This is a genomic window from Paramagnetospirillum kuznetsovii (assembly GCF_003284725.1).
In the GTDB taxonomy this organism is placed as follows: Bacteria; Pseudomonadota; Alphaproteobacteria; order Rhodospirillales; family Magnetospirillaceae; genus Phaeospirillum; species Phaeospirillum kuznetsovii.
The window spans coordinates 1-229529 of sequence record NZ_PGTO01000001.1; the positions used below are offsets into that span (position 1 = coordinate 1).

Consider the following 229529-nt stretch of genomic DNA (forward strand, 5'->3'; position numbering starts at 1 on the left):
CCTCTTTATGGTCTGTTTCCAACGACCACTTTGGCGCATTGCGACGCCGGTGAGCAGGGGCCGTCCACCCCATCATCTGTGGCCCATGTCTCATCCTATCCGCTTGAATGTCGGTTGGCCCACGGTTCTTACTGCTTCCAGAAGGTCGGCACGAACAGCACCAGCACGGTGAACAGTTCCAACCGCCCGAACAGCATGCCGCCCGCCAGCAGCCACTTGGCCAGATCGGGCAGACCGGCATAGCCGCCGCCCGGTCCGATCTCGTTGCCCAGGCCCGGCCCCAGATTGGCCAGGGCCGAGGCAGCGCCGGAAATGGCGGTGATGAAGTCGACGCCCAGGAAGGCCAGGGCCATGGACAGCATGGCGAAGGCCAGGGCATAGACGAACAGGAAGCCCATCACCGAGGCCAGCACCTCTTCCGGGATCGGACGCCGGTTGAAGGTGGGGATCAGCACGGCATGCGGCCGCAGCAGGTGGCGCATCTGCACCAGGGCGTCGGCGAACAGGAACTGGAAGCGGAACACCTTGACGCCGCCGCTGGTGGACCCGGCGCAGCCGCCGACGAAGGCCAGGAAGAACAGGATGGCGGCGGGCAATCCGCCCCAGTTGCCGTATTCCAAGGTGAACAGCCCGGTTCCCGTCATCACCGAGATGGCGGTGAAGCAGCCCGAGCGCAACGCGTCCAACGGCGCCAATCCCCGGCTGGCCGCCAGCCAGGCGGAAACCCCCAGGCAGCCCAGCACCATCAAGCCGAAATACCAGCGTAGCTGACCATCCTTGAGGAAGGCCTTGGCATTGCCTTGCACCAGTTGGAAGAACAGCAGGAACGGCATGCCGCCCGCCACCATGCCGATGACGATGATCAGTTCCACCCAGCGGCTGTCGAAATGGCCGATGGAGGCGTCCGAGGTGGAAAACCCGCCGGTGGAGATGGTGGCCATGGCATGGGCCAGCGCCTCGAATCCGGTCATTCCCGCCCCCCACAGCAGCAACGCCAATCCCCCGGTCAGGCCCAGATAGACGCCGAAAATCACCAAGGCGATGCGCTTGGCCCGCGACGTGGTGCGCTCCGTCGGTCCCGGCATTTCCAGGCGGAACATCTGCATGCCGCCGATGGCCAGATTGGGCAATACCGCCACCGCCATGGCGATCACCCCCAGCCCCCCCAGCCAGTTGAGCAGCACCCGCCACAGCAGCAATCCCCGAGGCAGACCGTCGAGGCCGTGGATCACGGTGGCGCCGGTCGAGGTCAGGCCGCTGATGGCCTCGAAGGCGGCGTCGGTGAAGGACATCTGCAGCGGCCCGTAAATGAACGGAAGCGCCGCGAACAGCGCGGGCACCAGCCAGCCGAAAGTCGCGGCCAGATAGGTCTGGCGCACCGTCCGGCGCTGGCGCTCGGTCTGGGTGCCCAGCACCAGCAAAAGCCCGGCGAACAGGGTCAGGCCGCAAGAAACCGCGAAGACCCTCCATTCGGCATGGTTGTCGCGATAATCCAGCAAGGCGGGCAGCACCATGGACAGCGCCACGATGCAGAGCAGGATGCCGATGACTTGAAAGACGGGGCGAAGGTCGATGGTCATGACGCTCGTCTCACTCCCGCCAATAGCTGCGCGAGAACAGCACCGCCACGGTGAACAGTTCGAGGCGCCCCAACACCATCTCTGAGGCCAGGATCACCTTGGCCGCGTCCGGCAGCGAGCGGTAACTGCCCATGGGGCCGATGGTGCCGCCGATCCCCGGTCCCACATTGCCCAGCGCCGAAGCCGAGCCCGACAGCGCGGTGATCAGATCGACCCCCACCATGGTCAGCGCCACCGCGAAGACCGAGAAGGTGAAGAAATACATCACCACGAAACCCAGCACCGAATCCAGCACCTGGGGAATGATGGGCCGCTGGTTGTAGTGGATGACGAAGACGCCGTGGGGATGCAGCAGCCGCTTCAGATGAATTCCGGCCAGGGCGAACAAAAGCTCCCAGCGGAAGATCTTGACCCCACCGGCCGCCGAACCGGTGCAGCCGCCGATGAACAGCAGGACGAAGAACACCACATGGGCGAAGCCGCCCCAGGCGCCGTAATTGGTGGACACGAAGCCGGTGGTGGTCACCACCGAGGTGACCGAGAAGGCGGCATGGCGCAACGCCACGCCGGGGGTCATGTCGTTGACCGCCCACTGCCACAGGGCCAGAACCCCCGCGAAGGCGCCGAGGAACATCAGATACCAATGGGTCTGGGCATCGTCCAACACCTTGGGCCGCCAGTTCTTCCAAGGCCCGGTCCACAGGGTGAAGCTGGACCCGCCCACCATCATGGCGAACACCGCCACCCATTGCACGGCGGTGCCCCAATGGGCGAGATTGGAATCCGAGGTGGAGAAGCCGCCGGTGGAGACCGCCGCCAGGGCGTGGCAGACGGCATCGAAACGGCTCATGCCCGCCGCCCAGAACGCCACCGCCGCCAGACCGGTGAACCCGGCATAGATCAAGGTGATGGAGGCCGCCACCTGAGTGATGCGCGGCTTGATCTTGTCGGACTTGTCCGAGCTTTCCATGCGAAAGACCTGCATGCCGCCGATGCGCAGCAAGGGCAGGATCACCACCGCCATGATGATGATGCCTTCGCCGCCCAGCCAATTGAGCAGCGCCCGCCAGATCAGGATGCCCTTGGGCGCCCGGTCCAGGCCGACGATGACGGTGGCGCCGGTGGTGGTCAGGCCGCTCATGGCCTCGAACAGCGCGTCCACCGGGCCGAGCCGCAAATTGCTGAAGACAAACGGAAGCGCGGCGAAACCCGCCGTCAGGGTCCACGCCACCACCGGCACCATGAAGGCCTGGCGGCTGGTCAGGCTGGCGCGCCCCTTGGGCCGGGCGCCGAACACCAGCGCCATGGCGAAAAAGGCGGTGGTCATGGCCGACAGGGCGAAGACCTTCCAGTCCACGTCGTCCGAAAGCAGGTCCACCACCGCCGGAATCCCCATGGCGGCCGCCAGCACCAGCAGCAGAAAGCCGTTGACGAAGAGAACCGGCCGAAAGTCGATCACATGGCAACTCCACCACTGCGCATTTCCCGATGGTCGAGTGAAAGCCTTCACGCGACCGGAGGCAAGGCCAAAGGCCGCCGCCGCTCATGCGGCGAAAGCCAAGCACGCGGAGGCGTGCGCCCGGCGATTGAGGGGCCCCACGAAAATGACTCATGGCCCCGTTCGCGCAAGCTGTCCAGCGAATCGTGCAGGACGCGGCGGGAATGGGATTGCCATTTACGCCCAGCCGCCGTAGAGAGGGTTCATTGGCTCGAAGCGGACTGGACCTCAGATGAAATACGGTCGCAAACGTGTTCTGGTGACGGGTGGCGCCGGTTTTCTCGGCTCCCATTTGTGCGAGCGGCTGCTGGCCGAGGGCAACGACGTTCTGTGCGCCGACAATTTCTTCACGGGCACCAAGGACAATATCGCCCATCTGCTGGGCAATCCCTATTTCGAGCTGATGCGCCACGACGTCACCTTCCCGCTTTACGTGGAAGTGGACGAGATCTTCAATCTGGCCTGTCCCGCCTCGCCCATCCACTATCAGCGCGACCCGGTGCAGACCACCAAGACCTCGGTGCACGGCGCCATCAACGTGCTGGGCCTCGCGAAAAGGGTCAACGCCAAGATCTTCCAGGCCTCCACCTCCGAGGTCTATGGCGACCCCGAGGTGCATCCCCAGACCGAGGATTATCGCGGCAGCGTCAATCCCATCGGCCCGCGCGCCTGCTATGACGAGGGCAAGCGCTGCGCCGAGACCCTGTTCTTCGACTATTGGCGCCAGCACAGCCTGCGCATCAAGGTGGCCCGCATCTTCAACACCTACGGCCCGCGCATGCATCCCAACGATGGCCGAGTGGTCTCCAACTTCATCGTCCAGGCGCTTCAGGGCCAGGACATCACCCTTTACGGCGATGGCAGCCAGACCCGCAGCTTCTGCTTCGTCGACGATCTGATCGAGGGATTCATCCGCCTGATGAACGCGCCCGACGACGTAACCGGCCCCATCAATCTGGGCAATCCCCGCGAGATGACGGTGCGCGAACTGGCCGAGATGGTGGTCAAGATGGTGGGCTCGAAGTCGCAGATCGTCTACCGCCCGCTGCCCGCCGACGACCCCATGCAGCGCCAGCCCAACATCGCCCTGGCCAAGGAAAAGCTCGGCTGGGAGCCCAAGGTCACCCTGGAACAGGGCCTCGAGCGCACCATCGCCTATTTCCGGAATGTGGTGGGCTGAATAGAGCGGCCGGGACGGCCGCGCTCCGAATGTAGGAGCGCGGCCGTCCCGCCCGTCCAAATATAGGAGCGCGGGCGTCCCGCCCGTCCAAATATAGGAGCGCGGGCGTCCCGCCCGCAGGCGCCTAATCCAGCTCGAAGGCGTTCTTGTAGTCGAGCTTGAGCGCAGGATCCTGGTCTTCCTTGCGCAGGAAGCAGTTGCCCACCACCAGCACCTCGATCTCCGAGCCCATGAAGCAGCGCCAGGCGTCTTCCGGACTGCAGACGATGGGTTCGCCGCGCACGTTGAAGCTGGTGTTGACCACCACGCCGCATCCCGTGAGCCCCTTGAAGGCCGAGATCAGCGCGTGGTAGCGCGGATTGGTGTCGGCATGGATGGTCTGCACCCGGGCGGAATAATCCACATGGGTGATGGCGGGAAGGCTTGAGCGCGGCACGTTCAGCTTGTCGATGCCGAACAGCTTCTGCTCATCCTCGGTCATGGCGCGGCGATGCTTTTCCGCCACCGGAGCGACCAGCAGCATATAGGGGCTGTCGCCGTCCAGATCGAACCACTCGGCCACGTCTTCGCGCAGCACCGACGGCGCGAAGGGACGGAAGCTCTCGCGATACTTGACCTTGAGGTTCAGCAGCTTCTGCATGGTGGGCGAACGGGGATCGCCCAGGATGGAGCGGCCGCCCAGGGCGCGGGGGCCGAATTCCATGCGGCCCTGCATCCAGCCCACCGCCTTCTCGGCCGCCAGGGCCTCGGCGGTGGCCGCGATCATGGAACCGTCGTCCAGCACCGAGAACTTGGCGCCGCACGCGGTCAGGCGGGCCTCGATATCGCTCTGCTCGAACACCGGGCCGAGATAGGAGCCCTTCATGGCGTCCTTGCCGTTGCCGGTGATCTTGCGCGGCTGGCCCTTGTGGATGTGATAACCGGCCAGGGCGGCGCCCAGCGCGCCACCGGCATCGCCGGCCGCCGGCTGGATCCAGATATTGTCGAAGATGTTCTGGCGCAGGATCTTGCCGTTGGCGACGCAGTTGAGCGCCACGCCACCGGCCAGGCACAGATTCTTCGCCCCCGTCTCCTTCTTGATGCCGCGGCATAGCTGGGAGACGATGATTTCCGTCACCTCCTGGATGGAGGCGGCGATATCCATGTGGAACTGGGTCAGGGGATCCTTGTCGGCCTTCCGGACCGGCTGGCCGAACAGCGCCGCGAAGCGGTCGTTGGTCATGTGCAGGCCGGTGCAGTAATCGAAATAGGACTGGTCGAGGCGGAAGCTGCCGTCCTCCTTCAGATCCACCAGATTGTCGAGAATCTGCTTGGTGTATTTCGGCTCGCCATAAGGCGCGAGGCCCATCAGCTTGTATTCGCCGGAATTGACCTTGAAGCCGGTGTAATAGGTGAAGGCGGAATAGAGCAGCCCCAGGGAATGGGGGAAGTGCAGCTCCTTGTGGATCTCCAGCTTATTGCCCGATCCCATGGCCAGCGAGGTCGTGGTCCACTCGCCGACGCCGTCCATGGTCAGCACGGCGGCATCCTCGAAGGGCGAGGGGAAGAAGGCCGACGCCGCATGGCTGAGATGATGCTCGGCGAACAGCAGCTTGTTGATCCAGTCGAAGTCCTTGGCGAACAGCTTCAGTTCCTTGGACAGCATGTCCTTCTGGAACAGCTTTTCCTTCAGCCAGACCGGCATGGCGGCCTTGAACGACGTGAAGCCCCTGGGGGCGAAGGAGACATAGGTCTCCAGCAGCCGCTCGAACTTCAGGAACGGCTTGTCATAGAACACCACGTAATCCACATCGCCCAGACCGATTCCGGCCTCGCCCAGGCAATAGCCGATGGCGTGTTCCGGGAATCCGGCGTCATGTTTCTTGCGGGTAAAGCGTTCTTCCTGGGCCGCCGCGACGACATTGCCGTCCACCACCAGGGCGGCGGCGCTGTCGTGGTAAAGCGCCGAGAGACCGAGAATGCGCAAGGGGCGGCCCGCCTAGAACAGGGTGTAGATGAAGGGCGCCACGGCGGAACCCTGGGACAGCACGATCAGGCCGCCGAACACCACCATCATGATCAGGATGGGCAGCAGCCAGAATTTCTTGCGTTCGCGCAGGAACTGCCAAAGCTCGATGAGGAATCCCACGAAGTGTCTCCTAGAACTGACGACGCATGGTCTCGGGGGCGGGGCCGGGCGGATCGCGCAGGATCCAATAGCTGGCGGCGGCGTCATCGCGTTTCAGCCGCAGCGGATCCTTGCCCATCAATCGCATGATCAGGGCGATGGGGGTGACGGTCACGAAGAACAGCAGACCCATCACCACCGGGGTGACGACGTGATGCAGCGCCATGCCCACCAGGAACCACAGCTTGTTCAGCGGCTTCAGCAGCTTGGGCGCGGCGAAGGACACCACCAGGAAGGCGGCCGCCACCAATCCGGCCCACAGTCGGGGCTCCTCGCCGGATTTCAGCGGCAACAGGCAGACGATGGCGAAGACCGCCGCGAAGACCAGACCGAACGAGCGGTCCGAGCCCATCTCGACCTTGCGGCCATGGGATTGTCCTTCGAAGGTGCCCTGGGGCTTGCTCATGCTGACGCCGCGCCTATCCGATCAAGAACCGGCGACTTCTAGCACAGCCGACCCTGCGAGGCAAATCGCGTCACTCCTTGGGCGCCGCCTTGGCTTCCACCTGGTCGCACAGCGCATGGCCGAGCAGGATATGCATTTCCTGGATGCGGGCGGTGACGTTGGACGGCACGATCAGCAGCGGATCGGCGAGGCCGACCATCTTGCCGCCGTCGCGGCCGCCGAATCCGGCCGCCACCAGTCCCATGTCGCGGGCCACCGCCAGGGCGGTCAGCACGTTCGGGCTGTTGCCCGAGGTGGTGATGCCGATGGCGACATCGCCGGGCCGCCCCAGCGCCTCGATCTGGCGCGAGAAGATTTCCTCGAACGAAAAGTCGTTGGCGCAGGCGGTCAGCAGCGAGGTATCGGTGGTCAGCGCGATGGAGGCCAGCGCTTTGCGGTTATAGCGGTAGCGGACCACCAGTTCGGTGGCCAGATGCTGGGCATCGGCCGCCGAGCCGCCATTGCCGAAGAACAGGATCTTGCCGCCGCTGTTCAGACTGGTCAGGCAGGCCTCCACCAGCTTCTGGAAAGGCTCGCGCACGGCGGCGGCGGTGCGGCTCACCACCTCGGCGTGCTCGGCGAACTGTTGGTCGAGAAACTTGGCGAATTCCATGGCGGTCAGGCCTCGATCAGCGGCGGAGACAGATTCCTTATCCGGTCTCCGCCCCGCCAGCAACCGTTGTTTCCGTCAGGGTGCGCAACTGCCGCCCCGCCACCATGATCATGGGCAGATCGATGTGGGAGGCCGCCCTGAGCTCGGCCAAAAGCGCCTCGGCCCGCTCCACCGCCGCCCGGTTGCCCTCGGCCCAGGCGCGGATGGCGTCCTCGGCGGCCATCCCCGGTTGGCTGGCCGCCACCGCGTGGGTGATGTCGCGCTGATGGCCGTAAAGATCCTCCATGGCCGCCGCCGCCGCCAGCTTGAGCCAATGGCCGCGCCCCGACAGCTTTTCCGCCGAGGCCCGCAGCCAGCCCAGCGAGAAGCGGGCGCCAACGGCGAAATACAGCCGCCCCGCATCGCTGATGGTGATTCCCCGCCGGGTGGCGATGCGCAGGATATCGGCGGCCGAGGCCAGCACGATCAGATTGCCCACCCGCCGCGCCAGGGATTCCGGCACCCCTTGCTCGACGAACTGAGCGATGCGGGCCGCCACCGCGGCGGCCGCGTCGGGCGGCAGGATATCGGGAACCGCCTCTTCCAGCGCCTTCACGCCGGGCGACAGTTCGGAAATGCCGCTGCCCAGCGCGAAGGGCGAGGGCATGGAGCGCAGCACCCACAGGGTGGCGCGCTCCACCAGTCGGTTGGCCTCGGCCAGCATGGCGGTCTGGGCGGCGGCCGGAACTGTTCCGTCCAGCCTTTCGATCTCGGTCCAGACCTCGCGCAGGCGGAAGGCATCGCGGGCCACGATATAGGCGCGGGCCACCTGGGCGGGATGATGGCCGGTGGTCTCCATCAGTTCGGCGACGAAGGCCCCGCCCACCCGGTTGACGATGGAATTGGTCACCACCGTGGCGACGATCTCGCGCCGCAGACGGTGCTTGGCGATATCATTGCCAAACCGCTTTTGCAGCGCGGTCGGGAAGTACTTGGCCAGATCCACCGCCATGAAGGGATCGCTGGGCAGATCCGAGGCCAGGATGTGCTCGTAAAGCCAGATCTTGCCATAGGCCAGCAGCACCGCCAGTTCCGGCCGGGTAAAGCCCAGCTTGCGGGCGGCGCGGTCGGTCAACATCTCGTCGTTGGGCAGGAACTCGATGCCGCGATCAAGCCGTCCGGCCTTTTCCAACAGCCGCATGAAGCGCGCCTCGGAATCCAGCAGATCGGCGCCTTGGCTTTCCATCATGGAAATGGCCTGGGTCTGAAGGTAGTTGTCGCGCAGAACCAGGGCACCGACCTCGTCGGTCATCTCGACAAGCAGCTTGTCGCGCTGCTTGGGCGTCAGGTCGCCCGCCCCCACCAGGTCGTTGACCAGGATCTTGATATTGACCTCGTGGTCGGAACAATCCACCCCGGCCGAATTGTCGATGGCGTCGGTGTTGATGCGCCCGCCGCCGCCGCCTGCCCCCGCTTGGGCGTATTCGATGCGGCCCAATTGGGTGAAGCCCAGATTGGCGCCCTCGCCCACCACCCGGGCCCGGATGTCGCGGCCGTCGATGCGAAGGGAATCGTTGGCGCGGTCGCCCACCTCGGCATTGGTCTCGTCCGAGGACTTCACATAGGTGCCGATGCCGCCGAAGAACAGCAGATCCACCGGCACCTTCAACAGCACCCGAATCAACTCGGTCGGCGCCAAGGCGTCCGCCTCTATGCCAAAGCGCGCCTTGACCTGGGGACTGAGCGGAATGGTCTTGGCGGTGCGGGGAAAGATGCCGCCGCCGTCCGAAATGGTGGAGACATCGTAATCGGGCCAGGCCTTGACGGCGGTGAACAGCCGTTCGCGCTCGGCGAAGGCCTTCTCGGCGTCCGGTTCGGGGTCGAGGAAGATATGGGCGTGGTTGAAGGCGGCCACCAGCTTGGTGTGTTTCGAGCGCAGCATGCCGTTGCCGAACACGTCGCCCGACATGTCGCCCACCGCGATGGCGGTGAAATCCTGGGCGCGGGTGTCGATGCCCATCTCGCGGAAATGGCGTTCCACCGCCACCCAGGCGCCCCGCGCCGTGATGCCCATCTTCTTGTGGTCATAGCCCTGGCTGCCGCCCGAGGCGAAGGCGTCGCCCAACCAGAAGCCGCGTTCCAGCGATATGGAATTGGCGATATCGGAGAAGGTGGCGGTGCCCTTGTCGGCGGCCACCACCAGATAGGGATCGTCGCCGTCCTTGCGCAAGGTGTCGGGCGGCGGCACCACCGCCTCGCCCGCCAGATTGTCGGTGATGTCCAGCAATCCGCGCATCAGGGTCTTGTAGCACTCGATGCCCTCGGCCAGGAACGCCTCGCGCCCGCCCGTGGTCGGCGGCTTCTTCACCACGAAGCCGCCCTTGGCGCCCACCGGCACGATGACGGCGTTCTTGACCATCTGCGCCTTCATCAGGCCCAGGATCTCGGTGCGGAAGTCCTCGCGCCGGTCGGACCAGCGGATGCCGCCGCGCGCCACCTTGCCGCCGCGCAGATGGATGGCCTCGACGCGGGGCGAATAGACGAAGACTTCCACCATGGGGCGCGGCGCCGGAAGATCGTCCACCATGCGACTGTCCAGCTTGAAGGAGAAATAGGGCTTCGGCCCGCCGCTGTCCGCCTTCTGGAAGAAGTTGGTGCGCAAGGTCGAGCGGATCAGGTTGAGGAAGCGGCGCAAGATGCGGTCGTCGTCGGCGCTGACCACCGCTTCCAGCCCGGCCAGCAGGTGCTTTTCCGCCTGGGCGGCATCGCCGGATTTTCCATCGGGATCGAAGCAGGCGAGGAACAAATCCACCAACGCCTTGGCCATGGCGGGATTGCCGCACAGCGCCTGTTCCATATAGGTCTGGCTATAGGTGGCGCCGGTCTGGCGCAGATATTTGGCATAGGCGCGCAGCACCATAACGGCGCGCCAGTTCAGCCCGGCGGCCAGCACCAGCCGGTTGAAGCCGTCGCTTTCCGCCTCGCCCCGCCACACCGCCGCCAGGGCGTCTTGGAAGAAGTCGCGGCGTTCGGACACGTCCAGGGCAGAGCCATCGGCGCTTTCCACCTCGAAATCATGAATCCACACCCCATCGGCCCCTTCGGTCGCGGACTGGATTTCATGGGGCAGTTCGGCGATGACCACCAGACCCATGGCTTCCAGCATGGGCAGCACGCCCGACAACGCCACCGGCGTGCCGGCGCGATACAGCTTCAATCGGCCCTGATGGGCCGCCGCCGTCACCGGCCGGTAGAGGTTGAGGCCGATGCCGCCCCGCTCCAAGACCGCCTCGATGCGGTCCACATCGGCGACCGCCGCCAGGGCCGAGTGGCGCTCGCGGTAGGACGCGGGGAAGGCCTGGGTCCAGCGGCGCGCCAGGGCCAGACCGGCGGCCTCGCCATGGGCCTGGATCAGCGAGCCGCGCAGGTGTTCGTCCCAGGTCCGCGCCGCCTCGGCGATACGCGCCTCCAGGGCCAGGCTGTCCACATGGGGCACCGCGCCGGGGGTGGTGCGGATGATGAAATGCAGCCGGGCCAGCGGCTGGTCCGCCACCTGGGTGTAGAAGGCGTCCAGGGTTCCGGCGAAGCTCTCCTCCAACAGCTTGGTGATGGCGAGCCGCAGGGGCGTGTCGTAGCGGTCGCGGGGCACGAAGACCAGACAGGAGATGAAGCGCTCGAATTCATCTTTGCGCAGGAACACCGCCACATGCTGGCGTTCCTGCAAATGCAGGATGCCGATGGCGGTGTCGCGCAATGCCTCTTCCGAGATTTGGAACAACTCGTCGCGGGGATAGGTCTCCAGGATGTTGGCCAGCGCCTTGGCGGCATGCCCCGAGGCGACAAAGCCGGTCCCATCCTCGACACGGCGGATCTTGCGCCGAAGCAAGGGAATCTGGGCCGGGCGGTCGGTATAGGCCGAGGAGGTGAACAGGCCGAGGAAGGCGTGCATGCCCACCACCGCCCCCTTGGGGCCGAATCGCTTCAACCCGATGATGTCCATGCGCACCGGCCGATGCACGGCGGAATGGCGCGCCGACTTGGTCACCAGCACCGGATCGGGCCGGGTCAGGAAGGCGCGAAGCTCCACCGGCATGGCGGCCAGGGTGACGGTATCGTCGAACACCAGGGCGTCGGTATGACGCAGCACGCCCAGCCCGCCGCCCACATCGGCACTCACCGAACCATCGTGCCCCAGATCGAACCAACGATAGCCCAGGAAGGTGAAATGGTTGTCCGACAGCCAGTGGAGGAATTCCAGCGTCTCGGTCTTTTCCTCGTCCGCCAGGGTGTCGGTGCCCGCCTTGAACTCGGCCACCGCCCCGGACACGCATTCCAGCATGGGGCGCCAGTCGTCCACCGCCAGACGCACCTCGGCCAGCACCGCCAAAAGATGCTCGGCCAAGGCGGCATGGGTCTCCGGCAATTGCCGGTCGACCTCGATATGCATCACCGATTCGCGGACACCGCCGGTCCCGTTCTCCAAGACGTCATCCAGCTTGCCCACGGAATTCCGATGGACCGAAATCACCGGATGGGCCAGCAGGTGAATGCCGATATTGCGGCGCGACAGCTCCATGGCCACCGAATCCACCAGGAACGGCATGTCGTCGTTGACCACCTCGATCACCGTATGGCTGCTGACCCAGCCGTGACGGTCGAGATCGGGATCGAACACCCGCAGGCTGGGCGCCCCGGGCTTGCGCTCGCGGATGAAGGTGAACAGCCCCAGCGCGGCGCCGAACACCAGTTCCGGATCGGACCGCGCCAGATCATTGACCGGAATACCGGCGATGTATTGCCGGATAAGGCGACCGGCACCATGATCCATGAAGGACGGCGAAAGCTCCGCCAGGCGCTTCTCAAGAAAAGTCGCGAAGTCCATGTTCCCGTCCCCTTCCGCCATTCAGCTAAAGGTGGGGCCGCGCCCATGATTCAACAAGGGATTTGATCATCAGCGCCGCGCAGCGGCCTCAGACTCAAAATTTGTTCAGCGCCGCGCAGCGGCCTCAGACTCAAAATTTGTTCAGCGCCGCGCAGCGGCGCGGGCGATCATCATCAAGGCCCGCGAGGTGATCTCGGCGGCGGGCATGCCGGTGGTCTTGCAATCCAGTTCCGCCTCGGTCAGCACGTCCAAGGCCTTGCCCAGCCGGTCGGCGGGCCAGCGCGACAACTGGCGGCGGAAACGGTCGGCGGCCTTGAAGATAACCGGCGGCTTCAAGGCCGCCATGGCCTGATCCACCGATTTGCCCTGGGCGATCACTCCGGCCGCCAGATGCAGCCGCAGGAAATGGCGCGACACCGAGCGCAGCATTTGAATGGGCGAGGTTCCCTCGCGCAGCAGGCGGTCCAGCACCCGCTGGGCGCCGCCGTGATCGCCATCGGCGGTGGACAGGGCAAGATCATCGAGACCCAGGGCGGCGGTATCGCCGATGCAGGCGGTGGCGTCGGCCAGGCTGACCCGGCCGGGCCCACCCATATACAGCGCCAGCTTGCCCAATTCGGCACGGGTCAGGCGGCGGTCGCCGCCCAGATGCTCGATCAGATAGGCCATGGCGTCGGGTTCGGCCATCAGGCCCGCGGCTTTCAACTCTTCTTGGATGACCCCAGCCAGTGAACCGCCCTCGTCGCCATAGCAGGCCAGCGCCGCCGCGTTGTCGGCGCCCTCGAACAGCTTGCGCAGGCTAGAGCGCGGCCCCAACTCGCCGCCTTCCACCACCACCAGGGCATCGCCCATGGGATGGGCGAGAAAGGCGGAGATCGCCGCGCTTTGCCCATCTCCTGCATCGCGCAACACCACCACCCGGCGACCACCGCCCAGCGCCATGGCGGCAGCCTCGTCCGCCAGTCGCGACGGCGTTTCCTTGAGGGAGGCGGGCGTCAGTTCGGCGATACGGAACGGATCGGACAGATCCTTGACGACGCCCTTCATCAGGCGCTGGACCCGCTCGCTGACCAGTCCGAGATCGGGACCGAACACCAGAACGGCGCGGACCGACGCGTCGGGCGACTTCAAAAAGGACTCGATGCGGGCTCCGGAGAGCTTCACCGCCGCTCCAGCGGCTTGAAGGTATCGAGTTCGCCGGTCCGGCGGAACCTAGCGTCCTGGGGATTGGATTTATAGCGGGCCAGCGACGATGCCACGATGGTGCGAATTTCGTCGGACAGCTGAATGATGGCCCGTTCCTCGGCGTCGCGTTCGACCGCGACGCTGGCGTAGCGAGGCCCGAGATAGTCGAAATAAACGATGGCTTCCACGGAATTGGTTGCCACCACGACGCCATTGCCCGTCAAGGAGTATGAGGCCCTCACGGCCATCCGCCCCAGAGTCGCCAGCGCATCGCGGCGATAGCCGAGATCTGTAGAGGTCTGTGAGACCTCGACTTGCAGGTCATAGGTGTATTCCGCCGGTTCGCCCTGCGGATTGAACCGCCGCACCAGGGCGTTGCGCAATTGCTGTCCCAGCCGATCCTTGATGGGTGACACCCGGATCAGCGCCAGATCGGCGCTGACGGATGAACCGTCGGCCCTGCCGCCCTTGGCGTAAATGGGGCTGAAGCCGCAGCCCACCGGGCCCAGCGCCAGAAGAGCGAGCAGAAGGACTGCTCTAGACCACCACATTGACGATCCGATTGGGCACGACCACCACCTTGCGCGGAACTTTTCCCGACATTGCCGAAATGACCTGGGGTTGCGCAAGCGCCGTCTGCTCCGCCAGGGCGGAATCCGCATCCTTGGGCAATTCGATGGTGGCGCGCAACTTGCCGTTGACCTGCACGGCGACGGTGACGGAATCCTCCACCAGCAGGGAGGTATCGGCCACCGGCCAGCTTGCCTCGGCCAGCAATCCGGCACCGCCGAGGGCCGCCCACATCTCCTCGGCCAGATGGGGCATCATGGGACCGATCAGGCGAGCGGCGGCTTCAAGTCCTTCGCGCAGCACCCAGCCCCCACCCATGGCATTGCCGGGAATTTCGGCCAGCCCATTGGTCATTTCGCGGATGCGGGCCACCGCCTTGTTGAAATGAAAGCGCTCCAGATCCTCGCCCACCTGGACGACGGTCTTATGAACCAGCCGCCGGGCCTTGACCGCCTCGGCGCCCAGCTCCGGCATGGCCGAGCCCACCGGCGGCAGGTCCGCCGTCATGACCATGCGCCACAGCCGGTTGACGTAGCGCCAGGCGCCGTCGATGCCGGATTCGGTCCAGTCCAGATCGCGTTCCGGCGGGCTGTCGGACAGCATGAACAGCCGGGCGGTATCGGCGCCGTAGCCGTCGATGATGCCGGCCGGGTCCACCACGTTCTTCTTGGACTTGCTCATCTTCTCGGAGCGGCCGCCGGAAACCGGAGCGCCGGTCTCCACATGGACCAGACCGCCACCGGGGCCGTCGGTCACCTCGGTCGGATAGAGCCACTGTCCCTCGGCCGATTTATAGGTCTCGTGGCAGATCATGCCCTGGGTCAGCAGCCCGGCGAAGGGCTCCTTCACGTTCAGATAGCCGCATTCCTTCAAGGCGCGGGTGAAGAACCGGGAATACAGAAGGTGCAGCACCGCGTGCTCGATGCCACCGATATACTGATCCACCCCCATCCAATAGTCGGCCGCCGCCTTGTCGAAGGCCACGTCGGAGCGATCCGGCGAGGTGAAGCGGGCGAAATACCAGCTTGATTCGAAGAAGGTGTCGAAGGTGTCGGTCTCACGCCGGGCGGGCTTGCCGCATTTCGGGCAGGTCACATGCTTCCAGGTCGGGTGACGGTCCAGCGGATTGCCCGGCTTGTCGAAGGTGACATCCTCGGGGAGTCGCACCGGCAGATCGGATTCGGGCACCGGCACCACGCCGCAGCAATCGCAGTGGATGATGGGGATGGGACAACCCCAATAGCGCTGGCGCGACACGCCCCAATCGCGCAGCCGGTAATTGATGGTGCGTTCGCCGCGTCCCTGGGTCTCGATGCGGGCGATGGCCTCGGACTTGGCGGCGTCAACGCTGAGCCCGTCGAGGAAGTTGGAATTGATGGCGGTGCCGTCGCCGGTATAGGCCTCGCCCTTGGCCAGGGCGGCAACCGCCGCGTCCTTGTCGGCGGCGGGCTCGACCACCTGGGTGTAGCCCAGGCCGTATTTGTTGGCGAAGTCCAGATCGCGCTGATCATGGGCGGGACAGCCGAAAATGGCGCCCGATCCGTAATCCATCAGCACGAAATTGGCCACATAGACCGGCAGGGTCCAGGCCGGGTCGAAGGGATGAACCGCCTTCAACCCGGTGTCGAGGCCCTTCTTCTCGGCGGTCTCGATGGCCGCTTCCGAGGTGCCCATGCGATTGCATTCGGCGATGAACGCGGCCAAGGCCGGATTCCCCGCCGCCAGTTCGGCCGCCAGGGGATGGTTGGCGGCGATGGCGACGAATTTGGCGCCGAACAGGGTGTCGGGCCGGGTGGTGAACACCTCGAGCTGATCCGACCGTCCCGCCAGATCGAACATCAGCCGGGCGCCCTCGGAACGGCCGATCCAGTTTTCCTGCATCAGGCGCACCCGTTCGGGCCAGCGCTCCAGGGTGGAAAGCGAATCGAGCAGATCCTGGGCATAGGCGGTGATCTTGAGGAACCACTGGGACAAAAGCCGCTTTTCCACCAGGGCGCCGGAACGCCAGCCACGGCCGTCGATCACCTGCTCATTGGCCAGGACGGTGTTTTCCTCGGGATCCCAATTGACCCAGGATTCCTTGCGATAGACCAGCCCGGCCTTCAGGAAGTCCAGGAACATCTTCTGTTCATGGCGGTAGTATTCCGGCTCGCAAGTGGCAACCTCGCGCCGCCAGTCGTAGGACAGGCCCATGGATTTGAGCTGCTCGCGCATGGCGGCGATGTTTTCCCGCGTCCATTTGGCGGGATGCACCTTGTTCTGGATGGCGGCGTTTTCCGCGGGCAGGCCAAAGGCGTCCCAGCCCATGGGATGCAGCACGTTGAAGCCCTTGGCCCGCTTGTAACGCGCCACCACGTCGCCCAGGGTATAATTGCGAACATGCCCCATATGGATGCGTCCCGACGGATAGGGGAACATCTCCAACACGTAGTATTTGGGCCGCGACGGATCCTCGCCGACCTCGAAACAGCGGCGATCTTCCCAGACGCGCTGCCACTTGGCCTCGGTTTCCTTCACGTTGTAGCGTTCGTCAATACTGCCTTCGGGGCGCGACATGTCGTCGTCCGTTCTTATGGGGAGTCACTGTGGTCGTATGGCCGGTGCCGCGCGCTATTCGGTCGAGACGATGCGCAATTGGCGGGCTCGGGTCAGGATGGAATTTTCTAGATCGACCGCCATGCGGGGATCGACCTTGACGTCCACCCAGGTTCCGACGGCATCCCGGGCCTGCTTGAACAGCGAGACCTTGACGCCATCGGCCCTCAGCGTGCGGTCCAGGATGAAGACGTTGACCTTATAACGCTCGTTGGGCGTCTCGGGCAGTTGGTACCAGTCGCTGATGATGGTGCCGCCGAAGGCGTCCGCCGTGGTGATGGGCATGAAGGAAATGGTGTCGAGCGAGGCCCGCCACAGATAGGCGTTGACGCCGATGCCCGAGCCGCCCTCGCCTTCCGGCTTGGATTTGCCGAACATGCCTTCCGGGCCAAATATGGTTTCCCGCTTTTCGTTGCCCATGCGCGGCGCGCTCTGGCCCTTTTCATACTGGGGATAGACCGCCTCGGACTTGTCGCAGGCGGACAGCGCCACGGTCATCGCCATGGCGGCAAGGGCAACGACGCCCGCTCGAATCTTCCTCATCATGTCTCTTCTTCATCCCGCCGCGCCCACGACGCGGCAATTTGGCGCACCAACGGCCCGCGAAGGCGGCACGTCCATCCTCGCACGCCGAGAATGCAACGAGTGCCCCCCTTGCGGCAAGCAAGAAAGGCTGCGACGGCATTCCCCCTCGACGGCCCGACTGTTGCACTCCTGCCACAGTGAGCGCGTTTCGACACAGAGCACCCCCGGTGCGCTTGATCTTTGCCGGTCGGTATGGCGTGATGTCGGTCGTTCGTTCATTTGGATAGCGGGCTCGGCCATTGGGGGTCGTTTCCGGAAGCCAAAGAGAGGAGATACCATGAAGAAGATTCTTTTCGCCAGCACCGCCCTGGTCGCCGCCAGCATGATGCATGCCGGTGCCGCCGAGGCCGCTGACAAGATTAAGTTGAATGTCGGTGGCTACAGCAAGTGGTGGGTTGTCGGCGTTTGGCAGTCCGACAAGTTCCAGAACATCAGCAATGTCGGCGGTCCGCTGAACAACAACGTTTTGGCCGGCACCCAGGGCATCGGCGCTTCGACCAACGGTTCCGGTCAGCGCGCCAATTTCGACGTCAAGGGCGACAACGAGATTTGGTTCTCGGGCTCCACCAAGCTGGACAACGGCCTCGGCGTCGGCGTCTTCGTCAGCCTGGAAGCCGGTGGCCACTCCGACCTCACCACCGACGTGATCGACGCCAGCTACGCCTGGATCGAAGGCGGCTTCGGTAAGGTGATCGCCGGTACCGCTCCGAACGGCACTGCCCTGACCCATGTTCAGGCCCCCGACGCCGCCAACGGCACCATCGGTGGCTCGATGCTCGGTCTGAACTTCGCCGTCGCCAAGCCGACCTCGGTCATGGGCATGAACCAGATCGTTGGCTACAGCGGTTCGACCAACACCACCGCCTTCATCGCGGACGACAAGGCCGAGAAGATCACCTATGTGGCTCCGAGCTTCTATGGTCTGACCCTGGGCGCCAGCTACATCCCGAACGTGATGCGTCAGGACGTCCGCACCACCCCGCTGTCGCGCGCCGAAGCTTGGGGCGGTACCGCTCTGTATGCCAACACCTTCGGCCCGGTGGGCGTGAAGGCCTCGGCCGGCTATATCTGGGTTGACATCTCCGCCTCCGGTGCCGTTGGCGAGCGTGCCATGACCTCGCAGGTTTATGGTGCTCAGATCTCCTATGCCGGCTTCACCCTGGGCGGTTCGACCCAGGTGACCCGCGACGATCACCGCAGCTCCGCCCTGACCAACACGCTGCTGTCGGCCACCGGCGACACCCGTGCGGGCCTCGTCTCCCTGTCGGCCACCAAGAACTCCCAGCAGCTCGACTTCGGCGGCGTCGCTTACGACGTCTCGCTGATGTACGCCTCCGGCCCCTATGCCGTCAGCGTCGGCTACTTCCGTTCGGAAGTGAACGGCATCGCCAATGTTTCGACCACCGCTGCCAACAGCAACAATGGTCGTGGCGACGTGATCGAGTTCTACCAGGCTTCGGGCAAGTACAACCTCGGCCCGGGTGTGGACGCTCTGGCCACCGTCGGCTACGCCGACTACAAGGACCAGCGCAAGGGCACGATGGGCACCATCGACGCCGCTTACGAGAACAGCGGCTGGGCCGCCATGACCGGTCTGTCGCTGACCTTCTAATAGGTCGACGACTTCGGTTTAGTCTAGGGAAAGGGTGGCTTCGGCCACCCTTTCTTTTTGCGGAGCAGCCATGGTGCAGGACCAGATCGGCCGGGGATTGGCGTTTCACCGGGCCGGGCAATTGGCCGAGGCGGCGCCGCTTTACCAGGAGGTCTTGTCTCGCCAGCCCGACCATGCCGTGGCGCTGCACCTGCTGGGCATCATTGCCCTTCAAACCGGACGCATGGCCGAGGCCGTCGATTGGATCGCCCGCGCCCTGGCCGCCAAGCCGGATTTCCCGGAAGCACTCAACAATCTGGGCAATGCCTTCAAGGGCATGAACCAGCCGGATAAGGCCGCCGAAGCCTATGGCCGCGCCCTGGCCCTGCGCCCCGATTTCGCCGAGGTCCACAATAATTTCGGGGTCTGCCGCCTGGCCGTGGGGCGCATCGACGAAGCCGCCGAGGCCTTCCGGCGCGCGCTGACGCTTAAAGCCGACTATCCCGAGGCCGCCGTCAATCTGGCCATGGCGCTGGAGCGGCTTGGTCGTCCGTCCGAAGCCGCGCAAGCCTACCGCGCCGCCTGCGCCTTGCTGCCCGCCAACGCCGATCTTCGCAATGGATTGGGCAATGCCCTTCGCGCCGCCGGTCGCTTGGATGACGCCGCCCAGGCCTATGGCGAGGCCGCCGGACTGCGTCCGGAATTCGTTGAATTTCACGTCAATCACGGCCTCGCCCTGACCGACTGCCGCCGGGTCGAGGGTGCCATCGCCGCTCTGCGCCGCGCCCTCGCCCTGGCCCCCGGCCATCCCCGCGCCACCATTGGGCTCGGCATCGCCCTGGGACTGGCCGGTCGGAACGAGGAATCCATCGCCTGCCTGGAAGATTCCATTCGCGCCGCGCCCGACTTCGCCCCCGCCCATGGCAATCTCGGTCTGGCGCTGGCCAAGGTCGGGCGATTGGAGGAGGCGGCCGAGCGCCAGCGCGCTGCCCTGCGGCTGCAACCCGACTATGCCGTCGCCCATAACAACCTCGCCCTCATCCTGACCCAGTTGGGCAAGATGGAAGAGGCCATGGCCTCGGTCGAGGCGGCGCTTCGCCTGCGGCCGGATTTCCCCGAGGCCCTGATCTCCAGGGGTAATCTGCTCAAAGCCCTCGGCCGCACGGACGAAGCCATCGCCAGCCTGCGGGCCGCCCTGGCCTTGAAGCCCAATTCCGCCGAGGCGCACGGCTCGTTGGGTATGGTCTGGCAGTCCCAATGGCGCCTTGACGACGCGGTGGCGGAACACGCCGAGGCGCTGCGGATTTGGCCGGATTTTCCCGCCGCCCTGGTCAATCTTGGAATCGCCCATCAGTTTCTCGGCCTGCCCGCCTTGGCGGCGGAGTGCTACGAGCGAATCCTCGCCGCCCAGCCCGTCAACGCCATGGCCTTCGGCAAACTGCTCAATGCCACCATGTATCGCGACGACCTGACCGGCGCGCGGATCGGCGAGATTCACCGCCGCTTCGGCGCCGCCATGGCGCGGCCCTTGCCGAGCGCGCCGCCGCTGGTGCGGGGCTCCCCCGATCAGGTGGGGCGTCGCTTGCGGATCGGTTATCTGTCGTCGGATCTGTGCAATCACCCGGTGGCCACCAATCTGCTGCCGGTGCTGCGCCGTCATGACCGGGCCAAGGTGTCGGTGCATTTCTACGCCCATGTGGTACGCCCCGATGCCTTCACCGAGCAATTCAAGGCCTTGGCCGACGGCTGGCGCGACATCCACGCCCTGACCGACCGGCAGGCGGCCGATCTGATCCGCGCCGACGAAATCGATATCCTGGTCAGCCTTGCCGGTCATTTCGATCTCAATCGTCCGCAGATCTGCGCCTATCGGGCGGCACCGATCCAGATCAGCATGCATGACGTGGCCACCAGCGGTCTGACAGAGATGGACTATCTGATCGGCGACGGCATTCTGCTGCCGCGTTCGGGGCCGGAATATTTCGCCGAGCGGCCGCTGCGGCTGCCCAGCTTCTATATCGCCGATCTTCCGTCCGCCCTGCCGCCGCTGGCGGAGGATCCCCGTCAAGGTCCGGCCTGGTTCGCCAGCTTCAACAATCCCGCCAAGATCAGCCCCGGCCTGACCCGGCTGTGGGGACAAATCCTGGCGGCGGCGCCGCAATCACGGCTGACCCTCAAATATCACGAGGCCTATTCCTCGCCTTCGGTGCGCCAGCGTCTCGCGGAACAGATGGTCGGGGCGGGCGCAAGGGCGGATCAATTGGAATTTCTGTTCGCCAAGGACGGCTATCGGGACTTCATCGCCCGCTACGGTCAGGTGGACATCGCGCTGGACACGCGGCCGTTCTCCGGCTCGACCACCAGTTTCCAGGCCCTGTCCATGGGAATTCCGGTCATCACCCTGCCCGGCGAAACCATGGCCAGCCGCTGGACCGCATCCATGCTGCGCCGGGTCGGGCTGTCCGAACTGGTCGCGACCTCGCCGGAACACTATGTGGCGCTGGCGGTCAAGGCGGCCGGATCGGTGGATCACTGGCGGATGCGCCGGGCCGAAATCCGCGACTCCGTCCGCTCGTCGAGTCTGTGCGACGCTGGAAAATGGGCAAGGAACCTGGAACGGCTTTACCGCGCCGTCTGGCGCCGGTGGTGTCACCGAGCCGACTAGACGGCGACTGTTCGCCATGGCGCGAATGGACTACCATCCGCCGGGCAAGTTGCACCTAGAGATTGATAGCCATGTCTGTTCCCGACTCAATTCTAGCCAAAGCCGAAGCCCTGCTGCGTGGCGGCTTCATCAGCGACGCCATTGCCCTGTGCGAAAAGACTCGCAAGAAACATCCCGATCATCCCGGGTTGCTGCTCCTGCACGGCAGCGCCCAATACATGGCCGGTAAATTGAAGCCCGCCATCGTAACGCTGTCGCGTTGCGTCAAGCTGGCCCCCGGTGACGTTGGGGGCTGGATCAATCTGGGCAATGCGCTTCAGGCGGCCGGGCGGATTGACGAAGCCGTGAGAGCGTTTCGCACCGCGCAAGCCATTCAACCCCAGATTGCCGCCATCTCGTATAATCTCGGCAATGCGCTATCGGCGTTGGGCGATATGGCCGCCGCCATGGAGGCCTACGGCCGCACCATCGCGCTGCAACCCACGCACCGCATGGCCATGTCGAATCTCGGCATCGCCCTGACCGCGGCGGGCAGGGCGGCGGAAGCGGAACACCTGTTCCGCGAAGCCCTGGCGCTGGGCCCCGAAACCCCCGAGATTCTTACCAATCTTGGCAATGCCCTGACCGCCCTTAGGCGCCTGGACGAGGCTGTTCTTTTGCATGGCCGCGCCATCGCCATGAAACCTGACCTGGTGGAGGCACATTACAATCTGGGCAACGCGGAATTGGCACGAGGCCAAAGAGCCAAAGCCATGACGTGTTTTCGCCGGGCGGTCGAACTGCGCCCCGATTTCATCGATGCCCATGTGGGAATGGCCCGGCTGTTCGCCGATTCGGGTCAAGCGGACCAGGCCCTGGCCATCTATCGCGCCGCGCTGCGCCAAACACCCGATTCCGCCGTGATCTACTATTTTCTCGGCATCACCTTGCGCGACCAGCGGAGCTACGAGCCCGCCCGAGAAGCCCTCATCAAGGCCATAGCCCTCGATCCCACCCACCGACAAGCCACCGTCACTCTTGCCGCGCTCAATCAGGAAACCGGGCGCCACGATCAGGCCGCACGGAGTCTGGACGCCATGGAGCAGAAGGCACCCAGCGAATCCTTTCTGCGCAACGCCATGGCATTGTCGCTCTACCGCGATGATATAAGCGTTGAACAAGCCGCGGCCATCCATGCCCGCTACGGTTCCTTCGTGGAGAATGACATCGGCGAAGTGGAGTTGCTCCCCGCCCTCCAGTCCGAGTTTCCCTTGCGCATCGGCTATCTTTCGTCGGACTTCCGTCACCATTCCATCGCATCGAACATGCTGCCGGTGATCCGGGCCCACAATCGTGAGCTGTTTGCGCCCTATCTCTACTCCTGCACCACCAAAGCCGATCAGGTCACTTCTCAGTTTCGCGCCGAGGCGCGAGAGTGGCGCGATGTATCGCTGCTGTCCGACCAGGATATCGCGCGATGCATCCGAGCCGACGGCATCCATATCCTCGTCTGCCTGGCCTCCCATTTCGACGACAACCGCCCCGCTGTTTGCGCCCGGCGGGCGGCACCGGTTCAGATCAGCCTTCACGACGTCGCCACCAGCGGCCTGAAGGCGATGGATTACCTGATCGGTGATTACCGTTTGCTGCCGCGCGGCGGGAAGGAGTTCTTTACCGAACGCTTGCTGCGGCTGCCGCAATTCTATGTGGCGGATATGCCGAGGGATCTGCCGCCACTGCCGATATCGCCGCGCACCGGGCCGCCGGTCTATGGCTGCTTCAATTACCCGGCAAAGATCACTCCGACCATACTCGGCCTATGGGGACATATCCTCGCGCGGCAGCCCACCGCCCATCTGGTGCTGAAGTATCATAACTTCTATGCCGACGCCGGTCTCAGGGACCGGTTCACGGCAGCCATTCGCGCCGCCGGAGCCAAGCCCGGACAGATCAAATTCATCGGCGAGCAGGCCAGCGACCAATCCATGCTGGCCCTCTATAACGACGTGGACATCGCCCTCGACCCGTTTCCGTTCAGTGGCTCGACCACCAGCTTCCAGGCCCTGTCCATGGGGATTCCGGTCATCACCCTGCCGGGCGAAACCATGGTCAGCCGATGGTCGGCCTCCATGTTGCGCCGGGTCGGACTGTCCGAACTGGTCGCGACCTCGCCGGAAGACTATGTGACCCTCGCGGTCGAGGCGGCGGGATCGGTGGATCACTGGCGGATGCGCCGGGCCGAAATCCGCGACTCCGTCCGCGCGTCGAGCCTATGCGACACCGGAAAATGGACCAGGAACCTGGAACGGCTTTACCGTGCCGTCTGGCGCCGGCACAGTCACGGCTGATCGGGCTTGAGAGTTCTTCGACGTTCCGATTCAACTTAAGTGCGAAAACGAGCTAGCAGCCGTGACGGCCGAAAACAACGGCATCGTTCACGAATTGAACAAAGCTTGACGTTCAAATGATGAACGCCGTAGGATCGTGCGTCTTTCAAAGCTATCGAAGACCCCATGTCGCGCCAAGCCCGCCTTGAACTCGATCTGCTGAAGCTGATCCACGCCGATGCCAATGTCACCCAGCGCAAGCTGGCGGGCGAGCTGGGCATCGCCCTTGGTCTGGCCAACAGCTATCTGAAGCGCTGCGTCAAGAAGGGCCTCGTCAAGGTGATGGCGGTTCCCGCCAACCGTTACGCCTATTTCCTGACCCCCCAGGGATTCGCCGAGAAAAGTCGGCTGGTGGGCGAATATCTGTCGCAGTCGCTGAATTTCTTCCGCCAGGCTCGCGGCCAGTGCGAGGAGCTGTTCCAATTATGCGAAAAGCGCGGCTGGCGCCGGGTCGCCCTGTGCGGCGCCAGCGATCTGGCCGATATCGCGGCGCTGACCGCCGCCGATTTCGACATTGTGATTGTCGGCATTGCCTCCCTCGCCCATATGGATCAATTGGGCGAGGTGGACGCGGTGCTGTTGACCGACCTTGCCGATCCGCTGGCCGCCTGGGAAGCCCTGGTGGCCCGGATGCCCGCCGAGCGGGTGCTGACGCCGAAAATTCTCGAGGTGGCGCCATGACCGGCTGGTTCGTGGTCCATACCCATGCCCGCGCGGAGGAACAGGCCGCTGGACATCTGGCGCGCCAAGGCTTCACTCCCTATCTGCCGCGCATCGGCCGCACCATTCGCCATGCCGGTCGGATCTCCAAGACGACGGCGCCGCTGTTTCCCCGATACCTGTTCGTCGCCCTCGATCTGGAGGCACAACGCTGGCGGGCGGTGAAGTCCACTGTCGGAATTGCCGGTCTGGTCAGTCTGGGCGAGTGGCCGACCCCGATCGACGATGCGGTGATCCACGAGATTCGTGACCGCGAGGGCGAGGACGGCCTGATCGTTTTGACGGAACGACCTCGCTTCCAGGCAGGTCAGCCGGTGATGGTGACCCAAGGTGCCTGCCGGTCGTTGGATGGATTGTTTGTTGCCGAGGCGGGAGACGAGCGCGTCATCGTGATGCTTTCCCTGCTTGGGCGCACCCTCAGGGTAACGCTACCCGCCGCTTCGGTGGTGGCCTGCGCCTGAGGTGAGTTGTTTGGCTTTCGCACCTGGGATTGTCACCCGGGCTGCGGTAGCATGCCCGACCGTTTCCGTCCCACCCCTGGCCAGAGTGTCCTTGCCCATGACCAACGCCGCCGCCCGTTTTGAACGCGCCAAGACCGTCGCCTTCGAGATCAATGCCCATCTGCCGCCGGATTATCAGGCCGAATTGCTGGGCGAACAGTTGCGGGTCGACCGCGACCGCCTGGTCCTCGTCGTCGGCGGCGCAGGCTATATCGGCTCGGTGCTGTGCGGCGATCTGCTGGCCAAGGGCTATCGGGTGCGCAACCTCGACTTGGTGGTCTACAACAACGGTGTCTGCGTCGCCCCCTGGCTGGGCCATCCCAACTACCAGTTCATGGGCGGCGATCTGGCCGACGAGGCCACCTTCGTGAAGGCCCTGGACGGCGTCACCGACGTGGTGCTGCTGGCCGGTCTGGTGGGCGATCCCGTCACCAAGAATTTCCCCGACGCGGCGGCGCGCATCAATGACGAGGGCCATTCCGCCATGCTGCGTCTGCTGGCGGGCAAGGGGCTCAACCGGGTGGTGTTCGTCTCCACCTGTTCCAATTACGGCCTGATCCAGGGCGACCAGCTTGCCGACGAGGATTTCGAACTGTCGCCGCTGTCGCTTTACGCCAAGTCCAAGGTGCGGGTGGAACAGACCCTGCTGGGCGGTCGGGGCAAGGTGGACTACACCCCGGTGGTGCTGCGCTTCGCCACCGCCTTCGGCCTGTCGCCCCGCATGCGCTTCGACCTGACGGTAAGCGAATTCACCCGCGCCATGGCGCTGGGCGAGGATCTGCTGGTGTTCGACGCCCATACCTGGCGGCCTTATTGCCATGTGCGCGACTTCGCCGAGCTGATCCGCCGCGCCATCGAGGCGCCCGCCGAACGGGTCGCCTTCGAGGTGTTCAACGCCGGCCGCGACGTCAACAACAAGACCAAGCAGATGATCGTTGACGCCATCCTGACCCAGTTGCCCGAGGCCAAGGTGCGCTATCAGGAGCACGGCTCCGACCCGCGCAACTATCGGGTCGACTTCACCAAGGTGAAGGAACGGCTGCATTTCGTGCCGAAATGGACGGTGGAGGACGGCGTGGCCGAGCTGATCGACGCGCTGAAGCAGGGGCTGTACCGCGACATCGCCCAGCCCACCAGCTTCCACGGCAATTGGGAGCCCCAGGTTTGAGCCTGGACCTCGCCAGGACCGTCGCCGCCATCCACGCCGTGGCGGGTGACAAGGCCCTGCTGCACGCCCCGGAAGTGGCGGGCAACGAGTGGGTCTATGTCAAGGAATGCCTGGACACTGAATGGGTCTCCACCGTCGGCGCCTATGTGGACCGCTTCGAGCGCATGGTGGCCGAGTTCACCGGCGCTTCCCATGCCGTCGCCACCGTCAACGGCACCGCCGCGCTTCATATGTGCCTGAAGCTGGCGGGCGTCGGGCCGGGCGACGAGGTGATCACCCCCTCCCTGACCTTCATCGCCACCGCCAATGCGGTCGCCTATTGCGGGGCCTTTCCCCATTTCGCCGATGTGGAGGAGCGCAGCCTGGGATTGGATGCCGCCAAGCTGGATGCCCATCTGACGCAGGTGGGAGCGCGTCGCGACGGGGTGCTGATCAACCGCTGGACCGGGCGGGTGATCCGCGCCGTCTGCTGCATGCACACCTTCGGGCATGCTTGTGATCTCGACGCGGTGGCGGAGGTCTGCGCCCGGCATGGGGTGGTGCTGGTGGAAGACGCCGCCGAATCGCTGGGCAGCACCTATAAGGGCCGCCATACCGGCAATCATGGGCTGGTGTCCTCGCTGTCCTTCAACGGCAACAAGATCGTGACCACCGGCGGCGGCGGCATGATCCTGACCAGTGACGAGGCCCTGGCCAAGCGGGCCAAGCACCTGACCACCACCGCCAAGACGCCGCACCCCTTCCTGTTCAATCACGACGAGGTCGGCTACAACTACCGCCTGCCCAATCTGAACGCCGCCATGGGCTGCGCCCAGATGGAGCAGTTGCCCGGCTTCCTGGCGCGCAAGCGGCTGCTGGCCGAGCGCTATGCCGCGGCGTTCGACGGCATCGAGGGCATCCGCTTCTTCCGCGAGCCCGATTATGGCCGCTCCAATTACTGGCTCAATGTGCTGCTGCTGGATAAGCCCGACACCGGACTGGTCCACGCCCTGCTGGAGCGCGCCAATGGCGAGGGGCTGCAATGCCGCCCCGCCTGGACGCCCATGCACGACCTGCCCATGTACCGGGACTGCCCGCGCATGGATCTGTCGGTGACCGTTGGCCTGAACCAGCGGCTGATCAATATTCCCTCCAGCCCCCGGCTGGCCGGATGAGGTCCGTCTGCGTCATCACCGGCTCGCGCGCCGAATACGGCTTGCTGTCGCCGCTGCTGGGGGTGCTCGAGGCCGATCCCGATCTCGCCGTGACCCTGGTGGTCACCGGCAGCCATCTGTCGCCCCGCCACGGCCTGACCCGCCGCGAGATCGAGGCCGACGGCCGAAGCTTCGAGACCGTCGACATGGCGCTGGCGGGCGATTCGCCCTTGGACATCGCCCGCGCCGTGGGCCGGGGCGTGACCGGCATGGCCGAGACGCTGGACCGGCTGCGGCCCGATCTGGTGGTCGTCCTGGGCGACCGTTACGAGATCCTGGCCGCCGCCCAGGCCGCCCTGCTGCTGGGCATTCCCCTGGCCCATATCAATGGCGGCGAGCGTACCGAAGGCGCCATCGACGACTCCATCCGTCACGCGGTGACCAAGATGGCGTCGCTGCATTTCGCCGCCGCCGAACCCTACCGGACCCGTATCATCCAAATGGGCGAGCGCCCGGACACCGTGTTCACCGTCGGCATGCTGGGGGCCGACAATGCCCGGCGGCTGGACAAGCTGACGCGTCCGGCGCTGGAAGCCGATCTGGGCCTGTCCCTGGCCGGGCCGGTGGCGCTGGTGACCTATCACCCCACCACGGCCGACGCCCGGCAGGATGAGGCGGGCGTGGCGGGCATGCTGGCCGCGCTGGACGCCCGCCCCGATCTGGCGGTGGTGATCACCGGCGTCAACGCCGACGCGGGGGGAAACGCCATCGCCGAACGGCTCGCCGCCTTCGCCGAGAGCCGCGCCAATACGATCTGTGTCGATTCGCTGGGCTGGCGGCGCTATCTCAGCCTGATGGCGCAGGCCTCCGTGGTGGTGGGGAATTCCTCGTCGGGGGTCATCGAGGCCCCCATCCTGGGCATTCCCACCGTCAATATCGGCGACCGTCAGCAGGGCCGCCTGCGCGGTGCAGGCGTGATCGACGCCGCCCCCGAAGCCGCCGCCATCCTGGCCGCCCTCGACCGGGCGCTGGAACCGGATTTCCGCGCCAGGGCCGCCGCCGCTCCGTCGCCTTTCGGCGACGGCCACAGCGCCGAACGCATTTGCGCCGCCGTGAAAGCCTTCCCGCTGCACACTCTTGGGAAAAAGCCGTTCCATGACCTTTGATCCCACCAAGCCCGTCATCCTGCTGGGCGCTGGCGGTCACGCCAAGGTTCTGCTGGCCAGCCTGCGCCGCCTGGGCGCCCAGGTGCTGGGCAGCGCCGACCGCGACGGCGGCGATTTGGGCATTCCATGCCTGGGCGGCGACGAAGCGGTGCTGGGCCATTCCCCCGACGAGGTTCAACTGGTCAACGGAATCGGCTCCATCGCCCCCGGCTCGGCGCGCCAGCGTGTCTTCGAGTCCTTCCGCCAGCGCGGCTATCGCTTCGCGACAATCGTCGACCCCCATGCGGTGGTGGCCGAGGACGTCCGGCTGGGCGAGGGTGTCCAGATCATGGCCGGCGCGGTGATTCAGCCCGGTTGCGCCATCGGCGACAACGCCATCGTCAACACCCGCGCCGCCATCGACCATGACTGCACCGTCGGCGCCCATGCCCATGTGGCCCCCGGCGTCACCCTGTCGGGCGACGTCACCGTGGGCGAGGATGCCCATATGGGAATTGGCGCCTGCGTCATCCAGGGCATCGCCATCGGCGCTTCCGCCCTGGTCGCCGCCGGGGCGGTGGTGATCGCCCCTGTCGCCGCCGACGCCTCCGTCAAGGGGGTTCCCGCCCGCCCGTTCCATCGAGGCAAGCCATGAGTGTCACCATTATCGCCGAGGCCGGCGTCAACCATAACGGCGATCTCGCCATGGCGCTGGATCTGGTGGATGCCGCCGCCGCCGCCGGAGCCGACGCCGTCAAGTTCCAGACCTTCAAGGCAGAGGAGATCATCGGCCGCCATGCCCCAAAGGCGGAATACGCCCTGCGGGCCACCGGCGCCGACGAATCCTTCCTCGACATGGTGCGCAAGCTGGAGCTGGACGAGGCGGCCCACCGCGCCCTGATCCGGCGCTGCGCCGAACGCGCCATCGCCTTCCTGTCGACGCCGTTCGACCGGCCCAGCCTCGCCCTGCTGGCGGGGCCGCTGGGGCTTAAGACCCTGAAGCTGCCCTCCGGCGAGTTGACCAACGCGCCCTTGCTGCTGGACGCCGCCCGCAGCGGCTGTGCCATCATCCTGTCCACCGGCATGAGCACCCTGGGCGAGGTGGAAACCGCGCTGGGCGTGCTGGCCTTCGGCCTGCTGGACGAGAGCGAGCCGCCGGGCGCCGAGGCCTTCGCCCGCGCCTGGGGAACGGCGGCGGGACGGCAAAGGGTGGCCGAGCGGGTGACCCTGCTTCACTGCACCACCGAATATCCCGCCGCCTTCGCCGACGTCAATCTGCGCGCCATGGACAGCCTGGCCCAGGCCTTCGGCGTCCGCGTCGGCCTGTCCGACCACACGCCGGGCATCGCGGTGGCCCTGGCGGCCACGGCGCGGGGCGCCACGGTGATCGAGAAGCATTTCACCCTGGACCGCTCGCTGCCCGGCCCCGACCATCAGGCCTCGCTGGAACCGGCCGAGCTGACCGCCATGATCACCGGCATCCGGCAGGTGGAAGCCGCCCTGGGCGACGGCATCAAGGCCCCCGCCGCCGCCGAGTTGAAGAACATCCCCATCGCCCGCAAATGTCTGGTGGCGCGCCGCGCCATCGCCGCGGGCGAGATGTTCACCGCCGACAATCTGGCGGTGAAGCGGGCGGGCGGCCTTGCCTCGCCGCTGGGCTACTGGGCGCGGCTGGGCACGGCGGCGCAACGGAGCCATGAGCCAGACGAGCCGCTTGATCCGTGATGGGAATATGGCGGGAATTCCGCCGATAGGGTATGACGTCCTGCCCGCCGAAACGCTGCGAAGGTCACGAGGAAATGGAAGAACTGGAAGTCAAATACGGTCTGCCCCGCGAAGTGAAATTCTGCAAGCGCTGCGTGGTCTCCAACCAGCGCCCCAGCTCGGCGGTGGAATACAAGCACACCGCCGACAGCAAGAAGGTGGCCATCCATTTCGACGAAGACGGCATCTGCGACGCCTGCCGGGTGTCCGACACCAAGGCGCTGATCGACTGGGACTCGCGTGAGCGGGAACTGCGCGAGCTGTGCGACCGCTATCGCCGCGACGACGGCCATTACGACTGTATCGTTCCCGGTTCGGGCGGCAAGGACAGCGTCATGCAGTCCCACCTGCTGAAGTACAAATACGGCATGCACCCGCTGACCATCACCTGGGCGCCGCATATGTACACCGACTGGGGCTACAAGAATTTCCAGTCCTGGCTGAATTCGGGCTTCGACAATCATCTGGTGACGCCCAATCCCCGCGTCCACCGGCTGCTGACCCGCCTCGCGGTGGAAAAGCTGTTCCACCCGTTCCAGCCCTTCATCATCGGCCAGAAGGCCTTGGCGGCGAAGTTCTCGGTGATGATGAACATCCCGCTGATCTTCTACGGCGAGAACGAGGCGGAATACGGCAATCCGCGCGAGGACATCGAAAGCGCCAAGCGCAGCTGGGCCTATTCCACCGCCGAGGACAAGAGCCAGGTCTATCTGAGCGGCGTCTCGGTGGCCGAGCTCGGCAGCGAATACGGCCTGCATCCCAACGATCTCGACGCCTATCTGCCCGCCAATCCCGGCGACATGGAGCGGGTCCAGACCGAGATCCACTATCTGGGCTATTACCTGCGCTGGCATCCCCAGGGCGCCTATTACTACGCCCATGAGCACACCGGATTCCAGGCCGCCCCCGAGCGCACCCAGGGCACCTATTCCAAGTACAATTCCATCGACGACAAGATCGACGACTTCCACTACTACACCACCTTCATCAAATTCGGCATCGGCCGCGCCACCTATGACGCCGCCCAGGAAGTGCGCAGCGGCGACATCACCCGCGAGGAAGGCGTCGCCCTGATCCAGCGGTTCGACGGCGAATTCCCCGACCGCTTCGCCGACGAGATCTTCCGCTATCTCTCGGTGACCGAGGCGGAGTTCCCCAAGGCCCATTCCCGCTTCGAGCAGCCGGTCATGACCAAGGACTATTTCGACACCCTGGCCGATAAATTCCGCTCGCCCCATCTGTGGATGCGCGACAACGGGGAATGGCGGTTGCGGCATACGGTCTGGCGGCCTTAGCGAGCATGATCGGCGGCAAGCGGGTTCTGGCGGTGATCACGGCGCGCGGCGGCTCCAAGGGGCTGCCGGGCAAGAATATCCGCCCCCTGGCGGGCAAGCCGCTGATCGCCTGGACGGTGGCGGCGGCCAAGGCCGCGCGCCATGTGGATCGGGTGGTGATCACCTCGGACGATCCCGCCATCATCGCCGCCGCCACCGAGGCCGGGGCCGAGGCGCCTTTCGTGCGCCCCGCCGAACTGGCCCGCGATGACACGCCATCCATGCCGGTGCTGTTCCACGCGCTGGACAGCCTGGACGAGTCTTTCGATCTGGTGGTGCTGCTGCAGCCCACCTCGCCGCTGCGCACCGGCGCCGACATCGACGCCTGCCTGGACCTCATGCTGGCCAAGGACGCGCCCGCCGCCATCGGCGTGATCGAACCGGCCAAGCCGCCCTTCTGGATGTTTCGCATGGACGATGCCGGGCGGCTGGTGCCGTTGATGCCCAATCCGGCGACCAGGCGCCAGGATTTGCCGCAAGTCTGGGCCGCCAACGGCGCGGTGTTCGCCGCCGATGTGGACTGGCTGCGCAAATCCGGCAACTTCGTCACCGACGAGACGGTGGGCTACGCCATGCCGGTGGAACGCTCCATCGACATCGATTCGCTGCTGGATTTCCGGGTGGCGGAACTGCTGCTGCGGGATGATCCCTTGGCGGAATAGGGTTGAATCTCCGGGGCGCGACGGCGTAACTAGCCGCCATATCCGGGTTGAGCGATGAGCCGATGAAAATCTTTCTGGGCGATCTGGTGCATGATTGGGAAAAGGTCTCGCTGTGGACCTTTCCGCTGAATATCGCCTATATGGCCGCCTATGCCGAAAAGCGGTTCCCCGGCCGATTCGAGTTCCGCCTGTTCAAGCGGCCGCAGCAGATGATCGACGCCATCCGCGCCGAGAAGCCCGACGTGGTCGGCCTGTCCCATTACGTCTGGAACGCCAATCTGTCGGCCCTGGTGTTCAAGCTGGCCAAACAGGCCGATCCCGCCACCTTGACCGTGGGCGGCGGCCCGGTCTTCACCAGCCTCAACGCCAATGAGGAAGGCGGCCGCGCCTTCTTCACCAACAAGAGCCCCCATTGCGACGCCTATGTGGTCAATCAGGGCGAACGCGGCTTCGTCAGCCTGCTGGAAAGCTGGCTGGCCGCCGAGGGCGATCTTAACCGGCTGAAATCCGCGCCGGTCCCCGGCTGCCTGGTCCATCAGGGCGGCAGCGCCGTCACGGTGGGCGAGGCGCTGGACCCCCTGTTCGAATTGGACGAGATCCCGTCGCCCTATCTGGGCGGGCTGCTGGACCCGTTCTTCGCCGAGCCCTTCGTGCCGGTGATGGAAACCAACCGGTCGTGCCCCTATCGCTGCACCTTCTGCGCCTGGGGCATCGGCACCGGCAAGCTGGCCCGCTTCAGCGACGAGCGGATCATGGCCGAGATCGACTACATCGCCGAACGCTGCAAGAAGACCGCCAATCTGTTCATCGCCGATGCCAATTTCGGCATCCTGGACCGCGATGAGGAGGTGGCGGCGAGGCTGCGGGCCAATCACGACCGCACCGGCTATCCCGGCCACGTCATCTGCCAGTGGAACAAGACCCGCCCCGACCGGGTGCTGAAGACCGCCATCGCCCTGGGCGAGTTGTCCGAGGTGGGCGCCTCCATGCAGTCGTTCAATCCGTCGGTGCTCGACGCCATCAAACGCAAGAATCTGGCGCTGGATCAGGTGCTGGACATGAATCGCCGGATGCAGGACGCCGGTCTCAAGGCGCCACTGTTCTCGGAACTGATCATCGGCCTGCCCAACGAGACCCGCGAAAGCCATCTGGACGGCAACCGCATCCTGCTGGATGCCGGGGCCGAGGTGTTCAACTACAACCTCCATCTGCTGCCCGGCACCGAGATGGATTCCGCCCAGTCGCGGCGCGACTATTTCAAGCGCACCGGCTGGCGGCTGCACGACAACGCCTTTGGAATCTATGACGGCGTCACCGTGTTCGAGGGCCAGGAAGTGGTGCTGGAAACCAACGCCATGAGCATGGCGGAGCTGCGCGGCTTCCGCCTGATCCACTTCCTGATCCAGTTCATGTGGAGCCGCAAGTGGTACTATGATTTCCTCCAGCTGTTCCGCCAGGCCGGCCTGCATCCCATCGACCTGATCGTGGCGGTGGACGACGCCTTCCGCACCGCCACGGGCGAGATCGGCCAAGTCTTCGCCCGCTTCCAGTCCGACCACGACCTGGAAATGTTCGCCACCTACCAGGATCTGTGCGCCCATTGGGCCAAGCCGGAAAACCTGGAACGGCTGCGCCAGGGCAAATACGGCAAGCTGAACTACATGTTCACCTACGAGATCCTGCTGGGCCATTACGATGCCTTCAACCGCTTCCTGATGGAGGTGGCCGAGGCCGAGGTGACCCGGCGCGGCCTGCCCGATGCCGCCGCCCTGCTGGATCAGTGCCGGGAAATCCTCGCCTTCGCCGCCGAACTGCGGGTGGAGTTGACCCGCGAGCTGGACGGGGTGGTGGACCGCAAGCGCCGCAGTTTCAGCTATGATCTGCTGTCGTGGCGGGCCAGCGGCTACCAGGGCCCCCCGGCGGCCATGGGCGGCAGTGCCCGCTACGACTACGAATTCTTCCTGGGCGAGCGCCAGAAGAACATGCTGGAACGCCAACTGTCCCAGTTCCGCTCCCACAGCGCCAATCTGACGCTACGCAAGATGAGCGAGGAAATGAGCGCCGACGATTTCTTCTATCAGGTCGGCACCGCCTAAAACTGAACGCGATCGGATCGTTTGAATGAGCACCGTCTACATCGTCCACGCCATCGACACCGAAGGCCCGCTTTACGAATCGCTGCAGGCCAAGTTCGACCGCCTGAAGCATCTGTTCGGCATCGACGGACTGGACCGCACCGAGGCCACTTTGGCCAAATTGCGGGCGGGCGAGATCGACCTGGGCGACAAGACCGAGATGGTCAAGCTGGTGCTGAACGGCCACCTGACCAACTACAACGCCACCTGGACCCAGGTGAACGCCATGCTGGACCGCATCCTGGCGCCGGAATTCCGCACCAAGATGGTGGATTCCTTCGGCGAGGGCTGGGTGTTCAACTGGTTCTGCATCGATCTGGTGGGCTATGTGAACAATCCGCGCCGCCGCGATCTGGGCTTCCACAACATCTACGACCATTTCGCCGAGCGCCTGGCCCAAGACCCCAACTGCCGCGACGGCGTGCATTTCCACTTCCACCCCATCTCCACCTTCCGCGACGCCCATTACTGCGGCACCCATTACCTGCGCTACCCGGAATTCTTCGAGGTGCTGGCCCGCAAGGTGATCGAGCGCGGCTTCTTCCCCCACGCCTTCCGCGCCGGATTCCAGGCGGAACGCCCCGATATCCACTGGTTCCTGGAACAGTTCATCCCCTTCGACATCACCAATATGGCGCTGGACGATCCCACCGAATTGGACAAGACGGTGGATTTCCGCAACGGCCGCTCGGGCGACTGGCGCCGGGCGCCCGCCGACTGGTCGGTCTATCGCCCCGACCACGACGACTACCAGCGCCCCGGCAATTGCCGCCGCGCCATCGGCCGGGCGCTCAACATCATGAACCGCATGGCCTCCATCGATCAGCGCGAGATGGACAAGGCCTTCGCCCGCGCCGAGACCGGCCTGCCCACCCTGGTGGGATTGTGCAGCCACGATCACCGCGACATCGGCCCCGAGGTGGATCATGTGCGCGACCTGATCGCCGAGGCCCAGAAGAAGTATCCCGGCGTGACGGTGAAATTCGCCGAGGCCCGCGAGGCCTTCCGCAAGGTGCTGTGGCCCGAGCGCGACAGCTTCCCCGAATTCGAGCTGGAGATGCGCCTGCATCCGGCCAGCGCCGATGATTGCGCCTATGTGGAGATCATCGCCGCCAAGGGCGCGGTGTTCGGGCCGCAGCCCTATCTGGCCATCGAGACCAGGGGCAAGCGGTTCATCACCGACAACCTGGATTTCGACACACGGCCGGGCCGCTGGTTCTACGCCTTCCACCACGACACCCTGCCGCTGGAGGAGGTGGCCAGGGTGGGCGTCGGCGCCAACGACGCCTTCGGCTCCACCAGCGTCAAGGTGCTGGATTTCCGGTGAAACCCGTCAAACGTCTGACCTTGACGCCAGAAGAGATGACGAACTATCTTGCGGATTCGGCCAAACTTGGCCTGCGGAGCGGTATCGGTAATGAGTGAAAGTGGCCGGGGGCAACCCTACACCTACGACGAGTTGGTCGCGGCCTATGCCGAACTTGGCGTCGAGCGGGGCCGCCTCGTCTACCTCACCAGCGATATCGGCAAGCTGTTCACCTTCGAGACGCCGGGAAAGACCGCAGTCCTCGAGGCGCATTATCGGGCTCTGCTGGACCTGATCGGGCCGGAAGGCACCTTGGTGATCCCCACGGCAAACTTGAATCTGTGCAATACCGACATCCTGTTCGACCCCGCCAATACCCCCAGCCATAATGTGGGAATGCTGTCCGAATTCATCCGCCGCCAGCCCGGCGTCCGTCGCAGCATGCACCCGTTCGAATCATACGCGGCCGTCGGCTCCCTGGCGGCGGACATAATCGACGATGCGTCGCGCCATGCCTTCGGCCCCGAAAGCCCGGAAGGCCGCATGGCCGAACGCGACGCGCTTTCGGTCAGCATCGGGCTGTATCCCCGCTTCAGCTGCAGCACCATGCACCATGTGGAGCATTTGATGGCGGTGCCCTACCGCTACACCAAGGAATACATGCATCCCGTGCTGCGCGACGGCGTCCGGCAGGTCGAGCCGTTCTATCGTATGGTCCGCTACGCCGACAGCGACATCGAGCGAAGCTTCGGCCAGTACGTTTTCGAGGATTTCACCGCCTGTCACACGATCCGCAAGGCGGATGTCGGACGGGGAAGCATCTACGCCTATTCCATGGGCGAATTCGTGAAAAGCGCTGTTTCCTCGTTCAAGCGCGACCCCTATATCTGGTGCGTCCGCCCGCCGGAACTCCGCCCTTGGCGCGTTTGACGCCGACTTTCCTTCCACGGCCCGCCTGATCGGACTTGCAGCCCATGACAACGCGCATCCTTTCCCCCCTTACCCTGGTCAGTGGCGGCAGCCGTGGACTTGGACTGGGCATCTCGGAAGTTCTGCTCGGCCGGGGAGAATCGGTCGTGGCGTTCAGCCGCCGACCCAGCGAGGACACCGATCGCCTCGCCAAGCAATATGGTGGCAGATTCCACTTCCTTACCGGTGATTTGGCCGATGTCCCGGCCCTGCAAAAGCTGGTGAAGACGGTGGAGCGCGATATCGGCCCCATCACGGGGCTGGTAAACAATGCAGGGATGACCTTCGAGCAACTTCTGGTTCTGCAGCCGGAGGAGGCCATCCATCGGGTGCTCGACGTCAACCTGACCGGAACCCTGATGCTGACCCGCGAAGTGACCAAGCATATGATGGTCCGGCGTTTCGGACGGATCGTGACCATCTCGTCGGTGACCGGCATTCGCGGCTACAAGGGAACGGCGCCCTATTCGGCGGTTAAGGCCGGATTGCTGGGGATGACCCGGGCGCTGGCCCGTGAACTTGGCGGGCGCAACATCACCGTCAATGCCGTCTGCCCCGGCTATATGGAAACCGACATGGTCCACGACATGAACCCGAAGCAGTTGAAGCAGATCGTGCGCCGCACGCCGCTGGGCCGCCCCGGACAGGTCGAGGATGTGTCCGGCGTGGTCGCTTTCCTGCTTTCGGATGATGCCCGCTTCGTCAGCGGCCAGACCCTGACGGTGGACGGCGGATTGACCTGCTGAGCCGGAGGACGCCCCCTTGATCGTTACCCACCCCCAGTTCAGCTTCCGCGCCGGGCGGAACTATATCCACACCACCGATCTTTACGACCGGCTGGTGGAGCATGTGGAAGCGGCGGGATTCGGAACCGTGACCGGCGCCTTGCGGCTGACCATCCGCAAGGTCATGCACAACGCGTTGGAGCTGCACATCCTCGGCCCCGCCGCCGGTTCCGAGGTGTCGAAACCCGCCGACGCCTCGGTCGACATGTCCGTGGTCACTGCCGACGGCAGCATCGTGCGGGCCTGGTACGTGGAAACCGACCGTCCGCTTACCGAGCGGGTGGCCTATGACGAGGCACCCATTCACGCCCTTTGCGCCCTGGACGGGCAATCGATCCGATTGGCCGGAGACAGCCGTCGCACCCCCATCGAAGTCATCACCTCGCTGGCGGTGAAACTGCACAATACCCTGGCGCCGCCATCGGCCGGCGTGAAGTGGCTGGACAGCCGCCTGGACCTGATCCGGCCGCTCTGCGCCGCCGACGGACACGACGTTTCCGTCACCCTGCGCCACCGCGTCGGTACCAGCCTGACCCGCAGCGAAATTTCCACGCCGGCCGGTGTCATCGGCAACATCTTCTTTTCGCTGGGCAACCCCGGCTAATCATCCGCAACCAGGAACGAAGGATCAATTCCATGAGCCAAGCAATCCGCGATCAGGTCGTTCAGATCGTCAAGGACGTCTGCCATCCCACCGAGCCGGATCTGACCGATCACAGCCGCTCGCTGCTGGAATGCGGGCTCGATTCCCTGGATTTCGCCAGCGTCCTGATGGGCGTCGAGGAGAAGTTCAACGTCGAACTGCCTCCCCAAGATCAATTGCATACCGCCGCATCGGTGGATGCCCTCGTCGTCATGTTGGAAAAAGTGACGGCCTGACCCGGGCGGCTCCCAAGGAGTACTCCAATGCAGGCGATCACTCAGATCCTGGACCGGATGGACGGATTCGGATCCGCCCCGGCACTTTATTGGCGGGGCCGGACCCACGGCTATGACGCGTTCCTGGACCTGATCGCCCAATGGGAAGCCCGGCTGGCGGATTTGGGAATCGGACCCGGCAGCGTCTGCGCCTTCTGCGGCGATTACTCCCCCAACGTAATCGCGCTGGTCTTCGCCCTGATGAAGGCGCGCGCCGTCCTGGTCCCGCTCACTCCGGCCATCGAGCCCGAGATCCCACGCTTCCTCGATATCTCGGGCGCCGAGCACTTGCTGCGCTTCGATGAGAACGATTCGTGGAACCATGGCAGGCTGACCCCGTCGGCGCGTCCCGCGCTGTTCTCCCGCCTTGACGAAAGCGGAACGCCCGGCCTCGTGGTCTTCACCTCGGGCTCCACCGGTATTCCCAAGGGAATCCTGCACGACTGCGACCGGGTTATGCGCAAATTCGTCCAGCCCCGCGCCGGCTGGAGCACCGTCCTGTTCCTGCTGATGGATCATTTCGGCGGCTTCAACACCCTGCTGGGCACCTTTGCCTATGGCGGAGTCGGCGTGTGCCCGGAATCCCGCTCGCCCCAGGCGGTCTGCGCCGCCATCGCGGCGGCCCGCGCCACCTTGCTGCCGACGACGCCCACCTTCCTCAATCTGCTGTCGGCGTCGCGGGCCTATGTGGGCCACGACCTGTCCTCGCTGAAGTTGATCACCTACGGCACCGAAATGATGGCCGAGGCAACCTTGCAGGCGGTGCGCGTGATGTTTCCCCAGGCCGAACTCAAGCAGACCTACGGCCTGTCCGAATCGGGCGTGCTGCGCTCGAAATCCGACGCCAACGACAGTCTGTGGGTGAAGATCGGCGGCCCCGGCTTCGAAACCAAAGTGGTCGACGACATTCTGTGGGTGCGCTCGGAAGCCAACATGCTGGGCTATCTCAACGTGGAAAGCCCGTTCGACGCGGAAGGCTGGTACTGCACCGGCGACCATGTGGAAGTCAAAGGCGAATATCTGCGCTTCCTCGGTCGCAAGTCCGAGATCATCAGCGTCGGCGGCCAGAAGGTGTTCCCATCGGAGGTGGAATCCGTCCTGCTCGAAGCGGAGAACGTGGTGGAAGCGGCGGTTTACGCCATCCCCCATCCGTTGCTGGGCAAGGCGGTCGCCGCCCGAATCACCCTGAACACGCCCGAGGATCCCGACGCGTTGTTCCGGCGCTTGCGCGACCACTGCAAGGCCCGGCTGCAAAAGTACAAGGTTCCCATGCGCGTCCAGATCGTCGAGGCCGACGCGCAGTTGTCGCAGCGCTTCAAGAAGACCCGTCCGCTGGACGGCGAGTCCTCGTGATCCTGAGCCGAATCGCCATCGTCGTCGCCAATCCGTTCGGGCCGCGTGACTATGATCGCACCGGCGTCGCGACCATGACGGCGCAGGGCATCGCCGTCACCGTGTTCGACACCACCCGCATCTGCCACCCCCGGGTCGACCCCGGCACGCCGTGGACGCCGCCGGACGACACTGCGGTGCATCGGCTGAGCGATTCCGACGATCTCTCCCGTCTGGCCCCCGATCTGGCCCGTTGCGATCTGGTGGTGATGCTGGCCACCAGCGGGCTGGTGACGCCCGCCAATCTACCGGTCCTGCGTTGGGTGACCCGGCTGGGCCTGCCCTATCTGCTGGTCTCGGCCAGCGCCATGCCCGACGTCAACAACAGAGCCGGCGAATCGGGATCGCGGTCCAAGCGTCTGCTCAACATGGTCCAGCGCCTGCCCCGCCTGTCGCTGCGGGCGTCGTTGACGGCACGGCTTCCGTTAAGCCTGCTCGGCGTCGCTCCGGCGGCCTGGGTTGTCTATGGCGGGCTGTCCAGCCGTCGGCCGCAGCGACTGATCATGCCGACAACCCGCGAGATATGGGCCCACGCGCCCGACTACGAATCCTATCTGGCCCAGCGCGGCGAGGTGATCGAAAGCACCGACACGGCGGTCTTTCTCGACCAGTATCTTCCCTTTCATCAGGATTGGACCCTGGTTCCCGGATTCAAGGGAATCGATCCCGACAACTATTTCGGCGGCTTGCGGTTGCTGTTCGACCGCGTCGAGGCCGAATTGGGCCTAAAGGTGGTCATCGCCGCCCATCCCAGGGCCGATTATACCGGGCGCGAACACCTGTTCGGCTCCGGTCGGCGGATCGTGAGCGGGCGCAGTTCGGACCTGGTCCGGGCATCGCGGCTGGTGATCAACTCCACCAGCATGGCCATGAGTCTGGCCGTGCTGTATCGCAAGCCGCTGATCATCTACTCCACCCATGATCACTATCCGCTGCCGGTGGTCTGGCGCTATATCGATCCCATCTGCGCTCAATTGGGCCGACGGCTGATTTTCCTTGAGGACGCCGCCACCGCCGACCTGTCCGACGCCCAGGGCTTCGACGGCGCGCGCTATGACGGCTACGTGGAAAAGTACATCAAGAGGCCGGGCAGCGAGGAGCGGCCGTTCTGGGACATCGTGCTCGACACGGTGAGGGCCGCGGCCTGACCGCCAACCGCAAGCTTGACCCCTCTCTGGACCTCGCTGTATAGCTCGACGGCCCGTTATTGCCATTCTCTCAGTACAGCAAAGGCTTGACCTTGGACGCCAGGACGGAAGCACGGAAGCACATCCTCGACCTTGTGCGCGATTACACCGACGCCGCCCCGGCTGCTCCGTTCGTTCCCGGCAAGACATTCATTCCGGCCAGCGGAAAGATCGTCGACGGCGAGGATTGCGCCTTGATGGTCGATGCCTGCCTGGATATGTGGCTGACGACCGGGCGTTTCGCCGAGCGGTTCGAGGCCGATCTGGCCAAGAGATTCCACCTTAAGCATGCCATGCTCACGGTGTCCGGCTCCGCCGCCAATCTGCTGGCGATAAGCGCGCTCACCAGCCCGAAGCTTCATGGCGGATTGCGGCCCGGTGACGAAGTTCTGACGGTGGCGGCGTCGTTCCCGACCACGGTTGCCCCCATCATCCAGAACAACTGCGTTCCCGTGTTCGTGGATGTGGACCTCGCCACCGCCAATGTCATGACCGACCGCCTGGAAGCGGCCGTCGGGCCGAGGACCAAGGCCATCATGATCGCTCATACCCTGGGCAATCCCTTCGATCTGACGGCGGTATCGGATTTGGCCAAGCGACATGGCCTGTTCCTGGTGGAAGATTGCTGCGATGCGCTCGGAGCAATGTTCAAGGGCAAGCCGGTGGGCTCGTTCGGCGACTTCGCCACCTTGTCGTTCTACCCCGCCCATCACATCACCACCGGCGAGGGCGGTGCCGTGATGACCAACCGCAAGAGCCTCGCCAAGCTGGCGGAATCCTTCCGCGACTGGGGCCGAGACTGCTGGTGCAAGCCCGCCTGCGACGATACCTGCGGCAAACGCTTCGATCAGCAAATGGGCGATCTGCCACGGGGCTACGACCACAAATACACCTATTCCCATATCGGCTATAATATGAAGATGACCGATATGCAGGCGGCAATCGGCGCCTCTCAGTTGAGCAAGGTCGATGGGTTCATCGCCCGGCGGCGCGAAAACTGGAAAGCCATGCGCGATGCCATGGTGGCGGCCGGATTGGAGGAGTGGTTCATCCTGCCCGAGGCAACCCCCGGCTCGGATCCGTCTTGGTTCGGCTTCCTGATGACCGTGCGTGATGCCGACCGGCTGAATCGCCTTCCCCTGGTGCGCCGCATGGAGGAAAAGCGAATCGGCACCCGCCAGCTGTTTGGCGGCAATCTGCTGCGCCAGCCCGCATTCCGGGATATCCAGCACCGAGTGGTCGGCGACCTCGCCAATACCGACAAGATCATGTGCGACAGCTTCTGGGTCGGTATCTGGCCCGGGATCGATCAGGCTCGGATCGACTATATGGTCGAAACCCTGGCGACCAGCGTCAAGGACGTCGCCAGGTGAGGAGCGACGTTGCCGCCGTCGGTGGGACGCGGGCGGCGCCATGACCCAGAGCGTTCTGGTCACCGGAGGCACCGGCTATATCGGCTATTGTCTTGTCCGCAGACTGGGCGAGCTTTTCCAAGACGTTCATGTTCTGACGAGGGGCGGCGACGCCGAAAGGCTGAACGCCTTGCCCCGCCGCCCGACGCTTCACCGCGCCCCCGCCGATGGCGGAAAGTTGGCCGCATTGGTAACCAGCATCGCCCCCGGCCAAGTCTTCCATCTGGCGGCCCCTCCCGGCCGCGCTGGCCCAGCCATGATCGACGACTACTTGCGCTATTCCCTCTACCTGATGGAGGGCGCCGCCGCGGTGTCGGGACTGCGCTTTGTCAATGTGGGCACGTGGTGGCAGATCGGCGATGACGGCCGCTACAAGCCGACCAATCTGTACGCCGCCGCCAAGCAGGCGGTTCACGACTTGCTGGTCCATTACGCCAGTCAGGGCATGTCGGCCTGCACCTGCGCGCCGTTCGATGTCTATGGCCCTGGCGACTGGCGCGGCCGCTTCGTGAGCGCCCTATGCCGTGCCTTCGAGACCAAGATGCCCGCCACCGAGGGGATTCAGTTGGTCAACCTGATTCATGTGGACGACGTGGTGAACGGCCTGCTTGCCGCCGCCGCCGCAGAAGAGGAAGGCTGCCCCCTCTATACCCTGGGCAGCGGGGAGCCGATGGTCAGCCTGCGCCAGGTGGCCGAACGGGTCGCCGCCCTTGCCGGTCGCCCCCCCCTGGTGGACTGGGGCAGCGTCGGTTATGGACCCGGCCAAGTGTTCCGACCCTGCCCGGCAGATCGGCCGCCCCCCGGCTGGACACCGGCCATATCACTGGACGACGGTTTACTGGATGTGCTCGCCCATGGCTGACAAGACCCTGATATCCCTGGTGATCCCGGCCTATAACGAAGCCGACAACATCCGGCTGATGTATGAGACCCTGGTGCCGATCCTGGACTCGCTGGCGGACCGTTACGATTTCGAGATGGTATTCACCGATAACCATTCGACGGATGACACATTTTTTCTGCTGCAGGCCTTGGCGCAACGTGACCCGCGCATCCGGGTTCTGAGATTCTCGCGTAATTTTGGCTATCAGCGCTCCATCCTGACGGGCTACCAATGGGCCAGGGGAGCGGCGGCCATCCAGTTGGATTGCGATCTCCAGGATCCGCCGACCCTGATTCCCGAATTCATAGGGAAGTGGGAGGAGGGCTTCAAGGTGGTCTATGGCGTCCGCATCACCCGCCAGGAAGGGGCCGCCATTTCGCTGACCCGCAAGATCTTCTATCGGATCATCAGAACCCTATCGGAGGTGGATCTCCCCCTGGATGCGGGTGATTTCCGCCTCATCGACCGGTCCATCCTCGACATCTTGAAGAATTGCCGCCACGCCAATCCCTACCTGCGCGGAACCATCGCCAAGGCGGGTTTCAAGACCACCGGCATTCACTATGACCGGCTGGCACGCGCTGGCGGCGAAAGCAAATTCTCGCTTGCGGATTATTTCGCCATCGCCGTGGACGGCATCGTCAGCCAGTCGGTGGTTCCGCTGCGTCTGGCGACCTATGTGGGGCTGGCGGTGGCGGTCATCACCATGTTTGCGTCGATCGCCTATGTCATCGCACAATTCATCCACAGTGACACTTGGCCGCGCGGCTTTGCCACGCTGGCCATCCTGATGTTGTTCTCCATCACCCTGAACGCCATCCAACTGGGTATTTTGGGCGAGTATGTGGCGCGTATTTATCGCAACTCCCAGGACGATCCCCTGACGATCATCGAGCAAGCGGTTCCCACGGAATTTGCCGAGAGCGGCCCGGAGTGGCGCAAGACCTCACTTCCGGGGCAAAGCACCGACAGCAAGTGAGGCGCCCATGTTTTTCTTGGTCCTGAGAAGCATACAACTGGCGGCGATGGCGACCGCCGCATTCCTGACCCACCGGGTCAAGGCCGAACCGAGCCGCCGGGCCATCCTGGGCGCCGGATTCGGGTGGGTCGCCCTGACCAGTCTGCTTTACTGGGTGGCCGGTCCATACTCGTTCGCCATCATCAACCAAGAACTCGATTACGCGGTTCCGCTCTACGCTTTCGTTGCGGGGCTGCCCGAGGGCACCCAATTCGCCCATGGATTTGCGGCCGGCAACGACGTTTTCGGCATGTCGCCCTTCAGCGGCCAGCTTGTTTCGCTGGATCGCTTTCTGCTCACCCATCTCCCGCTGTGGCTGGCGTTCACCGTCAATCGGATCCTTGCCACCTCCCTTGGCCTCATGGGCGGCTACCTGATCTGTCGACGCTGGGGCAGATGCGACCGGATCACCGCTTTCGGCGTCTCGGCACTGGCGACCGTGGCGGGCGAATTCACCACCACCGTTGTCTGGACCGTGGGGCTGGGCTACGCGATCCTGCCGTTGATGGTCTATGCCGTGGTGCTGCGGCAAGGCAAACGCCATTATTGGCTGGGCGTGCTGGCGGTGGCGATCCTCAATGCACTTTCCTGCACGCCAACCCATAGCATGGTGGCGACCTGCGCCACTCTTGGATTCACCATGCTGCTCGTGGGGCCGAAAGCGGCGCTCAGAGCAGTGCCGGGAACGGCGGTCGTGGTGTTGGTGGTCATACTGGTATGGCACGAAATGCTTTTTGGCATGGCCAGCCTGGGCGTCTGGAGCTATCGCGCCAGCCTCGCGGTGGACAGCCCGCCGATCCTGGAGGTCATCGCCCGGCTCACCGATATGGCCTCGATCTACAAGGAGACCTTCGCCGCCTTGGCCCTGGCTATCCTGTCGCTCTGGCGCGGAGGCTGGAAGCGGGCCATGGCGCCCACCGCCATCACCGCGGCTCTCTTCATGGCACCGCTGATCCTGTTTCAGACCCCGTGGAGCCGAATCGGGCTTAAGCCGCTGGGGGCTTTCAACTTCACCTACCTGCTTTATGGGCTGCCGGTGGTGGTCATCCTGCTCATGGCCCAGGCCGGGCAGCGCTGGAACGGGCGCGCGCCGCTCGTCGGCATTCTTGTGTGTGCTTTGGCGGTCGGCCGCCTTGCGTGGTTGGACGCATATCAGGCGTCGGTCTGGCTCAGTCAAGGAGGCGTGAACACCGTCTCCACCGAGGCGCTCAAGACGGCGCCGTGGCGACCTGTCGAACCGACCCGCGTGGTTTCCGTCCCCTATCGCCTTCCGGCCAACGTCGCCGCCAGCGCAGGGTTCGACACCCTTGACGGGTTCACCGCTCTGTTGCCCCGGTCATTGGGAATCTGGTGGGAATGGGCGATCGGTCCGGTGAAGGAGAAGCCGAATACCGGCAATCTGACGCTTGAAACCCAAATCGACCTGAAATGCTGCCGCCGCTACGACATGGCCAAACTGATCAATCTGGACGCGCTCAGAATCGCCAATGTCGGCATCATCCTGAGCCGACTGCCACTCGGCGGCGAAGGCCTTCGGTTGATCAGCGCCACCGACGACAGCGTCTCGCCGCCCCGCACGGACACGCCCAGGTCGGATGCCTTGCGAAGCTATGTGGGTTACCTTGCCAAGCCACCACCCATCCACGCCTATGGTCTGGACTCTCCTCTGCCACGGGTCTTTGCCGCCACGAGCCTGCATCTCGTCGCCGACGATGCCGGCGACGAGGCCATGGTGCGTGACGTCCTGAGCAATGCCATGAGCCGCGCGGCCGTCCTGCGCGCCACGGATGGCACGACACTCGACGCGCCTGACCGATGGACCATGACGATCACCGCTGCCACCCTTGTCGAGAACGGCTTTGATATTGTCCTGGATGCCCCGGATGGCGGAATAGCCATCATCAACACGCCATGGATGCCGTTCTGGAAGGCGCGGGTGGATGGGGTCGCGAGGCCCGTGGTCTCCGCCAATGTCATCCATCTCGCGGTGGCCGTCCCGCCGGGGGGAAAGCGCCTTGAACTGCGATGGGACCGTCCCTTGCTGCGCCATAAGCTGCTCGGGGCGCCGTAAATCCGGTCCCACATGCAGCCCGCTGGACATTCCAGCGGCCAAGCCCCTATGATCCGGGACTTTTTGGTCGAGAATGACAAGGCGGTCGGCCGTTCTTATGAGTAAATGGCAAAAATCCATCATTCCGCCCTCGGCTCCGATCACCGACGCCATCCGCATCATCGATCGCGGCGGCACCCAGATCTGTCTGGTGGTCGACGAGGAGAACCGCCTGCTGGGAACCGTCACCGACGGCGATGTGCGGCGCGCCATCCTGCGTTCGGTGCCGCTGTCGGACACCGTCGCCGGGATCATGAACCGCACCCCCATTTCCGGGGCGATCGGACAGTCCCGCGAAGCCCTGCTGGCCCGCATGCGCGAGCGGCGCATCCATCAATTGCCCATTCTCGACCAGGACGGCAAGGTCTTCGATCTGGCGATCCTGGATGATCTGATCCGCGCCGACCGGCCCGACAACTGGGTGGTTCTGATGGCGGGGGGGTTGGGCACCCGGCTGCGGCCGCTGACCGAGGACACGCCCAAGCCCATGCTGAAGGTGGGGTCCAAGCCGCTGCTGGAAATCATCCTCGACAATCTGATCAAGCAGGGGTTCCACCGCTTCTACGTCTCGGTCAACTATCGGGGCGAGGTGATCAAGGAGCATCTGGGCGACGGCTCTCGCCTGGGCGTCGAGATCCGCTATCTGGACGAGACCAAGCGCCTGGGCACCGCCGGACCCCTATCCCTGATCCCCGATCCCCCCCAGGAATCCCTGGTGGTGATGAACGGCGATCTGCTGACCAAGGTGGATCTGCGCCAGATGCTGGATTTTCACCGCGAGCAGGAGGCGCGCGCCACTTTGGCGGTGCGCGACTACGAATTCCAAGTGCCCTACGGCGTCGTCACGGTGGAGGGTAACGCGGTGGTGGCGCTGGACGAAAAGCCCATCCATCACTTCTTCGTCAATGCCGGTATCTATGTGCTGGAACCCGAGGTGACGGCGTCCATCCCCGCCGACACCTTCCACGACATGCCCGACGTGTTCAAGGCGCTGATGGCGGCAGGCAAGCGCACCGCCGCCTTCCCCATCCGGGAATACTGGCTCGACATCGGCCGCATGGACGATTTCGCCCAGGCCAACCGGGAGTTCCTGCGGGAATTCTCCGAGGATTGAGTCATGGCCCATCTCCGTCTGATCGCCCGCCTCGACATCAAGGCCCCCAATCTGATCAAGGGCATCCATCTGGAAGGCGTGCGGGTAGTGGGCAATCCCCAGACCTTCGCCCAGCGCTATTACGACCAGGGCGTCGATGAACTGCTCTATGTGGACGCTGTGGCCAGCCTGTACGGCCGTAACAGCCTGACCGATCTGGTCCGCCACACCGCCGAGAACGTCTTCATCCCCATCACCGTGGGCGGCGGCTTGCGCTCGGTCGACGACGTGCGCGCCATGCTGCGCGCCGGAGCCGACAAGGTCGCAATCAACACCGCCGCCGTGGCGCGGCCCGACTTGATCCGCGAGGTGGCGGAAACCTTCGGCTCGCAATGCATGGTGGTCTCCATCCAGGCCAAGCGGCAGACCGACGGCCGCTGGGAGGCGCTGACCGATGGCGGTCGCGAGCATTCCAAGCTGGACGCCATCCATTGGGCCAGGCAGGCGCAGGACTTGGGGGCGGGCGAGATCCTGCTGACCTCGGTGGATCAGGAGGGCACCCAGAAGGGCTTCGATCTCGCCCTGACCAGGGCGGTGGCCGAGGCGGTGACCATTCCGGTGATCGCCTCGGGCGGCATGGGCAAGCTGGACCATCTGGACGCCGTGGTCGGCGAGGGCAAGGCCGACGCCGTCGCCATGGCCCATGTGCTGCATTACGACAAGCTGAGCCTGGACGCCATCCGCGCCCATGCCCGCAACTCCGGCATCACGGTGCGCCATGACGGTTAATGTGACGGTGGTCGATTACGGCGTCGGCAATCTGCTGTCGGTGACCCGCGCCCTGGCCCATGTGGGGGCCGCGCCGGTTCTGTCATCGGATCCGGCCGTCATTCTGGCCTCCGAGTTTCTGGTTCTGCCGGGCGTCGGAGCCTTCGGCGCCGCCATGATGGAACTGGAGCGGCGCGGCCTGACCGGCGCCTTGAGGGAGCGGGGCCGCTGCGGCAGGCCCTTCCTCGGCATCTGCCTGGGGGCGCAGCTGCTGCTTGATGGCAGCGATGAGTTCGGCAGCCACGACGGGCTGGGGTTGATTTCGGGCCGGGTCCAGGCGGTTCCCTCCACGGGCGGCGACGGCCGCACCCATCGCATTCCCCATATCGGCTGGGCCGATCTGGCCGAGCCTGCGCCCGGACGCTGGCAGGGAACCATCTTTCAGGACACCAGGCCGGGCACTTCCGTCTATTTCGTCCATTCCTTCCACGCGATGCCCACCGATCCGGCGCATTTGCTGGCGGTCGTCGATTACGACGGCATCCCGGTCACCGCCGCCATCGGCCACGGCGCCGTCACCGGTTGCCAGTTCCACCCGGAAAAGAGCGGCGAGGCCGGTCTTCGCATGCTCCACCGCTTCGCCGGCCTGGGCGACTGAGCCTCCATGCCTCCTGCCTTCATCATACTGGGCGAAGCAACCCTGCCTCGGTTCCTGCTGAGCCTCATCCGAGGCGAGACGCCGGAAATCCTCGCGGTCGCGCCGCTTCTGCCTTGGCTGCGCGCACCCTTGGACCGGCTGGCCGCCTGGGCCAAGGCCAGCGGACGAGCCCGCGATGCCGGACGGCTGGCGCCCGGCGTGGCGGAACTGAAGGGCAGCCTGCTTCACTACCACGACGTGTTCGGCCGCGCCGAATCCTGGCACGACGCCCATTTCCGCTTTGACGCGGCCGAGGCGCGGCTGGGAGCTCTCGCCATGGCCTACAAACATGCCACCTGCAATGACGTCGTCCGCCATTTTCGTGCCGTCCTCATCTTGGACGCCATCGCTCGCGCCCAGGGATGCGCCCCTCGGGTGGACGGTGCCGACCCCGACCTGTTGGGGCTGTTTGCCGCCTTCGCCGGACTGCCGGTCGACGGCCAGCCGGTCAGGGCGCCAAGGCGGCTGATCAACGCCGTCACCGCCCTGATGGTGATGGCCTATTGCCTCGGATGGATGGCGCGGCGCATCCGGCTGGCTCCGCCCCCGGCCGAAGCCGTCTTCCTGGCCGCCGATTTCCTGAAGGACCCTCGGGATTACGGCATTTATGACGATGCCGCCGAGGGTGGGACGGTGCTGCTGGTGATGCGCAACCGGGATTTTTCCACCGCCGAAATCCCCGAATTGGCGCCTTATGCCACCGCCCATTCCGACGAGGGCTGGCTGGGTGTGGGCGCCGCCCTGTCGAGCCTGGGCGGAGTGGCGGCGGAGCTGTGGCGGCTGTGGCGGTTTGCCGGTTCGCGAAGCCCCACCCATTTTGGCCGCCTCGCCACCTTGCCGCATAAGCGGCTGAAATACCGGGCGCTGTTCGCCCGCTTCCGTCCGGCCTTCTTCTTCGGCCGCGACGACTACAACACCGACCATATCCTGCGGCGCCAGGAACTGGTCCGGCTGGGCGGCCGGTCGCTGGGCGTCAACCATTCCATTCCCAACGTCGCCTGCATCCAGCCCATGTGGCGCTATATCAGCTTCGATACCTATTACGTTTTCGGGCGCTGGGTCTACGAGACCTTCTACAAATCCACCTGGGCGGCGGACATGGAAGTCCGGGCGGTGGGGAGCTTCGGCTTCACCCGCGACATGCATCGCCGCTTCCGCGAGGCCGGGTCGCGGCCCAAGGACGTGGTGGTATTTACCGACAACTCTGCCGGGCTGGCAACCACCCTGGCCCTGGTGCGCGGATTGGCCGAGGCCTTGCCCGACCGCGATATCCTGTTGCAGGTACGCGGCTTGCGGCAGGAGGCCAACCGGGCTTTCGTCGCCGCCTGCACGGAAGGTCTTGGTCATGTCCGCTACTGCCCGGTGCCCGCCTACGAGCTGTTGCCTCTGGCGGGCTATGCCGTCAGCGACGCCTCGGCGGTGGTGGTCGAAGCCATCCAGGCCGGACTGGTCACCTATTTCATGGATATGATGCCAGTGCATCCTTCCTGCATGTTCCGCCCCTTCCCCGATCTGGTGGTGACCTCGGCAGCCCAGGTGGCCGAGCGCATTCGTGCCCACGAGGACGGCACCCATCCGTATCCGCGCGAAAAATTCGGCGGGCTGGTGGACCTGACTGGCCGCGTCTATCTCGATGAGATCCGCAAGGATCTGGGGCTGGCGGCGAAATGAAGCCGGTCGTCCTGCTCAACGACACCTCCGCCAACCGTCACCATGGCTGTCATCTCGTCTCTCGCCGGATCGACCAGCTGGCGCGGGCCAGCGGCATGGAGATCGTCGCCCGCTGCCCGGTGGCCCAGGACTGGCGGAGTTGGCCGGGCGTCGTCGCCGCCATGGCCGGTGCCGACATGGTGATCATCAACGGCGAGGGCACCATCCACGGCTCCAAGCCGCATGTGCTGGGCCTGTTGCAGGCGGCGGCCCATGCGCGCGGTCTTGGCGTGCCGACGGTGCTGATCAATTCCATCTGGCAGAACAACGATTCCCGCTTCGTTGAAGCCGCCCGATCCCTGGCCGCCATCTGGGTGCGCGAATCCGCCAGCCGCGACGAACTGGCGGCGGCCGGACTGGCCGCTACGGTGGTCCCTGACCTCACCCTATCGGTGGAGCCGCCGCAAAAGGCCGCCCGTTCCGGCATCCTGTTCACCGACAGCAATCGCGACGACGTCACCGCCATGTTGTGGCGGTTGGCCGGAGCGTCGCCGGATTCGAGCTGGCTGTCGTTCCTGACGCCGCCTTCCGGAACCGGGGCCGGGGAACTGGCCAAATGGTGGATTCAGACCACCCTATTCCGCTGGTTGCGCCCGTCGCGGCCCGGCCCACGAACCACCAATTATACCGGCACCTCCGCCACGGCGGACGAGGCCCTCCGCCGGATCGCCGAAGCCGAACTGCTTATCAGCGGCCGCTTTCACGCCATCTGCTTCGCCATCCTGGCGGGGACTCCTTTCCTTGCCATTCCGTCCAGTTCGCGCAAGATAGAAGCCATGCTGAATGACGCCGGACTGGCCCACCGCCTGTGTCCGGTCACTGCGTTGGAGCGGCTGGACTTGGCCGCGACGGCGCCGTTCACCGCCACCGACCACGATTCAGCCCAGTGCTTCCGCGATCGGGCTCGCCGGGATGCCCAGGCCATGTTCGCGCAAATCCGGGCCATGTGCCGCTGAAACGGGGGAAGAGGTCAGATGTGCGGAATCTTCCTGTGGATCGATCGTCGGGGAGCGGTGGACGTTGCCCGTGCCGCCCGGGCGCTGTTGGTCCAGAACCATCGAGGGCCAGACAATCAGGCCCTGTGGGTCTGGGACGGGGCGAACGCCGAGCGTATCGAACGATTGGCCGAGCGGCTGGCCGACGGCAGCCTGGAGGGGCGGCGCGCCCATGTGGTGCTGGGCAACAACCGTCTGGCCATCAACGACCCGACGCCGCGGTCCAACCAGCCCATGGCGTCGCCCGACGGTCGGCTGGCCATCACCTTCAACGGCTGCATCTATAATTTCGTGGAATTGCGCGCCGGCCTTGAGGCGGAAGGCGAGCGCTTCACCACCACCGGCGACACCGAAGTGCTGGTGCGCATGCTGGCGCTGAAGGGGCCGGATGCCGTGCGCCGGTTGAACGGTGCCTGGGCCTTCGCCGCGCTGGACATGGCGGCTCGCACGGTCACCCTGTCCCGCGACCGCTACGGCGAGCGTCCCCTGTTCTTCCACCAGGACGGCGACGCGTTTGTCGCCGCCTCCGAGATCAAGACGCTCTATGCCGCATTGGGCGGCGAGCGGGTGGTCGATCCCGACCATCTGATGGCGTTCCTCGCCTTCCGCAAATGGCCGTTGCGAGATGGCCAGCGTTCGTTCTTCCAGGGCATCCGGCGGCTGGTGCCGGGAACCTCGCTCACCATCGACGCCGACAGCCTTCGCGTCACCGAGGACGCCAACAATACCATCGACCATTACCTGGATGGGTCGGCGCGGGCCGAGGATATCGCCGACGACGTGCGCCGCGCCGTGGAGATCCGGTTGCGCGCCGACGTGCCTGTCGCGGTGCTGCTGTCGGGCGGCATCGACAGCACCATGATCGCCGCCTTTGCCTGCATGGACAAAGCGGTCCGTGACAAGGTCGCCTTCTATACCGCCAGCAATCCCGGCACCGTGGGACGCGACCTGCCCTTCGCGCGCATGGCCGCCAAGGATCTGGGCATCGAGTTGCGCGAAGTGGGCATGGAGATCGATCTGGGCGCCTTCGATCATCTGACGGCCCTGGCGGCCCAGTACGATCTGCCGGTGCCGATTGTGGGAACCACCGCGGCCATGAACGAGATGTACCGTGCCATGGGGCGCGACGGCATCAAATGCGTGCTGGACGGCACCGGTGGTGACGAAATCTTCGGCGGCTACAAGGACTACTACGTCCTGACCGCCGTGGCCGGATTGATCGGGCGAGGACGGCTGGGCCACGCCCTGGATTTGGGCCGAACCGCCTGGAGCAAGCGCTGGGTCGATCGTACCATGGTGCTGCGCTACGCCTACGGTCGGCTGACCGGCAAGCCCTATGGCAGTTCACCCCTGCGTCATTTCGCTGATCTGGCACACCCCCGATACCGGGGCGCGGTGGCGCATACCCCGTTCTACTACCCAGAGAAGAACCATTTCCGGCAATCCTTGGCGGAAAACCAGCTGGAAGACTGCCTGACCGGCCGCTTGCCCGACTTCACCGCCTATGCCGACCACAATTCCATGCAGCATTCGGTGGAGAACCGTAGTCCGTTCCTCGACATGACGCTCGCCAAATACATGCGCTTGCCCGAGGAGGACAAATATCGCGACGGCTTCAACAAATGGGCGCTGCGCAAGGCCATGCCGCCGGTTATCGACCAGCGCCTGACATGGCGGCCGGAAAAGGTGGGAGCGCGCTGGGCCTCGGCTGAATTCTTCACCACCCATCGGGCCGCCATCCGCGCCCGCATCGCCAAATGCGACCTGCTGGCCCAGGCCTTCGACCTGACGGCCCTGTTGCAACGCCTGGACGGGCACGCCTACGAAACGGCTCTATCGCTGGATTTGCTGTCGGTGGCGCTGTTCGCCGAGGTTCATCCAACGGTGCTGGGCGAACCGGGGGCGGGCGGCGATGATTGACAGCTCCGGCGCTTCGCCATCATTCTGCCCGCGTCACCGCGACGCGGACCTGGAGACTATCCGCCAGATGACCGATTGGGTGGATGGCAGATGCTGAGAACCCTGACAAAACTGACAAGCCTGCTGGCGCCGACCGACCGGATAAGGGTCTTGCTGCTGCTGCTGCCCATGGCCATAGCCGCCGTATTGGAGCTACTCGGCATCGGCCTGCTGTTCGGCGCCCTGCAAGTAGCGTTCGGCGGCCTGCCGCCGGGAGGCGTCGCCACCGCCTGGATCGGCGAATTGGCCCGCGTCGTCGACGTCAACGTCTTCATGCTGGGGGTGGGGGCCTTCTTCCTGGTCAAGAATGCCGTCCTGCTGCTGCTCACCTGGTTGACCAACAGCATCTCGGCCCATCTCATCGCCCGCTTCCAGGCCGAGTTTTTCGGCAACTATCTGCGCCTGCCCTATACCAGCTACCTTGAGACCAACACCGCCAGTTTCATTCAAAATCTCCAGATCGGCACTCCGCAGGCGCTGGACACCGTCCGGGTGGTGCTGTCCACCGTGCTGGAAGTCTTGTTGGCCGGGGTAACCGTCGCCCTGTTGCTGGCGGTCGAGCCGGTGCTGTCCCTGGCTGGCGGCGCCGTGCTGCTGACCATCGGCATCGGCTTCCAGACCGTCGCTGGTCCCATGTTCCGCCGTTGGGGACAGCGTTCCTACGAGCACGAACTGCGCTTCCTCACCCTGGCCAAGGAAAGCTTTGCCGCCATTCGCGACGTGCAACTGGCCCACTGCCAGGATTACCTGTCCACGGTCTATGCCCGCGACACCCATGCCAATGCCCGCTATTACAGCCTGTCCAACACCAATCACACCACCGCCCGTATTCTGCTGGAAAGCGGTCTGGTGCTGGGCATTCTGGCCATGGTGATGATGGTGTCGCGCGATGCCGCCTCGGCCGGCGGCGCCGTGGCAACCGCCGGACTGTTCGGCATCGCCGCCATGCGGCTGCTGCCCTCGGCCAACCGGATTCTCAACAACCTCACCGAAATCCGCCGCCGCGACGAGGTGATCGGGCGGGTCCATGCCGACCTCGAAGCGGCCCGCACCGCCGTGCGCACCGCCGATCAGGCGGTGGACCAGACCGGTGACGCTCCAGTGGGCGGCAAGATCGAAATCCTGGGACTCCGGTTCCGCTACGGCGCCGCCGAGAGCGATGCGTTGGACGGCATCGATCTGACCATCGCCGAGGGCGAGGCGGTCGGCATCGTCGGAGCCTCCGGCTCGGGAAAGTCCACCCTGGTGGACGTGGTGATGGGATTGCTGAGCCCGTCGGTCGGCTCCATCCGGGTGGGCGGCGTCGATGTGCTGCGCCGTCGGCGCGCATGGCAGAGCCGCATCGGCTACGTACCCCAGCGCATTCAATTACTCGACGATTCCCTTCGCCGCAACATCGCCTTCGGCCTGCCGGACGAAGCCATCGACGATCGGCAGGTCCGCAGCGCCCTGGCCCTGGCCCAGTTGGACGACGTGGTGTCTCGTCTGCCGCTGGGGCTCGACACCCCCATGGGCGAGCACGGCGCCCGGCTATCGGGCGGTCAGCGCCAGCGGGTCGGCATCGCCCGGGCGCTCTACCGCGATCCCGATGTGCTGGTGTTCGACGAAGCCACGTCGGCCCTGGACAACGAGACCGAACGTGAAGTCATCGACGCCATCCGCTCGTTCAAGGGCCGCAAGACCATCTTGATCATCGCGCACCGTCTGACCACGGTGCGCGACTGTGATCGGGTGCTGCTGATGCGCCAGGGCGCCATCGCCGATACCGGCACCCTGGCCCAGCTTGCCGACCGCCACCCCGAACTGGCGGGGGCGACATGATCCGAATCGCCGTCTCTAATATCGGCCTGCCGGCATTCAACCATCTGGGCCTGCTTCCCCGGTTGGCCGAGATGGGCGTCGGAGGGCTTGAGGTGGCGCCCAGCCGGGTCTGGCGCGACACCTGGATGGAGTTACCCCCGGCCGAGGTCGCCGCCTACGGCAAGGCCGTGAGGGACGCAGGGCTGACGGTCGTCGGGCTGCATTCGCTGTTTTTCGACCATCCCGACCTCGGCCTGTTCAAGGGAGCCGATACGCTAACCCACACGGTGGCGTTCATGGCCCATCTGTCGGCGGTCTGCCGCGATCTGGGCGGCACCACCCTGATCTATGGCGGCGGCCGCAAGCGGGGACAGCTTCCCCCGGCCGAGGCCGAGGCGGAGTGCGACGCTTTCCTGGACGCCCTGCTGCCCCGCATGGACGGCCACGGGACCAAGCTGTGCTTCGAACCCCTGGGGCCAAAGGACACCGATTTCCTCAATACCGCCGGGCAATGCCTCGCGCTGGCCGAGCGGTTCGCCCATCCGGCGCTGGGACTCCAGCTGGATGCCAAGGCCTTGATGGACAATGACGAACTAACCCAGGCGACCTTCCGGGCGGTTCAAGGCCGGCTCGACCATGTTCACGCCAACGATCCGGGCCTTGTGGTGGTGGGCTCGACCGGTCAGGTGGATCATGCCGCCATCGGGCGGCATCTGGCCGGTATCGGCTATGGCGGCTGGGTGTCGTCGGAACAGCGCATGCTGACCGAAGCCGATCCGCTGGCCGATATCGCCGCATCCGTGGCCGCCATCCGCGCCAACTATGGGAGCGCCCCATGAGCCCCTTCATCCGTCCCGACTGGGTTCCCGCTGTGCCCGACGGCATGCGTATCCTGATCACCGGCGCCACCGGGGGCCTCGGCCGCGCCCTGGTCTCCATGCTGCGCGAGGGATCCGACGGGGTGATCGGCGTTCACGGCGCCAGCCAATCCTTCGAGCCGGCGCCCGGCCTGATTCCCATCCGCCGCCGTTTCGAGGGCGAGGCTGATTGCCGCGCCGTGGTGGACGAATTCATCGCCCAGGCCGGCGGTATCGATGCCCTGGTGGTGCTGTCGGGGTCCATTCTCTACACAGGCCATTGGAAGGAGATTAGCGAGGATGAGTGGCGCCGTGAGCAGGCAGTCAATCTGGACCAGCCCTTCTTCCTCGCCCGCGCCGCCATGGAGCGCATGACCGTTCAGGGAACCGGCGGAAGGGTGCTGCTAACCGGCACCGAATCCGCCATTCACGGCGGCTCGGCGACCTCGTTCCCCTACGCAGTGGCCAAGCGCGGCACCGAATGCATGGTCCAGGGCATGGCCCGGGAGGGCGCGCCCCATTCCATCCTGGTCAACGGCTTGCGCTTCGGCTTCATCGAATCCGGCTTTCACCAGCGCTGGCACCAGCGCACGCCCCAGCAGATGGACGAGCGGGCTGAACTGGTGCCCCTCAAGCGCGGCGGCCATGTGGACGAGGCCGCCGCTCTGATGATCTGGCTGCTGTCGGGCTGGTCGGCCTTCATGACCGGCCAGATGATTCCGCTGACCGGCGGCGACTGGCTTTAAACACTCCAGGCGGACCCAGAAGCTATTATGACGGCAACAGACTACATCATCATTCTCGTCTCATCGCTCGGACTGTCTGGTATCGGCAGGCTACTTCTTCCCGGATCTCCGTTTGGGCGCCATTTTGTCGCAGGGCTTGTCATTACGTCGGGCATTTCCGGCATCCTCTGCTATAGCGTCGCCGGTCTGGTGGCGCCGTTCCTGCGGATCATGTCGGTGTCGGGACTGGTGGTTTGGGGCCATGTGCTGTGGCGCCACCATCCGCACCTCTCCTGGTCCGAGATCGGACCCAAGATCGGACCCAAGATCGGACTGGCCTTCGTCGCGGTCGCCATCGCCGTTCCGTCCACCCTACCCATGCATTATCGCTTCGTCGCCATAGGCGAGCTCAATTACATGTTCGGCCCGGTGGTGGAAATTTTTCTCGCTGACTACCTGTCACCGCTGCGGGTTCCCGCCGCTTATCCCCTCGAAATGACCTCGGCCCATATCCTGGCGACCACCACCGCCGCCGCCATGGGCTGTCTGCTGCCCAAGGTCACGATGCTGCAGGGGATCGAAATCTGGTTCCTGCTGCTGACATTTGCCATGGCCCGCATCGCCTATCATGTACTGTCCCGCTCGGGACTGGCGTTGTGGCAATCGGTGCCCCTGGTCCTGGCGGTTGAACTGGTGGTGTTTCAGCGTGAATTCGACGCCAGCGCCCGCATCACCACTTATGTCTTTTGGGTTCTGGCCGTGGAACTTGGCCTGATCATCTATTGGCAGCGGCAAAACATCCAGACCGCCGCCCGCGACATTCTTTTCGTCCTGGTCGCCATCGCGACGGCGAAGCTCTCCGTGGCCTACGTGCCGTTTCTGATCTTCCTGTGGGTGGCGACCCGCTTTCCCCGCCAAATGCTTCACCCCACCGTCCTGCTATCCGGCATCATAGCCGCCACTCTGATGGTGGTCACGGTGATCCGGCCGCATCTGCATGCCCAGGCCAGCTACAAGATCACCTTGTTCAATCCGTTAGGCGGACGGGCCAGCCTCGACTATTACCCCAATATGATGGATTCGCTGCTGCGCCCTGACACCGTCGCCTGGTTCTCCAATCAGGATTATTCTGTCGGCATCCTGCTCATCGCCGTCCTCATGGCCTTGAAGTACTGGCTGGTCCCCATGAAGGCCACCGAGGGATTGGGCCGGGCACATCCCGAATTTCGCGAGATCTATCGCTGCGGCGACGTGGCCATTCTGGTCACGCTGGCGACCTGGGTGTTGCTGCGACACGACCAGCACGGCACCACCCATTCCAGCCTGCCTCCCCTGGCCATGACCGGCATGATCATGGCGGCGGTTCTCGCACGCGCCTGTCTGCCGAGCCGGGCCGCACACTGGCGGCTGGGGCTGATCCTCTATGCCGTCGTGTCGCTGGCCAGTGGATATCAGCCCTGGGAAAAGCTGCGTCCCGCCTCATCGGACCATCTTGGCGGCGTGAGCCATGCCGAGTTGGAGGCCATGACCGAGGCCGAGATTATGGCGGCCCGTCCCGGCGCGCCCGTCACCGACATATGCTATCGCGCCCTGCTGCGCGGCATGCGGATCGCGGCCGGCACCGTGCCCCGCGAATGCCTGGGAACTCTGGGCTATGTGACCGCGTTCCCGGCGGAGAAATGATCATGGCACTGCGTCATTGGCCCCCAAGCTTCATGCAACGCCCCCTTGAGCGGCTGGAACGAACCTGCGCCGCACCGATCGACGAAGAGGTGTGGAAGCGCTGGAAAAACCGGGTGGCGGCAGGAATTCTGGGATTGATGGCGGTGCTGGCAGTCCAGACCTCGGTCGTCCACGCGCCGGGATACCTCATCAATGCCCTCTACCACGGGCGCCAATTCGCCAATATACAGTTGCACGCCATGGCCCCGGCAGAGCGCGCCAAGCTGCTGGAACGGCTCTGTGCCGTTCAGCACTACCTGGAGAAGGGGGGCATAAACCCTTACGACATCCCCGACTACCAGTCGTGCATCGGCGGCAAGCCGTCGCCATAGTGGCGAGTCACCCCGAATATGAATCGCCCGTGGTCGTGAAACGGGGTCATGGGCAGGTGGAGACGCAGGGACAAGATGGTGATCAGCAGAATGACCGCCGTGGACGCCACCAGGGCGACCAGCAGGAACATTCCCATCAGCATCTGGGACATCCAGCCGACAGGGATAAAGTCCAGGATATCGAAAGCCCGAATCACGGAAGCGGCCACGAACATGACCGAGAAAACCGCCATCAGCAAGCCGGACAGCAACATGATCCGCACCGCCATGACGTCGGCATGGATGGTGAACCCGCTGAAGGCGTGAATGATCAGCCGGACCAAATTCATTTTGCCCTTGCCGAACACCCTCCGGCCGCGTTCCGTCGGAACTGTCGCGAAGGGTAAGCCGGCCCGCATGATGCTGGCGGGAAAATGATTCCAGAGTTCGGCGATATGAGCGATACGCTTGACGAGCTTTCCGGGAATCAGGCAGAAATTCCCCATGGAGATTGTCCGGCCGATCAGCAGCTTGAACAGCTTTTTATAGAGGTAATAAAAGGCTTTGAATGACCGGCTCTCCGATCGCTTGGTCCGGTCGGCGAAGATGATCTGCCTGCAGTCGCCCGCCTGAGCGGCTTCAAGCATGTCGGCGATATCCTCGGGCTTGTCCTCATTGTCGGAATCCATCACCACCAGGAAATCGCAGGGGATATTGCGGGCCACATAGCCCAGGCCCACCGCGGTTGCGCGTTGGTTGCCCTGGTTGCTGCCCAGTTGCACTTCATCAACGGTGCGGATGGCACGCAGAGACAGCGCAGCCACCTCGGCGCGGCCGTCGGTCTGACGCGAGGAATCATCGACGATCACCACATGTCCGACGAGTCCGCGCTCCGCCAGAATCTTGTCGATGAAGGGAATGATATAGGCGACGGACTGCCAGTCATCATAGGTCGCCATCACGACGCAGCATGTCTTGCCCGCCTGGTTTTCCGTCATGTCTTGGCTTTCGCGATGTCCCATGGGCAAAACTGATATGCGAGAAATCAAGGCAGCACAACGTCGGCTGACACATTATTTCCACACGGTGAAGTGCCGCTCCGGCAGTCCCTCGCAATGTAGATTGCGATCCGGGTTGCGGGTATGGAATTCCGGCTTGTGGGCAGCTTTGAGCGCCGCCACGGCAGCCGAGGAGTCGGCGCCGGTCAGGACCGCCTGGGCCAAGTCCAGCGCCTGCGGCGCCAGTTCCGCCAGCCGGTGGCGATGCACCAGCCACTCATTGACATAGAGTTCCCGGGCCAACGGCTCGACACGGGGCAACATCACCGGCAGCAGATTTGCGTGATCGAGCACCAGGACATTGACGCCGTTCAGCCAACTCGCCTCGTATTTTTCCAAGATGGCGCGATCGAGATTGGCCGGATGCGCTGGCGAATAGCTTTCGAACACCATCTTGAATTCGGGGTGAGCGATCAGGAAATCCCGAGTGCTTTGCCGCACGTCGAAATAATTGGCGTCGTCGACGATGATGACCGCGCGTTCGGCCAGATAGGGCCTGATCAGCAACAATGCCATCAACTGGCTGCGATAATCGTGGGCTCCGTCCACGAAAAACACCGCCACCTTGCGTTCACCGATATAGCTGCGCAGATCTTCCAGCGCGGCTTCGTAATCCCGGTTGATCAGATGAGCGTTGGCGGCATTCAGGCGGCGGGTGCGGTCTTCGACGATGCCGAGATTTTCGCCATTGGGATCGAGGATCGAAAAGTTGTCGATGCCGAAACACGGAAAATCAGGATGCTCGATCGCCACCGACAGCAGGGACAAGCCCTGGAACACACCGATTTCCAGATAGCACAGGGTATCGGAGCTCTTATCGATCAAGCCCACCAGCCGCTGCAGGGCCCCCACGGTCGAACGGCCCGACAAACCACCCAGAACGGCAGCGCCCTTGTCCGATAGCAAACCGTCCTGGTCTGCGGCGCGCAGCGCCGCGAGAACTTGGTCGAAAAACTCCTTGGTACTCATAACCGCCCCACACCTAATCGTTGATTTCCCCCACGTATCGCAGGAGGCGGCAGTATGCCATAACTGCCCGACGGTGAGAATAGAGTCGTCTCCGGCCAAGGGCATGGCTGCCGCGCCTTGCGCCACGTGCGGCCTTATGCCACAACATTTTCACTCATGACCATTCTTCTTCGCACATCGAGAGACCTGCCACAGGACGCCGCATCATGCACGTGGCTGGCCGTCACCGGGTCCGACGGGTCCGGGCTGGATCCGTCGCGCAAGCTGGCCGGATTGGCCCATGGGCTTGAAAGCGCCTTCGAGGCGTGCCGCGACGCGTGGTGGGGCCTCGCCCGCCGGCTGGGACAAACGCCCACGGCCAAGTTGTCCCATTCCATGGCCTGCGGCGCCTTCGGTTCCGATTTCGGCCTTATGCTGGCTTGGGATCACATGGCCCGCGCGCTTGCCGCGCAGCCCGAGCGGATCTTGATGGTGTGCGATGATCCTTGGCTCTTTCGCCAAATCGCCGCGCGACCAGGAATCCAGGCGGGTGAACCGCCACCATTGCGGCTGGTGGAGCTGAAGCTGGCGCTCCGCGGTTTTGCCGCCCGTGCAAGACTGGCGCTTCGGCTCGTTCTGGCCGCCCTGGCCACGAGACGTCTGAAGGCAGCCATCCCGCCCGGTGCCAACGTCCTGCTCGTCTATGGTCATCCCGCCAGCCGGGCCGACGGCTTCGACGCCTATTTCGGCCCCATGATGCGCGATCTCCCCCATGTGAAGCGGTTGCTCCATTGCGACTGCCCGCCTGGCCACGCCGCGCGATTGGCCGAGGATGGCCGGACCGCCTCGCTGCATGGCTGGGGCTCGCCCCTGTTCGCCCTGTCCATGCCGTTTCAAGCATGGCGAACAAGACGGGACGACGTTTCCGGCGAATTCGGCTGGCTGGTTCGTCGGGCGGCAGCCCGCGAGAACGGCGGCGGCGGTCCCGCCATGAATAGCTGGCAGATGCATTGCCAACGCCGCTTCCTGGCCGAAGCCAAGCCGGTCGCGGTGTGCTGGCCATGGGAGAATCATGCCTGGGAGCGCGATTTCTGCCGCGCCGCGCATGCGTCCCAAACCCGTAGCCTGGGCTATCAGCACACGGTGATCGGCCCGCACCAGATCAATTATTCGCCGCGCGCCAACGTAGATGGCCTGGAGAGCCTGCCCGACCTGATCATCGCCGACGGTCCCGCCTATCGCGACGAACTGATCGCCTGGGACGTACCACCGGAACGCCTGATCGTCGGCGGGGCTTGGCGGCTGCCGCCAGTGGCGGGAGGGCACTTCGATCCCTCCGCGCCGGTCTTCGTGCCGCTGTCGGCCATCCCGGCCATCGCCCGTCTGCAGGTGGAGGCGGGACGGAGGCTGGCGCGGTCCGGCCGCCGCACCTTGATCAAGCAGCACCCCATGTATCCGCTAGCCTTCACGCCGGAAGCCAATCTGGAACCCACCGACATCGGCATCACCGGCCATGCCCGGCTATCGGCCGTGGTCTCGGCCACCGGTACCTCGAGCCTGGAGGGTTTGCTTCTGGGAGTGCCCACCGTCCGGCTGCTGCCGGACGACCGGCTGGCGGTGGACATCTTGCCGACGGGGATCAAGGCCATGGCGGTCACGCCGGATGAGCTTTCAGATGCCCTGGCGTCGGCCGTCCAGTCTCCACCCGTCCGCTACGAAGATGTTCTGAGTCCGCCCGACTTGGCGGTATGGCGGAGCCTGCTAGGCGATTAGAGCGTCGAACTCGCCGCGATCATTGACGTAATCCGCCGGGTCGTATGCATGCGACGCCAGGACCAGGCAAACCGAGTCCGGCCGGCGCACCGTGATATCCACCCAGGACAGGGGGGGCAGGTGCAGCGCCAGGCGGGGACTGTCCAGGGTGAAACTCGCCCGCCCCCAGGGCGAGATCACCGACAGATCAAGGCTGCCGTGCAAACACAAGATACCCTGATGGCAGGTCCGGTGGGCATGGCCGCCGCGATGGCCGCCCTCGGGCAGTTCGTACATGAAGAAGACGCGGCGGACCTCGAAGGGGAAGTGGCCCGGCGTTTCGGCGAAGGCCAGCGCGCCGCGCTCGTCGCGAAATTCCGGCAGGGTGATCAGGGCGGGGCCGCTCACTCGTGCACCTCACCGATCACCGCTTCCGGCTTGCGGTTGACCGCGTCGAAGATACGCCACAGATATTCGCCGATTAGCCCCAGCATCACCATGATCAGGCCGGAAAACAGGCTGACCAGCGCCGCCAGGGTGGGGAACCCGGCCGCCGGGCTGCCGTTGATCAGGGCGAAGCCGACCACGTAGAGGCCGTAGAGAAAACCGAGGACGGCGGCGCCGACGCCCAGCATGGTCATGAAGCGGATCGGCCGCACCGAGAAGCCGGTGAAGGTGTCGACGAACAGGTTGAGCTTCTTGGTGAAGGTCCAGCGCGACTTGCCGTGTCGGCGCGCCACCCGGTCGTAGGTGATGATGGACGGCGCGAAACCCAGCCAGTAGGCGTAAAGGTTGATGTTGACGCATTTGGGGCCGTTGACGATATGGCCCACCATGGCGCGATCCACCAGCATGAAGTCGAAGCCGCCGGTGGGATAGTCGGCGATCACCAGCCATTTCAGCAGGCGGTAATACATCATGGAAAACAGCTTGGAATCGGCGGGATCATCGCGGGTGGCGCGCACGGCGATCATGAACTTCTCGCCGTCCAGCCAGCGTTTGACCATGTCCAGCAGCAATTCGGGGGGATCCTGCAGATCGGCCGACAGGGTGGCGACGCAATCGCCGGTGGCCAGACCGATGCCGCTTTTCATGGCGGGGAAGGATCCGAAATTGCGGGTATGGCGGGCGACCTTCACCCGCTTATCCTTGGCGTGAAGATCCAGCAGCACCTCGGCCGAGCGGTCACCGGAGCCGTCGTCGACGAAGATCATTTCAAGATCGACACCCAGCGTCGCCAACTGCGCGCCGACGCCGTCCAGACGTTCGTGCAGCAGGACAAGGCTGCCTTCGTTGAAATAGACCGGAACGACGACGCTGAGCTTCTTCATGACGGCATCTTTATCATGGGAGACCGGCGGCCCGCCAGACCTCGGAACCGGGGGCGGGAACCGCGTTTTCCGTCAACCCGTCGATGGCGGCGCGCCCCATGGCCAGCACCGCTTCCTCGGCGCTGCCACCGATATGGGGGGTGGCCAGCAGGTTGGGCAGACGCAGGAATTCCAAGTCGGTGGGGGGCTCGTCGGCGAAAACGTCGAGACCGGCGCCCGCCAGTCTGCCATCCAGCAGCATGGATTTCAGCGCCGCCTCGTCCAGCAGACCGCCGCGGGCGCAGTTGATCAGCACGGCGTCGGGCCGCATCAGCGCCATGCGCTCGGCGGAGATGATGTTGCGGGTCGAACCGTCCAGCGGCAGGTGCAAGGTCACCACGTCGGAGCGCCGCAGCAGATCCTCCAGCCCGACCCTCTCCACCCCATGGGCGGCGTAGAAATCGGGGAAGTCGCGGATATCATGGGCCAGCACGGCGCAGCCGAAGGCTTTGAGCAGCGGCGCCAGATCCTGGCCGATATGGCCGCAACCGACGATGCCGACGGTGCGGTCGGACAGGTGGCGGCCCTGAAGCTGACGCCAGCCGCCCGCCCGCACTTCCAGATTGCCCTTGGGGACAAAGCGCAGCAGGGCGATGGCCATGCTGATCACCAGTTCGGACACCGAGCGCCGGTTGACGCCGCCGGTCCAGCCCAGACGGATGCCGCGCCGGGCCATGGCGTCCAGGTCCAGCATGTCGAGGCCGACGCCGTATTTGCCGATGACCCTGAGGCCGGGCAGCCGGGCCAGCAGCGCGTCGTCGATGCGCTCCAAGGCGGTGACGGCGGCGTCATGGCCCTTCAGGAAGGCGACCAGCGCGTCGCCCGCCAGACTGACTCCCGCGTCGTTGAAACTGGCGTCGGGGAACCGTTCCAGAAGTTCGGCCCGCAGCACCGGATGCTTGGAGAACGAGCGCGAGGCGATTGCGACCTTCATGGCGACACCTTGTCCATGGCGGCCCCCAGATCGCCGAACCGCTCGATCAGGATATCGGCGCCCAGTTGCTCCACCGGCATGCGGGCATAGCCGTAGGTGACCGCGACGACCGGCAGACCGGCATCCTTGGCCGCCAGCACATCGGTGCGCGAATCGCCCACATAGATCGCCTGCATGCCCTCGGCGCCCATCTGGCGCAGGGTTTCGCGCACATGCTCGCCGTCGGGCTTGCGCCGGACATAGTCGCCGCCCACCACCGCGGCGAACAAGGGCGCCAGACCCAGGGTTTCCAGCACCAGATTGGTCATGCCGTCGGGCTTGTTGGTGCAGATGCCGAGGCGATGACCGGCCGCCGCCAGCCGGGCCAGCTCGTCCCGCACCCCGTCATAGACATGGGTGTGATCGGCCGGGCAGGCGCGGTAGAAGGCGAGATAGCGCTCCACCAACGGCCTGACGGCGTCGGTCGCGGCCGAGGCTCCGGTGGCGGTCCAGGCGCGTTCGATCAGGGCGCTTGCCCCTTCGCCCACCAATTGCTGAACCTCGGGCAGCGACAGGGTGGGCCGCCCCTCCTCGGCCAACAGGCGGTTGAGCGCGTTGGCAACGTCGGGGGCGCTGTCGATCAGGGTTCCGTCCAGGTCGAACACGATGGCGCGGCTCACGGGCGCTTCTCCAGGTCTTCCAGCACCGCCTCGGCCACCAGGGCATGGCCGGTCTCGCTGTAGTGATTGGGACGGCGCCGGGCGAACAGCGCCGTCTTGTCGGCATGGGCGGCGAAGCGGGGGGTAAGGTCGATCATGGGAATGCCCAGGCGCTGAACCGTCGCGGCGACGCCGTCATGGATGGCCCGCTGCTCGGCCAGTTGCGCTCCCGCGCCCATGGCGGTGGTCCAGCCGGGAAGATAGACCAGGGTCAGTCGGCCGCCCCAGCCGGTGGTGCGTTCGTGGGCGATGCTCATGATGCGCTCGAACAGCGGCCAGTCGGGCTTGTCCGAGGCGGTGGGCAGGCGCAGGGCGATACGCAGGTGCGACAGGGTGAAAATGCCGATCACAGTCTGCATCGGTCCGGCATCCACCGAGGCTTCCCCCTTGGCCAGCATTCGTTCGAGATAGGCCCGCACCGAGGTGTCCAGCTCGGGATAAATGGCGTCCAGCCCCTGGCTGCCGCCGTCAAGGGCGCGCAGCAGAACCTCGGCGCGGCGCTCCACCGCCAGATTTTCAGGGATGTCGTTGCCCTCGCAGAAGAACCACAGCACCTCCCTGGGCTTGCGCTCGGGCAGGTATTCCACCAGTGCCGCCAGTTCGATCAGGGGGCCGTTGCCCGACATGGCCAGATTGAGGGTGGCGGGGTAGCGGGCGCGCAGGCGTCCGGCGAAGCTCTGGTCGGGCTCGACGCAATAGCCCTGGGCGAAGGAATCGCCCATCAGCGCCAGATCGAGACCGGGCTGCGACCATGTCCCCTTGGGATTGGCGAAGCCGCGCTCGTCGGCGGTATAGACCAGCCAATTGCCGTTCTCGTTGCACACCACCGTTTCCACATTGGCGGCGCCGCCCAGTGGCAGGATCGGCTTGCCATCGACGACGATGGGGCTGGCCAGCGAGCCATCGGCGTTCGGGCGCAGGATATAGGCGGGGAACAGGGCGGGATAGGCGTCGCGGCCCTGGGCGCGCAGGGCAGTGATCACCTGCAGCTTGGTGCGGGAATCGCCCACGACATCGCTGATGGCGCGGCCGTCGTTTTGCACGGTGCCGGACTTCCAGGCCAGGAAACCCTCGGCCCCCCACAATCCCGCCGCCATCGCCACCAGGATGATTGCCAGTTGCAGCCGCGCGCCACGGGGCAAGGCCAGCGACAGGGTCAGGAACCCCGCCACCGCCAGCGGCATGGTGCGGATGACAAGGCCGAGGGTGCCGTCGGGCAGGTGATCCCGGGCGCGCAGCACCAGGGCGAATCCCAGCAAGGCGGCAATGGCGCCTGTCGCCAGCGTGATCCGCGCCAACCGGCTGGGCCAGTCGGGTCCGTGGCGGCGGCGGATCAGTATGTCCCCCACAGGGGATCGGCCTTGATGGCCGCTTCCACCAGATCGGCGTCCGAGGGGCTGTCCACCGAGAAATAGGTCACGGCGGGAAACGGCGCCAGGCGCTGGAACCAGCCATTGTCGGGGATACGGTTGGAATCACAGGATTCCTTCTTTTCCAGCGGTGATTCCGGCGTCTCGGTGAACCAGCGCAGCGCTTTCCAGCGGAAGGCGAAGATGCCGCCGACCCGGCGCGCGCCCAGCTCCGGCGAGAACTGCTTGGCATAGGGAACCGGCGCCCGCGAGGTGTAGAGCACGTTGCCCGCGAGATCATGGATGATCTTGACGATATCGGGATTGCGCCACAGCGCCTCGTCGGTGATGTGGACGCCCAGCATGGTGCCCTTCACGGCCGGGTCGTCGTCGAACGGCTTGACCACCGCCTCGATCATCTCGGGCCGCAGCATGGGCTCGTCGCCTTGGACGCAGACCACGATATCATCGTCGGCGAGATCGACGCCGCACTTGCCCGCCGCCTCGGCGACGCGGTCCAGGGCGCGGGTATGGCTGTCCTTGGTCCAGATCACCGGAAAGCCCTTGGACGCGCTGAAATCGCGGATCTCGGCGTCGCAGGTGCATACCGCCAGGGCATCCCAGCGGCCGAATTTGGCGGCGCGCAGGAAGCAGTGCTCCAGCATGGGACGGCCGCTCAATTTGAACAGCGGCTTGCCGGGGAAACGGCTGGCCGCCATGCGGGCGGGGACAAGGCCGACGATTTTGGTCATGTGGCGGGGCCTTTCGGGACGGTATGGCCGCTGATGTCTTGAAGCGGCCTTGGGCCGCTGTCAACACTCATTCAGAAGATCATGTAGATGAAGGGCTGATTCCGGCCGCTGGTGGCCAGCAGAACCACCACCACGATCCCCAGGGCCGAGGCAAGCAGCGGCGGAGCGATCCAGCCGCGCCAGCGCCACAGCGGCTTGCCCCAGCCGGTGGGCGTCAGCGGCGGATGGGCGGGCTCGCTGGACAGGGGGCGGCGGAAGGTCAGCCATTCCTGGGTATTGGGCAACAGCCAGACGACGCCCAGCAGGACCGCCTCCCAGACATAGGCGGTGGAATCCAGCAAGGCGACATCGGCCTGCGGTGCCCATCCGTTGGCTCCGGCCATGCCGCCCAGAATCTCCCAGGCGCGGCCGAAACTGTCGGCACGGAAGAACACCCAGGCGACCACCACCGCCGCCAGGGTAAGAACCCGTCCGGCCCAGCGGCCGATCACGCCCGGTCGGCGTTCGCCGCGAAGGCCGCGCCACAGGTGGTTGACGACGAGATAGCCGCCGTGCAGTCCGCCCCAAGCCACGAAGGTCCAACCGGCGCCGTGCCACAATCCGCCCAGCAGCATGGTGACCATCAGGCTGACATGGCGGCGCAAGACCCCGTGGCGGTTGCCGCCCAGGGGGATGTACAGGCAATCGCGCAGGAAATGGGACAAGGTGATGTGCCAGCGTCGCCAGAAATCGATGATGCTGGTGGCCTTGTAGGGCGAGTTGAAATTGACCGGCAGCCGCAGGCCGAACATCAACCCCAGCCCCAGCGCCATGTCGGTATAGCCGGAAAAATCGAAATAGATCTGGAAGGCATAGGCCAGCGCCCCGCCCCAGGCGTCCACCAGGGTGGGCGCGGCCGAGGCGTTGAACACCGCGTCGGCGAAGGTGGCCATGCCGTCGGCCAGCATCACTTTCTTGTACAGCCCCATGCTGAACATGGCGGCGCCCCTGCTGAGTCCGTCGCGGGTCAGATGGCCGAAACGACCGCTGCGCAATTGGGGCACGATCTCGCGGTGATGGACGATGGGTCCGGCGATCAGCTGGGGGAAGAAGCTGGCGAAGAACAGATAGCTCAGCAACGAGCGGTCCGAGGTGCGGCGGTGAAACACGTCGATCAGATAGGCGATCTTCTGGAAGGTGATGAAGGATATGGCCAGGGGCAGGGCCAGCTTGTCGGAGCCGTAATGGGTGCCCAGCACGGCATTGACGGTTTCGGCCAGGAACCCGGCATATTTGAAATAGCCCAGCAGGATCAGGTTGAAAGCGATGCCCAGGACCAGCAGCGGCCGCGCGGCGCGGCGGTAGAGCACCTGGCCGATGCCGAAATTGACCGCCACCGAGGCGCCCAGAACCAGGAGGTCGGGCAGGTGCCAGCGGCCGTAAAAGCCGATGGAGGCCGCCACCAGCCACACCAGCAGCGCCTTTTGGCCGCCGACCCGGATGGCCAGCCACGACACCGCCAGGGTCAGGGGCAGGAAGCCGAACAGGAATTCCAGGCTGGAAAAGATCATGGCGGGCAGCTCCGGATGCTGCAGGCCAGACGCTCGGCGGCCAAGGCGTGGCCACGCGGATTCCAATGGCCGTCATGGGCGAAATGAAAGGACAGCGGCGCGCCGCCCGCTTCGAAGTCGGGCCGCATGTCGATCACCCGCACGCCATGAGCCGCCAGGGCGGCGACGAAGGCGCGATGGACCCGGTCGGCGGTGGCGCGGTCCTCCGCCGATCCCGCCCACAGGGCGCGCGACGGTATGATCACCGCCCGCGACTGGGGGTAATCGCGCAGCACTTCGGCCAGCCTGTTCGCCGAACGCAAGGGCACCTCGGCATTCTCCTCGGCCTTGTGAACCCCGTCCAGATTGGCGCGCACCATGCCAGCCCGCACCGCCAGGTCGCGCAGCGCCTCGGTGTGATGCACCATGCTGGTGGCGAGGTAATAAAGTTCGGAATGGGCCATCAGCCAGTTCTTGAACAGCAGGAAATTCCAGTCGGATTCGGAAGAGGCCGCCTGTTGCCCCGGCGCCGCCGGGCCATAGAGCCCCAGATCGTTTTCCATGGTCACCATGACCGCCACATTGCGGACCGTGGCGCCCAGGCGGGCGGCGTGGCGCAGCAACTGGCCGTAATCGTCGAAATTTCCGGTCATGGCGATGTTGAAGACGCGGGGACCGCCCAGGCGCTTTTCCAACTGCTCGCTGGTGCGGTCGCGCGCCTCGACTCCCCAGCCGAAGGCGTAGGAATCCCCCACCACGATCCAGTCGTCGCCGGTCGCCTCGGCGATGTCGCGGCCATCGCGGAATCCGTGGCGGTTGATGCGGACCACCACATTGTAGTCGCCGGTATTCTTGGCCTGACGGTGCAGGCCGGGCGCGGCGAGAATCGGGGTGTCGCCGACCTTGTCGGTGTAGTGCACCTGCCGCGATGGGTCGAATTCGGGAACCGCGAGCCGCACCACCAGCTCTTGCGCCGCGATGCCGAGCCCGAGGGCCAGGGCGGCGGCGCCGTACCCCAGGACGCGTCGGCGCCGCACCCGCTCAGACACCGGGCCGGGCCGGGATCTGGTCGGTCAGGCCCCAGCGCGCCTTCCAGGCGGGATCGGCGCAATAGATGCGGTAGACCAGTTGCATGGTCTTCAGCGCCTCATCCGATGACCCGTTGACGATGGGCTGGTCGCGCAGCACCGAATCGGCGAATTCCGCCACTTCCTCGGACCAGCTGGGATCCTGGTTATAGCGGGTGGTCTGTTCCTTGGGATCGCCCGCGTCGTCGGGCGCCGCCCAGGACACCGTCAGGGTCTCGGCGCCATAGGATTTGGAGCCCGACAGGATGCCCGACAGGATGAGGGTGCCCTTGGTCAGGGTGATTTCCAGGTTGAAGCGGTGCCGCCACTGGGTCGCCGAGGAATGCAGCATGGCCACCACCCCGTCCTTGGACCGCATCAGGGCATAGGCGTTGTCCTCGACATCGTGGCCCCAGACATCGTTGGTGATGATGGCGTGGATATCCTCGAACTCGCCGCCGAACAGCCGGATCAGGTCCACCATGTGGATGCCCTGGTCCAGCAGGATGCCGCCGCCCGCGATGGCCCGCTTGGTGCGCCAGTGATCGGGCGAGCGGAAATCGATGATGGTGGACTTGCCGTAAACGCCGCGCATGTTGAGCACCCGGCCGAACTCGCCCGACTTCACCAGCGCCAGCGCCTCCTTGACCGAGTCGTGGTAGCGGTGGTTGAAGCCGTATTTCAGCTTCAGGCCGGGATGGCGCTTCTCGACTTCGATGACCCTGGCGATATCGGCCACGTCGCGTCCCGGCGGCTTCTCGCAGAAGACATGCAGGCCATGCTCGAGCCCCGCCATGGTGACCTCGGCGGCGATGTCGTTGGTCAGGCAGACGAACAGCACGTCCAGCGCCTCGCCCAGCAAGGCCTTGTAGTGGGTGAAGTGCCTGACCCCATCCACCACCGCCCCGTCCTGGGGTAGCCGCTGGTCGCACACGGCGACCACCGTCATATCGGCGCGGGCGTCGATCACCTGATGGCGGCGGCGGCCCACCACCCCGTAACCGGCGATGCCGACCCTAAGCATGCTCGGGCGTCCGGTAGCGATCGGAAATGGCCTCGTTGGGCCGTCCCAGCCGCGCCGACTGCTCGGGCGAATCGACACTGACCCAGCCGCCCGACGCCTCGTCGGAGCGGTAGAAGGCGTGCAGCAGCCGGATGGTCGCCATGCAGTCCTCCCGGTCCACCGGATAAGGCTTGGACTGGTGGAAGGCGGCCGCGATGTCGCGATACATCTGGGCATGGCCGAAGCCGTAGACGGCGCCGTGACCCTCGATGCCCTTGAAATCCTCGGAATGGGCGGCGCAGGCGGCGGGCTCGGGGGTGAAGACCTGCAACTCGTTGACGGCGATGCCGCCGATCTGAGCCAGACCCTTTTCGCCGACGATGGAGATGGAGGCCTCGAAATCATCGGGCCGCGCCGCCGTGGTCACTTCCAGAACGCCAACCGCCTTGGTGGCGTAGGACAGGGTCGCGACCACGGTGTCCTCCACCTCGATCGCGGCCCCCAGGGTGCGCATGGTGGCGGACACCTTGTCCACCTCGCCGCCCAGATGGCGCAGCAGGTCCACATGGTGGATGCCCTGATTGGTCAGCGCGCCGCCGTCATGGCTGAAGGTGCCGCGCCAGGGCGCCAGATCGTAATAGCGCTGCGGCCGACACCAGCGCACGCGCACGCTCATGATGCGGATCTCGCCCAGCTCGCCGGTCTCCAGGGCCTGCTTGACGCGGCGCACCGCCTTGTTGTGACGGTTCTGGAACACCGGGAAGATGGAAAGATTCAGTCGGTCGGCGGTGGCCCAGGCCTTGGTCAGCTGCTCGGGGCGCATCATGGTGGGCTTTTCCAGGATGATGTGCTTGCCCCAGCGCTCCATCATCTCCATGCCGTGCTCGAAATGCATGCCCGACGGCGTGATCACCGCGACCACCGCCACATCGGGATGATCACTCAGCATCTTGCGGTAATCCGTATAGAAGGGGACGGCGAATTCGTCGCCATAAGCCTTGGCCTTGTCCTGGGCAAGATCGCAGACCGCCGCCAGTTCGACGCCGTCGGTGGCGACAATGGAGCGCGCATGGTGCCCGGCGATGCGGCCGCAGCCCACCAGGGCGACTTTGACGGTGTTGCTGGTCAAGACCGGTCCCCTTACGAAAGGAATGGAGCGGGAATATCATCAAACCGCTTGGATTTCCAGGGTTCCATGGGCGTCGAAGATTGCCGTTGAACTCGCCCCCCCGCGACGCTATCGTCCGATCCTTCTTAAAGTTGTCGGACGACATGCGGATTTTCCTGACCGGTGCCGCCGGTTTCATTGGCTCGCATCTACTGCGCGATCTTCTCGCTCGTGGCCACCAAGTGGCCACGCTGCTGCGCAGCCCCGACGGCAGTGCCTCCATTTCCGATCTGCTGCCCGCGACCACGGTCATTCACGGCGCGCTGGGCGATTGGGATGCGATCTCCCCGCCGGTTCACGCCTTTCGTCCCGACACCGTGATCCATTGCGCCTGGGACGGGGTGGCTGGCGCCGCCCGCAACGATCCCCGCCAATTGCTGAATTTCGATCAGGCCACCGGCCTGGTGGCGCTGGCCGCCGCCGCCGGTGCCGGTGCCTGGATCGGCCTGGGATCGCAAGCGGAGTACGGCCCCGACCACACGGCCAGACCCAAGGAAGACGGCCCGGCCCAACCGGCGACGCTTTATGGCGCCATCAAGCTGTCGGTGTGTCATTCCACCAGCATCCTGGCCCGCCAGGCCGGGATGCGGTTTGCTTGGCTGAGGGTATTTTCCACCTATGGCGGCGGCGATTCGCCCCATTGGATGATACCTTCGCTGATTCTTGGATTGCTGCGCGGTGAAAAACCCGCCTTGACGCCCGGCGAGCAGTTGTGGGACTACCTCCATGTCTCCGACGCCGCCGCCGCCATCCGGCACGTGGCCGAAACCCCGGAATGCGGCGGGCTATACAACCTGGGCTCGGGACGGGCGGTCACGCTGCGGCAAGCGGTCGAGGCCGTTCGCGATCAGATTTCACCATCGCTGCCGCTGGGCTTCGGCGAGGTTCCCTACCGACCGGATCAGGTCATGCATCTCGAAGCCGACATCTCCCGGCTTGAAGCCGCGGGCTGGCACCCCACGGTGGATTTCCAGGCCGGAGTGGCCGAAACCGTCGCGTGGTACCGTCATCGCCGCCACCTTTTCACCTGAAGGCTGTCATGAAGACCATCACCATCTTTACACCGGCCTACAACGAAGAGCTCAACATCAGCCATTGCGTCCAGGCGATACGCGACCTGTTCGCCGGTCCGCTGGCCGGCTATGACTACGAACACATCTTCGCCGACAACAATTCCAGCGACCGGACGGTGGAGATCCTGGCCCAGGTCGCCCATGACGACAAGCGGATCAAGGTGATCCTGAACGCCAGGAACTACGGCACCTTCCGGTCATGTTTCAATGCGCTGAAAAGCGCCAAGGGCGACGCGGTGGTGGTGCTTTTTCCCGCCGATCTGCAAGACCCGCCGGAAGTCATCGTCACGTTCGTCCGCAAGTGGGAAGAGGGTTTCGACGTGGTCTACGGCGTTCGCCAGCAGCGCGAGGAAAACGCCGTCATGGCCTGGGTACGGCGCATGTACTACCGGGTGGTATCGCTGCTGTCCCATATCGACATTCCGCAGAACGTGGGCGAATTCCAGCTGATCGACCGCAAGGTTCTGGAATATCTGAAGCAGTTTAACGACTACTATCCCTATATCCGCGGCATGATCGCGTCCTGCGGCTTCAAGTCGGCGGCGGTCCCCTACAACTGGGTGGCAAGGAAGCGCGGCGTCACCAAGAACAGCCTGATCCGCTTGGTGGACCAGGGCCTGAACGGCATGATCTCGTTTTCCACCGCGCCGGTGCGGCTGTGCATGCTGGTGGGCCTGCTGCTGTCCTTCGCCAGCATGGGCTATGCGCTCATCAGCCTGATCATCAGCCTGGTCCATTTCCGCGAGGAAGCGGCGCCGGGAATCCAGACCCTGATCGTCGGCATGTTCTTCTTCGCTGGCGTGCAGCTGTTTTTTCTGGGGGTCATCGGCGAGTATGTGGGCGCCATCCATTCCCAGGTCCGGCAACGGCCGCTGGTGACCGAGCGCGGGCGCATCAACTTCGAGCCGCCCGAGGCCTCGTAGGGTTCTGTCCGCCATGTTCGAGCAGCTGCTGACCGCAATCTACTGGGTCGGGTTCGTCGCCTTCCTGGCGATCCGGTGGCGGCGCGGGCTTCACATGGAGATGAGCCGCCGCGACGTCGTCATCCTTGGTCTCGTCTGCGTCATATTCGGCAATTTCGAGCTATGGATCGCCGGTCGGGACTCGTTCCTGCTCAAGGAAGCCGAGCTGGATTTCTCGTTCCCGCTCTACGAGGCCTTCGTCCGCAATCCGGCCGGTGCCTCCTTCATCCATGGATTCGGCGGCGGTATCGACATGGATGCCGCCACCATCATGACCGGTCGGCTGGTTTCCCTGGAAGCCTGGCTGCGGACCACCTTCCCGGTGGGCGGGGCGCAGTTCATCTATATCAATTCCCATCTGGCGCTGAGCTTCATCGGCATCTATCGCCTGTGCCGGGGCTTTCCCCGGCTGGATCGCTCCACCGCGGCGGCGGCGGCGGCCTATTTCGCCTTGTCCATGGAGCCTGCACCGTGGAGCCTTGGGCTTGGGCTGGGCATGGCGCCGTTGGTCTGCCACCTGGTGGTGGGACGACTGGGACGATCCCACTACTGGCCGGGCGTCCTGGCCATGGCGGCGTTCCACGCCATCAGCTCGACGCCCAGCCACAGCGTTCTCGGCCTTGTCCCGGCGCTGTTCCTGGTGGCCATGCTGCGGAGTTGGCGGTCGCTGCTCCAGGCCCTTCCCGGTATCATGGTGGTGGTGGCCTTCGTCGTCGCCAATAGCCACGAGGGAATATTCGCCAAGATCGCCATGGGCCCCTATTCCGCCCGCGGCAATGAATTGTCGGCGATCACCCGGCCACAGCTGGCGGGCACGCGACTCTGGATGGCGGCGGCGGCCTGCGCCCTGGCGTTGTGGGGACAACGGGCTCTGGGATTGCGCGTGCTCATCATGCTGGCCACCGCCTTATCGGGCCCCAGCCTGTTGCTCTATCTCGCCTACAGCATTCCCGGACTGGCGGCCCTGAAGGTCATCAGCGCGTCGGGAATGCTGTCGCGGCTGGAAGTTCCGCTGCTGCTGGCGTTGGGCATGGGCGCCAGCGCTGCCCAGACGCGGGCGGCAGGCGACGGACGCCTGCTCCGCCACGCGGTTCCGGTGGTGGCGGCCACGCTGGCGGCCATGGCGGCCGGCTGGTTCCTCCACAACCGGGCCTTCAATGCCGTCGTCTGGCTGAACCAAGGCGGTCTCGGCATCTACCATGCCGCCCTGACCCAACTGACCGATCCGCCCTGGCTGCCGAAACAGCCCGTCCGCACGGTGTCGACCTCTTACCGCCTGTCGCCCAATATCGCGGCCGCCGCCGGCCTCGACACCTTTGACGCCGTGGTCAATCTCAGCCCCCGCGCCCATCACGAATACTGGCGGCACGTGGCGGCCCCGGCGCATGTCTACACATCCCATCCCAGCCTGTTCTTCGTCGATGTGGACTTCCGCTGCTGCGCGTCCTACGACTTTCCCGGCTTCGCCGACACCACGCTGCTGCGCATCGCCAATGTGGGTTATGTCCTGAGCGTCGTTCCCCTGGAAGGGGCGAACATCGTCCAGGTGGCGGGGCCGGTTGGCCCGCCCGATGATCTGCCCCGCTCCACCCAGGGCATCGCCCAGCGGATCGGGCGACTGCTGCGGCTGTTCGTCCACCCCGCCGTCATCAGGGTCTATTCCATTGGCGACCCGCTTCCCCGCGTCTATGCCGCCAAGGGTTTGATCCGTGCCCCTGTCGGCACCGACGAGACTGAATTTTACAGCCTGATCCGCCGTCACGGTCTTGACCGCACGCCGGTCGTATTGGCCCAGGACGTGCCCGTCGGCACCATTCCCGCCGGAATACCCCAACTGGGCGAGTGGCGGTTGCAAGCCGACATGGTCGCGGTGGAGGTCGCCTCGGGCGGCGGCCTCGTGGTCTTCAACTCCAGTTGGCTGCCGTTCTGGCATGCCTATGCCGACGGCAGTCCGACCGACCTCTTCGCGGTCAATGGAGCGCAGATGGCGGCAGTGGTTCCGCCTGGGACCAAGCGCCTGGAATTCCGCTATGAGCGTCCGAGATTGCGGACGGTGCTGGCCGCCAGGCTGGGCTTTTAGAGCTTTTCGATTTTGCGATTCGCCCTCAATCCGGAAAACCTTACAGTATATCCAGCATCGAGGTAAGCCGCCCGCCCTTGGCTGTGAACGCCTCCAGATCGGCGCGGATCTCGTCCATATAGCCGAACGAGAACACCAGGATCTCGTCCACCGGATCGGCGAAAACATGCTCGGGCGGCACCACCGGCACCTTGGCCCCGGGGGTGAACCAGCCATGGAACGCGGTGTTGCGGTCGCAGACATAGGCGAAATCGCCCGGCTTGGCGAAGGCGGCCAGGGTCATGACGCCGCGCCCGCCGGCACCGTATCCCGCCAGCCGCTTGCCCGCCTTGCGCCGCTCGGCGGTCCATTGGCCGAGTCGCCGGATGCTGTCTTCCACCGAGCGGCCGAAGGCGAGGCAGGATTCCTCGTCCGAGCACGGTCCCGGCGGCAGCGGCGCCAGCGCCCGAGGGGCGAAGCGCGACGTCTTCGGCGTGGCGACCACCAGCAGCGAATTGCCGCGCCGCCGCTCTTCCGGCAGCACCCCGATCTCCACCACCAGCAGGCCGCAATCGGCCAGGATGCGCTGAAGGGTGGCGGCGGTGGGATAGATGGTGTGCTCGTGCTCGAACAGGCAGAATTCCCGCCGGGCGAAGATCTTTTCCAGGTCGTGCACTTCCAGGATCAGCAGCCCGCAATCGGGGTCCAGTGCCGGGGCAACCGATTGGGCGAACAGCCTTGGCTCGGGCAGATGGTCGAAGGTGTAGGTCAGCAGGGCCGCCTTGACCGGACGCATCGGTGCCGGGATCAGGGCCTCGGACCCCGCCTGATACAGCCCCGTCACCACCGGCACGCCGATGCGGCGGCTGGTGGCGCACAGCGCCTCGGACGGCTCGAAGCCCAGCACCGTCGCCCCCAGGTCGCGGAAACAGGCGAGTTGGGCGCCGTCGCCCGAGCCGATCTCAATGATGGAATCGCCTGCCTTCAAGTCGTAGCGCCGCCAGACGGTCTCGGCCAAATCCGCCATGAAGCGGCTGGCGAATCCCGACGAGGCGGCGGAGTAATTATAATCGCTGTAGTACTCCGCCACCTGCACCTCGTGGCGAATCTGCGACAGGCCGCAGCCGCGGCACAGATGGACCGCGATGGGGTGGCTGAACAGGTCCGGCTGGTCGGCGGATTTCAGGAACCCGTCGGTCATGGGCAGCGACGGCAGGGTCAGATAGGGGATCAGGTCGGTGCCGCCGCAATGGCGGCAGGTGGTCCGCCATGTCACGCCGAAACCGCTCATCGCCCCGCCTCCACGAAGGACCGCACCATGGCGGGAAGATCACCGATCAGGCCGCGCAGATAGGCCTGCGAGCCCACCACCCCGTGCAGCTCGGCGCCGATGCCGTATTTCTTTAGGCGGGCCGGAACTCCGGCCTCCAGCAGGGCGTCGGCCACCATGGTGCCCAGGCCACCTGCCAGGACATGTTCCTCGACGGTAACCAGATTGCCGGTTCGCCGGGCCACTTCGATGATCGCGCCGACGTCCAGCGGACGCACGGTGTGCATGGACAGCAGTCCGGCGGAAATTCCCTGGGCGGCCAGCGCGGCAACGGCGTCGAGGGCGGGCTTCAGCATGGCGCCGGTACTGATCAGGGTGACGTCGGTTCCAATCTTCAGCACGGCGGCCTTGCCCAGCACGATCTCGGCGTCGGGGGCGTGGACCACGGGTTCGCCGCCGCGTCCCAGCCGCAGATAGCACGGACCGTCCAGGGCGGCGATCTGCGGCACCAGGGCCCGCACCTCGTGGGGGTCGCCCGGCGCGATCACCGTCATATGAGGCAGCACCGCCATCACCGCCAGATCCTCGATGCCGTGATGGGTATAGCCCTGGGCGCCATAGGCCAATCCGCCGCCCACGGCGACGATCTTCACCGGGACATTGTGATAGCAGATGTCGTTGCGGATCTGCTCGAGGCACCGCATGGTCGGAAAATTGGCGATGGAATAGGTGAAGACGACGCGTCCGCTCATGGCCATACCGGCGGACATGCCGGCCATCAATTGCTCGGCGACGCCGCAATTGATGAAGCGGGTGGGGAAGGACTCGGCGAATCCTTCCACCACGGAATAGCCCAGATCGGCGGTTACCAACTGAATGCGGCTGTCTGCGGCGGCGACGTCCATCAAGGCTTGGATGAAGGCGGTTCTCATGCCGACAGCTCCGCCACCGCCTTGGCCAACTGATCGGCATCGGGCGATCGGTAGTGCCAGGCCACCGTATCTTCCATGAAACTGACGCCCTTGCCTTTGACCGTATGGGCAATAATCACGCTGGGGCGACCCTGACGTGCCGGAGGACTGGTCAAAGCCTGGGTGAGCGCATCGTGATCATGGCCGTCGACCTCCACCACCGACCACCGAAACGCTCGCCACTTGTCGGCGAAGGGCTCCAGTTCCGAAACATTGGCCACGCGGTCCAGGCTTTGGATCTTGTTGTAATCGACCACCACCACCAGGTTATCAAGCCCGGCCTGGGCGGCGAACAGGATCGCCTCCCACACCGAGCCCTCGTCGCATTCGCCGTCCGACATCTGGACATAGACCTTCCAGTCCGCCCCATCCTGCTTTGCCGCCAAGGCCATGCCCACGGCGATGGGCAGAGCGTGGCCCAGCGAGCCGGTGGAGACTTCGACGCCGGGGACGCCCACATGGCTGATATGGCCGGGCAAGGGGCCGTCGTCCTGGCAGTATTGTTCCAGCCATTCGCTGGGGAAGAACCCCCGCTCGGCCAAGGCGGAGTAGACAATGGCGGCGGCATGACCCTTGGACAGCAGATAGCGGTCGCGATCGGGCCAATGGGGCCGCTGGGGATCGATTCTCAGCACGCGGCCGTACAAGACCGCCAGGATGTCGGCCATGGAAAGGCAGGCACCGATATGGGAGGCGGCGGCCTTGTGGACCATATGAAGGGCCTGGACCCGTAGCTTGCGGGCGAAGTCGACGGTGGAATTGACGGGCGGTATACCGGTCACGGCGCCGCCACCTTGTCGAATGCATCCATGTCGGCGAAACACAAGGACCGGGCGTCGGCGCCGACGCCGAACGCCTTGTACCAGCCGACCGCATGGGCAAGGGCATCAGCAATGTGCCAACGGCCGCTCCAGCCCAGCTCGGCGCGGGCCTTGGAGCAATCCAGCTTGAGCAGATGCGCCTCGTGCGGGGCCTGCCCCGCCTGCTGGAGAGTCCAGTTGGCGCCATCACCCCATTCGCGGCAGACGGTGTCGGCGATCCAGGCCACCGGCTTGGCGTCGTCATCCAGGGGGCCGAAATTCCAGCCGTCGGAAAAAGCCGCCGGTTCGTCCCACAGTCTTTGGCACAGGGTCATGTATCCCGCCAGCGGATCCAGCACGTGCTGCCAGGGCCGAGTGGCGCGGGGATTGCGGATGATCGGGCTCTCGCCCCTGACGAGGGCACGGGCCAGATCGGGAACCAGCCGATCGGCGGCCCAGTCGCCGCCGCCGATGACATTGCCCGCCCGTGCCGAAGCGACGGCCCGGTCGCCCAGGAAGGACCGTCGCCAAGCCGCGGTGACCAGTTCGGCGCAGCCCTTGCTGCTGGAATAGGGGTCGAAGCCGCCCATGGCGTCGGTCTCGCGATAGCCATAGACCCATTCGCGGTTTTCGTAACACTTGTCCGAGGTGATCATCAGGCCGACGCGCAGCGAAGGAACCCGGCGCATGGCGTCCAACACATGGGCGGTGCCCATCACATTGGTGGCAAAGGTTCCCAGCGGATCCTCATAGGAGGGGCGCACCAGGGATTGCGCCGCCATATGGATCAGAATTTCGGGCTTGGCGGCGATCATGGCGGCGGCCAAGCCTTCGGCGTCGCGGATGTCGCCGTCCTTGTGGTCGATCAGTTCACCCACCCGCGCCGCCTCGAACAGGCTGGGGCGGGTCGGCGGCGGCAGGGCATAGCCGCTCACCCTGGCACCAAGACGGGTCAGCCAAATGGCCAGCCAACTGCCCTTGAAGCCGGTGTCGCCGGTCAGGAAGACTCGCTTGTCAGTCCAAAACGACATTACCAGACCTTCCACGGCGCCTTGCCGCTCACCCACAAGTCTTCCAGGTGGGCACGGTCGCGCACCGTGTCCATGGCGTGCCAGAACCCGTCGTGATAGTGCACCCGCAGGCCCTTTTGCGCCGACAACTGCCGCAATGGAGCTTGCTCCCACACCGTGTCGTCGCCGTCGATCAGATCGATCACCTTCGGCGACAGAATGAAGAAACCACCATTGATCCAGCCGCCGTCGCCCTTGGGCTTCTCCTCGAAGGATACGACTTCGTCGCCGACAATCTGCAGCGCGCCGAACCGCCCCGGCGGCCGCACCGCCGTCACCGTGGCTGGCTGCCCGTGGCTCTTGTGGAAAGCAACCAGCGCCGCGAGATCCACATTGGCGACCCCGTCGCCATAGGTGAAGGCGAAGTCCTGATCCCCAAGGTAATCGCGGACCCGCTTCAAGCGGCCGCCGGTCATGGTCCCTTCACCGGTATCGACCAGTGTCACCCGCCAGGGCTCCGCGAGATTTTGGTGGACTTCCATGCTGTTGGTCGCCATATCGAAGGTCACGTCGGCCATGTGCAGGAAGTAATTGGCGAAGTACTCCTTGATCATATAGCTCTTATAACCGAGACAAATCACAAAATCGTTGATGCCCGCTGCCGAGTATATCTTCATGATATGCCAAAGCATCGGCTTGCCGCCGATTTCCACCATGGGCTTGGGCCGGGCCACGGTTTCCTCGCTGATGCGAGTGCCATAGCCCCCGGCGAGGATGACGGCTTTCATCCCGTGCATATCAAGCGCCTTCTCATGTTCCACCCATATCACCAAGTTACACGAATAAACGTTCTTCAAGCCGACGAAAAGGCCCGTTTTCCGCCCTTACCCTGGATTTCGGGCAATGCCACGAAAAACCCCGGCATCGCACCATGAATCCGCCGCCTTACGACGATTGCCGGGTGGCCTCGGTCGGCACCCGAAAGGCGGCGATTCCAATCGCCGCCGTGAACCAGATCGAGGCGAGCCACCATGCCTGCCAAATGCCATAGGCCGTCGACGCCACGACCAAGACGGCGGTCATGGTCGCCAAAAACGGCGCGGTGGCCCATTTCTCTATCCTGGTCGCGGCGGCCATCACCGCCAGAAGCATGGCGGCGAACAAAGCCGCTCCCACGGCGCCCAGTTCCAGCCATACCTGAAGGGCGAAGTTGTGGGGATGCAGCGGCAGATTTTGCTGCGCCAACACGCAAGTGGTCTTGGCCAGGCAGTTGTTGTCAGGATTGAAGGGCTCCCCGCCGTAGTGAAGCGTCACCAATGAGTTGTCCTCGCCGCCGGGCACCGAACGCGCCCCATCCATTCCCCAGCCGAGTATGGAGTGTTCGTCGATGCGCTGGCCGGTGAAATGCCAAATGGCCAGACGATGGAGCCCGGAGTGCGGAAGCCATGGAAATCGCATGGCGATATCCATGGTGTCGGGAAGGGACGATGCGAACGGAGCGGCCGCGAAAGTAGCGATGATCGCCGCCGCCATCAACGTCCTGCCAAGCCACGCCGATATCGCTCCAACAACGAACATGCCCAGGCCGGCCGCCAGGGCCAACAGGCCGGTATTACTGGAAACCGACCAGACCAGAATCGCCGCCGCCACCACCGGAACGGCCGCCCTGCCACGCCATCCCCACGACCAGCAAATGGCGGCGCAGATGACGCCCCAGATGGCGCACAATGTGGCCGCCGCCTTGGGCAGGGCATATGACCGGTCGGCCGCCAGCGGTTCTCTCCCCAAATCGTGGACGAAGCGAAACACCTTGGCGCCGGTTCGGCCGTCGATTCCCGCCACCACGGCCGTCGCCGCCAGCCCGATCAAGAGCGCGACAACGATGCGGCGGGCCATGACCGGGTCCATGGAGCGGAAATAGTTCAGCACGATGCCCCCGGCCAGAACCAAGGGAACCAGAGACGCCGTCTTGGGCAAGGCGAGCCCCGCAGCCTGGGCCCACAAGGCCGACAGACCGGCCCAGGCCAACAGCATCGCGAGCAGGACCAGCCACAATCTCAGGGGAGGCAAAGCGAGGCACCGTCCCCGCTCGGACCAGAGCCCCACCAGGGCCAGGGCGAGCAGTAGAACGACGGTGCCGCGAAAGGCGAAAAAGCTGACAACCGGCGCCAGACCGACAAGCAGGACTGTCAGAGTCTTCGCCATCAATGCCTCTTTCATCTGTGCTTGGAAGGCCGGTACGCTATCATAGGCCCTCCGCCGCAACCAGGGACGATTGGCAGCGGCCGAGGACCTCCACCACCGCAATTCCAAGATCCAGACCGGAAATGTCGCGGGATCCGGCACCGATAGCGGCGGCGAATTCGCGCAGTTGAATGCCCAGCGGCGGATCGGCGGCGACGCCCATCTCAATGCCGTCCAGGGTCAGCTTGGCGGCGGAGAGATCGTCATAGACCAGGGTACCGCCGTGGCAAACCACCTCGAATCGGCGGGTCTTGTCCATGTCGGTGCCCAGGATGATGTCGGCCGCCACGACGCCGAATCCCAGGTCCAGCCGCAAGCGCTCGGCCATGCCCGAAGTGACGTCGGCCGCCACGTTCCGCCGCGCCAACAATCGCGCCTCGACCCGATCGGGTGGCTGTCCCAGCAGATCCAGGCAGAGCGCGATGTCGTGCGGCCCCCAATCCCACAAGACGGTGGCGTCGCTGCGATAGGGGCCGTGATTCCCTGCCACGGCATGGATTTCCCGTACCGGGCCGATCTCGCCGACCAGGGCCTTGAGCCGCCGCCACGCCGGAGCGGCGAGATGGACATGGCCCACCTGGACAAGGGCTCCGTGACGGATGGCCGTGTCGCGCAAGGCGAGCGCTTCGCCCAGGTCCAGCGTCAGCGGCTTTTCGATCAGCACCGCCAGCCCGTGACTCATGACCGCCTCGGCGATCTCGGCATGACTGGCGGGCGGGGTGGCGATGACGACGCCGTCGAAACCGCCCGCCGCCAGCATGTCGCGCCAATGGGCGAAGACCGGGCAGCCGACCGGAACCAGTCCGGCGGTTTCGGGACTGCCGCTGGCCACGGCGGCCAGGACGGCTCCTTGCATTCCGGCCAAATTGCGCAGAATGACGCGTCCCCAGCGGCCAGCCCCGACCAGGGCGAGGCGCACCGGTCTATTGGGCGCCTGTATAGACGCCATCGGCCCAGTCGAGGAAGCGCTTGAGGCCCTCGTCCAAATCCACATTAGGATCGAATTTCAACTGCAGCCGTGCCTTCTTGATGTCGGGACAGCGGCGGTTGGGCTCGTCGGCGGGATAGGAATCCGGGTATTCGATGATGTTGTAGGTGACCGGCTTGCCCGACACTTTCTGGATGCGCTGGACCAGGTCGACCATGGAGATTTCCGGCTTGGGATTGCCGACATTATAGGCCTCGCCCGGCACGCCGCGCAGGATCACCAGCAGGAAGCCCACCATGGCATCGGTGATGTAGCAGAAGGTCCGGGTCTGGTTGCCCGAGCCGTAGACGTTGAGCGGCAGCCCCGCCTTGATGCGGTTGGCGAAATTGGGCAGCACCCGGTAGTCGGTCTCCTGCATGCCGGGACCGAACACGTTGAACGGGCGGATGGTGTTGGTCGCGGTGCCGTGCTCGCCGTGGAAGATGTAGCACAGCGTCTCGCCCACCCTTTTCGACTCGTCGTAGCAGGCGCGCGGTCCCTGGCACGACACATGGCCGCGATAGCTTTCCGGGGTGGGCACATGCTTGGGGTCGGGATCGCCGTAGATTTCCGAGGACGAGAAGAAGGTGAAGCGCGCCTTATGGTCATTGGCCAATTCCAGCATGCGGCGCGTGCCGGTGATGGCCACTTCCAGGGTCGCCAGCGGATGGGCGCGATAGTAGAACGGGCTGGCGATGCCGGCGGCATGGATGACGTAATCCAGCTTGCCCTTCCACTTCATGGGCTGGATCACGTCGTGCTGGATGAAGGTGGTATGGGGATAATCCGCCACCACCGAGCCTTCCTTGCCCGCCGTGATCAGATTGTCGGCGGCCACCAGGGTCACCGGTTTCTTCAGCACATGGGTGTTGAGATAGGCGAAGATCTCCATGAAATAGCGACCGAGAAAGCCGCGACCGCCGGTCAGCAGAACGGTCTTGCCCGCGAAATCATGGGCGGTCTCGCCCAGGCGCTCGCAGATCTCCGCGATATCGGATTGCAGCAGAAACTCGGCCATCAGACGACCTCGACCTTGGGAATGGGAATGATGAATTTGCCGCCGGATTCGCGGAAGGCGGCGTTCTTGGCGATGATGGCGGCGGCGAAGTTCCAGGCCAGGATCACCAGATAATCGGGCTTTTGCTCGGCGATGGCGGACGACGACAGCACCGGCACATGCATGCCCGGCGTGAACAGGCCCTGCTTCAGGGGGCTGTCGTCGATGATGAAGTCCACCAGATCCGGGCCGATGCCGAAATGATACATCAGGGTGGTGGCCTTGGCCGGAGCGCCGAATCCGGCGATACGCTTGCCCTGGCCCTTCAGATCGCGCAGCAGACCGCCAAGCTCGGCACCCAGGGCGTCGATATCGCGGGAAAAGGCGCGGAGCGTCTCGGCCTTGTCCAGGCCCAGGCGTTCCTCCTCGGCTACCGCCGCCGCGACGGAGGCTCCCACCGCATGGGGGCCGCCCTTCAGCTGGGCGATGCCGCGCAAGCTGCCGCCGTGCGAGCCGACCCGGATGGCCTCGACCAGTTGCATGCCCTTGGCGGCGAAGAAGCGGACCAGCGGACCCACCGAGTGATAGTCCAGGTGCTCGTGATAGATGGTGTCGAACAGGGTGTCGCGGACCACGTCCACCAGATAGGACACCTCGAACACGAAGACGCCCGCTGGCGCCAGCAGGGCGCGCACCCCGTCCACCACGCCCGCCAAGTTGTCGATATGAGCAAAGACGTTGTTGGCGGTGATGACCTGGGCCTTACCCCGATTGGCGGCAATTTCGGCGCCCATGTCGGCCCCGAAGAAGCCGCAGAGGGTCTCGATGCCCCGGGCGCAAGCGGCGGCCGCGATCTCCTGGGCGGGATCGACCCCCAACACCGTCATGCCCGCCTTTTGGAAAAAGGACAGCAAGGTGCCGTCATTGGAGCCGATATCGAGCACCAGCCCGCCGGACACCGGCTTGAACCGCTCCATGACGAAACCGGCGTAATCCTCGAAATGCTTCACGAAAACCGGCGAGGTGCCCGAGACATAGACATAGTGCTCGAACAGCACGCGGGGATCGACCACGTCCAGCAATTGCACATGGGCGCAGTCGTCGCAGAAGAACACGTCGAGCGGAAACCGCTCCTGCTCCCGCGCCCGTTCGGCGGCGGGAACGAAGGCATTGGCGGGCGGCGTCGGCGCCAGCTTGACCACCAGGGACAGATGCTTGCCGCCGCACAGACGGCAGGTGTCGCGGCGATGGTGATTGGCGCCGTTCATCAGGGATTGATGGCCGGAATGCGGACTACATCGGCCTCGTAGACGTCCTGGGATCGGGAATTGCGGCCCCAGGTCAGGAAGGTGGACTCCATGGGAAACACCATGGCGTGGTCCACCATGGGGCCGGTGAAGAACAGCTCACCCTTCTTGATGACGTATTTCTTGGGCTCTTCGGCGCTGCCGTGGGGGCGCTCGTAATACTCGATCTCGCCGTCGACCACATAGCAGAAATGCCAGTCGCTGCGATGGTAATGGTTGGCCCGCACCGCGCCCTTCTTGGACGTGATCATCACGCAGCTTTCCATGGGCATGTCCACCAGCGGCTGGATCACGCCCCGCTCGTCCACATGGGGCTTCTCAAGCGGCACCACCACCGTCTTCGGCCAAGTGCCGCGCTCCGATTCGGTCAGCGGCCGGATCTTGGGGTGAAGATGATGATGGTCGTGATCGGAACACATGGGACGCCCCCTTGGACACGGCGGATCAGGCCCGCCCGGCGAGGTTTCTTTTAGCCCGAGGGTCGCCGGGGTGACAAGGTATTCATTGCCGCGACGCGGGTCGGTCCGACTTCCTTGACAGGGGCGGCGGAACTGGGGGACAAACCGCCTTGTCCCAGGTCAAGGTCTTTGATGCCCTATGCTTGAACACGTCTATGAAAGCCATGCCGAAATCGAGGACCGCCACTGGTGGTTCAAGGCGCGGCGGCGGATCGTCTACGGCCTGGTGGAAGACATCATGGACGGCGCCCAGCGCCGCCTGATCGTCGATGTGGGCTGCGGCACCGGCGGCAATATCGGGCCTTTGGCCCATGTCCACGACTGCCTGGGGGTCGACACCTCCGACATGGCCGTTTCCATCGCCCGGACCAAATATCCGCACTGTTCCTTTCGCCTGGGAATGGCGCCCGAATCCATCGTCGACGTTCTGGACCGCACGGGGCTGGTGCTGATGATGGATGTGCTGGAGCATATCCCCGACGATCGCGCCGCCCTGGCGAGCCTGGTCGAGGCACTGCGTCCGGGCACCACCTTGCTGATTACCGTTCCCGCCGATATGCGGCTGTGGAGCGTCCATGACGAGGCGGCGCTGCACCAGCGGCGTTACGACATGGAAAGCTTGCGCCGCTGTTGGCAAGGCCTGCCGGTCAAGGAGCACATGCTATCGCCCTATAACAGCCTGCTCTATTTCCCGATTCGGCTGGCACGCTGGCTGCTGCGCCGCCTGAAGTTGAAGAGCCAGTCCCATTCGGATTTCCAATTACCGCTGGGACCGATTGAAGCCGTGCTGGCCTTTTTGTTCGGAGCCGAACGGCATCGCCTGCTTGACCTGCTGCGGGGCAGGACCAAACGCGGCTTTCGCCGCGGTGTCAGCCTGATCGCCGTGCTGGAACGGGTGTAAACCCCTTGATATTGCGGACTATCATAAATCCGGTCTAAACTCCGCCCCGCCGGACCCGTCGTCCATGGCGTCAAACCAAGGCATCCGACCCGGTCGATGGATCAGAACACCTCAACCATTCTCGTGACCGGCGGTTCCGGTTTCATAGGCTCTTGCGTCGTCCGCACCTTGCTGAGCCGGACCGGGCTGCGCGTGGTCAACGTCGACAAGCTGACCTATGCCGCCAGCCCGGAAGCCTTGGCGGTGGCGGCGGGCAATCCCCGCTACGTCTTCGAGAAGATCGATGTCTGCGACGGCCCGGCCCTGGCCGCGGCTTTCGCCCGCCACCGGCCGGACGCCGTCATGCATCTGGCCGCCGAAAGCCATGTGGACCGTTCCATCGACGCGCCGTCGGATTTCATCCAGACCAATATCGTCGGCACCTTTACCCTGCTGGAAGTGGCCGCCCAATATTGGCGCGGGCTTACCTCCGAGGTGCAGGCGAAATTCCGCTTCCACCATGTTTCCACCGACGAGGTATTCGGCAGCTTGGGGGCCGACGGCCGTTTCAGCGAGACCACCCCTTACGCCCCCACCTCGCCCTATTCGGCCAGCAAGGCCGCCGCCGACCATCTGGCGCGGGCATGGCGCCACACCTTCGGCCTGCCGGTTGTCTTAAGCAATTGCTCCAACAATTACGGCCCCTTCCAGTTCCCCGAGAAGCTGATCCCGCTGATCATCATCCGGGCGTTGGAAGGAAAGCCGCTTCCCGTTTACGGCGACGGCATGCAGATACGCGACTGGCTGCATGTGGAAGATCATGTGGACGGATTGCTGGCGGTTCTACTGCGTGGGCAGTTGGGCGAATCCTACAATATCGGCGGCTATGGCGAGCGGCCCAATATCGAGGTTGTTCGCACGCTGTGCACCATCCTCGACGATCTGGTCCCATCCCCGGACGGCCCGCGCCAGCGCCTGATCACCCATGTGGCCGACCGGCCCGGCCATGACGTCCGCTACGCCATCGATCCGGCCAAGATCACCGGTGAGTTGGGCTGGAAACCGGCGCACGGCTTCGAGACCGGATTGAAGGACACGGTGCGCTGGTATCTGGACAACGAGCCGTGGTGGCGCGCCATCCTGGAACAGCGCTATGACGGCGGCCGCTTGGGAGCGAAGGCATGAAGGGCATCATCCTGGCGGGCGGCACCGGCTCGCGGCTTTACCCGCTGACGGCGGCCACCAACAAGCAACTGATCTCGGTCTACGACAAGCCCCTGATCTATTACCCGCTGGCGACCCTGATGCTGGCCGGTATCCGCGAGGTGCTGATCATCACCCGGCCCGAGGATTCCGAGATCTTCGCCAAGGTGATCGGCGACGGCGCCCGGCTGGGCATGGATATTCAATACGCCACCCAGCCCAGCCCCGACGGCATCCCCCAGGCCTTCATCATCGGCCGCGATTTCATCAAGGGCGAGCCCTGCGCCCTGGTGCTGGGCGACAACGTGTTTTTCGGCCATGGCTTGCGTTCCATCCTCCGTGACGCCGCCGCCCATCCGTCGGGCGCCACTATTTTCGGCTATTGGGTCTCGGACCCGGAACGCTTCGGCGTCGTAACTTTCGACAAGGACTTCAACGCCGTCGATCTGGCGGAAAAGCCCAAGAACCCGAAGTCCAACTATGCCGTCACCGGCCTGTATTTCTACGATGGCAAGGTCTGTGATCTGGCCGCTTCGCTGAAGCCGTCGCCGCGTGGCGAGACCGAGATCACCGATCTCAACCGCCTCTATCTGGACGCGGGCGAATTGCATGTGCGCCGACTGGAACGCGGCTTCGCCTGGCTGGACACCGGGACGCCCGACGCCCTGCTGGACGCCGCCAACTACATCGCCACCATTGAGCGCCGCCAGGGACTCAAGATCGCCTGCATCGAGGAGATCGCGTGGCGGCAGGGCTGGATCGACGACGAGCGGCTGCAGGCCATCATCGCCACCATGAAGGACTGCGCCTACGGACAGTATCTGAAACTAACCCTGGAGCGCGGCCGGTGAGCCCGATTCCGCTCAATGACCTCAAACGCCACAACGCACCGCTGGCCACCGCGCTAAAGCAGGCGAGCGAGCGCGTCATCGACAGCGGTTGGTATATCCTGGGCGGCGAGGTGACGGCGTTCGAACGGGACTTCGCCGCCTATTGCGGAACCGCGTCCTGCATTGGGGTGGGCAACGGCACCGATGCCCTGGAACTGGCCCTCCGCGCGCTGGGCATCGGTCCCGGCGATAGGGTCGCCACCGTCGCCAATGCCGGAATGTACGCGTCCTCGGCCATCTGCGCGGTTGGGGCTCGACCGGTTTTCGTGGATATCGATCCGCTGCGACTGACCATAGACCCGGCCTCGCTGGCGGCCAAGATCACCGGACGGGTCAAGGCCGTCATCGTCACCCATCTCTACGGAAGGCTGGCCGATCTGGCCGGTGTCCGCGCCGTCTGCGGCGATCTGCCCATCATCGAGGATTGCGCCCAGGCCCATGGCGCCGAGCGCGACGGCGTTCGGGCGGGAGCCTTCGGGGCACTGGGCTGTTTCAGCTTCTTTCCCACCAAGAATCTCGGCGCATTGGGCGACGGCGGCGCGGTGGTGACCTCCGATCCCGCTTTGGCCGAGGCGTTGGTCAGCCTGCGCCAATACGGCTGGGCCACCAAATATCAGGCATCCCGCCCCGGCGGCCGCAATTCGCGCCTGGACGAGATGCAGGCGGCCATCCTGCGGGTCAAGTTGCCGCTGCTGGACGGCTGGAACGCCCGCAGACGGGCCATCTGCGCCCGTTATCGCGACGCCTTGCCGGACGGCGCCATGCCGGAAACCGGCATGGACGATGTGGCCCATCTGGCGGTGGCGCGGATGAAAGACAGGGACGCCGTCCAGGCACGACTGGCCGGGGCCGGCATTCAAACCGCCATTCATTACCCCATCGCCGATTACGACCAGCCGGCGTTGCGTCATCTCGGCTTGCTGCAGTCCCTGCCGGAGACCGCGCGGGCCTTGGCCGAGATCGTGACCCTGCCCTGCTTCCCCGAACTGACCGATGCCGAGGTGGAGCGGGTGGTGGAGGCCTTGGCATGATTCACGAAGACGCCCGCGTCGCCACTCCCCATGTGGGCGAGGGCACCCGCATCTGGCAGTTCACCGTGGTGCTGGCCAAGGCGCGCATCGGCCGCGACTGCAACATCAACGCGCAGGTCTTCATCGAGAACGACGTGGTGATCGGCGACCGGGTGACGGTGAAATCCGGGGTTCAACTGTGGGATGGGGTGCGGGTGGAAGACGACGTCTTCATCGGTCCCAACGCCACCTTCACCAATGATTTCCTGCCGCGCTCGCGGCGGCGGCCCGAAAAGTTCCTCCCCACGGTGCTGAAACGCGGCTGCTCCGTCGGTGCCAATGTCACCATCGTCGCCGGGGTAACCATCGGCGAATGCGCGATGATCGGGGCCGGCAGCGTGGTCACGCGCGACGTTCCCCCTTTCGAATTGTGGTACGGCAATCCGGCGCGCCGACGCGGGAGCGTCGGCGAAGACGGCAAAATCGTCGAAGCGACGCCGTCACCCTAAGGCCCCGTCCCTGCGGACAGCCCAACCTTCGCCGATTTCGAGAGACCGCATGAACTACACCTGGGACCAGATTCTCACCAACCGCATCCTGCTGCTGATGGCGATCATGTCCATGGCGATGTGGCCGCTGTTCATCTGGGCTGGATCGCGGTGGCGCGTCGGCGACTGGCGGATCGGCCAAGTCCGACTGTTTTACTGGGTATGGCTGGCGGGATTTACCGCTGAATTCTGGATCATGGGGCCATATTCGTTCATCGCCTGGGACGGCGAGGGCAATCTGGCCGTCGCCATGAACAACTATATCGCCCATTTTCATCCCGGTGGCTGGTTCAGTCATGCCTTGGCGGGTGGCATCGATCTGGCGCTGTTCTTTCCCGGCTATCAATATCTCCAGCCGGAAGTGGTGTTCGCCCGCCTGTTCCCCGCCTGGGTCGCCGTCGCCCTGCATAAGCTCATGGTCGGATCCCTGGGGTTCTGGGGGGCTTGGCTGCTGGCGCGCCAGCGGCTGCCCGAACGGCCGGGCACAGCCATGGCGATCGCCTTGCTGTTCCCTGTCTCCCAGGATTACCTGCTCAACTACTCCACCGAGTTCGGAACCGGCTTCGCCATGATACCGCTGGCCTTGTGGGTGCCGCTGGCGGCACCGCGCGATCACCTGTTCTGGCCGCGCGCCCTGGCCGTCGCGGTGTTGGTGGCTTTCGCCCAGCCCATGAAAGTGTTCCCCCCGCTGGCCATCGCCCTGGTGGGCGCCATGATCCTGATGGGATGCAGGGATTTCCGGCGAATCGTTCCAGTCTTCGGTCTCTACGTGCTGGCCAGCCTGGCCAATTGGCACGAGGTCCTGTTCGGGCTTTTCCAGGGAGCCAATTTCACCACCCGCATTGAAATGCTGGAAAAACACAATGCGCTGGCCAGTTTGCGCATCGCCTTGGCCATGGTGTACCAGCACGAATGGGTGCCGGGCTGGCAGCTGCTGGGGGCGCTGGGCTGCCTTGCCGTCCTCGACCGGCGGTCGGCCGTCCGCGTGGCCTTGGCGCTGGCATGGTTCGTGGGCAGCTTCGCCGTGCTTGAAGCCACGCCTTGGGAAGCCTTCGGCCTCGATATCGTCAATACCCTATCCCATTCCTATAACAGACTGGCCTTGCCGTCCCTGGCGGCGCTGGCCGTGTCCATGACACTGGCCGCGCTGGAGCGGCAAGGCTACGCCGTCGCCGGTCGGCGGCTGACGGCTGGGCTGTTCGCCGCCGGAGTGGCGGTGACGGTCTGGATCAAGCTGACCAATGTGGGGCAGTGGGTCTGGTTCGGCGGACAGGCCGCCTATACGACCCACGACAATCTGATCAATCCGCCGTGGAAACCGTCGGAAGACTTCCGGGTGGTGACCTTATTGGACTATCCCCACCCCAATGTGGTCGCCGGATTCTACGGCTATGACTGCTTCGATGCGGGTTCCAATCTCGACCCCAAGGCCTATGGCGAGTTCTGGCACAAGGTCATGCGGGACCGGCCCGACTATTTCCGAACCACCCGGACCCGGCTGGACTGGGCCTTCTGGGACGGCAAGCTCTACCATGTGGGAGAGTTCCTGCGGCTCGACCTGTTGCGCCTGGCCAATGTCCGATTTCTGTTCAGCGGATTGCCGCTCACCGCCGAGGGACTGCGGCTGGTGCAAGCTCCTAGAAGCGGCGACGAATACACGCGGGTCCGTCCGGATTTCTTCACGTCAACCGGCGATTTTCTCCGCAATCGCCTGTCGCGTCTGACCAATGCCGGCCAGCTCTGGGTCTATGAGGTGGAAAATGCCGTCCCCCGCATTTTCGCCGCCCAATCCGTCGCCGTGGCCGAGGGCGATCAATTCTCCGCCATGGTCGAGCAGGCGGCGAGTCGATCGGCCGAGCGCGTTGCCGTGGTGAGCGCCGCCGCCGCCCGGCGGCTTGGACCGGCGCGCCCTTTCAAGGTCGTGGGCTGGCGTAAATTGCCGGACGGCTATGACGTGGACGTGGAGGCCCCCGATGGCGGCGTCCTGGTGATCAACAACGCTTCTTTCAAATTCTGGACGGCCGAGGCCAACGGTGTCCGCATGCCGCTGGAACAGGCCAACGGTGCCCATATGGCCGTCAGCCTTCCGCCCGGCGCGCAGTTGGTGAAGATCCGCTACGATCGCCCTACGGTGCGGGGGATTTTGCGGAAGCTCGCCATCGGCTGAAGGCGTCCTTCAGCCGATGTTCCGGCACCGTCGCCGAAGATGGTCTTGAGCGTGCGGATGATGCGGCGCGGATTCATCACATAGCCGACAGCCTTGACCAGCGCCGCTCGGGTTTGAGAGTTTTTCGACTTTCCGATTCAGCTTAAGTGCGAATACCCTAAAGCCCCATGAACTCCCCGGCGAGTCGGTACTCCTCGCCGTTCATGCCGCGCTTGAAGGCGGCGATGCCGGGCGTCAGCTTGTCGTCGATGCCGCCGAGATCGAGCCAGCGCACGCCGCGCCTGGGCAATTCCACCACGGCTTCCCACAGCAGGCGGTTGTTGGCCTTGAGCTTGCGCCCGGCATCGCCGTTCCAGCCGATCAGATAGGTGGCGGCGTTGCCATGCCGGGCCAGCAGGATGCCCGCCACCGGATCGTGGCCGCTGGATGCCTTGAGCACCAGCATGTCGTCGGGACGATGGGCATGGGCGGCCAGGGCCTCGATCAAAGCGGGCGGGGTGGCGCCAAAGCCCTTGTCTTCCAGCAGTTCGCAATAGCGGGCCAGCATCCAGGGCCGATAGTCGGGCGAGGCCTCCACCAGCAGCGAGGACTTTTCCGCCGCGTTCAGCATGTTGCGCCACTTGCCGTCAAGCCGCTTGCGCAAGGCCTCCGGCCCCTGGGACAGGTCGATCCAGGCGGAGCACCAGGGGTCGCCGCCCCGGCGGCGAAAGCCCGGCACCAGTGTGCCCTCGGGCAGTTCGGGGGCCAGCGACAATGCCCCCAGATTGAACCAGCGCCAGCGTTTGCGCAGTGCGTCGATCACCACCAATTTGTCGGCCACCGACATCTCGCGCAGCCAGACGGGGCCGCGATTGAGACGGCCCACCCGCACGAGGCCTCCCATTCGTTTCTCCAGCACCTGGGCCAAGGCCACCGGCTGACCGGCCCAGCTCACCACGGCGCGGCGCGGCCGCCAGCCTTCCACCGCCCGCTTGGCCTCGCCATAGGCCCAGCTTTGCACCAGGGTCGACCAGCCCGCCTGGGCGAACAGATCCTCCCATTCGGCGCGGTCGGTGACGTCCCAGGCGACCAGCAGACTCATTTCAGCACCTTGGCATAGGCCGCCGCCAGCCGGTCGGGGTCCAGCGCCCCGTGCACCGGCAGCAGCAGCACCGAGCGGCGCAGCGCCACGGCACCTTCGGCATGGCGGGGATCGGCGGCGACCTCGGGCGGCAGGTCGGGCCAGGTCTCCACCGGCAAATGGGCGGCGCGCAAGGCGTCGTAGAGCTTGGCCGCCGCCTGGGGCGAGGTGGCGCGCATCGCCAGCCGATAGGGAATGGCCTCGTCGGCGTGATAAAGCGGACGCAGATCGGGCGTCTTCCGGATCACCTCGCGCAGGGCGGCCTCGTTGACGCGGCGGCGGGCCGCCTCATGGTCCAGCGAATGGGTGGCCAGCAGGCGGCGCGAAATCTCCGACGGGGATACGGGCGGCGCCATGGGTTGGGTCGGTGGATCGGAGAGGAAATCCTCCTGGCCGCCCTGGGGCATGAACGGACGCAGGCGGTCGGGAATCATGCCCTGGACCATGCGCTTTGCCAACCACTTCCAGTCGTTGGCCGCGTCGGCGGCGCGGCCGAGCGCGGCGCCGATCTCGTCACTCAATCCCTCGGCGCGGGGACGCACCACCACGATGCCGCCTTCCGGAGCGGGCAGCAGCTTGTGCGGCGAATACAGCACCACGTCACCGACATCATGGGCGCCGGCAATGGGCATCAGCAGATGGGCGGCGTCCTCGACCAGCAGGGCGTTACGGCTGTTGGCGAAATCGCGGGCGGCCTTCATCGGGACGGGAGAGCCGAAGGTATGGACCACCACCACGATGTCCAGGGTGCCGAGCGATTCGGCGGCGCGCCAATCCATGCTGCCATCGGCCAGCACCGGCAGGAAGACCGGTTCCGCCCCGGTCTGGCGCAGCGGCCACAGGGACTGATTGCAGATCCAGCCGGGCAACAGCACGCGGGCGGGCAGGCCGTGGCGCCTGGCGACTGCCTCGGCCAAGGCCGCCAGCGACCAGCTGGACCGCGGCGACAGAAAGCCGCTGTCCCACGGCTTCAGCCAGGGCGAGATGATGACCGGATCGGCGGCGACGGCGCGGGTAGCGCGAAACAGATCGCCCCAGCTGGGCAGCGGCGCGGTGGTGATCATGGGACGAACGCCCCATTGAATGGCAGGCGAGGGCCATGGCGGTCCAAGAGCTTCAGCCACGGATGACCACAGATGGACACAGATGACGTCATCATCTGTGTCCCGCATCGCGGGTATCTGTGTTCATCTGTGGCCATAGTCATGCTGTTTTCATCTGGGAGGTTGCCTCGTTTTCCACATTGGCCTGCCAGCGTTCCAGCACCAGCAAAGCCCAGACCGGTAGCGACACGTCGCGCCGTCCGGCCCGGTGCTCGGCCAGCAGGCGCTCCACCGCGCTCCAGTCCAGGCCGAGGGCGGTCATGCGGTCGGGCACCAATCGTTCGGCCACCATGCCCGCCAGTTCGTTCCGCAGCCACAGTCCCATGGGCGGATTGAAGCCCAGTTTGGGACGGTCGACGATGGCGGTGGGCAGCAGGCGGCGCGCCGCCGCCTTCAGCAGGGTCTTCTTGCCGGCGGCGAAGCGGGTGGCGGCCGACAGGCGCTGGACCAGCTCGATCAGGCGATGGTCCAGCAGCGGCAGGCGCAGTTCCAGGGCATGCATCATGCTCATGGCGTCACCATAGGCCATCAGATTGCCGGGCAGGAAGGCGAGAAGGTCGGTTTCCTGCATGGCGTCCAGGGCATTGCCCCGCCCGGTGGCGCGGTAGATATCAGCGATGGGCCGCGACACCGGACCGCCGCCCAGCAGGGCGCGGCGCTCGGCGGGGCTGAAATACTCCACCCAGGAGGCATACATCTCGGCATCGGGCAGACCGGCTCCGGCGATGAATTCGCGGATGCGCCGCAGGGTGTGGTTGCCGGAATTGCTTTCCGGCAGCAGCCGCGCCGCCGGTTCGATCAGCCCCTTGCGCAAGATCGCCGGAATGCGCCGCCACTGGGCCGCCAGCAGGCCGCCGTGATAGCGGGGATAACCGGCGAACACCTCGTCGCCGCCATCGCCCACCAGGGCGACGGTGACATGGCGCCGGGCGCTGGCCGACAGATCGCCGATCAGGAGCGCGGTGGGATTGCCGAACGGCTCGCCGAACGCCGCGATCATGCGGTCCAGCCCGCCAACCAGATCGGCCGAGGCGGGCAGCTCGGTGTGACGGGTGCCCACATGCTCCGACACCGCCTTGGCGGCGTCGCGCTCGTCATAGGCGGCCTGATCGAAGGTCATGGTGAAGCTGGACACCGCGTCCCGGCCGCGCTCCTTCGCCATCAAAGCGGCGATGACCGAGGAATCGACGCCGCCCGACAGGAAACAGCCCACCGGCACGTCGGCCACCATGCAGGACCGCACCGCCTGGGTCAGCACCGGCATCAGTTCCTCAACCGCCTGATCGGTGGTGAGATCGCGCTCGCCGGTGAAGGCGGGCCGCCACCATGGACGGATCTCCACCGGCTTTCCCGGGGTGAAGCGCAGCCAATGGCCGGGGGCAAGCTTCTTGATTCCGGCATGCAGGGTGCGGGGCGCCGGGACATAGAGGCAGGCGAGGAAGTCCGACAGCGCCTGTCGGTCCATGGTCAAATCCACACCGGGAACCAGACTTAGGCTGCGGATTTCCGAGGCGAAGGCCAGACCGCCGCCGGGAAGCTCCGCCCAGACCAGCGGCTTGATCCCCACCCGGTCGCGGGCCAGCAGCACCGATCCGTTGGCGCGGTCCAGCAGGGCGAAGGCGAACATGCCCACCAGCCGGTCCAGCGCCGCTTCGCCCTTTTCCGCCAGCAGGGTCAGCAGCACCTCGGTATCGCTGTGACTGCGAAACGAATGCCCGCGCCCTTCCAACTCGGCGCGCAGTTCGGCGTGGTTGTAGATCTCGCCGTTGAAGGCGATGACCCAGCGGCCGCAATCCGACGCCATGGGCTGGCGGCCGCCCTCGGACAGGTCGATCACCGCGAGGCGGCCATGGGCGAGGCCGAAGCCGGTCCGCTCGCAAACAAAGCTCCCCTGGCCGTCGGGGCCGCGATGGGCGAGGCGCTCCAGCATGCCGCTCAGCAGTTGGGGCGAAGCATTGGAGGCTCCGGCTATGCCGCACATAACGGCACCTCCTGGGCGGGACCGAGCCGGGCGAGAAAGTCGGGCCGCTCGCCGGTGGCGAAGGGCAGGCGCGCCAGCAATTCCACTGTGCGAAACGGCAAAAGGACAAGCTGCAGCAGGGCGGCGCCCCATTCGCCCCGCGCCCGATAGCCTTGGACCGCCTCGTAATGGATGATCAGACTGCGCAGCAGCAGCGGTGCCACCACGGGGCCGGGCAGACGCTTCAGCACCCCCATGTGACGACGCAGGATGGCCAGCGAGCAGGCCACCTTGCGGTCGATGCGGCTGGTGATGCCTTCCGGCGCCAGGGTGTAACGCAGCAGCGGGTCGGCGAAGGTCTCGAAGCGGTTCCCCGCCGTCGCCAGCACCGCCAGCCACAGCTCGTAATCCTGGGCCGAGCGCAGGGTGGCGTCGAAACCGCCCACCGCCACCACCGCGTCGCGGCGCACCAGCACGGTGGACGACGAGATGAAGCCGCGCAGGAACAGGGTGCGGTAGGGATCATCGGGGTCGCGCAGCCAGCGCGCCCGGCTGTCGTTCAGGGTCTCGGTGCCGTCGGGGCCGATATTGAACAGATTGTGCGACGACATGATCAGGCCGCCGCCCTCGCTGACCTCCAGGCTGCGGCGCAGCTTGGCGGGCAGCCATTCGTCGTCGGAATCCAAGAAGGCCAGCCATGTGCCGGTGGCCGCCGCGATGGCCCGGTTGCGCGCCGCCCCCGCCCCCTGGTTGGCCTGGGTGAAGGCGCGCAAATGGATGCCATTCATGCGACCCGCCATGCTCTTGATGCGTTCGATTGTGTCGTCGGTGGAGCCGTCGTCCACCACGATGACCTCTTTCGGCCTGACCTCCTGGGCGGCGATGGAGGCCAGGGCGCGGGTGATGGTCGCGGCCGAATTATAGGCGGGCATGATGACGGAGACGTCGGCGAGATCAGCCATCGGCCATCTCCGCCAGACTGGCGGTGGGGGCCTCGCCATAAGAACCCTCGCCGTGAAGCCGCACCGTCAGCTCCAGCGCCAGCAGGGCGTAAAGCCGGAAGGCGTGGCGGCCGGGTTGGGCCAACAGGCGCTCGATTCCGTCCTTGCTCCACCAACCCCGGTCCAGGCTTTGCTTGCGTGTCAGCAGGCGCCGCGCCAGGGGGGCGAGGCCGCCGGTCTCGAACCAGGCGGGGACCGGCGAGGCGAAGCCCTGCTTGGGCGCGCTCAGCAGGGAGTCCGGCAGGTAATCGGCGGCGATGGCGCGCTCCAGCGCCTTCTGCCGCCCGCCCGGATTGCGGATTTCGGGCGGAACCGCCAGGGCGGCCTCCACCAGCCGGTGATCCAGCAGCGGCACCCGGCCCTCGACGCTATGCGCCATGGTGGTGCGGTCCAGCAGGCACAGCAGGTCTTCCGGCAGATAGGTGTTGAGCTCGGCATAAAGGGCGGCGCTGTCGGCCGGTCCGGCGTATTGGGCGAAGAACCCGGCCTGGGCGGGATGGGGCAAAGCCAGCTTGCCGCCCAGCAGCGCCATGACCGGCGGCGGGAACAAGGTGCAATGGTCGAACAGATAGGCGCCGCGATTGCCGTCGAACTTCTCGGCGCGGGCCAGTTGCCACGCCAGGAAGGGATTGGCGGTGCCCACCACGGCTTCCGCCAGCTTGCGCAGCGTCCGGGGCAGCGTGAGGTAACGCGCCTCCACCGGAAGGCGGAAATAGCGGCCATAGCCGCCGAACAGCTCGTCGCCGCCGGTGCCGTTCAGCACCACGCGGGTCTCGCGGCCGATCACTTCGTTGATCAGATGATTGGGCAGCAGGCTGGCATCGGCCAGCGGTTCGTCGGCGTGCCAGCACAACCGCGGCAGCAGTTGAGCGGCGGAATCGGTGGACAGTTCGAACACCGTATGGTCGGTGCCGTAGCGCGCCGCCACCTGGGCGGCCAGAGGCGTCTCGTCCACCCTGGCACCCGAAAAGCGCACCGTATAGGTCTTCAGGGGCCGGTCCAGCCGACGCGCCGCCAGCGCTACCAGCAGGCCGGAATCGATGCCGCCCGACAGCATGGCGCCCACCGGCACGTCGGAGCGCAGTTGCAGCCCCACCGCGTCGTCGAGAATCTCCACCAGCCGCGCCTTGATCCCGGCTTCGTCCTGGGGCAGATCGGCGGCGGGAGAGGCGCGCCAATAGCGCTCGATTCTGATCTCGCCGTTGGCCTCCACCGTCATCAGCGAGGCGGGCGGCAGCTTGAATACGCCCTTGTACAAGGTGGCGGGGGCGGGCACGTAGCCGTGGCCCAGATAGGCGGCGACACTGGTCTCGTCGATCTCGGGCGCGGCACGGCCCGAGGCGAACAGCGCCTTGATCTCGGAGGCGAACAGAACCCCGCCGCCCCGGACCCGCGTCCAGTACAGCGGCTTGATGCCGAGCCGGTCGCGCAGCAAAAGCAGCCGGTGGGCGTCGCGCTCATACAGCGCCATGGCGTACATGCCGTTGAGGCCGTGGACGAAATCGCCGCCCTTGGCGTGGAACAGCTCCAGCGCCGCTTCCATGTCGCCCTGCGTCTTGAAGGCATGGCCCCGCGCGCTCAACTCCGAACGCAGTTCACGGTAGTTGTAGACCTCGCCATTGCCCAGCAGCACCAATTCGCCGCCGCCCCGCACCAGCGGCTGATCGCCGGTGGCCAGATCGATGATGGCCAGCCGGGTGAAGCCCGCCTGGAAGCGGTGATCGTGGGAGACATGAATGCCGGTGCCGTCGGGACCGCGATGGCGCATGACGCGCAGCATGGCGGCGATGTCGGCCTCGGCCACGGGGGCGGATGCGGGCAGGAACAGTCCGGCGAGGCCGCACATGTCAATCGGCCTCCACGGTAATGGTGCCGGTCCAGGGCAGCGGCGCGGTGGCGGTGAATTCCAATCGGGTCGCCGGGCGTCCCACCCCATAGGCGCTCCATACGATGGTGTCGGAAACCGCGATCTCGGCCCCCGGCGCATGGATGGTGAAGCGCCGCCCGCCCGGTGCGCCGAGCCGAACCCCTCCGTCCAGCCGCTCCACCGTGCAAGTGGTGTGCAGGCGGCGGATCAGGACATGGACGCCCTTGCCCGCCACGCTATCGGCGATTTCCAGATTTCGCCCTGCGAAACGCCAAATCCGCGTCACCGCCCCAACGCCGCTTAGGCGGCGAAAGCCCTCGAAGCTCAGCGCGACGCCGTCATCCCGCTTTTCCAGCCGGGGCGGCTCGCCCGCCACCTTGCGGCGGAAGGCCGGTGCGTAATAGGGCTTGTTGGCGGGATAGGGATCAAGCCCGTCCACCGACAGGCCGTTATGGGCGCGGGCCGAAACCATCTCGTCGGCCTCGCCCGCCACCGCATAGCTGCCGCGTCCCAGATCGACGAAGACCGGCTCGCGCTCGAAATGCAGCTCGAAGCCGCCGCAATCCTGGTGGCCATGGCCGGGCATCTGGCTCCAGCCGTCGGGATCGGCATGCCACAATCCGGTCCAGTCGCCGAACCCGGCTTTCAGCCAGCCGTCGTCCGCCAGGGAGTCCGAGGGCGCGACGCTGTCCAGCACGGTGGCCAGCCGCACCCGGTCGTCGGGGGTCAGCAGTTCCATCCAGCCGGACCGGCGGTCGCCGCCCGGCATCAGGCAGAACAGGTGATCGGGCGGGCAATCGGGCGAGATGTCGCCCACCAGGGGAAAGCGCCCCGGCAGATCGAAATGGGGCAGGGCGGCGACCGCCCGGCGCAAGGATTTCTCGAAGGCTTCCGCCTCGGGGCGGCCATGGGCGCGGGCCCCCAGCCAGACGCTGGCCAGGGATCGGGTCAGCAGCAGATGGTAATGGGTCGATCCTTCCCGCAGCACGCCGGACAGGCGGAAGATACGGACCAGCTCGCCCAGCAGGACGCGGGCGCCGGTCTCGACGGTCCGGGGCAGGCCGAGGGCGAGGCCCAGCAGATAGAGGCCGCGGCCATTGTTGAACAGGTGGTTCGAGGTATGGTGCTCGCCGAAATATTCCAGCCGCGCCGCCATGGCCGGGGCATGGGCGGCCAGCACCGCCAGGGTGTCCTCGGCCGGGCCGGGCAGGCCGTGACGGTTGACGAAGGCCAGCAGGTTGATGGCCCGCTCGGCCGCCGTATAGGGATGCCAGGCCCAAGACGAATCGGGCGTGCCGAATCGGGCGCGCCACGCCGCCCACATGGACCCCACCCAGCGGGCGTCGTCCGAGGATTTCATCAGCGGCACCCAGGCGAAGCGGTGCAGCCCCAACTGGGTCTCGGGATCGTCATAGGCCCGCGCCACCGCCGCCGCCTCGCCCCCCGGCTCGATCTCGACATTCTGGCCGGGCAGCCGCAGGGTCAGGCGGCCCTTGGGCGCGCCCTGGGGCAGGGCCGAGAACACCACCGGCGGGATTTCCGCGTCCAGCCCGTTCCAATCCGGCCCCAGGCTGGGCGGCAGATGGGGGGTGAAGCGGGGCTCGCCCGGCGTCAGACGCAACAGGCGCAGCGCCAGCCAGCGGCGCAGCACCGGGTCGTCGGACAGTTGACGCAGCTTGCGGGTGATCGCATTGGACATGAAAAAGCTTGTAGCGGAGAGAAGGGCCGGACGCTATAGAGGAACGCACCATGCCCGCTCCCGCCAAGTCCGACATTCAGGCCTTCTGGAAGTCCCTGTACGACTCGCTCTACGAGGATGTGGACGCCGGGCTGACGCGGGCCGACCTTATGGCGGCGCTGGACGATCTGGAAGACATGTTCCGCTACCGCGAGCATCTGGCGGTGGTCGAGATGCCGCTGGCCGAGCTGGCGGGCAAGAAAGTCCTGGAAATCGGCCCCGGCGCCGGCGGCCATTCCGCCCTGTTCGCCAAGCATGGCGCGCGGATGACCTCGGTGGATCTCACCAATGCCCGGGCCAGGGCCACCGAGGCCAAGTTCCGCCTGATGGGGGCCGAAGGCTGCCATGCACTGCAAGGCGACGCCGAGAACCTGCCCTTCGCCGATGACAGTTTCGACATCGTCTATTCCAACGGAGTGCTGCACCACACCGCCGATACGGAAAAGGCCTTCGCCGAGGTTTACCGCGTGCTCAAGCCCGGCGGCAAGGCGGTGATCCTGCTGTACTGCAAAAGCTCGTGGCATTACTGGATCAACATGGTGCTGCCGGTGGGCATCCTTCAGGGCAAGCTGTTCAAGGACCGCAACTGGCTGGGCAAGGCCACCGAATGGGGCGGCAAGAACCGCCAGACCGTGGCCAATCCCTTCACCCGTTGCTACACCGCCGACGGCATCCGCCGCCTGTTCCAGGGCTTCGAGTCGCTGACCATGCGCAAGGGCGAGTTCTACTGGTATCTGGTGCCCAAGCTGGGCCGCCTTTATCGCAAATACCAGATCAAGCGCTACGGCACCCATCCCGGTGGCGTGCTGGTCTATGGCGAGCCCTGGCCCATCCAGTCGCCGCTGGAGCTTGCCTTGGGCAAGATCATGGGCTTCGCCTGGCATATCTCGGCCCGCAAGCCGACCCGTTAGACTGGAACCCGCTGGGGAAATGGGGTAAGGCTGGCGGACGCCCGCCCGCCACCGGAGAGTCATCCCCCGCATGTGTGGTATCGCCGCCATCTTCGCCCATGGACCCGACGCGCACTTGGTCGATCCCATGGAGATGCTCCGCATCCGCGACGCCATGACCAAGCGGGGGCCGGACGGCAGCGGCGCCTGGATGGGCGATTACGGCCGCGTCGTGCTGGGGCATCGGCGCCTGTCCATCATCGACCTGACCGATCTGGGCACCCAGCCCATGGCCAGCGCCGAGGGCGATGCCGTCATCGTCTTCAACGGCGAGATCTATAATTACCGGTTCTTGAAGAAGCGTCTGGAAGCCCAGGGCGTCAAGTTCCGCTCCGGCTCGGACACCGAGGTGATCCTGGAGATGTATCGCCGCGAGGGCGCCGCCATGCTGGGCAGCTTGCGCGGCATGTTCTCGCTGGTGATCTGGGACGAGCGGCGCAAGGGCATCCTGGCGGCGCGCGACGGGCTGGGCATCAAGCCGCTTTACGTCGCCGACGACGGCAAGACGGTGCGGCTGGCCTCCCAGGTCAAGGCGCTGCTGGCGGGCGGCAAGGTGGACACGAGGCCCGATCCCGCCGGTCATGCCGGGTTCTTCCTGTGGGGCCATGTGCCCGAGCCCCATACCCTGTACAAAGCCATCCGCGCCGTGAAGCCCGGCACCTGGGAATGGTGGGACAAGCAAGGCGGCCGCGAGACCGGCGTGTTCTTCGATCTGGGGGCCGAGCTGCGGCGGCCCCAGCCGGTGGCGGGCGTCGATCTCAAGGCGGCGCTGGAAGATTCCGTCGCCCATCACCTGATCGCCGACGTGCCGGTGGGCGTCTTCCTGTCGGCCGGACTGGACTCGACCACGCTCGCGGCCATGGCGGCCCGCCAGGCGCCGGGCCAGCTGCTGTCGGTCACCCTGGGCTTTTCCGAGTTCCAGGGCGACGAGCGCGATGAAGTGCCGCTGGCCGAACTGGCGGCCCATCACTTCGGCACCGACCACACCACCGTGCGCATTCCCGGCTCGGACTTCGCGGCCCAGCGCGACCGGATCCTGGCCGACATGGACCAGCCCTCCATCGACGGCGTCAATGTGTGGTTCGTGGCGCGCGCCGCCGCCGCCTGCGGCCTCAAGGTGGCGCTGTCGGGATTGGGCGGCGACGAGCTGTTCGCCGGTTACGACAATTTCCGCGCCATCCCCAAGATGGTGTCCATGTTGAGCCCCTTCGGCGCCGTGCCGTCGCTGGGGCGCGGCCTGCGCAGGGTCGCCTCCAATTTCGAGCGCCTGCTGGGCAAGCCCAAATTGGCAGGCGTGCTGGAATACGGAACCTCGCTGTCCGACGCCTATCTGCTGCGGCGCGGATTGTTCATGCCGTGGGAGCTGGATCAGGTGATGGATGCCCAGATGGCCCGCGCCGGTCTGGAAACCCTGGCGCCTCGTCTGCGGCTGGCCGAGGCGGCCGAGGGCATGGCCGACGACCATTTGGCCATCTCGGCGCTGGAAATGCAGTTCTACATGCGCAATCAGCTGCTGCGCGACGCCGATTGGGCGGGCATGGCCCATTCCCTGGAAATCCGGGTGCCGCTGGTCGATACCGCCCTGCTGCGCGGGGTCATGGCGCTGCACGCCGCCGACAAGGCGCCCACCAAGCGCGACATGGCCTTGTGCGCCAGTCCTTCCCTGCCCGAATCCATTCTCAACCGGCCCAAGACCGGCTTTTCCGTGCCGGTGGCGCAATGGTTGGGCGAGACCTCGCTGCGCGGCTGGGCCAAGCGGGTGCACGCGGCTCAGATGGGGTCGTCATGAGCCTGCGCGAGACCCTGGCGGGACCGGCGGGAGCGGCATGGCGGCTGGTGGGACCGCTGTTGCCCCGGCCGCCGGGGGCGTTTCGCATCCTGATGTTCCACGACGTGCCGGATTCCCAGCGCGCGGCGCTGCGGCGGCTGGTGGAACGGCTGGTCGCCGAGAACCGCCTGATCGGCCCGGCGGAAGCGGCCAGCCGGTTGCGCCACGGCGGCGCAAGCCCCGGTTTGCCGCCGGTACTGCTGAGCTTCGACGACGGTTTCGCCTCCAATCTGGAGGTGGCCGAGACCATCCTGGCGCCGCTGGGGGCGCATGCCCTGTTCTTCGTCTGCCCCGGCCTGATGGACCTATCGAAGGACGAGCAGGCGGCGGCGGTGTCGGCCAATGTGCTGCGCGGCCTCAAACCCGCCCCCGAGCCGCTGATGGATTGGACGGCGGTGGAGCGGCTGGTGACTCTGGGCCACACCATCGGCAACCATACCAGCGACCATCTCCGGCTGACCGAACTGAGCGCCGACGCCAAGGCCGAGCAGATCGAGAAAGCCGCCGAGGCGCTTCGTTCGCGGCTGGGTGAAACGCCGGACTGGTTCGCCTACACCTTCGGCGATGTGGACAGCATCGACGCCGAGTCCCTGCATCTGATCGGCCGCCATCACCGCTATTGCCGCTCCGGGGTGCGGGGCGTCAACGGCAAGGGCACCGCCCCCCTGGCCTTGCGCGGCGATCATGTGGATCTGGCGGCCACTCCGACGTGGCGGATGCTGGCGGTGGACGGCGCCCTGGCCCTGGCCTATGGCGAGCAGCGTCAGCACCTGGATCGGATGGTTCAGGCGTAATCGCGATGGCCGAAAATGGCCGAGCCCACCCGCACATGGGTGGCGCCCGCCCGGATGGCGGCGGGATAGTCGCCGCTCATGCCCATGCTGAGAACCGACAGCCCGTTGCGCGCCGCCATCTCGGCCAGCAGGCGGAAATGCGGGGCCGGGTCGGCTTCGGCGGGCGGGATGCACATCAGTCCCTCGATCTCCAGATGGTACTGGTCGCGGCAGACGGTGATCAGGGAATCCACATGGTCGGGATCGCAACCGGCCTTCTGGTCCTCGCGGCCGGTATTGACCTGGATCAGCAGGCGCGGCTTGCGGCCGATTCGGGCCATCTCGTCGGCCACGGCGCGGGCCAGCTTGGGGCGGTCGATGCTCTCGATGACGTCGAACAGCGCCACCGCTTCGCGCACCTTATTGGTCTGCAGCGGCCCGATCAGGTGCAGCTCCAGTTGGGGGAAGCGCGCTTTCAGGTCGGGGAACTTGGCCTTGGCCTCCTGGACCCGGTTCTCGCCGAACACAAGCTGACCGGCCAAGACCGCCTCTTCCACCGCCTCGGCGGGATGGGTCTTGCTGACGGCGACCAAGGCGACCGAATCGGGATCGCGCCCGGCGGCGCGGGCGGCCTCATTGATGCGGTCTTGCACGGCGGCAAGGGCGGCGGCGATCATGTGGGCTGGTATTCCGGCACCAGGCGCCGGAGGATGGCCACGGCGGGCTCGATCCGATGGGCGCGGCAGGCCTGCGACAGATCATCGAGCGCCAGGCCCAGCTCCTCGGCATCGACGGCACGCGGCGTCGCCACCAGGATGCCGGGTTGGCTGGTGGGAACCGGCGGCTCGGCGCCGTGGAAGATTTCCTCGAACAGCTTCTCGCCGGGGCGCAGGCCGGTATAGGTGATCTGGATGTCCTTGTCGGGGCGCAGACCGGCGAGGCGGATCATCTGACGCGCCAGATGGACGATGCGCACCGGCTCGCCCATGTCGAGCACGAAGATCTTGCCGCGATAATCAGGGTGACCGGCGCCGAAGGCGGAGGCCTGCAGCACCAGTTCCACCGCTTCCCTGACCGTCATGAAATAGCGGGTCATGTCGGGATGGGTCACGGTGATGGGGCCACCGGCCTCCAACTGCTTCTGGAACAGCGGCACCACCGAGCCGGTGGAGCCCAGCACGTTGCCGAAGCGCACGGTGACGAAGCGGGTGCCATCGGGCTGGGCCAGATCCAGCGCCTGGGCGTACATTTCCGCCACCCGCTTGGACGCCCCCATCACATTGGTGGGGTTGACCGCCTTGTCGGTGGAAATCTGCACCATCAGCCCGACCTTGGCCTGGATGCAGGCATCCACCACGATCCGCGTGCCCACCGCATTGGTCAGCAGCCCCTCGTCGGGATTGTATTCCACCATGGGAACATGTTTCAGGGCGGCGGCGTGGAACACGAGGTCCGGCCGGTGCTCGGCCATGACCTGGCCCACCCGTTCGGCGTCGCGCACATCGCCCAGGACCGGTACATGCTCCACCGGCACATGCTCGATCTGGGCACCGCCTTGCGACAGTTCCTGGTCGATGGCGTAGAGATTGAACTCGCAGGCCTCGAACAGGACCAGGCGCGACGGCCCGAAATCCCTGATCTGGCGCACCAGTTCGGAACCGATGCTGCCGCCCGCCCCGGTGACCATGACGCGGCGGCCCCGGATCAGGCGTTCCATGCCGCCGCGATCCAGCGCCAACTGCGGACGACCCAGCAGGTCTTCCACCGCGATGGAGCGCAGCGAGAGGCGTTCCTCCACCCCGTCCTTGAGATCGGTCAGGCGGGGAATGCGGGCCAAGCCCAGACCCAGCCGGTCGGCGGCGTCCAACAGTTCGCGCACCACCGCGCCGTCGAGGCGGTGGTCGGTGATGATCAGCCGTTGCGGCGCCTGGCCGCGCCGGGTCAGCGCGGCGATGACCTCGTCCAACTGATCGATACCGCCCAGCACGTCGACGCCATGGATATTGCGCCCCACCCGGCCGCCGCGCTCGCTGACCAGCCCGACGGCGCGGTATTCCGCCTGATCGGAGCGGGTGGCGCGGATGAACAGTTCCGCTTCGTCGCCGGCGCCCACCAACAGCACCGGGATCGCGCCGCCGCGCGCGGCCCGCACCGATTGGACCTTGTCCTTGAAGGTGCGGTAGAGAAAACGCGGCCCGCCCAGCAGGGTCAGCAGCACGAACCAATTGATGATCAGGACCGAGCGCGGCAGGCTTTGCAGCCGCGTCATCAGGAACAGCACCGCCATGAAGATCAGCACCGTCAGGGTGGCGGCGCGCACCAAGGCCGTCATGTCGCTGACCGAGGCATAGCGCCAGACGCCGCGATACAGGCGCTGGGACAGGAAGACCGGCACGGCGACGGCGGTGAACAGCCCGGCGCCCAACAACAGGTCGCCATTGCCCCAATAGCGGCCCATCTCGTCGCCCAGGCGCAGATACAGCGCCAGCACGAACGACAGCGCCGCCATCACCACGTCATGGCCGAACGCGATATGAGCCCGCGAGAACCCGTCCTTCATCAAATCACCAAGCTACTGAACCCCAGGTCCGAACTTACCCCGTTCCCCGACCGGGGCAAATGCCATTTCGGTCGCCGCCACGCCCACCCCGGCACTGGGGCAGGCTGATCCCCTGTTCCAGCAGCCGGGCCCAGGACGGCATCACCAAGGCCTCCAAAGCCGGGAGAAGACGATCGGCTGCGGACAAGCGGTGCATGAACGGCGGAATCTCCGTGAAAAGGCGCCTTGGCCCAAAAAGCGCCGGGACGCTACCACAGGCCCTGGCGACGGGCCAGAATCAAACACCCGGCGGGCGGTTTCCGCCTTGCCCCGACACCCGCAGGTCCGGATAATGAAAGGTCCAGCCTTGAAGTATCGCCCGGACCGACTTTATATTGGCTATGATTCGCAACAAGTCCCTGCCGGATTGCCCTCTTGATGAATGAAAATCCCATGACATCCGCCGCAGCCGCCCCCCGGTCGTGCAAGATGACCTTCGTGTCCGTGGAATCGGGCATCACCGCCCTGGGGTTTCGTCGCGTGGCGGCGGTGGCGCGCGGCCTGGACGCCGCCACCGACATCCTGTTCATCGCCACCGACAATCTTTATTCGCTGGTCAGCCATATCTTTCCGTCCAAGCGGATCAGCTTCGGCGATCTGGATGCCGAGGTGGTGGGCAAGCGTCTCGCCCGATCGGACCTGATCTGCTTTTCCTCCATGACGGCGTCGTCGAAGCAAGTGGAAGCCATCATCGCCAGCATCCGCCGCCACAATCCCAAGGCCTTCGTGCTATTCGGCGGCGTGCATCCCATCATCTATCCCGAAGAGGCCATGGCGGTGGCCGACGCCATCTGCGTCGCCGAGGGCGAAAAGCCGTTCGAGATGTTTTATCGCGCCTTCACGGCGGGCGAGGATTACACTGCGGTGCCCGGCATGTGGTTCAAGACGGCCGACGGCATCCGCAAGACTCCGGCGCTTCCGCTCAACAGCCAGGCCGATCTGAATTCGTTTCCCCATATCTTCTACGGGCTGGATTGCGAAATCTACGACCTGAAGGAGCACGATTTTCGGCCGTTCGACAAATTCGACTATACCCAGTTCATGGGACTGACCTATCGCACGGTGTGGTCCATCGGCTGTCCGTTCTCGTGCACCTTCTGCGCCAACGACGCCTTCATCGCCCTGGACAAGAAATACACCAAGCTGCGGTTCCCCTCGGTCGATTACCTGCTCGACGAGATCGAGGAGGGCATCGCGGCGCATCCCTATATTTCCACCGTCGCCTTCTACGACGACAACCTCATCGCCCTGCCGGTGGACGTGATCCGCGAATTCGCCCAGAAGTACAAGCAGCGCATTGGCCTGCCCTTCGTGGTGTTCGGAGTCCATCCCAACATCATCACCCACGAGAAGTTCGAGATGCTGGCCGAGGCGGGCATGAACCGCGCCCGCATGGGCATGCAGAGCGGCAACGAGAAGATGCTGACCTTCTATCAGCGCAACACCAAGGTGGAGCGCATCCGCTCCTCGGTGTCCATTCTCGCCGCCGCCGCCCGCAAATACGACATGATCCCGCCCGCCTACGACATCATCGCCGACAATCCTCTGGAAACCCGCAGCGACATCGTCGAGACCCTGCGCTTCCTCTACGAGCTGGACCGGCCCTTCACCCTGACCATCTTCTCGCTTCGGGTCTTCCCCAAGACCAAGCTGTGGGAATATTTCGCCGTCCATCCGGAAATGGGCGACCCGCGCAAGATCAACTCGTCCTATCTGGACACCCGCAAGACCATGGGCAACGTCCTGCATTACGTGCTGGGCACGGTCAAGCCGCCCAAATGGATCTTCGACCGGCTACTGGGCTTCGTGCGCGGCTATGACGAGGAGCAGCCGGATTACCCGGTGCTGCATTTCCTGGCCAAGAACATCTATCTGACCAAGCGCGCCATCGACCACCTGACCCGGCTGGACTTCACCGTCATCGTCGGCGGCTGGACCTATTACATGTGGAAGCTCGGACTGGTGAGCGGCCCCAAGCGGGGCACCATTCCGCCAACCCCGCCCGCTCCGACTCCCCTGGCTCAGCCGGGGGAATAGCGCGCCAGATAGTCGGAATAGGCGGCCGCCAATCCATCCGCCAAGCTGGTCGATGCCCGCCAGCCGAGCGCGTGGACCTTGGCGGAATCCAGGAATTTGCGCGGCATGCCGTCGGGCTTGGTGGTGTCGAACGCGAAATTGCCGGTCCAGCCCACTGCCTTGGCGATGGCTTCGGCCAATTGGCGGATGGAGTATTCCAGCCCGCTGCCCAGGTTGAGCATCTCCTCGCCGGAATAGCTCTTCATCAGGAACACCACCCCGTCGGCCATGTCCTCGGTATAGAGGAATTCACGAAGCGGCGTGCCGGTGCCCCACAGGGTGACCGCCTCCAGCCCCTGGCGCTTGGCGTCGTGGATGCGCATGGTCAGCGCGGCGGCCACATGGCTTTGGGTCGGGTCGTAATGGTCGCCCAGGCCGAACAGGCTGGCGGGCAGCACCGAGATGAAGTCGCAGCCGTATTGGCGGCGATAGGCCTGGCACATCTTGACGCCTGCGATCTTGGCGACGGCGTACCACTCGTTGGTGGGCTCCAGGGGCCCGGTCAGCAGCAGCTCCTCGCCCAGCGGCTGGGCGGCCGCGCGCGGATAGATGCAGTTGGAGCCCAGGAACAGCAGCTTGGCGACGCCCGCCTTCCAGGCGCCATGGATGACATTGGCCTCGATGACCATGTTGTCGTAGAGGAACTCGGCCGGGCGGGTGCTGTTGGCGATGATGCCGCCCACCGTGGCGGCGCACAGGAACACCGCGTCGGGCCTGTTGGCGGCCAGCCAATCCTCGACCTCGGACTGGCGGCGCAGGTCCAAGTCCTCGCGCCCCACGGTCAGGACCGCGCAGCCTTCTTGTTCTAGGCGACGGATAATGGCCGAGCCCGCCATGCCGCGATGGCCCGCCACCCAGACCCGCTTGCCCCTAAGGTCGAATGTCATGACTGATCTCCTCACCGGGCGTGATCGTGGGCCGGACCGTCCGCAAGCTCAAGACCAAAGCTGGCGATTGCGGCATGGATTATGTATAGTGACACTGTATATATGTATATGAGGCGAAGATGTCCATCCAGATCGCCAACCCCCAGGTCGTCGCTAAGATCAATCGCCTTGCCCGCGCAACCAGCCTAGGCAAGACCGCCGTGGTGGAAGCGGCGGTGGACCGCATGCTGGCGGAGCTGGCGGATAGGGCAGAGCCTGCGCCATGGGGCGGGATCGAGGCGATCGTCGCCCAGATGCATCAGCTCGCGCCACGTCACGACGCGTTCGACGCGGTTGAATACGACCATATGGGATTGCCGAAGTGATTGCCGTCGATACCTCGGCCCTGATCGCCATCCTGCTCAACGAGCCGGACTGCCGCCGCTATCTGGACCGTCTGCAGCGGGCGGAACGGGCGTTGATCAGCACCGTATCGGCGGTGGAGGCGCGTATGGTCGGATTTGGCCGTTTCGGTCCCCGCGCCGTGGTCCTCCTGGACGATCTCATGCGCATGCCGGGCTTCGAGGTGGTTGCCCCCGGCCCGGCGGAGATGGACGCCGCCTTCAACGCCTTCGTTCTCTACGGAAAGGGAAGCGGCCATCCGGCCGGGCTCAACTTCGGCGATGTCTTCGCTTATGCCCTGGCCAAGACCAGGAATCTTCCGCTGTTGTTCAAGGGTGACGACTTTTCAAGAACGGATCTCACCGCGGCTCTTTAAGTGCCGCCCCTTCCGCCACCAGCAGCTTTTCGATGATGCGCACCGCCGCGGGCAGGTCGTCCACCACATAGTCGGCGGTGCTGCCCTCCACATGCTTGGGGCCATGGCCGGTGCGCACCAGGAAGGTGGTGGCGCCGACGCTCCGGCCCAGTTCCACGTCCACCGTCTTGTCGCCGATCATGAAGGAGCGGGCGGGGTCGAAGCGATGTTCCGCCACCGCCTGCATCACCATACCGGGCAGCGGCTTACGGCAGTCGCAGTCGTCTTCCGGCGCATGAGGGCAGATATAGATGCCGTCGATGGCGGCGCCCTCGGCTTCCAGGATGGCGTAGAGGCGGGTGTGGATCTCCTCGAGCCGGGCCATGTCGAAATAGCCGCGCGCCACGCCGGACTGATTGGTCACCACCGCCACGCCGAGGCCCAGGCGGTTCAGCCGCCGGATGGCCGCCCCGACGCCGGGATACAGTTCCAGCTGGTCGGGGTCGGACAGGTAGTTCACTTCCACATTGATGGTGCCGTCGCGGTCGATCAGCACGAAACGCCGTTCCGTCATGTCAGATCCTTTGCAGTCGCGCCGCGAAGAATGCATCCATGCCGCCCTTGTCCGCAAGGTGGCAGGGCAAGGTGCGCAAATCGCCGAGGGGCGTTATGAGCTCGCCCAGACCGCCCAGCTCCCCGGCCGCGATGGGAATGCGGATCAGGGGCGCGCCCGAGGCCAGCAGGCGCTCCACCTGTTCGACGCCCTCTTCCGGTTCCAGCGAACAGACGCAATAGACCAGCAGCCCGCCCGGCTTCAACATGGCCACCGCCGCCTTCAGCAGCCGCTCCTGCACCATGGCCAGCTTGGTGACCTCGGCGGGGTTCTTGTGCAGGGCGACGTCGGGGTGGCGGCGCAAGGTGCCGGTGGCCGAGCACGGCGCGTCCAGCAGGATGGCGTCGAACGGTTCCGGCGGCGTCCACGCCCCGGCATCCGCCTCGACGACCGTCGCGGCAAGGCCCAGCCGCTTCAAATTGGCGGTGAAACGCACCAGCCGCTTAGCCGAGCGGTCCACCGCCGTCACCCTGGCCCCCGCCGTCACCAGTTGCAGCGCCTTGCCGCCGGGGGCGGCGCACAGATCGGCGACCGACTTGCCCGCCACGTCGCCCAGCAATCGGGCGGGCAGGGCGGCGGCGGCGTCCTGGACCCACCAGCCGCCGTCGTCGAAGCCCGACATGCCCGCCACCGCGCCGCCACCGGCGCGGCGCAGGCTGCCGGTGGACAGCAACTCCGCCTCCAGCCGCCCGGCCCAGCCAGCCGGATCATGGGCGACGGTGATGTCCATGGGCGCTTCCACCAGATGGGCGGCGGCCATGGCCCGCGTCGTCTCCTCGCCATAGGTCCGCGTCCACGACCGCCACAGCCAGTCGGGCGTGTTGAGCAGGGCGGCGTCCTGGGACGCCACCATGGCTTTGCCGTCGCGGTCCAGGCGGCGCAGCACCGCGTTGACCAGCTTGGCGAATCCGGCCAGTTGGGTGTTCTTGACCAGATCGACACTGGTGGAGATGGCGGCGTGCGGCGCCACGTCGAGAAACAGCAACTGGGCAATGCCGAGCCGGAGCGCGTGCTGAACCGGGGCCGACTTGGCAGCCAGCGGCTTTTCCACGCAAGCGGCGATCAGGGCGTCGATCTGGCCCAGCCTGCGCAAGGTGGTGGCCAGCAGCAGGCGGACGAAGCCGCGATCGCGCTCGTCCAGCTTGCCCAGCCGGGAATCCTCCAGCACCTCGTCCAGCAGGCGGTCCTGGTCCAGCACGGCCGACAGCAGGTCGAGGGCCAAGGCACGCGGAGAGCTATGGGCTTTTTTCAAGTCATTTTCCTTCGTCCAGGGGACAGCCCCGGGTCTTGAGAGCCAGGACGACGACGCTCGACCTTCCCGTCCCGGTGGACAGGGTGCGCGATGCGGGCGGCGCCGGACCCTGCAATTCCTCCACCACCCCGGCGCAGCCCAGGGCCAGCAGGCGGCCCATCATGGGTGGCAGGCCGTCGCCACCCGCCTGGGTGGCCAGGGCGGCGAGACTATCGGGCAGCATGGCGTGGCTGATGCCGTTGCGGCGAAGCTGCCGCCAGAACGGCGCCGGTTCGGTGTTGTCCTCGCGGACTTCCACCTCCGCCTGCTGATTGGGGGTGACGAACAGGGCGGGGGGATCGAGCAGATACAGCCATTGGCGCTGATTGGTGATGATCTTGTCCGACGGCCCCAGATGGGCGTTGGCCCAGGTGACCCCATAGGCCCAGCCCACATTGCGCTCGACGAAGGCGGTGCGGCTTTCATGGGCGGTCAGGCGATGGACGAAATTCCTGGCGAAGACCGCTTGGCCCCCCACCTGGATCAGGATCACCGCCGCCAGCCCCGCCGCCAGCGGCAGCCTCGGCGTGCCGCGCAACGATGCCGCCAGCAGACCGATGACGACCATGGGCATGAAGGGCAGGTAGTGGCGCACCCGCTGCGACGCCCCGAACACCGACCACAGGGCATAGAATCCCAGGCCGATCAGGGCCGCCACCAGCCATGACCGCACCACCGGATGGGTCCGATGCCGCCAGGCGCCCAAGACGGCGAACGGCGCCAGCAGCATGGCCAGCGGCCCCAACCCGGTCCGCCCGGCATCGAGGGAATCCGGCGGCGCGAAGGTCACCCGCCAGGGATAGCTCAGAATATCGGCCAAACCGCGCGGCAAGGGGGATTCCATATGGGCGCCCCAGACCTTGAACAAAGCGTGCTGGGCGGCGTTCCATGGGGTCGCCGGGTGATAAGGGACCAGCCCGAACAGCATGGGAAACACCGGATCGCCGGTATTGGCCCAGTTCCAGCCATACCATTGCAAACCCGCCACCAGCGCCGCCGCCGAGAACGCCGCCGCCTTGGCCAGTCCACCCCGCTGGGCCAGCACCGCCACCCCGCACAGCAGGGTGACCAGCAGGCCGGGATATTTCGACGCCATGCAGAATCCGGCGGCAAGTCCCGCCAACGCCGCCCAGGCCAAACCGGGCCGACGGCGCGATTCCATCACCGCCACCAAAGCCATGGTGGTGAAGGCGGCCATGCGGGTCTCCACCTGCCCGGAGCCGCCGCCATAGAGCACGGCGGGCAGGCTGGCCACCGCCACGGCGGCGGCCAAGGCCCAGTCCCGCGACAGGTGGCGCCGCCCGACGGCATAGGTCAGGAAGACCGCCGCCCAGCCCGACAGCCCGGCCCACAGGGTCATGGCCTGCTCGCCGCCCAGGCCCAGCGCCAGCATATGACTCATCTGCTGCAACAGCGGAATCGCCCCATCGGCGGCGCGCGGCACGAAGATCAGATGACCCCGGCGCAGAATCTCGCGGGGGATGGCGAAATGATAGGCCAGGGAATCGGCGTCGGTGGGCGGTGCCAGACCTTCCGCCAGATCGCCCAGGGCGATGAAGGCCGCCGCAGCCAGCAACGCCCAGGTCCACGGCGTCAAGGGTTCATGATCGCGGCCGATGGGTCGCAGCAGCCACAGGCCGGGCAGACCGGCGACCAGGACCGCCGCGATGGCCATGGCATCCACCCGAGCGGCCAGGGCGAGGAAAAAGCCCAGCCAGCCGAGAATGCCCATACCGAGTCCGAACGACCATGCGGCGCGTTCGCGCCACGGCAGCTCGCCCGCCACGCCGCAGGCCCGCAGCGCCAGGGCGCCCCAGCCCAAAGCTGCAAGCGCCATCAGCAGGGCGGTAAGCACGGTCATCTCACCTCCCACCCGTCATTCCCGCGAAAGCGGGAATCCATGGATCGGCGGCGCATGCCCTGGCGCTTGGCGTTCTCGCTGACCGTGGCATGGACCCCCGCTTTCGCGGGGGTGACGGCAATGGAACGGAGTGCGCTCATTGGAACACGCCGCTCACGGTCGGCAGCAGACCGCGAAACTGGGCCAGATACAGCGCCAGAACCAGCACCACCCAGACCCAGGCCGCCATCAGCCGCATGTCAATCCAGCAGGTTGTAGCGGATGATGCAGTAAAGAGCGCGCACGCCGTCGCGCCAGCCGATCTTCTTGCCTTCCTCGTAGGTCCGGCCGGAATAGCTGATTCCCACTTCATAGATGCGGGGACGCGGCCGCATGCGGGCCACCTTGGCGGTGATCTCGGGCTCGAAACCGAAGCGGTTTTCGATGATGGTCACGCTCTGGATGATCTCACGCTTGAAGGCCTTGTAGCAGGTCTCCATGTCGGTGAGGTTCAGGTCGGTGAACATGTTGGAGGTCAGGGTCAGCACCCGGTTGCCGATGGAATGCCAGAAATACAGCACCCGGCTTTCGTCGCCGCCCTTGAAGCGCGAGCCGAACACCACATCGGCGCGGCCGTCCAGAAATGGCTTCAACAGCTTGGGATAATCGGACGGGCTGTATTCCAGGTCGGCATCCTGGACCAGCACGATATCGCCGGTGGCATGCTGGAAGCCGGTGCGTAGCGCGGCGCCCTTGCCCTGGTTGATGCCGTGTTCCACCGTCTTGATCTGGGGATGCTTGGCGGCCAGCGCCTTCATCACCTCGACCGACTTGTCGCGCGAGCCGTCGTCGACGATGACCATTTCCAAATCGAGGCCGCAGCGGTCGGCGGCGATCACCCGGTCGACGATGGCCTCCAGCGTCTTTTCCTCGTTGTAGCAGGGAATGACGATGGTCAGCTTGGTAAGGGACATCGGCTCGCTCCTGGGGATTAGTGCCGGAAGTGACGCATGCCGGTGAACACCATGGCAAGGCCCTTTTCATCCGCCGCCGCGATGACCTCGGCGTCGCGCATGGAGCCGCCCGGCTGGATCACCGCCGTGGCGCCCGCCGCCGCCGCCGCCAGCAGACCATCGGCGAAGGGGAAGAAGGCGTCGGACGCCACCACCGAACCGATGGTCTCCGGCTGGGCCAGACCGGCGGCCGTGGCCGCTTCCTGGGACTTCCAGGCGGCGATGCGCGATGAATCCACCCGGCTCATCTGACCGGCGCCGATGCCGACGGTGGTGCCGTTCTTCACATAGATGATGGCGTTGGACTTGACGTGCTTGCAGACGCGGAAGGCGAACAGCAGATCCTTCAGCTCCTGCTCCGACGGCGCCCGCTTGGTCACCACCTTCAGCTCGGCCAAGCTGACCCGGCCGTTGTCCTTGGTCTGGAACAGATAGCCGCCCGCGACGGGGCGCAGCGTCATGCCCGCTTCATTGGGGTCCGGCATGCCGCCGGTCACCAGCAGGCGCAGATTCTTCTTGGCGGCGAAGGCGGCCACGGCGGCGTCATCGGCTTCCGGCGCGATCACCACTTCGGTGAACAGCTTGGCGATCTCTTCCGCCGTGGCGCCGTCCAGGCGGCGGTTGATGGCGACGATGCCGCCGAAGGCCGAGACCGGATCGGTGGCCAGCGCCGCCTTGTAGGCCGAGACGATGTCGGCGCCGGTGGCGACGCCGCAGGGATTGGCGTGCTTGATGATGGCGACGGCGGGCGCCTCGAACTCGGCCACCAGTTCATAGGCGGCGTCGGTGTCGTTGAGATTGTTGTAGGACAGTTCCTTGCCCTGGAGCTGCTTTGCCGTGGCGACGCCGGGGCGATGATGGCCGGTGACATAGAAGGCGGCGGCCTGATGGGGGTTCTCGCCGTAGCGGAGCGACTGCTTCAATTCGCCCGCCACCACCACGCGACGGGGGAAGGTGTCGCCCAATTCCTTGGCGAACCACTGGCTGATGGCGGCGTCATAGGCGCCGGTCCGGGCATAGGCGGTGGCCGCCAGCGTCTTGCGCAAGCCGAGGGTGGTCGAGCCTTTGTTCGCTTCCATCTCGGCCTTGACCACGGCGTAGTCCTCCACGTCCACCACCACGGTGACGGCGGCGTGGTTCTTGGAGGCGGCGCGGATCATGGCGGGGCCGCCGATATCGATGTTCTCGACGCATTCGTCATATTCGGCGCCCTTGGCCACCGTGGCCTCGAAGGGATAGAGGTTGACCACCAGCAGGTCGATGGGGGCGATGGCATGCGCCTTCATGGCCGCCTCGTGCTCGGCATTGCCGCGAATGCCCAGCAGGCCGCCATGCACCTTGGGGTGCAGGGTCTTGACGCGGCCGTCCAGCATCTCGGGGAAGCCGGTGTGATCGGCCACTTCCACCACCTTGATCCCGGCGTCGCGGATGGCCTTGGCCGAGCCGCCGGTGGACAGGATCTCGACGCCCTGGGCTTCCAGGAAGCGGGCGAAATCGATCAGGCCGGTCTTGTCGGAGACCGAGATCAGGGCGCGGCGGACGGGCATCAGGTCGGACATGGGCAAAAAGTCTCCGGCACGAACGGGATTTGTGGGGGGATATAGCACAGGCCGCGCCCGAGGGCAGGCGGGAAATTTCGCTAGAGCTCATCGGCCGTGACGGCTATATACAACCCCTTGCTCCAACAGGTTTCCCGGTCATGACGAAGCGGTCCAGAACGGTTGTCTGCGTGGTCGGCGCCCGACCCAATTACATGAAGGCGGCGCCCATCGTCGCCGCCTTGAGGGACTCTGCGGCCTTGACGCCCATGCTGGTCCATACCGGCCAGCACTACGACCCCGACATGAACGAGAAATTCTTCGCCGAGCTGGGCATGCCAGCGCCTCAATCCAATCTGGGAGTCGGATCGGGCAGCCACGCGGTGCAGACCGCCGAGGTGATGATCCGCTTCGAGCCGGTGCTCGATGCCGCCCAGGATCCCATCCTCCTGGTGGTGGGCGACGTCAATTCCACCATCGCCTGCGCCCTGGTCGCCGCCAAGAAGGGCATTCCGGTGATCCATGTGGAAGCCGGTCTGCGCTCACGCGATCGCGCCATGCCGGAAGAGATCAACCGGGTGCTGACCGACCAGATTTCCGACCTGCTGTTCACCACCGAACGTTCCGCCGCCGCCAATCTGACCGCCGAGGGCATCGACGCGGCGCGCATCCATTTCGTCGGCAATGTGATGATCGACACCCTTGTCGCCAACCTGCCCCGCGCCATCAGCCCCGCCGAAACCCTGGCCGCCGCCGGATTGCCGGTGGTGGATCGTTTCGCTGTCTCCACCTTGCACCGCCCCTCCAATGTGGACGATCCCTCGGTGCTGGGCTGCCTGCTGGATTGCCTTTCGGAGATCGGCCGCGATCTGCCGGTGATTTTGCCGCTGCATCCGCGCACCCGGGCGCGCATCGAGTCCTGCGGATTGTCGGCCAAGCTGGACGGCAAGACCATCCTGCCGCTGGGGCCGCAGGGGTATCTGGCCATGCTGGGGCTGATGAAGAATGCGACGCTGGTTCTGACCGATTCCGGCGGCATCCAGGAAGAGACCACGGCGCTGGGCATCCCCTGCCTGACGCTGCGCGACAACACCGAGCGCCCCGCCACGGTGGCATTCGGCACCAATACCCTGGTGGGCCGCGATCCCGCCCGTATCCTGGCCTGCGCCCGCGAGGCCCTGGCCGGAGGCGGCAAGGCCGGACGCATCCCGGAATTCTGGGACGGCCATGCCGCCCGGCGCATCGTTTCGGTTCTGGAAACCGCTTTTACCTAAGGACCAGTCCAATGTCGTTCCCGGAAAAGCCCCATTCCAGCATCGCCGCCTTCTACGAGGCCTATACCGGACAGGTGACCCAGGCGCTGGCCTCGGTGCCGAAAAGCGCGTTGGCCGCCGCCGAGATCGTGCTGAGCCGCGCCCTGGAGGCCGACGCCCATGTCTATGCCTGCGGCAACGGCGGGTCGGCGGCCATTTCCAACCATCTGGTCTGCGACCACGCCAAGGGCATCCAGACCGACACCGCTTTGCGCCCCCGCGTCCACTCGCTGTCGTCGACCATGGAGATGCTGACCGCCATCGCCAACGACCTGGACTATGCCGAGGTCTTCGCCTACCAGCTGAAGACCTTCGGGCGCCCCGGCGACGTGCTGATCACCATCAGCTCGTCGGGCGATTCGGAAAACGTGGTGCGCGCCGTCCAATGGGCCAAGGACAACGGCATGGCCACCATCGCGCTGACCGGCTTTACCGGCGGGCGCACCGCCAAGCTGGCCGACGTCAATCTGCATGTGAGCGCCGACAATTACGGCATCATCGAGGATGTCCACCAGTCGCTGATGCATGTCCTGGCCCAGTTCATCCGCATGAACCGCATGCCGCGCGATCTGGTGGGCGCCCGGAAGTTCTAGAGCGGCGTGCGCCATATCTGGCGCACGGTGGTCCAGTCCAGCTTGCCGATGTCGTCCTCGACCTGCCGGGACAGCGAGTCCACCGCCGTGGACATCATGATGCGGGCCTATGGGAAAACGCCCAGCCCCCTACTCCGCCGGAGGGCGCTGCTTCATGCGGAACGGGTGCAGCGGATAGACGCCGATGATGCGGACCTCGTGGCTGAAGAAGTCCAGCTCCTCCAGCGCCTGGCGCAGATTGCGGTTGGCGGGATGGCCTTCCACGTCGGAATAGAACTGCGTCGCGGCGAACTCGCCGCCCACCATGTAGCTTTCCAGCCGGGTCATGTTGATGCCGTTGGTGGCGAAGCCGCCCAACGCCTTGTACAGCGCGGCCGACACGTTGCGCACCCGGAACACGAAGGTGGTGACGCAGGGCTGGTTGGGATTGGGCTCGACGGCCTCGCGGGCCATGACCACGAAGCGGGTGGTGTTGTGGGCGGCGTCCTCGATATTGGCCTTCAGCGACACCAGCCCATAGGCCTCGGCCGCCAGTTCCGAGGCGATGGCGGCGACGGTGGGGTCTTTCTTCTCGGCGATTTCGGCGGCCGAACCGGCGGTATCGGCGCCGACGATCGCCTTCAGGCCCAGCTCGCGGATCAGATTGCGGCACTGGCCCAGGGCGTGGACATGGCTCTTCACCGATTTGATGGTCGCAAGCGTGGCACCGGGCACCGCCAGCAGATGATGGCTGATGCGCTCGAAATGCTCGGCGATGATGTGCAGCCCGGCATAGGGCATCAGGTGATGGACGTCGGCGACGCGGCCCGCCACCGAATTGTCGATGGGAATCATGGCATAGCGGGCGCGGCCCTCGCGCACGGCGGCGAAGGTGTCCTCGAAGGTGGCGCAGGGCAAAGGCTCCATGGCCGGATAAGCGTTGCGGCAGGCCAGATGGGAATAGGCGCCGGGCTCGCCCTGGAAGGCGATAGCGCGGCTGGGATCGGGCGTATCGGTCATGGTCACCGTTTCAGCGGGGCGCGTTCAGCAGGGCGCGGGCCCTCTCGAGGTCGGCGGGAGTATCGACACCCAGCGGAACCGTGTCAACCAAAGCGCAATCGATGCGCATGCCGTTTTCCAGGGCGCGCAGCTGTTCCAGCTTTTCCCGCTGTTCCAAAACCCCTTGGGGCAGCGCCACGAACTTGGCCAGCGCCTTGCGGCGATAGGCATAAAGTCCGATGTGGTGGTAATGCGGCCCGGCATTGGCGGGCACGGTGGCGCGCGAGAAATACAGCGCCCGGCCGACCCGGGCGCCAGGGGCCACGGAGACCACCGCCTTGACCACGTTGGGATTGGTGCGTTCCTCGTCCAGGGTGATTTCGGTCACCAGGGTGGAGATATCGACCCCCTTGGCCTTCAGCGGCGCGAAGACGGCGCGGATCACCGCCGGATCGATGGTGGGCAGGTCGCCCTGGACATTGACGATGGCGTTGAAGCCCCTGTCGGGATCGATCTGTTCCAGCGCCTGCCATACCCGGTCCGAGCCGGTGGGCAGATCGGGATCGGTCATCACCGCGTTGCCGCCATGGGCGTGGACCGCGTCGAACACCGCGCGCTCGGCGCAGGCCACCACCACCGGCCCGATCCCGGCGGCGACGGCGCGCCGCCACACATGCACGATCATGGGTTCGCCATGAATATCGGCCAGCGGCTTGCCCGGCAGGCGGGTGGCGTGCATGCGGGCGGGAATGATGACGACGGGATTGAGGGCCATGGCTGCATCCGCTGATAAAGGGCGGGTTCAACCATATATGGGTCGCGAGCGACTTGCCAGCCGCCTGCGCTCGGCTAAACTCCCGTCAAAATGAACGAGGAGGCGACGATGACGGACTTGGTCCTATCCCATTTGGACGACGGCGTGCAGGTGATCCGCATCAACCGGCCGGACAAGAAGAACGCCCTGATCGGCGCCATGTACGAAGCCCTGGCGGCCGCCTTTGCCAAGGGCGAGGCCGACGACGCGGTCGGAGTCTTCCTGCTGACCGGGGTCGGCGCCGACTTTACCGCGGGCAACGACCTGCCCGATTTCCTGACCTGGGACAAGCTGTCCGGGTCGGTGGCCGACGGCTTCATCCGCGCGGTGGCCGGGGCAGGCAAGCCCGTGGTCGCGGCCGTGCGCGGCGCCGCCATGGGGATCGGCGCCACCATCCTTCCCCATTGCGATCTCGCCTATGCCTCGCCCACCGCAAAATTCCTGACGCCCTTCATCAATCTGGGCATCGTGCCGGAAGCGGCGTCCAGCATGACTCTGCCAGCCCTCGCCGGTCACCGCAAGGCGGCGGAGATGCTGCTGTTGGGCGAGCCGTTCAATGCCGAGACCGCGCTGGCGGCGGGGCTGATCAACGCGGTGGTGCCCGATGCCGAACTGGACGCGGTGGCCATGACGGCGGCGCGCAAGCTCGCCGCCAAGCCGCGCGCCACCATGCGGATGGTCAAGGCGCTGATGAAGACGCCGCCCGAGCCGGTGATGGATCGCCTGACCCGCGAGGCCCTGGTGTTCGACCAATGCCTGACGCGACCCGAATTGAAGGAAGCAGTGGCCGCCTTTTCGGAAAAACGGCCCCCGGATTTCTCGAAGTGCCGCTAGCGAGAGGACGATGTCGGCATACGGCCACCCTGATTCCATCCGTACAACCGTCCATCGGGCCTTCCAGGGAAGGCCGACAATCCCCCGGAAAATGAAAAACCCCGGCAAACCGTTGGTTCGCCAGGGCTTTCGCTGGTCGGAGTGAGAGGATTCGAACCTCCGGCCCCTGCCTCCCGAAGACAGTGCTCTACCAGGCTGAGCTACACTCCGGTCGCCTGCGAGGCGCTTCTTATAGCGCCAACATCCTGGGTTCGCAAAGGGATTCTCGCGCGTTTGCGCCATCTGGGCGCCACCATTGTTCACCCAAGCAAAAACCCCCGCCGGTTTCCCGACGGGGGTTTCGCGGACGGAACCGATGACTCGGATCAGACCGAATAGTACATCTGGAATTCGACCGGATGCGGGGTGTGCTCGAAGCGGTAGACTTCCTCGTATTTGAGCTCGATATAGCTCTCGATGAATTCCTTCGAGAACACGTCGCCCTTGCACAGGAAGTCGTGGCTGGCCCGCAGGGCCTCCAGGGCTTCGCGCAAGGAACCGCAGACGGTGGGAACCTGGGACAGCTCTTCCGGGGGAAGGTCGTACAGGTTCTTGTCCATGGGATCGCCGGGGTGGATCTTGTTGGCGATACCGTCCAGGCCGGCCATCAGCATGGCCGAGAAGGCCAGGTAGGGGTTCGCGCCCGGATCGGGGAAGCGGACCTCGACGCGCTTGCCCTTCGGCGAGGCCGAGTAGGGGATGCGGCAGGAGGCCGAGCGGTTGCGGGCCGAGTAGGCCAGCAGGACCGGGGCTTCGAAGCCGGGGATCAGGCGCTTGTAGCTGTTGGTCAGCGGGTTGGTGAAGGCGTTGATGGACTTGGCGTGCTTGATGATGCCGCCGATATAGTACAGCGCGGTCTCCGACAGGTCGGCATAGCCGGACCCGGCGAACAGCGGCTTGCCCGCCTTCCAGATGGACTGGTGCACATGCATGCCCGAGCCGTTGTCGCCATAGATGGGCTTCGGCATGAAGGTGGCCGACTTGCCGTAGGAGGCGGCCACGTTGTGGACCACGTATTTGTAGATCTGGATCCAGTCGGCGGCCTGGACCAGGCTGCCGAACTTGATGCCCAGTTCGTGCTGCGACGAGGCCACTTCGTGGTGATGCTTCTCGATGGGCAGGCCCATCTCGCCCATGACGGTCAGCATCTCGGCGCGCATGTCGACGTGGCCGTCAACCGGCGGAACCGGGAAATAGCCGCCCTTGACGCCCGGACGGTGGCCCAGATTGCCCTCGGCGAAGTCGCGGCCCTGGGCCTCGACGCCGTCTTCCGAGCACAGCTCGTAATAGCCCTTGTTCATGCCGAGTTCGTACTTGACGTCGTCGAACACGAAGAATTCGGCCTCGGGGCCGAAATAGGTGGAATCGCCCACGCCCGACGACTTCACGAAAGCCTCGGCGCGCTTGGCGATGGAACGGGGGTCGCGGTCATAGAGCTGGCCGGTGGCGGGCTCGACGATGTCGCAGTTGATGATCAGCTGCGGCTGCGCGGCGAAGGGGTCCATGACGGCGGAAGCCGGGTCGGGCTTCAAGATCATGTCGGACTCGTTGATGCTCTTCCAGCCAGCGATGGACGAGCCATCGAACATGATGCCTTCGTTCAGCATCTCGGCGTCGACGGTGGAGACGTGCTGGGCGGTGTGCTGCCACTTGCCGCGCGGATCGGTGAAACGGAAATCGACGTATTTCACGTCGTTTTCCTTGATCAGTTCGAGGACCTTCTTGACGTCGTCGGACATGGTCAGATTCCTGATAGCTGAGAGTTGGTACGGATAGAATTAAGGTGAGGTGGCGCGGAGCTCAGATGGCGTCGTTGCCGCGCTCGCCGGTGCGGATGCGGATGGCTTCCTCCACCGTCGAGATGAAAATCTTGCCATCGCCGATGCGCCCGGTGTGGGCGGCCTGCTGGATGGCCTCGACGGCGCGCTCCACCAGATTGTCCTCGATGACCAGCTCGATCTTCACCTTGGGCAGAAAATCCACCACGTATTCGGCGCCGCGATAAAGCTCGGTATGCCCCTTTTGCCGCCCGAAGCCCTTGGCCTCGGTCACGGTGAGCCCCTGCAAACCGACTTCGTGAAGGGCTTCCTTCACCTCGTCGAGCTTGAAGGGCTTAATGATCGCTTCGATCTTCTTCATGAAACCGCCGTCTAAAGGAGTGGCGTTGAACCCGCGTCGAACGCGCGACTCATTTAGCACGGCTTATGCCAGTTCTACCACCGGGAAAAGTGGGCAATATCAGTCCGGTCGCCAGGATTTATGCCGTAAATTCGGGCAAACCAGCCTAAATCTTGGGCAGCCGACCTAAGAGCGGCGTGCTGGCATGCGCGAATTCGCTGTTGCCAGCGTGGGATTCACCTGGAACCATGGGATCAGCGCGGCCAAGGGGAATATCGGCCGCGACCCATAAGATCGACGTCCGGAGGGTTCATGACCGCCAAGTCTCCATCCCTGCCCCGCGCCTGTGCCCTGGTGGGCCCGTTCGCCAGCGGCAAGACCAGCCTGCTCGAAGCCCTCCTGCTGGCCTCGGGTTCCATCACGCGCCAGGGCCGCATCAAGGACGGCACCACCGTCGGCGATTCCAGCGCCGAGGCGCGCGCCCGCTTCATGAGCGTCGAGCCCAATATCGCCACCACCACCTATCTGGGCGAAAGCTGGAGCTTCATCGATTGTCCCGGCTCGGTGGAATTCCAGCAGGACGCCTATAACGCCCTGATGGCGGTGGACGCCGCCATCGTGGTGTGCGAGCCCGATCCCGCCCGCGCCGTCATGGTGGCGCCGGTGCTGAAATTCCTCGACGAGCGCAAGATCCCGCACATCTTGTTCGTCAACAAGATCGACGCCGCCGGCACAAGGCTGAAGGAGACCCTGGACGCGCTGCAGGCGGTGTCCGACCGGCCGCTGATCATGCGCGAGATCCCCATCCGCGAGGGCGACGCGGTCACCGGCTATATCGATCTGGTGTCCGAGCGCGCCTATAAATACCGCCCCGGCCAGACCTCGCAGATGATCAAGATCCCCGACGCGCTGAAAAGCGAGGAGGCCCTGGCCCGCCAGGAGCTGCTGGAGCATCTGGCCGATTTCGACGACCATCTGATGGAAGAGCTGCTGGAAGACATCCAGCCGCCCACCGACGAGGTCTATGCCGATCTGGGCAAGGATCTGGCCGAGGATCTGATCGTGCCGGTGTTCTTTGGCTCGGCCGAGAACGACGGCGGCATCCATCGCCTGTTCAAGGCGCTGCGCCATGACGTGCCCGATCCCGGCGTCACGGCGGCCCGCCTCGGCATTCAATCCTCCGGCGGACCCTTGGCCCAGGTGTTCAAGACGGTGCATGCCGCCCATACCGGCAAGCTCAGCTTCGTGCGCGTCTGGCGCGGCGAGTTCACCGACAACCAGACGGTGGGTGGATCGCGCATCGGCGGCCTGTACGCCATGACCGGCGGCACGCCCACCAAGACCGCCAAGGCCGCCAGCGGCGAGTTGGTGGCGTTCGGCCGTCTCGATCCGGTGGCCACCGGTGACGCGCTGGGCTCCGACGAACCCGGCCTGGCGCCCTGGCCGGAGCCCCTGAAGCCCCTATTCGCCTTCGCCCTGGAGGCCGAGAAGAAGGGCGACGACGTCAAGCTGACCGGCGCGCTCGCCAAACTGTCCGAGGAAGACCCCTCGCTCGGTCTGGAACATGGCGAATTCGGCGAGTTGGTGCTGCGCGGCCAAGGCGAGATCCATCTGCAAGTGGCCATCGACCGGCTGAGAAGCCGCTTCAACATGCAGGTGGTGACCAAGAAGCCGACGGTTCCCTATAAGGAAACCATCCGCAAAGCCGTCTCGGTCCACGGCCGCCACAAGAAGCAGTCCGGCGGCCACGGCCAGTTCGGCGATGTTCATCTGGATATCGCGCCGCTGCCGCGCGGCCAGGGCTTCCACTTCATCGACAAGATCGTCGGCGGCGTGGTGCCGCGCCAGTACATTCCCTCCGTCGAGCACGGCGTCGCCGAATTCCTCCACCAGGGTCCGTTCGGCTTTCCGGTGGTGGACCTGTCGGTGACCCTGACCAGCGGCAGCTATCACGCGGTGGACAGCTCCGACATGGCGTTCAAGACGGCGGCCCGCATCGCCATGAGCGAAGGCATGCCCCAATGCGACCCGGTGCTGCTGGAACCCATCCTGCTGGTGGAGATTTCGGTTCCCGCCGATTTCACCGCCAAGGCCCAGCGCATCGTCTCCGGCCGCCGCGGCCAGATCCTCGGCTTCGACGCCAAGGCGGGCTGGCAGGGTTGGGACACGGTGTCGGCCTATCTGCCCCAGGCGGAGATGGACGATCTGATCGTCGAATTGCGTTCGCTGACCATGGGAGTCGGAACCTTCTCCTGGGCTTTCGACCATTTACAGGAATTGATCGGCCGTGTTGCCGAAAAAGTTGTGGAACTCCGCAAGCAGGCGCTGGAAAACGCCTGACCAAAATGCATGGCAGCAATGTAAAGGCGCGCTATCTCATGGCGCGCCTTTCTTGTTTTTTGATCAAAGACTGGAAACGGCTGGAAATTTATTGCTCGGATTCAGGTGTGGATTTTGTCTGTGCGAAACCGGGCATCCTGGCCAATACCTTGCGCATAGACGAAAATATGGCATGACCCATAGCCGTCGCCCCTTGGGGCGGTTTTCTGTCCAGGGTCCGAGGAACTCCGCCATGTTCGCCAATCTCCGCATTTCCACCCGTCTGTTGGGGCTGACGGTCTTGACCGTCGTCCTTACGGTGGTCGTCGCCTCGCTCGGCATCAACGGCATGGGCGTCATGGAAGCGCGCATGAAGTCCATTTACGAGGATCGGGTGATTTGTCTGGGACAACTGGCAAATATCCAGAACGCGTTCCAGCGCATCCGCACCCGACTGATGTGGGCCGTCGACGCACCGAGCGATGCCCAGCGGCAAGCTCACCTGGGCAAGATCGCCGAATACGACAGCCTCATCAACAAGGAATGGAAGGATTATACCGCCACCAACCTGGTGCCCGAGGAAAAGATCCTGGCCGACCGTTTCAGCGCCGGTCTTGCCGCCACTCGTGCCGATCGGGCGATGGCCATGGCCGCGATCCAGGGCGGCGATCTGGCCGGAGCCAAGGCCATGACGTCTCCCGACCACAAGATTGCGAAACGATTCGTCGCCGCCACTGACATCCTGTCCTCCCTGGAGCAGCTTCAGATCCGGGTCGGCAAGATGGACTTCAACGCGGCCGAGGAGACCTATGCCGCGACCCGGACCTTCTCCGTCGCCGTATCGGTGGTCGGCCTGGTCGGCGCCCTGGTCATGACCCTGCTGATCATCCGCTCCATCACGGTGCCGGTGGCGGCGTCCATCGCCGTGATGGAACGCCTCGCCAAGGACGACACCTCGGTGGAGGTAGGCGGCCAGGACCGCAAGGACGAGGTGGGCGACATCGCCCGTTCCGTCCAGGTGTTCAAGCAGAATGCCCTGGACAAGAAGCGCTTGGAAGCCGAGGCGGCCGCGGCCAAGCACCGCGCCGAGGAGCAGAATCGGGCCAATATGAACCGCATGGCCGGCGAGTTTGAAACCAGCGTGGGCCAGGTGGTCGATAGCGTCGCCAGCGCGTCGGGCGACATGGAGCAGACGGCACAGACCATGTCGGCCCTGGCCGGTCAGGTGGCGGCCCAGGCCACCGCCGTGGCCGCCGCTTCCGATCAGGCCGCCGCCAATGTGCAGACGGTGGCCGCCGCCGCCGAGGAACTGTCAAGCTCGGTGGGCGAAATCGGCCGTCAGGTGAGCGAATCCGCCCAGGTCGCCCGCAGCGCCGTGGAGGAGACCGCCCATACCGATGCCATCGTGCGCGGTCTGGCCGAGGCGGCCGGCCGTATCGGCCAGGTCATCAGTCTGATCAACGACATCGCCAGCCAAACCAATCTTCTGGCGCTGAACGCCACCATCGAGGCGGCGCGGGCGGGCGAGGCGGGCAAGGCGGGCAAGGCGGGCGAGGCGGGCGAGGCGGGCGAGGTCAAGAATCTGGCCAATCAGACGGCGCGGGCCACCGACGAGATCGCCCAGCAGATCAATTCGGTTCAGACCGAGACCGGTCGGGCGGTGGAAGCCATCCGCAACGTCAGCGCCACCATCGGCCGCATCGACGAGATTTCCTCGGCCATCGCCTCGGCGGTGGAGGAGCAATCGGCCGCCACCCAGGAAATCGCCCGCAACGTGGAAGAGGCCGCACGCGGCACCCAGGAGGTCTCGTCCAATATTTCCGGCGTGACCAACGCCGCCGGGGAGACTGGGCAAGCCTCGGCCACCGTGCTGGACGCCGCCCGCGCGCTGTCGGCGCAATCGGGAACCCTGCGCCGCACCGTGGGTGATTTCGTCGCCAAGGTGCGCGCCGCCTGAATTTCAGGAGATCCGGTCGAGGGCATGGACCTCGACCGGCTCGGCTCGGCCCTTGACCACCGCCGTCCTCAGGCTCTCGGCCGGAAGCGAAAGCCCCGCCAGTTCGGCGGCATGGCGGGAAATCACCACGGAACAGCCGTAATCCTTGGTCAGCCCCTCCAACCGGGCGGCGGTGTTCACCATATCGCCGATGGCGCTGACGATCTGGGCCATGGGCGGTCCCATGGTGCCGACGATGGCCTCGCCCGCATGGATGCCGATGCCGATGCGCAGCGGTTGGGCCAGTTCGGTGGCGAGGTCTCGGTTGATGCGCTCCATGGCCGCCAGCATGGATTTGGCCCCGGCCAGGGCGTCGCGCACCGCCTGGGCGGGGTCGTCACGTTCCAGTCCGTACAAGGCCATCAGCCCGTCGCCGGTGAAATTGGAATAATGGCCATTGGTTGCCACCAGGGCGCGGTTCATCTCCAGAAAGAAGCGGTTGAGGATGAACAGCACGTCGTAGGGCAGCCGCGCCTCTCCCAGGGTGGTGGAGCCGCGCAGGTCGACGAACAGCACCGCCACCTCGCCCTCGCGGCCATCCAGACCGCCCTTGCCCATGACATCCTCGGCGGTGGCGTCGGCGGGCAGCAGCGGCATCACCGTCAGATCGGCGGTGGGGCAGAGCTGGCAGGCCAGCCGCACTTCCGGCGGCGCCCCGATGCGGGCCAGGGCGTCCACCTCCAGCGGCCCGGGTGCCGCCACGAATTCCAGTCCATGCAGCACCCGCACCCGGCAGGTGGTGCAGCGCGCCTTGCCGCCGCACACCGAGGCATGGGCAATGCCGTGAGCGCGAAAGGCGTCCAGCACGCTGGCGCCTGTGGGCACCGCGATGCGGGTGCCGCAGGATCGGGTCAGGATGATGGGTTTGCGATCGGGCATTGGGCTTCCTTGCGGATAAGCTTTTGATTCAGCCACAGATGAACACAGATAAGCACAGATGAATTTCCTATCTGTGTCCCGCGCAGCGGGTATCTGTGTTCATCCGTGGCAATTTTCAAGCCTTCTCCCGGCTGCTCAGGTGTCTTGACGCTGCCGCCTCGCAGGGTATACCTGAGCCCGATAGAATTCTCCCGGAGCCATGATCAGCCATGCAGCGCATTTTTTCCGGCGTTCAGCCGACCGGAAACCTCCATCTCGGCAATTATCTCGGGGCCATCCGCAACTGGGTGCGCCTGCAATCCGAGTACGAGTGCATCTTCTGCATCGTCGACATGCATGCCATCACCCTGTGGCAAGACCCCAAGGAACTGGTGAAGAACACCCGCGAGGTAGCCGCCGGCATGATCGCCGCCGGAGTGGACGCCTCCAAGCACATCGTGTTCAACCAGTCCATGGTGCCCGCCCATGCCCAGTTGGCCTGGATCTTCAACTGCGTCGCCCGCATGGGCTGGCTGAACCGCATGACCCAGTTCAAGGACAAGGCGGGCAAGCATAAGGAAAACGCCTCGGTCGGCCTGTTCGCCTATCCCAATCTGATGAGCGCCGACATCCTGGCCTACCGCGCCACCCATGTGCCGGTGGGCGAGGACCAGAAGCAGCATCTGGAACTGGCCCGCGACACCGCCCAGAAATTCAACAACGATTACGGCGTCGACTTCTTCCCGCTGCCCGAGCCGCTGATCTTCGGGGCGGCGGCGCGCATCATGTCCTTGCGCGACGGCACCAAGAAGATGAGCAAGTCCGACGAATCCGATTATTCGCGCATCAATATGACCGATGATGCCGACACCATCGCCTTGAAGATCCGCAAGGCCAAGACCGATCTGGAACCGTTGCCGGGCGGTATCGAGGGTCTTGAAGGCCGTCCCGAGGCCTCCAATCTGCTGGGCATTTACGCCGCCCTGGCCGACAAGGAAAAGACCCAGGTGATCGCCCAGTTCGAAGGCCGCCAGTTCTCGGACTTCAAGAAGGAACTGGTGGATCTGGCCGTCTCGGTGCTGGGCCCCATCAATACCGAGATGAAGCGGCTGATGAGCGATACCAGCCATATGGACGCCGTGTTGCGCTCGGGCGCCGAGCGGGCCGACGCCATCGCCCGGCCGATCATGTCCGAGGTCTACGAGATCGTGGGGTTCCATAAGCCGTGAAGAAAATCCTCGACACCGCCCTGTTCGCGACCATCGGCCTGCTGCGGCTGCTGGGCGAACTGCTGCGCCATCCGTCGCGCCGCTTCGTGATCTGGGCGGTGGCGGCGGTCGTGGTGCTGGTCTTCCCGGTGATCATGCTGATCATCAGCAAGATCGACGACAATCCCAATTTCACCGTTTCGCCCAATTCCACCGTTCAGACGGCGACCGGCAATCGCTCGCGGGCGGTCGCGGTGGCCGCCGCCCTGATCAACCGCGAGCTGGAGGTCAGCCGCTGGCGGGCCAACGACCCGTTCTTCACGCCGGGCGGCTGGCTGCGCGACATGCCCGCCTTCCAGCTGGGTCTGGTGGGCGCCCTGTCCAAGGTCACCGCCGCCATGGCGGGCGAGAAGGGACCGGGCTATGGCCCCAATGGTCCCGACAGCGATCTCAACAACGCCGCCGGTCTGCTGAAATATCCCGGCACCGTGTGGAAGTTCGACACCCGCACCAGCTGGCTGCCCACCGCCTCGGCGGAAAAGCAGTATCGCAACGCCCAGCGCTCGCTGGACCGCTTCAACGACTATCTGTCGGCGGGAACCGCCAGCTTCGACCGTCGTCCGGAAGCCCTGGCGGCGGTGGTCGAGGCGGTGATCCGCGACCTGGACGACTGCGCCGCCGCCATCGACCATCATCTGGCGGCCGAACGCTATCCCTTCCTGGATTTCACCGTCGCCGGGGTGTTCTACGGCAACAAGGGGCGCCTTTACGCCCATTCCATCGTGCTGCGCGACCTGGGTCGCGATTTCGAGACGGCCTTGGCCGAGCGCCGCCAGACCGAGAACTGGACCCGTCTGGTGGAACAACTGGCCGCCGCCGCCCATCTGCGTCCGTGGATGGTGTGGAGCGGGGCGCCGGATTCCAGCTTCCTGCCCAACCATCTCGCCGCCCAGGGCTACCTGACGCTGCGGGCCAGGATGCAAGCCGCTGAAATGCTGGCGGGACTAAATATTAGAAAACCGTAAAATTCCTATTGCCTTCCGCCTCGGTTGGAGCGAAAACCGAGATAGCCCAGATGCGCCGGGAGAGCGCAGGGGGGGCACGGGGGACGGCGGGAATGCAGATCTACCTTCCCATTGCTGAAATGTCGGTCAACGTCTTCGTCATCCTTGGACTGGGTGGCGGCGTCGGCTTCATGTCGGGCCTGTTCGGGGTCGGCGGCGGCTTCCTGATGACGCCGCTGCTCATATTCCTGGGCGTGCCGCCAGCGGTGGCGGTGGGAACCGAGGCCAACCAGATCGTCGCCTCGTCGGTGTCCGGCGTGCTGGCCCATTGGCGGCGCGGCAACGTGGATATCAAGATGGGGCTGATCCTGACCGGCGGCGGCTTCGTCGGCTCGACATTCGGCGTCTTTCTGTTTCGCTGGCTGCGCAGCCTGGGCCAGATCGATCTGGTCATCTCGCTGTGTTACATCGTTTTCCTGGGCATCGTCGGCGGCTTGATGCTGATCGAAAGCATCCAGGCGCTGAACACCAGCCGCAAGCATGCCGCGGGCGGAACCGTTGCGCCCAAACGCAAGCTGCACCAGCATAGCTGGCTGCACGGCCTGCCGCTCAAGGTGCGCTTTCGCCGCTCCAAGCTCTATATCAGCGCCATCCTGCCCGCCATCATCGGCCTGTTCGTCGGCATCCTGGCCGCCATCATGGGCGTCGGCGGCGGCTTCATCATGGTTCCGGCCATGATCTATCTGTTGGGCATGCCCACCGCGGTGGTGGTGGGCACCTCGCTGTTCCAGATCATCTTCGTCACCGCCAACGCCACCTTCCTGCAATCGACCATGAACCACACCGTGGACGTGGTGCTGGCCCTGCTCTTGCTGCTGGGCGGCGTGGTGGGCGCCCAGGTCGGCGCCCGTTTCGGCGTCAAGCTGAAGGGCGAGCAGCTGCGCTCGCTGCTGGCGCTGATGGTGCTGGGCGTCTGCGCCAAGCTGCTGTTCGACATGGTCACCGTGCCGGGCGAACTGTTCGCGGCCGGAACCGGGGGCAAGCACTGATGGGTGGTGTTCTGTCGCATAGTCCCTCAAGCGCCGGGCTTTGCCCGCAACTCCGAGCCCAAGGGCTCGTTCGGATCGTCCTTCTCTGCGTCGCCATGGCATGGGCGCTTCCCGCCCGCGCGGTCGAGCCGCTGGTGGCCGATCTGTCCAGCCATCTGGTGGCCATCACCACCGGTTTCGCCGGAACCGACGTGCTGCTGTTCGGCGCCATCGAGGAAGTGGACGGCAAGAGCGGCGGCGACGTGGTGGTGGTGGTGCGCGGCCCCGCCAAGCCCGAGACCCTGCGGCGCAAGGCACGCACCAGCGGGATCTGGATCAATTCCGGCACCGGCAAGGTGGACAGCGCGCCCTCCTTCTATCGGGTGGCGGCGACTCGGCCACTCGAGGACATCGCGCCGACGGTCATCCTGGATCGTCACCAGATCGGGCTTGACCATCTGGACATCGACATCGCGGTCAAGGACGGCGACGTGGACAAGGCGGACTATCGCCAGGCCCTGTTACGCCTGAAGCAGAAGTCCGGCCTTTACGGCACCGGCGTGCAGGAAATCGGCATGCTCAGCCAGCGCCTGTTCCGCACCGACATGCATTTTCCCGCCAATGTGCCGGTGGGAACCTATATGGTCGAGGTCTATCTGGTGGTTGACCGTCAGGTGGTCAGCGCCCAGACCACGCCCCTGGTGGTGAGCAAGATCGGCGTCGGCGCCGATGTCTACGATTTCGCCCATCATCAGGCCGCCGCCTACGGCATCATCGCCATTCTGCTGGCCGCCGGTGCCGGTTGGCTGGCGGCCGTGGCGTTCAAGAAGGGATAACTCCGACAAGCGAATGAGGTTTCATTCGCTTGGAGGCAAGGCCAAGGCCGCCGCGCCTCATGGCGCGTAAGCCAAGCGAGAGCGCCCGGCATTTGAGGGACAATTAGGCGGGCCAAAGCATTTGGACCGCCGGATAAGGGAGGCGAGATCATGCCGTCCAGTCGTGTCTTCCTGGTGGTGGTCGATGATTCCCCCGAAATGCGGGCGGCGCTGCGATTCGCTTGCCGCCGCGCCCGCTCTTCCGGCGGTCAGGTGGCCTTGCTGCGCGTCATCGAACCGGCGGAATACCAGCATTTCGCCTCCATCGGCAATCTGATGCGCCAGGAGGCGCGCCAGGCCGCCGAGGAATTGCTCGATCGTCTGGCCGGCGAGGTCAATTCGGTGTCCGGCCATATGCCGGTGCTCTATGTGCGCGAGGGCGACCCCCGCGAGGAACTGATCAAGGTCATCACCGAGGAACCGTCCATTTCGGTCCTGGTTCTGGGCGCCGACACCGGGTCCAAGGGGCCGGGGCCGCTGGTCACCGCGCTGACCGGCAAGTATGTGGGCAAGCTTCGCGTGCCGGTGACCATCGTTCCCGGCAGCCTGACCGCCGAGCAGATCGACCAGATAACGTAATATGTGTCCCTCAGGCGCCGGGCGCTCCCTGCGGGCAATTGCCCGCCCGGGTCTAAAGACAATGCGCCAGTCGCTACGCTCCATTCAATTCATCAATGCCCAAGTCCTTGACTCCAGATGGTCGGAGCGCCATTTCTAAGAGCCAATGCAGCGCCGACCATAAGGATCGCCATGTTCATCCAGACCGAACCCACGCCCAATCCCACCACCTTGAAGTTCCTGCCGGGAACCGTCGTGATGGGTCATGGCACCGCCGATTTCGCCGATTCCTCCCGCGCCGCCCGCTCGCCGCTGGCGACCCGCCTGTTCGCGGTCGAAGGCGTGACCAGCGTCTTCCTCGGCACCGATTTCATCACCGTCGCCAAGGCCGATGCCGCCGACTGGCAGGCGGTCAAGCCGCAAATCCTGGCCGCCATCATGGAGCATTTCTCCTCGGGCCAGCCGGTGATCAACGAGGGCGAGGACGATGCGGCCGCCTCGGGCGACGACGACGGCATCGTCATGCAGATCAAGGAACTGCTGGACACCCGCGTGCGTCCGGCGGTGGCCCAGGATGGCGGCGACATCATCTTCCGCAGCTTCGAGGACGGCATCGTCTATCTGCATTTGCAGGGCGCCTGTTCCGGTTGCCCCAGCTCCAGCGCCACCTTGAAGCATGGCATCGAAAACATGCTGAAGTACTATGTCCCCGAGGTGATGGCCGTTCAGGCCGTCGACTAACTCCTTGAAATAAAACAAGTCCTGACACCCTTCGCGGGTCGGCCGCGAAGGGTGTTTTGTTTTTGTTCCAAGCCCCGGCGACGGTTAGGGTTGCTTTTTCGAAAACAAGCCGCTACGGTACCGCTTAATATTGCACTGCAACATAAAGCGAGGTGAGCCGACATGGCGCACGGGTCAATCGGATCCCGACTATTCATAGCCTTCAGTTTGGTCGCCGTTCTCGGTGCCGTTGGCGGGCTGTTTACCATGGTTCTCCAGGGTTCGCGTCCGCCGGTCCGGATCGCCGAGCGGGCCATGCCGTCGGCGGCGGAAACCGCCTATCTCAGCCGGGAAGACATTTCAAGCGCCGCCCGCCTCGATCGGGCATTCCAGCGCATGGGTTACAGCCTCGACGATGTCGGCCAGGGCTTGACCGACGTGCCGCCGCTGTTCCTGGCCCAGGTTCCCAAGGATCTGGACGACCTTCCCGATACCGACACCAAGAAGGCGGTGTTCCTGCGCGTCATGCTGCCGCTGGTGCTGGCGGTGGACGAGGAAATCGCCAACGACCGCGCCCGTCTGCTGGACCTGGCCGCCCGCAAGTCGGCCGGCCAGTCCCTTTCGCCCAGCGACAGTCAGTGGCTGAACGCCTTGGCGCGCCGCTATGACGTGGAAGACGGCAATCTCAAGAAGCTGATCAGCCGTGTCGACGTGGTGCCGCCGTCCCTGGCCTTGGCCCAATCGGCCGAGGAATCCGGCTGGGGCACCTCGCAACTGGTGCGGCGCAGCCAGAATCTGTTCGGCCATACCGTCGAGGTGCCGGGCGAGGAAACCGCCATGCGCAATTTCGCCTCGCTTTACGAGGCGGTCCGCGCCTATGTCCATAACCTCAACACCCATCGCGCCTATGACGAGCTGCGCCGCGCCCGCGCCACCGCCCGCGCCCGCGGCATCGCGCCGGACGGCCAGGCCTTGGTGGCGGCGTTGCACGGCTATTCCGAACGGGGCGACGCCTATGTCGGCACCATCCGGGCGCTGATGCGGCGCAATGATCTGGTTCGCTTCGACCGCGCCCGCCTGGGCCGGGCATTGCCCGGACGCATGGCCTCGGCCAGTTGAGCTGAGTCTTTCCAAGCTCCAACCCTCGGCGTAGCATCGCTCTTCCGCTTTCGCCGAGGGAGGAGCCCGTGCAGGGTCGTACCGCCTTTGCCATCCTGGGACTTGCCTTGCTGTGTCCGGCGGCGGTCCTGGCCCAAGCCCTTCCCTATGCCTTACTTTTTGACCGGGACCACCCATCTTGATGGAAGGGCGCCCGGTGACTTCGCCGTCTACATCGCCTTCGGCCGCGCCCAGGGCTATATGCGGCCGGGCGGCCCCCCAGGGAGACGTGCCGCGCATCCATAACTTCGACCGCTGCGTGAGAGGTTGATCATGACCACGTCCAGCATCGCTGTATTGATCATTGCGGTGGCCATGGCCGCCCCCGCCTGGGCGCAGGAGAGCGTCGGCGAGCCCATGCAGCGCAAGGCCACCGAGGCCTCGGCCGACCGATTGCTGGATGATGCCCTGCTCAGCAGCCCGGAAAAACGGGCCGAGGCCCAGGCGCTTCTCGGCCAGGCGCCGCCGACAACCGGCGACAGGGACGAGATGGGAGCCGCCCATTACAAGCGCGGTCTCGCCGCCCTCCAGCTTGGCCGCCAGTCCCAGGTGGTCAGCGAGATGGGCAAGGCGGCCGAGTTGCTGAGCCATCCCGGAGAACGCTCCGATGCCCACTATTACCAAGGCCAGGCCATGCTCAACATAGGCCAGTGGGCCAAGGCCATTCCCGTCCTGCAAGCCGCCAACCGGGACGAACAGGCCCCCAGTTCGGTCATGCGCAATCTGGCGCTGATCGCCGAGCAATACGGCAAGCTGGGGAATATGGAAGGGGCGAGCGCCACGCTCAAGGACTGTCAGGCGCAAAGCGGCCGCATGGTGTCCATGCAGGCGGAAACGCGCAATCCCACGTTTTCCACCTGGCGACGGGTCAATCTGATGCGCTGCGAGATCGCGCTGCACGCCGCCCAGGGACAGGTGGCGGAGATCGAGCCCCTGATGCGCAAGGTCATCGCCGCCTACGAGGACGCCCCCAACACCCGCAACACCTATGTGGTGGGCAACCGCTATCAGCAGCTGGCCGAGAATCTGCGCGCCCAGGACAAGCTGGCCGAGGCGGAGAATGAAGCGCGCACCGCGCTGGCCATCTTTCAGCGCACGGTCGGTCCCGCCTCGCAGCGGACCGGGGCCGCCTTGCAGGCCTTGGGCCGCATCATCGCCGAGCAGGGCCGCGTCAAGGACGGCGAGGCCCTGGCCCGCAAGGGGCTCGACGTCATCCAGGCGGCGGGCCTGAACGGCAACGGCACGCCCCGCGTCATCATCGCCGATATCCTGGCCATGGATTACCGCTGGAAGGACGCGCGGGAACAGTTCGAGATGGTGCGCAAGGCCAATGCCGACGATCCCGAGACCTTCGAGGGTATCGCCCGCCGCGACCCCAACTATCCCCTGGCGCTGCTCAAGACCGGCAGTCCCGATCAGGCCCTGGGCTATTTCAACAGCAGTTACGACACCTTAAGGGCCAAGCTGGGAGACGGCGCCTATGCCACCGCCCAGGCACGCGGCCTGATGGGAGCGGCGCTGGCGGCGCTGGGACGCGGCGGCGAGGCGCTCGCCCATTTCCAGGCCGCCGTGCCGGTCCTGACCGCCCAGGACGACGAGGAAGACCAGGAAACCGGCAACCGTGCCCGCGACCAGAAGCTGCGCCTGATCCTGGAATCCTATATGGATTTGCTGACCTCGTCGCGTGGCGTGGCCCAGGCGGCGGGGATCGATCCGGTGGCCGAGAGCTTCCGGCTGGCCGACGGCGCCCGTGGCCGCAGCGTCCAGCGCGCCTTGGCCGCCTCGGCCACCCGCGCCGCCGCCGATAACCCGGCCGTGGCCCATATGGCACGCCGTGCCCAGGATGTGGAAAAGCAGATGGCGGCCCTGTCGGGCCTGCTGGCCAACGCCATCAGCGCCAGGGCCGAGGATCAGGACGGCGATGCCATCGAGGGGTTGAAAAAGCGTATCGCCGCGCTGCGGGCCGAGCGCGCCGACACCATGAAGCAGATCGCCGCCAAATTCCCCGATTACGCCCGCATGCTCAATCCGCAGCCCTTCACCGTGGCCGATGTCCAGGCCAAGCTGCGCCCCGCCGAGGCCATGCTGGCCTTCTACAGCGCCGAGGAGCGGCTTTACGCCTGGGCGATCCCGGCCAGCGGCGCCGCCGGTTTCGCCTCGGCGCCGCTGGGTCGGATCGATCTGGAGGCCAAGGTCAAGCATCTGCGCGACGCCCTCGACCTGTCGGTCAGCGGCATCGACGAAATCCCCGATTTCGATCTGAAGACCGCGTCCGATATCTATACCGCCGTCATCGCGCCCACCGAGGCGGCCTGGACCCAGGCGGAAACCCTGTTCACCGTTCCCCACGGCCCGCTGGGGCAATTGCCCCTGGCGCTGCTGCCCACCCGGCCGGTGGTCGCGGCGGCGGTCAAGACGGCGGCAAAACCGGCGGCAGGGCCGCTCTTCGCCAAATACCGCGACGTGCCCTGGCTGGCCCGCAAGGCCGCCATCGCCCAATTGCCCTCGGTGGGCGCCCTGGTGACGCTGCGCGCCTTGCCCGAACGGCACACGCCCCGGCGATCCTTCATCGCCTTCGGCGATCCGCTGTTTTCCAAGGAACAGGCGCTGGAGGCGGCGGGCGATGGCTCGGCCCTCGCCACCCGTGGGGTCAAGCGCCGCTCGGCGCCGAAACCCAATCCCGACTTCACCTCGGATCTGGGACAGTTGCCGCGCCTGCCCGACACCGCCGAGGAGGTGAAAAGCATCGCCGCCGTGCTGGGCGCCGAGCCCGACCAGGATCTGTTCCTGCAAGCCCGCGCCTCCGAGGCCATGGTGCGCAAGACCGACCTGTCCAAATGGCGGGTCGTCATGTTCGCCACCCACGGTCTGGTGCCCGGCGATTTGACCGGCCTCGACCAGCCCGCCCTGGCGCTGACCAGCCCCGAGGTCAGCGGCGACGGCTCAAGCGGCGTCTTGACCATGGAGCGGATCATGGGCCTCAAGCTGGATGCCGACTGGGTGGTGCTGTCGGCCTGCAACACGGCCGCCGGGGAAGGCTCGGGGGCGGAGGCGGTGTCCGGCCTCGGCCGCGCCTTCTTCTATGCCGGAGCGCGCGCCCTGCTGGTCAGCAACTGGCCGGTGGAGACCATCTCGGCCCGGCTGCTGACCACCGATCTGTTCCGCCGCCAGGCCGCCGACCCCCAACTGTCGCGCGCCCAGGCCATGCGCAAGGCCATGCTGGGGCTGATGGACGGGCCGGGACCGCTGGACGGGGCGGGCAAGGAGCAGTTCGTCTACGCCCATCCCACCTTCTGGGCGCCGTTCTCCCTGGTGGGCGACGGCGGTTGAGGCGGCACGCGGGTTCCGTTACAGTTCGCACTCGAAATTTCGGAGAGCGGCCTTGAAGATCAACGGAACCCCCTATCGCACCATCTGGCTGGCCAAGGATGGCGATTGTGTCGAGATCATCGATCAGACAAAGCTGCCGCACGAATTCGTTACGATAACGCTCCGAAGCTTGAACGACGCGGCCTTGGCCATTGGCGACATGTGGGTCAGGGGGGCGCCGCTGATCGGGGCCACCGCCGCCTATGGCATGGCGCTGGCGACGCTGGCCGATGCCTCCGACGCCGCCCTCAAGACCGCCTATGACACCCTCCACGCCACCCGGCCCACCGCCATCAACCTGAAATGGGCCTTGGACGAGATGATGGCGGTGCTGTCGCCGCTTCCCGTCGCCCAGCGCCGCGCCGCCGCCTATTCCCGCGCCGCCGCGATCTGCGACGAGGATTCGGCGGCCAATGCCGCCCTGGGCGAGCACGGCGCCAAGATCATCGCCGAGATCCACCGCAAGACCGGCAAGACCGTCAATATCCTGACCCACTGCAACGCCGGCTGGCTGGCCACGGTGGATTGGGGCACCGCCATCGCTCCCATCTACAAGGCCTTCGATGCCGGTATTCCCGTCCATGTCTGGGTCGACGAGACCCGGCCGCGCAACCAGGGCGCCAGCCTGACGGCGCGTGAGCTGAACTGGCACGGGGTGCCCCATACGGTGATCGCCGACAATACCGGCGGCCATCTCATGCAGCACGGCATGGTGGACCTGTGCATCGTCGGCACCGACCGCACCACCCGCAACGGCGACGTCTGCAACAAGATCGGCACCTATCTCAAGGCCCTGGCCGCCAAGGACAACAATGTTCCGTTCTATGTGGGCCTGCCCAGCCCCACCATCGACTGGAATGTGGCCGACGGCGTCAAGGAGATCCCCATCGAGCAGCGCTCGGCCCGCGAGCAAAGCCACATCTTCGGCAAGGACGAATCCGGCAAGGTGGTGGAGGTCCAAGTCACCCCCGACGGCTCGGCCTGCATCAATTACGGCTTCGACGTGACGCCCGCCCGGCTGGTCACCGGGCTGATCACCGAACGCGGCGTTTGCGAGGCCAGCCCGGCGGGGTTGAAGGCGCTGTTCCCCGAACGGGCATGATTTCAATACCATAGGGAGGGAAAACCATGGCGACGGTAATTCAGATGACGCATCCCCAGACCGGAATCGTCAAGAAGGGCATCTATGGCTTCAGCTGGACCACGCTGTTCTTCGGCGGATTTCCGGCCATCTTTCGCGGCGAGATCGTCATCGGCCTGGTGGTGCTGGTCATCAATTTGCTGACCTTCGGCGTGGCCGGTTTCATCTGGGCCTTCATCTACAACAAGCAATATACGCTGCGGCTGGTGGAGCAGGGCTACCAGTTCAATGGCGGCGAAGCCGAAATCGCCGCCGCCCGGACCAAGCTGGGCATCATCACCGTCGGCGCGGCGGGATAACGCCCGTTTGGCTGGGGCAGAATGCTTTTCTTCGTCACCCTCGGGCTTGACCCGAGGGTCCAAGGATTGTCGGGTCAAGCCAGGCAATGACGGAACGAAAAAAATGCCGCCGTACTGGATAACACCGGTAATGGGGAACACGGATAAACACAGATGCCGCTTCGCGGCTCACGGATGAACGGGGATGAGGGAAATCGGACTCTGACCCCATCACTTCTTGCGGTTTAAATTTGCCGACACGATCCGCTGGCTGCCGAGGGTATTGACCACCAAGGCACCAAGGACACCAAGAGCACCAAGAGGCCGACACGGTTTTTTGCCTTCCGTCATGCCGGTGCTTGTCACGGGCATCCACGCCCATCCGTCTGGATTATCGGCTCAAAAGGCTTTCAAGCGGAACCGCGTGGGTGGCCGGGACACGCCCGGCCATGACGAACGAGTGCGGCTTGGCCGTTTGCTCCGCCCTCTTGGTGTCCTTGGTGCCTTGGTGGTCAATCGGCTTTCGAGTCCCATACCGAAGGTGACGGCCTCAAATACAGGCAGACTCAGGCGCTCGATGAAACCACGCCAATTTAAACCGGACAGCCGTGTGACGAGTACGGGCATGACGGAACGACAGCCCAGCCGAGAAAAAGGGCGCCGCCGCATGACACGGAGGCGCCCTTGATTCATGGGCGGGTAGGATTGGGGGTTTGGGGGCCGCGCCCCCAAGGCCTTGATCCTTAATCGTTCTTGGCGGCGCGGTCGGCCTTCTTGCGTTCGTTGGGGTCGAGCAGGCGCTTCCTGAGACGGATGGACTTGGGCGTCACTTCCACCAGTTCGTCGTCCTCGATATAGGCGATGGCCTGTTCCAGGCTCATCTTGCGCGGCGGGGTCAGCTTGACCGCCTCGTCCTTGCCGGAGGCGCGGATATTGGTGAGCTGCTTGCCCTTCAGGGCATTGACCTCGAGGTCATTGGGGCGATTGTGCTCGCCGATGATCATGCCCTCATAGATCTTGACGTTACCGGTGATGAACATGGCGCCGCGCTCTTCCAGATTCCACAGGGCATAGGTGACGGCGTCGCCCTGGCCGTTGGAGATCAGGACGCCGTTGCGACGGCCTTCGATGGCGCCCTTGAAGGGGGCATAGCCATGGAACATGCGGTTCATCAGGCCGGTGCCGCGGGTATCGGTGAGGAACTCGCCGTGATAGCCGATCAGGCCACGGGCGGGCGCCAGGAAGGTGATGCGGGTCTTGCCGCCGCCCGAGGGACGCATGCCGGTCAGTTCCGCCTTGCGCAGGCTCATCTTCTCGACCACGGCGCCGGAATATTCGTCGTCCACGTCGATGAAGACTTCCTCGATGGGTTCGAGACGCTTGCCGTCGTCGTCGGTCTTGAACAGCACGCGGGGACGCGAGATGGACAGCTCGAAACCCTCGCGGCGCATCTGCTCGATCAGCACGCCCAACTGCAATTCACCACGGCCCGACACCTCGAAGGCGTCCTTACCGGCGGTTTCCTTGATGTGAATGGCCACATTGCTTTCGCATTCGCGGGCCAGACGGGCGGCGATCATGCGCGACGTGACCTTGTCGCCCTCCTGGCCGGCCAGAGGGCTGTCATTGACCGAGAAGGTCATGGACAGGGTGGGCGGATCGATGGGATTGGCCTTCAGGGGCTCGGTGACCTCGGGGGCGCAGATGGTGTCGGCGACGGTGGGCTTGGTCATGCCGGAAATGGCGACGATGTCGCCCGCCTCGGCGAAGTCCACCGGCACCCGCTCGATGCCGCGGAAGGCCAGGATCTTGGCCATGCGGAAGGTTTCCAGCACCTGGCCGTCATGGGACAGGCCCTTGACCTGGGCGTTGAGCTTGGCGGTACCGGAATAGATGCGCCCGGTCAGCACGCGGCCCAGATAGGGGTCGGCTTCCAGGGTGGTGGCCAACATGGAGAACGGCGCGTCCAGGTCGCGGACCGGCGGCGGCACATGGGCGACGATCAGGTCGAACAGCGCGCCAAGATCCTTGCGCGGGCCTTCGAGCGAGTCGTCGGCCCAGCCGTCGCGGCCCACCGCGAACATGGTGGGGAAGTCCAACTGGTCGTCATTGGCGTCCAGGGCGGCGAACAGGTCGAAGCACTCGTCGTGCACTTCATGGGGGCGGGCGTCGCCGCGATCCACCTTGTTGACCACCACGATGGGACGCAGGCCGAGGCCCAGCGCCTTGCCGGTGACGAATTTGGTCTGGGGCATGGGGCCTTCGGCCGCGTCCACCAGAACAACGACACCATCGACCATGGACAGGATGCGTTCCACCTCGCCGCCGAAATCGGCGTGGCCGGGGGTATCGACGATATTGATGCGGACGCCCTTCCATTCCACCGAGGTGCATTTGGCGAGAATGGTGATGCCGCGTTCCTTTTCCAGATCGTTGGAATCCATCACGCGTTCAGCCACCTGCTGATTTTCGCGGAAGGTTCCGGACTGGCGAAGCATGGCGTCCACCAGGGTGGTCTTGCCGTGGTCGACGTGGGCGATGATGGCGATATTACGGAGTTGCATGGGATTAGACAGTCTCGGGAAGTTTGGCGCGGGCCAGATCCTTGAGCGGGTGCTCGGGGCGGGCGCCGAAATGGGAGATGATTTCGCCGGCGGCGATGCCGCCCAGCATGGCGCAGACGGGCAGATCCTGGCCCGTCGTGAAGCCGTAGAGGAAGCCGGCGGCGTAAAGATCGCCGGCGCCGGTGGTGTCGATCACTTGGTCAATGGGGTCGGCGGCCACCACATGGGTGTCCTCGCCCGCCACCACCACGGAGCCCAGGGCGCCGCGAGTGATGGCGGCAACCGTGCAATGGCCGCGCACGGCGCGGATGGCGTCGTCGAAAATCTCGGTCTGATACAGCGAGCACAGCTCGGCTTCGTTGGCGAACAGGATGTCCACATGGCCGGAGACCAGTTCCAGGAAGGCGGCGCGGTGACGATCGACACAGAACGGATCGGACAGCGACAGCGACACCAGCTTGCCCGCCGCGTGGGCGCAGGCGGCCGCTTCCAGGAAGGCCTGCTTGGCGCCGGGCGGATCGTAGAGATAGCCTTCCAGATAGGTGACGGCGGCGGCGGCGATCACCGCCTTGTCCACGTCCTCGGGACCGAAATCCACGCAGGCGCCCAGATAGGTCAGCATGGTGCGCTGGGCGTCGGGAGTAACCAGCACGAAACAGCGCGCCGTGGACGGGCCGGATGCGGCCGGCTTGGTCTCGAAACCGACGCCGGCATTGCGGATGTCGTGACGGAATACCTGGCCCAGTTGGTCGTCGCGCACCTTGCCCATATAGGCGGCGCGGCCGCCCAGGGCGGCGATGCCGACGACGGTATTGGCGGCGGAACCACCGGAACACTCGATGCCGGGGGGAAGCTGGGCATAAATGGCCTCGGCCTGCCCGGCGTCGATCAAGGTCATGACGCCCTTGGTCAGCCCCAGCTTGTGCAGCAACAGATCGTCGGCATGGACAAGCACATCGACGATCGCGTTGCCGATTCCGGCGACGTGGATGGATTGGTCAGCCATGGTCGGTGCAGCCTTTCGCGGGTCCGGCCCGGAACCATATCGGGCCGCCTCCGGGGCGCTTCAAGCGGCCCAGGGAGTAATTTTGCGGCGCAGTATACTGTCCGGCCCGCCATAAACAACAAAAACTCCTGCATTGGACTTGGCCGAAAACGCTGGGGGGCTTGGCCGAAAGCGCGGGGCGTGCTTGAATCACTGGGATTCCATGGAGTTGCACCGGATGTTTTCCGCCCTGGTCAAAGCCTTCGCCCAATTGAGCGATCCCCGTCTGCGCCGAATCCTCAAGATCGGGGTGGCGGTGGCCCTGGCCTGCTGGGTCGGATTGGCCATGGCGGCGTCTTGGGCTCTGTCCCATGTGCGGCTGTTCGAGAACAGTTGGGCCGATACCGGCGCCGGGGTTGTGCTGGGCCTGTCGGCCCTGGTGGTGCCGCTGCTGTTCTTCTCGGCGCTGGCCACCTTCGTCATGAGCTTCTGGCTGGACGAGGTCTGCGACGTGGTGGAGGCGCGCCACTATCCCGGCCTCGGCCCCGCCCGCGATCTGTCTTGGACCGAGGTGCTGATCGCGTCGACCCGCTTCCTGCTGGTGATGGTGGCGGTAACCCTGGCGGCGGCGCCGCTTTACGTGGCGCTGCTGTTCTTCGGCCTTGGCGTCATCCTCAATTATGCGGTCAACGGCTATCTGCTGGGCCGCGAATATTTCGAACTGGTGGCCAGCCGCCGGATGGAGGCCGATCAGGCCCGGCTGCTGTTCCAGCACAATCTGGGCAAGGTCTGGCTGTGCGGCGCGGTGATCAACCTGCTGTTCCAGATCCCCCTGCTGAACCTGACGGCGCCGGTGACGGCCGCCGCCTTCATGGTGCATGTGGTGCAGGGATTGCGGCGGCGGTGACAGCGGGCGGAAAGGTGATACATCAAGATTAGCCACAGTTGCACACAGATCCCCGCTATGCGGGACACAGATAAGAATTTCATCTGTGCCTATCTGCGTTCATCTGTGGCTGAATTTTAAGCATTCATGGTTTTGCTCCGTCCCATCCGTGTTCCCTGACGAGGCCTGAAACGTTATGATGCAAACCATGACCAAGCTCCGCCCCCTGCTCCTGCTTCCCCTGATGGCCCTGGCCGCCTGCAACGGCGCGGCGCAGACCGGCGGCGGCCCGGCGGTGGAATCACCGTCCCAGCGCACCGAGACCGCCGCCCTGCCGCGTGTACAAAGCGGGCCGTTGACGCCAGAGGGGCTGAAGGGGCTGAGTGCGGCGCAGGTGGAGGATGCCCTGGGCACCCCCGGCTTCCGCCGCCGCGATCCACCGGCCGAGATTTGGCAGTACCGGGTCAAGTCCTGCACCTTGGACCTGTTCCTCTATGTCGAGACCGCCGGGCGCATGGTGGCCCATTACGCCGTGCGCAGCCCTGTCGGCAGTCCGGTCTCGGACCGGGCCTGCCTGGATGAGGTGCTGAATGCCAAGACCGAACGGCCGGTGAGTTAGAGCGCCGCTCGGGCTTGAGCGTTTTTCGACCTTCCGATTCGAAAAACTCTGGCTAGCCCACCTTGCTGATATAGTCCTCGACCTGCTTGGACAGCGCGTCCACCACCGCGCTCAGTTTTCGGGCGCTCCAGATCACCCGGACGGTGCCGCCGCAGGCCTCGGCCGAGGATTTGGACAGATGGGCGACATTTTCCGACACTTCGCCCGCCTTGGTGGCCACATCGTCGATATGGCTGGAGATTTCGCGGGTCACCGCTTCCTGCTCCTGGACCGCCCCGGCGATGGCGGCGGAAATGCTGTCGATGCGGCGGATGGTTTCCACCACCCCTTTGATGCCGTTCGCCGCCGATCGCGCCGCGTCCTGCACCGCCGCGACCTGGCGGGTGATATCGTCGGTGGCGCGCGCGGTCTGGTTGGCGAGGTTTTTCACCTCGCCCGCCACCACGGCGAAACCCTTGCCCGCCTCACCGGCCCGCGCCGCCTCGATGGTGGCGTTCAGCGCCAAGAGATTGGTCTGTGACGCGATATCGCTGATCAACTGGACCACCTCGCCGATCTGACTGACCAAATCGGCCAGACCGTTCATGCGTTCCACCGTCTCGCCGATATCGCCCACCGCCGATTGCGCCACCTGGGCCGACATGCCGACCTGCTGGGCGATTTCATTGATAGCGCTGGCCAGTTGGCGGCTGGCGTCGGACACCGCGCCCGCCCGCTCGGTGGTGATCTCGGCCGCCTCGCCCACGTCCAGCGAACGGCCGCCGGCATTTTCCGACCGGTTGGCCATGGTGCTGGCGGTCAGACCGATGCTCTTGGTCGCCACCGCCACGTCGGACACCAAGGAATGGACCGACTGCTCGAAGCGCCGGGTTTCCTGATCGCGGGCGTCCATGTCGGCCAGCACCTTGTTGATGCCCTCGGCATAGCCGAGATAGTCGCCGCGCAGGCCCTGCAGCGGAATATGGCGGAAATACTGCTTTTGGCCCGCCATCTTCATGGCGGCACCGGCATCCTTGGCGAATTCCTCGGTCAGATCGAGAACACGGTTGAAGCCGATCATCATGCGGCCCAGCTCATCCTTGCGGCCGATCAGCAGAACGCGGGCGTTGAAATCGCCTTGGGCGGCCTGGGAGGCCACCTTTTCGCCGCGCTCGATGAGATCGATGATCTCCAACCGCTTGCGATGGGAGCCGATGGTCAAGACGAACAGGGCGCCGCCCGACAGGACCGCCAGGGCCACCATGATCCAGCCGAAGCTGCGATGGCTTTGCGTCGCGCCCTCCAGCGCCTGGCGCCAGGAATCGCCGCCCTTGGCCGATTCCGCCAGGGCGTCGGCGATGGCGCCGTCCATGACCAGGCCATAGAAGATGGAGGCATAGGCCACCGCGCCGGTGACCAGCAGGGCGACCATGGTCATGGTGGTGGCGCTGCCGATGGAGCGGCGGAGCGAGGATGAGGACATGGAGAGCGCTCCTACCGACTAAGCGTCATGATGAGGCGGTCATAGCTGTCGAAGCCCAGATCGCCGATGGTCTTGACCAGCGCGGCGAAGGATTGCTCGACCCCCAGCTTGCGGTCACCCGCCTTTTCCTCGATACCCAGCAAGGTCTGATACAGCGGGGCGATGGTGGCTATGGCCTCGTCCTTGGGCACCCGGCGGTTGGAATGATAGCCGACAATCTTGCCGGTGTGGTCGGTGCAGGGGGTGACATGGGCAAAGACCCAATAATGATCGCCGTTCCGGGCGCGATTGATCACATAGGCGAAGACCTCGTGGCCATCGGCGATCCTGTCCCACAGGAATTTGAAGACGCAGCGCGGCATGGCGGGATGACGCAAGATAGAATGTGGCGCGCCCAACAACTCTTTTTCCGTGTATCCGCTGATATCGATGAAGACCTCGTTGGCATAGGTGATCTTGCCGGTGAGATCCGTCTTGGAGACGATGACGTCATCCCACTGAAAAGTCCTAGCCACATTGGTCAGTGATCGGTCGATCGCCATGCCCCATCGCCTTCCCTATTTCCCGCCGTCCCCACGGGGCTTCGCGTATACAGTCAATACGCAAATCTGCATACTAAAGTTGTAACATTCTGTTACTCTTGTCAAATGGATCTGAACTTTACCCGCACCTGCCCGATCGCCTCGGGTCCACGCATGGCGCTTGACGAAACCTTAATCAGACCCAAGATAGTATATGTGAAAGGTGCCGATGGTCGGGCCTTTCGTCACCGGACTCGCTCACGCACGAGGAGGACGACGCCCGATGTCCCGTATGTCCGCATTCAACAGCCCCTTGCTTCTCGGCTTCGATCACTTCGAACGGGTGCTTGACCGCATCTCGAAGACCTCGGCCGAGGGCTATCCGCCCTACAACATCGAACAGACTTCGGAAAACGCCCTGCGCATCACCTTGGCGGTGGCGGGTTTTTCCATGGACGACCTGTCGGTGGCCCTGGAAGACAACCAATTGGTCATCCGTGGGCGCCAGAACGAGGAGGAAGACGGTCGGATCTTCATCCATCGCGGCATCGCGGCACGCCAATTCCAGCGCGCCTTCGTGCTGGCCGAAGGCATCGAGGTCAGGGGCGCCGCCCTGGACAACGGATTGCTGCACGTCGACCTCAAACGCGAAGTCCCCGAGCCGCGCATCCGCACCATTCCCATCGAAGGCGCCGGGGCAGCCCGCGCGACCGCCAAGACCATCACCGTCGCTGCCGAAGGCGAGGGCGAGGATACTCATAAATCCCGGGCCAGAACCGGCCAGAAGAGGGAGGTCTGACATGAAAACCGCAGACAACAAACAGCATGACGGCATGGCCGCCGAAATCATGACCACCGCCGATCTGGCCAGTTGGGGCCTGCCCATCGTCGCCTATGTGCGCCATCAGGGCGAGCAGGGGGCCGGTAGCTGGACCATTCACGCCGCCGACGGCACCACCATCGGCGCCGCGCCGGACCGCGCCACCGCCTTCGCGGCGGTGCGCCAGCACGAGCTGGAACCGCTGAGCGTGCATTGAAAGGGAGAGGGTGCGGGCGGGACGCCCGCGCTCCGAACACCGTCTTGGGAGCGCGGGCGTCCCGCCCGCACCCTTGCTACGCCGCCCGGCTTGCCGGTGATTCGGTCAGCAGGGCATACAACGCGTCGGCGTTGTCGGTGCCGCGCAGCTTTTCGCACACGCTTTTATCGCGCAACAGCCGCGAGACGCGGGCCAAGGCCTTCAAGTGATCGGCGCCCGCCGATTCCGGGGCCAGCAGCAGGAAGATGAGATCGACCGGCTGCTCGTCGATGGATTCGAAATGGATCGGCTTTTCCAGCCGGGCGAACAAGCCGTAAAGCCGGTCCAGGCTGGGCAGCTTGCCGTGGGGAATGGCGATGCCGTTGCCCACGCCGGTGGTCCCTAAGCGTTCACGCTCCAGCAGCACGTCGAAGATGGCCCGCTCGTGTAGGCCGGTGATCTCGGCGGCGCGCCGCGCCAGATCCTGCAGCGCCTGCTTTTTCGAGGTGGCGCGCAGATTGGGTATGACGGCGGCGGGGCTGATCAGGTCGGTGATTTCCATGAATCCACCCTATTGTGCGGATATGCGTGATCCGCGAATTCTCTGCCCGGGCCGGAGTGGCCTCCCCTCTCCTGCTCCCGACAGAAGGGCCGGAAAATAGTTCCGCCCCGGTCGGGAGTCAAGCTTGACGGGAGTCACATCCCCATCGACTTCTCGCGGCGGCGTTGAACCGACGACGCGATGTTCATGGCCTCCCGGTATTTTGCCACCGTTCGCCGTGCGATGTCGATGCCGTCGGCCTTGAGCGCCACCACAATTTGATCATCGGACAGCACCGCGCGTCCCTCCGCGTCGATCAGGGCCTTGATGCGGTGGCGCACCGCCTCGGCGGAATGGGCGTCGCCGCCATCGGCGGAATTGATGGATTGGGTGAAGAAGTATTTCAGCTCGTAGATGCCGCGCGGCGTGGCGATATATTTGTTGGAGGTCACCCGGCTGACCGTGCTTTCGTGCATGGAGATGGCCGTCGCGATATCGCGCAGCACCAGCGGCCGCAGATGCTGGACTCCGTGGCGGAAGAAGGCGTCTTGCTGGCGCACCAGTTCGGTGGCCACCTTCAAGATGGTGGTGGCGCGCTGGTGCAGCGATTTGACCAGCCAATTGGCCGACTGGAAGCGCTCGCTGATATAGGTCTTGTCGTCGCGCGATCGCGCCGCGCCCGCGATCTTGGAATAATAGCGGGTGTTGACCAGCACGCGGGGCAGGGTGTCGGAGTTCAGTTCCACCAGCCAGCCGCCGTCCTGGGCACGGCGCATCAACACCTCGGGGGTGATGGGCTGGGCGACCACATGGTCGAAGCGCAGCGCGGGCTTGGGGTCCAGCGCCTTGATCTCTCCGATCATTTCGGCCAGATCCTCGTGATCGACGCCGCAGACCCGCGTCAGACCCGGCAGATCACGCCGCGCCAGCATTTCCAGATTGTCCAGCATGGCCTGCATGGCGGGATCGAGGCGATTGCGCTCGGCCAGTTGCAGCGCAAGGCATTCCTTGAGCGAGCGGGCGAACACGCCGACCGGGTCGAAGCCCTGGACTCGGGCCAGCACTTGTTCCACCCGTGAGGCCGCGCAGCCCAGCCGGGCCGCCAGTTCCGCCAGATCGCCGATCAGATAGCCAGCCTCGTCCAGCATGGAAATCAGGTGCAGGCCGATGATGCGGTCGCCGGGATCGGGCACATCCATGTTGAGCTGGGCCACCAGGTGGTCGCGCAAGCTGATTTCGCCCGCGATGGTGGCTTCCAGGCTGGATTCGGAATCGTCGAAGCCGTGGCTGCCGCCGTTGCGCGAGCTCCATTGGCCGAAGGCTTCGCCGTCGGTGCCGTCGGACGGGCTGTCGTTGTTGAAGGTGTTGTCGTAATCCACGTCGAGGCCTTCACTGGCCGAGGTGGAGGTTATGCCGTCCAGCAGCGGCACATCGGCGGGCATGGAATCCAGCACCGGCAGATCGGCGGCATCGGCTTTGGGCTCGGCGCGTTCCACCGGCCGGTCGGCGTCTTCGCGCTCCAGCAGGGGGTTGCGTTCCAGTTCCTGGTCGATGAAGGCGGTCAGTTCCATATTGGACAACTGCAGCAGCTTGATCGCCTGCTGCAGCTGCGGCGTCATCACCAGGGATTGGGTCTGGCGGATATCCAGCCGGGGACCGAGCGCCATGGCGATGTCGTCTACAGACTGAACCGTTCGCCGAGATAGACCCGCCGCACCCCTTCGTGGGCGACGATCTCGGCCGGGCGACCCTCCATCAGGACCGCGCCGTCGTGCAGGATATAGGCGCGGTCGATGATATCGAGGGTTTCGCGCACATTGTGATCGGTGATCAGCACGCCGATGCCGCGATCCTTGAGATGCGACACCAGGTCACGGATATCGGAAACCGCGATGGGATCGATACCGGCCAGCGGCTCGTCCAGCAAAATGAAATGGGGCCGCGACGCCAGGGCGCGGGCGATTTCCACGCGGCGGCGTTCGCCGCCCGACAGCGCCATGGCGGGAGCGCGGCGCAGATGGCTGATGGAGAATTCGGCCAGCAGGCTTTCCAGATCGTGTTCGCGCCGCTCGCGGTCGGGTTCGACCACTTCGAGGACGGCCAGGATGTTGCCCTCCACCGACAGGCCCCGGAAGATGGAGGCTTCCTGCGGCAGATAGCCGATGCCGAGACGGGCGCGACGATACATGGGCAGGGCGGTGATGTCCTCGCCGTCCATCAAGATAGCGCCGGTATCGGGCGAGATCAGGCCGGTGATACAGTAAAAGCAGGTGGTCTTGCCCGCGCCGTTGGGCCCCAGCAGGCCCACCGCCTCGCCGCGCTGGACGGAAATGGAGACGTCGCGCACCACGGGGCGCTTCTTGAAGCTCTTGCCGAGCCCCTTCGCCATCAGACCGGCGTTGGCGGTCACCAGACGCGGTCCGGCCTTGCCCTTGTCCGGAGCACCGCCCGGGTGCCCCTTGTCCAGGGACAGCGGCGCATGGGTTACAGGCTTCATCTCTCCCCTTCCCTCTTGAAGCCGGGGACGCTGCCGGAGAAGCTGGCGCGGCCCTTGGGCTCCGTATCCGCGGCGTCGCCTTTGTCGCCCTTTTTCTGGGGGATGAAGACGCCTTGCACCCGCTTGCCGGTATCGGCGCCGCCGGGCGTTCCGGGGAACAGCTTGCTCACCCCGGTGTTGAGGTTGACATGGGCCCAGCCGCCTTCGAGCTGATTGCCACCCTCGCGGCTGATCTTAACCGAACCGGAGACGGTGGCGATACCGGTTTCGGCGTTATAATCGCCGCGCTCACCGGTCACCACTTCGGTGGGGGTGATGATCTGGACATGGCCATAGGCGTCCGAGCGTTGCAGTTCAAGGCCGCCGCCGGAGTCACTCTTGGCGCCCGGCTTGCCATCCATCGGCTTGGACTGAGGCGCAGCGGGCTTGGCCCCCGGTTTGCCCTTGGCCCCGGCATTGGGATCCTTGTCCTTGAAATGGGCGGTCAGCACGTCGCCCTTCAGGGTCTTGGTATCCTGCGTCGCGACGGCGTCGCCGCGCAAAACCGCCATGCGCTTCAGTTCCCAGTATTCCAGCGAGTCGGTGGCCTGGAAGCTGTCGGTGGGGGTGACCAGCTTGGCGGGGCTGCCCTTCAGCACGAACACCGCCTTGTCCAGGTCGTAGATGGCCTTGTGGCCGGTGGCGGTATCGTTGGGGGAACGGATCACCACATTGCCGTCGGCGTCGAGGCGCCAGATCTCGTCGCCCTTGGCCCCCTTGCGGTAATGGGCGGTCAGCACGTCGGCGTCGATGGTCATGTCGCCACGGATGGCGTGGGCGTTGCCGCGCGCCACCACCCGCAATTCCTCGGAATGCCATTCGATGCCGTTGTCGGAATAGACCTGAATCTGCTGGTCGCCGGACTTGCTCATCTCGAAGCCCTGGGCAAGGGCGCCCGTCGTCAGGCCCATTGACGCCAAACCCAGCGATATCTGCACGCTCAGTAAGAGGGCGGTCGGCTTCATCGACTTTTGGCTCCCTTGCCCTGGCCCTTCGGCGAGGCACCCTTCAAGCTGAGATGGGCCTTGCCGGTGAAAATGATTTCGCGTCCCTTGCCCGCCAGCTCGAAACCGGTGGATTCGATGCGGCCTTGCGGGCCGTGTCCATCCACCGGATCGAACCCCTTGCCCGAATTATGCCCCAGATCGATCACGGCGGTCGGCGTGTGAAGTTCGTAACCGGCATCGTGGTACAGATTCACCCCGCCGGAAAGATCAAGAATCTTGGTGGACTGGTGATAGAGGCCGGTGACCGCGTCCACCACGATATTGGCGCCCGACGACGAGGTGAAGTCCGCCTTGGGCGCCTGCAGGTGAATCAGATCCGAATTGCCCGGTTCCTGGACCGCCAGATCCGAGGTCACCGCGAAGGGCCGGTTGGATTCGTCGACGCCGAAATACCGGGCGTTCTGCATGGCCAAGGTCTCCACCTTGGCGGAGGGCAGGTTGGCGAAGCCGATCTGGAAGCGCTTGTCCTCCATGGCCAGCTTGGGCCAGACCACCACGAGGGCCAGCAGCAGCGCCGCCAGACTGGGCAGCAGCACCTTCATGAAGCCGACGAAACGGGAATAGCGGGCGAAAGGCCCGGTCAGCGGCGCCCGCAGCCGCCGCCTGATCATTTCCATGGGATTGGCACCCGCCCGCGGAACCATGGCGCTATGCCACCCCCGCGCGCAGGCAGTCGTGCACATGCAGCACCCCCACCGGTGTGCCGTCATCTTCCACCACGAACAGGCTGGTGATGGATTTGGTGTTCATGATGCGCAGCGCCTCGGCCGCCAGCGAATTGGGCCCGACCGTCTTGGGCGCCACGGTCATGGCGGCCTCGGCCGACAGGTTCAGCAGATCCGAGCGCATGTGGCGGCGCAGATCGCCGTCGGTGATGATTCCGGCCAACCGGCCGCCCCGATCCACCACGCCGGCGCAGCCCAGGCTCTTGGCGGTCATCACCAGTAGAACCTCGGACATGACGGTTTCCAGCGATACCAGTGGCAGGCGGTCGCCGCCATGCATCAGATCGCGCACCTTGAGCAGGCGCTGACCCAGCTTGCCGCCGGGATGAAAGACCTTGAAATCGGCGGCGGTAAAGCCCTTGCGCTCCAGCAGGGTCACCGCCAGGGCATCGCCCAGCGCCAGCATCATGGTGGTCGAGGTGGTGGGCGCCAGCCCCATGGGACAGGCTTCCGGGATGGGTGGCAGTACCAGGGCGATGTCGGCCGAGGTGGCGAGCGTGCTGCCGTCCCGCGCCGTGATGCCGATCAGCGGGATTTCGAAGCGCCTTGTATAGGCGACGATGTCGCCCAGTTCCGGCGTCTCGCCCGAATTGGACAGCGCCACCACCGCGTCGTCGGCCGTCACCATGCCAAGATCGCCGTGGCTGGCCTCGGCGGGATGGATATAGAAGGCGGGCCGACCGGTCGACGCCAGGGTGGCGGCGATCTTGCGTCCCACATGGCCGCTCTTGCCCATGCCGGTGACGATGACGCGGCCCTTGGCCGCTTCCAGGATCCCCACCGCCGCCAGGAAGGCATCGCCCAGACCGGCGGCAAGGGCGCTCAGAGCCTCCGCCTCGATGGCGAGCACCCGGCGGGCGGTGGCGATATCATCGGCGGCGGATGTCATGGCGATTCAAAACCTAGCGGCGGTGCAGCCCTAACTATACGAATCCGGGTTTAGACGGAAAGGCAAAAGCAAGCGGCTGGTCCGTTTCCTGCATAAAATTCCGGTTCTTTCAAAACTGAACCGGATGGTTTAGTTTCATGGAAGCGTGTGGAGCAACCCAGTCTATGGCCAAAGTCGGACGCAAACCCTCGGCGAAACGGGAAGCCATTCTCGACGCCGCCCAAGCCGCCTTCCTGGAGGACGGCTATGCCGCCACCAGCATGGATGGGGTGGCGCTGGGCGCCTGCGTGTCCAAGGCCACCATCTATGCCCATTTCGCCAGCAAGGATCAGCTGTTCGCGGCGGTGATCCAACGGCGTTGCGAGCGGGAATCCGTCTTCCAGGCCCCGGAGGGACTGCCCGACGCCAGGACCGCCCTGACCCAGGTCGCCAGGCGGCTGTTGGGGCTGCTGCTGTCGCCCGAGGCCCTGGCCATGTATCGGGTGGTGGTGTCCGAATCCATGCGCCAGCCCGATTTGGCCCGCGCCTTCTATGAATCCGGTCCCGCCGCGGGCAAGGCTCAGATCGCCGAAATCATGGCGGAACTGGCGCGGCGCGGCGCCTTGACCCTGTCCGATCCCTGGCAGGCCACCGACATGTTCATCGGCATGCTGCGCACCGATCTGTTCATGCGCAAGCTGCTGGGCCTGCCCCTGCGCGAGGATCAATCGCCGGAGCAGGTCATCGACACCGCCGTGGACATCATGATGCGGGCCTATGGGCCTGTTCGGCCGCCCGTCGCTTGATGCTTTAACTGATCTTGTCCAGCTCGCGGACCACGGCTTCGCCCATGACGGTGGTCGAGACCTTGGCCTTGCCCGCCTGCATGATGTCGGCGGTGCGCAGGCCACCCTTCAACACGGTCTTGACGGCGGTCTCGATCATCTCGGCCTCGGCGTCCATGTTGAAGGAATAGCGCAGGCACATGGCGAAGGACAGGATGGTGGCCAGGGGATTGGCCATGTCCTTGCCCGCGATGTCGGGCGCCGAGCCGTGCACCGGCTCGTAGAGCGCCTTACGGCGTCCTTCGGCGTCGGCGGCGCCCAGCGAGGCCGACGGCAGCATGCCCAGCGAGCCGGTCAGCATGGCGGCACAATCAGACAGGATGTCGCCGAACATGTTCTCGGTGACCATGACGTCGAACTGCTTGGGATTGCGCACCAGCTGCATGGCGGCGTTGTCCACGTACATATGGGTCAGTTCCACGTCGGGGAACTCTTCCTTTTGCAGTTTGATCATCTCTTCGCGCCACAGCACGGTGCATTCCAGCACATTGGCCTTGTCCACCGAGCACAGCTTCTTGTTGCGCTTGCGGGCCAGCTCGAAGGCGACGCGGCCGATGCGGACGATTTCCGGGGTGGTGTAGACCAGGGTGTTGAAGCCCTTGCGGCTGCCGTCGGCCAGGGTCTCGATGCCGCGCGGCTCGCCGAAATACAGGCCGCCGGTCAGCTCGCGCAGGATCATGATGTCCAGGCCCGCCACCACGTCGTGCTTCAGGGTCGAGGCGTCGGCCAGGGCGTCCAGCACGGTGGCGGGGCGCAGATTGGCGAACAGGCCCATATCCTTGCGGATGCCCAGCAGGCCGCGCTCGGGCTTCTTGTCGAACGGCAGATCGTCCCATTTCGGGCCACCCACCGCGCCCAGCAGCACGGCATCGGCGGCCAGGGCGGCTTCCAGCGTCTGGGTGGGATAAGGCGTGCCGTGGACGTCATAGGCGGCACCGCCTAGCAGGCCCTCGGAGATGTCGAACTCGATCTTCCGCTTCTTCGCCATCCAATCGATGATGCGGCGAACCTGGGTCATGACTTCGACGCCGATGCCGTCACCGGGCAGAATCAAGAGCTTCTTGGCGGCCATGCTACTCTCCCACAAAGATCGAATGCGTGTGATGGGCTGTGATTACAGCCAAGGGGTGGAGGCCTTGCGGGCGTCCTCGAAGGCGGTGATCTTGGCTTCGCGCTGCAAGGTCAGGCCGATATCGTCCAGACCATTGAGCAGGCAATGCTTGCGGAAGGGATCGACCTCGAACGTGATGCAGCCGCCGTCGGGGCCGGTGATGGTCTGCTTTTCCAGATCCACCGTCACGATGGCGTTGGAGCCGCGCGAGGCGTCATCCAGCAGCTTGTCCACCTCGTCCTGGGGCAGGACGATGGGCAGGATGCCGTTCTTGAAGCAGTTGTTGAAGAAGATGTCGGCGAAGCTGGGCGCGATGACGCAGCGGATGCCGAAATCATTGATGGCCCAGGGCGCATGCTCACGCGACGAACCGCAGCCGAAATTGGCCCCGGCCACCAGGATCTTGGCGGCACGGTAGGCGGGCTTGTTCAGCACGAAGTCGGGAACCTCGGCGCCTTCGGGCGTGTAGCGCATCTCGTCGAACAGGTTCTTGCCCAGCCCGGTGCGCTTGATGGTCTTCAGGAACTGCTTGGGGATGATCATATCGGTATCGATATTGATCATGGCCAGCGGCGCCGCGACGCCGGTCAGGGTGGTGAACTTTTCCATCTGCTCTTCCATCTCCTTGCACCCCCACCCCCGGCCCCTCCCCACAAGGGGGAGGGGGGGAGCGAGATGACCCCAACCCCCCTCCCCTTTGATGGGGAGGGGGGCCTTATCTCTTGCTTTCCTCCCCTTGATGGGGAAGGGGCACCTTAGTTTTGCTCCCCTCCCCTTGATGGGGAAGGGGCACCTTCGTTTTGCTCCTCTCCCCTTGATGGGGAGGGGGCACCTTCGTTTTGCTCCCCTCCCCTTGATGGGGAGGGGTCGGGGGTGGGGTGATACCGCGTCGGCCTAGGCCTGAAGACCCAGCGTCTCGCGCACCACCCGCATGACCCCATCCATATTACCCAAGACATCGGAATTCCAGAATCTCAGAACCCGATATCCTTGCCCTTCAAGCCAAACCGTCCGCCGCGTATCGGCGATAACACCGTCTTCCAATCCGTGCTGGCCGCCATCGACCTCGATGATCAATCGCGCCGCGTGACTGGCGAAATCAGCGATATAGGGTCCAATGGGGGCCTGACGCCTGAAATGGAACCCGACGGTCTTCAACTCCCTCAAACATTTCCAAAGGGCGCGTTCGGCATCGGTCTGATTGGCCCTGAGCCACCTTGCCCGCGTGTCGGCCACCGTCCGCGCCCTCTTCAAGCATCCCCCGCCTCCCCCCTCCCCACGAGGGGGAGGGGGGAGGCGGGGTAATCCAAGTCTACAACGACCTCACATCCGTCAGCTTGCCGGTGATGGCGGCGGCGGCGGCCATGGCGGGGCTGACCAGATGGGTGCGGCCGCCGCGACCCTGGCGGCCCTCGAAATTGCGGTTCGAGGTGGACGCCGAGCGCTGGCCGGGCTTCAGCTGGTCGGCGTTCATGGCCAGGCACATGGAGCAGCCGGGCTCGCGCCATTCGGCGCCCGCCTCGATGAAGACCTTGTCCAGGCCTTCCGCTTCCGCCTGTTCCTTGACCAGACCGGAGCCGGGCACGATCAGCGCCTGGACGTTCGCGGCCACCTTGCGGCCCTTGAAGATTTCGGCGGCGGCACGGAAGTCCTCGATGCGGCCGTTGGTGCACGATCCGATGAACACCACGTCCACCGCGATGTCGGTGGCCTTCATGCCCGCCGTCAGACCCATATAGTCCAGCGAGCGCTGCACCGCCTTGCGCTTGGCCTCGTCCTTGATGTCGGCGGGATTGGGCACGGTGCCGGTGATGGCGATGACGTCCTCGGGGCTGGTGCCCCAGGTGATCTGCGGCACCAGGGCGGCGGCGTCGATGGTGATTTCGCTATCGAAACGGGCGCCGTCGTCGGTGTGCAGGGTCTTCCAGTAATGGACGGCGGCTTCGAACGCGGCGCCCTTGGGGCTGCGCGGCTTGCCCGCGATATAGGCGAAGGTCTTCTCGTCGGGGGCGATCAGCCCCGCCCGCGCACCCGCCTCGATGGTCATGTTGCAGACCGTCATGCGGCCTTCCATGGACAGGTCGCGAATGGCCTCGCCCGCGTATTCCACCACATAGCCGGTGCCGCCGGCGGTGCCGATCTTGCCGACGATGGCCAGCACGATGTCCTTGGCGGTGACGCCGGCGGGCGCCTTGCCGTTGACGGTGATGCGCATGTTCTTGGCGGGCTTTTGCACCAGGGTCTGGGTGGCGAGCACATGCTCGACCTCAGAGGTGCCGATGCCGAAGGCCAGCGAACCGAAGGCGCCGTGGGTCGAGGTGTGGGAATCGCCGCAGACGATGGTGGTGCCGGGCAGGGTGAAGCCCTGTTCCGGCCCGATGATATGAACGACGCCCTGGCGGATATCGTCCATGCCGTAATATTCGACGCCGAACTTCTTGGCATTGGCGGCCAGGGTTTCCACCTGGACCCGGCTTTCCTCGTTCTCGATGCCCTTGGACCGGTCGGTGGTCGGCACGTTGTGATCGGCCACGGCCAGGGTCAGCTCGGGATGGCGGACCTTGCGGCCGCTCATCTCCAGGCCCTCGAAGGCCTGCGGGCTGGTGACCTCGTGGACCAGATGGCGGTCGATATAGATCAGACAGGTGCCATCGTCTTGGACATCCACCAGATGGGCGTCCCAGATCTTGTCGAACAACGTGCGGAGCTTGGCCATGGCAGTTCCCTAACTAAACCCAATAACCATCGGAGCGGACGACCGGCATCCAGCCCCCCTCACCCCGACCCTCTCCCCCCAAAAGGTGGGAGAGGGAGCGATGCACTATGCCCTCGCCCGCTTGCGGGAGAGGGAGGGCCCCACGCCATGAGGCGTGGGAGGGTGAGGGCCGGACGACGAAAGTCGCCCGTCCTATTCCTCGGCGCTGGCGCTGGCGGCGGCCTTGGCGGCGCTTTCCACCTTGGCCGAGGCCTTGGCGGCGGCGGCATCGGCGCGCTCACCGGCGGAGACCTTGCCGGAATGGCCGGTGGTCTGCTCGGCGATACGGGCCGACTTGCCGCGACGGTCGCGCAGATAGTACAGCTTGGCGCGCCGCACATCGCCGCGACGGATCACGTCGATGGAGGCGATGTTGGGCGAATACAGCGGGAAGATACGCTCCACGCCCTCGCCGTAGGAAATCTTGCGGACCACGAAGGAGGAATTCAGGCCGTCGTTCTTGCGGGCGATGCAGACGCCTTCATAGGCCTGCACGCGCTCGCGATTGCCTTCGATCACCTTCACGTTCACCTTCACCGTGTCGCCCGGAGCGAAGCTGGGCACGCCGCGCGTGGCGGTCAGCTTCTCGATCTGCTCCTTCTCGAGCTGCTCAATGATGTTCACCATGGCTCAACCCTCACCTACTTTAGTGGCAGCGCGGTACCGATCCCACAGATCGGGCCGGCGCTGCCGGGTTATGTCCTCCGCCTGACGCTTTCGCCAGGCGCTGATCTTCTCGTGGTGACCGGACAGCAACACGTCCGGCACCGCCCGCCCGTCCCAAACCTGGGGGCGGGTATAGTGGGGATATTCCAGCAATCCCCACTCGAAGCTCTCTTCCGCCAGCGACTCCTGCTTGCCGATGACACCGGGAAGCAGCCGCACGATGGCGTCCAACATCACCAGCGCCGCCGTCTCGCCGCCCGAAAGGACGAAGTCGCCGACGCTGACCTCGAGCGCCCGGTGGGCCTCCAGCAACCGCTGGTCGACGCCCTCGAAACGCCCGCACAACACCCTGACGCCCGGCCCTTCGGCCAATTCGCGGACCAGCGACTGGTCCAGCAACCGCCCTCGCGGCGTCATATACACCAACGGCCCGACCCCCGGAGTTCCCCGGATGGCGGCGTCCAGCACGTCGGGACGCATCACCATTCCGGCCCCGCCGCCGAAGGGCGAATCGTCCACGTTGCGGTGCTTGTCCGTGGCGAAGCCCCGGATGTCCACCGCGTCCATGGACCAGATCGCGTCCTCCAGCGCCCGGCCCGCCAAAGACAGACCGAGAGGCCCCGGAAACATCTCGGGGAAGATGGACAACACGGTCGCCCGCCAGGGCTGCCTATTCTCCACCGTCCCGCTCCTCTTCGGCCGCATAGACCGGCGGGATCACCACCAGCCGTCCACCCGGCACATCCACCTCGGGCACCTGCGCCTTGGTGAAGGGGACCATCAGGTTTCCCTTCGGCGCCAGCGCGATGTCCAACACGTCACCGGCTCCGAAATCGTGCACCGCCGAAACGGTTCCCAATCTGGTTCCGGCCAAGTCCTCCACCGCCAATCCGATCAGGTCGGAATAGAGGAACTCGTCCTCCTCGACCTTCGGCAGGCGATGACGGGCCACCCAAAGCTTGGTGCCCTTCAACGCCTCGGCGGCATCGCGGTCCGCGATCCCCTCCAGGGTGGCGATGACCGAACCCTTGGCCTCGCCCGTCACCTTGAGACGGATCTTGCGGCTTCCGGTCTCGTCCTCCACCGGGGAGTAAAAGCCGATATCCTTCGGCTCCTCGGTGAAGCTCTTGATCCGGACCGCGCCCCTGACCCCATGCACGCCAACGATCAGGCCGACGCACACCCGGTCCGTCATGGCTTACTCGGCGCCCGCGATCCGATAAATCGGATCGCATTCGTCAAACATGGCCAGCGCGGAATACATTTATTCCGCGCTGGCGGGAGCTTCGGCTTCGGCGGCCAGGGCGGCGGCGCGTTCGGCGTTGTCCTTGGCGCGCTGCTGGGCCTTGGCCTTGGGCTGCGGCTTCTTGGTCTGCTCGGGCTTGGCGGTCTTGGCCACCAGGCCGCGATCGGCGAAGAAGCGGATCAGGCGGTCGGTGGGCTGGGCGCCGACCGAGAGCCAATGCTTCACGCGCTCGTCATTGAGGATCCAGCGCTGCTCGGATTCGACCGGCAGCATGGGGTTGTAGGTGCCCACCTTCTCGATGAAGCGGCCGTCACGCGGGCTGCGCGCGTCGGCGACGACGATCTTGTAGAAGGGGCGCTTCTTGGCGCCACCGCGGGAGAGACGAATCTTCAGAGCCATTGGTCTGTCTTCCTCTATAAAAAATTTTCCGACGGCAATTCCCTGGCGGGTTTCACCGAATGTCCCTCAATCGCCGGGCGGGTGGCTCCGCCACCCTTGGCTCCCGCGCCATGTGGCGCTGCCTAAGCCTTGCCCGCAACTCCTCGCCAAGGGCTTTACGCCCATGGCTCGTCGGGCTAGCGCCCGAACCTCATGGTGGGCGGCAAAAGTCCGCCGATGCCGTGACGCATCAGCCCCTTCTGACCCAATTTGCCGACCTTCTTCATCATGTCGGCCATCTGCTGGTACTGCTTGAGCAGCTTGTTGACGTCCTGCACGCTCATGCCCGACCCGGCGGCGATGCGCTTCTTGCGCGACGCCTTGATCAGGTCGGGATTCTTGCGTTCGGCCGGAGTCATGGAGGAGATGATGGCTTCCTGGCGGGCCACCATCTTGTTGTCGATATTGGCGTCCTTCAACTGGTTCGCCATCTTGCCCATGCCGGGCAGCATGCCGAGGATGCCCTTGAGATCGCCCATCTTCTTCACCTGGGCGAACTGCTTGCGCATGTCTTCCAGGTCGAACTTGCCCTTCTCCATGCGCTTGGCAAGACGCTCGGCCTCTTCCTGGTCGAGGGTCTCCATGGCCTTCTCGACCAGGCCGACGATGTCGCCCATGCCGAGAATGCGCCCCGCGATGCGGTCGGGGTGAAAGACTTCCAGGGCGTCCAGCTTCTCGCCAGCGCCGAGGAATTTGATGGGACGCCCGGTGACGGCGCGCATGGACAGCGCGGCGCCGCCCCTGGCATCGCCGTCGATGCGGGTCAGCACGATGCCGGTGACGCCGACCTTTTCGTTGAATTCGCGCGCCAGGGTGACGGCGTCCTGGCCGGTCATGGCGTCGGTGACCAGCAGGGTCTCGGTGGGCTTGGCGGCGTCGCGCACATTGGCGACCTCGGCCATCAGCTCCTGGTCGATATGCAGGCGACCGGCGGTGTCCAGGATGACGACGTCGTAGCCTTCCTTGCGGCCCATATCGAGGGCGCGCTTGGCGATGGCGACCGGCATCTCGCCCATGACGATGGGAAGCGAGCCGACCTCGGCCTGGCCCGCGAGAATCTGCAACTGCTGCTGGGCGGCGGGACGATAGACGTCGAGCGAGGCCAGCAGAACCTTCTTCTTCTCGCGCTTCAGCTTGAAGGCGATCTTGGCCGAGGTGGTGGTCTTGCCCGAGCCTTGCAGGCCGACCATCAGGATCACCACCGGCGGCACCGCCGACAGATTCAGCTCGGTGCCCTTGGTGCCCAAGGTGGCGATCAGTTCGTCATGGACGATCTTGATCACCATCTGGCCCGGGGTGACCGACTTGATCACCTCCTGGCCGACGGCGCGGGCCTTGACCCGGCCGATGAAGTCCTTGACCACCGGGAGAGCCACATCGGCTTCCAGCAGGGCGACGCGCACTTCGCGCAGGGCCTCGGTGACGTCGGCCTCGGTCAGCGCGCCGCGCCCCGTCAGCTTCTCGAACACCTGCCCCAGTTTTGAGCTTAAGCTCTCGAACATGCGAACCCGACACCCATAAGCAATTACACGCCGGTGCGCGTAAATTCGCGGACCGACGGGCCTCCGTGGAGGCGATGGTCTCCAGACATCTGAAGAGGGTGGGGTTGTAGTCCCACCCGGTCTCCAGAGTCAAGCGTCAAGACGAATTCAGGCCGCCCTGTCGATCAGATCGTACAGACTGTCCTCTTCCCGCCGCACCCGTGTCTTGAGCGAGACCAGCATTTGCCGCGTCGCGGCGACGAAGGCCGTGGGATCGCGGCCGATGGCGATGGGGCCTGCCCAATCCCGCTTATAGGCGTCGAAGGTCTTGGACAAATCGCCCATCTCGGTCTGGAAACTCAGCGCCACATGGCGCAGTTTGGGGTCGTCGGCGACGGCGCATTTCGGATAAAGCGCACTGTCCTCCATGGCCAGATGCAGCGAGAACTTGCCGAACAGATCGCGGACCACCGTCGCCACCAGGGCCGGGTCGGCGGTGATGCGGGCCACGTCGAGCATGGGCTCGAGCCGACCGACAATGGCGCGCAGCTCGTCATGATGCTTGCGGTAATGGTCTGTCTTTTTCATGGCGGAAATCCTTGGTTCTGATGTCGTATGGCGACAATAACCAAGCAAAATGATCAGGTAATTGACGGCGATCAAGCCCCGCCGATGGGCGCTACGGCATCACAGTTTGATGGCGTAGCGCAGCGCGCCCCAGTGGCGTTCGCCGATCATGATGGGGCAGTCGATTTCCTTGAGCAGCACGAAAGCACCGCCGCCCATGTTGCGGGCATAGGTCTGGGCCAGATAGGGCTGGAGATTGCGCGACGCCAGGATACCGGTGCGGTCGTCGAAGATCCTGCGGTTGCGGCTGTTGGCCATGTTCCACACCGGATCGCCCGGCCGCTGCGGATGCGCGCACTTTTTGTTATGGGTGGCGATATAGCCGTTGCGGTCCGAGGCACAGCACAGCACCACGGCGGGGTCGCGGGCCAGTTCGGCTTCCAGGATATCGGGCAGGATCTGGTCGGTCAGCAAGGTGTGCTTGGACATCACCTGCAAGGGATCGGATTCGGGTATGGGGGTATAGTCGCTGTCGAACATGTCGGCCAGGGAGATACGGCCGGCATTGATGGCCTGTTCCATGGCGTTCGCGATCTTGGCGGCGGCTTGCTGGGCGGCGGCGATATAGGGCAGGTCGCGCGCCTTGCCGGATTCGATGGTGTCGGCCAGGGCCTGCTTCTGCTCCTTGCTAGTCTTGACGAACTGGCATTGGATTCCCAGCGGACTGCCCAAGATGGCCTTGGATGGCAAGGGTTCCATGCCGGGAAAGGTGATGGTGCCCAAGGCGCCTTCCATCTTGGGCGCGTTTCCCACCACCAGCAGGGCGCCCATGACGGAAAGGTCGCCGGTATGGCCGCTGAAGGCTTCGCCGTTGAACGTCGCGGTGAATTCCACCGAGACCGGGATGCGTTCCACCGTCCGGCGATTGCCGCCGTAGGAGGTGCGCAGAATGACGTTGAGGCGGCGTTGCAGGGCGCCGATATCGTGGTTGACCAGGGTGGACAGTTCGCTGACCTTGCGGGCGGTGACGCCGGTCTGCTCGGCGCCGCTCAGCACGGCCGCGGCATTCACCGCCACGTCGCGGGTATGGTCGGCGGCCTGGACGGCGCTGGCCATGATCTCGGCGGTGGCGGCCCGCTGCTGGTCGGCGGATTCGGCGATCTGGCCCGCGATGGCGTCGATGTCGCGGATGGTTTCCGCCACCGCCTCGACGGTGGAGACCGCCTCCCTCGTGGTGCGTTCGATCTCTTGAGCTTGGGCATTGACGCGGCCGATGGCGTCCTCGGTCTGACCGGCCAGTCCCTTGACCTCGCTCGCGACCACGGCGAAGCCCTTGCCGGATTCACCGGCACGGGCGGCCTCGATGGTGGCGTTGAGCGCCAGCATGCGGGTCTGGCCGGCGATGGCCTGGATCAGGGCCACCACGTCGCCGATGCGAGCGGTTGCCTCGGTCAGGGTGCCGACGCTGGCGCTGGCGGCGTCCACCTTGCGCCGCGCCGCCTCGCTGTAGTCCGAGCTGCTTTGAATGCGCGCCGTGATCTCGCGCGACGAGGCCTCCAGTTCCTCGGTGGCGCCGGCCACGGTCTGGACATTGCCGCTGGTGATCTCGATGGCGCCGGTCATGGCCTGCGCCATCTTGCGCGATTCCTCGGCGGTCTGGAGCAGCTTGCTGGCCCCTTCCTTGAGCCGGTCCGCCTGGGTGGAGATCTCGGCGACGGTGGTTTCCACCTCGCCCTCCAGCAAGACGGTCAGGTTCAGCATTTCCGTCTTCAGATGGGCCTCGGCCTTGCGGGAGTTTTCCTGGCGCTCCAGCGCGGCATAGCCCAACTTGGCCTTCATGGCGCGCAATTGGGCATTGGATCGCTGGAACTCGATCACCGGCTCCAGGGGAATTTCGTAAGTGAAATCGCCGCCCGCGATGGCGTTGAAATGCAGTTCTTGACGGGCGATGGGCTGTCGGAGATAGCGGATCAGAAAGGCCGCGAGGGCCACCGACAGGGCAATGGCCGCCAGCAAGATCGCCAATCCAAGGCCGGAATGGTGGGTGTAGTCCTTCTTGGCCTCTTCATATTTTTCGCTCGCCACCCGCAATTGCAGGATCAGCAAGTCCTTTTCCACCTCGTGGACCTGATCGAACAGCATGTGCAAGGTGTTGGCGCTGTGGCGCCGCAATCCTTCCAGATCCTTGGCTTCGGCGAGGGCGATGGCCACGTCCAGGCCGTTGACCACGTAGTTCTTTCGCTTGATCTCGAAATCCTCGGCCAGTTCCTTTTCGTCGTCGGCCAACGGGTTGCGGCGATAGGCGGACCAGACGGTGGCGATGTGGTCTCGGTTGGCGTGGATGCGGAGCGCGCGCTTTTGGACTCCCGCCGCGTTGCCGATGGCGACCTCGGTTTGCAGCAGCTCGGCATTGAGAAGATTCTCCCGCATGCGGTCGAGGATGTCGGCCAATTGCCCGGCCGGGACCGTGCGATCCTCGTAGACGGTCCGCAGCGCCTCGTTGGAATCGCCCATGCCGTCCAGCACGATCCATGTGGCGGCGCCCATCAAACCCATCAGAACGCATACGATGGCCATCAGGCGGCCTGCGATGCTGCTGGACCAGCGTGCCAAGCGGGCGGCCAGGGTGGTGCCGAGCACCAGGCCTTCCTCCACCTTGATGTTGCGGGCGGTGCCGTTGCGGATCTTTTCGTAGAGGCTTTCCGCCGCAGCCACCTGGGCACGGGTGGGGGCGGAGCGGATGGAGATGAAGCCGGTGATCTCGCCGTCGGTGATCTCCGGGGTGGCGTTGGCGCGCACCCAGTAATAATCACCGTTCTTGGCGCGGTTCTTGACGATGCCTTCCCACGGCTTGCCCGCCTTGATGGTTCGCCACAGATCGGCGAAGGCGGCGGCGGGCATGTGCGGGTGGCGGACCAGATTATGGGGCGCGCCGATCAGCTCTTCCTCGGTAAAGCCGCTGATATCGACGAAGGCTTGGTTCACGAAGGTGATGCATCCGGCCAAATCCGTCTTGGAGACCAGGATGGTGCCTTCCGGGAGTTCGATCTCCTGGTCGGTGTTTGGTTCATTGACCCGCATGGGACCCTCGCTCCATTTGAACCGCCTTCTAATACATTAGCCGTATGCAAGATGCCAGGGTTTGCCGTGAAAAAAGGCAATTGCCCGCTTTATGAGCCGCACGGCAGTGGCTGAAGTCCGGCACCGCGCCGGGTGCCGAACAGGTACACCTCTTGCATCAATGTCCGCACCTGGGAAGGCAACCGACCGCGAAGGCGGCAAATTAGGAACACCGAGATGGCGGTAATCGTCTTCTACGAAAAGCCGGGCTGCGCCAACAACACCCGGCAGAAGCAGGCTTTGCTTCGATCGGGGCATGACGTGGTGGCCCTGGACATCCGCGTACAGGCCTGGACTCCCGAGACCTTGCGGCCATTCTTCGCCGGTCGGCCGGTGGCCGAATGGTTCAATCGGGCGGCGCCCAGGGTCAAGTCGGGCGCCGTGGTGCCCGAGCTGATCCAGGCCGATGAGGCCCTGGCCGCCATGTGCATGGACCCGTTGCTGATCCGCCGCCCGCTGATGGAATCCGACGGATCCCGCATGGCGGGTTTCGACGAAGCCGCCGTCGATGCCTGGCTGGGACTGGTGCCGGAAGGCGCGCCGCTGACGGAGGTCTGCCCTCGCAGCGACGGCGCCTGCCCGCCGCCGAAGATTTAGCAAACTGGTGACGACGAGGGCGCCTTTGGCGGCGTTCCCGTCTTTTCGCCGTGCCTGGTTTCCACTATGGTAGCGCCGCCACCGAGATTAGCTGCGGTCGGCCTGGGTGTTCACAATTTTTGGGGACGGTATGGCGGGGCAGGATTCCAGGCGACAGGCAACCGGCCTTGTCCGAGGTCTGGCGTCGGCGGTGTTTGGACTTCTCGCCGCCCTTTTGCCGAGCGCCTGCGGTTCGCTGTCGACCACCGAGCTTGATTCCGGCCAGATCGCCGCCCTGGGCCAAGCGCCCGCCGCCCCCGTTCAGATCGAGATCGATACCCTGGCTCGGCCCATGGTCGAGAGCGGCTATACACCGGGGTTGGTGGTCGGCGTCCTGCTGCCCGACGGAACCACCCGCTTCGCCGGTTATGGCGTCACCGACCAAGACAGCGGCCGCCGGCCCGATGCCGACACCCTGTTCGCCATCGGCTCGCTGTCCAAGGGGTTCCTGGCGGCTTTGACCGCGCAGTTGGTGGAACAAGGCGTCCTGTCCTGGGACGAAACCCTGCCCGCCCTGTTGCCGCCCGGCACCCCACTCAGCGAGGATGCGCGGCGGATCACCCTGCGCCAGTTGGCCACCCACACCTCGGGCCTGCCGCGCCAGCCCATCACGCTGCGGATGCTGCGCTATTTCGTCGAGTATCTGTTCGACGGCGAGAATTTCTATCGCCATTTCAACGCCGCCACCGTGTTCGACTATCTGGCCGAAGTGGAGATCGACGAGCCGGGACAGCCGCAATATTCCAATATCGGATATGCGCTGCTTGGCCATGCCGTCGAGCGCCGCACCGGGCGCTCGCTGGAAGACCTGTTGGAGGACCGGCTGGCCCGGCCCCTGGGATTGGCCTGCACCGGCTATCTGCCCGAGGCGCTGCCCTGTCATGCCCAGCGCGCCTTCGGCCATGCGGGCGACCAGCCCAAATTCATCGCCCGCGGCAAGCCCGCCCCCGATTGGCGCTTCACCCCCCTGATGCGCGGGTCCGCCGCCCTGTCGTCCACCGCCCGCGACCTGCTGCGTTTTGCCGCAGCCCATCTGAACGAGCGCGACAGCGCCCTTGCGGCCAATCTTCGGGTCCAGGTGCCGCGCGACAAGGAAGCCGCCGCCACCGCCTGGGTGGTGGACCGGTTGGATGGGCACGCCATCACCTATCAGATCGGCATCGTCGCTGGCTATACCAGCTATATGGGCCTGGACCTGGAGCGAAAGACGGCGGTGGTGGTGCTGCAGAACGCCTTCAACTGGGACAACAGCCTGGGCCACAAGCTGTTGCTGCGGTTGGCGGTACGGCCGGACTCTCAGCCGATCAATCTGAGCCTGAGCCAATAGCCCGCCAGTACGGCGGCGAAGGCCAGAACCGCCAGGGTGAAGGCTCTGGGGGTCATGGCGTGCCTCCCTCATCCAGCAATTGAAAGAACAGGTTGCGGCGCGGATGCCACAACCCGCGATCCAGCGCTTCCCGAAGGCGGGCGCGGATATCGGCCAGGGCGGCGGGATTGTTGTCTTCCAGGAAGGCCCGCACCGCGTCGTCTTCCAGATAGGCCTGGGCCACCAGATCGAAGTGATGGTCCTTGACCGCGTTGGTGGTGGCCGCGAAGGCGAACAGGTAATCCACGCCGGCCGCCATCTCGAAGCCGCCCTTATAGCCGTGGCGCATCACTCCCTTGATCCATTTGGGATTGACCACCCGGGCGCGCACGACGCGGGCGATCTCCTCGTCCAGGGTACGGATGCGCGGCGTCTCGGGCCGCGAATGGTCCGAGTGATAGACCATCGGCGCCCGGCCCGATTCCTGCTCCACCGCCGCGCTCAGGCCGCCTTCGAACTGGTAGTAGTCGTCGGAATCCAGCAGGTCGTGCTCGCGGTTGTCCTGGTTGTGGACCACCGCCTCCACCTTGGACAGACGCTGGCGGAACAGCCCGTGACCGGCCTCACCCTCGGACCCGGCGCCATAGGCCCAGCCGCCCCAGGCCACATAGGATTCGGCCAGATCGCCGCGCGTGTTCCAGCCCTTCTCGTCGATCAGGGCCTGCAATCCGGCGCCATAGGCGCCAGGCTTGGAGCCGAACACCCGGAACCCTGCCTGGCGGGCGGCATCCATCTCGCTCAAGCCCTCGGCCATCAGGCGGGCGCGCTCGGACGCCACCCGCTCGGCCAGGGGATTGATGTCGGCGGGCTCGTCCAGGGCGGCGACGGCGCGGGACGCCGAATCGAACAGGTCGATCAGACCGGGAAAGGCGTCGCGGAAAAAACCCGACACCCGGAGCGTCACATCCACCCGCGGCCGATCCAGCAGCCCGGCGGGAATGATCTCGAAGCCGGTGACCCGGCCCGAGCCTACTTCCCATTGCGGCTTGACCCCCATCAGGGCGAGGCCCTGGGCGATATCGTCGCCGCCGGTGCGCATGTTGGAGGTGCCCCAGGCGGTGAGCACCAGGGATTTGGGCCAGGCGCCATGATCCTGCAGATGACGTTCCACCAGCAATTGCGCCGACTTCCAGCCCAGGCTCCAGGCGGCGGACGTGGGCACGGCGCGGGTATCCACCGAATAGAAATTGCGGCCGGTGGGCAGCACGTCGGGCCGCCCCCGCGTCGGCGCCCCCGAGGGACCGGGGGGGACAAAGCGCCCAGCCAGCCCGGTCAGCAGACCGGCCAGTTCGGCGGCGCCGCAGGCCTCCACCGCCGGGCCCATGGTCCCGGCGATCCAGTGCAGCACCGCCTGGGTCCGGCTCCAGCCCGGCTCCGCCACCCGTTCGCCTGCCACCAGGGATTTGGCCAGGGCTTCCAGCCGTTCCACCGTGTCGCCCAGGCTGCGCCACGGCGCGTCCCCGGCCAGGGCGGCGGGGCGAGGGCCGGTCCAGTCCTCGGCCAACACGCAATCCAGCGGATCGAAATCCAGCCCCAGATCACCGGCCAGGGCGCGCAGGATGGACTCGTCGGCGGGCTGTCCCCCCCGGCGGACACGGGCCAGCGCCACCAGCAGGTCGGTCCGTTGCTCGCCCTGGGGCGAGACACCGAAAATGTGCAGGCCGTCGCGGATCTGAAGCTCCTTCAGCTCGCATAGATGGTTGTCCAGCTTCTTCAGCGCGTCGTCGGGGGCGTCGTCGGGACGGATGCCGAGATCCACGTCGAGACCCGCCACGGCGGTGAGACTAAGGATTTCCCGCCGCAGCACCGCCAGACGCCGTGGATCGACGCCCGCCGCCTCGTAATATTCGTCCACCAGCCGTTCCAGCTCGCGCAGCGGGCCGTAGCTTTCGGCGCGGGTCAAGGGCGGCGTCAGATGGTCGATGATCACCGCGCCCGAGCGCCGCTTGGCCTGGGTGCCCTCGCCGGGATCGTTGACGATGAAGGGATAGAGATGGGGCAGCGGACCCAGTGCCGCTTCCGGGAAACACTCGGCCGACAGCGCCAGGGCCTTGCCCGGCAGCCATTCCAGATTGCCGTGCTTGCCCATATGGACCACCGCGTCGGCGCCAAAGCCCTCGGCGAGCCAGGCATGGAAGGCCAGATAATTGTGGGGCGGCGGCAGGTCGGGATCGTGATAGCTGGCGGAAGGGTCGATATTATAGCCCCGCGCTGGCTGCACCGCGATTGTTACGTTGCCGAAACGCGTCGCGGGAAGCACGAAATCGCCGCAATGCAGACGTCCCTTGACGAAGAAGGGATCACCCTCCGGCGGCCCCCAGCGCCCGGTCACCCGGTCGCGCAAGGATTCGGGCAGGGCATTGAAATAACTGTAGTAATCGGGCAGTGACAGGGTCTCGCGCACTTCGCGCGCCGCCAAGGCCCGCCAGTCGTTGGTGGCGCCTTGCCGCATATGTTCGATCAGGGAATTGCCGGTCTCGGGAATCTCCCCCACCCGGTAGCCCGCCGCCGCCAAAGCGCGCAGGACTTCCACCGTGGCCGCCGGGGTGTCGAGGCCGACGCCGTTGCCGAGGCGGCCGTCGCGATTGGGATAATTGGCGAGAATCAAGGCCACACGACGTTCCGAGGCCGCCTTGCGCCGCAGTTTCGCCCAATTGGCCGCCAGCCGGGCGACGAAGTCGACGCGATCCGTCACCGGGGCATGCACGGCGAGGTCGCATTGGGTGGCCACGTCACGCCGCGCCGATTTGAACGAGACGGCCCGGCTGAGAATGCGGCCGTCCACCTCGGGCAGCGCCACGTTCATGGCGATGTCGCGCGGCCCCAGGCCCTGGTTGCCGTCGCGCCACGCCGCCTCGGTCCCCGCCGCCAAGACCACCTGCAGGACCGGACAATCGGCGGGGCCGAAGGGTCCGGCCTCGGCCTTGCCCGGCGAGGAGACCGCGAAACCGGTGGCGTTGAGGATCACGTCGGCGGGCCTCTCGGCCAGCAACGCGGTGACGGTCGCGGCGCTCAACCCGTCCTTCAGGCTTTGCACGAAGACGGCGGTGACCGCCATGCCCCGATCACGCAAGGCCAGCATCAACGCATCCACCGGAGCGCAATCGCCCGCCAGCACCAGGGCGCGGTAGAACACCAGCAGGGCGCGGGGCCGGTCATCCGCCGGATCGGCGATGCCATAAATCCCGGCGGGCGGCAGCAGACGCGGCTCCAACCACTCGGCATTCTTCCGCCCCATCAGGCTGGCGGCATAGGCCAGGACGTTGCGGGCATTGTCGGGACCGCCGTGCAGCAGATAGCGCCACAGCCGATCCACCGCCTCGGGCGGCAAGGTCGAGTCCTGGCTGAGATCGGGATCGGGCTGGTCTGCGCCGGGCAGCAGGGCCAGTTTGATTCCCTTGCGCTTGCAGGCCGAAGCGATCTGCTCGATTCCATAAGGCCAATAGCCGCGTCCGCCCAGCAGACGGACCACCACCAGCTTGGCCGGTTCGATCATCCGCTCCACATAGAGGTCCACCGACATGTGGTGGCCGAGACGCAGCAGATTGGCGAGGCGCAGGGAGAACGCGCCGTCATGGGCCGCCGCCAGGCAGGCCAGTTCCGTATCGGCGGCGGACAGCACCACCATCTCGGCGGGCGTCTGGCCGAGATCCACGGCCTCGGCCCCGTCGGAGATGGTCCCGGCCTGGGCGGCGAGGAGGTGCATCTATCCCCTCACCACCGCCTCGATGGCGACGCGGTCGAGGCCCTTCTGGCCGATCACCACCAGACGGCTCTGGCGCGCCTCGCCCGACTTCCACGGCCGGTCGTAGTATCGTTCCACCCGCGTACCGACCGCCTGGACCACATGGCGGGCGGGCTTGCCCTCCACCGCCAGGAAGCCCTTGAGGCGCAAGATGGCATGATCGGCGATGGCCTGGATCAGCCGGACTTCCAGCGCCGCCGGATCGGCGATTTCAGCAAGATGGATGGCGAAGCTTTCGAAATCGTCGTGGTCGTGGCCGTCCTCGGCGTCGTGGCAGGACGGGCGGGCATCGAGATCCTCCTCGGCGCCCGCGCTGAGACCCAGGATCACCAGCGGGTCCAGGGCGCTGTGCCGCGTCGCCATGGCCTTGACGCCGGGGCGCAGACGGGCCTGGATGTCGCCCTGAAGCGCGGCCAAATCCGCCGCATCCATTAGATCCGCCTTGTTGAGCAGCACCATGTCGGCGCAGGCCAGTTGGTCCTCGAACACCTCTTCCAGGGGATTATCGTGGTCGGGCCGCGCCCGCTCGATCTCGGTGCTGGCGAAGAAGCCGGTGGCCGCCGTGGGGGAATCCACCACCGCCACCACCCCATCGACGGTGACGCGCGAGCGGATTTCCGGCCAGCGGAAGGCCTTGACCAGCGGCTTGGGCAGCGCAAGCCCCGAGGTCTCGATGATGATGTGCTCGGGCGGGTCGGCGCGGTCCAGCAGGGCGGAGATGGTGGGCAGGAACTCGTCGGCCACGGTGCAGCACAGGCAGCCATTGGCCAGTTCGATGATGTCGTCCTCGGCGCAGCCAGCCACGCCGCAGGCGGCCAGCAATTGGCCATCGACGCCCAGATCGCCGAATTCATTGATGATCAGGGCGATGCGGCGGCCCTGGTTATTGGCCATCAGGTGGCGCACCAGGGTGGTCTTGCCAGCCCCCAGGAAGCCGGTGATCACAGTGGCGGGAATCTTGCGCATCAGGCTACGTCCTTCAAGATAAGCGGCAGACCGGCGGCGACGAACACCACCTTGCGACAGACGGCGGCCACCCGCTGATTGACCCGGCCTTGATGGTCGCGAAAGTCGCGGCCCAGCTTGGTCTCAGGCACCAGACCCAGTCCCACCTCGTTGGAGACCAGCACCACCGGACCGGCGGGCTCGGCCAAGACCTGGCACAGACGGGCCGTCGCCTCGTCCACGTCGCGCCCCGCATGCATCAGATTGGAGATCCACAAGGTCAGGCAGTCCACCAGCACCGGTCGGTCGGGACGCGGGAGTCCGGCCAGCGTCTCGGGCAGGTCCAGCGGCTCTTCCAGGGTGCTCCAAGACTCGCCGCGACGGCGGCGATGATGGTCGATGCGTTCCGCCATCTCGCCGTCCAGGGCCTGACCGGTGGCGAGATAGAGCGCCGGACGACCGGCCAGCAGTCCCTCGGCGTAGCCGGACTTGCCCGAGCGCGCGCCGCCCAGCACCAAGGTCGTCACGGCCAGCGCGGTCATTTCCGTTTCGATTGCGACAGGAATTCGGCCACATCGTCCACCTGGGCGTCCTTCAGGGTTCGGACATTGGCGACCATGAGGCGCGCCCGCCGGGTGGAGCGCACTTCGTCGCGGATCGCCTTGATCTGAGCGGCGAGGTAGTCCTTGCGCTGGCCCGCCAGCACCGGATAGTCGGACAGCGGCTTGGCCCCGTTGGCGCCGTGGCAACCGATGCAGCCCTGTTCGTCGAACAGTTCCTCGCCCCGGGCTATCTTGGCCGCATCGCCGGTCCCGCTGTCGGCGGGAGGCTGCGCGGCCAGCCAATCGGCCATGGCCTTGCGCTCCTCGGCGGCGGTCTTGTCGATGAAGGGCTTCATGGGCTTGAGGGCCGGGGCGGCGCGCAGACCCTCGGCGATCTCGTTCATCTGGCGCGTCAGATAGACGGCGTTCTGCCCGGCCAGATGGGGGGTGGCGGCCAGGGCTTTGCGGCCCTCGGCGCCATGGCAGGCGGTGCAGCCCTTGGCGGCGAACAGCGCCTTGCCGTCGGCGGCTTCGGCGGTCCCGGCGGCCAGCACCATCATGACTCCTGCCAGTATCCACCGCATCATCGCCACTCCATCCGGCCCGCCGCGTGACAGGCGGGGCAATTGACCGAGAACACCGAGGCCGGATGGCCGCAAGACCCGCAGGTCCAGGCGGATTCCGGCTTGGCCTCGCCCGCCTTGGCCAGCCATGCCACGGCGGCGGCCTCGTCCTTCCGTTCCTCGCGCTCCAGCCGGGCCAGCAGGGTCAGCGTCCTGAGCGTCGGCCGCTGGTCGCGGGCCTTGTCCAGATGGGTGCGGGCCTGACCCCACAGCTTGGCGGCCAGGGCGGCCTCGGCCAGACCCATATGGCCGTCGGGAGAGGCCGGGTTGGCCTCCACCAGCTTCTGCATGCGCTTGACCCGTTCCAGCGCCGAATCATTGGGTCCGAGCGCCGCCCATTGGGCCACCAGATCGGGATGCGGCGCGGTCTTGAAGGCCGACAGGATCAGGGCGGCGGCCTTGCGGAGCTTGCCCCTGGCGCCAAGAAGCGCGGCGGCCAGAACCACCGCCGGGACCAGCGACGGGTCGCAATCGCGGGCGTCCTCGGCCAGCGACAGGGCGGAAGCGGTATCGCCCGAGGCCTGGGCCGCCTCGGCGCGGGCGAACAGCAGCAGGGCGCGCAGCCGCGACGGATCGTCGCCGGTCAGGGCGGAATGGCGGCGCGCCGTGGCCAGGGTCAGCGCGGCCTCGGGCCATTGGCCTGCTTCCAATTGCAGTTCGAACAGACCGGCGGCCAATCCCTCGGCGCCGGGCTGCAGGGTGAAGGCGCGGGCGCCATGATCGAGGGCCGCCTTGCGCTCGCCCGCCTTCAGCGCCTGATCCATCAGGCCCCGATGGCCGAGATAGGCGGTTTCCGAACGCTCGGTCATGGCCTGGAAACGGCTGCGCAGCGCATCGGCATCGCCGCTCATCTGGGCCGCCTGGACGCTCAACAGCCCAGTCACGGCCGAATCGGCCAACAGCTTGTCGGCCCGGCGCGCCAGCTTGGCCGCCTGGCGCGAATCGCCCGCCGCCACCGCCGCCAGCCCGTCGGACAGGGCCACATAGCCCTTGCGGGTGCGCCGGGCACGCCGTGCTGCCAGGAAGCGGCCGGGGGCGCCGAACACCAGCCGGAGCAGGCGCCCCAACAGCGACAGCGCCGCCACCAGCACCACCAGGACGGCCAGCAGAACCGGCACGCTGGTATCGGCCCGCCAGCCCTGCCAGCGGATGGTCACCTCGCCCGGCCGGTCGGCCAGCCAGACGGCACCGGCCACCACGATTGCGGTGATCAGCAGAAAGGCCAGCAGCCGCCTCATGGCTTGACCCCGGCCTGGGCGAGAACCTGGGCGGTGATCTCGGACAGCGCCTTTTCGGCGGCCAGCCGGGCCTTGGCCTCGGCCAACCAGGGGGCGGCCGCCTCGGCCGGTCCGACACCCAAGGAGTCCATCTGGGAAATGGCGCCAGCCAGATCGGCGCGGGACAGCGCCGCCTGGGCGCGGCCCACCACGGCCGCGGCATTGCTTCCGGCGGCGCTGCCATCCTCGCGGCGGATGGTCACCAGGGCCAGCAGCTTGTCCATCACCCGGCGCTGCCAGCTTTCGCCCTCGGGCAGGATTTCGGCCCGGATGACGCGGGGCGCCAGGATTTCGAAACCGTCGACCAGGGTCGGTCGCGTGCTGATGCCGGTTGCCGCCTTGTCCTTGAGGACGTCGACGGGTTTGGCCAGCGCCGCATCCTCGCCCGCCAGCAGCTTGACGGTGCGCAGCTCGGCGTCGAACGCCATGCCCAGATTGACGGCCTCGCGCAATTGCCCCACCGCCAGCAGCAGGGCGACGGCGGACGAGCGCTTGGCCTGCATCTCGCGCAGGGACGCTTCCACCTGTTCGACCCGGTCGGCCAGACGCAGCAGGGTGGCGGCATCGGCGGCGGTCTTCCTGACCTCGGTGATTTGTTTCGAAAGCGCATCGACATCGGCGGCCAGATGGGAGGGCGCCGCCGCCTGGGTCTGGGCGGTCTTCACCGCCTGTTCCAGGGCGCTCAGGCGGCCATCGTCCGCCGCCACCGCCGGGCGCGCTTCCAATTGGGCCAGTCTTTGGGTGGCGGCGGACAGTTCGGCCCGCAGATCCTCCACCTCGAAACCGCCCGCATCCAACGGATATCCCGCCCATTCCCGCCACAGCGGGAAACTGGCCAAGGCGGCGGCGAACAGCAGCAGCCCCAGCAGCAGGGCGACGGTGCCCCGAGACGACTTACGGCCCAAGGCGGCGGTATCGGGCTCGGCGCTCTCCGGCGCGGCATTCTGGGCGGTAGGCTCTGGCGTCATGAAGCTCGTCCCCGTGCGAGGTCTTGATCGAGAACCGCGAGCAATGCGGCCTGGGTGGGCTCGGCGGCGATGCGAACCGCCGCCCAGGGCAACGGTTCCAGCTTGGCCGATACATTGGCGGACAGACCATAGGCCCGAATCCGGGCCACATTCTCCCCCAGCCCGGCCGCCTGAACCAGCCTAACAAAGGTGGCGGCGGTGCGGGGAGAGAAAAACAGGGCCAGTTGGATGGAGCCATCTTCCAGGGCATGGCGCAAGTCCCCGCTCAGCGCCTCGGCGGCGACCGCCCGGTACAGCACCTGCCGTCGCACCTGAAACCCGCATTCGCCCAGCCGCCCCGCCAGATCACCGGCGTTGACGGTCCCGGCGGCGTGCAGCAGCACCCCCTTGGCCGGATCGGCGCGGGCAGCCACCAGCGCGGCCAGGGTGTCCACATCGCCGTCGGCGCTTTCCACCTGCCCATAGCCCAGGTCGCGGGAAACCTTGGCCGAGGCGTCACCCACCGCCCAAACCGGCAGCGAGCGGTCGGCATGCAGCCGGGCCAGGGCGCGAATGCCATTGGCGCTGGTCACCAGCACCCCCTGGGCGCCCGAGGCATCCACCACGGCGCCGGGAACCGGCTCGATCTCCAGCAAGGGCTCGATCATCACGGCGAGGCCGCGTTCGGCCAAGGCCAGCGCGACACTTTCCGAATCCTCGCGGGGACGGGTGACCAGGGCGAGGAGGTTGGACGCAGTGTTATGCATAAGCTTGATCGTCTTATGGTTTGTTAATTGTCCACGAATGAACACGAATAAACACGGATTTTAAAATTAATATTGAACCCACCCCAATCATCAGTGGGTCTAATTATTACTACATTCGTGTTTATTCGTGTTCATTCGTGGACAAAACTCTAAGCCTTGACGTCAAAGAACCCCGGCCCGGCCTTGGCGGCCAGTTCCTCGGCGGCGTCGGTCCCCAGGGCGGCGGCATCGGCACGCGAACCGGCGCGGCTCGTCTCATGGATAACCGTACCGTCGGGGCTGATGATCAGGCCCCGGAACGACAGGTGGTCGCCGTCCAATTCGGCCAAGGCGGCGATAGGGGTGCGGCATGATCCGTCGAGACGGGCGAGGAAGGCGCGCTCGGCCACCACCCGCACCTGGGAATCGGGGCAGTTCAGCGCCGCCAGATAGCGATGGGCGTCGGAATCGTCGGCGCGGCAGGTGATGCCGATGGCGCCCTGGGCCACGGCGGGCAGCATGTCGGCCACCTCCAAGGCGCAGGTGACGTGCTGGGCGAGACCCAGGCGGCGCAGACCGGCCATGGCCAACAGGGTGGCGTCCACCACGCCCTCTTCCAGCTTGCGCAGCCGGGTCTGGACATTGCCGCGAAAGTTCACCAGTTTCAGATCGGGCCGCCGGTTGAGGATCTGGGCGGCGCGGCGCAGGGAGGCGCTGCCGATCACCGCACCCTGGGGCAAATCGGCCAGGGACTTGGCCTTCAGGCTGATGAAGGCGTCGCGCACGTCCTCGCGGGGCAGGATGCAGGGCAGCACGATGCCGTCGGGCAGCACGGTCGGCACGTCCTTCATGGAATGGACGGCGAGATGGATGCGGCCCGACAGCATGGCCTCGTCCAGTTCCTTGGTGAACAGGCCCTTGCCGCCGATCTCGGCCAGCGGCCGGTCCTGGATCAGATCGCCGGTGGTCTTGATGATCTCGATCTCGATGGCGCCGATCTCGGCCAATTCGGCCCAGGCGCGGCCGAGGCGATCGCGGGTCTCGTGGGTCTGGGCCAGCGCCAGCGGGCTGCCGCGCGTTCCGATGCGAAGAATGGGAGTCTTTGTGCTCATGGTCCGGCTGTTGTAGTAAGTCGGACGGCACTGTGCAAAGGGATTCACGTCGGAGCGCAGCGACTAGGCCGTTGAGGCCGCGCGCCCCGTGGCGCGAAAGCCAAGTGAGCGGAGCGAACGCCCGGCGTTTGAGGGACATCAATGGTGATTTTGGGCATCGAGACCAGTTGCGACGAGACCGCCGCCGCCGTGGTGGACGCGGAACGCCGCATCCTGGGCGAGGTGGTGCTGTCGCAATTGGAGGAGCACCGTCCGTTCGGCGGCATCGTGCCGGAAGTGGCGGCGCGCTCCCATCTCCAGCATATCGACCGGCTGGTGGCCGAGGCCATGAAGCGGGCCGGTCTCGGCTTTCACCAGCTGGACGCGGTGGCGGCTACCGGCGGGCCGGGCCTGATCGGCGGCGTCATCGTCGGCGTCATGACCGGCAAGGCCCTGGCCCTGGCCTCCGGCAAGCCCTTCCTGGCGGTCAACCACCTGGAAGGCCATGCCCTGACGGCGCGCCTGACCCATGGCATCGACTTTCCCTATCTGCTGCTGCTGGCGTCCGGCGGCCATTGCCAATTGCTGGCGGTGGAAGGGGTCGGCCGCTACACCCGCCTGGGCACCACCATCGACGACGCGGCGGGCGAGGCCTTCGACAAGGTCGCCAAGATGGCGGGCCTCGGCTATCCCGGCGGCCCCTTGGTGGAACAGGCGGCGCGGGTGGGCGATCCCGCCCGCTTCACCCTGCCCCGACCCATGAAGGGCAAGCCCGGCTGCGATTTCAGCTTCTCCGGCCTGAAGAACGCCACGCGCCTGCTGATCGAAAGCCTGCCCAAGCCCTTGAGCACCCAAGACGGCGCCGACGTCTGCGCCGCCTTCCAGATCGCGGTGGCCGATTCCATCGCCGATCGCACCCGGCGCGCCATCCGCGACTTCAAGACCCGCTGGCCCACCGGCCGCCATCTGGTGGTGGCGGGCGGCGTCGCCGCCAATACCCTGCTGCGCCAGACCTTGATTCGGCTCGGCAATGACGGCGGCCTGGAATTCCTCGCCCCGCCGCTGTCGCTGTGCACCGACAACGCCGCCATGATCGCCTGGGCCGGGCTGGAACGCTTCCGCCTGGGGCTGGTGGATGGCCTCGACTTCGCCCCCCGACCGCGCTGGCCGCTGGACCCCCACGCCAAGAAGGTCGGTTTCGCCGGGGTGAAGGCATGAGCAAGACGGGATCGACGAGCGTCAGCGAGGAGTTGCGGCCACAGGCCGGCGCGGCTCGTGCCGCGAAAGCCAAGGGTTTCGGAGAAACCCGCCCGGCGCCTGAGGGGCATTTGCAATGAGCAAGGCGTTTACCAAGGAAACCGATGGCGACGAGGATGACGGTGCCGAGCCGCAGGGCCTGCCGCCCGGCACCAAGAACTATATCCGGCCCCAGGGTTATCAGGCCCTGAAGGATGAACTCAACCATCTCAGCCGCACCGAGCGGCCCAAGGTGGTGGAGGTGGTGTCCTGGGCGGCGGGCAATGGCGACCGTTCGGAAAACGGCGACTATCTCTACGGCAAGAAGCGGCTGCGCGAGATCGACCGCCGCATCCGCTTCCTGACCAAGCGGCTGGAATCCGCCCATGTGGTGGATTCATCCCTGCAAAAGAACCGCGACCAAGTGTTCTTCGGCGCCACCGTGACCTATGCCAATGCCCGCGACGAGGAAATCACCGTGACCATCGTCGGCGTGGATGAGGCCGATCTGGAAAAAGGCCTGATCAGCTGGATCTCGCCGGTCGCCCGCGCCCTGCTCAAGGCCACCGAGGGCGATTTGGTCGCCGTCCGCACTCCGACCGGGATCGAAACGATCGAGATCGTCGCCATTGCCTATGAGGGCTGATGCGCATATATTATGCGCATGATCCATAAAGGAAGTGGGCCATGAACACTCTGTTCGATCCCAAGGCGCCCAAGAAGGCGGTCAATCTCTCCATCAATTCCGATCTGCTGCGCCAGGCCCGCGAGCTGGGACTCAATCTCAGCCAGGCGTTGGAGCAAGGCATCGGCGAGGCCGTGCGTGCCGCGAAGGCCAAGGATTGGAGCGAGGAAAACCGCGAGGCTATCGAGGCCCGCCATCGCTGGGTCGAGGAGAACGGTCTGTGGAGCGACGGACTGAGGCTGTTCTGATGGCCCAATTCGACATTCATTCCAATCCCAACCGCAAGGGTGGCGATCTCGTCCCCTATGTCATGGATATTCAGGCCGATTGCCTGCATGGCCTTCCCACCCGGATTCTGGTGCCGTTGGCCCGTCCGGGTCCAGGGGTCATGCCCACGCGCCATCTCAATCCAGTGGTCGAGGTGAATGGCGAGGCCCTGGTGATGCTGACCGATCAACTGTCCGCCATCCCCGCCAAGATTCTCGCTCCTCCCGTCGCCTCGCTCGCGGCGAGGCGCCATGATATGATTGCCGCCCTGGATTTCCTGTTCACCGGCATTTGAGAAAAGGACACACCGCCATGAAGATCGGAATCGTCGGCTGCGCCGGGCGCATGGGTCGCATGCTGATCAATGCCGTGCTGGACACCGAGGGCTGCGCCCTGTCGGGCGGCACCGAGCGGCTGGGCAGCGATTCCCTGGACGATGACATGGGCGAGCTGGTGGGCCGCGACCATGCGGGCGCCGTCATCGAATCCGACGCCAAGGCGCTGTTCAAGCGCTCGGACGCCATCATCGACTTCACCGCCCCCGCCGCCACCCTGGCCCATGCCGCCCTGGCCGCCGAATTCGGCACCGTCCTGGTGGTGGGCACCACCGGCATGAGCCCCGAGGACGAGATCGCGCTGGCCAAGGCGGCGGAGCGCTGCGCCATCGTCTATGCGCCGAATTTCAGCGTGGGCGTCAATCTGCTGATGGCCCTGACCGAGCGCGCCGCCGCCATCCTGGCCGATGATTACGATATCGAGATCGTCGAGATGCACCACCGCCACAAGGTGGACGCCCCCAGCGGTACCGCCTTGGGCCTGGGCCGCTCCGCCGCCAAGGGCCGCGACGTGGCCTTGGATTCGGTGTGGCGCAAGAGCCGCGACGGCCATACCGGCGCCCGCCCCAAGGGCGAGATCGGCTTCGCCACCCTGCGCGGCGGTGACGTGGTGGGGGATCACACCGTCATGTTCGCCGCCGAGGGCGAGCGGGTGGAACTCACCCACAAGGCGTCAAGCCGCGCCGTCTTCGCCAAGGGCGCCGTGCGCGCCGCCCTATGGGCCAAGACCCAGAAGCCGGGCCTTTATTCCATGCGCGACGTGCTGGGGCTGTAAAACCCGCTCGTCACGTGATGTGCCCTGCGGGCGGGCGAGACGCCCGCGCTCCGAACGGCGGCTATTCTCGGAGCGCGGCCGCCCCGGCCGCTTTCACGGGAATTTTTCCGCAAGCCGTCAGGCGCTGGTATCCACATTGGCGCCCGTCGCCTTGGGGCCGCCCTTGGAGACGCCCACCAAGGCGGGGCGCAGCAGGCGGTCGTGCAGGGTATAGCCCGCCTGCATCACCAGCACGCAGGTGCCGTCCGGCTGGGCGGCGTCCTCCACCTCCATCATGGCCTGATGCAGATTGGGGTCGAACCGTTCGCCTTGGGCGGCGATCTGCTTGATGCCGTAACGTTCCATGGTGGTCAGCAGCTCGCGCTCGGTCATCTCGACGCCGATGGTCAGGGTATTGACCCCTTCATTGGCTTCGCGGGTTCCCGGCGGCACCGCATCCAGGGCGCGGCGCAGATTGTCGGCCACCGCCAGAACGTCCTTCGCGAAATTGGCCACGGCGTATTTGCCGCGATCCTCGGCCTGCTGTTCCAGCCGACGCCTTGTGTTCTCGGTTTCGGCCTTGGCGTAAAGCACATCATTCTTCAGCTTGGCGACCTCGGCCTCCAGTTCGGCGAGGCGATCGGATGCCGGGGCGGCCACGTCCGGGGCGGCCGCGACAGCCTCGATGGGCGCGGTCTCGACGACGTCGGCGGGCGTTTCGCTGGTCTGGTCCTGGGTCATGGTCTTGCCTTCGGTCCTCACGGTTGTCCAATAAGTCGGCCGATCACCTTCGCGGTGTAATCGACCATGGGAATGATGCGGGCGTAATTGATGCGCTGGGGACCAATCACCCCGATGGCGCCGACGATGCGTTCACGGGCATCGCGATAGGGCGCCACGATCATCGAGCAGCCGGTGACGCCGAACAGGTCGTTCTCGGCCCCGATAAAGATCTGCACGCCGTCGGCGGTCTGGGTCAGATCCACCAGCCGCAGGAACTGTTCCGAGGTTTCCAACGCCTCGAACAGGGTGCGGATGCGTTCGAGATCCTCGACGGCGGTGACGTCTTCCAACAGATGGGACTGGCCGCGCACGATCAGCGCGGAATGATTGTCGCCGCCGCCCCAGGTGGCCAATCCCGCCTCGACCACCCGTTTCGTCAGCGAATCGAGCAAGCTGCGCTGCTGTTCCAGCTCGATGGCGATCTCGTCCTTGACCGCGTCCAGCGAGCGGCCCGCCAGCCGGGAATTCAGGAAGTTGCCCGCCTCGATCAGGGTGGACATCTCGACACCGTCGGGCAGGTCGAGAATGCGGTTCTCCACCATGCCGTCCTCGGTGACCAGCACCACCAGGGCGCGGTTGCGGCCCAGCCAGACGAATTCCACATGCTTCAGGGTGCGCTGGATCTTGGGCGCCACCACCACGCCCGCGCAGCGCGACAGGCCAGAGAGCGCCGACAGCGCCTCGGTCAGCGCCTGCTCCATGCTCTTGCCCGCCGCCCGGCATTGGACGTCGATGGCCGAGCGCTCTTCCTCGGCCATGCGGCCCACTTCCAGCAGACCGTTGACGAACAGCCGCATGCCCGCCTGGGTGGGCAGCCGCCCGGCCGAGGTATGGGGCGCGTAAAGCAGCCCGAAATCCTCGAGATCGGCCATGACGTTACGGATGGTGGCGGGCGACAGGGCGACGTTGAGGCGGCGCGACAGGGTGCGCGAGCCGATGGGCTCGCCGGTGGCCACATAGGCCTCGACGATCTGGCGAAAGATTTCGCGCGAGCGGTCGTTCAGCTCGGTTATGACGGGGCTCTTGCCGCGCACCGGAATTCCCTTTTCATTGCGGCCAATATCTAGTGGGCCGTGGCGGGTCCGTCAATGCAGGAGCCCGCAATGCTGGACGCACCCCGTGCAAAGCGCTAGGGTGCCGCCCCGAATTATCCACAGGAAACCGCCCCCCATGAGACCGTCCGGCCGCGCCCCCGACCAGCTTCGCACCATCGTCCTGGAGACCGGGTTCTCCCGCCATGCCGAGGGTTCCTGCCTCGCCAAGTTCGGCGACACCCATGTGCTGTGCACCGCCTCCATCGAGGAGAGGGTGCCGCCCTTCCTGCGCAATTCCGGCAAGGGCTGGGTCACCGCCGAATACGGCATGCTGCCGCGCTCCACCCACACCCGCACCGACCGCGAGGCGGCCAAGGGCAAGCAGTCGGGCCGCACCCACGAGATCCAGCGCCTGATCGGCCGAAGCTTGCGCTCGGTCACCGATCTGGTGGCCATGGGCGAGCGTCAGATCAAGGTCGATTGCGACGTCTTGCAGGCCGATGGCGGCACCCGGACCGCTTCCATCACCGGCGCCTTCGTGGCGCTGCATCTGGCCTTCCAGAAGCTGGTGGCCGAGGGCAAGCTGGCCAGCGTGCCGCTGACCGACCATGTGGCCGCCATTTCCTGCGGCATCTATGAAGGCGTCGCGGTGGCCGATCTGGACTATCCCGAAGATTCCAACGCCCAGGCCGACGCCAATTTCGTGCTGACCGGCAATGGCGGCATCGTCGAGGTCCAGGGCACCGCCGAGGAACGCCCGTTCAGCCATGCCCAACTGCTGGAGCTGCTGGCCCTGGCCGATAAGGGCGTCGCTCAATTGGTGGCGGCCCAGAAGAAGGCGCTTGGACTGTGAGCAAGGCGAAGCCGCGGCGCGGGCGCATTGCGCGCCCCGGAGCGCAGCGGAGGAGCCAAGGGGTCGTGAGACCCCGCCCGGCGCTTGAGGGACTTGAACAATGACCCGTAAATTTCCGGGCGGCAGGCTGGTGATCGCCAGCCACAATGCAGGCAAGGTCCGCGAGATCGGCGAACTGCTGGCCCCGTTCGGCGCCGAGGTTGTCTCGGCCGGAACCCTGGGCCTGCCCGAGCCGGAGGAGACCGGCGAGAGTTTCGTCGCCAATGCCGAGCTGAAGGCCAGGGCCGCCGCCCTGGCCTCCGGCCTGCCCTCGCTGGCTGACGATTCCGGTCTGGCGGTGGACGCGCTCAACGGCGCCCCCGGCATCTATTCCGCCCGTTGGGCGGGCGAATCCAAGGACTTTTCCCAGGCCATGGCCAAGGTCCATACCGCCATGGGGGCCGAGAAGGACCGCCGCGCCCGTTTTGTCTGCGCCCTGTCGCTGGCCTGGCCCGACGGGCATTGCGAAAGCTTCGAGGGCGTGGTCGAGGGCGAGATCGTCTGGCCCGCCCGGGGCGGCCAAGGCTTCGGCTACGACCCCATCTTCCTGCCCCGGGGCGGCAGCCTGACCTTCGGCGAGATGGAGCCCGCGGCCAAGCACGAGATCAGCCATCGCGCCCATGCGTTCCGCAAGCTGGTGGCGGCTTGCTTCGGCTGACCCAGCCCGGCTTCGGACTCTATATCCACTGGCCGTTCTGCCTGTCCAAATGCCCCTATTGCGATTTCAACAGCCATGCCGGATCGGTGATCGACCATGGACGCTGGCGCGCCGCGCTGCTGGCCGAGCTGGATCATTTCGCCTCCGAAACCCGTGACCTTGCCCCCACCAGCGTCTTTTTCGGCGGCGGCACCCCATCCCTGATGGAGCCCGAGACGGTGGCGGCGCTGATGGAGGCCATTGGCACCCATTGGCCGGACAGTGATTTGGAAGTCACCCTGGAAGCCAATCCCACCAGCGTCGAGGCCGGGCGCTTCCGCGCCTTTCGCGACGCCGGGATCAATCGGCTATCCCTGGGCATCCAGGCGCTGAACGACGAATCTTTGCGCTTTCTCGGCCGCCAGCATTCGGCGGCGGAAGCCCTGACGGCGCTGGCGACCGCCCGATCCACCTTCGAGCGGGTGTCCTTCGACCTGATCTATGCCCGTCCGGGCCAAAGCGTGGCGGCGTGGCGGGATGAACTGGCCCGCGCCTTGGACCTGGCGGGCGAGCATCTGTCGCTCTATCAGCTGACCATCGAGGACGGCACCGCCTTCGCCCATCAAGACATCGCCCTGCCACGGGACGATGACGCGGTGGCGCTGTACGAGCTGACCCAGGAGATGACCGAGGCCGCCGGGCTGCCCGCCTATGAAATTTCCAACCACGCGCGTCCCGGTTCGGAATGCCGTCACAACCTGACCTATTGGCGGGGCGGAGATTGGCTGGGCATCGGTCCCGGCGCCCATGGCCGCATCCGGGGCGAGGCCATTGTGCAGCTGCGCAATCCCGGCCCCTGGCTGGCGGCGGTGGAGCAGTCGGGCCACGGCACCGAAAGCCGGGAAAGGCTGGATCCGGGTTCGCTGCGGGAGGAGCGGGTGATGATGGGGCTGCGCCTGACCCGGGGCATCGACGGCGAACTGGCCGACAGCCTGGACCCGGCGGCGGTGGCATCCCTGGCGGAGGACGGATTTCTGGTCCGCGACGCGGTCGGCCTGCGGGTCACCCCAAAGGGGCGGCTGATCCTTAACGCTGTCTTGGCGAAGCTATTGGCCTAGGCGGTTCCACAGTCGGGCCAACAGAAGAGTTTTACCGCAGATGCACACAGATTCCCGCTGCGCGGGACACAGATAAGAATTTCATCTGTGCCTATCTGTGTTCATCTGCGGCTGAATCCCCATCCTTACCGCCCGAACGCCGCCGGAGCCGGGGCTACCTCGCGGGCGCCGGTAGGCGCGATCTCCTTGATGGTCAGGCCCCGTTCGGACATGCCCGAGGCAAGCAGACGGAAGATGCCGTCCACCCCGGCGAAACCGTTGGGATTCTGCAACGTCAGGCTGGCGTAGTCGCCCTGGCCGTTGCGGGCCAGGGCGGCGGCCAGGGCGGCGGCGTCATAGGCGATACCGGCCAGACCGCCGGTGCGTGGCGGCACCGGCCCGAAGGCCTTGGCATAGCGCTGCTCGAACTCGCCATGTCCGGCGGCGGGCGGTGCCGGATACCAGCCCCCGGCCAGGGCCGGTTCCGTGATCAGCCGCGCATCGTCCCACAACAGGCTGCCCAGCAGCTTGGGCGGCTCCATGCCGCCCTCGCTGAGGAAATAGGTCAGCAGCGAGGCGATATTGCGCAGCCGGGTGCCGTCATCGGGAACCAGGACGGCGTCGAACGGAGTCTTGGAGCCCGGCGGTGGGCGCCGCGCACTGAACCGTTTGACCACGGTGGTGAAATCGGTGGCGGCGGGATCGTAATACTCCAGCGCCACCAGCTCCAAACCCAGGGCGGTGATGGAGTCCTTGGCCGCCTCGGCCATGGCGCGGCCGTAATCGTCGGACCGCGCCAGCACGCCGATGCGGGTGCGCCGCTGCTCCTTGGCATGGGCCAGCACCCGCGCCACCTGCGGGCCGGGCAGGAAGCCCAGGGCATAGACTCCGGCCCCCGCCGCCGAGCGGTCGGTGGTGAAGGCCAGCATGGGAATGGCGGCATCGCGGGCCAAGGGTGCGGCGGCCTTGACCTCGAAGCTGAACACCGGCCCCAGGATGATGTCTGCGCCCTGGGCCAAGGCCTGCTGCGTGGCGGCGGCGGCGCCTTCGGCGCTGCCCTTGGTGTCCAGCGGCAACAGGCTGAACTTGGCGTCGGCGATCTCGAACAGGGCCAACTGGGCGGCATTGAACATGACCTGGCCGATGGCGCCCTGCGGTCCCGACAGCGGCAGCAGCAGGGCGGCCCGCACCTCGCCCTTGGGATTGGCGGCGCGTTGCGGCTGGGTGGCGCCACCCTGGAGCGGCGGCGTGACGCTCGTCTCGGTCACGCTGGCCTGGGGCAGACGGCCGGGCTGGGTGTCGGCGGTGACGGGCGGCGGCGGCGTCTGGGTCGTCTGGGTCGTCTGGGGAGCCGACGCCGCCGCGGCGGGCTTCACCGCCGGGGAAGATACAGATGGCGGCAGGGTGGAAGCCTGAGCGGGCTTGGTTCCGCCGAGCCAAGGTGGTAACTCTGGCGTTTGTTGACAGCCCGTCACCATCAGAATCGCGGCAATCAATGGCAAGGCAGCGACAGAGCGCCACCGGAACGCGGACCGGCGCAAGCAAATCCTCCTCGGATAAGACGCTCGGCGCGGACGACCCCGCCGACGTGCCAGAGGGTAGACCGTGGGAGCACAGAAGTAAACCGGGGGGGCCCGGAAGCGAACCAGCCGCCGGTCTGTATCTGGTGGCGACCCCCATCGGCAATCTGCGCGACATCACGCTACGCGCCCTGGACGTGCTGGCGGCGGCCGATCTGGTGGCCTGCGAGGATACCCGCGTCACCGGCCGTCTGCTGCAATTGCTGGGGCTCAAGGCACGGATGACCCCCTATCACGATCATAACGCCGACGCGGCGCGCCCCGCCCTGATGGCCAAGCTGGCCGAGGGCCGGGTGGTGGCGCTGGTGTCCGACGCCGGAACCCCACTGGTCTCCGATCCCGGTTTCAAGCTGGTGCAGGCCTGTGTCGAGGCCGGCATTCCGGTCACGTCCGTTCCCGGCCCCTCGGCGGCGCTGACCGGGTTGCAGTTGTCGGGGCTGCCCGCCGACCGCTTCCTGTTCGCAGGCTTCCTGCCCAACAAGACCACGGCGCGCCGCGCCGCCCTGAAGGAGCTGGACGCGGTGCCCGCCACCTTGATCTTCTTCGAATCCCCCCATCGCACCGCCGATACCTTGGCCGACATGGCCGCCGTTCTGGGCGACCGGCTGGGAGCGGTGGCCCGCGAACTGACCAAGATGCACGAGGAGGTGGGTCGCGCCGCCCTCTCCGAGCTTGCCCGGCGCTATGCCGAGACTTCCCCCCGGGGCGAGGTGGTGATCGTGGTCGCCCCACCCGGCGAAATCGCCGCCGCCGGTCCCGCCCAATTGGAGGAGCGCCTGCGCGCCGCCATCCAATCGGGATCGTCCATCAAGGATGCCAGCGCCCTGGTGGCCGCCGAGACGGGATCTCCCCGGCGCGATGTCTATGCCCTCGCCCTGCGACTGTTCCGAGGGGGCAACGAGGAATGAATGCCTATGGCGCCGATCCCCGCCGCTTGCAGGCGCGCCGCCGTGGTCGCCTCGCCGAGGGTCTGGCGGTGGTTTGGCTGCGTCTCAAGCTGTACCGCGTCCTCGCCCGAGGGGTTCAGACCGGGCGCGGATCGGGGGCAGGCGAGATCGACATCGTCGCCAAGCGCGGCCGAACCCTGATCTTCGTCGAAGTCAAGAGCCGCGCCACCTTGGATGAAGCGATTGAATCCATTGGATATTCCCAGCGTCGGCGGATCGAGACGGCAGCGGCCGCCTTCCTGGCGCGGCGGCCCGAGCTTGCATCGTGCCAGATCCGCTTCGACGCCCTGGTGGTGGCGCCGGGGCGGCTGCCCCACCATATTCGCGATGCGTGGCGGCCAAGGGGCTGAGATGTGGCCCAACCTTGGAAAGATGGACGGAGCAAACCGCCAAGCCTTAGACTGCCCCCATCGAGATGGAAGAGGAGACTTGCCGTGATTCGTGTTCGTTCCCTGCTGAGCGCGTTGCTGTTGGCCTCTGTCGGCACCGCCGTCTCGGGCTGCGCCGCCACCGTGATCGGCGCGGGCGCCACCGCGGGCGTCGCCGCCGCCGAGGAGCGCGGCCTGGACGGCGCCCTCGACGACGCAAAGATTCGGGTTGAAATCAATCGCTTGTGGTTCGACCGCGACATCGAGATGTACCGCCAGATGACGCTGAACATCAGCGAAGGCCGCGTCATGCTGACCGGCGTGGTCACCACCGAGCAGGCCAGGGCCGACGCGGTGCGCCTGACCTGGCAGGTGGCCGGGGTCAAGGAAGTCCTCAACGAAGTGCTGGTCCGCGCCGAGGGCGAACCCGGTCTGGATCAGGCCAACGACCTCTGGATTCAACAGAAGTTGAAGGCGCGGCTGCTGACCGACGGCGACGTCAAGAACATCAACTACATCGTCGATGTGACCGATTCCGTCGTCTATCTGCTTGGAATCGCGCAAAATTCCGCCGAGATGGATCGTGTCGTCGCCCATGCCCGCGATGTCAAGGGCGTCAAGCGGGTGATCAATCATATCCGCCTCAAGACCGACGCCAGACGGAACGGGTAATGCCGAAAGCCGCCCGCGATCTGCAAATGAAGTTGAGTGCGCTGGGGCGGTTGGCCGACCCGGATTTGCGCCCGGCCGAGGCCTTGCTGCTGTTGGCCGCATTGGATTGCCCCGAGTGCGAGTTCGACGGCTATCGCGGCTTTCTCGACGGACTGGCCGAGGATGTCCGGACGGCGACACGCGGCGTGGACGGCGCCCTGCCACTGGCCGAGGCCATCTTCCAGGTGCTGGGCCACGCCTATGGATTTCGCGGCGACCATGGCGACGATGACGATATTTCCAATTCCAACCTGATCTGGGTGATCGAGCATCGACAGGGCGTCGGGGGGATTTTGGCCGTCCTGGCCATGGATGCCGCCCGGCTGGCCGGGCTGAACGCCCATGTGCTGGCTTTTCCCGCCCATATGCTGCTGCGGCTTGAGGACGAGGGCGGGCGGCGGGTGATACTCGATCCGCTGTTGGACGGCCAGCCGGTGGAACCGCCCGGCATGCGCGCCCTGCTCAAGGCGGCGGCCGGCAATGCCGCCGAACTGGAACCGTCGCACTACACCGCCATGGGCAATCGCGATCTGGTGGTGCGCCTGCAAAACGACGCCAAGCTGCGGCTGCTGCGCTGCGGCCAAATGGAGCGCGCCCTGAGGCTGGTGGAAGCCACCCTGCTGGTGGCGCCCGAAACCTGCATGCTGTGGCGCGAAGCCGGGTTGATGCATCTGCGGCTGAACAACCCCAGCGGCGCCGTGGCGGCCCTGGAGCAGTTCGTGGCCCGCACCACCAACGCCATGGCCCGCGCCCGCACCCAATCCATGCTGGCCGAGTTGAAGAGCCGATTGAGCTGATTTTCAAGACCCGAGGCGTGGGACACGCCGAGGCAAGGCCGAGGGCCGCCGCCGCTCGGGCGGCGTAAGCCCCCCAGCAGGGCCGGTGTGGCCCTGCGGGATCTAAGGGAAGGGATGCGGAGCATCCCGCCCGGCGCTTGAGGGACAACAGAAAGGGTTATACCGATGAGCCTCGCCGTCGCCATTCAGATGGATCCCATCGAATCCATCGACATTGACGCCGATTCCACCTTCGTGCTGGCCTTGGAGGCGCAGAAGCGGGGACACGCGCTGTTCCACTACCTGCCGCGCGATCTGGCCTTTCGCAATGGAAAGGTGCTGGCGCGGGTGCGGCCGCTCAACGTTCGCCGCGTCAAGGGCGACCATTTCACCCTGGGAGCGGCCGAACTGGTGGATCTGTCCAGCATGGACGTGGTGCTGATGCGCCAGGATCCGCCCTTCGACATGGCCTATATCACGGCCACCCATCTGCTGGACCACATCCATCCCAAGACCCTGGTGGTCAATGATCCCACCGAGGTGCGCAACGCGCCGGAAAAGCTGCTGGTCACCCATTTCGGCGATCTGATGCCGCCGACCCTGATCACCTCGGACCGTGACCAGATTCTGGATTTTCGCAACGAGTTCAAGGACATCATCGTCAAGCCGCTGTTCGGCAACGGCGGTGCCGGGGTCTTTCACATCATGCCGGGCGACGAGAATCTCAATTCGCTGCTGGAAATGTTCACCCAGCTCTACCGCGAACCGGTGATGGTGCAGCGCTATCTGCCCGAGGTCCGCCAGGGCGACAAGCGCATCATCCTGGTGGACGGCGAGGCGGTCGGCGCCGTCAACCGGGTGCCCGCCGAAGGGGAGGCCCGCTCCAACCTGCATGTGGGCGGCCAGGCGGTGAAATCACCGCTGACCAAGCGTGACCGCGAGATTTGCGCGGCCATCGGCCCCACCCTGAAGGCCAAGGGACTGGTCTTCGTGGGCATCGACGTCATCGGCGACTACCTCACCGAGATCAACGTCACCTCGCCCACCGGCATCCAGCAGATCGATCGGTTCGATGGCGTTTGCATCGAGGCCCTGATCTGGGATGCCATCGAGACCCGGCGCAGGGTGGCTTAGGATGCGCCAACGTATTGAGAATACGATATAAAGCGGCTTTTTGATCTGCATTTGCGGTTGGCGTCGGACGATAAAACTACAAGTGTGGTTGGGCAACACCCGGGGATCAACCACACTTAACTACAAATGTAGGCATTTTTCTCCGGCCCTTGGCCGAGGATTTTTGCCCGGCGAATTCCATCCCGGCGACAATTCCGGCGGTCGGTCAAGATAGGTCGTTATTCCTTCCTGCCCGCCTTCGCTTCCCTTTCAGACCAAGCGCTGGCATATGCCGCATTCCCTGGCTATCATCCCCCCCGCGCCTGATTGGGGATTGGAACAACCGTGACCTCTCGTATCGCTACCATCGCCTTCCAGGGCATCGACGCGCTTGAGATCGACGTTCAGGTTCAGGTGGCGGCCGGTCTGCCCGCCTTCACCATCGTGGGTCTGCCCGACAAGGCGGTGGGGGAAAGCCGCGAGCGGGTGCGCGCCGCGCTCAACGCCCTGGGGCTGGCTTTGCCCCCGAAACGAATCACCGTCAACATGGCGCCCGCCGATGTTCTCAAGGAAGGCAGCCATTTCGACCTGCCCATCGCCTGCGGCCTGCTGGCCGCCATGGGGGTGCTGCCCGGCGACGAGCTTGCGGGCTATATGGTGCTGGGCGAGCTGGGCCTGGACGGCTCCATTTCCGCTGTCGCGGGCGTGTTGCCCGCCGCCATCGCCGCCAAGACCGCCGAGAAGGGCCTGATCTGCCCAGCGGCGCAGGGCGGCGAAGCGGCCTGGGCCGGTGGCATCGAGGTGCTGGCGCCCGCCTCGCTGCTGGCGCTGATCAATCATTTCAAGGGCAGCCAGGTGCTGGGTCGGCCCGTGCCCGAGATCGCCGAGGACGATTCCCTGCCGCTGGACCTGAAGGACATCAAGGGCCAGGAAAGCGCCAAGCGGGCCCTGGAAGTGGCCGCCGCCGGAGCTCATAACCTGCTGATGATCGGACCGCCGGGTTCGGGCAAGTCCATGCTGGCGGCACGCCTGCCCGGCCTGATGCCGCCCTTGTCCCCGGCCGAGGCGCTGGAAGTCAGCATGATCCACTCGGTCAGCGGCCAACTGGCGGGCGGCCGCCTGCTGCGTCGCCGCCCGTTCCGCGATCCCCACCATTCCGCCTCCGTGCCGTCCCTGGTGGGCGGCGGCTTGCGGGCGCGGCCGGGCGAGGTGTCGCTGGCCCATAACGGCGTTTTGTTCCTGGACGAATTGCCGGAATTCCAGCGCGGCGCCCTGGAAGCCCTGCGCCAACCGCTGGAATCGGGACGCGCCGTGGTGGCCCGCGCCAATGCCCATGTCACCTATCCCGCCCGCATCCAACTGGTCGCCGCCATGAATCCCTGCCGCTGCGGCCATCTGGGCGACGCCGCCCTGGCGTGTTCCAAGGCGCCCAAATGCGGCCAGGAATATCAGTCGAAGATTTCCGGCCCGCTGTTCGACCGCATCGACCTGCATGTGGAGGTACCCGCCGTCAGCCCGGCCGACCTGTCGCTGCCGCCGCCCGCCGAGGGCTCGGCCGAGGTGGCCGCCCGCGTCGCTTGCGCCCGCGCCATCCAGACCGAGCGCTATGACGGTCTGGGGCCGCGCTGCAATGCCGAGGCCGATGGCGAGCTGCTGGAAAAAGTGGCCGCGCCCGATGCCGCCGGACGCCAGTTGCTGACCGAAGCGGCGGAGCGCATGCGGCTGTCGGCGCGGGGTTGGCACCGGGTGCTGCGGGTGGCCCGCACCCTGGCCGATCTCGACGGCCAGGATTCGGTGCGCCGCCTGCATGTGGCCGAGGCGCTGTCCTATCGCCGACTGATGCCGGGGCGGAGCTAGATCGTGTTGCCGCTGCTGGGCAGCATGTGGCCCAGTTGACGGCCGCCGAAGATGTGGAAATGCAGGTGCGGCACTTCCTGGTGACCGTTGACCCCGATATTGCTGAGCAGACGCCAGCCATCAGCCGTGACCCCCGCCTGCCTGGCCACCGTTCCGATGGCGCGGATCAGCCCGACGATCTCGGCATCCGAGGCCTTGGCGGTGAAATCATCCGCCGACACATAGGCGCCCTTGGGAATCACCAGGATATGGACGGGGGCCTGCGGGTTGATGTCGTGGAAGGCGAGGGCGAAATCGTCCTCATAGACCTTCTTGCAGGGAATCTCGCCGCGCAGGATGCGGGCGAAGATGTTGTTGGGATCGTAGGTCATGGGAGTCTCACTTCTTGGCGCGCGACTTCTTCTCGTCGATGCCCGAGGTGCCGACGCGACGATCCAGCTCGGCCCAGACCTTGGCCGGATCGATGCCGCAATCGGCCCACAGCACCAGCAGATGATACAGGGTGTCGGCGCTTTCGCCCACCAGCTCGTCCTTGCCTTCCGACAGGGCGGCCACCACGGCTTCCACCGCTTCCTCGCCGAATTTCTGGGCGATCTTGCCGCGGCCGCGGGAAAACAGCTTGGCGGTATAGGATTTGTCGGGATCGGTGCCCTTGCGGCTTGCGATCACGCCGTAAAGCTCGTCCAGTACGGTTGCGTCGCGTGCCATGGCCTACCCCCCTCTTCGAAATCGTTCTAAGTTGTAACTTTCCAAGGGCTTTCCCTATCAGAAGGCGCCGCCGCTGTCACCACTCTCGTGCATACTTAAGGCCGGACGGGAATGCCCGCCGCCCGCATATGAGCCTTGGCCTGGGCGATGGTAAAGGTTCCGAAATGAAAGATGGAGGCGGCCAGCACGGCGGTGGCGTGGCCTTCGCGGATGCCGTCCACCAGATGGTCCAAGGTGCCGACCCCGCCCGAGGCGATCACCGGCACCGACACGGCGTCGGCGACGGCGCGGGTCAGCGGAATGTTGAAGCCCTGCTTGGTGCCGTCGCGATCCATGGAGGTCAGCAGGATTTCCCCCGCCCCGTACTCCACCATGCGCCTTGCCCAATCCACCGCGTCGATGCCGGTGGGGTTGCGGCCACCATGGGTGAAGATCTCGAACTTGCCCGGTCCGGTCTGCTTGGCGTCGATGGCGACCACGATGCATTGGCTGCCGAATTTCTCGGCCGCCTCGCGGACGAATTCAGGCCGGTGAACGGCGGCGGTATTGATGGAGACCTTGTCGGCCCCGGCCAGCAGCAGCTTGCGGATATCGTCCACCACCCGGACGCCGCCGCCCACGGTCAGCGGCATGAAGCATTGCTCGGCGGTGCGGCTGACCACGTCGTAGATGGTGTCGCGATTATCAACGCTGGCGGTGATGTCGAGAAAGGTCAGCTCGTCGGCACCGGCCTTGTCGTAGAGCTTGGCCTGCTCCACCGGATCGCCGGCATCCATCAGATCGACGAAATTGACACCCTTGACCACCCGGCCGTCCTTGACGTCGAGACAGGGGATGATCCGCATCTTCAGCATTGGAGCACCCGGATCGCCTCGGCGACATCGATGCGGCCGTCATAGATGGCGCGGCCCGATATGACGCCTTCCAGCTTGGGATAAGCCTTCAGCGCCGCCAGATCATCCAGCGAGGAGACGCCGCCCGAGGCGATCACCGGAATGGAAATGGCGTCGGCCAGGGCGGCGGTGGCCGCCACATTGGGTCCGGCCAACACGCCGTCGCGGTCGATATCCGTATAGATCAGGGCGGCGACGCCGCAATCTTCGAATTTGCGCGCCAGCTCCAGCACGGTGAGGTCCGAGGTCTCGGCCCAGCCTTCCACCGCCACCTTGCCGCCCTTGGCGTCGATGCCGACCGCCACCCGGCCGGGGAAACACTTGCAGGCGTCCTTGACCAACTGCGGATTCTTCAAGGCGACGGTCCCCAGGATGACCCGGCGGATGCCGCGTCCCAGCCAGGATTCGATGGTGGCCATGTCGCGGATGCCACCGCCCAATTGAACCGGAACCGAAACGGCGTTCAGGATGGCGTCCACGGCGGCGCCGTTGACCGGCTTGCCCTCGAAGGCGCCGTTGAGATCGACCACATGGATCCACTCGGCCCCCGCGTCGGCGAAGCTTTTCGCCTGGGCGCCGGGATCGAGGTTGAACACGGTGGCGTCTTCCATCAGGCCGAGCTTGAGCCGAACGCAGGCGCCGTCCTTAAGGTCGATGGCGGGAAACAGGATCATGGGGATGAGTCCGGATAAGAGAAATAAATATGATCCACGAATGAACACGAATGAACACGGATCGAATACAAATCCCGTCTGGGTTTGACAGGGTGCGGAAAAACTCGTTCCCGCCCCCTTTTATCGTCACCCCCGCGCAGGCGGTGGTCCATGTTGATGCAAGGCTGGGCTTTAGCCACAAAATATTGGGTGGCTGATGCATGGATTCCCGCTTTCGCGGGAATGACGGGGTTTTTCCGCAGCCCGTTAAACGTCATCTTCTTATATTTGTGTTCATTCGTGTTCATTCGTGGATAACTTCTAAGGCTTCCATTTAAGAAAGTTCTCAATGACCTGCAAGCCGGTGGCCTGGGACTTTTCGGGGTGGAATTGGCTGCCCACCAGATTGTCGCGCCCCACCATGGCGGTGACGGCACCGCCATAATCCACATGGGCGAGGCGCTGGGCGGAATCGGCGCAATGGAATTGGTAGGAATGGACGAAATAGGCATGGGCGTCGGGGCTCAGACCCGCCAGCAGGGGATGCGCTGGGGCATCGGCGACCAGTTGGTTCCAGCCCATATGCGGCACCTTGAGACCCTGGGACTCGACGCCCAGCGGCACCACCTCGCCCTTGATCCAGCCGAGACCGGCGTGATCGCCGTGCTCGCGGCCGGTGGTGGCCAGCAATTGCATGCCGACGCAAATGCCGAAGAACGGCACGCCCTGGCCCAGCACCCGGCGCTCCAGCGTCTCGATCATGCCGGGCAGGGCGGCGAGACCGGATTTGCAATCGGCGAAGGCGCCGACCCCGGGCAGTACGATACGCTCGGCCTGGGCGAGGCGCGCCGCCTCGGCGGTAACCTCGATGGTCAGGTTCAGGCCACGTTCGGCCACCACCCGCTCGAACGCCTTGGCGCAAGAGCGCAGATTGCCGGATCCGTAATCGATGATGGCGACCAGGCCGCTCACAAGCTCCCCCCAAGGGTTCCCTTGGTGGAGGGAACCGCATCGGCCTTGCGCGGATCGATTTCCACCGCCGCGCGCAGGGCGCGGGCCAGCGCCTTGAAGCAGCTCTCGACGATGTGGTGGTCGTTGTCGCCATACAGGCATTCCACGTGCAAGGTGGCACCGGCCGCCTGGGCGAAGGCCTGGAACCATTCCTTGAACAGTTCGGAATCCATGGACCCCAGCCGGTCGCCGGTGAATTTCACCTTCCAGATCAGATAGGGTCGGTTGGACAGGTCGAGAGCGACGCGGGTCAGCGCCTCGTCCATGGGCACATAGGCCGAACCATAGCGGGTGATGCCCTTGCGATCGCCCAGGGCCTGGGCCACCGCCTGACCGATGGCGATTCCCACGTCCTCGGTGGTGTGGTGGGCGTCGATATGCAGGTCGCCCTTGGCCTCGACCTCGAGATCCATCAGCGAGTGGCGCGACAACTGTTCCAGCATATGGTCGAGAAACCCGATCCCGGTCTTGACGGCATATTTGCCGCTACCGTCCAGATCAAGCTTGACCGCGATGCTGGTTTCGGTGGTGTTGCGCGCGATACTGCCCTGGCGCATGGAATCCTCCTGGAACGAAGATTTCTCTAGTAGCAGCAATGGGGGCTGATGGGAAGGGTTGGGGGGGGGGGAAAGGGTTGGGGCGGAAATTGTGGCCCGGGCCGAATTATTGTATATAATGGCCTTGCCGCAACCTTTGGCGTTATTCGGGGGTCGTATGAGGGCCAGGACGTTGGGGAGGCTGGGGCTCGTTCTGACCCTGCTGCTGGCCGGTCCGGCGCATGCGGCGGACCAGCACGCCGCCGACCTGCGTGCTCTGCTGGACAATGCCCGCGCCGCCGAACCGGACGCCGCCGACCTTACCCCCATGGCCATCGCTCCGGCCACCAGCCAACAATTGCTGCGCCAGGGCGATATCGACTTCCAGTTCTCCGTCGGCATCGACCTGCCCATCGATTTGCAGCCCAAGCCGCTTTCGTCCACCGTGGCCGGTCCCATGGCCGAGACCGGCCGCCATGTCATCGTGTTCGACGTGGCCCTGGCCAAGGCTTCGCGCAAGGTCCGCGATGTCCAGGGCATGGAATCGCAGAAGGTGGTGGAAATGGTGCGCCGCGAGAACCCGGCCTATAAGCGCGCCCTTGCCGAATTGGATAAGGCGGGACTGCGGGCCGAGCGCTATGCCGACAAGAACCAGCCGATTCCGCCCAAGATCGCCAATATCCTCGACACCACCCAGGCCAAGCTGGCATCCATCCCGCCGTTCCTGGAAACACCGGTCTACGGCAAGTACACCTACAAGGCCGCCGACGTGGACGCCCAGAAGACCCTGACCGTCCATTATTACGTCATCGACAAGCAGGCCAAGCGCTACATCAAGTCGACCTTCGACGTGATGGAGGCGCAGCACTTCATCATGGCCTACGACATGGCCGACACCGACCCCAACAAGGGCCGCATCCACGCCGATCATTCCTTCGAGAAGGATGTGCGCGACTGGGAGCGCGCCGCCGTCATCGTGCCGTTGTCCAAGTTGCTGAACCATGCCCTGCAGCGTCAGGGCGAGGCGCGAAGCTTCACCTCGGTCCAGCCGCTGCTGGCCGAATTGGCCCGCGACCGAAGCACCGCCGCCGCCCGGCTGGAATCCGAGCGCTTCGACGCCCGCCCCTTGAACGATCCCCGCTTCGACAGCGTCGTCGCCATCTTCCGCCACAACGCCCTGGGCAGCGGTTTTTATGTGCGCTCCAACATCGTCATGACCAACTGGCATGTGGTCAATGGCAGCGACATCGTCGAGCTGAAGCGCTATGACGGCCGCGAGACCTTTGGTCAGGTCATCGCCCGCGACACCCGGCTGGATCTCGCTTTGATCAAGGTCCAAGATCGCGGCCGCCCGGTGGAGTTCGCACAAGGCCGCGAGATCAAGCCCGGCGACGTGACCGAGGTCATCGGCCATCCCAACGGCTATGCCTTTACCATAACCCGTGGTCTGGTCAGTGGGATCAGGCGATTGAAACCCGCCATCATGGAGGGGGTCAATGAGCGGGACTCCCTGCGCAACGTTCCCAATTACAGCACACCTCATCATAAGGACGGGGTGCTCTATATCCAGACGGACGCCGCCATCAACAACGGCAATTCCGGTGGCCCCATGTTCGTCGGCAACAAGGTGGTGGGAATTTCCGATTGGGGCCAGTTGGAGAAGCTCAGGTCCGACAGCGCCGTCACCAAGGTTCCGGGCCTGAACTTCACCGTCCATTATTCCGAAGCCCAGCGCTTCATCACCGACGCCCTTAAGGGAGAGTAGTCATGTCCCTGGACCGACGCGCCTTCATGGTCACCGGACTCGCCGCCCTGGCGGCGGGCTGCCAAAGGGAGAACCGGGGCGACATGGTGGTGGATTCCACCACCGGCCGCATGTACGGCATGCGCAGCGACAGCCTGCCCATCTTCACCGATCCCTCGCTGTTTCCCAACCGCCGCCTCAAGCTGACGGTCCGCAACATGTCGGGCGATTCCATATGGGATTTGGATTCCACCCGCGAGAATCTCTATCGCGTCTTTCTCGACAAGGGCTATGACCGCTCCAATGGGTCGGATTTCGGTCTCAAGATCGATCTGGCGGTGATCCGCTCGCAGCAGTTCGACCGGACCATGCTGTCGGAATACGCCTTCCTGGGCGGGGCGGGCGGCGCGGTGGCGGGCGGCACCGCGGGCGGATTCACCCCCACCGGAGTGGGCGGCGGCGCCGGTATCGGACTGGCGGCGGGCCTGGCGCTTGGGGCCATCGCCGGTTACTTCAACACCGACAGCATTTACGTGGTGGTCACCGAGGCCACCTTCGGCATCCGTCGCGACAGCACCAAGCCGCGACGGGTGGTGACTTTCGAGGGCAGCCCCCGCGTCGAGGAATGGGAGGAGCGCGGCTACGACGCCTTCCGCAAGACCCAAAGGGTGATGATCGCCAATTACGGCGGCGGCCGTGGAATCACCCAGGCCGAGATCGCCCAGGATATCCGTGAACGCCAAATTCGCTCGCTGAGCAGTTTCTTATAGCCCCTCAATCGGCGGGCGGGTTTCTCCGAAACCCTTGCCTCCCGCGGCACGAGCCGCGCCGGGCATTGCCCGCAACTCCTCGCTCATGGCTCGTCGAGATAACCCCGCCCTTCCCTAACGCCCGCAAACGTCCTATCTCTTGGCCGAGACTTGCAGCAGCGGAGCGGTCATGTCCGAAGAGAAACTTCCCAGCTGGCACGGCACCACCATTTTATGCGTGCGCAAATCAGGCCGAGTGGTCATCGCCGGTGACGGTCAGGTCAGCTTAGGGAGCACCGTGATCAAGGCCAATGCCCGCAAGGTGCGCAAGGTGGGCGGCGATTCCATCCTGGTGGGTTTCGCCGGTGCCACCGCTGACGCCTTCACCCTGCTGGAACGCCTGGAAGCCAAGCTGGAGAAGCATCCCGGCCAACTGACACGGGCCTGCGTCGAGCTGGCCAAGGACTGGCGCACCGACCGTTATCTGCGCAAGCTGGAAGCCATGATGGCGGTGGCGGACAAGGACGTCTCGCTGGTGCTGACCGGCCAGGGCGACGTCTTGGAGCCTGAAGACGGGCTGATCGGCATCGGATCGGGCGGCAATTACGCCCTGGCCGCCGCCCGCGCCCTGATCGACGTGGACGGTCTGGACGCCGAGGCCATCGCCCGCAAATCCATGGCCATCGCCGCCGGAATCTGCGTCTACACCAACGGCAACATCATCGTGGAATCCCTATGACCCCCGCCTTTTCCCCCCGTGAGATCGTCTCGGAACTGGACCGCTACATCGTCGGCCAGCATGACGCCAAGCGCGCCGTCGCCGTGGCGTTGCGCAACCGCTGGCGCCGCCAGCAGCTCAGCGAGGCGCTGCGGGAAGAGGTGCTGCCTAAGAATATCCTGATGATCGGGCCGACCGGCGTCGGCAAGACCGAGATCGCCCGGCGCCTCGCCCGTCTCGCCCAGGCCCCCTTCCTCAAGGTGGAGGCCACCAAGTTCACCGAGGTGGGCTATGTGGGCCGCGATGTCGAGCAGATCGTGCGCGACATCATGGAAGTCGCCATCACCATGACGCGCGACCGCCTGCGCAAGCAGGTGGCCGCCAAGGCGGAGATCGCCGCCGAGGAGCGCCTGCTGGACGCCCTGGTGGGCGATGGCGCCAGCGCCGAGACCCGCCAGAAGTTCCGCAAGATGCTGCGCGAAGGCAGCCTGGACGACAAGGAGGTGGAGCTTCAACTGGCCGAATCCGGCGGCGGCGGCCTGCCCACCTTCGACATTCCCGGCATGCCGGGCGCCCAGATGGGCATGCTCAACCTCAACGACCTGCTGGGCAAGCTGGGCGGCGGCCGCACCAAGCCGCGCAAGCTTTCGGTCAAGGACGCCCTGGCCCAGTTGACCGCCGAGGAATCCGACAAGCTGCTGGACCAGGACAAGGTGGTCAAGGACGCCATCTGGGCGGTGGAGAACAACGGCATCGTCTTCATCGACGAGATCGACAAGATCTGCGCCCGCTCGGCCGAGCACCATGTGGGCGGCGATGTCAGCCGCGAGGGTGTCCAGCGCGACCTGCTGCCGTTGATCGAAGGCACCACCGTCGCCACCAAGCACGGATCGGTCAAGACCGACCATATCCTGTTCATCGCGTCCGGCGCCTTCCATCTGGCCAAGCCGTCGGACCTGCTGCCCGAACTGCAAGGCCGCCTGCCCATCCGGGTCGAGCTGAAGCCTTTGACCCGCGACGATCTGGTGCGCATCCTCACCGAGCCGGAAGCCAGCCTGATCAAGCAATACGAGGCCCTGCTCGCCACCGAGGAGGTCATCCTGTCCTTCGAGGACGGCGCCATCGACGCCATCGCCGATCTGGCCGCCGAGATCAATTCCACGGTGGAGAATATCGGCGCCCGGCGCCTGCAGACGGTGATGGAACGGCTGCTGGAAGAGATCAGCTTCTCCGCCCCCGACCAGACGCCCGGCACCAAGACGGTGATTACCGCCGAATTGGTGCGCGAACGGGTGGGCGAACTGGCCAAGACCGCCGATCTCGCCAAGTTCATCCTGTAACCTTCCCCGCCGTCATTCCCGCGAAAGCGGGAATCCCATGATCCAGGCGTCGCCATGGACCCCCGCTTTCGCGGGGGTGACGGCAATCCTCAATCTGATTATGATCTCAATCATAGTTTGGGGCGCGTGCATGGCCGGGGACTGGCATCATCTGTTCAAGGGAATCCGCACCCGCTCGGTCTCCCTGGCGGCGGGCGAGACCCTGTTCGCCGTCGGCGAAGAAGCGCGGTCGCTGTTTCATGTGGAACGCGGCCGCATCCTGGTATCGCGCCACGGCGTCACCCTGCATCGCGCCGAGGCGGGGGAATTGCTGGCCGAGGCTTCGCTGTTCGCCCCGGTCTTCGATTGCGACGCGGTGGCGGATATCCCGTCACGGGTCGAGATCTTTCCCAAGGCGGCGGTGCTTTTGCATCTGTCCGCCCATCCCCAGATCAATCTGGCGTTTTCCGCCGCTCTCGCCCGGCAGGTGCAAGCCCTGCGCGGCCGGTTGGAGATCACCCGGCTGAAAAGCGCCCGCGAGCGGGTGGTCGTCTGGCTGATCCAGGGCGGCGCCATGGATTCCACCATCCGGCTGGACCGGCCGCTGCTGGCCGTCGCCGCCGAACTGGGCCTGACTCACGAGGCCCTGTATCGGACGCTGGCCCGACTGGTCGCCGACGGTCGGCTGGAACGGCCGGGCCAGGGCCTATTCCGGCTGGTCCAGCACGGCCAATAGCAGCGCCACCTTGTCGTCCGGCATCTTGCGCAGATCGGCGCCCAGCCGGTTGGCCAGTTCCGTCTTGGCGGGCGACAGGCCGGAGGTGTCCAGGGTCACCTTGGGGTGCGACAGCTCGGCCAGGGTCTTCAGCTCCTCCGCCTCGTCCCAGATGCAGTCGAGATAGCCGCAGATCTGCATGACAAGACCGGGAGCGGGCTTGCCGCGATGGCCGTGTTCCAGCGCCGACAGATAGGCGGCCGAAACGTTGAGATCGGCCGCCATTTGCTTGAGCTGGATGCCCTTGGCGTCGCGCAGCGCCCGGATCTTGGCGCCGAACGGCGTCATGCCTGACATTGCGGGCGGGACGCCCGCGCTCCGAATAGAGCGACGTCACCAGGGGCGCGGGCGTCCCGCCCGCCTGGACCTCCGTTCATCCCCTTTGCCTCCGCACCAAAACATAAAGGGCGCCGTCGCCGCCGTGATGGGGCCGGGCATAGGAAAATCCCAGGATACGTTCGCGCAGCGGGCTTTGGTTCAGCCAGCGCGGCACCTGGTTCTTCAGGATGCCGCTGCCCTGGACACCCTTGCCGGTCACCACCAACACGCAGCGCTTGCCCGCCGCCCAGGCCCGCTGGATGAAGGCCGCCAGCTCGCCATGGGCGATCTCCTGGCTATGGCCGTGGAGGTCGAGACTGGCCTCGATCTCCATTTCGCCCCGCTTCATGCGTTCGGCCGAGCGGCGGTCCAGGCCGGGGGCATGGCCGTGGCCCAGTTCCAGCTGACCGGCATGCAGGCGCGGCGCGATGGGATGCACCGAGGGTCGGCGCGGCGGCGAACCGGGCGGCGGCGGCGGCGAGGGGATCGGTTCAGCCGATACCGAGTCGGGTTCGTCGGGCACCGTCTTGCCGGGCAGCGGCTTGGCGTCCTTGACCACGGCGCGCCAGACCTTGACCTCGTCGGCGGTCACGGCGCGCCGCCGGGGCTGGCGCGGCTCGACCAGGCGTCGGCTCATTGCGGCCGGTGGTCCGGCGGCATCACCGCGTCGCGCGGCGGGTCGTCGTCGATGGACTCCCAATGAGTCCGCGGCGCTTCCGGTTCCATGGGTTGCGGCGGAACCGGATCGGGCTGCACCGCGTCGGCGAAGGGAAAGGGGTCCGGCTCCGGTTCCATCTCCACGACAGGAGGCGGCGTGTATTCGGGCACGTGCTGGGTCGGGACCGGCGCATTGGCCAATTGCTCGCGGCGCGGGGCCTCGCCCTCTCCCAGATTGCGGCGGATGAATTTGCGCCAGTCGCCCTTGGGGGCGAGACAGGGCGGCTCGTTGCCGCCCTTGACCACCATGGCGACGCCACCCATCTGCCACAGGGTCTGGAACTGGATGACGTCGGTCAGCATATAGGCCTGGGCACGGAATTTCAGACGCCACGCCACGTAATGGCGGCTGCCGAACACATGAGCCAGGGTGCACAGGGTCATGACCACGATGCCCACCACCACATTGGTGGCCAGCAAGACGATCAGCGCCAGGGTCATCAGCCCGGTCAGCGGCAGCAGGTGATCCCAGTGCTGATGCACGGGCGAGCCCTGAAAATCCAGCACTTTGGGATCGGTGAAGAGTGCGACCCGACCGGCCGTGACAGCGCCGCGCAGCTGGTCGTGCAGCTGTTCATCCTCGCGGTGCTTCTTTTCACGCCACTCGGCCAGCAATTGGCTCATGGGGTCTGGCTCTTTCGGTTGCCGTCGCAGCGAAGGATGGACAAGCCAAGCGCGCTTGGCAAGAGAGGCTTATCGCTCCGCCATGCGAGGGCTGCGACTCTTGGGCAGCAGCAGGGCCAGGCGACCGGGGCTTTTCATGCGGCCGGCCTGTTCGAACGCCGCCTCGCCCGCGCCCCAGAACACGTCGCCCCGAACCACGCCCTTGATGGCGGCGCCGGTATCCTGGGCCATCATCAGGCGGCGCAGCGGGCGGCCCTTGGGGTCGACGGTGTCCAACCAGACCGGCGCCCCCAGCGGGATGAAGCGCGGGTCCACCGCCAGCGAGCGCTCCGGCGTCAGCGCCACCCCCTCGGTGCCCAGCGGCCCTTCCCCCGTATTGACGGCATAGAAGATATAACGCGGATTCTTCGCCATCAGGGCACGGCCCTCGGCGGGATTGGCCTTCAGCCACGAACGGATGGCGGGCATGGAGGTGTCGCCGTCCAGCTTGCCCGCGTCCTTCAAGATCTTGCCGATGCCGAGAAATTTATGGCCGTTGCTGCCAGCGACGCCCAGCCGCAGCACCGAACCGTCCTCCAGGCGCAACCGGCCCGAGCCCTGGATCTGCATGATGGCCAGATCCACCGCGTCGTCGGTCCAGGCCACCACCGGCGTCTTGGCGTCGATGCCGCCCGATTCGATCTCGGCGCGGGCGGGATAGGGCAGCAGCTTTGATCCGTCCAGCCTGCCCACCAGTTGCTCGCTGCCCAGATCGGGGCGGAACTTGCCCAGATCGACGGTCACCAGATCGCCGGGCTTGCCGTGGATGGGGATGGTGAAGCGGCCCTGGCGCTGACGCGACGCCTTGATCTCCGGTTCGAAATAGCCGGTGAACATCCCGTCGGGCTTGCCGTCATTGGCCAGCCGCCAGGGGGTGAACCAGTCCTCGAACATGGCCCGCGCGGCGCCATGATTGCCTGCGGGAACCCTGGCAGCAGCCGAACACGGCGCATACCAATCGGCAGCGGTGCCGCCGATGCCGTCGAAGCCGATGGAACGATCCACCGGCAGCTTGGTGATGCGGTCGCAGGATTTCAGCATGGCCGGCAGCACGGCGGCGGCGGCATCCTCGCTCCAGCCGGGCAATTGCTGGAAGGTCAGGGGCGCCAGGGTCATGCGGTCAGGACCGGCGGGCGGTTCCGGCGGCTTTTCCACCGGGGCGCAGGCGCCCAGCATGGCCAGGGCGGCGACGAACGGCAGCAGCCTCCTCACCGCTCCTATTCCTCGGGCGTGCTGGTGGCCGCCAGCGCCCAATTGGGATCGCTTGCCTTGGTATCGCGGCGGAAGGTCCATTGATCCACCACATCGACCACCCGGTCGCGACTGCCCTCGATCACCTCGCCGTCATGACTGAGCAGGGCGTTGACCTGCTCGCTGACCATGCGGACCGTCACGGCGGCGAAGCTGCCCTCCATGCGGGCTTCCACCAGCTCCACCGAGCGGATGCCCACCAGTTCGGTGAACAGGGTCTCGCCATTGCGGGCCCGCGCATCGATGGCGTCGGCGAAATGCCGGTAGACCTCGGGCGCCAGCAGCGGCTGAAGGGTGCGCTTGTCGCCGACGGCATAGGCGCCGAGAATCATCTCGAAGGCGGCCCGCGCCCCGCCGAGGAACTGATCGAGATCGAAACCGCGATCCGCCGCCCGGATGGCCGCCAATCCCTGTCCCGCCGGAGAATCGTTCGGCGGTTCCGAGACCGATCGCTTGGCCGCGGCCAGATCCACGACATTATTGACGGCTTCGGGATCGCCGACCCACTGTTCCGGCGGCCGTTCGGCGCCGGTGCGGCGGCCGAGCACGCTGCGCAGGCGCAGCACCAGGAAGGCGGCGACCATGGCGAAAAAAACGATATCGAGAAAATGGAATCCGTCGTTCATGGGCTGGTTCCGAGGTAGGCTGGCCGAAGCCGCCGTGTCCTCAAGACATAAGGCGGCTTGGGAGAAAGAGCAAGCATGGCTTGGCTGATAATGACGGCGGTGATCGCCGTGCCAGTGGTGGAGATCATGGTCTGGATCAAGGCGGCCGAGCTGATGGGCTTCTGGTCCACCCTGGGGCTGTCCATCGCCGCCGTGATGGTGGGCACCGCCATCCTGCGCCGCCAGGGTCTGGCGGTGCTGCTGAATGCCCAGTCCCAGCTGGCGCAAGGCGAAATGCCGCTGGCCGCCGCCTTCGACGGCCTGTGTCTCGCCGCCGCCGGTTTTCTCTTCGCCCTACCCGGTTTCGTCAGCGACGCCGTGGCGGTCGCCCTGTTGTTGCCGCCGGTTCGCGGCGCCCTGCGCGGCTGGGTTGGTGCCCATATGGTGGTGATGCAACCACCGCCGTCGGGGCCGGTGACCATCGACGGCGATTTCACGGTGGTGGAGCCCGAGCCGTCCATTGATACCAAACGCTTGGAGCATTAAGCGATCCGTGCTAACCCCCTGCCATAATTTCCGACCCCATTGGGCGGTGCGAACTGCAAGGAAGCGACCATGACCGACACCCCGACCCAGCCCGCCGAACAGCTGCAATTGCAGGTCAACGGCCAGTATATCAAGGATCTCTCCTTCGAGATCCCCGCCGCGCCCCAGGTCTTCTTGGAGCAGCAGAGCGAAAATCCGGAAATTCCGATCCACGTGGACGTCAATGCCACCGGCCTCGCCCCCAATCTGTTCGAGGTGGTGCTGCACATGCGCATCGAGGCCAAGCTGCCCACCAAGCCGCTGTTCATCCTGGAGCTGGACTATGCCGGTCTGTTCACCGTGCAGGCGCCGGAAGAGCAGATGCATCCGGTGCTGATGATCGAATGCCCGCGGCTGCTGTTCCCCTTCGCCCGCAACATCATCGCCGACATGACCCGCGACGGCGGTTTCCCGCCGCTGATGGTGCAACCGCTGGACTTCGTGGCGCTGTATCGTTCGCGTCTGGAAGAGATGTCGGCGCAAGCACCGGCCGGCAACGCCTGATCCCAGCGGCCGGGACGGCCGCGCTCCATCTTTGGTCCCAGCGGGCAGGATGCCCGCGCTCCGTGTCTGGGAGCGCGGCCGTCCCGGCCGCTCTTTCTATTCCCTCAGCCAGACGGCGTTCTTGAGCTTGGCGACGAAGCCCGCATGGGCCGTCGCCTCCGCCTCGGTCGGCGCATGGGGACGCGGCGGACGCGCCACCCGCTCGATGCCCTTGGCATTGGCGGCGGGTCCGCCGGACTTGGCCAGTCCCAGCTCGAAACCGGGCTGGCGGCCGCCGATCAGCTGTAGATAGACCTCGGCCAGCAGTTCGGCGTCCAGCAGGGCGCCGTGATGGGTGCGGTGGGTGTTGTCGATCTCGAAGCGGCGGCACAGGGCGTCCAGATTGGCCTGGGCGCCGGGAAAGCGCTTGCGCGCCATGGCGACGGTGTCGATGGAGCGGCTCATGGGCAGGGTCTGGAAGCCGAGCCGCGCCAGTTCGGCATTGATGAAGCGCATGTCGAATTCGGCGTTGTGGATCACCAGCACCGAATCGCCGATGAATTCCAGGAAATCCGCCACCACCTCGGCGAAGACCGGCTTATCCGACAGGAATTGCTGCGACAGGCCGTGGACCTTGAAGGCCTCGTCGGGCATGTCGCGTTCGGGATTGAGATAGCGGTGGAACACCTCGCCGGTGGGCAGGTGGTTGAACAGCTCGACGCAACCGATTTCCACCATGCGATGCCCCGACAGGGGATCGAAGCCGGTGGTTTCCGTATCGAGCACGATCTCGCGCATTCGGGGGGATTCCGTCATTCATGGAATTTCAGCCACAGATGAGCACAGATGAGCACAGATGAGCACAGATGAAAATCTTATCTGTGTCCCGCGTAGCGGGGATCTGTGTTTATCTGTGGCCTTTTCCTCAGGCCATGTTTCGAATGATGGTCTTGAGTTTTCTCACCGCGAATGCACGGCCCAAGCCGGTCTGAACCACGAAATCCGCCCGCTTGCGCTTCTCGCGGTCGGGCATCTGCTTGGCGAGAATGGATTTGAGCCGTGCTTCGGTCATGCCGGGCCGGGCCAGCACCCGCTGAGCCTGGAGAAAAGCCGGGGCACTGACCACCGCCACCTTGTGGCAGCGCGTCTGGCCGCCGGTCTCGAACAGCAGCGGGATGTCGAGCACGACCAACGGGGCGTGACGCCTGCGCTGCCGCGCCAGAAAGTCCCGCTCGGCCCGGCGCACCAGGGGATGGACGATGGCTTCCAGCCGCCTCAAGGCCGCATCGTCGCCGAACACCTGGGCTCCCAGCGCCGACCGATCCACCGCGCCGCCCTTGACCACGCCGGGAAAGGCGGCATCCACCGCCGCCACCGCCGCGCCGCCCGGCGCGAACAGGGCGTGCACGGTGGCGTCGGCATCGTGCACCGGCAGGCCGAGGCGGCGCAGCATGGCCGCCGCCGTGGTCTTGCCCATGCCGATGGAGCCGGTCAGCCCGAGGATCTTCATGCCAGAACGAAGTCCCGCAGCTCCGGCGTCACTTCGGGGCGCACCCCGAACCAGGCCTCGAAACCGGGTGCCGCCTGCCACAGCAGCATGCCTAGCCCGTCCACCACAACATTGCCGCGCGCTAGCGCGGCCACCAAAATTTCAGTCCGCAGGGGGGCATAGACGATGTCGTTGACCACCGCCGTTTTCGGCAGGGCGGCAAGGCTCAACTGCAAGGGCGGTTGACCGCTCATGCCCAGGGTGGTGGTGTTGACCAGCAAGGCGGCGCCGTCCAGCGCCGCTTCGCGATCCTCCCACGCGATCACGCCGATGGGACCGCCCAAATCCGCCGCCAGGGCTTCGGCGCGGTCGCGGCTGCGGTTGATCAGGCGGATGTCCGGCACCCCTTCATCCACCAGCGCGGCCACCACGGCGCGCGCCGCGCCGCCCGCGCCGATCACCACCGCCGGACCACTCCGCGGTTTCCAGAGGGGGGCACCGCGCCGCAGATTCTCCATAAAGCCGAAAGCGTCGGTGTTGCGGCCCAGCAGGCTTCCGTCCGCTTGAACGACGATGGTGTTCACCGCGCCGATGCGGGCCGCCAGCGGCTCCACCGCGTGGACCAGGGCCAGGGCGGCTTCCTTGTGGGGGACGGTCAGGTTGCAGCCCCGGAACCCCAGGCGCGGCAGGGCAGCGAGCGCCGTTTCCAGATTCTCCGGCGCCACCGCCAGCGGCACATAGGCGCCGTCGATGCCGTACTGGTTCAGCCAGAATCCGTGCAAGCGCGGCGAGCGGGAATGGGACACCGGCCATCCCATGACGCCGGCCAGCTTGGCTTTTCCCGATATCATGGAATGAGCTCTCCGTTCTCACGCAGAAAGTCTAGCAATGGCAGCAGGGGCAGGCCGAGGATGGTGAAGAAGTCGCCGTCCACGCTGAGAAACAGCTGCGCCCCCAGTCCTTCCAATTGATACGCCCCCACCGCGCCCAGCACCGCGTCGCCCGCCGTTTCCAGATAGCCATCGAGAAAGGCGTCGGAGAAATTGCGCATGGTCAACAGGGCGGAATCGGTGTGGTACCACAACCGCCGTCCGTCCCGGACCGCCACCACGGCGCTGGTCAGCCGGTGGGTCCGGTGGCGCAGGCGGATGAGCTGGGCGCGGGCGGCGGCGGGATCGGCTGGTTTGTCGAACCACTCGCCCTCCTGATCCAGCATCTGGTCGGCACCGATGACCAGGGCGCCGCGATGGCGGGCCGAGACCCGCACCGCCTTCAGCTCGGCCAGGGTTTCGGCGGCCCGCGCCGGATTGTTGGTCTGCTGGCGAAGACCTTGCTTGACGGAGTCCTCATCCAATGCGGCCACCTCCACCGTCAGGGAGACTCCGGCCGCTTCCAGCATGACGCGGCGAGCGGCGCTGCCCGAGGCGAGCACGATCATGATTTCGTCTTTTCCGCTTCCTGCTTTTCCACATGCTTGGCGTGCAACTGGATGATGGCGGCCGAGGCTTCCTCGATGGAGCGCCGCGTCACGTCCACCACCGGCCAGCCCAGCCGGGTGAAGATGCGACGGGCGGCCTGGACCTCCTCCTTGACCTTCTCGAACTGGGCGTAGTCGGCCTCTTCCGCCTGATTGAGCAGGCGCAGCCGGGCGCGGCGGATATCGGACAGGCTCTTGGGATCCTTGGTCAGGCCCACCACCAGCGGCTTCTTGGCGCGCTCCAGCTCGGGCGGCAGCGGCACGCCGGGCACCAGGGGATAATTGGCGCATTTGAGGCCGCGATTGGCGAGATACATGGAAGTCGGCGTCTTGGAGCTGCGCGAGACCCCCACCAACACGACATCGGCGTTTTCCACCAGTTCGATCAGCTGGCCGTCGTCATGGGCCAGGGTGAACTGCATGGCGTCGATGCGGCGGAAATATTCGGCATCCATCTGGTATTGGCGGCCGGGCAGGGCCTTGACCTCCTCGCCGAGAAAGGCCGACAGCCCCGCCATGGCCGGGTCCAGCAACGAGATGCAGGGAATCTTGCGATGACGGCAGGCTTCCTCCAGCAAGACGCGGACGCCGCCATCCACCAGGGTGAACATCACCAGGCCGGGATTATCCTCGATGCCCGCGATGACCCGTTCCACCTGGCCTTGGGTGCGCACCAGCCACCAATTATGCTGGACGGGCTGGACACCCTCGAACTGGACGAGACAGGCGCGGGCCACCGAGGTGACGGTCTCGCCGGTGGCGTCGGACACGAGATGAAGGTGAAAGTTCTTCATGCCTGTGGATAAACCTCAAGTCCGGGGATAAGTGGGGGGTCGCGGAAATTCCGCCGAAACGCTCCCCGCTGGCCGCGTTTCGGCCCCCCGAGTCATCGGTCGTCGGAAAAGTGATGCTCCCTTGGCCGACAATACCGTGAATTCATGGTTTTCACATCCGATTTCCCGGACTTATTCCACCCCGAACGGGAAGTTTACCGCTTCCGAATCAAGGCCATGTCGCCATCATCCACAAGATTGCACCGCGGCAACGATATCTCGGGATAGGGCTGTGGACGAGGTGTGGAGCAAACCTAATCCCCATCTTTCACAGGCACCCACTTACCACAGCCACCTTTCATCTAAACCTTAAAGACTGTAAGAGTGACCAAACACCTGACCCCGAGGCGATCCCCCGTGTCTAGAGCTTCCAACACGTCCAAAGCTTCCAAGCCGTTCCTGCGCGCCCTGGCCGGCGAGACCCTGACGCCCCCGCCCTTCTGGCTGATGCGCCAGGCCGGACGCTATCTTCCCGAATACCGCGCCACCCGCGCCGAGGCGGGCAGCTTCCTCGACCTGTGCTACAATCCCGGTTTCGCCACCGAGGTCACCCTGCAGCCGCTGCGTCGCTACGGCTTCGATGCCGCCATTCTTTTCAGCGACATTCTGGTGGTTCCCGATGCCTTGGGTCAGCAGGTTGCCTTCAAGGAAGGCGAAGGACCGGTGTTGACGCCGATTCGCTCGGCAAGGGATCTGGATGGCCTTGACGCCTCGGGCCTTCACGACCATCTGGCGCCGGTCTACCAGACCGTGGCCAATCTCTCCAAGGCCATCCCAGAGACCACCGCCCTGATCGGCTTCGCCGGGGCGCCGTGGACGGTGGCCACCTATATGATCGAGGGCAGCGGCTCGAAGGATTTCGCCAAGGCCAAGGGCATGATGTTCGGCGAGCCGGAACTGTTCGCCCGGCTGATGGCGTTGTTGGTCCAGGCCACCGGCGATTATCTGATCCGTCAGATCGACAACGGCGCCGAGGTCATCCAGATTTTCGACACCTGGGCCGGGGCCCTGCCCGAGGATCAGTTCGAACGCTGGGTAATCGAGCCGACCCGGACCCTGGTGGAGCGCATCCGGGCCGAGCGTCCCGGCGTGCCGGTGATCGGTTTTCCCCGTCAGGCGGGATATCTCTACAAGCGCTATGTGACCGAGACCAAGGTCAGCGGCGTCTCGCTGGACCCGTCGGTGCCGCTGGATTGGGCGGCGGCGGAATTGCAGACCAAATGCACGGTGCAGGGCAACCTGGACCCGCTGCTGGTGGTGGCGGGCGGCGAGGCCATGGACGCCGGTATCGACCGGGTGCTGAAGACGCTGGGCAAGGGGCCGTTCATCTTCAATCTGGGCCATGGCATCGTGCCGCCGACCCCGCCGGAAAACGTGGCCCGGCTGGCAGAGCGGGTGAAAGGCTGGAAAGGTTGAGCAAAACCAAGACGGCGATCGTTCTGTTCAATCTGGGCGGACCCGATTGCCCCGAGGCGGTTGAGCCGTTCCTGTTCAACCTGTTCAACGACAAGGCCATCATCGGCGCGCCGGGTCCGATCCGCTGGTTGCTGGCCAAGTATATTTCCAAGAAGCGGGCACCCGTCGCCCGCGAGATCTATGCCCATCTGGGCGGCCGCTCACCATTGCTGCCTCAGACCGAGGCGCAGGCCAAGGCACTGGAACTGGCGCTGGGCGAGGGCTATCGCTGCTTCATCGCCATGCGCTATTGGCATCCGCTGACCGATGAGACGGTGACGGCGGTCAAGGCCTGGGCTCCGGACGAAATCATCCTGCTGCCGCTCTATCCCCAGTTTTCCGGCACCACCGTCGGTTCCTCCATGGGGGAATGGCATCGCGAGGCAAGGCGTCAGGGCTTGAACGTTCCGACCCGCGGTATCTGCTGCTATCCCGATCACCGGGACTTGATCGCGGGATTCGCCGATCTGGTGGGCAAGGGGTTCGCCGAGGCGTCCGTCACCGGCCGTCCGCGCGTGCTGTTTTCCGCCCATGGCCTGCCCAAGACGGTGATCGAGGCGGGCGATCCCTATCAGGCCCAGGTGGAAATCACCGCCAAGGCGGTGGTCGAGGGCTTGAACCTGCCGGGGCTGGATTGGGTGGTGTGCTACCAAAGCCGGGTCGGCCCCATGGAATGGATCGGTCCCAGTACCGAATCCGAATTGCAGCGGGCCGGCCGCGACAAGGTGCCGGTGGTGGTGGTTCCCATCGCCTTCGTCTCCGAGCATTCGGAGACCCTGGTGGAACTGGATATCGAATACCGTCATCGCGCCGTGGAATGGGGGGTGCCCGCCTATGTGCGGGTTGCCGCCCTGGGCTGTCATCCCCGTTTCATCGCTGCCCTGGCGGAATTGATCGTCCATCCCGTCGCGATCGGCGCCGGTTTCTGCAAGCGCGCGGGAAGAACCTGCCCGGGAGTCGGTCTGGCATGCTGAGCGGCGAAGCCTATCTGTGGGTCAAGGCGATACACGTCATCGCGGTAATCTCGTGGATGGCGGGATTGCTCTATCTGCCCCGGCTGTTCGTCTATCACTGCCAGGTGCATCCCAAGTCGGAGACCTCGGCGCTGTTCAAGGTGATGGAGCGGCGTCTGCTGAAGGCCATCATGACACCGGCCATGGTGCTGGCCTGGGTCTTGGGTCTGACCATGGCGGTGGACGGCGGCCTGTTCGCCCAGCATTGGTTTCACGCCAAGCTGCTGGCGGTGGTCGGCATGACCGGCGCCCATGTCTTCCTGACCCGCTGCAAGAATGATTTCGCCGAGGACCGCAATAGCCGCAGCGAGAAATTCTATCGTGTCATCAACGAGGTTCCGACCCTGCTGATGATCGCCATTGTGATTCTGGTGATCGTCAAGCCGGTGTTCGGGCATTGACACCGGGACGCGGTTTGGCTAATGCTGGGCTGAAATCTTCGGGCCGAGGCACGGCCTGCTCCCTCCCTTTCGCCCTCCCGCGTCGGATCATTCGCATCCGTTCCCTATCGGCAACCGGTCCGCTTGGTCGGACTCAATCTTTTTAAGCCGATTCTCCCGCGCCAGGGTTTTCAACGGAATTCCGCTCCATGCACCTTCAGGATTTGAAAAAGAAAACCCCGGCCGAGCTTCTGGCCTTCGCCGAGGAACTGGAGATCGAGAACGCCTCGACCCTCCGCAAGCAGGACATGATGTTCGCCATTCTCAAGCAACTGGCGGACAACGACACCCCCATCTACGGCGACGGCGTGCTGGAAATCCTGCAGGACGGCTTCGGCTTCCTGCGCAGCCCCGAGGCCAATTATCTGCCCGGTCCCGACGACATCTATGTCAGCCCCAGCCAGGTGCGCCGCTTCGGTCTGCGCACCGGCGACACGGTGGAAGGCCAGATTCGCAGCCCCAAGGATGGCGAGCGCTATTTCGCCCTGCTCAAGGTCAACAACATCAATTTCGAGGATCCGGAAAACGTCCGGCACCGCATCAATTTCGACAATCTGACGCCGCTTTATCCCGACGAGCGGCTGAAGCTGGAAATCGAGGATCCCACCCGCAAGGATCTCACCACCCGCGTGATCGATCTGGTGGCGCCCATCGGCAAGGGCCAGCGCGCCCTGATCGTGGCGCCGCCGCGCACCGGCAAGACGGTGATGCTGCAGAACATGGCGCACGCCATCTCCATCAATCATCCCGACGTCTACCTGATCGTGCTGCTGATCGACGAGCGCCCCGAGGAAGTGACCGACATGGCCCGCTCGGTGAAGGGCGAGGTCATCAGTTCCACCTTCGACGAACCGGCGTCCCGCCACGTCCAGGTCACCGAGATGGTGCTGGAAAAGGCCAAGCGGCTGGTGGAACACAAGCGCGACGTGGTCATCCTGCTGGATTCCATCACCCGCCTGGCGCGGGCCTACAACACCGTGGTGCCCAGCTCGGGCAAGGTGCTGACCGGCGGCGTCGACGCCAACGCGTTGCAGCGCCCCAAGCGCTTCTTCGGCGCGGCGCGCAATATCGAGGAAGGCGGCTCGCTGTCCATCATCGCCACCGCCCTGATCGATACCGGCTCGCGCATGGACGAGGTGATCTTCGAAGAGTTCAAGGGCACCGGCAATTCGGAAATCATCCTGGACCGCAAGCTGTCGGACAAGCGTACCTTCCCCGCCATCGACATCACCAAGTCGGGCACCCGCAAGGAAGAACTGCTGGTCGACAAGGGCATCCTGTCCAAGATGTGGGTGCTGCGCCGTATCCTGATGCCCATGGGCGTGGTGGACGCCATGGAATTCCTGGTGGACAAGCTGAAGCATTCGAAGAACAACGGCGATTTCTTCGAAGCGATGAATTCCTAGGGTATTGACTCGAGAACTTCCAAACTTTAGCCGTCATTCCCGCGAGAGCGGGAATCCATGCATCCACGAATTCCATATTATGGAAAATATTGGAAATCACCCGACCATGGACCCCCCGCTTTCGCGGGGGTGACGACCTAGTTTGTATCGACACGGCTGATTTCGGGCCAGAATGTCTGTCCGGCAGAAATATCAGCCACAGATGAACACAGATAAGCACGGATTCTCTTTCATCTGTGTCCCGCGCAGCGGGGATCTGTGTTCATCTGTGGCCCATTTCCCTGCGCTTCCGCTTCAATACCAAGGTCGCAGCGCAAGCTGTCCGACTATTCGCCCTTGAATACCGGCGGGCGCTTTTCCTTGAAGGCCTTGACGCCTTCCTCGTAGTCGGTGCTGTCATAGACCTTGCGGCGCATGCCCTGGACCCGCTCGAACATGCGGGGCGTGATGGAATGGGCCGAGGCCAGCACCCGCAATTCCTCCTTCATCACCGCGATGGCCAAGGGCGCCATCTTTTCGATGCCGCGCGCCATCTCCAGGCAGAAGTCGGTGATCTCGCTGGGTTCCACCAGATGATTGATCAATCCCACCAGCAGGGCGCGCTGGGCGTCCACCGGCCGGGCAGTGAAGGCCATTTCCTTGACGGTGTGCAGGTTGGCGGCATTCATGAAGGTCAAGAGACCGGTCACGTTATAGGGAATGCCCAGTTTGGCGGGCGTAATGGCGAAGGTGGAATCCGGGGTGGCGACGATGATGTCGCAGGCCAGCGCCATCTCGCAGGCGCCGCCCCAGACGCCACCCTCGATCAGGGCGATGATGGGGGCGGGGAATTCCTCGATGGCGCGGATGACCACCCGCAGCGGATCGCTCCAACCCAGCGGGTCGCGGTGGGATTTGGGCAATTCGGAAATGTCGTGGCCGGCCGACCAGATCCTGGCCCCCGGTTCGGCCCGAAGGATGACGCAGCGCGCCCGGCTATCCTCGGCCTTTTTCAAAGACTCCAGGATCTCGGTGATCATGGCGTCGGACAAGGCGTTGCGCTTGGACGGATTGGCCATGGTGATGGTGGCCAATTGCCCGTCTGTCTCGAATTTCGTGAGGGTCATGGGGTCAGAAATGTCCCGAGGTGCGCCGACGCTTGTGACGACGGTGATGTTCTTGCAGCAGATCGTCGCTGGGGCCGTCGTCGTCGTCGCGACGACGCGTCATCATGTGGAGCGCGGTGGCCAACAGCATGGGCGGGACCACCACGATGGCGAGGCGGCCGAACATGGCGTAGAAGGTGCTGTTGGTGCTTTTGATGACGATGTTTTCCTTGCACTCGTAGCGCTGCTTGTAGCTGCCCGAGCAATCCTTCAGGCGCTCTTGCACCGAGCCTGAGGAATGATTTTCGATGTCGGATTCGGACAGATTGCCGAATTGGTCCCAACCGGCCCAGGCCATCCAGATCAGGCTGACGCCGGTGACCATCCATTTGCCCAGTTTGGACCCGCTCACGACACTGTCTCCCGTGGAAAAACCATAGCTTTCCCACAGTCTAATACTTTTTGGTCTAGGGCAACAGCACCGTCGAACCGGTGGTCTTGCGGGCTTCCAGATCGCGATGGGCCTGAACCGCGTCCTTGAGGGGATAGGTCTGGTTGATCTCGACCCTGACGGCGCCCTTGGCCACCACCTGGAACAGTTCGGTGGCGCTGTTCACCAGATCGGCGCGCTTTGCGGTATAGGCCATCAGCGAGGGCCGGGTCAGGAACAGCGAGCCCTTGGCGGCCAGCAGGCCGGTGTCCAGCGGTTCCACCTTGCCCGAGCTTTGCCCGAACGAAACCATCATGCCCAAGGGCCGCAGGCAGTCGAGCGATTTGAGAAAGGTGTCCTTGCCCACGGAATCATAGACCACCGGCACGCCCTCGCCGTTGGTGATCTCGCGCAGTTTGGCGACGAAGTCCTCGCTCTTGTAAAGGATGGGGTGGTCGCAGCCGTGCTTGCGGGCCAGCTCCGCCTTGTCCTCGGAGCCCACGGTGCCGATCACGGTGGCGCCCAGATGCTTGGCCCACTGGCAGACCAGCAGCCCGACCCCGCCTGCGGCGGCATGGATCAGGATGGTGTCGCCGGGTTGGACCTTGTAGGTCCGGCGCAGCAGATACTGCGCGGTCATGCCTTGCAGCATCATGGCGGCGGCCTGGGTGTCGGACACGCCGTCGGGAATCTTCACCAGCCGGTCGGCGGGCATGACGCGGATTTGGGCATAGGCGCCCAGAGGCGGATTGGCATAGGCCACCCGGTCGCCCGGCTTGAACTCGGTGACGGCGGCGCCCACCGCTTCCACCACGCCTGCGCCTTCCAGGCCGGGGGTGAAGGGCAGGGGGGCGGGATACAACCCGCTGCGGTGATAGACGTCGATATAATTCAGGCCGATGGCGGTGTGGCGGATCACCACCTCGGCGGCGGCGGGAGCGGCGACGGCGATCTCTTCCCAGACCATGGCCTCGGGGCCGCCGGTCTGATGGATGCGGATGGCGTGGGTCTTCACTTGCGTGCTCCTTCGTGTCGCAGCAGGAATTGCTTGGTCTCGATGCCGTCGATGCCGGAATAGCCGCCGAGGCCGCCATTGGCCGCCAGCACCCGGTGGCAGGGGATGATCACCGGAATGGGATTGCGGCCGCAGGCGCCGCCCAGGGCGCGCGGCGCGGTGCCCAGCTTGGCGGCCAGCTCACCGTAGGACAGGGTTTTACCGAATGGAATTTCCGATAGGGCCTGCCACACCTTGCGCTGAAACGCGGTGCCCTGGGGGGCCAGCGGCAGGTCGAAGCTCTTTCGCTTGCCGTCGAAATATTCCTCCAGCTGGTCGCGGGCCCTGAGCAGCAGCGGCGAGTCCTCGTTCTCGGGCAGCCATCCCCAATCCACCGCGACGATGGCGCCGTCGGCCTCGAACAGGGCCAGCGGCCCGATGGGGGAATTGAAGGCGAGCTGCGGCATGGCGGACTCCTATTGCGCCGCCAGAGCTTGCCGCAACTGGTCGGGATCGGCAAGCGGCGCCGAACAGACCGAGGCGCGACAGACGATGGCCGCCGCCGCTGCGCCCGCTTCCCGGCGCAGCACATGGATCTGGCGCGGCGCCTGGGCGGCGATCCGCCACAGGGCTTCGCTGGCCGGATCGCCGACCGGGCCGGTAATGGTGACTTCCAGCGGATCGGCCAGTATCTCGAAGGCGTCCAGCATGACGGTCATATTGGGCAATTGATCGGGAATGGCGGCGGAGAAGGCGGCCAGCACCGCTTCGGCGCGGTCGCGCCATTTGGCCTCGCCACTGGCCAGCGCCATCAGGGCCAGGGTCTCGGCCATGGCGCCATTGCCCGATGGTACCGCTGAATCGAAGCAGGGCTTGGTCCGCAGGATGATGTCGGTGGTATCGAGGGCCGAGACGAAATAGCCGCCGCCCTCCTTGTCCCAATGATGGTCATGGGCGGCGTCCAGCCACCGGCCTGCCTGGGCGGTGAAGGCCGTGTCGCCGGTCGCCTGGAACAGGGTCAGGGCGGCACGGGCCATATGAGCGTAATCGTCCACCACGCCGGGATGGGCCGCCTTGTCCCGGCAGAGGGAATGGAACAGACGGAAGTCCGGCTTGCCCATGGCGGTGCGGACGACGTCATAGGCCCGCTTGGCCGCCGCCAGCCAGTCGGGCCGGTCGAAGGTCATGGCGGCTTCCGCCAAAGCGGCGATCATCATGCCGTTCCAGTCGGCCAGCACCTTGTCGTCGCGCCCCGGCCGCACCCTTGTGTCGCGCTCGGCCAGCAAATCGGCCTTGGCCGCGTCGAGCTCCGCGTCATCACCGCCGCCCTGGGGATGATTGCGATGCAAGATGGTGCGGCCTTCCCAATTGCCGTGGGCTTTCACATGGTAGAGGCGCCCGAAGCGCAGAGCGGTCTCGGCGTCCAGCAAGGCGGAAATCTGCTCGGCGGTCCAGGTGTAGAACAGACCTTCCTCGCCCTCGCTGTCGGCATCCAGGGCGGCGGCGAAGGCACCGCCCTCGGCCATCATCTCGCGCATCAGCCAGCCGACCGATTCGAACACCCGCGCCCGGTAGAGCGGGCTTCCGGTCCGCTTCCATACCTGGCACAGCAGGGAGATCAGTTGGGCGTTGTCGTAGAGCATCTTCTCGAAATGGGGCACCAGCCATTCGGCATCGGTGGAATAGCGCATGAAGCCGCCGCCCAGATGGTCATAGATGCCGCCCTGGCAGATATGATCCAGGGTCACCGTCACCGCCTGGCGCAAGCGGTCGTCGCCGGTGCGCAGATAGGCCCGCCACAGATAGCGGAACAGGCCGGGCTGGGGAAATTTCGGCGCCCCCAGGGTGCCGCCGTCATCAAGATCGATGCTGTTCAGGATATCGGCGGCGCCCTTGTTCAGCACCTCCATCTCCAGCGCCATGGCGCCGGGCGAGCGGGCCAGTTGATCCAGGGCGCGCCGCATCTGGGCGACGTTGTGGGTGATCTTGTCGGGATCGCGCCGGAAGGTTCCGGCGATGCCCTCCAAGACATCGGGAAAGGCGGCCCGGCCCCAGCGGGCGGTGGGGGGGAAATAGGTGCCGCCCCAGAACGGCTCGCCGTCGGGGGTGAGGAACATGGTCAGCGGCCAGCCGCCCTGCTGGCCCATCATGGCCAGCGCCATCTGATAGAGCGAATCCAGGTCGGGGCGTTCCTCGCGGTCCACCTTGATATTGACGAACAGATCGTTCATCAGGGCGGCGACGCCTTCGTCCTCGAAGCTCTCATGGGCCATCACGTGGCACCAGTGACAGGCGGAATATCCCACCGACAGCAGGATCGGCTTGCCCGAGGCCTTGGCCTCCGCCAGCGCCTCGGTCCCCCAGGCCCACCAGTGAACCGGATTATGGGCGTGTTGCAGCAGATAGGGGCTGGACTCCAGGGCCAGTCGGTTGTGGGACATGAAGGAGGGCTCCCGAGGACATTGCGCGGCTTGGTTACTAGGCTTAGTTTGGGTGTGGAGCCCTAAAGCGCAAGGCGAGGACATCATGAAGATTACCGTGGATGTGGATTGCACGCCCGAGGAACTGCGGACCTTCTTCGGCCTGCCCGACGTGCGGCCCATGCAGGACGCGCTGATGAAGCAGATCCAGGATCAGATGGCGACCAACTTGCACGCCATGGAGCCCGAGGCCATGTTCAAGGTGTGGCTGCCCGCCGGTATTCAGGGCATGGAGCAGCTGCAGAAGATGCTGTGGTCCCAGTTCACCACGGCCGCCACTCGGCCCAAGGAGTAGTAAGCGTGAGCCTGCCGCCCGATCCGCCGCTGCATTTTCGCCTGCATGTGTTCATCTGCACCAATCGCCGACCCGACGACAATCCGCGCGGGTCTTGCGCGGGCAGGGGATCGGAAGCCCTGCGCGAGCATCTGAAGGACGCCCAGAAGCGCCTCGGCCTCAAGGATGTGCGGATCAATTCCGCCGGTTGCCTGGACCGCTGCGGCCATGGCCCGGTGCTGGTGATCTATCCCGAGGGGGTGTGGTACAGCTTTGCCACCACCGCCGATCTCGACGAAATCCTCGACGCCCATCTGGTCAAGGGCGGCCGCGTCCCCCGGCTGATGGTGGACGATCCCGCCAAGCCCCAATGACCGAGACCATCTATGCCCTGGCCAGCGCCGCCGGCCGGGCCGGGGTGGCGGTCTATCGCCTGTCCGGTCCCATGGCCGGGCCGACGCTGTCGCGGCTGACCGGCAAGGCGCTGCCCAAGCCGCGCCAGGCGGTGCGGGTGCGCATCAATGACGTCGACGGCGATCATCTGGACGACGGCTTGGCCCTGTGGTTCCCGGCGCCCGCCAGCTATACCGGCGAGGACGTGGTGGAACTGCACCTCCATGGCGGACGGGCGGTGGCGCAGGGGCTGGCCGAGGCGATGGGGGGACTGGGCTTGCGTCCGGCCGAGCCGGGCGAGTTCTCGCGCCGCGCCTTCCTCAACGGCAAGATGGACCTGACCAAGGCCGAGGCCATCGCCGATCTGGTGGATGCCGAGACCAAGGCCCAGCGTCGTCAGGCCCTGCGGCAGATGGACGGCGAACTGGCGCGTCTCGCCGAGGGCTGGCGGGCCGCCCTGGTGGGCGCCCTGGCCCATCTGGAAGCGGTGATCGACTTTTCCGACGAGGAGATTCCCGACGGGCTTTTGGTCCAGGCGGGCGACGAGGTGGCGCGGCTGGCCGCCTCGCTGAATGCCCATCTGGCCGACGGCCAGCGGGGCGAGAGGCTGCGCGACGGTATCCACATCGCCATCATCGGCGCCCCCAATGCGGGGAAGTCCAGCCTGCTCAACCGGCTGGCGGGCAGGGATGCCGCCATCGTCTCGGCCCAGGCGGGCACCACGCGCGACATCATCGAGATTCATCTCGATCTTGACGGCTGGCCGGTGGTGGTGGCCGATACCGCCGGTCTGCGCGACGCCGCCTGCGAGATCGAGGCGGAAGGGGTGCGCCGCGCCCTGGCCCGCGCCGAGGCCGCCGACCTGCGGCTGGCGGTGTTCGGCGGCACGATTCTGGACGCCGCCACCTTGGACATGATAGACGACGCCACCCTGGTGGTGATCAACAAGACCGACACCATGACGGGGCCGCCGCCGGAACGGGTGAGGGATCGCCCGGCCTGGGCGGTATCGGCCAAGACCGGCGCCGGGCTGGACCAATTGCTGGCCGCCATCGGGACCGAGGTGGAAAACCGCTTCGCAATCGGCACCGCGCCGGTGCTGACGCGGGCGCGGCACCGGGCGGCGGTGGAGGATTGTCTGGCGGCGCTGCGCCGGTTCGACCCTGCGGGCGAGCCGGAACTGGCGGCGGAAGACCTCCGGCTGGGGGCCCGCGCCCTGGGACGCATCACCGGCCGGGTCGAGGTGGACGAGGTTTTGGACGTCATTTTCCACGAGTTCTGCATCGGGAAGTGAAAGTCCATAGTGGTCGATATCGGGTGGAGCGCAGCGACTAGCCCATTGAGGGCGCGCGCCCCATGGCGCGAAAGCCAAGCCTCACGGAGTGGGGCGCACGGCGACTGAGTGGCAATATATATGGTATGTTTCACGTGAAACAGACAAGCTGTTGTGATGTGGTGGTGATCGGGGCGGGGCATGCGGGCTGCGAGGCCGCTGCGGCCTCCGCGCGGGTCGGCGCCCGTACCCTGCTGATCACCCAGCGGCTGGATACCATCGGCGAGATGTCGTGCAACCCGGCCATCGGCGGGCTGGCCAAGGGTCAGCTGGTGCGCGAGATCGACGCGTTGGACGGGCTGATGGCCCGCGTCATCGACCAGGCCGGAATTCAGTTCCGCATCCTCAATCGCAGCAAGGGACCGGCGGTGCAAGGGCCACGCGCCCAGGCCGACCGTAAGCTCTATCGCCGCGCCATGCGCCAAGCTCTGGACGAGACGCCGGGGCTTGACCTGCTGGAAGCCTCGGTGGAAGGGCTTGAGGTGGTGGAAGGCCGGATTACCGGCGTGCTGCTGGACGACGGCCGCACCGTCGCCTGCGGCGCCGTGGTCATCACCACCGGCACCTTCCTGCGCGGGCTGATCCATCAGGGCGAGAAGACCTGGCCGGCAGGAAGGGTGGGCGATGCCCCCTCGGTGGGTCTCGCTCTTTCACTGGCCCGGCTGGGTCTGCCGCTGGGCCGGTTGAAGACGGGAACGCCAGCCCGGCTGGACGGCCGCACCATCCATTGGGCCGGACTCGCCATGCAGGCGGGCGACGATCCGCCGGTGCCGTTCTCCTATCTGACAGGGTCCATCACCACGCCGCAGATCCAGTGCGGCATCACCGCGACGACGCCGGAAACCCATGCCATCATCCGCGCCAATCTGGATCGGGCGCCCATGTATTCCGGCCAGATCCAGAGCACCGGTCCGCGCTATTGCCCAAGCATCGAGGACAAGGTGGTGCGCTTCGCCGAGCGCGAACGCCACCAGATCTTCCTGGAGCCCGAGGGCCTCGACGATCACACCGTCTATCCCAACGGCATCAGCACCTCGCTGCCCGAGGAGGTCCAGCGGGCGATGATCGCCACCATTCCCGGCCTGGAACGCTGCACCCTGATCCGGCCCGGCTATGCCATCGAATACGATTTCGTCGATCCCCGCGCCCTGCATCGCTCGCTGGAGACCCGGTCGGTGGCGGGGCTGTTCCTGGCCGGGCAGATCAACGGCACCACCGGCTACGAGGAAGCGGGGGCGCAAGGACTCGTCGCCGGGCTCAACGCGGCGCGGCTCTGCGCGGGCTCCGAGGCGGTGGTGTTCGACCGCGCCGACGGCTATGTGGGGGTGATGATCGACGATCTGGTGAGCCTTGGCACCAGCGAGCCCTATCGCATGTTCACCTCGCGGGCCGAGTACCGCTTGCTGCTGCGCTCCGACAATGCCGATCTGCGACTGACCCCCAAGGGGCTGGCTTCGGGTTGCGTCGGGTCGGTGAGGGCGGCAGCCTTCGCCGCCAAGTCCGAGGCGGTGGAGCGGGGCAGGGCGATGCTGGGTGCCTTGAAGGCTTCGCCCAATGTGCTGCGCGGCCAGGGCTTGGAGATCAACCAGGACGGGGTGGTGCGCACCGCCTGGGATCTGCTGTCCTATAACGGCGTCGATCTGGAACGGCTGTCCCGCCTGTGGCCCGAGCTCGCGGTCCTGACCGGGGCGGTGGCCGAGCAGTTGGCGATCGAGGGCAAATACGCCGCCTATCTGGCCCGCCAGGATTCCGACATCCAATCCTATCGCCGCGAGGAGGGCTTGGCCTTGCCCGACGATCTCGACTACGATTCCATCGGGTCGCTATCCAACGAGGTACGCCAGAAGTTCAAGGCCGCAAGGCCCGAGACCCTGGCGGCGGCGGCCCGTATTCCCGGCATCACTCCGGCGGCGGTGACCGCCTTGCTGGGTCATGTGAAGCGCAGGGGAGGGCTTGTGTGACTCCCGCCGAGTTCCAAACAAAATCTGGTGTTTCACGTGAAACACTCCGCCGACTCGGTCTTTACGCCGATCTACTGGTCAAGTGGCAGGCCAAGATCAATCTGGTGGGGCCGGACACGCTGCCCGATCTGTGGTCGCGCCATATCCTTGATTCCGCGCAACTGTTCCCCCTGATCCCCGCCACCGCCAAGCGGCTGGTGGACCTGGGGTCGGGGGCGGGATTCCCTGGTCTGGTTCTCGCCGTGATGGGGGCGCCCGACGTGCATCTGGTGGAAAGCGATTCCCGCAAATGCGCCTTCCTGCGCGAAGCCGCCCGCGTCACCGGGACGCCGGTCACCATCTTCAACAAGCGCATCGAGCAGGTGGCGGGCCTTGACGCCGACGTGGTGACGGCCCGCGCCCTGGCGCCCTTGGGTAAATTGCTGGATTGGGCGTTTCCCCACCTGGCGGCGGGCGGCCAATGTCTGTTCCTGAAGGGCAGGGGAGCGGAAGACGAATTGACCGCAACTGCGAAAGAATGGAATATCGGGCTCCGCCGAATTCCTTCCCTGACCGATCCGGCCGGTCTTGTCCTACAGCTTCATGAGGTCCGTCGTGGCTGAGACCAAGAGCGCGCGTGTCATCGCCGTCGCCAATCAGAAGGGCGGCGTGGGCAAGACCACCACCGCCATCAATCTGGCCACCGCCATGGCGGCGACCAAGAAGACCGTGCTGATCATCGATCTCGACCCCCAGGGCAATGCCAGCACCGGGCTGGGCGTCGACCGTTCCGCCCGCGAGGTCAATTCCTATCACGTCATGATCGGCGAGGCCGGTCTGGCCGAATCGGTGATCGCCACCACCATTCCCGGCCTGCATCTGGTGCCCTCGGGCGTCGATCTGTCGGGCGCCGAGATCGAGCTGGTGACCTTCGAGCGGCGCGAGCAGCGTCTGGCCGAGGCCCTGGCCGGTACCCTGGCCGCCTATGACTATGTGCTGATCGATTGCCCGCCGTCGCTCAACCTGCTGACGCTGAACGCCCTGGTGGCGGCCAATGCGGTGATGGTGCCGCTGCAATGCGAGTTCTTCGCCCTGGAAGGCGTCAGCCATCTGATCAAGACCATCGAGCGGGTCAAGCAGGCCTTCAATCCCGGCCTGGAACTGCAGGGCATCATCCTGACCATGTTCGACAAGCGCAACAATCTGTCCGATCAGGTCGCCGCCGATGTGCGCGACTTCTTCGGCGACAAGGTCTACAAGACGGTGATCCCGCGCAATGTGCGGGTCTCCGAGGCGCCGAGCCACGGCAAGCCGGTGCTGCTTTACGATATGAAATGCTCTGGGGCCGAGGCCTATATCAATCTGGCGTCGGAAGTGTTGAAGCGCGAGCGCGAGTTGAGGGCATAAATGGCTGAAGAAAAGAAAAAGGGCCTGGGTCGTGGCCTGTCCGCCCTGTTGGGCGATCACGCGGCCTCGGCCATCCAGGCGGTGACCAGCGCGGCCCAGGCGGGGCCGGAGGGCGCCGCCGCCATCAAGGGTCTGCGCACCATGCCGGTGGGCCAGTTGCAGCCGGGCAAGTTCCAGCCGCGCCGCAGCTTCGACGAGGACCGCATCAACGATCTGGTGGAATCGGTCCGCGAGAAGGGCATTCTTCAGCCGCTGTTGGTGCGTCCGCTGCCCGGCCAGCCCGGCAAGTTCGAGATCATCGCGGGCGAACGCCGCTGGCGCGCCGCCCAGGGCGCCAAGCTGCACGAAGTTCCGGTCATCGTCCGCGATCTGTCCGATCGCGAGGCGCTGGAAGTCGCCTTGGTGGAAAACCTGCAGCGACAGGATCTGTCGCCGCTGGAGGAAGCCGACGGCTATCGCCGCCTGATGGACGACTTCTCCCATACCCAGGAGGAACTGGCCAAGGCGGTGGGCAAGAGCCGCTCCCACGTGGCCAATATGATTCGTCTGCTGGCCCTGCCCGAACCGGTCAAGATCATGCTGGAAAAGGGCGAGCTGACCGCCGGTCACGCCCGCGCCCTGCTGACGGCGGCCGATCCGCTGCGGCTGTCCCGCGACGTGGTGGCCCGGGCGCTGAACGTGCGCCAGACCGAAAAGCTGGTCAACGACGAGGGCAAGGCCAAACCCAGCCTGGGCGGCCGTCCCGCCAAGCCGGGCAAGGATGCCGACATCGCCGCCCTGGAACGCGACCTGACCAATTCCTTGGGCTGCAAGGTCTCCATCCGCAGCCTGGGCAAGGGCGGCGAGCTGACCATCGCCTATGGTTCGCTGGAACAGCTCGACGACGTGCTGGCGCGGCTCAGCCGGGCGCCGGGCCGGGTCAACGACGATCTCGACGAGGTGTAGGGGCGGAGTCTTGCCTCTATGAAGAGGGGCCAACCCTTTGTACACTGGGGTCGGGACGGATCAGGGGGGCTTGAGACCATGGCGGAACAGGAAGGCAGCGGACCGCTCGACGAGCTGTTGGCCAATATACCCGAGGCGGTGGTCCAGACCTTCAGCCCGGAACAGCGCGCCGCCCTGTGGAACGCCGCCAAGCCGGTCAGTTGGCGCAAGCATCCCATCAATATCCGCATCACCTTTCCCTTCGTCGGCAACCGCTACTTCGTCACCGTGGTGGGCGGCCAGGAGCGGCGCGATATCGGTCGCATCCATCGCGACCGCCACATGCATCCCCTGCGCACCGCGGGCAATATCTTGTTCATGCTCGGCCTCGGCGGCGCCTTCTATCTGGCCGCCGTGATCGGCATGTTCACCTTTTCCAACCTCATAGAATTTTAGGCAAACATGACAGATTGTCCCTGCGGCTCCGGACAGAGCTATTCCGCCTGTTGCGAACCCTTCATCACCGGCGGCGCCGTGGCGCCCACGCCGGAAGCCCTGATGCGCTCGCGCTACACGGCCTTCACCGTGGTGAATATCGATTATCTCCACGACACCCTGGCCCCCGAGGCGCGCCACGATTTCAACAAGGCCGACGCCGAGAAATGGGCGCGCAATTCCCAGTGGCTGGGGCTCGACATCCACGGCACCGATGGCGGCGGTCCCGACGACAGCCGGGGCACGGTGGATTTCACCGCCCGCTTCAAGCTGGACGGCAAATCCGAGGCCCATCGCGAAGTCTCGCTGTTCCGCAAGGAAGAGGGCCGCTGGTACTATGTGGACGGCCAGATCGGCGGACCCAAGCCGGAACAGCGCCGCGTCGCCGTCAAGGCCGGCCGCAACGACCCCTGTCCCTGCGGATCGGGCAAGAAATACAAGAAGTGCTGTGGGGCCTGATATTTTGGCCCGGCATACCAATATCTTTCGGAGTTGAGCGACTGAACTGATCACGCGCGGATAACCGTCAGATCGCGAAAAGCGACAGGCACAAGGGAAGGCGACACCATGACCGTAACCAGACGCAATGTCGTATTGGGCGCCTTGGCGGCGCCCGCTTTGCTGGCTCTGCCTCGGGGGGCGGCCCATGCCGCCGCTCCGGTGGACCTCAAGATTTCCCATCAATTCCCCGGCGGCACCCTGACAGAGGGTGACTTTCGCGACCGTCTTTGCCGCGTCTTCGCCGCCGAGGTGGAAAAGCGCACCAATGGCGCCCTGAAGGGGACGGTGTTCCCCGGCTCGTCGCTGATGAAGACCAATGCCCAGTTCTCGGCGCTGCGCAAGGGGGCGCTGGATATGTCGCTCTACCCACTGTCCTATGCGGGCGGCGAGGTGCCCGAGGTCAATATCGGCCTGATGCCCGGCGTGGTGACCAATTACGAGCAGGGAACGGCGTGGAAATCGGCCCCGGTGGGCAAGGTTCTGGCCGATCTGCTGATGGACAAGGGCATAAAGATCGTCAGTTGGATCTGGCAGGCGGGCGGCGTCGCCGGTCGTTCGACGCCGCTGGTCGAGCCCGCCGACGCCAAGGGCATGAAGGTCCGTGGCGGCTCGCGCGAGATGGACATGGTGCTGAAGGCGGCAGGGGCGGCGGTGATCTCGCTGCCGTCCAACGAAATCTACGCCGCCATGCAGACCGGGGCGCTGGACGCCGCCATGACCTCGTCCACCAGCCTGATCTCGTTCCGGCTGGAAGAGGTGGCGAAGACCCTGACCACCGGGCGCGGCAAGGCCTATTGGTTCATGCTGGAGCCGCTGCTGATCTCGC

The 229529-nt window shown here is 65.5% G+C and carries 215 protein-coding genes and 1 tRNA gene (1 of these 216 running past the window's edge); 110 read left to right on the top strand and 106 right to left on the bottom strand.

All coding sequences use genetic code 11. The features are described from left to right. Positions 1 to 128: 128 nt before the first annotated feature. Together CU669_RS00005 and CU669_RS00010 are read right to left on the bottom strand one after the other, a co-directional pair. Positions 129 to 1580: a TrkH family potassium uptake protein gene (locus CU669_RS00005; RefSeq protein ID WP_112141759.1), complete on the bottom strand. Its 1452-nt coding sequence runs from the start codon at positions 1578 to 1580 to the stop codon at positions 129 to 131. Between the two features lie 10 nt (positions 1581 to 1590). Further along, complete coding sequence (locus tag CU669_RS00010; protein ID WP_112141760.1) at positions 1591 to 3039, bottom strand: TrkH family potassium uptake protein; 1449 nt, start codon at positions 3037 to 3039, stop codon at positions 1591 to 1593. Positions 3040 to 3310: 271 nt separating this feature from the next. Here CU669_RS00010 and CU669_RS00015 point away from each other — a divergent pair, with 271 nt between their 5' ends. Beyond that, positions 3311 to 4258, top strand: coding sequence for a UDP-glucuronic acid decarboxylase family protein (locus CU669_RS00015; protein WP_112141761.1), 948 nt, complete (start codon positions 3311 to 3313; stop codon positions 4256 to 4258). A gap of 124 nt (positions 4259 to 4382) precedes the next feature. Here CU669_RS00015 and CU669_RS00020 read toward each other — a convergent pair whose 3' ends face one another. The 9 genes from CU669_RS00020 to CU669_RS00055 all read right to left on the bottom strand — a co-directional run bounded on the left by CU669_RS00020 (position 4383) and on the right by CU669_RS00055 (position 17240). Next, entirely contained in the window at positions 4383 to 6224 is a 1842-nt protein-coding gene (locus tag CU669_RS00020; protein WP_112141762.1) for a carbamoyltransferase family protein, read from the bottom strand. Between the two features lie 12 nt (positions 6225 to 6236). Further along, positions 6237 to 6386: a DUF5989 family protein gene (locus CU669_RS21545; protein WP_192884559.1), complete on the bottom strand. Its 150-nt coding sequence runs from the start codon at positions 6384 to 6386 to the stop codon at positions 6237 to 6239. Between the two features lie 10 nt (positions 6387 to 6396). After that, positions 6397 to 6831, bottom strand: a complete 435-nt coding sequence (locus CU669_RS00025; protein ID WP_112141763.1) for an SxtJ family membrane protein — start codon at positions 6829 to 6831, stop codon at positions 6397 to 6399. 70 nt (positions 6832 to 6901) lie between these two features. Next, complete coding sequence (locus CU669_RS00030; RefSeq protein WP_112141764.1) at positions 6902 to 7483, bottom strand: D-sedoheptulose 7-phosphate isomerase; 582 nt, start codon at positions 7481 to 7483, stop codon at positions 6902 to 6904. Between the two features lie 37 nt (positions 7484 to 7520). Further along, the gene (locus CU669_RS00035; protein ID WP_112142214.1) at positions 7521 to 12344 is read right to left on the bottom strand and encodes an NAD-glutamate dehydrogenase; all 4824 of its coding nucleotides are present in this window, start codon (positions 12342 to 12344) and stop codon (positions 7521 to 7523) included. A 141-nt stretch (positions 12345 to 12485) separates the two neighbouring features. Further along, positions 12486 to 13508, bottom strand: coding sequence for a DNA polymerase III subunit delta (gene holA / locus CU669_RS00040; protein ID WP_112141765.1), 1023 nt, complete (start codon positions 13506 to 13508; stop codon positions 12486 to 12488). Then, complete coding sequence (lptE, locus tag CU669_RS00045) at positions 13505 to 14080, bottom strand: LPS assembly lipoprotein LptE (RefSeq protein WP_112141766.1); 576 nt, start codon at positions 14078 to 14080, stop codon at positions 13505 to 13507. Before lptE ends, holA begins: the two co-directional genes overlap by 4 nt. Then, positions 14067 to 16655 (bottom strand): leucine--tRNA ligase, encoded by a 2589-nt coding sequence (gene leuS / locus CU669_RS00050; RefSeq protein WP_112141767.1) that lies wholly within the window; start codon positions 16653 to 16655, stop codon positions 14067 to 14069. Before leuS ends, lptE begins: the two co-directional genes overlap by 14 nt. 54 nt (positions 16656 to 16709) lie before the next feature. Then, positions 16710 to 17240 (bottom strand): DUF3576 domain-containing protein, encoded by a 531-nt coding sequence (locus CU669_RS00055; RefSeq protein WP_112141768.1) that lies wholly within the window; start codon positions 17238 to 17240, stop codon positions 16710 to 16712. Positions 17241 to 17556: 316 nt separating this feature from the next. On the opposite strand from CU669_RS00055, the gene CU669_RS00060 reads away from it, so the two are divergent. The 35 genes from CU669_RS00060 to CU669_RS00230 all read left to right on the top strand — a co-directional run bounded on the left by CU669_RS00060 (position 17557) and on the right by CU669_RS00230 (position 59100). Beyond that, positions 17557 to 18891, top strand: coding sequence for a porin (locus CU669_RS00060; RefSeq protein ID WP_112141769.1), 1335 nt, complete (start codon positions 17557 to 17559; stop codon positions 18889 to 18891). 70 nt (positions 18892 to 18961) lie between these two features. Then, positions 18962 to 21535 (top strand): tetratricopeptide repeat protein, encoded by a 2574-nt coding sequence (locus CU669_RS00065; RefSeq protein WP_112141770.1) that lies wholly within the window; start codon positions 18962 to 18964, stop codon positions 21533 to 21535. A 71-nt stretch (positions 21536 to 21606) separates the two neighbouring features. Further along, a complete protein-coding gene (locus CU669_RS00070; RefSeq protein ID WP_112141771.1) occupies positions 21607 to 23862 on the top strand; it encodes a tetratricopeptide repeat protein in 2256 nt (751 codons plus the stop codon). Between the two features lie 165 nt (positions 23863 to 24027). Next, positions 24028 to 24582, top strand: coding sequence for a winged helix-turn-helix transcriptional regulator (locus CU669_RS00075; RefSeq protein ID WP_112141772.1), 555 nt, complete (start codon positions 24028 to 24030; stop codon positions 24580 to 24582). Continuing rightward, positions 24579 to 25082: a transcription termination/antitermination protein NusG gene (gene nusG, locus CU669_RS00080; protein WP_112141773.1), complete on the top strand. Its 504-nt coding sequence runs from the start codon at positions 24579 to 24581 to the stop codon at positions 25080 to 25082. The genes CU669_RS00075 and nusG overlap by 4 nt, the downstream gene beginning before the upstream one ends. Before the next feature lie 97 nt (positions 25083 to 25179). Next, complete coding sequence (locus tag CU669_RS00085; RefSeq protein WP_112141774.1) at positions 25180 to 26289, top strand: NAD-dependent epimerase/dehydratase family protein; 1110 nt, start codon at positions 25180 to 25182, stop codon at positions 26287 to 26289. Further along, positions 26286 to 27443: a LegC family aminotransferase gene (locus CU669_RS00090; RefSeq protein WP_239988452.1), complete on the top strand. Its 1158-nt coding sequence runs from the start codon at positions 26286 to 26288 to the stop codon at positions 27441 to 27443. The genes CU669_RS00085 and CU669_RS00090 overlap by 4 nt, the downstream gene beginning before the upstream one ends. Continuing rightward, entirely contained in the window at positions 27440 to 28588 is a 1149-nt protein-coding gene (gene neuC / locus CU669_RS00095; protein WP_112141776.1) for a UDP-N-acetylglucosamine 2-epimerase, read from the top strand. The genes CU669_RS00090 and neuC overlap by 4 nt, the downstream gene beginning before the upstream one ends. Further along, the gene (locus CU669_RS00100) at positions 28578 to 29222 is read left to right on the top strand and encodes an acetyltransferase (protein WP_112141777.1); all 645 of its coding nucleotides are present in this window, start codon (positions 28578 to 28580) and stop codon (positions 29220 to 29222) included. The genes neuC and CU669_RS00100 overlap by 11 nt, the downstream gene beginning before the upstream one ends. Continuing rightward, on the top strand, positions 29219 to 30292 hold the full coding sequence (gene neuB / locus CU669_RS00105; protein WP_112141778.1) for an N-acetylneuraminate synthase: 1074 nt from the start codon (positions 29219 to 29221) through the stop codon (positions 30290 to 30292). Before CU669_RS00100 ends, neuB begins: the two co-directional genes overlap by 4 nt. Before the next feature lie 74 nt (positions 30293 to 30366). After that, positions 30367 to 31626, top strand: a complete 1260-nt coding sequence (locus tag CU669_RS00110) for an N-acetyl sugar amidotransferase (RefSeq protein ID WP_239988453.1) — start codon at positions 30367 to 30369, stop codon at positions 31624 to 31626. Beyond that, positions 31593 to 32327, top strand: a complete 735-nt coding sequence (locus CU669_RS00115) for an acylneuraminate cytidylyltransferase family protein (protein ID WP_239988454.1) — start codon at positions 31593 to 31595, stop codon at positions 32325 to 32327. Before CU669_RS00110 ends, CU669_RS00115 begins: the two co-directional genes overlap by 34 nt. Before the next feature lie 62 nt (positions 32328 to 32389). Further along, positions 32390 to 34423 (top strand): B12-binding domain-containing radical SAM protein, encoded by a 2034-nt coding sequence (locus CU669_RS00120; protein ID WP_112141781.1) that lies wholly within the window; start codon positions 32390 to 32392, stop codon positions 34421 to 34423. A 25-nt stretch (positions 34424 to 34448) separates the two neighbouring features. Beyond that, positions 34449 to 35789: a hypothetical protein gene (locus CU669_RS00125; RefSeq protein WP_112141782.1), complete on the top strand. Its 1341-nt coding sequence runs from the start codon at positions 34449 to 34451 to the stop codon at positions 35787 to 35789. A 90-nt stretch (positions 35790 to 35879) separates the two neighbouring features. Beyond that, complete coding sequence (locus tag CU669_RS00130) at positions 35880 to 36698, top strand: AAC(3) family N-acetyltransferase (protein ID WP_112141783.1); 819 nt, start codon at positions 35880 to 35882, stop codon at positions 36696 to 36698. 44 nt (positions 36699 to 36742) lie between these two features. Further along, entirely contained in the window at positions 36743 to 37483 is a 741-nt protein-coding gene (fabG, locus tag CU669_RS00135) for a 3-oxoacyl-ACP reductase FabG (RefSeq protein WP_112141784.1), read from the top strand. A 16-nt stretch (positions 37484 to 37499) separates the two neighbouring features. Continuing rightward, positions 37500 to 38126: a hypothetical protein gene (locus CU669_RS00140; protein ID WP_112141785.1), complete on the top strand. Its 627-nt coding sequence runs from the start codon at positions 37500 to 37502 to the stop codon at positions 38124 to 38126. 32 nt (positions 38127 to 38158) lie between these two features. After that, positions 38159 to 38401, top strand: coding sequence for an acyl carrier protein (locus CU669_RS00145; protein ID WP_112141786.1), 243 nt, complete (start codon positions 38159 to 38161; stop codon positions 38399 to 38401). A gap of 27 nt (positions 38402 to 38428) precedes the next feature. Beyond that, positions 38429 to 39793, top strand: a complete 1365-nt coding sequence (locus CU669_RS00150) for a class I adenylate-forming enzyme family protein (protein WP_205119348.1) — start codon at positions 38429 to 38431, stop codon at positions 39791 to 39793. Beyond that, a complete protein-coding gene (locus CU669_RS00155; RefSeq protein WP_112141788.1) occupies positions 39790 to 40980 on the top strand; it encodes a hypothetical protein in 1191 nt (396 codons plus the stop codon). The genes CU669_RS00150 and CU669_RS00155 overlap by 4 nt, the downstream gene beginning before the upstream one ends. A gap of 92 nt (positions 40981 to 41072) precedes the next feature. Continuing rightward, complete coding sequence (gene rfbH, locus CU669_RS00160) at positions 41073 to 42392, top strand: lipopolysaccharide biosynthesis protein RfbH (protein WP_112142215.1); 1320 nt, start codon at positions 41073 to 41075, stop codon at positions 42390 to 42392. A gap of 40 nt (positions 42393 to 42432) precedes the next feature. Beyond that, positions 42433 to 43293 carry an NAD-dependent epimerase/dehydratase family protein gene (locus CU669_RS00165; protein WP_112141789.1) on the top strand — a complete coding sequence of 287 codons (861 nt, stop codon included), beginning with the start codon at positions 42433 to 42435 and terminating at the stop codon, positions 43291 to 43293. After that, positions 43286 to 44293 (top strand): glycosyltransferase family 2 protein, encoded by a 1008-nt coding sequence (locus tag CU669_RS00170; RefSeq protein WP_112141790.1) that lies wholly within the window; start codon positions 43286 to 43288, stop codon positions 44291 to 44293. Before CU669_RS00165 ends, CU669_RS00170 begins: the two co-directional genes overlap by 8 nt. A gap of 46 nt (positions 44294 to 44339) precedes the next feature. Then, positions 44340 to 46403 (top strand): hypothetical protein, encoded by a 2064-nt coding sequence (locus CU669_RS00175; RefSeq protein ID WP_112141791.1) that lies wholly within the window; start codon positions 44340 to 44342, stop codon positions 46401 to 46403. A gap of 97 nt (positions 46404 to 46500) precedes the next feature. After that, entirely contained in the window at positions 46501 to 47556 is a 1056-nt protein-coding gene (locus tag CU669_RS00180; protein ID WP_112141792.1) for a nucleotidyltransferase family protein, read from the top strand. 3 nt (positions 47557 to 47559) lie between these two features. Next, complete coding sequence (gene hisF / locus CU669_RS00185) at positions 47560 to 48324, top strand: imidazole glycerol phosphate synthase subunit HisF (protein WP_112141793.1); 765 nt, start codon at positions 47560 to 47562, stop codon at positions 48322 to 48324. Next, complete coding sequence (gene hisH / locus CU669_RS00190) at positions 48314 to 48961, top strand: imidazole glycerol phosphate synthase subunit HisH (protein ID WP_112141794.1); 648 nt, start codon at positions 48314 to 48316, stop codon at positions 48959 to 48961. Before hisF (CU669_RS00185) ends, hisH (CU669_RS00190) begins: the two co-directional genes overlap by 11 nt. A 6-nt stretch (positions 48962 to 48967) precedes the next feature. Then, a complete protein-coding gene (locus CU669_RS00195) occupies positions 48968 to 50671 on the top strand; it encodes a hypothetical protein (protein ID WP_112141795.1) in 1704 nt (567 codons plus the stop codon). Next, positions 50668 to 51666, top strand: a complete 999-nt coding sequence (locus CU669_RS00200; RefSeq protein ID WP_112141796.1) for a polysaccharide pyruvyl transferase family protein — start codon at positions 50668 to 50670, stop codon at positions 51664 to 51666. Before CU669_RS00195 ends, CU669_RS00200 begins: the two co-directional genes overlap by 4 nt. A gap of 18 nt (positions 51667 to 51684) precedes the next feature. Beyond that, entirely contained in the window at positions 51685 to 53625 is a 1941-nt protein-coding gene (gene asnB, locus CU669_RS00205) for an asparagine synthase (glutamine-hydrolyzing) (RefSeq protein ID WP_112141797.1), read from the top strand. Positions 53626 to 53715: 90 nt separating this feature from the next. Then, a complete protein-coding gene (locus tag CU669_RS00210) occupies positions 53716 to 55485 on the top strand; it encodes an ABC transporter ATP-binding protein (protein WP_112141798.1) in 1770 nt (589 codons plus the stop codon). Beyond that, positions 55482 to 56303, top strand: a complete 822-nt coding sequence (locus CU669_RS00215; protein ID WP_112141799.1) for a sugar phosphate isomerase/epimerase family protein — start codon at positions 55482 to 55484, stop codon at positions 56301 to 56303. Before CU669_RS00210 ends, CU669_RS00215 begins: the two co-directional genes overlap by 4 nt. Continuing rightward, the gene (locus CU669_RS00220; protein ID WP_112141800.1) at positions 56300 to 57067 is read left to right on the top strand and encodes an SDR family NAD(P)-dependent oxidoreductase; all 768 of its coding nucleotides are present in this window, start codon (positions 56300 to 56302) and stop codon (positions 57065 to 57067) included. The genes CU669_RS00215 and CU669_RS00220 overlap by 4 nt, the downstream gene beginning before the upstream one ends. Positions 57068 to 57094: 27 nt before the next feature. Beyond that, positions 57095 to 58729 carry an efflux RND transporter permease subunit gene (locus CU669_RS00225; protein ID WP_146747628.1) on the top strand — a complete coding sequence of 545 codons (1635 nt, stop codon included), beginning with the start codon at positions 57095 to 57097 and terminating at the stop codon, positions 58727 to 58729. A 2-nt stretch (positions 58730 to 58731) separates the two neighbouring features. Next, positions 58732 to 59100, top strand: a complete 369-nt coding sequence (locus CU669_RS00230; protein WP_146747629.1) for a hypothetical protein — start codon at positions 58732 to 58734, stop codon at positions 59098 to 59100. Here CU669_RS00230 and CU669_RS00235 read toward each other — a convergent pair. After that, complete coding sequence (locus tag CU669_RS00235) at positions 59064 to 60077, bottom strand: glycosyltransferase (RefSeq protein ID WP_161539544.1); 1014 nt, start codon at positions 60075 to 60077, stop codon at positions 59064 to 59066. The two genes, CU669_RS00230 and CU669_RS00235, sit on opposite strands and share 37 nt — an antisense overlap. A gap of 75 nt (positions 60078 to 60152) precedes the next feature. After that, complete coding sequence (locus CU669_RS00240) at positions 60153 to 61211, bottom strand: class I SAM-dependent methyltransferase (RefSeq protein WP_112141804.1); 1059 nt, start codon at positions 61209 to 61211, stop codon at positions 60153 to 60155. A gap of 51 nt (positions 61212 to 61262) precedes the next feature. On the opposite strand from CU669_RS00240, the gene CU669_RS00245 reads away from it, so the two are divergent. After that, on the top strand, positions 61263 to 62858 hold the full coding sequence (locus CU669_RS00245) for a hypothetical protein (RefSeq protein ID WP_112141805.1): 1596 nt from the start codon (positions 61263 to 61265) through the stop codon (positions 62856 to 62858). On the opposite strand, the gene CU669_RS00250 is transcribed toward CU669_RS00245, so the two are convergent. The 10 genes from CU669_RS00250 to CU669_RS00295 form a co-directional block, all read right to left on the bottom strand. Then, entirely contained in the window at positions 62847 to 63245 is a 399-nt protein-coding gene (locus tag CU669_RS00250; RefSeq protein WP_112141806.1) for a sugar 3,4-ketoisomerase, read from the bottom strand. The genes CU669_RS00245 and CU669_RS00250 overlap by 12 nt on opposite strands. Beyond that, positions 63242 to 64168: a glycosyltransferase family 2 protein gene (locus CU669_RS00255; RefSeq protein ID WP_112141807.1), complete on the bottom strand. Its 927-nt coding sequence runs from the start codon at positions 64166 to 64168 to the stop codon at positions 63242 to 63244. The genes CU669_RS00250 and CU669_RS00255 overlap by 4 nt, the downstream gene beginning before the upstream one ends. Before the next feature lie 13 nt (positions 64169 to 64181). Next, entirely contained in the window at positions 64182 to 65141 is a 960-nt protein-coding gene (locus tag CU669_RS00260) for a phosphoglycerate dehydrogenase (RefSeq protein ID WP_112141808.1), read from the bottom strand. Further along, the gene (gene gph, locus CU669_RS00265) at positions 65138 to 65800 is read right to left on the bottom strand and encodes a phosphoglycolate phosphatase (RefSeq protein WP_112141809.1); all 663 of its coding nucleotides are present in this window, start codon (positions 65798 to 65800) and stop codon (positions 65138 to 65140) included. The genes CU669_RS00260 and gph overlap by 4 nt, the downstream gene beginning before the upstream one ends. Continuing rightward, complete coding sequence (locus tag CU669_RS00270; protein ID WP_112141810.1) at positions 65797 to 67188, bottom strand: SGNH/GDSL hydrolase family protein; 1392 nt, start codon at positions 67186 to 67188, stop codon at positions 65797 to 65799. Before CU669_RS00270 ends, gph begins: the two co-directional genes overlap by 4 nt. Then, on the bottom strand, positions 67173 to 67940 hold the full coding sequence (locus CU669_RS00275) for a 3-deoxy-manno-octulosonate cytidylyltransferase (protein ID WP_112141811.1): 768 nt from the start codon (positions 67938 to 67940) through the stop codon (positions 67173 to 67175). The genes CU669_RS00270 and CU669_RS00275 overlap by 16 nt, the downstream gene beginning before the upstream one ends. A 71-nt stretch (positions 67941 to 68011) precedes the next feature. Continuing rightward, positions 68012 to 69490 (bottom strand): MBOAT family O-acyltransferase, encoded by a 1479-nt coding sequence (locus CU669_RS00280; protein ID WP_112141812.1) that lies wholly within the window; start codon positions 69488 to 69490, stop codon positions 68012 to 68014. After that, positions 69487 to 70506, bottom strand: coding sequence for an SGNH/GDSL hydrolase family protein (locus CU669_RS00285; protein WP_161539545.1), 1020 nt, complete (start codon positions 70504 to 70506; stop codon positions 69487 to 69489). The genes CU669_RS00280 and CU669_RS00285 overlap by 4 nt, the downstream gene beginning before the upstream one ends. A gap of 4 nt (positions 70507 to 70510) precedes the next feature. Next, a complete protein-coding gene (locus CU669_RS00290; protein ID WP_112141814.1) occupies positions 70511 to 71560 on the bottom strand; it encodes a Gfo/Idh/MocA family protein in 1050 nt (349 codons plus the stop codon). Further along, on the bottom strand, positions 71553 to 72668 hold the full coding sequence (locus CU669_RS00295) for a Gfo/Idh/MocA family protein (protein WP_112141815.1): 1116 nt from the start codon (positions 72666 to 72668) through the stop codon (positions 71553 to 71555). The genes CU669_RS00290 and CU669_RS00295 overlap by 8 nt, the downstream gene beginning before the upstream one ends. A 143-nt stretch (positions 72669 to 72811) precedes the next feature. On the opposite strand from CU669_RS00295, the gene CU669_RS00300 reads away from it, so the two are divergent. The 3 genes from CU669_RS00300 to CU669_RS00310 are packed head-to-tail and all read left to right on the top strand — an operon-like array spanning position 72812 to position 76822. Continuing rightward, positions 72812 to 73738, top strand: a complete 927-nt coding sequence (locus tag CU669_RS00300; protein ID WP_112141816.1) for an NAD-dependent epimerase/dehydratase family protein — start codon at positions 72812 to 72814, stop codon at positions 73736 to 73738. 8 nt (positions 73739 to 73746) lie between these two features. Continuing rightward, entirely contained in the window at positions 73747 to 74703 is a 957-nt protein-coding gene (locus CU669_RS00305; RefSeq protein ID WP_112141817.1) for a glycosyltransferase family 2 protein, read from the top strand. A 13-nt stretch (positions 74704 to 74716) separates the two neighbouring features. Continuing rightward, on the top strand, positions 74717 to 76822 hold the full coding sequence (locus tag CU669_RS00310) for a hypothetical protein (RefSeq protein ID WP_112141818.1): 2106 nt from the start codon (positions 74717 to 74719) through the stop codon (positions 76820 to 76822). Between the two features lie 40 nt (positions 76823 to 76862). On the opposite strand, the gene CU669_RS00315 is transcribed toward CU669_RS00310, so the two are convergent. The 10 genes from CU669_RS00315 to CU669_RS00360 form a co-directional block, all read right to left on the bottom strand. Further along, positions 76863 to 78092: a class I SAM-dependent methyltransferase gene (locus CU669_RS00315; RefSeq protein ID WP_112141819.1), complete on the bottom strand. Its 1230-nt coding sequence runs from the start codon at positions 78090 to 78092 to the stop codon at positions 76863 to 76865. Continuing rightward, the gene (locus tag CU669_RS00320; RefSeq protein ID WP_112141820.1) at positions 78089 to 79003 is read right to left on the bottom strand and encodes a transketolase family protein; all 915 of its coding nucleotides are present in this window, start codon (positions 79001 to 79003) and stop codon (positions 78089 to 78091) included. The genes CU669_RS00315 and CU669_RS00320 overlap by 4 nt, the downstream gene beginning before the upstream one ends. Then, a complete protein-coding gene (locus CU669_RS00325; protein WP_239988455.1) occupies positions 79000 to 79824 on the bottom strand; it encodes a transketolase in 825 nt (274 codons plus the stop codon). Before CU669_RS00325 ends, CU669_RS00320 begins: the two co-directional genes overlap by 4 nt. Continuing rightward, positions 79821 to 80873: a CDP-glucose 4,6-dehydratase gene (gene rfbG / locus CU669_RS00330; protein ID WP_112141821.1), complete on the bottom strand. Its 1053-nt coding sequence runs from the start codon at positions 80871 to 80873 to the stop codon at positions 79821 to 79823. Before rfbG ends, CU669_RS00325 begins: the two co-directional genes overlap by 4 nt. Next, entirely contained in the window at positions 80873 to 81649 is a 777-nt protein-coding gene (gene rfbF, locus CU669_RS00335; RefSeq protein WP_456095302.1) for a glucose-1-phosphate cytidylyltransferase, read from the bottom strand. The genes rfbG and rfbF overlap by 1 nt, the downstream gene beginning before the upstream one ends. Before the next feature lie 148 nt (positions 81650 to 81797). Continuing rightward, positions 81798 to 83057, bottom strand: a complete 1260-nt coding sequence (locus tag CU669_RS00340; RefSeq protein ID WP_146747630.1) for a hypothetical protein — start codon at positions 83055 to 83057, stop codon at positions 81798 to 81800. A 40-nt stretch (positions 83058 to 83097) separates the two neighbouring features. Further along, positions 83098 to 84090 (bottom strand): Gfo/Idh/MocA family protein, encoded by a 993-nt coding sequence (locus CU669_RS00345; RefSeq protein ID WP_112141823.1) that lies wholly within the window; start codon positions 84088 to 84090, stop codon positions 83098 to 83100. After that, positions 84020 to 85081 carry an NAD-dependent epimerase/dehydratase family protein gene (locus tag CU669_RS00350; RefSeq protein WP_112141824.1) on the bottom strand — a complete coding sequence of 354 codons (1062 nt, stop codon included), beginning with the start codon at positions 85079 to 85081 and terminating at the stop codon, positions 84020 to 84022. The genes CU669_RS00345 and CU669_RS00350 overlap by 71 nt, the downstream gene beginning before the upstream one ends. Further along, positions 85081 to 86328, bottom strand: coding sequence for a class I SAM-dependent methyltransferase (locus CU669_RS00355; protein WP_112141825.1), 1248 nt, complete (start codon positions 86326 to 86328; stop codon positions 85081 to 85083). The genes CU669_RS00350 and CU669_RS00355 overlap by 1 nt, the downstream gene beginning before the upstream one ends. After that, the gene (locus tag CU669_RS00360) at positions 86328 to 86786 is read right to left on the bottom strand and encodes a cupin domain-containing protein (protein WP_112141826.1); all 459 of its coding nucleotides are present in this window, start codon (positions 86784 to 86786) and stop codon (positions 86328 to 86330) included. The genes CU669_RS00355 and CU669_RS00360 overlap by 1 nt, the downstream gene beginning before the upstream one ends. Positions 86787 to 86964: 178 nt before the next feature. Between CU669_RS00360 and CU669_RS00365 the strand changes: the two genes are divergently transcribed. The 6 genes from CU669_RS00365 to CU669_RS00390 all read left to right on the top strand — a co-directional run bounded on the left by CU669_RS00365 (position 86965) and on the right by CU669_RS00390 (position 93523). After that, on the top strand, positions 86965 to 87726 hold the full coding sequence (locus CU669_RS00365) for a class I SAM-dependent methyltransferase (protein WP_112141827.1): 762 nt from the start codon (positions 86965 to 86967) through the stop codon (positions 87724 to 87726). 96 nt (positions 87727 to 87822) lie between these two features. Beyond that, positions 87823 to 88890, top strand: a complete 1068-nt coding sequence (rfbB, locus tag CU669_RS00370) for a dTDP-glucose 4,6-dehydratase (protein WP_112141828.1) — start codon at positions 87823 to 87825, stop codon at positions 88888 to 88890. Next, entirely contained in the window at positions 88887 to 89759 is an 873-nt protein-coding gene (gene rfbA, locus CU669_RS00375) for a glucose-1-phosphate thymidylyltransferase RfbA (protein WP_112141829.1), read from the top strand. The genes rfbB and rfbA overlap by 4 nt, the downstream gene beginning before the upstream one ends. Next, complete coding sequence (locus tag CU669_RS00380; RefSeq protein WP_112141830.1) at positions 89756 to 90829, top strand: DegT/DnrJ/EryC1/StrS family aminotransferase; 1074 nt, start codon at positions 89756 to 89758, stop codon at positions 90827 to 90829. The genes rfbA and CU669_RS00380 overlap by 4 nt, the downstream gene beginning before the upstream one ends. Beyond that, positions 90826 to 91317: an acyltransferase gene (locus CU669_RS21945; RefSeq protein ID WP_112141831.1), complete on the top strand. Its 492-nt coding sequence runs from the start codon at positions 90826 to 90828 to the stop codon at positions 91315 to 91317. The genes CU669_RS00380 and CU669_RS21945 overlap by 4 nt, the downstream gene beginning before the upstream one ends. Before the next feature lie 49 nt (positions 91318 to 91366). Continuing rightward, on the top strand, positions 91367 to 93523 hold the full coding sequence (locus tag CU669_RS00390; RefSeq protein WP_112141832.1) for a hypothetical protein: 2157 nt from the start codon (positions 91367 to 91369) through the stop codon (positions 93521 to 93523). 157 nt (positions 93524 to 93680) lie between these two features. Here CU669_RS00390 and CU669_RS00395 read toward each other — a convergent pair whose 3' ends face one another. The 6 genes from CU669_RS00395 to CU669_RS00420 form a co-directional block, all read right to left on the bottom strand. Beyond that, positions 93681 to 94604 carry a lipid II:glycine glycyltransferase FemX gene (locus tag CU669_RS00395; RefSeq protein ID WP_112141833.1) on the bottom strand — a complete coding sequence of 308 codons (924 nt, stop codon included), beginning with the start codon at positions 94602 to 94604 and terminating at the stop codon, positions 93681 to 93683. Next, positions 94601 to 95707, bottom strand: a complete 1107-nt coding sequence (locus tag CU669_RS00400; protein ID WP_161539547.1) for a DegT/DnrJ/EryC1/StrS family aminotransferase — start codon at positions 95705 to 95707, stop codon at positions 94601 to 94603. Before CU669_RS00400 ends, CU669_RS00395 begins: the two co-directional genes overlap by 4 nt. A gap of 139 nt (positions 95708 to 95846) precedes the next feature. Then, complete coding sequence (asnB, locus tag CU669_RS00405; protein ID WP_112141835.1) at positions 95847 to 97727, bottom strand: asparagine synthase (glutamine-hydrolyzing); 1881 nt, start codon at positions 97725 to 97727, stop codon at positions 95847 to 95849. Beyond that, positions 97715 to 98668: a glycosyltransferase family 2 protein gene (locus CU669_RS00410; protein ID WP_161539548.1), complete on the bottom strand. Its 954-nt coding sequence runs from the start codon at positions 98666 to 98668 to the stop codon at positions 97715 to 97717. The genes asnB (CU669_RS00405) and CU669_RS00410 overlap by 13 nt, the downstream gene beginning before the upstream one ends. Continuing rightward, positions 98661 to 100553 (bottom strand): asparagine synthase (glutamine-hydrolyzing), encoded by a 1893-nt coding sequence (gene asnB, locus CU669_RS00415; RefSeq protein WP_161539549.1) that lies wholly within the window; start codon positions 100551 to 100553, stop codon positions 98661 to 98663. Before asnB (CU669_RS00415) ends, CU669_RS00410 begins: the two co-directional genes overlap by 8 nt. Position 100554: 1 nt before the next feature. Further along, positions 100555 to 102273, bottom strand: coding sequence for a heparinase II/III domain-containing protein (locus CU669_RS00420; RefSeq protein ID WP_112141838.1), 1719 nt, complete (start codon positions 102271 to 102273; stop codon positions 100555 to 100557). A 50-nt stretch (positions 102274 to 102323) separates the two neighbouring features. Between CU669_RS00420 and CU669_RS00425 the strand changes: the two genes are divergently transcribed. The 3 genes from CU669_RS00425 to CU669_RS00435 all read left to right on the top strand — a co-directional run bounded on the left by CU669_RS00425 (position 102324) and on the right by CU669_RS00435 (position 105884). Further along, positions 102324 to 103223 (top strand): class I SAM-dependent methyltransferase, encoded by a 900-nt coding sequence (locus CU669_RS00425; RefSeq protein ID WP_112141839.1) that lies wholly within the window; start codon positions 102324 to 102326, stop codon positions 103221 to 103223. Between the two features lie 70 nt (positions 103224 to 103293). After that, positions 103294 to 105051, top strand: coding sequence for an asparagine synthase (glutamine-hydrolyzing) (gene asnB, locus CU669_RS00430; RefSeq protein WP_112141840.1), 1758 nt, complete (start codon positions 103294 to 103296; stop codon positions 105049 to 105051). After that, positions 105048 to 105884, top strand: coding sequence for a polysaccharide deacetylase family protein (locus CU669_RS00435; protein WP_161539550.1), 837 nt, complete (start codon positions 105048 to 105050; stop codon positions 105882 to 105884). Before asnB (CU669_RS00430) ends, CU669_RS00435 begins: the two co-directional genes overlap by 4 nt. Here CU669_RS00435 and CU669_RS00440 read toward each other — a convergent pair. Further along, on the bottom strand, positions 105875 to 106540 hold the full coding sequence (locus tag CU669_RS00440) for a YggS family pyridoxal phosphate-dependent enzyme (protein ID WP_112141842.1): 666 nt from the start codon (positions 106538 to 106540) through the stop codon (positions 105875 to 105877). The two genes, CU669_RS00435 and CU669_RS00440, sit on opposite strands and share 10 nt — an antisense overlap. Further along, a complete protein-coding gene (locus CU669_RS00445; RefSeq protein WP_112141843.1) occupies positions 106537 to 108423 on the bottom strand; it encodes a polysaccharide biosynthesis protein in 1887 nt (628 codons plus the stop codon). Before CU669_RS00445 ends, CU669_RS00440 begins: the two co-directional genes overlap by 4 nt. A gap of 432 nt (positions 108424 to 108855) precedes the next feature. Here CU669_RS00445 and CU669_RS00450 point away from each other — a divergent pair, with 432 nt between their 5' ends. Further along, positions 108856 to 110499 carry a B12-binding domain-containing radical SAM protein gene (locus tag CU669_RS00450; protein ID WP_161539551.1) on the top strand — a complete coding sequence of 548 codons (1644 nt, stop codon included), beginning with the start codon at positions 108856 to 108858 and terminating at the stop codon, positions 110497 to 110499. On the opposite strand, the gene CU669_RS00455 is transcribed toward CU669_RS00450, so the two are convergent. After that, positions 110484 to 111425 (bottom strand): GDP-L-fucose synthase family protein, encoded by a 942-nt coding sequence (locus tag CU669_RS00455; protein WP_112141845.1) that lies wholly within the window; start codon positions 111423 to 111425, stop codon positions 110484 to 110486. The two genes, CU669_RS00450 and CU669_RS00455, sit on opposite strands and share 16 nt — an antisense overlap. Before the next feature lie 119 nt (positions 111426 to 111544). On the opposite strand from CU669_RS00455, the gene CU669_RS00460 reads away from it, so the two are divergent. Beyond that, positions 111545 to 111790, top strand: coding sequence for a type II toxin-antitoxin system VapB family antitoxin (locus tag CU669_RS00460; protein WP_112141846.1), 246 nt, complete (start codon positions 111545 to 111547; stop codon positions 111788 to 111790). Next, the gene (locus tag CU669_RS00465; protein WP_112141847.1) at positions 111787 to 112182 is read left to right on the top strand and encodes a type II toxin-antitoxin system VapC family toxin; all 396 of its coding nucleotides are present in this window, start codon (positions 111787 to 111789) and stop codon (positions 112180 to 112182) included. The genes CU669_RS00460 and CU669_RS00465 overlap by 4 nt, the downstream gene beginning before the upstream one ends. Here the strand turns inward: CU669_RS00465 and gmhB are convergent. The 5 genes from gmhB to purH form a co-directional block, all read right to left on the bottom strand. Then, the gene (gene gmhB, locus CU669_RS00470; RefSeq protein WP_112141848.1) at positions 112166 to 112735 is read right to left on the bottom strand and encodes a D-glycero-beta-D-manno-heptose 1,7-bisphosphate 7-phosphatase; all 570 of its coding nucleotides are present in this window, start codon (positions 112733 to 112735) and stop codon (positions 112166 to 112168) included. The genes CU669_RS00465 and gmhB overlap by 17 nt on opposite strands. A gap of 1 nt (position 112736) precedes the next feature. Further along, on the bottom strand, positions 112737 to 114026 hold the full coding sequence (locus tag CU669_RS00475) for an RsmB/NOP family class I SAM-dependent RNA methyltransferase (RefSeq protein WP_112141849.1): 1290 nt from the start codon (positions 114024 to 114026) through the stop codon (positions 112737 to 112739). 1 nt (position 114027) lies between these two features. After that, entirely contained in the window at positions 114028 to 115926 is a 1899-nt protein-coding gene (locus CU669_RS00480; RefSeq protein ID WP_112141850.1) for a glycosyltransferase family 39 protein, read from the bottom strand. A 239-nt stretch (positions 115927 to 116165) separates the two neighbouring features. After that, on the bottom strand, positions 116166 to 116879 hold the full coding sequence (locus CU669_RS00485; protein ID WP_112141851.1) for a glycosyltransferase family 2 protein: 714 nt from the start codon (positions 116877 to 116879) through the stop codon (positions 116166 to 116168). 17 nt (positions 116880 to 116896) lie between these two features. Continuing rightward, a complete protein-coding gene (gene purH, locus CU669_RS00490) occupies positions 116897 to 118477 on the bottom strand; it encodes a bifunctional phosphoribosylaminoimidazolecarboxamide formyltransferase/IMP cyclohydrolase (RefSeq protein ID WP_112141852.1) in 1581 nt (526 codons plus the stop codon). Between the two features lie 140 nt (positions 118478 to 118617). Here purH and wecB point away from each other — a divergent pair, with 140 nt between their 5' ends. Together wecB and CU669_RS00500 are read left to right on the top strand one after the other, a co-directional pair. Further along, complete coding sequence (wecB, locus tag CU669_RS00495) at positions 118618 to 119730, top strand: non-hydrolyzing UDP-N-acetylglucosamine 2-epimerase (protein ID WP_112141853.1); 1113 nt, start codon at positions 118618 to 118620, stop codon at positions 119728 to 119730. 11 nt (positions 119731 to 119741) lie between these two features. Continuing rightward, complete coding sequence (locus CU669_RS00500; RefSeq protein ID WP_112141854.1) at positions 119742 to 120362, top strand: SIS domain-containing protein; 621 nt, start codon at positions 119742 to 119744, stop codon at positions 120360 to 120362. Between the two features lie 129 nt (positions 120363 to 120491). Here the strand turns inward: CU669_RS00500 and CU669_RS00505 are convergent, their stop codons facing one another. Both CU669_RS00505 and CU669_RS00510 read right to left on the bottom strand, forming a co-directional pair. Beyond that, on the bottom strand, positions 120492 to 121361 hold the full coding sequence (locus tag CU669_RS00505) for a prephenate dehydratase (RefSeq protein WP_112141855.1): 870 nt from the start codon (positions 121359 to 121361) through the stop codon (positions 120492 to 120494). 10 nt (positions 121362 to 121371) lie between these two features. Then, entirely contained in the window at positions 121372 to 122115 is a 744-nt protein-coding gene (locus CU669_RS00510; RefSeq protein ID WP_112141856.1) for a 3-deoxy-manno-octulosonate cytidylyltransferase, read from the bottom strand. 108 nt (positions 122116 to 122223) lie between these two features. Between CU669_RS00510 and CU669_RS00515 the strand changes: the two genes are divergently transcribed. Continuing rightward, complete coding sequence (locus tag CU669_RS00515; protein WP_112141857.1) at positions 122224 to 122988, top strand: enoyl-CoA hydratase; 765 nt, start codon at positions 122224 to 122226, stop codon at positions 122986 to 122988. A gap of 133 nt (positions 122989 to 123121) precedes the next feature. On the opposite strand, the gene CU669_RS00520 is transcribed toward CU669_RS00515, so the two are convergent. The 3 genes from CU669_RS00520 to CU669_RS00530 all read right to left on the bottom strand — a co-directional run bounded on the left by CU669_RS00520 (position 123122) and on the right by CU669_RS00530 (position 125166). Continuing rightward, positions 123122 to 123198, bottom strand: a tRNA-Pro gene (locus CU669_RS00520). 155 nt (positions 123199 to 123353) lie between these two features. Then, positions 123354 to 124766 (bottom strand): type I glutamate--ammonia ligase, encoded by a 1413-nt coding sequence (glnA, locus tag CU669_RS00525; protein ID WP_112141858.1) that lies wholly within the window; start codon positions 124764 to 124766, stop codon positions 123354 to 123356. 61 nt (positions 124767 to 124827) lie between these two features. Continuing rightward, on the bottom strand, positions 124828 to 125166 hold the full coding sequence (locus CU669_RS00530) for a P-II family nitrogen regulator (RefSeq protein WP_068493447.1): 339 nt from the start codon (positions 125164 to 125166) through the stop codon (positions 124828 to 124830). 291 nt (positions 125167 to 125457) lie between these two features. On the opposite strand from CU669_RS00530, the gene CU669_RS00535 reads away from it, so the two are divergent. Genes CU669_RS00535 through CU669_RS00540 form a run of 3 tightly spaced genes read left to right on the top strand, consistent with a single transcriptional unit; the run spans position 125458 to position 129421 of the window. Continuing rightward, complete coding sequence (locus tag CU669_RS00535) at positions 125458 to 127485, top strand: elongation factor G (RefSeq protein ID WP_112141859.1); 2028 nt, start codon at positions 125458 to 125460, stop codon at positions 127483 to 127485. A 5-nt stretch (positions 127486 to 127490) separates the two neighbouring features. Continuing rightward, positions 127491 to 127661, top strand: a complete 171-nt coding sequence (locus CU669_RS21265; protein WP_161539552.1) for a hypothetical protein — start codon at positions 127491 to 127493, stop codon at positions 127659 to 127661. Between the two features lie 56 nt (positions 127662 to 127717). After that, positions 127718 to 129421, top strand: a complete 1704-nt coding sequence (locus CU669_RS00540; protein WP_112141860.1) for a methyl-accepting chemotaxis protein — start codon at positions 127718 to 127720, stop codon at positions 129419 to 129421. A gap of 3 nt (positions 129422 to 129424) precedes the next feature. Here the strand turns inward: CU669_RS00540 and CU669_RS00545 are convergent, their stop codons facing one another. After that, positions 129425 to 130339 carry an adenylate/guanylate cyclase domain-containing protein gene (locus CU669_RS00545; RefSeq protein ID WP_112141861.1) on the bottom strand — a complete coding sequence of 305 codons (915 nt, stop codon included), beginning with the start codon at positions 130337 to 130339 and terminating at the stop codon, positions 129425 to 129427. A 209-nt stretch (positions 130340 to 130548) separates the two neighbouring features. Between CU669_RS00545 and trpS the strand changes: the two genes are divergently transcribed. The 10 genes from trpS to CU669_RS00595 all read left to right on the top strand — a co-directional run bounded on the left by trpS (position 130549) and on the right by CU669_RS00595 (position 141678). Beyond that, positions 130549 to 131547, top strand: a complete 999-nt coding sequence (gene trpS / locus CU669_RS00550; protein WP_112141862.1) for a tryptophan--tRNA ligase — start codon at positions 130549 to 130551, stop codon at positions 131545 to 131547. Beyond that, a complete protein-coding gene (locus CU669_RS00555; RefSeq protein WP_112141863.1) occupies positions 131544 to 132551 on the top strand; it encodes a DUF2333 family protein in 1008 nt (335 codons plus the stop codon). Before trpS ends, CU669_RS00555 begins: the two co-directional genes overlap by 4 nt. A gap of 92 nt (positions 132552 to 132643) precedes the next feature. Beyond that, on the top strand, positions 132644 to 133579 hold the full coding sequence (locus CU669_RS00560) for a sulfite exporter TauE/SafE family protein (protein WP_112141864.1): 936 nt from the start codon (positions 132644 to 132646) through the stop codon (positions 133577 to 133579). Between the two features lie 95 nt (positions 133580 to 133674). Then, entirely contained in the window at positions 133675 to 134394 is a 720-nt protein-coding gene (locus tag CU669_RS00565; protein ID WP_239988457.1) for a TIGR02186 family protein, read from the top strand. A gap of 150 nt (positions 134395 to 134544) precedes the next feature. After that, positions 134545 to 135012 (top strand): universal stress protein, encoded by a 468-nt coding sequence (locus CU669_RS00570; RefSeq protein ID WP_112141866.1) that lies wholly within the window; start codon positions 134545 to 134547, stop codon positions 135010 to 135012. A gap of 171 nt (positions 135013 to 135183) precedes the next feature. Then, positions 135184 to 135732, top strand: coding sequence for a NifU family protein (locus tag CU669_RS00575; protein WP_112141867.1), 549 nt, complete (start codon positions 135184 to 135186; stop codon positions 135730 to 135732). Positions 135733 to 135978: 246 nt separating this feature from the next. Beyond that, complete coding sequence (locus tag CU669_RS00580; protein ID WP_112141868.1) at positions 135979 to 136830, top strand: glucosaminidase domain-containing protein; 852 nt, start codon at positions 135979 to 135981, stop codon at positions 136828 to 136830. 312 nt (positions 136831 to 137142) lie between these two features. Further along, positions 137143 to 140199: a CHAT domain-containing protein gene (locus CU669_RS21950; protein WP_146747631.1), complete on the top strand. Its 3057-nt coding sequence runs from the start codon at positions 137143 to 137145 to the stop codon at positions 140197 to 140199. A 52-nt stretch (positions 140200 to 140251) separates the two neighbouring features. Then, positions 140252 to 141340 (top strand): S-methyl-5-thioribose-1-phosphate isomerase, encoded by a 1089-nt coding sequence (gene mtnA / locus CU669_RS00590; RefSeq protein ID WP_112141870.1) that lies wholly within the window; start codon positions 140252 to 140254, stop codon positions 141338 to 141340. Positions 141341 to 141366: 26 nt separating this feature from the next. Continuing rightward, the gene (locus tag CU669_RS00595; RefSeq protein WP_112141871.1) at positions 141367 to 141678 is read left to right on the top strand and encodes a hypothetical protein; all 312 of its coding nucleotides are present in this window, start codon (positions 141367 to 141369) and stop codon (positions 141676 to 141678) included. 722 nt (positions 141679 to 142400) lie between these two features. Here the strand turns inward: CU669_RS00595 and typA are convergent. Together typA and CU669_RS00605 are read right to left on the bottom strand one after the other, a co-directional pair. Next, the gene (gene typA / locus CU669_RS00600; protein ID WP_112141872.1) at positions 142401 to 144221 is read right to left on the bottom strand and encodes a translational GTPase TypA; all 1821 of its coding nucleotides are present in this window, start codon (positions 144219 to 144221) and stop codon (positions 142401 to 142403) included. Positions 144222 to 144225: 4 nt separating this feature from the next. Continuing rightward, the gene (locus CU669_RS00605; protein WP_112141873.1) at positions 144226 to 145227 is read right to left on the bottom strand and encodes an adenosine kinase; all 1002 of its coding nucleotides are present in this window, start codon (positions 145225 to 145227) and stop codon (positions 144226 to 144228) included. A 217-nt stretch (positions 145228 to 145444) separates the two neighbouring features. Here CU669_RS00605 and CU669_RS00610 point away from each other — a divergent pair, with 217 nt between their 5' ends. Next, a complete protein-coding gene (locus CU669_RS00610; protein WP_112141874.1) occupies positions 145445 to 146113 on the top strand; it encodes an EI24 domain-containing protein in 669 nt (222 codons plus the stop codon). A 187-nt stretch (positions 146114 to 146300) separates the two neighbouring features. After that, positions 146301 to 146711, top strand: coding sequence for a hypothetical protein (locus CU669_RS00615; RefSeq protein ID WP_146747632.1), 411 nt, complete (start codon positions 146301 to 146303; stop codon positions 146709 to 146711). 52 nt (positions 146712 to 146763) lie between these two features. On the opposite strand, the gene CU669_RS21955 is transcribed toward CU669_RS00615, so the two are convergent. Together CU669_RS21955 and CU669_RS00625 are read right to left on the bottom strand one after the other, a co-directional pair. Continuing rightward, entirely contained in the window at positions 146764 to 148173 is a 1410-nt protein-coding gene (locus tag CU669_RS21955; protein WP_192884560.1) for a methyl-accepting chemotaxis protein, read from the bottom strand. Between the two features lie 11 nt (positions 148174 to 148184). Continuing rightward, entirely contained in the window at positions 148185 to 148715 is a 531-nt protein-coding gene (locus CU669_RS00625; RefSeq protein ID WP_112141876.1) for a PAS domain-containing protein, read from the bottom strand. Between the two features lie 262 nt (positions 148716 to 148977). Between CU669_RS00625 and CU669_RS00630 the strand changes: the two genes are divergently transcribed. Further along, positions 148978 to 149493 carry an Hsp20 family protein gene (locus tag CU669_RS00630; protein ID WP_112141877.1) on the top strand — a complete coding sequence of 172 codons (516 nt, stop codon included), beginning with the start codon at positions 148978 to 148980 and terminating at the stop codon, positions 149491 to 149493. A gap of 1 nt (position 149494) precedes the next feature. Next, the gene (locus tag CU669_RS00635; RefSeq protein ID WP_112141878.1) at positions 149495 to 149731 is read left to right on the top strand and encodes a DUF1150 family protein; all 237 of its coding nucleotides are present in this window, start codon (positions 149495 to 149497) and stop codon (positions 149729 to 149731) included. Between the two features lie 76 nt (positions 149732 to 149807). Here CU669_RS00635 and ptsN read toward each other — a convergent pair whose 3' ends face one another. The 6 genes from ptsN to CU669_RS00665 form a co-directional block, all read right to left on the bottom strand. Beyond that, positions 149808 to 150272 carry a PTS IIA-like nitrogen regulatory protein PtsN gene (gene ptsN / locus CU669_RS00640; RefSeq protein WP_112141879.1) on the bottom strand — a complete coding sequence of 155 codons (465 nt, stop codon included), beginning with the start codon at positions 150270 to 150272 and terminating at the stop codon, positions 149808 to 149810. A 134-nt stretch (positions 150273 to 150406) separates the two neighbouring features. Next, positions 150407 to 151918: an RNA polymerase factor sigma-54 gene (gene rpoN / locus CU669_RS00645; protein WP_112141880.1), complete on the bottom strand. Its 1512-nt coding sequence runs from the start codon at positions 151916 to 151918 to the stop codon at positions 150407 to 150409. An 11-nt stretch (positions 151919 to 151929) separates the two neighbouring features. Continuing rightward, positions 151930 to 152748 carry an LPS export ABC transporter ATP-binding protein gene (lptB, locus tag CU669_RS00650; protein ID WP_239988458.1) on the bottom strand — a complete coding sequence of 273 codons (819 nt, stop codon included), beginning with the start codon at positions 152746 to 152748 and terminating at the stop codon, positions 151930 to 151932. Next, a complete protein-coding gene (locus CU669_RS00655; RefSeq protein ID WP_112141881.1) occupies positions 152745 to 153752 on the bottom strand; it encodes an LptA/OstA family protein in 1008 nt (335 codons plus the stop codon). Before CU669_RS00655 ends, lptB begins: the two co-directional genes overlap by 4 nt. Then, complete coding sequence (lptC, locus tag CU669_RS00660; protein WP_239988459.1) at positions 153749 to 154411, bottom strand: LPS export ABC transporter periplasmic protein LptC; 663 nt, start codon at positions 154409 to 154411, stop codon at positions 153749 to 153751. The genes CU669_RS00655 and lptC overlap by 4 nt, the downstream gene beginning before the upstream one ends. A gap of 31 nt (positions 154412 to 154442) precedes the next feature. Then, the gene (locus tag CU669_RS00665; protein ID WP_112141882.1) at positions 154443 to 155408 is read right to left on the bottom strand and encodes a KpsF/GutQ family sugar-phosphate isomerase; all 966 of its coding nucleotides are present in this window, start codon (positions 155406 to 155408) and stop codon (positions 154443 to 154445) included. A 164-nt stretch (positions 155409 to 155572) separates the two neighbouring features. Between CU669_RS00665 and CU669_RS00670 the strand changes: the two genes are divergently transcribed. Further along, positions 155573 to 156193 carry a TetR/AcrR family transcriptional regulator gene (locus tag CU669_RS00670; RefSeq protein WP_112141883.1) on the top strand — a complete coding sequence of 207 codons (621 nt, stop codon included), beginning with the start codon at positions 155573 to 155575 and terminating at the stop codon, positions 156191 to 156193. Positions 156194 to 156197: 4 nt separating this feature from the next. Here CU669_RS00670 and leuB read toward each other — a convergent pair whose 3' ends face one another. The 11 genes from leuB to CU669_RS00730 all read right to left on the bottom strand — a co-directional run bounded on the left by leuB (position 156198) and on the right by CU669_RS00730 (position 167577). Further along, positions 156198 to 157304, bottom strand: a complete 1107-nt coding sequence (gene leuB, locus CU669_RS00675) for a 3-isopropylmalate dehydrogenase (protein WP_112141884.1) — start codon at positions 157302 to 157304, stop codon at positions 156198 to 156200. Positions 157305 to 157346: 42 nt separating this feature from the next. Continuing rightward, positions 157347 to 157952 carry a 3-isopropylmalate dehydratase small subunit gene (gene leuD / locus CU669_RS00680; RefSeq protein WP_112142221.1) on the bottom strand — a complete coding sequence of 202 codons (606 nt, stop codon included), beginning with the start codon at positions 157950 to 157952 and terminating at the stop codon, positions 157347 to 157349. Positions 157953 to 158237: 285 nt separating this feature from the next. Continuing rightward, entirely contained in the window at positions 158238 to 158597 is a 360-nt protein-coding gene (locus CU669_RS00690; RefSeq protein WP_112141886.1) for an endonuclease domain-containing protein, read from the bottom strand. Positions 158598 to 158655: 58 nt separating this feature from the next. Next, positions 158656 to 160059 (bottom strand): 3-isopropylmalate dehydratase large subunit, encoded by a 1404-nt coding sequence (gene leuC, locus CU669_RS00695; protein ID WP_112141887.1) that lies wholly within the window; start codon positions 160057 to 160059, stop codon positions 158656 to 158658. A 192-nt stretch (positions 160060 to 160251) separates the two neighbouring features. Beyond that, the gene (rplS, locus tag CU669_RS00700; RefSeq protein WP_239988491.1) at positions 160252 to 160722 is read right to left on the bottom strand and encodes a 50S ribosomal protein L19; all 471 of its coding nucleotides are present in this window, start codon (positions 160720 to 160722) and stop codon (positions 160252 to 160254) included. 6 nt (positions 160723 to 160728) lie between these two features. After that, positions 160729 to 161469 carry a tRNA (guanosine(37)-N1)-methyltransferase TrmD gene (gene trmD / locus CU669_RS00705; protein WP_112141889.1) on the bottom strand — a complete coding sequence of 247 codons (741 nt, stop codon included), beginning with the start codon at positions 161467 to 161469 and terminating at the stop codon, positions 160729 to 160731. Then, positions 161435 to 161959: a ribosome maturation factor RimM gene (gene rimM, locus CU669_RS00710; RefSeq protein WP_112141890.1), complete on the bottom strand. Its 525-nt coding sequence runs from the start codon at positions 161957 to 161959 to the stop codon at positions 161435 to 161437. The genes trmD and rimM overlap by 35 nt, the downstream gene beginning before the upstream one ends. A 69-nt stretch (positions 161960 to 162028) precedes the next feature. Further along, entirely contained in the window at positions 162029 to 162409 is a 381-nt protein-coding gene (rpsP, locus tag CU669_RS00715; RefSeq protein WP_112141891.1) for a 30S ribosomal protein S16, read from the bottom strand. Positions 162410 to 162585: 176 nt separating this feature from the next. Further along, entirely contained in the window at positions 162586 to 163950 is a 1365-nt protein-coding gene (gene ffh, locus CU669_RS00720; RefSeq protein WP_112141892.1) for a signal recognition particle protein, read from the bottom strand. 147 nt (positions 163951 to 164097) lie between these two features. Then, on the bottom strand, positions 164098 to 164517 hold the full coding sequence (locus CU669_RS00725) for a hemerythrin domain-containing protein (protein WP_112141893.1): 420 nt from the start codon (positions 164515 to 164517) through the stop codon (positions 164098 to 164100). Between the two features lie 99 nt (positions 164518 to 164616). Then, the gene (locus tag CU669_RS00730) at positions 164617 to 167577 is read right to left on the bottom strand and encodes a methyl-accepting chemotaxis protein (protein WP_112141894.1); all 2961 of its coding nucleotides are present in this window, start codon (positions 167575 to 167577) and stop codon (positions 164617 to 164619) included. Positions 167578 to 167793: 216 nt separating this feature from the next. On the opposite strand from CU669_RS00730, the gene CU669_RS00735 reads away from it, so the two are divergent. Then, on the top strand, positions 167794 to 168213 hold the full coding sequence (locus tag CU669_RS00735; RefSeq protein WP_112141895.1) for an ArsC/Spx/MgsR family protein: 420 nt from the start codon (positions 167794 to 167796) through the stop codon (positions 168211 to 168213). A gap of 190 nt (positions 168214 to 168403) precedes the next feature. After that, the gene (locus CU669_RS00740) at positions 168404 to 169579 is read left to right on the top strand and encodes a serine hydrolase domain-containing protein (protein ID WP_205119352.1); all 1176 of its coding nucleotides are present in this window, start codon (positions 168404 to 168406) and stop codon (positions 169577 to 169579) included. A 52-nt stretch (positions 169580 to 169631) separates the two neighbouring features. Here CU669_RS00740 and cobN read toward each other — a convergent pair whose 3' ends face one another. From cobN to hemC, 8 genes are all read right to left on the bottom strand, one after another. Next, positions 169632 to 173324: a cobaltochelatase subunit CobN gene (gene cobN / locus CU669_RS00745; protein ID WP_112141897.1), complete on the bottom strand. Its 3693-nt coding sequence runs from the start codon at positions 173322 to 173324 to the stop codon at positions 169632 to 169634. Further along, positions 173325 to 174329: a cobalamin biosynthesis protein CobW gene (gene cobW, locus CU669_RS00750; protein ID WP_112141898.1), complete on the bottom strand. Its 1005-nt coding sequence runs from the start codon at positions 174327 to 174329 to the stop codon at positions 173325 to 173327. Further along, positions 174329 to 174850, bottom strand: coding sequence for a bifunctional adenosylcobinamide kinase/adenosylcobinamide-phosphate guanylyltransferase (gene cobU, locus CU669_RS00755; RefSeq protein WP_112141899.1), 522 nt, complete (start codon positions 174848 to 174850; stop codon positions 174329 to 174331). The genes cobW and cobU overlap by 1 nt, the downstream gene beginning before the upstream one ends. Next, positions 174847 to 175437, bottom strand: coding sequence for a c-type cytochrome (locus CU669_RS00760; RefSeq protein ID WP_112141900.1), 591 nt, complete (start codon positions 175435 to 175437; stop codon positions 174847 to 174849). The genes cobU and CU669_RS00760 overlap by 4 nt, the downstream gene beginning before the upstream one ends. Then, a complete protein-coding gene (locus CU669_RS00765) occupies positions 175434 to 176711 on the bottom strand; it encodes a heme biosynthesis protein HemY (RefSeq protein ID WP_112141901.1) in 1278 nt (425 codons plus the stop codon). The genes CU669_RS00760 and CU669_RS00765 overlap by 4 nt, the downstream gene beginning before the upstream one ends. After that, positions 176708 to 177718, bottom strand: coding sequence for a COG4223 family protein (locus tag CU669_RS00770; RefSeq protein ID WP_112141902.1), 1011 nt, complete (start codon positions 177716 to 177718; stop codon positions 176708 to 176710). Before CU669_RS00770 ends, CU669_RS00765 begins: the two co-directional genes overlap by 4 nt. Beyond that, entirely contained in the window at positions 177715 to 178464 is a 750-nt protein-coding gene (locus CU669_RS00775; RefSeq protein ID WP_112141903.1) for a uroporphyrinogen-III synthase, read from the bottom strand. The genes CU669_RS00770 and CU669_RS00775 overlap by 4 nt, the downstream gene beginning before the upstream one ends. Positions 178465 to 178613: 149 nt before the next feature. After that, positions 178614 to 179555, bottom strand: coding sequence for a hydroxymethylbilane synthase (hemC, locus tag CU669_RS00780; RefSeq protein WP_112141904.1), 942 nt, complete (start codon positions 179553 to 179555; stop codon positions 178614 to 178616). 141 nt (positions 179556 to 179696) lie between these two features. Here hemC and tsaD point away from each other — a divergent pair, with 141 nt between their 5' ends. From tsaD to dapB, 5 genes are all read left to right on the top strand, one after another. Continuing rightward, positions 179697 to 180752, top strand: coding sequence for a tRNA (adenosine(37)-N6)-threonylcarbamoyltransferase complex transferase subunit TsaD (gene tsaD / locus CU669_RS00785; RefSeq protein ID WP_112141905.1), 1056 nt, complete (start codon positions 179697 to 179699; stop codon positions 180750 to 180752). A 115-nt stretch (positions 180753 to 180867) separates the two neighbouring features. Continuing rightward, on the top strand, positions 180868 to 181416 hold the full coding sequence (greB, locus tag CU669_RS00790; RefSeq protein ID WP_112141906.1) for a transcription elongation factor GreB: 549 nt from the start codon (positions 180868 to 180870) through the stop codon (positions 181414 to 181416). A gap of 41 nt (positions 181417 to 181457) precedes the next feature. Then, entirely contained in the window at positions 181458 to 181703 is a 246-nt protein-coding gene (locus CU669_RS00795; protein ID WP_112141907.1) for a type II toxin-antitoxin system CcdA family antitoxin, read from the top strand. Further along, positions 181703 to 182017 (top strand): CcdB family protein, encoded by a 315-nt coding sequence (locus CU669_RS00800; protein WP_112141908.1) that lies wholly within the window; start codon positions 181703 to 181705, stop codon positions 182015 to 182017. Before CU669_RS00795 ends, CU669_RS00800 begins: the two co-directional genes overlap by 1 nt. A 17-nt stretch (positions 182018 to 182034) precedes the next feature. After that, positions 182035 to 182832 (top strand): 4-hydroxy-tetrahydrodipicolinate reductase, encoded by a 798-nt coding sequence (dapB, locus tag CU669_RS00805; protein ID WP_112141909.1) that lies wholly within the window; start codon positions 182035 to 182037, stop codon positions 182830 to 182832. A gap of 117 nt (positions 182833 to 182949) precedes the next feature. Here dapB and grpE read toward each other — a convergent pair whose 3' ends face one another. Further along, the gene (grpE, locus tag CU669_RS00810; protein ID WP_112142222.1) at positions 182950 to 183552 is read right to left on the bottom strand and encodes a nucleotide exchange factor GrpE; all 603 of its coding nucleotides are present in this window, start codon (positions 183550 to 183552) and stop codon (positions 182950 to 182952) included. Positions 183553 to 183569: 17 nt separating this feature from the next. Next, positions 183570 to 184634, bottom strand: a complete 1065-nt coding sequence (gene hrcA, locus CU669_RS00815) for a heat-inducible transcriptional repressor HrcA (protein ID WP_112141910.1) — start codon at positions 184632 to 184634, stop codon at positions 183570 to 183572. A gap of 130 nt (positions 184635 to 184764) precedes the next feature. Here hrcA and rph point away from each other — a divergent pair, with 130 nt between their 5' ends. From rph to hemW, 3 genes are all read left to right on the top strand, one after another. Then, complete coding sequence (gene rph / locus CU669_RS00820) at positions 184765 to 185481, top strand: ribonuclease PH (protein WP_112141911.1); 717 nt, start codon at positions 184765 to 184767, stop codon at positions 185479 to 185481. 100 nt (positions 185482 to 185581) lie between these two features. Beyond that, positions 185582 to 186178 (top strand): RdgB/HAM1 family non-canonical purine NTP pyrophosphatase, encoded by a 597-nt coding sequence (gene rdgB / locus CU669_RS00825; protein WP_112141912.1) that lies wholly within the window; start codon positions 185582 to 185584, stop codon positions 186176 to 186178. Continuing rightward, complete coding sequence (hemW, locus tag CU669_RS00830) at positions 186175 to 187275, top strand: radical SAM family heme chaperone HemW (RefSeq protein WP_112142223.1); 1101 nt, start codon at positions 186175 to 186177, stop codon at positions 187273 to 187275. Before rdgB ends, hemW begins: the two co-directional genes overlap by 4 nt. 125 nt (positions 187276 to 187400) lie before the next feature. On the opposite strand, the gene CU669_RS00835 is transcribed toward hemW, so the two are convergent. Continuing rightward, positions 187401 to 188630: a penicillin-binding protein activator gene (locus CU669_RS00835; RefSeq protein WP_239988460.1), complete on the bottom strand. Its 1230-nt coding sequence runs from the start codon at positions 188628 to 188630 to the stop codon at positions 187401 to 187403. Positions 188631 to 188920: 290 nt separating this feature from the next. Between CU669_RS00835 and rsmI the strand changes: the two genes are divergently transcribed. The 6 genes from rsmI (at position 188921) to CU669_RS00865 (ending at position 194606) form a co-directional block, all read left to right on the top strand. Beyond that, positions 188921 to 189742 (top strand): 16S rRNA (cytidine(1402)-2'-O)-methyltransferase, encoded by an 822-nt coding sequence (rsmI, locus tag CU669_RS00840; protein ID WP_239988461.1) that lies wholly within the window; start codon positions 188921 to 188923, stop codon positions 189740 to 189742. Next, positions 189739 to 190131 (top strand): YraN family protein, encoded by a 393-nt coding sequence (locus CU669_RS00845; protein WP_112141915.1) that lies wholly within the window; start codon positions 189739 to 189741, stop codon positions 190129 to 190131. Before rsmI ends, CU669_RS00845 begins: the two co-directional genes overlap by 4 nt. An 84-nt stretch (positions 190132 to 190215) precedes the next feature. Further along, positions 190216 to 190821 (top strand): BON domain-containing protein, encoded by a 606-nt coding sequence (locus tag CU669_RS00850; RefSeq protein WP_112141916.1) that lies wholly within the window; start codon positions 190216 to 190218, stop codon positions 190819 to 190821. Continuing rightward, positions 190821 to 191657, top strand: coding sequence for a SirB1 family protein (locus CU669_RS00855; RefSeq protein WP_112141917.1), 837 nt, complete (start codon positions 190821 to 190823; stop codon positions 191655 to 191657). Before CU669_RS00850 ends, CU669_RS00855 begins: the two co-directional genes overlap by 1 nt. 165 nt (positions 191658 to 191822) lie before the next feature. Beyond that, a complete protein-coding gene (gene gshB / locus CU669_RS00860) occupies positions 191823 to 192770 on the top strand; it encodes a glutathione synthase (RefSeq protein WP_112141918.1) in 948 nt (315 codons plus the stop codon). A 324-nt stretch (positions 192771 to 193094) separates the two neighbouring features. After that, the gene (locus CU669_RS00865) at positions 193095 to 194606 is read left to right on the top strand and encodes a YifB family Mg chelatase-like AAA ATPase (protein WP_112141919.1); all 1512 of its coding nucleotides are present in this window, start codon (positions 193095 to 193097) and stop codon (positions 194604 to 194606) included. On the opposite strand, the gene CU669_RS00870 is transcribed toward CU669_RS00865, so the two are convergent. The 6 genes from CU669_RS00870 to hisB form a co-directional block, all read right to left on the bottom strand. Next, positions 194603 to 194977: a histidine triad nucleotide-binding protein gene (locus CU669_RS00870; RefSeq protein WP_112141920.1), complete on the bottom strand. Its 375-nt coding sequence runs from the start codon at positions 194975 to 194977 to the stop codon at positions 194603 to 194605. The genes CU669_RS00865 and CU669_RS00870 overlap by 4 nt on opposite strands. A gap of 7 nt (positions 194978 to 194984) precedes the next feature. Then, on the bottom strand, positions 194985 to 195314 hold the full coding sequence (locus tag CU669_RS00875; RefSeq protein ID WP_112141921.1) for a phosphoribosyl-ATP diphosphatase: 330 nt from the start codon (positions 195312 to 195314) through the stop codon (positions 194985 to 194987). 95 nt (positions 195315 to 195409) lie between these two features. Continuing rightward, entirely contained in the window at positions 195410 to 196168 is a 759-nt protein-coding gene (gene hisF, locus CU669_RS00880; protein ID WP_112141922.1) for an imidazole glycerol phosphate synthase subunit HisF, read from the bottom strand. Then, entirely contained in the window at positions 196162 to 196881 is a 720-nt protein-coding gene (gene hisA, locus CU669_RS00885) for a 1-(5-phosphoribosyl)-5-[(5-phosphoribosylamino)methylideneamino]imidazole-4-carboxamide isomerase (RefSeq protein WP_112141923.1), read from the bottom strand. Before hisA ends, hisF (CU669_RS00880) begins: the two co-directional genes overlap by 7 nt. Before the next feature lie 300 nt (positions 196882 to 197181). Beyond that, complete coding sequence (hisH, locus tag CU669_RS00890) at positions 197182 to 197832, bottom strand: imidazole glycerol phosphate synthase subunit HisH (protein ID WP_112141924.1); 651 nt, start codon at positions 197830 to 197832, stop codon at positions 197182 to 197184. After that, positions 197829 to 198428 (bottom strand): imidazoleglycerol-phosphate dehydratase HisB, encoded by a 600-nt coding sequence (hisB, locus tag CU669_RS00895; RefSeq protein ID WP_112141925.1) that lies wholly within the window; start codon positions 198426 to 198428, stop codon positions 197829 to 197831. The genes hisH (CU669_RS00890) and hisB overlap by 4 nt, the downstream gene beginning before the upstream one ends. A 157-nt stretch (positions 198429 to 198585) precedes the next feature. On the opposite strand from hisB, the gene CU669_RS00900 reads away from it, so the two are divergent. The 5 genes from CU669_RS00900 (at position 198586) to CU669_RS00920 (ending at position 203673) form a co-directional block, all read left to right on the top strand. Further along, the gene (locus CU669_RS00900) at positions 198586 to 200172 is read left to right on the top strand and encodes a S1C family serine protease (protein ID WP_161539553.1); all 1587 of its coding nucleotides are present in this window, start codon (positions 198586 to 198588) and stop codon (positions 200170 to 200172) included. Positions 200173 to 200174: 2 nt separating this feature from the next. Next, complete coding sequence (traT, locus tag CU669_RS00905) at positions 200175 to 200921, top strand: complement resistance protein TraT (RefSeq protein ID WP_112141927.1); 747 nt, start codon at positions 200175 to 200177, stop codon at positions 200919 to 200921. A gap of 169 nt (positions 200922 to 201090) precedes the next feature. Continuing rightward, positions 201091 to 201639 (top strand): ATP-dependent protease subunit HslV, encoded by a 549-nt coding sequence (gene hslV / locus CU669_RS00910; protein WP_112141928.1) that lies wholly within the window; start codon positions 201091 to 201093, stop codon positions 201637 to 201639. Continuing rightward, positions 201636 to 202958 (top strand): ATP-dependent protease ATPase subunit HslU, encoded by a 1323-nt coding sequence (gene hslU / locus CU669_RS00915; RefSeq protein ID WP_112141929.1) that lies wholly within the window; start codon positions 201636 to 201638, stop codon positions 202956 to 202958. The genes hslV and hslU overlap by 4 nt, the downstream gene beginning before the upstream one ends. Before the next feature lie 130 nt (positions 202959 to 203088). After that, positions 203089 to 203673: a Crp/Fnr family transcriptional regulator gene (locus CU669_RS00920; protein ID WP_112141930.1), complete on the top strand. Its 585-nt coding sequence runs from the start codon at positions 203089 to 203091 to the stop codon at positions 203671 to 203673. On the opposite strand, the gene CU669_RS00925 is transcribed toward CU669_RS00920, so the two are convergent. The 5 genes from CU669_RS00925 to CU669_RS00945 all read right to left on the bottom strand — a co-directional run bounded on the left by CU669_RS00925 (position 203644) and on the right by CU669_RS00945 (position 207287). Continuing rightward, positions 203644 to 204000: a helix-turn-helix domain-containing protein gene (locus CU669_RS00925; RefSeq protein WP_112141931.1), complete on the bottom strand. Its 357-nt coding sequence runs from the start codon at positions 203998 to 204000 to the stop codon at positions 203644 to 203646. The two genes, CU669_RS00920 and CU669_RS00925, sit on opposite strands and share 30 nt — an antisense overlap. 85 nt (positions 204001 to 204085) lie before the next feature. After that, complete coding sequence (locus CU669_RS00930; RefSeq protein ID WP_112141932.1) at positions 204086 to 204667, bottom strand: Smr/MutS family protein; 582 nt, start codon at positions 204665 to 204667, stop codon at positions 204086 to 204088. Next, complete coding sequence (locus tag CU669_RS00935) at positions 204664 to 205371, bottom strand: hypothetical protein (protein ID WP_112141933.1); 708 nt, start codon at positions 205369 to 205371, stop codon at positions 204664 to 204666. Before CU669_RS00935 ends, CU669_RS00930 begins: the two co-directional genes overlap by 4 nt. 69 nt (positions 205372 to 205440) lie before the next feature. After that, positions 205441 to 206622, bottom strand: a complete 1182-nt coding sequence (mltA, locus tag CU669_RS00940) for a murein transglycosylase A (protein ID WP_239988462.1) — start codon at positions 206620 to 206622, stop codon at positions 205441 to 205443. A gap of 5 nt (positions 206623 to 206627) precedes the next feature. Next, complete coding sequence (locus tag CU669_RS00945) at positions 206628 to 207287, bottom strand: Tim44/TimA family putative adaptor protein (protein ID WP_112141935.1); 660 nt, start codon at positions 207285 to 207287, stop codon at positions 206628 to 206630. Positions 207288 to 207362: 75 nt separating this feature from the next. Here CU669_RS00945 and CU669_RS00950 point away from each other — a divergent pair, with 75 nt between their 5' ends. After that, entirely contained in the window at positions 207363 to 207812 is a 450-nt protein-coding gene (locus CU669_RS00950) for an FxsA family protein (protein ID WP_112141936.1), read from the top strand. Between the two features lie 69 nt (positions 207813 to 207881). After that, positions 207882 to 208355, top strand: coding sequence for a protein-export chaperone SecB (gene secB, locus CU669_RS00955; protein WP_112142224.1), 474 nt, complete (start codon positions 207882 to 207884; stop codon positions 208353 to 208355). Positions 208356 to 208451: 96 nt separating this feature from the next. Here secB and dnaQ read toward each other — a convergent pair whose 3' ends face one another. From dnaQ to CU669_RS00980, 5 genes are all read right to left on the bottom strand, one after another. Then, positions 208452 to 209132 (bottom strand): DNA polymerase III subunit epsilon, encoded by a 681-nt coding sequence (gene dnaQ, locus CU669_RS00960; RefSeq protein ID WP_112141937.1) that lies wholly within the window; start codon positions 209130 to 209132, stop codon positions 208452 to 208454. A 127-nt stretch (positions 209133 to 209259) separates the two neighbouring features. Next, positions 209260 to 209844: a dephospho-CoA kinase gene (coaE, locus tag CU669_RS00965; RefSeq protein ID WP_112141938.1), complete on the bottom strand. Its 585-nt coding sequence runs from the start codon at positions 209842 to 209844 to the stop codon at positions 209260 to 209262. Further along, entirely contained in the window at positions 209841 to 210674 is an 834-nt protein-coding gene (locus CU669_RS00970) for a shikimate dehydrogenase (protein WP_112141939.1), read from the bottom strand. The genes coaE and CU669_RS00970 overlap by 4 nt, the downstream gene beginning before the upstream one ends. Continuing rightward, positions 210671 to 211261, bottom strand: coding sequence for a Maf family protein (locus CU669_RS00975; protein WP_112141940.1), 591 nt, complete (start codon positions 211259 to 211261; stop codon positions 210671 to 210673). The genes CU669_RS00970 and CU669_RS00975 overlap by 4 nt, the downstream gene beginning before the upstream one ends. Then, the gene (locus tag CU669_RS00980) at positions 211258 to 212094 is read right to left on the bottom strand and encodes a pyruvate, water dikinase regulatory protein (protein WP_112141941.1); all 837 of its coding nucleotides are present in this window, start codon (positions 212092 to 212094) and stop codon (positions 211258 to 211260) included. The genes CU669_RS00975 and CU669_RS00980 overlap by 4 nt, the downstream gene beginning before the upstream one ends. A 396-nt stretch (positions 212095 to 212490) precedes the next feature. On the opposite strand from CU669_RS00980, the gene hemE reads away from it, so the two are divergent. The 4 genes from hemE to rho all read left to right on the top strand — a co-directional run bounded on the left by hemE (position 212491) and on the right by rho (position 216447). Then, complete coding sequence (gene hemE, locus CU669_RS00985) at positions 212491 to 213549, top strand: uroporphyrinogen decarboxylase (RefSeq protein WP_112141942.1); 1059 nt, start codon at positions 212491 to 212493, stop codon at positions 213547 to 213549. Continuing rightward, entirely contained in the window at positions 213537 to 214562 is a 1026-nt protein-coding gene (gene hemH / locus CU669_RS00990) for a ferrochelatase (protein ID WP_112142225.1), read from the top strand. Before hemE ends, hemH begins: the two co-directional genes overlap by 13 nt. Next, positions 214556 to 215002: a protoporphyrinogen oxidase HemJ gene (gene hemJ / locus CU669_RS00995; protein ID WP_112141943.1), complete on the top strand. Its 447-nt coding sequence runs from the start codon at positions 214556 to 214558 to the stop codon at positions 215000 to 215002. The genes hemH and hemJ overlap by 7 nt, the downstream gene beginning before the upstream one ends. A gap of 188 nt (positions 215003 to 215190) precedes the next feature. Continuing rightward, positions 215191 to 216447: a transcription termination factor Rho gene (rho, locus tag CU669_RS01000; protein ID WP_112141944.1), complete on the top strand. Its 1257-nt coding sequence runs from the start codon at positions 215191 to 215193 to the stop codon at positions 216445 to 216447. Positions 216448 to 216773: 326 nt separating this feature from the next. Here rho and scpB read toward each other — a convergent pair whose 3' ends face one another. The 5 genes from scpB to CU669_RS01025 are packed head-to-tail and all read right to left on the bottom strand — an operon-like array spanning position 216774 to position 221397. Beyond that, positions 216774 to 217553, bottom strand: coding sequence for a methylmalonyl-CoA decarboxylase (gene scpB, locus CU669_RS01005; RefSeq protein WP_112141945.1), 780 nt, complete (start codon positions 217551 to 217553; stop codon positions 216774 to 216776). Positions 217554 to 217557: 4 nt separating this feature from the next. Then, positions 217558 to 217944, bottom strand: a complete 387-nt coding sequence (locus CU669_RS01010) for a hypothetical protein (RefSeq protein ID WP_239988464.1) — start codon at positions 217942 to 217944, stop codon at positions 217558 to 217560. 55 nt (positions 217945 to 217999) lie between these two features. After that, entirely contained in the window at positions 218000 to 218977 is a 978-nt protein-coding gene (locus CU669_RS01015) for a quinone oxidoreductase family protein (protein WP_112141946.1), read from the bottom strand. Continuing rightward, positions 218974 to 219423 (bottom strand): methylated-DNA--[protein]-cysteine S-methyltransferase, encoded by a 450-nt coding sequence (locus CU669_RS01020; protein ID WP_112141947.1) that lies wholly within the window; start codon positions 219421 to 219423, stop codon positions 218974 to 218976. Before CU669_RS01020 ends, CU669_RS01015 begins: the two co-directional genes overlap by 4 nt. A gap of 9 nt (positions 219424 to 219432) precedes the next feature. Next, positions 219433 to 221397, bottom strand: a complete 1965-nt coding sequence (locus CU669_RS01025; RefSeq protein WP_112141948.1) for a thioredoxin domain-containing protein — start codon at positions 221395 to 221397, stop codon at positions 219433 to 219435. Positions 221398 to 221482: 85 nt separating this feature from the next. Between CU669_RS01025 and CU669_RS01030 the strand changes: the two genes are divergently transcribed. The 10 genes from CU669_RS01030 to dctP all read left to right on the top strand — a co-directional run. Further along, entirely contained in the window at positions 221483 to 221731 is a 249-nt protein-coding gene (locus tag CU669_RS01030) for a DUF6489 family protein (protein ID WP_112141949.1), read from the top strand. A 5-nt stretch (positions 221732 to 221736) separates the two neighbouring features. After that, positions 221737 to 222084: a (2Fe-2S) ferredoxin domain-containing protein gene (locus tag CU669_RS01035; RefSeq protein ID WP_112141950.1), complete on the top strand. Its 348-nt coding sequence runs from the start codon at positions 221737 to 221739 to the stop codon at positions 222082 to 222084. Then, positions 222081 to 223397 (top strand): tRNA uridine-5-carboxymethylaminomethyl(34) synthesis GTPase MnmE, encoded by a 1317-nt coding sequence (gene mnmE, locus CU669_RS01040; protein WP_112141951.1) that lies wholly within the window; start codon positions 222081 to 222083, stop codon positions 223395 to 223397. Before CU669_RS01035 ends, mnmE begins: the two co-directional genes overlap by 4 nt. 125 nt (positions 223398 to 223522) lie before the next feature. Further along, entirely contained in the window at positions 223523 to 225397 is a 1875-nt protein-coding gene (mnmG, locus tag CU669_RS01045; RefSeq protein WP_112141952.1) for a tRNA uridine-5-carboxymethylaminomethyl(34) synthesis enzyme MnmG, read from the top strand. Then, positions 225394 to 225999, top strand: a complete 606-nt coding sequence (rsmG, locus tag CU669_RS01050) for a 16S rRNA (guanine(527)-N(7))-methyltransferase RsmG (protein WP_112141953.1) — start codon at positions 225394 to 225396, stop codon at positions 225997 to 225999. The genes mnmG and rsmG overlap by 4 nt, the downstream gene beginning before the upstream one ends. Beyond that, complete coding sequence (locus tag CU669_RS01055) at positions 225980 to 226783, top strand: ParA family protein (RefSeq protein ID WP_112141954.1); 804 nt, start codon at positions 225980 to 225982, stop codon at positions 226781 to 226783. Before rsmG ends, CU669_RS01055 begins: the two co-directional genes overlap by 20 nt. Continuing rightward, positions 226784 to 227728 (top strand): ParB/RepB/Spo0J family partition protein, encoded by a 945-nt coding sequence (locus tag CU669_RS01060; RefSeq protein ID WP_112141955.1) that lies wholly within the window; start codon positions 226784 to 226786, stop codon positions 227726 to 227728. Positions 227729 to 227806: 78 nt separating this feature from the next. Further along, the gene (locus CU669_RS01065; protein WP_112141956.1) at positions 227807 to 228163 is read left to right on the top strand and encodes a hypothetical protein; all 357 of its coding nucleotides are present in this window, start codon (positions 227807 to 227809) and stop codon (positions 228161 to 228163) included. A 6-nt stretch (positions 228164 to 228169) separates the two neighbouring features. Beyond that, on the top strand, positions 228170 to 228661 hold the full coding sequence (locus CU669_RS01070; RefSeq protein ID WP_112141957.1) for a YchJ family protein: 492 nt from the start codon (positions 228170 to 228172) through the stop codon (positions 228659 to 228661). 108 nt (positions 228662 to 228769) lie between these two features. After that, positions 228770 to 229529, top strand: the 5' portion of a protein-coding gene (dctP, locus tag CU669_RS01075) for a TRAP transporter substrate-binding protein DctP (RefSeq protein ID WP_112141958.1). It continues 269 nt past the right edge of the window; 760 of the gene's 1029 nt are visible here — the first part of the coding sequence; the start codon lies at positions 228770 to 228772; the stop codon falls past the right edge of the window.

Bases quoted from the DNA above. Each gene is read 5' to 3' on its own strand.
- CU669_RS00005 (WP_112141759.1), bottom strand. From the start codon at position 1,580: ATGACCATCGACCTTCGCCCCGTCTTTCAAGTCATCGGCATCCTGCTC.
- CU669_RS00015 (WP_112141761.1), top strand. From the start codon at position 3,311: ATGAAATACGGTCGCAAACGTGTTCTGGTGACGGGTGGCGCCGGTTTT.
- CU669_RS00025 (WP_112141763.1), bottom strand. From the start codon at position 6,831: ATGAGCAAGCCCCAGGGCACCTTCGAAGGACAATCCCATGGCCGCAAG.
- CU669_RS00030 (WP_112141764.1), bottom strand. From the start codon at position 7,483: ATGGAATTCGCCAAGTTTCTCGACCAACAGTTCGCCGAGCACGCCGAG.
- CU669_RS00035 (WP_112142214.1), bottom strand. From the start codon at position 12,344: ATGGACTTCGCGACTTTTCTTGAGAAGCGCCTGGCGGAGCTTTCGCCG.
- lptE (WP_112141766.1), bottom strand. From the start codon at position 14,080: ATGTGGTGGTCTAGAGCAGTCCTTCTGCTCGCTCTTCTGGCGCTGGGC.
- leuS (WP_112141767.1), bottom strand. From the start codon at position 16,655: ATGTCGCGCCCCGAAGGCAGTATTGACGAACGCTACAACGTGAAGGAA.
- CU669_RS00055 (WP_112141768.1), bottom strand. From the start codon at position 17,240: ATGATGAGGAAGATTCGAGCGGGCGTCGTTGCCCTTGCCGCCATGGCG.
- CU669_RS00060 (WP_112141769.1), top strand. From the start codon at position 17,557: ATGAAGAAGATTCTTTTCGCCAGCACCGCCCTGGTCGCCGCCAGCATG.
- CU669_RS00065 (WP_112141770.1), top strand. From the start codon at position 18,962: ATGGTGCAGGACCAGATCGGCCGGGGATTGGCGTTTCACCGGGCCGGG.
- CU669_RS00070 (WP_112141771.1), top strand. From the start codon at position 21,607: ATGTCTGTTCCCGACTCAATTCTAGCCAAAGCCGAAGCCCTGCTGCGT.
- CU669_RS00075 (WP_112141772.1), top strand. From the start codon at position 24,028: ATGTCGCGCCAAGCCCGCCTTGAACTCGATCTGCTGAAGCTGATCCAC.
- nusG (WP_112141773.1), top strand. From the start codon at position 24,579: ATGACCGGCTGGTTCGTGGTCCATACCCATGCCCGCGCGGAGGAACAG.
- CU669_RS00085 (WP_112141774.1), top strand. From the start codon at position 25,180: ATGACCAACGCCGCCGCCCGTTTTGAACGCGCCAAGACCGTCGCCTTC.
- neuC (WP_112141776.1), top strand. From the start codon at position 27,440: ATGAGGTCCGTCTGCGTCATCACCGGCTCGCGCGCCGAATACGGCTTG.
- CU669_RS00100 (WP_112141777.1), top strand. From the start codon at position 28,578: ATGACCTTTGATCCCACCAAGCCCGTCATCCTGCTGGGCGCTGGCGGT.
- neuB (WP_112141778.1), top strand. From the start codon at position 29,219: ATGAGTGTCACCATTATCGCCGAGGCCGGCGTCAACCATAACGGCGAT.
- CU669_RS00110 (WP_239988453.1), top strand. From the start codon at position 30,367: ATGGAAGAACTGGAAGTCAAATACGGTCTGCCCCGCGAAGTGAAATTC.
- CU669_RS00115 (WP_239988454.1), top strand. From the start codon at position 31,593: ATGGCGGTTGCGGCATACGGTCTGGCGGCCTTAGCGAGCATGATCGGC.
- CU669_RS00120 (WP_112141781.1), top strand. From the start codon at position 32,390: ATGAAAATCTTTCTGGGCGATCTGGTGCATGATTGGGAAAAGGTCTCG.
- CU669_RS00125 (WP_112141782.1), top strand. From the start codon at position 34,449: ATGAGCACCGTCTACATCGTCCACGCCATCGACACCGAAGGCCCGCTT.
- CU669_RS00130 (WP_112141783.1), top strand. From the start codon at position 35,880: ATGAGTGAAAGTGGCCGGGGGCAACCCTACACCTACGACGAGTTGGTC.
- fabG (WP_112141784.1), top strand. From the start codon at position 36,743: ATGACAACGCGCATCCTTTCCCCCCTTACCCTGGTCAGTGGCGGCAGC.
- CU669_RS00145 (WP_112141786.1), top strand. From the start codon at position 38,159: ATGAGCCAAGCAATCCGCGATCAGGTCGTTCAGATCGTCAAGGACGTC.
- CU669_RS00150 (WP_205119348.1), top strand. From the start codon at position 38,429: ATGCAGGCGATCACTCAGATCCTGGACCGGATGGACGGATTCGGATCC.
- CU669_RS00165 (WP_112141789.1), top strand. From the start codon at position 42,433: ATGACCCAGAGCGTTCTGGTCACCGGAGGCACCGGCTATATCGGCTAT.
- CU669_RS00170 (WP_112141790.1), top strand. From the start codon at position 43,286: ATGGCTGACAAGACCCTGATATCCCTGGTGATCCCGGCCTATAACGAA.
- CU669_RS00175 (WP_112141791.1), top strand. From the start codon at position 44,340: ATGGCGACCGCCGCATTCCTGACCCACCGGGTCAAGGCCGAACCGAGC.
- CU669_RS00180 (WP_112141792.1), top strand. From the start codon at position 46,501: ATGAGTAAATGGCAAAAATCCATCATTCCGCCCTCGGCTCCGATCACC.
- hisF (WP_112141793.1), top strand. From the start codon at position 47,560: ATGGCCCATCTCCGTCTGATCGCCCGCCTCGACATCAAGGCCCCCAAT.
- hisH (WP_112141794.1), top strand. From the start codon at position 48,314: ATGACGGTTAATGTGACGGTGGTCGATTACGGCGTCGGCAATCTGCTG.
- CU669_RS00195 (WP_112141795.1), top strand. From the start codon at position 48,968: ATGCCTCCTGCCTTCATCATACTGGGCGAAGCAACCCTGCCTCGGTTC.
- CU669_RS00200 (WP_112141796.1), top strand. From the start codon at position 50,668: ATGAAGCCGGTCGTCCTGCTCAACGACACCTCCGCCAACCGTCACCAT.
- asnB (WP_112141797.1), top strand. From the start codon at position 51,685: ATGTGCGGAATCTTCCTGTGGATCGATCGTCGGGGAGCGGTGGACGTT.
- CU669_RS00210 (WP_112141798.1), top strand. From the start codon at position 53,716: ATGCTGAGAACCCTGACAAAACTGACAAGCCTGCTGGCGCCGACCGAC.
- CU669_RS00215 (WP_112141799.1), top strand. From the start codon at position 55,482: ATGATCCGAATCGCCGTCTCTAATATCGGCCTGCCGGCATTCAACCAT.
- CU669_RS00220 (WP_112141800.1), top strand. From the start codon at position 56,300: ATGAGCCCCTTCATCCGTCCCGACTGGGTTCCCGCTGTGCCCGACGGC.
- CU669_RS00225 (WP_146747628.1), top strand. From the start codon at position 57,095: ATGACGGCAACAGACTACATCATCATTCTCGTCTCATCGCTCGGACTG.
- CU669_RS00230 (WP_146747629.1), top strand. From the start codon at position 58,732: ATGGCACTGCGTCATTGGCCCCCAAGCTTCATGCAACGCCCCCTTGAG.
- CU669_RS00235 (WP_161539544.1), bottom strand. From the start codon at position 60,077: ATGACGGAAAACCAGGCGGGCAAGACATGCTGCGTCGTGATGGCGACC.
- CU669_RS00240 (WP_112141804.1), bottom strand. From the start codon at position 61,211: ATGCCCTTGGCCGGAGACGACTCTATTCTCACCGTCGGGCAGTTATGG.
- CU669_RS00245 (WP_112141805.1), top strand. From the start codon at position 61,263: ATGACCATTCTTCTTCGCACATCGAGAGACCTGCCACAGGACGCCGCA.
- CU669_RS00255 (WP_112141807.1), bottom strand. From the start codon at position 64,168: ATGAAGAAGCTCAGCGTCGTCGTTCCGGTCTATTTCAACGAAGGCAGC.
- CU669_RS00260 (WP_112141808.1), bottom strand. From the start codon at position 65,141: ATGAAGGTCGCAATCGCCTCGCGCTCGTTCTCCAAGCATCCGGTGCTG.
- CU669_RS00275 (WP_112141811.1), bottom strand. From the start codon at position 67,940: ATGACCAAAATCGTCGGCCTTGTCCCCGCCCGCATGGCGGCCAGCCGT.
- CU669_RS00280 (WP_112141812.1), bottom strand. From the start codon at position 69,490: ATGATCTTTTCCAGCCTGGAATTCCTGTTCGGCTTCCTGCCCCTGACC.
- CU669_RS00290 (WP_112141814.1), bottom strand. From the start codon at position 71,560: ATGCTTAGGGTCGGCATCGCCGGTTACGGGGTGGTGGGCCGCCGCCGC.
- CU669_RS00300 (WP_112141816.1), top strand. From the start codon at position 72,812: ATGCGGATTTTCCTGACCGGTGCCGCCGGTTTCATTGGCTCGCATCTA.
- CU669_RS00305 (WP_112141817.1), top strand. From the start codon at position 73,747: ATGAAGACCATCACCATCTTTACACCGGCCTACAACGAAGAGCTCAAC.
- CU669_RS00310 (WP_112141818.1), top strand. From the start codon at position 74,717: ATGTTCGAGCAGCTGCTGACCGCAATCTACTGGGTCGGGTTCGTCGCC.
- CU669_RS00315 (WP_112141819.1), bottom strand. From the start codon at position 78,092: ATGAGCGGTTTCGGCGTGACATGGCGGACCACCTGCCGCCATTGCGGC.
- CU669_RS00320 (WP_112141820.1), bottom strand. From the start codon at position 79,003: ATGAGAACCGCCTTCATCCAAGCCTTGATGGACGTCGCCGCCGCAGAC.
- rfbG (WP_112141821.1), bottom strand. From the start codon at position 80,873: ATGTCGTTTTGGACTGACAAGCGAGTCTTCCTGACCGGCGACACCGGC.
- rfbF (WP_456095302.1), bottom strand. From the start codon at position 81,649: ATGCACGGGATGAAAGCCGTCATCCTCGCCGGGGGCTATGGCACTCGC.
- CU669_RS00340 (WP_146747630.1), bottom strand. From the start codon at position 83,057: ATGGCGAAGACTCTGACAGTCCTGCTTGTCGGTCTGGCGCCGGTTGTC.
- CU669_RS00345 (WP_112141823.1), bottom strand. From the start codon at position 84,090: ATGTGGATTTGGACGAGGGCCTCAAGCGCTTCCTCGACTGGGCCGATG.
- CU669_RS00350 (WP_112141824.1), bottom strand. From the start codon at position 85,081: ATGGCCGAGTTTCTGCTGCAATCCGATATCGCGGAGATCTGCGAGCGC.
- CU669_RS00355 (WP_112141825.1), bottom strand. From the start codon at position 86,328: ATGAACGGCGCCAATCACCATCGCCGCGACACCTGCCGTCTGTGCGGC.
- CU669_RS00360 (WP_112141826.1), bottom strand. From the start codon at position 86,786: ATGTGTTCCGATCACGACCATCATCATCTTCACCCCAAGATCCGGCCG.
- CU669_RS00365 (WP_112141827.1), top strand. From the start codon at position 86,965: ATGCTTGAACACGTCTATGAAAGCCATGCCGAAATCGAGGACCGCCAC.
- rfbB (WP_112141828.1), top strand. From the start codon at position 87,823: ATGGATCAGAACACCTCAACCATTCTCGTGACCGGCGGTTCCGGTTTC.
- rfbA (WP_112141829.1), top strand. From the start codon at position 88,887: ATGAAGGGCATCATCCTGGCGGGCGGCACCGGCTCGCGGCTTTACCCG.
- CU669_RS21945 (WP_112141831.1), top strand. From the start codon at position 90,826: ATGATTCACGAAGACGCCCGCGTCGCCACTCCCCATGTGGGCGAGGGC.
- CU669_RS00390 (WP_112141832.1), top strand. From the start codon at position 91,367: ATGAACTACACCTGGGACCAGATTCTCACCAACCGCATCCTGCTGCTG.
- CU669_RS00395 (WP_112141833.1), bottom strand. From the start codon at position 94,604: ATGAGTCTGCTGGTCGCCTGGGACGTCACCGACCGCGCCGAATGGGAG.
- CU669_RS00400 (WP_161539547.1), bottom strand. From the start codon at position 95,707: ATGATCACCACCGCGCCGCTGCCCAGCTGGGGCGATCTGTTTCGCGCT.
- asnB (WP_112141835.1), bottom strand. From the start codon at position 97,727: ATGTGCGGCATAGCCGGAGCCTCCAATGCTTCGCCCCAACTGCTGAGC.
- CU669_RS00410 (WP_161539548.1), bottom strand. From the start codon at position 98,668: ATGGCTGATCTCGCCGACGTCTCCGTCATCATGCCCGCCTATAATTCG.
- asnB (WP_161539549.1), bottom strand. From the start codon at position 100,553: ATGTGCGGCCTCGCCGGACTGTTCCTGCCCGCATCCGCCCCCGTGGCC.
- CU669_RS00420 (WP_112141838.1), bottom strand. From the start codon at position 102,273: ATGTCCAATGCGATCACCCGCAAGCTGCGTCAACTGTCCGACGACCCG.
- CU669_RS00425 (WP_112141839.1), top strand. From the start codon at position 102,324: ATGCCCGCTCCCGCCAAGTCCGACATTCAGGCCTTCTGGAAGTCCCTG.
- asnB (WP_112141840.1), top strand. From the start codon at position 103,294: ATGTGTGGTATCGCCGCCATCTTCGCCCATGGACCCGACGCGCACTTG.
- CU669_RS00435 (WP_161539550.1), top strand. From the start codon at position 105,048: ATGAGCCTGCGCGAGACCCTGGCGGGACCGGCGGGAGCGGCATGGCGG.
- CU669_RS00440 (WP_112141842.1), bottom strand. From the start codon at position 106,540: ATGATCGCCGCCGCCCTTGCCGCCGTGCAAGACCGCATCAATGAGGCC.
- CU669_RS00445 (WP_112141843.1), bottom strand. From the start codon at position 108,423: ATGAAGGACGGGTTCTCGCGGGCTCATATCGCGTTCGGCCATGACGTG.
- CU669_RS00450 (WP_161539551.1), top strand. From the start codon at position 108,856: ATGACATCCGCCGCAGCCGCCCCCCGGTCGTGCAAGATGACCTTCGTG.
- CU669_RS00455 (WP_112141845.1), bottom strand. From the start codon at position 111,425: ATGACATTCGACCTTAGGGGCAAGCGGGTCTGGGTGGCGGGCCATCGC.
- CU669_RS00460 (WP_112141846.1), top strand. From the start codon at position 111,545: ATGTCCATCCAGATCGCCAACCCCCAGGTCGTCGCTAAGATCAATCGC.
- gmhB (WP_112141848.1), bottom strand. From the start codon at position 112,735: ATGACGGAACGGCGTTTCGTGCTGATCGACCGCGACGGCACCATCAAT.
- CU669_RS00480 (WP_112141850.1), bottom strand. From the start codon at position 115,926: ATGACCGTGCTTACCGCCCTGCTGATGGCGCTTGCAGCTTTGGGCTGG.
- CU669_RS00485 (WP_112141851.1), bottom strand. From the start codon at position 116,879: ATGTCCCTTACCAAGCTGACCATCGTCATTCCCTGCTACAACGAGGAA.
- purH (WP_112141852.1), bottom strand. From the start codon at position 118,477: ATGTCCGACCTGATGCCCGTCCGCCGCGCCCTGATCTCGGTCTCCGAC.
- wecB (WP_112141853.1), top strand. From the start codon at position 118,618: ATGACGAAGCGGTCCAGAACGGTTGTCTGCGTGGTCGGCGCCCGACCC.
- CU669_RS00500 (WP_112141854.1), top strand. From the start codon at position 119,742: ATGTCGTTCCCGGAAAAGCCCCATTCCAGCATCGCCGCCTTCTACGAG.
- CU669_RS00505 (WP_112141855.1), bottom strand. From the start codon at position 121,361: ATGACCGATACGCCCGATCCCAGCCGCGCTATCGCCTTCCAGGGCGAG.
- CU669_RS00510 (WP_112141856.1), bottom strand. From the start codon at position 122,115: ATGGCCCTCAATCCCGTCGTCATCATTCCCGCCCGCATGCACGCCACC.
- CU669_RS00515 (WP_112141857.1), top strand. From the start codon at position 122,224: ATGACGGACTTGGTCCTATCCCATTTGGACGACGGCGTGCAGGTGATC.
- glnA (WP_112141858.1), bottom strand. From the start codon at position 124,766: ATGTCCGACGACGTCAAGAAGGTCCTCGAACTGATCAAGGAAAACGAC.
- CU669_RS00530 (WP_068493447.1), bottom strand. From the start codon at position 125,166: ATGAAGAAGATCGAAGCGATCATTAAGCCCTTCAAGCTCGACGAGGTG.
- CU669_RS00535 (WP_112141859.1), top strand. From the start codon at position 125,458: ATGACCGCCAAGTCTCCATCCCTGCCCCGCGCCTGTGCCCTGGTGGGC.
- CU669_RS21265 (WP_161539552.1), top strand. From the start codon at position 127,491: ATGCATGGCAGCAATGTAAAGGCGCGCTATCTCATGGCGCGCCTTTCT.
- CU669_RS00540 (WP_112141860.1), top strand. From the start codon at position 127,718: ATGTTCGCCAATCTCCGCATTTCCACCCGTCTGTTGGGGCTGACGGTC.
- CU669_RS00545 (WP_112141861.1), bottom strand. From the start codon at position 130,339: ATGCCCGATCGCAAACCCATCATCCTGACCCGATCCTGCGGCACCCGC.
- trpS (WP_112141862.1), top strand. From the start codon at position 130,549: ATGCAGCGCATTTTTTCCGGCGTTCAGCCGACCGGAAACCTCCATCTC.
- CU669_RS00560 (WP_112141864.1), top strand. From the start codon at position 132,644: ATGCAGATCTACCTTCCCATTGCTGAAATGTCGGTCAACGTCTTCGTC.
- CU669_RS00565 (WP_239988457.1), top strand. From the start codon at position 133,675: ATGGCATGGGCGCTTCCCGCCCGCGCGGTCGAGCCGCTGGTGGCCGAT.
- CU669_RS00570 (WP_112141866.1), top strand. From the start codon at position 134,545: ATGCCGTCCAGTCGTGTCTTCCTGGTGGTGGTCGATGATTCCCCCGAA.
- CU669_RS00575 (WP_112141867.1), top strand. From the start codon at position 135,184: ATGTTCATCCAGACCGAACCCACGCCCAATCCCACCACCTTGAAGTTC.
- CU669_RS00580 (WP_112141868.1), top strand. From the start codon at position 135,979: ATGGTTCTCCAGGGTTCGCGTCCGCCGGTCCGGATCGCCGAGCGGGCC.
- CU669_RS21950 (WP_146747631.1), top strand. From the start codon at position 137,143: ATGACCACGTCCAGCATCGCTGTATTGATCATTGCGGTGGCCATGGCC.
- CU669_RS00595 (WP_112141871.1), top strand. From the start codon at position 141,367: ATGGCGACGGTAATTCAGATGACGCATCCCCAGACCGGAATCGTCAAG.
- typA (WP_112141872.1), bottom strand. From the start codon at position 144,221: ATGCAACTCCGTAATATCGCCATCATCGCCCACGTCGACCACGGCAAG.
- CU669_RS00605 (WP_112141873.1), bottom strand. From the start codon at position 145,227: ATGGCTGACCAATCCATCCACGTCGCCGGAATCGGCAACGCGATCGTC.
- CU669_RS00610 (WP_112141874.1), top strand. From the start codon at position 145,445: ATGTTTTCCGCCCTGGTCAAAGCCTTCGCCCAATTGAGCGATCCCCGT.
- CU669_RS00615 (WP_146747632.1), top strand. From the start codon at position 146,301: ATGACCAAGCTCCGCCCCCTGCTCCTGCTTCCCCTGATGGCCCTGGCC.
- CU669_RS21955 (WP_192884560.1), bottom strand. From the start codon at position 148,173: ATGTCCTCATCCTCGCTCCGCCGCTCCATCGGCAGCGCCACCACCATG.
- CU669_RS00625 (WP_112141876.1), bottom strand. From the start codon at position 148,715: ATGGCGATCGACCGATCACTGACCAATGTGGCTAGGACTTTTCAGTGG.
- CU669_RS00630 (WP_112141877.1), top strand. From the start codon at position 148,978: ATGTCCCGTATGTCCGCATTCAACAGCCCCTTGCTTCTCGGCTTCGAT.
- CU669_RS00635 (WP_112141878.1), top strand. From the start codon at position 149,495: ATGAAAACCGCAGACAACAAACAGCATGACGGCATGGCCGCCGAAATC.
- ptsN (WP_112141879.1), bottom strand. From the start codon at position 150,272: ATGGAAATCACCGACCTGATCAGCCCCGCCGCCGTCATACCCAATCTG.
- rpoN (WP_112141880.1), bottom strand. From the start codon at position 151,918: ATGGCGCTCGGTCCCCGGCTGGATATCCGCCAGACCCAATCCCTGGTG.
- lptB (WP_239988458.1), bottom strand. From the start codon at position 152,748: ATGAAGCCTGTAACCCATGCGCCGCTGTCCCTGGACAAGGGGCACCCG.
- CU669_RS00655 (WP_112141881.1), bottom strand. From the start codon at position 153,752: ATGAAGCCGACCGCCCTCTTACTGAGCGTGCAGATATCGCTGGGTTTG.
- lptC (WP_239988459.1), bottom strand. From the start codon at position 154,411: ATGGAAATGATCAGGCGGCGGCTGCGGGCGCCGCTGACCGGGCCTTTC.
- CU669_RS00665 (WP_112141882.1), bottom strand. From the start codon at position 155,408: ATGACATCCGCCGCCGATGATATCGCCACCGCCCGCCGGGTGCTCGCC.
- CU669_RS00670 (WP_112141883.1), top strand. From the start codon at position 155,573: ATGGCCAAAGTCGGACGCAAACCCTCGGCGAAACGGGAAGCCATTCTC.
- leuB (WP_112141884.1), bottom strand. From the start codon at position 157,304: ATGGCCGCCAAGAAGCTCTTGATTCTGCCCGGTGACGGCATCGGCGTC.
- leuD (WP_112142221.1), bottom strand. From the start codon at position 157,952: ATGGAAAAGTTCACCACCCTGACCGGCGTCGCGGCGCCGCTGGCCATG.
- leuC (WP_112141887.1), bottom strand. From the start codon at position 160,059: ATGGCCAAGCTCCGCACGTTGTTCGACAAGATCTGGGACGCCCATCTG.
- trmD (WP_112141889.1), bottom strand. From the start codon at position 161,469: ATGCGGCCGAAGAGGAGCGGGACGGTGGAGAATAGGCAGCCCTGGCGG.
- rimM (WP_112141890.1), bottom strand. From the start codon at position 161,959: ATGACGGACCGGGTGTGCGTCGGCCTGATCGTTGGCGTGCATGGGGTC.
- rpsP (WP_112141891.1), bottom strand. From the start codon at position 162,409: ATGGCTCTGAAGATTCGTCTCTCCCGCGGTGGCGCCAAGAAGCGCCCC.
- ffh (WP_112141892.1), bottom strand. From the start codon at position 163,950: ATGTTCGAGAGCTTAAGCTCAAAACTGGGGCAGGTGTTCGAGAAGCTG.
- CU669_RS00725 (WP_112141893.1), bottom strand. From the start codon at position 164,517: ATGAAAAAGACAGACCATTACCGCAAGCATCATGACGAGCTGCGCGCC.
- CU669_RS00730 (WP_112141894.1), bottom strand. From the start codon at position 167,577: ATGCGGGTCAATGAACCAAACACCGACCAGGAGATCGAACTCCCGGAA.
- CU669_RS00735 (WP_112141895.1), top strand. From the start codon at position 167,794: ATGGCGGTAATCGTCTTCTACGAAAAGCCGGGCTGCGCCAACAACACC.
- cobN (WP_112141897.1), bottom strand. From the start codon at position 173,324: ATGCACCTCCTCGCCGCCCAGGCCGGGACCATCTCCGACGGGGCCGAG.
- cobW (WP_112141898.1), bottom strand. From the start codon at position 174,329: ATGCGCAAGATTCCCGCCACTGTGATCACCGGCTTCCTGGGGGCTGGC.
- cobU (WP_112141899.1), bottom strand. From the start codon at position 174,850: ATGACCGCGCTGGCCGTGACGACCTTGGTGCTGGGCGGCGCGCGCTCG.
- CU669_RS00760 (WP_112141900.1), bottom strand. From the start codon at position 175,437: ATGATGCGGTGGATACTGGCAGGAGTCATGATGGTGCTGGCCGCCGGG.
- CU669_RS00765 (WP_112141901.1), bottom strand. From the start codon at position 176,711: ATGAGGCGGCTGCTGGCCTTTCTGCTGATCACCGCAATCGTGGTGGCC.
- CU669_RS00770 (WP_112141902.1), bottom strand. From the start codon at position 177,718: ATGACGCCAGAGCCTACCGCCCAGAATGCCGCGCCGGAGAGCGCCGAG.
- CU669_RS00775 (WP_112141903.1), bottom strand. From the start codon at position 178,464: ATGCATAACACTGCGTCCAACCTCCTCGCCCTGGTCACCCGTCCCCGC.
- hemC (WP_112141904.1), bottom strand. From the start codon at position 179,555: ATGAGCACAAAGACTCCCATTCTTCGCATCGGAACGCGCGGCAGCCCG.
- tsaD (WP_112141905.1), top strand. From the start codon at position 179,697: ATGGTGATTTTGGGCATCGAGACCAGTTGCGACGAGACCGCCGCCGCC.
- greB (WP_112141906.1), top strand. From the start codon at position 180,868: ATGAGCAAGGCGTTTACCAAGGAAACCGATGGCGACGAGGATGACGGT.
- CU669_RS00795 (WP_112141907.1), top strand. From the start codon at position 181,458: ATGAACACTCTGTTCGATCCCAAGGCGCCCAAGAAGGCGGTCAATCTC.
- CU669_RS00800 (WP_112141908.1), top strand. From the start codon at position 181,703: ATGGCCCAATTCGACATTCATTCCAATCCCAACCGCAAGGGTGGCGAT.
- dapB (WP_112141909.1), top strand. From the start codon at position 182,035: ATGAAGATCGGAATCGTCGGCTGCGCCGGGCGCATGGGTCGCATGCTG.
- grpE (WP_112142222.1), bottom strand. From the start codon at position 183,552: ATGACCCAGGACCAGACCAGCGAAACGCCCGCCGACGTCGTCGAGACC.
- rph (WP_112141911.1), top strand. From the start codon at position 184,765: ATGAGACCGTCCGGCCGCGCCCCCGACCAGCTTCGCACCATCGTCCTG.
- rdgB (WP_112141912.1), top strand. From the start codon at position 185,582: ATGACCCGTAAATTTCCGGGCGGCAGGCTGGTGATCGCCAGCCACAAT.
- CU669_RS00845 (WP_112141915.1), top strand. From the start codon at position 189,739: ATGAATGCCTATGGCGCCGATCCCCGCCGCTTGCAGGCGCGCCGCCGT.
- CU669_RS00855 (WP_112141917.1), top strand. From the start codon at position 190,821: ATGCCGAAAGCCGCCCGCGATCTGCAAATGAAGTTGAGTGCGCTGGGG.
- gshB (WP_112141918.1), top strand. From the start codon at position 191,823: ATGAGCCTCGCCGTCGCCATTCAGATGGATCCCATCGAATCCATCGAC.
- CU669_RS00870 (WP_112141920.1), bottom strand. From the start codon at position 194,977: ATGACCTACGATCCCAACAACATCTTCGCCCGCATCCTGCGCGGCGAG.
- CU669_RS00875 (WP_112141921.1), bottom strand. From the start codon at position 195,314: ATGGCACGCGACGCAACCGTACTGGACGAGCTTTACGGCGTGATCGCA.
- hisF (WP_112141922.1), bottom strand. From the start codon at position 196,168: ATGCTGAAGATGCGGATCATCCCCTGTCTCGACGTCAAGGACGGCCGG.
- hisA (WP_112141923.1), bottom strand. From the start codon at position 196,881: ATGATCCTGTTTCCCGCCATCGACCTTAAGGACGGCGCCTGCGTTCGG.
- hisB (WP_112141925.1), bottom strand. From the start codon at position 198,428: ATGCGCCAGGGCAGTATCGCGCGCAACACCACCGAAACCAGCATCGCG.
- CU669_RS00900 (WP_161539553.1), top strand. From the start codon at position 198,586: ATGAGGGCCAGGACGTTGGGGAGGCTGGGGCTCGTTCTGACCCTGCTG.
- traT (WP_112141927.1), top strand. From the start codon at position 200,175: ATGTCCCTGGACCGACGCGCCTTCATGGTCACCGGACTCGCCGCCCTG.
- hslV (WP_112141928.1), top strand. From the start codon at position 201,091: ATGTCCGAAGAGAAACTTCCCAGCTGGCACGGCACCACCATTTTATGC.
- hslU (WP_112141929.1), top strand. From the start codon at position 201,636: ATGACCCCCGCCTTTTCCCCCCGTGAGATCGTCTCGGAACTGGACCGC.
- CU669_RS00920 (WP_112141930.1), top strand. From the start codon at position 203,089: ATGGCCGGGGACTGGCATCATCTGTTCAAGGGAATCCGCACCCGCTCG.
- CU669_RS00925 (WP_112141931.1), bottom strand. From the start codon at position 204,000: ATGACGCCGTTCGGCGCCAAGATCCGGGCGCTGCGCGACGCCAAGGGC.
- CU669_RS00930 (WP_112141932.1), bottom strand. From the start codon at position 204,667: ATGAGCCGACGCCTGGTCGAGCCGCGCCAGCCCCGGCGGCGCGCCGTG.
- CU669_RS00935 (WP_112141933.1), bottom strand. From the start codon at position 205,371: ATGAGCCAATTGCTGGCCGAGTGGCGTGAAAAGAAGCACCGCGAGGAT.
- CU669_RS00945 (WP_112141935.1), bottom strand. From the start codon at position 207,287: ATGAACGACGGATTCCATTTTCTCGATATCGTTTTTTTCGCCATGGTC.
- CU669_RS00950 (WP_112141936.1), top strand. From the start codon at position 207,363: ATGGCTTGGCTGATAATGACGGCGGTGATCGCCGTGCCAGTGGTGGAG.
- secB (WP_112142224.1), top strand. From the start codon at position 207,882: ATGACCGACACCCCGACCCAGCCCGCCGAACAGCTGCAATTGCAGGTC.
- dnaQ (WP_112141937.1), bottom strand. From the start codon at position 209,132: ATGCGCGAGATCGTGCTCGATACGGAAACCACCGGCTTCGATCCCCTG.
- coaE (WP_112141938.1), bottom strand. From the start codon at position 209,844: ATGAAGATCCTCGGGCTGACCGGCTCCATCGGCATGGGCAAGACCACG.
- CU669_RS00970 (WP_112141939.1), bottom strand. From the start codon at position 210,674: ATGATATCGGGAAAAGCCAAGCTGGCCGGCGTCATGGGATGGCCGGTG.
- CU669_RS00975 (WP_112141940.1), bottom strand. From the start codon at position 211,261: ATGATCGTGCTCGCCTCGGGCAGCGCCGCTCGCCGCGTCATGCTGGAA.
- CU669_RS00980 (WP_112141941.1), bottom strand. From the start codon at position 212,094: ATGAAGAACTTTCACCTTCATCTCGTGTCCGACGCCACCGGCGAGACC.
- hemJ (WP_112141943.1), top strand. From the start codon at position 214,556: ATGCTGAGCGGCGAAGCCTATCTGTGGGTCAAGGCGATACACGTCATC.
- rho (WP_112141944.1), top strand. From the start codon at position 215,191: ATGCACCTTCAGGATTTGAAAAAGAAAACCCCGGCCGAGCTTCTGGCC.
- scpB (WP_112141945.1), bottom strand. From the start codon at position 217,553: ATGACCCTCACGAAATTCGAGACAGACGGGCAATTGGCCACCATCACC.
- CU669_RS01020 (WP_112141947.1), bottom strand. From the start codon at position 219,423: ATGCCGCAGCTCGCCTTCAATTCCCCCATCGGGCCGCTGGCCCTGTTC.
- CU669_RS01025 (WP_112141948.1), bottom strand. From the start codon at position 221,397: ATGTCCCACAACCGACTGGCCCTGGAGTCCAGCCCCTATCTGCTGCAA.
- CU669_RS01030 (WP_112141949.1), top strand. From the start codon at position 221,483: ATGAAGATTACCGTGGATGTGGATTGCACGCCCGAGGAACTGCGGACC.
- mnmE (WP_112141951.1), top strand. From the start codon at position 222,081: ATGACCGAGACCATCTATGCCCTGGCCAGCGCCGCCGGCCGGGCCGGG.
- mnmG (WP_112141952.1), top strand. From the start codon at position 223,523: ATGTTTCACGTGAAACAGACAAGCTGTTGTGATGTGGTGGTGATCGGG.
- CU669_RS01055 (WP_112141954.1), top strand. From the start codon at position 225,980: ATGAGGTCCGTCGTGGCTGAGACCAAGAGCGCGCGTGTCATCGCCGTC.
- CU669_RS01060 (WP_112141955.1), top strand. From the start codon at position 226,784: ATGGCTGAAGAAAAGAAAAAGGGCCTGGGTCGTGGCCTGTCCGCCCTG.
- CU669_RS01065 (WP_112141956.1), top strand. From the start codon at position 227,807: ATGGCGGAACAGGAAGGCAGCGGACCGCTCGACGAGCTGTTGGCCAAT.
- CU669_RS01070 (WP_112141957.1), top strand. From the start codon at position 228,170: ATGACAGATTGTCCCTGCGGCTCCGGACAGAGCTATTCCGCCTGTTGC.